The sequence below is a fragment of the Streptomyces sp. JLSY215 genome (genome assembly GCF_059682825.1).
Genome location: NZ_CM185022.1, coordinates 5,326,772 through 5,555,006, shown reverse-complemented (window position 1 = coordinate 5,555,006; position 228,235 = coordinate 5,326,772). Strand labels below are relative to the sequence as shown.

Sequence of the window (228,235 nt, the reverse complement as noted above, 5' to 3'; positions counted from 1 at the left end):
CGGCAGGCGCTCGGCGCGCTGCGGGCCACGCCCGGGGTGACCGCCGTACGCGGCGCCATCGACGCAGGGGCCGGCCGGCTGCCCCGGCGCGGTCACGGCGCCGGGACCTACACCCACCTGGCGGTCGGCGGCTGCGCCGAGCTGCGGCGGCTGGCCCACCTGCCCTCCTGCCGCGACGGCGATGTCTTCGTGACCCACCCCAAAGACAGGCTGTCCGGCAAACCGCCCCTTGCGCCCGGAGCGGCCCTCGACCTCAACCCGCCGATGGTCGACGGCACTCCGGCGCCGCCGCCGCGCCCCTGGAAGATCCCCGCGACCGCCCGCACCGCCCGCACCGTCTCCCCCGGGGACGGCCCCGGCCCCTTCCCCGCGCCGTACGACGTACTGGCCACGCCCGCCGCGCTCGACCCCGCCCGGCTCCAGGACCCGCTCCTGGAGATCAGGGTCGACTTCGACCGCGGCAGCCCGGACGCCGTCGAGCGCATCCGCAACACCGCGGCCCGTATCGACCCGACCCTGCGCGAGCACTCCTTCCTCGACAACCCCCATGACCGGCAGCTCTCCAGCGTCCGCAGCGCCATCTTCATCGGCTCCGTCATCACCCTGCTGCTGATCGGCACGGGCCTGGTCATCTCCACCGTCGAGCAGCTGTACGAGCGCCGCCGGCTGCTGTCCACCCTCGACGCCCACGGCATCCGCCGCACCACACTGGGCTGGTCGATCCTGTGGGGGACCGCCATCCCGGTCGTCCTGGGGCTGGGCCTCGCGGTCGGCTGCGGGCTCGCGCTGGGGGCGCTGCTGCTGACCCTGATCGACAGCGGGGTGACGGTGGACTGGCCGGTGGTCGCCGGGATGGCCGGCATCGGCGCCGGAGTGATCCTCTTCGTCACCCTGCTGAGCCTGCCGCCGCTGTGGCGGATGATGCGGCCCGAGGGGCTGCGGACGGAGTGAGCGTGCCGACACCGAACCCGACACCGATACCGGCTGCGATACCGACGGCGACACCGGCCCGGGGCCGGGCGCCGGGGGCCGTCCGCTGGTGCCGCGATCTGGCGATGGGCGCCCGGTTCGCCGTCACCGGCGGCCGCAAGGGCTTCATCCGTACGGCGCTGACGGCGCTCGGCGTCGGACTGGGCGTGGCCGTCCTGCTGCTCGCGGCCGCCATCCCCGACGCCGTGGACGCGGCCATCAGCCGCAACAGCGCCCGCTCCACCCGGCCCGCGGCCGCCGGTTCCGGCCCCACGGACCACACCCTCCTGATCACCAACCTGAGCGGCGCCTACCGCGGTACGCCGGTCCGCGGCCGGATCGTACGGGCGGAGGGCCCGCACGCACCCGTCCCGCCGGGCCTGTCCCGGGTGCCCGGCCCCGGCGAGATGGCCGTCTCCCCCGCCCTCGCCGACCTGTTGGCCGCCCCCGACGGCGCGCTCCTCAAGGACCGCTTCGCGCATCTGCGGATCACCGGCCGGATCACCCGGGCGGGCCTGACCCACCCCGGCGAACTCCTCTTCTACGAGGGCAGCGACGCGCTGCGCGGCGCCACCCAGGACGTCGAGCGGATCACCGGATTCGGCGAGCGGAACAACGGGTTCCGCGCCAGCCCGCTGGTGGTCCTGGCCATCGTCGTGGGCTGCGTCGCCCTGCTCACACCGGTCGCCGTCTTCATCGCGACCGCGGTGCGGTTCGGCGGGGAGCGCCGCGACCGGCGGCTGGCCGCCCTCCGCCTCGTCGGCGCCGACCGGGCCACCACCCGCCGGATCGCCGCGGGCGAGGCGCTGGCCGGCGCCCTGCTCGGCCTGCTCACCGGCACCGCGCTCTTCCTCGCCGCGCGCGTCCCGATCTCCTCCCTCACCCTCGCCGGCAGTGGCGTCTTCCCCTCCGACGTCACACCGAACGCCGCGCTGACGGCCTTTGTCGTCCTGGCCGTGCCGTGCTGCGCGGTCGGCGTCACGCTGTTCACCATGCGGCGGGTCACCGTCGAACCGCTGGGCGTGACCCGTACGGCTCCGCCGCTGCGCCGCCGGCTGTGGTGGCGGCCGCTGCTGCCGGCCGCCGGGGTCGCGTGCCTCCTGCCGCAGGCGATCGGCGGGCTCTCCGCCGGCGACACCGCCACCATCCAGACGATCCTCGGCACCTCGCTCCTCCTGCTGGGCGTCGCGGCGCTGCTGCCCTGGCTGCTGGATGCCGCGGTGATGCGGCTGGGCCGCTCCGGACGCGGCAGCCAGTCCTGGCAACTCGCCATCCGGAGGCTGGAGTTGACCAGCGCCTCCGCCGCCCGCTCGGTCAGCGGGATCACCGTGGCGGTGGCCGGCGCCCTCGCCGTCCAGCTGCTGATGACCGGCACCGGCATCCAGGACGCGGCGGAACTCGTCCCCACCCGCTGGACCACCGCCGAGGCCCGCCAAGGCGCCGTGCCCGCCGCAAGCGCCGCCACGATGCAGGCCCGGCTCGCCGCGGCCGACGGCGTCCGCACCGCCCACACCCTGATCACGTCGTCCGCGGGCCCGGCCGCCCCGGCGCGCCCCGCCGCGCAGGACCCCGACCCCGAGCCCTACGCCCTGACCGTCGCCGACTGCGCCACCCTCCGCGAAGTGGCCCGCATCGGCTCCTGCTCCGACGGCGACACCTTCCTCGTCAAGGACGACGACTACGGCTCCTCCCCCCGCCCGGGGCAACGGCTGGCCCTCGGCCCGGCCGGCCGCCACGCGGACCACCGCCGCCCCGCCACCTGGACGGTCCCGGCCACCACCCGCCGTGTCGCCTCCCGGCACGCCGCCCCGCCCTGGATCGCCGGAGCCGGCCTGCTCGCCACGCCCGGCGCACTGGACGCCACCCGGCTGCGCCATCCCGCGGTCACCACGCTGCTGCTCCTCGACCCGGGCCGCCCCGACGCCATCGAGCACGTACGCAACGCCGCCGCCCTGATCGACCCCCGCATCGACGTGCTGGCGGCCGGCTACGGCGACACCGGCGACGACGTCCTGGACCTCACCCGCCGCGGCCTGACCGCCGGCGCCGTCGCCGTCCTCCTCCTGATCGGCTGCGGCCTGCTGCTGACCACCCTGGAACAACTCCACGACCGCGCCCGCCTCCTGTCCCATCTCGACGCCCTCGGCACGCCCCGCGCCCTCCTCGGCCGCTCCGTCCTGTGGCAGACCGCCCTCCCCGTCGCCCTCGGCCTCGCCCTCGCCCTCACCTGCGGCCTCACCCTGGGGGCGCTCCTCCTCCACATGGCGGGCCGCACTCTGCACCCCCAGTGGCCCGCCCTCCTCACCGTCACCGGCACGGCCGCCACCGTCATCCTGGGCGTCACCGCCCTTTCCCTGCCGCTCCTTTGGCGACTGATGCGGCCGGAGGGCCTCCGTACGGAGTGATCACGCGGCACGTCATAAGATCACCCCGCTCGCGCACCGGCACCCACGCCGGGCGGCACACCCAGGGGGATCTCCATGCGCAAACTCGTCTACTGCATCGCCTCCACCCTCGACGGCTTCATCGCCGGCCCGGACGGGGCGGACCCCACCGGCCCCGACGGCTTCTGGCCGATCCCCGGGGACTACATCGAGCACCTCACCACCGAACTCCCGGAAATCCTCCCCGTCCAGGCCCGCGCGGCCCTCGGCATCACCGCCGAGGGCACCCGCTTCGACACGGTCCTGGAAGGCCGCAAGACCTATGAGATCGGCCTCAAGGCGGGCCTGACCGACTGCTACCCGCACCTGCGCCACCTGGTCTTCTCCCGCACCCTGACCCAGAGCCCGGACCCGGCCGTGGAACTGGTCGCCACCGACCCGGTCGCCAAGGTGCGGGAGCTCAAGCAGCAGCCCGGCAAGGACATCTGGCTCCTCGGCGGCAGCGAGCTGGCCGGCGCCCTCTACCCGGAGATCGACCAACTCCTCATCAAGCTGGGCCCGTTGACCATCGGCTCCGGCATCCCCCTCTTCTCCCCCGGCACCGCGTTCGACCCGCGTACCTGGGACCTGACCGCCCACAGTGTCCTCAAGAGCGGCGCGGCGTTCTTGACCTATGACCGCCCGGCCGCCCCGTAACGAACAGGACCCGTATGCGCCCCCGCACCCCGACCCTGCTGGACCAAGTCGACTGGCTGATGGAAAGGGTGCCGGGGGCCCGGTTCGAGGTGCTGGGGGGCGAGATCTGTGTGACGCCGTTGCCGGATGCGGCGCATGCGTGCGTACTGACCGATCTCTCGCTTCTGTTCCTGGACGCAGGCCTGCGTGATGACAGGACACACGTCCTCCAGCGGGTCGGCGTCTGGCTACCTGGCGGCCCGTACGACTTCGCCATTCCCGACCTCTCCATCACCGACGACTTCGAGGGCCACGAGGTCGAATACAACTGCTGCGACCCGGCGATCTTCCGCCTGGTTCTGGAGGTGACCTCGAACAACTACGGCAATGAGCTGCGGTCGAAGGTCGCGGCGTACGCCGACGGCCGGATCCCTGTGTACGTGATCATCAACCGACGGGACGAGCGCATCCACGTCCTCACCGACCCGTCCGACGGCACATACCGCAGCCATCGCGTCCATGCCCCGGGCGAGCGCGTCACGCTTCCGGCCTCCATCGGCGTCGAGGTCGAACTCGATGTGGCGGCGATCCTCGAAACCGCCCGCCCCTGACACCTCGAACGGGCGAACGTGGTCATACGAGACGCATGCGGGTGGCCAGGCCTACGATGATGGCCTCGACACCAGCCAACAGAAGGCATCTGATGTCTGCAGCACCCGTCGAGCCGCCGCACCCGGACGGACCGCTGACGCAGCTCGCCGTGGCGAAAAGGCTCATGGAGCAGAACCCGGGCCACCGCGTCGAGATCATCGGAGGCGTCATCGTTGGGACCCCACCACCGAACGTTCCTCACGAGCGGGCGCTGAAGCGGGTCGCCGCCCCATTGGTCGCGGCAGGCCTGGACGACGGCGAGAAGTCGGAACTGTTCCACGGAATCGGCGTGTGGCTGCCTGACGGGCCTGAGAACTACGCCATCCCGGACCTGTGCCTGGTCGACGCCGATATCGAAGAACACAAGGTCACGGGCGACTGCTACAGCCCTGTGGTTTTCCGCCTCGTCCTCGAGGTCACGTCGAGCAACTACAACAACGACCTGCGGGCGAAAGTGGTCGCCTACGCCAACGCCAAGATCCCCGTCTACGTGATCATCGACCGCAAGCACGACCGCGTCCACGTTCTCACCGACCCGGCGGAGAACGGCTACGACAGCCACCGCGTGCACGCCGCAGGCGAGCAGATCACGCTTCCCGAATCGATCGGCGCGGAGGTCAAGCTCGACGTTGCGGAGCTCCTGGCAGCCGGCAGAAGCCAGGTCTGACCCGCCCCTACTCCACCACCCGCACCGGCAACAACCGCATAGCCTCCCGCAACGCCCCCGCGAACTCCTCGAATTCCGCCTGGCGGGCCGTGCCCGTCCGCATGGCGACGGCGATGCGACGCGACGGCTGGGGATCGGCGAAATAGCCGGTCGTCAGCAGATCATTACGAGCCGTCTCCACCCGCAGCGCCGTACGCGGCAGCAGCGTCACCCCGAGTCCGCCGGCCACGAGCTGGACCAGTGTCGACAGTCCGGCCGCGCTCGTCGTCACCGGGGCGCCCTCCTCCCGGCCCGCCTCGCGGCAGATGTCCAGGGCCTGATCGCGCAGACAGTGGCCCTCGTCCAGCAGCAGGAGATCGAGCTCCTTCAGCGCCTGCCGGGGGATGTCGGCGCGGCCGCCCAGCCAGTGTTCCTTGGGTGCGACCAGGACGAAGTCCTCGTCGAAGAGGGGGAGTTCGGTGACGTTGGGGACGCCGAGGGGGACGGCCAGGAGCAGCAGGTCGAGGCGGCCCTGGGCGAGGCCTTCGAGCAGCGAGGCGGTCTGTTCCTCATGGACCTGGAGGTCGAGGTCCGGGTACGAGCCGTGGGTGAGCCGCAGGACGGTCGGCAGGAGGTACGGGGCGACGGTCGGGATGACGCCCAGGCGCAGCACGCCGGTGAAGGGGGCGCGGGCCGCCTCCGCCTCCTCCATCAGGTCGCCGACGGCCTCCAGGACCGTACGGGCGCGGGCGGCGACCCGTTCCCCCGCGGGCGAGAGCAGCACCTTGCGCGTCGTACGCTCCAGAAGCTGTACGCCGAGCGCCTCCTCCAGCGCGGAGACCGCCCCGGACAGCGCGGGCTGGCTCATGCCGATCTCGGCGGCCGCCTCGCGGAAATGCAGATACTCGGCCACCGCCGCGAACGCCCGCAGCTGGGCCAGGCTGGGCTGGCGGGGCCGGCCGGCGCCGCTCACCGGTGAAGCCACTGATAACCACCTCCGATCAACATCAACCAGTCTAGCTATTTCCCTGATCAATGAGCACTGTGGCACTGTGTGAACCGTCCAAGCCCCAAGGAAAGCCGCCGAGACCCCCAAAAGGGGCAGTTGGCGTTGGCTTTTCCCCCGCTGCAAGGAGAGCGCGTGCTCACTGTCGGTGACAAGTTCCCCGAGTTCGACCTGACCGCCTGCGTCTCGCTCGAGTCCGGCAAGGAATTCGAGCAGATCAACCACAAGACCTACGAGGGCAAGTGGAAGATCGTCTTCGCGTGGCCCAAGGACTTCACCTTCGTGTGCCCCACCGAGATCGCCGCCTTCGGCAAGCTGAACGAGGAGTTCGCCGACCGCGACGCGCAGATCCTCGGCTTCTCCGGTGACTCCGAGTTCGTGCACCACGCCTGGCGCAAGGACCACCCGGACCTGACCGACCTGCCCTTCCCGATGCTCGCCGACTCCAAGCACGAGCTCATGCGTGACCTGGGCATCGAGGGCGAGGACGGCTTCGCGCAGCGCGCCGTCTTCATCGTCGACCAGAACAACGAGATCCAGTTCACGATGGTGACCGCCGGTTCCGTCGGCCGTAACCCCAAGGAGGTCCTGCGGGTTCTGGACGCCCTGCAGACCGACGAGCTGTGCCCCTGCAACTGGTCGAAGGGCGAGGACACCCTCGACCCGGTCGCGCTCCTCTCCGGCGAGTGAACTGACCTCTGAACGGAACGGAAGGCTGATCCGACATGGCTCTCGACGAGCTCAAGTCCGCGGTACCGGACTACGCCAAGGACCTGAAGCTGAACCTCGGTTCGGTGATCGGCAACAGCGACCTGCCCCAGCAGCAGCTGTGGGGCACGGTGCTGGCCTGCGCGATCGCCTCGCGGTCGCCGAAGGTGCTGCGTGAGCTGGAGCCGGAGGCGAAGGCGAACCTCTCCGCCGAGGCGTACACGGCGGCCAAGTCCGCCGCCGCCATCATGGCGATGAACAACGTCTTCTACCGCACCCGGCACCTGCTGTCGGACCCGGAGTACGGCAACCTCCGTGCCGGTCTGCGGATGAACGTCATCGGCAACCCGGGCGTGGAGAAGGTCGACTTCGAGCTGTGGTCGCTGGCCGTCTCGGCCATCAACGGCTGCGGTATGTGCCTGGACTCGCACGAGCAGGTGCTCCGCAAGGCCGGCGTGGACCGCGAGACGATCCAGGAGGCCGTCAAGATCGCCTCCGTCCTGCAGGCCGTGGCCGCCACGCTGGACGCCGAAGCGGCGCTGGCGGAGTAAGTCCCCGGCACCGGCACCCCCATGCACGGAACCCCGCAGATGCGTCTGCGGGGTTCCGTGCGTTTCTGCGGGGTTCGCGTGTGCTGCGGCGTTCCGTGCGTGCCGCGGCGTTCCCTGCGTGGGGGTGCCGCCCGGCCGCCCGGCCGCCCTATCCGTCGGCCGCCGGGCGTCGTTCCGTGGGCGCCACCCCGATCGCGGTGGCCCCGTGCGGTCGGGGCGTCATCCGCAGCGCCTGTTCCTTGGAGTACGAGCGGAGATAGCCGACGACCGTGTTGGTGACCGCCACCAGGGGGACGGCGACGACCGCCCCGCCGATGCCCGCGATCAGGCTGCCGGAGGCGACCGAGAGGATCACGGCGAGGGGGTGGACCCGTACCGCGCGGCCCAGGATGAACGGCTGCAGGACATGGCCCTCGATCTGATTGACGGCCAGGACGATCGCCAGCACCATCAGCGCCGCGAAGACGCCCTGGGTGACCAGCGCGACCACACAGGCCAGCGCGCCGGAGACCACCGCGCCCACCAGGGGGATGAACGCGAAGAGGAAGATGAAGACGGCGAGGGGGACGGCCAGCGGCACATCAAGGACCCACAGCCCGATGCCGATGAAGATGGCGTCGATCAGGGCGACGATGACCGTGCCGCGGACGTAGGCGGTCAGCGTCCGCCAGGCCCGCGGTCCGGCGCCCGCCACGCCCTCACGTGCTGCGCCCGGTACGAGCTTGAGCACCCAGCCCCAGATGCGGGGGCCGTCGTAGAGCAGGAACAGCGTGGTGAACATCGCCAGCAGGATGCCGGTGAAGACCTCCAGGATGACGGTGACGCCCTCCAGGCCGGCCGTGGTGATCGCCTCGGTGTTGTGGCCGACCGCGTCCTGGAGGTTCTTGGCGATCTGGTTGATCTGACTCTCGGTCACATGGAACGGGCTCTTGAGCAGCCATTCCTTCAGCTCGGTGATGCCCTTCTGGATCTGGCCGGCCACCGAGTCGATGTTGTCCTGAACCTGCCAGACGACGAACCAGCCGACCAGGCCCATCACCACGAAGCCGCCGATGAAGGTCACCGCCGTCGCCGGCCCGCGGGGCAGCCCGCGTTGGCGCAGCCAGGCCACGGTGGGCTGCAGCAGCGCGGTGATCAGCATCGCCGCGGTGAAGGAGAGCACCACCAGCTCGATGGTGGTGATGACCCGGGCCAGCACCCACAGCGTCCCGGCCAGCACCAGAAGCCGCCAGCCGACCTCGGCGGCGACCCGTACGCCCCACGGCACCGCCGCGACGGGATCCGGGCGGGCCGCGACGGCGGGCGCGTAGGAGGGCGGCGCGGGAACGGAGTCGGGCGGCGGGAGGGCGGCGGACGGCTCGTCCGACGCGGCCTCCCGCGGCACGCCGTCGACGGTCTCCGGGACACCCGGTACGGCGGTGCGGGTGGCGGTGAGCGTTCCGGCCGAGCCCTCCGCGGCGACGGCGACGGCCGGTGCGTAGGAGGGCCGCGCGGGGACGCCGTCGGGCGCGTACTCGGCACGCCTCAGCTCTTCCGGGTCGCCGGCCTCCGCCCGGCGGCGCTGCTCCTCGAGCCGCTGGGCGAGCCGCGTCAGACCGGCGCCGAGGCCGCCGACCCACTGAGGCAATCTGGACATGTCGCTTCCTCTTCCCCTCCCCTACGCCACACCTGACGGCACGACGTTACCTGTGCCGGATACGCGAAACCCCCGACGCTGACGCAGTCGGGGGTTTCGCAAGCACTGGGTGCCGCCGGTATGACCCGGTGGCTGCCGGTACGGCCTAGTACCAGCTGTTGGCCTGCCAGAACGACCAGGCGCCGCAGGGGCTGCCGTAGCGGTCGTTCATGTAGTTCAGGCCCCACTTGATCTGGGTGGCCGGGTTGGTCTGCCAGTCGGCACCGGCCGACGACATCTTCGAGCCCGGCAGGGCCTGGACCAGTCCGTACGCACCGGAGGAGGCGTTGGTGGCGCGGTAGTTCCAGCCGGACTCGTGGTCCACTATGTTGCTGAAGCACTGGAACTGGTCGCCGGCCATCATGCCGCGCGCGAGGGCCTGGGTCTCGGCGATGGTGTACGAGCTCTTGCCGAGAAGGTTGCTGACATCGCGCTCCGCGGAGCGGGATGCGGCCAGCTCCTTCTTCTTGCGCGCGTCGGCCTCCTTCTTCGCCTTGGCCTCGTCCGCCGCGTCCTTCTTGGACTGCGCGGTCTCCGCCGCTGCCTTACGGGCGGCTTCCTGTGCCGACTTCAGGGCTGCCGCATCCGCCTGGGTGGACGCGTCGTCCGCCTGCTGCGTCAGGGAAGCCGTCTGCACCTGTGCCTGTGCGCCCGCGGGGATGTCGGCGATCGTCGCATCGGCGGCGGTGGCCTCGGCGTTGACCGAGGCGGGCTGCCCTGCGGCGACGCCGACGACAGCGCCGACGGTGGTGACCGCGGTGGCGGATGCCACGGCGAATCCCCGGACCGAGATCCGGCTCACACGTTTTCCTTCCAGCATCGCCCGCATAGGTGACCTCGCGGACGCAATCGTGCCCCTGGCGCTGGTCTCCCCTTGTTCCGGACCCAGTTGAGCGGGCGGGACCGGCTGGTCACGGGAGGCACTGGCCCGGTACGTCCCCCTCGGGGGTCCGCGTGGTGCTCGGGCGGCATACGGCGACTCGCTATGAAGTTCGGTTGTTCCGCACCTCTGTGGATGCTGGTGGTGCCGTATGCGGGGCCTGACAGGACCCAGACTCTGCCCGAACGGGCCACCGCGAATCAATTCCCGGCCGGGTGTGAAAGCTCACACCTCGTTTACGCCTCAGTATTTTCGGATATCCCCGCGCACACGCGCGCCGCCCGGCTAAGCTCCTTCGCTTCGCCGGGCGGCGCGGTGGTTCACAACGGGTCAGATCCTGCCGTCCTCCAGCATTTCGGTCACCAGTGCGGCGATCGGCGACCGCTCGGAGCGGTTGAGGGTGACATGGGCGAAGAGCGGATGCCCCTTCAGCTTCTCGACGACCGCGACCACTCCGTCGTACCGCCCGACCCGCAGATTGTCCCGTTGTGCGACGTCATGGGTGAGTACGACGCGGGAGTTGGCCCCGATACGGGACAGAACGGTCAAAAGGACGTTCCGTTCCAGCGACTGGGCCTCGTCGACGATGACGAACGCGTCGTGCAGCGACCGCCCGCGGATGTGCGTGAGCGGCAGCACCTCCAACATGCCGCGCCCCACCACCTCTTCGATGACGTCCTTGGTGGTGACCGCCGAGAGGGTGTCGAACACGGCCTGCGCCCAGGGGCTCATCTTCTCGGCCTCGCTGCCCGGAAGGTAGCCCAGCTCCTGCCCGCCGACGGCGTACAGCGGCCGGAAGACCATCACCTTGCGGTGCTGCTGGCGCTCCAGCACGGCCTCCAGGCCCGCGCACAGCGCCAGCGCCGACTTGCCCGTACCGGCCCGGCCGCCCATCGAGACGATGCCGACCTCCGGGTCCAGGAGCAGATCCAGCGCGATCCGCTGCTCGGCGCTGCGGCCGTGGATCCCGAACGCCTCCCGGTCGCCGCGCACCAGCCGGACCCCGCCGTCCGCGGTGACCCGGCCGAGCGCCCTGCCGCGCTCGGACTGCAGGACCAGTCCGGTGTGCACGGGAAATTCCTCGGCGCCCGGTACGTCGGCGAACTCGGCGGCGAACAGGTCGTCCACCTGGTCCGCGGAGATGGCCAGTTCGGCCATGCCCGTCCAGCCGGAGTCGGTGATCGCCAGCTCGGCGCGGTACTCCTCGGCCAGCAGCCCCACCGAGGACGCCTTGATGCGCAGCGGCAGGTCCTTGGAGACGACCGTGACGTCATAGCCCTCGGCCTGCAGATTGCGGGCCACCGCGAGGATCCGGGAGTCGTTGTCACCGAGCCGGAAGCCGGCGGGCAGGATGCCCGGGTCGGAGTGGTTCAGCTCGACCCGGAGGCTGCCGCCGAGCCCGCCGATGGGGATGGGGGCATCCAGCCTTCCGTACTGGACCCGGTACTCGTCCAGCAGCCGGAGCGCCTGCCGTGCGAAGTAGCCGAGCTCGGGATGGTGCCTCTTGGCCTCCAACTCCGTGACGACGACGACCGGAAGGACGACTTCGTGTTCCTCGAAGCGGGACATGGCGCCTGGATCCGCCAAAAGGACACTGGTGTCGAGAACGTAGGTGCGCCGGCCGTTCTCACGGCGCTTGTTGCTGTTCACCACGGGTGGACGAACCCCCTCGGATGAGGTTGGGGTGCGACGGCGTCGCGGGGGACAGGACCGGCTTCAGGCCACGATGCACGGGCCGAACGCCGGCCCTCCGCGTCGTCCGTGCGGTCCGCACGATCGTCCGTGATGTGCAAAGGGCCTCCCGGGCGGACGACCCCATGCCGTCCGCTGAGATACGGCGCCCGTTGTCTTGTTCTGGACGCCGACCTGCAAGGGATATTCCCTCGATGGCCCGACCCCATGCCACGGCATATGACACACGCTTGATGAACCTTTGGTTACGGCCGCCGCCACCGCGCCGGGGTCCGGCGCGCCGCGCGGGGCGGGGCCGGACGGGGGCAGCGGGTGGGGCCGGGGGCCGAGCGGGCGGGGCCGGGCTGCGCCGAGCGGGTGTCAGCGGGCGGGGCGGGGGGCTCAGCGGGACGCGCCGGGCCGCGTGTCACCGAGTTGCGCGGGGCGGGTGACACCGGGCTGTGGCCGGGGGGCTTACCGGGTGCGGGCCGGGCTGGTTTGGCCGGGCGGCGCGGGGCGGCGTGCGGCGGCGCGGGCCGGGCTGGTTTGGCCGGGCGGCACGGGCCCGGGAGCCCTTGAGCCCGGGAGCCCAGGAGCCCTTGAGCCCGGGAATAACCCTCCCGTCCCGCCGCGTTGTGGCCCCGCAGGGGGCCCTCGCGTCCCCTACGGGATGCGTTCGACCGTCCCCTAGAAGCCGTAACGCCGGTGCCGGGCTGCGTAGTCGCGCAGCGCGCGCAGGAAGTCGACCTTGCGGAAGGCCGGCCAGAAGACCTCGCAGAAGTAGTACTCCGAATGGGCGCTCTGCCAGAGCATGAAGCCCGACAGCCGCTGCTCGCCGCTGGTGCGGATCACCAGGTCCGGGTCGGGCTGGCCACGGGTGTAGAGGTGCTCGGAGATCAGGTCGATGTCGACGATCTCGGCGAGCTCCTCGAAGGAGGTGCCGCGCTCGGCGTGGTCCAGCAGCAGCGAGCGCACCGCGTCGGCGATCTCCTGACGGCCGCCGTAGCCGATCGCCACATTCACCAGGATGCCCGTGTTCTCGAGCGTGGCCTGTTCGGACTCCTTCAGCACCCGCTGCGTGGCCTCGGGCAGCAGATCGCGGTTGCCGACGTGATGCACCCGCCAGCGGCCGTCCGCGGCCAGATCGCGCACGGTGTTCTCGATGATGCCCAGCAGCGGCTTCAGCTCGCCCTCGGGCCGGTCGAGGTTGTCCGTCGACAGCAGCCAGAGTGTGACGACCTCCACATCGGTCTCCGCACACCACCCCAGCAGCTCACCGATCTTGGCCGCGCCCGCCTGGTGGCCCTGCTCGGTGGTCCGCCCGTCGGCCCGCGCCCAGCGCCGGTTACCGTCCAGGATGACGCCGATGTGCTTCGGCACCTGGGCGTGGTCCAGGCGGCCCTCCACCCGGCGCGCGTACAGCCGGTAGACCAAATTGCGCAGTGCGGGCGGATAAGGGATGCGCACCCCGGAAGATCGCGTCATATGTGGTCCAGCCCCTCCGTGCCGAAATGGCCATCGCCCCGTCGCCTCAAGGGGGCAACTTTACTTCTCGGGTGTGTCGACGGCCCAATCAGGTGTGTCACAAGTACGTGATAGGGAGATGAGCATGACTGGCACAACTGACTACCGCGCCGTGGATTCGCGCTACGACTCCATGGAGTACCGGCGCACCGGCCGCAGCGGTCTGAAACTCCCCGCCATCTCCCTCGGACTGTGGCACAACTTCGGGGACGACCGCACCCTGACCTCCCAGCGGGCGATCCTGCGCCGGGCCTTCGACCTGGGCATCACCCACTTCGATCTGGCCAACAACTACGGTCCGCCACCCGGGTCAGCCGAGCTGAACTTCGGGAAGATCTTCGCGCAGGACTTCCGGCCCTACCGCGACGAGATGATTCTCTCCACCAAGGCCGGATATCTGATGCACCCCGGGCCGTACGGCGAATGGGGTTCGCGGAAATACCTCCTCTCGTCGTTGGATGCGTCACTGAAGCGGATGGGTGTCGATTACGTCGATATCTTCTACTCGCACCGCTTCGATCCCCACACCCCGCTCGAGGAGACGATGGGCGCGCTGGCGTCCGCGGTCCACCAGGGCAAGGCGCTGTACGCGGGCGTGTCGTCCTACAACGCCGAGCAGACCCGTGAGGCGGCGGGCATTCTGCGCCAGATGGGTGTCCCGGCGCTGATCCACCAGCCCTCGTACTCGATGATCAACCGCTGGACCGAGGACGACGCCCTGCTGGACACCCTCGAGGCCGAGGGCATGGGCTGCATCTCCTTCGCGCCGCTGGCGCAGGGCATGCTCACCGACAAGTACCTGCACGGCATCCCCGAGGGCTCGCGCGCCTCCCTGGGCAAGTCCCTGGACCCGGGTCTGCTGTCCGAGGACGTCGTGGGGCGCCTGCGCGGCCTCAACGACATCGCCACCCGGCGCGGCCAGTCGCTGGCGCAGCTCGCCCTGCGCTGGGTGCTGCGGGACGAGCGGATGACCTCCGCGCTGATCGGGGCCAGCAGCGTGACCCAGCTGGAGGCGAATGTCGCGGCGCTCGACGGCCCCGGGCTCACGGAGGCGGAGCTGGCCGAGATCGATCGGTTCGCGACGTCGACGGAGGGCGTGAACATCTGGGCGAGGCGGGGCTAGCTCCGTACGGCGTGGTGGGCCGGGGCAGGAGCCGCAGGGGGTTGCGGTGGCTGGTGACGGCCCGGTGGCCGAGCGGCCGAGCGGCCCGGCGGCCCGGCGGCACAAAAAAAGCGGGCCGGTCCGTGGGGGGGATACGGACCGGCCCGAGGGGGGGTTTCCACCATAACCCCGGTGGAGGGGTGATGCGTGCACCTCGTTTGTTCGCGGCGCGCCGCGGCCCACCGGCCAAGGACCCCGGCGGGCCGCTCGGGCCGGGGCCGTGGCCCCCTCAGTCCGAGGCCCCGGCTCCCAGGAGCAGCCCGCCGAATGCCCCAATGATCATGAATGGCCCGAATGGCATGACCTTGGGGCCACCCCGTCTGACCAGCATCAGCGCCGCTCCGTAGGCGGCGCCGATCAGTACTCCTGCCGCGCCCCCGGCGACGACGGTGCGCCAGCCGTACCACCCAAGGGCGATGCCCAGGGCGATCGCCAGCTTGACGTCACCCAGGCCGATGCCCCTCGGATTGACGGCGAACAACAGGAGATAGAACACACCCAGCGCCAGCCCGCCCAGCAGCGCCCGCCGCCACGCCCCGCTCTCGCCGGTCAGCCCGCCGACGAGCCCCAGCGCCCCGGCCGCCACGGCCGCGAGCGGCAGCGTCAGCACGTCCGGGAGGCGCCGCACCCGCCAGTCGACGGCGGTCAGGAGCACCGCGACCGGCGCCATCGCCAGCCAGACGGCGAGCTCGGGCCGCGCTCCCGTGGCCGCCGCGAGCGCCGCGCAGACCAGCGCGGTGCCCACCGCCGGCGCGGGCGCCCCCAGCCCGTACACCCCGCACCCGGGCTCCGGACACCGCCCGCGCCCCAGCCACCCCCGCGCCGCCCCCGTGATCACATGCCCGCCGGGACAGACCGCGCGCCACTCCTCCTCGGGCTCGACGGCCATCCGGTGAACGGGCCGCGGTATGAGCAGCCCGGCCGCGGCCCCGTAGGCGGCGGCGAGAACCATCAGCAGGACCGACATGCCCCGACCCTAGACGCGACTGCGCGCGGGGCTCGCCCTTACCGGTCTCTCCCTGTACCGGTCTCCCTCTGTACCCGTCTCACCCTTACCCGTCTCTCCCGGCGGCTGATAGAACGACGGGCATGGCACGTTGGCAGAACGGCACCGGACGGTTCGTCAGCGCGGAGGCCGGCACCGGGCTCGGCGCCGGCCTCCCGTTGGAGATCGCGGCGTCCTACCGTGCCCGCGCCCGTGGCCTGTTGGGACGCGACGGTATCGAGGGGGCACTGCTGCTGACCCCGGCGAGCGGGGTGCACACCTTCCGGATGCGGTTCGCGATCGATGTCGCCTATCTGAGCCGCGACTTGACCGTCCTGGCCGTACGCACCATGCCCCCCGGCCGCCTGGGCCGCCCACGCCTGCGGGCCCGGCACGTCCTGGAGGCGGAGGCGGGGGCGATGGAGAAGTGGGGGCTGCGGGCGGGCCTTCGCCTCACGGTGGAGCCGGACGGCCCGGCCGGCGAACAGTGAAAAAGGACGGCGGTCAGCGGCCGTTCACGAGCCGTGCGTCACGACCCCGTGCGTCACGACCCCGTGCGCGGGAAGCTGACCTCGACCCGGCGGTTCTTCTTGCGGCCCGCCTCGGTGGCGTTGTCGGCGATCGGGTACTGCTCGCCGTAGCCCCGGATCTCGAACGTCACCGATGAGCCGAGCTCGTTGGCCAGCTCGCGCTGGACGGCGTTGGCGCGCTGCTTGGACAGCGTCAGGCCGTGTGTCGCGGAGCCGAGGTTGTCGGTGAAGCCGAAGACCCGTAGGCGGGAGGCGTTCTGCTTCTTGACCTCGGTGGCGATGGCGTCGATGCGCGAGAGCGCGTCGGGCGAGAGTTTGGCGCTGTTCTTGTCGAAGAGGACCTCGGCCTGGAGCGAGAAGGTCACATTGTCGTTGGTGTCCTGGCGGCGCTCGGACCCGTCGTCGGTCTCCACGATGGACTTGATGTTGAGGACCTTGGAGGGCGCGAGCTTGGCGCCCTGGACCATGCGGAGGTCGGGGTCGTTGGGGTCGATGCGGACCGGGGGTTCGGAGTTCTCCGTGATGCCGGGTGGGTCGGCATGGGCCGTCGGCGTGGTCGGTGCCGCGGTCAGCAGCAGCGCGAGGCCCGCCGTGAGGGCCGTACGGACGGCGCAGGCGGTCCGCGAACGGCGGGGCGGTGGGGGCGTCTCGGTCATCGGCCCGCTCAATCCGTGATCTGGACGCTGGCCGGCGGCAGGGTCGGCAACTCGAAGTCGACTTCGGTCACCTTGGCCGGCGGCGCCGGGAACTGCGCGAAAATCGGGCTGCTGGCGCCCGGCCGCAGTCCGCTCAGGCCCGTCGTACACAGGCATTCGTTGTTGGTGTCTCGCAGCACCAAGTACCTCTTCTTGCCGGCCTTGTCGACGAGCGTGGCTCCGGAGACGGAGGAACGGGACTGCATCTCGGCCTCGTTGGAACGCCAGTCGATGGCGTTGAAGACGCGGGTGCCGCCGTTGGTCACCGTGCCGGTGACCGTGACGAAGCCGCCGGAGTCACGGACGACGGAGTGCAGCCGGACGACGATCCCGTCCGGTCCCTTCATCTCCGCGATCACCGCGTCGGATTCGGCCGCCGGAGTGCCGCGGCCGTTGTCCTTCGGAGCGGCGGTGCTCCGGGCCGACGGTTTGTTGCTCCCCGTCGTGCGGGATCCGCCGTTGTCACCACCGCAGCCGGCGACAACGAGCGCCAGGCCGACAGCGCTCGCCATGGCGACCGCTCGTCTGGCGGCCTTCGTGGTGCGCCGAGTGCTCATGGGTCCGATTCCTTTGATCGTCGAGTGAGTCGATGGGCCGGGTCGGGTGGATGCAGGCGATTCAGGGCAGTGGGGGGTTCAGGTGGCTCAGGTGACTCAGGGGACTCAGGGGTGGCTGCCGGGGGTGAGGGAATTCGGGCGGTCAGTGCGCCAGATGTACGGCGAACAGGTCGGAGGCGTCAGGGAAGTCCTCGGGCTTGTCCGGGTCCAGCGTCCAGCTTTTACCCTCGCAGGTGAGTTCGCGGGGCGGCGCATTGCCTCCCGGTCCCTTTCCATCCTTTCCTCCTTCTCCCTTGCCGTTCCTTCCTCCCTTGCTCCCTTTGTCGGGGTTCCCGCTCTTTCCGTCATTCGGTGGGGCGGGGGCCAGCGAACACTTCGGTACGACGACGGCCTTGGCGTTGGCCGTCGCGTGTTTGCTCTCGGTCCCGGGGATGACGGAATCACCCACGGTGTTACGGGTCTTGACCGTCACGGCGAACGACGTGGGCCAGGAGTCCGGGGTGCACACGGAGACCTCGGCGTCGTTCTGCTCCGCGAACCAGCCCGCGTTCCGGCAGGCGGCACCCGAGGGGACGCCGCGTCCGTTCAGCAGGTCTTCCCAGGACGTGGGGTCGTCCTTGGCGCCACCGTTGCCGAGCGCGGCCAGAAAGCCCTTGCTCAGTTGCTCTTTGTACTTCTGGCCCGCGGCGACCGCGGCCGCGTCGGCGGCCGTCTGCGCGCCGTTGCGGGTGGCCGCTGCCTGGCCGACGGCGAAGAGCGCGAACGCGAGGAAGAGCAGGCCCGCGACCGCCACGATGTACAGCGGAGCGGCCTGCCCGGTGTCACGCCGTCGGCGGCGCGCGATGCTACCCGTCACGGCATGGGCGACGGCTAGATGCCGACCACGTCGGAAATCTTGTCCGAGATGGCGTGCGCGATCTGGCTGCCGAAGTCCGTGGTCGACAGTACGAGCACGATCGCCACGACCACCGCGATGATGCCCAGGTACTCGATCGAGGTCTGTCCCCGGTCGTTCCCCAAAACCCGCTTCGCCATCGTCTTCCCCTTCATGGGCGGCCGGCCCGCTCTGGTCCGGCTGGTCTGCCCCCGTGGTGCCGGCACGCCGGTGCGCGCTCAGGACACGTGAAAAGTACGCCGGAACAGGGTTCCCGGAACAGGGATTCCGAACCCCTTCCTTCGTGAGGAAGATGAACGGGCGATGCAACGGCGTGTTTCGGCCAGTCAACCGCACCTCGACCACCCCCGCTCCCCCTCCGGGATCATCCGGCACTCCGACACCTCGTGGACCGGCCGGCTCGCTCGTACCAGGGTGCGAGGGAGGCCGCCAGACACACACTGTGGCACAACTCGTTGCTCCTGCGAAGATGTTGGCGGGAAGCGGGCCGTGCAACGACCGCTTCCGGCCGCACGCGAGGCCGGGTGGGCGGGGTTGGCGGAGACTCGGGTGGCAATGTGCATCCGCAAGGGTGAGCCGCACCAGCGGCAGGTGTGGAGGGTCTCACGACGAAGGCGGCGAAGGCGGTGAAGATGACGGAGGTGACGGAGGGGTGAGGGCGAAGAGCGCCCCGGTGGGAGCGGGCGGTGGCTCTCGCACGGTTCACTTGCCCATCAGGGAGCCGAAGTTGCTGCCCGAGCCCAGGAAGAAGCCGGCGACCAGCAGAATCATCGTGGCGGGAACCATGAAGGTGGTGATCACCATGGTGGCCTTGGGGACCGCGCGGGTGGCGCGGCGGCGGGCGTTCTGGGCGTCGGTGCGGCGCATGTCGTTGGCGATCTGGATGAGCGTGTCGACGATCGGGGAGCCCAGTTCCTCGCCCTGCTGAAGGGCCGTCACGAATTGGGCGACCTGTTCGGAGTCATTGCGTTTGCGCAGTTCGTCGAAGGCCATCCGGCGGCTGACGCCCATGTCCATCTGGCGGAGGGTGATGCGCAGTTCGTCGGCCCAGGGGCCCTCGTACTTCTCCGCGACCCGGTCCAGAGCCTGGCGGAAACCGAGCCCCGCGCTGACGACGACGGCGAGGACGTCCAGGAAGTCCGGAAGGGTGCGTTCGATGGTGTCCTTGCGCTGGCGGATCGCGGCCCAGATGCCGACCTCGGTCCAGAAGAAGGCGAAGAGCAGCATGAGGATGCCGAGGAGGGGCTGATCGCGGAGGAACATCACCGCGGCGGCGAAGAGGCCCAGGGCGCCGTAGACGGCGCGGCGCGCGGCATAGCGGTCGACGGTGAGGCCGCCGGGGTTGCCGGCCTGGTCGATGCGGCGGCGGACCTTCGCGACGCGCTTGTTGCCCATGAGGCGCAGGACGAGGGGCGCGTGGCGCATGCCCATGCGGTCCACGGCCGAGCCGACGACCGTCGTACGGGTCGAGCCGACCTCCAGGGACAGCGCGAGGTCCGGCGGGAGTCTGGCCTCGCGGCGGTAGAGCGCGATGCCGCAGCAGATGCCGACGACCGAGAGGGCGAAGGCGAGGGCCAGCAGGATTCCGATTCCCGTTCCCATAGGTGTACCCGAGACCCGTTCCTAGACGTCGATTTTGGCGAAGCGGCGGATGAAGAAGAAGCCCAGGGCGTAGAGGGCGAAGGCCACGACGACGGCCAGCTGGCCGAGGAAGGTGGAGGTCATGCGGTCGATGGCGCCCGGTGCGATGCGGTTCATCAGGAGGAGGGTGCCGATGCCCAGGAGCGGGACGACATAGGCCGTGACGACGACCTGGGAGAGCTGGGTGCGGACCTCGCGGCGGGTTTCCTTGCGCTCTTCGAGGGTCTTGGTGAGGTTGCGAAGGGAGCCGACGACGGTGCCGCCCGCGCGGTTGGCGAGCACGAGGGTGGTGACCAGGACGACGAGTTCGCGGGAGGGGAGGCGTTCGGCGAGCTCGCCGAGGGCCTCGTCGAGGGAGTGGCCGACGGCGAGCTTGTCGGAGACCTTGGCCAGCTCCTCGCCCGCGGGGGCCTCCAGTTCTTCGGCGGCCATGCCCAGTGCCGTGCGCAGGGCGAGGCCGGCCTGGGTGGCGTTGGCGAGGATCCGGGAGAGTTCGGGGAGCTGGTTGATGAATTTCTCGATGCGCTTCTGGCGTTGCCAGTTGAGGAAGGCGGCGGCGGCCCAGACGGCGACGAGTGCGGCGATCGGGCCGAAGAAGGGGGCGAGGGTGGCCTGCGCGATCAGCCAGAGCGCGATGACCGCGGCGAGGAGGTAGACGAAGAATTCGCCGGGGGTCAGGTCCAGGCCGGTGGCGGCCAGCCGCATCTCCAGGCGGCGGCCGAAGCGGGTGCCGCGCAGGGTGCGGTCGACGGACGGGAAGCGGCGGCGGCGCCGGGGGGCGGGCAGTCCGCTCTCGTCGGCGAGGCGGTCGACGATGGCCTGCCGCTGGGCTCGGCCGGTGGCGTAGACGCGTACGCCGATGACGGCCAGCACCCCGCACAGCAATGTGGCGCCGAGGGCGAGCAGGGGCAGGGCGGTCGAGGCGGCCGTCATCGGCCCCCCGGCGGCAGTGGTCAGGGCCCAGCCGGTCATGACATGGCCTTCCGGGTGGCGAGCTGGTCGTCGGTGGTCGCCACGCCGAAGGCGGGCGGGGTGGGCTCGCCGGCCATGAAGAGGCGTTCGGCGACCCGGCGGGGCAGCGGGAAGTAGCGGAAGGCGCCGTGGACGATGCGGTCGGCGCCCATCGGTTCGGCGTCGAAGCGGCAGATGGTCGCGAGCCGGTAGTCCTCGTGGCCGCGCGAGTCGAGGAGGGCGATCTCGCTGATCCGGCGGGAGCCGTCGGCGTGCCGGGTGAGCTGGACGAGGCAGTCGACGGCGCTGTTGATCTGGTCCCGCAGCGCCTCGAAGGGGATCTTGACGTCCGACATGGAGGCCAGGGTCTGCAGCCGCATCAGGGCGTCCTCGGCGCTGTTGGCGTGGACGGTGGCGAGCGAGCCGTCGTGGCCGGTGGACATCGCCTGGAGCATGTCGAGGGTTTCGCCGCCGCGGACCTCGCCGACGATGATGCGGTCGGGGCGCATGCGCAGGGAGTTGCGTACCAGGTCGCGGATGGTGATGCGGCCCTTGCCCTCGACGTTCGGGGGGCGCGATTCCAGGCGGATGACATGGGACTGCTGGAGCTGGAGTTCGGCGGCGTCCTCGACGGTGATGATGCGTTCGCCGTCGGGGATGAGGCCGGAGAGGGCGTTGAGGAGGGTGGTCTTGCCCGCGCCCGTGGCGCCGGAGACCACGACGTTGAACTTGGCGCGCACCAGTCCCGCCAGCAGCATCAGCATCTGTTCGTCGAGGGTGCCGATGCCGATGAGTTCGGCGAGGGTGTAGGCGCGGGGGAAGCGGCGGATGGTGAGGGTGGCGCCGTTGAGGGCGAGCGGCGGGATGATGACGTTGACGCGTTCGCCGGACGGCAGGCGGGCGTCGACCATCGGGTTGGACTCGTCGACGCGGCGGTTGACGGTGGAGACGATCCGCTCGATGGTCTGCATCAGCTGCTCGTGCGAGGCGAAGCGTACGGGCAGCAGCTCGACCCGGCCGGACCGCTCGACGTACACCTGGTCCGGGCCGTTGACCATGATCTCGGTGATGGAGGCGTCCTCCAGCAGCGGCTCCAGCACGCCCAGTCCGAGCGCCTCGTCGACCACCCGGCGGATGAGCTGGGAGCGTTCGGCGGTGGACAGGACGGGGCCCTCGCGGCTGATGATGTGGCCCAGGACGCGTTCCAGGCGGGAGCGGCGCTCGGCGGCGCTCAGCGAGGACATCTCGGCGAGGTCGATCTCTTCGAGCAGTTTGGCGCGGTAGACGGCGACCAGATGGCTGTCGTGGCGGGCCTCGCCGGGCGGCTCGGGGGCGACGATCCGGGCTTTCAGGCTCATCGCGGCGGTGCTCCTAGTCCTGTGGGTGGTGGTTGCGCCGGCACTACGGGGCTCCTTCGTCCGTGCCGGCCGCGGCGTTCGGGGTGTCGTGGGTGGGGGTGGGCATGGTGGCGCTGCGACGGGCGGTGCCGAAGTCGACGCCAGGGATGACGGAGGGGATGTGCACGGTCGCGGTGGCACGGACCGCGTCCGTGCCGCCGGGGGTCACCGAGACCGTGGCGCCCTTGCCGATCCAGCCGCTCATCGCGGCCCGGCCCGCGGCGGCCGGGTCGCTCTCGCGGTCGGTCTCGTCCAGGGATGCCGTACGGGCCGCGGCGCGGGCGCCCGTGCCGGCCTGCTGGACGGCGTAGGCGCCCAGGCCCAGTTGGACCACGGCCAGCGCGACGGCCAGCAGCACCGGCAGGAAGCCGAGGAATTCGATGGACACCTGGCCGCGGTCGCGACCGGGCCGCCGGGCGGGGGCGGGGCGTGCGGCCGTCATCCTCGGGCCTCCTTCACGGCGCCGGCCGAGCCGGTCACCGTCCAGGGGAGGGTGCCCGCGCCGGGGAACAGCACCGGGACCTTGATGCGGACCGTGGCCTGCCACAGCCCGGCGCCGGGGTGGCAGGCGGTCGTCGCTCCGCTGCGCCAGGAGGCGGGCAGATCGCGTTCGGCGGCGGTCCGGCAGGCGCCCGCGCCGCCGTCCTCCAGGGCGGCGGCGGCCCGCGCGCCCCGGTCGGCGGAGTTGGCGGCCAGCGAGAACGTGTAGCCGATCAGCACGCACTGCCACAGCAGGACGAGGACCAGCCCGATCAGCGGGAGCAGGCCGACGAATTCGACGGAGACCTGGCCGCGGTCGCTGCCGCCCAGCGGACGCCGCACGGCTCAGCCCTCCTCGTACGGGCCGAACTGCCCCGTACCGCCGGCCGCCGCCGAGGGCCCGCGCCGCGCCCCGAACCTGGGCCCCGGTCCCGCCGTCGGCGCCGGGACCTGGCCCGTCCCCGGCCCGGCGGCCGCCCCCGCGGTGAGCGCCTTGCGCTTGCGCCCGGTCAGCGCCGTACGGCCCCGCTGGCCGCCCCGGCCCTGGCGGACGACCGGCGATTCGACCAGGCCCAGTTCGGCGGCGAGCGCCCAGAGCGCCTGCTTGACGGTCGAGCGGGCGTCCAGGTCCTGCATCCGGCCCGCGTCGACGCAGGGCTGGAGCTCCTTGAAGGCGGCGGGCACGGACGTCCTGGCCATCTGGGTGCCGGTGGCCTTGGCGACCAGCGGCGGCTGGATCTCCGTGCTGCGGGTGAGGCGGTTGACCAGCGTCGTGGTGTCCGCCGCCTTGCGGATCTGCAGGCGGTCCCACAGCCGCATCTGCCGTTTGGCGGCTCGTACGGCGACCACGTCCGGGGTGGTCACCAGCAGTGCCACATCGGCGAGTTCGACGGCCGCGGCGTTCGCGGACTGCATCTGTGCGCCGCAGTCGATGACCACGACTTCGTAGCGGGAGCGCAGCGCGGCGACGATCTGCCGGGCGGCCCGGTCGTCGACCTCCTCGCCGCGCTCGCCCTCCTCCGGGGCCAGCAGCAGGCCCAGCCCGGTGTGGTGGTCGTGCACCGCGTCCTGGAGGACCCGTACGGAGATGTCCTCGATCCCGGCGAGGTCGACGAGGGAGCGGCGGAACTGGACGTCCAGGTAGGAGGCGACGTCGCCGGACTGGAGGTCCATGTCCACCAGGGCGACGCTGCGGCCCGCGGCGTGCGCGGCCAGCGCCAGCTGGACGGCGGTGACGGTCGTGCCGACGCCGCCCTTGGCGCCGGTCACCGTCACCAGGGTCCCGGCGGGCCCGGGGGCCGCGTCGGGGCTGCCCCCGAGGTGGACCCGTACGCCCGCCGACCACTGGGCGGCGGCCTGCACCCGGGCCGCCAGCTCGTCGTAGCCGAGCGGCAGTCCGACGATGCCGCGGGCGCCGGCGTCCATCGCCGCGGAGAACAGCGCCGGGCCGGCGTCCGCGGTGATCAGTACGACCCCGACGGCCGGGAAGCGCAGCGCCACCTCGCGGATCAGCTCCAGGGCGGGCAGCGGGCCGATCCGCTCGTGGACGAGGACGACTTCGGGCAGCCCCTCGACGGCGGGCGCCGGGCCGCGGCCGCCGGTGGGGCCGGTGGGCCGGGCGCCGGCCCCGGAGGCCTCGGCCAGGGCGCCGAGCAGCGCCGTGGAGTCGGCGACGACGGGCCCGGGTTCGGCGTCCGGCAGCTGGCTGAGCAGCGAGGAGACGATGCGTGCGGCGTCCGGGTCACCGACTGCGGGGAGGATGCGGATGGTCACCTGTGCCTCCGGGTCACTTGTCGCCGTCGAGGGTGTAGGTGCGCTCGCCGGGCGGGATGGCCGCGTCGCTGCCGGGGGCGAGCAGGGCGAGCCGTACGTGGGAGGCGAAGGATTCGGCGTACGCCACCCGCTGGGCGTCCCGGGTGTTCAGCGCGAAGGTGATCGGGACGGCCTCGCCCGGCTGACGGCTGGTGGTGGTGCCGGTGTCGCCGGGGTCCTTGGCCTCCAGGGGCGTCAGCTTGCCGACGTCGATGACCTGCGCGCCGGCGACGATGACCTTGGAGACCGGCTTGTCCTCGGGGCGCTTGCCCTCGAAGGTGGCGTAGATGTTCACCCGCGAGCCAGGGTTGATCTTCCCGGCCACGCCGGTGGCGGCGTCGATCATGATGGCGATCTCCTGCTGCCCGGCCTTGAGCGCCGGCCGGTCGACGACCATGTCGTTCTGAAGCAGCGATCCCTTCTTCAGCGGGGTCACCGCGATCTTGCCGCTGACCTGGTCGAGGTCGGTCACGGCGGTGGGCGGCAGCCATCGCTGCGGCATCTTCACCTTTTCGAACTGCCCCGGATCCAGCGCTTTATAGGCGGCGACGTCCGCCTTCAGCCGGTACGCCGTCTTCTCCGGGCCGACCTTGGACTCGACGTTCTTGATCACCGACAGCACGCCGACGAATGCGCCGATCGCACAGAGGGCCGATACGAGCAGCAGGATCACTCCGCGGCGCTGGCGTGAGTTCATGGGGGCGGGACCTCGATCGGGGGACGGGGGGGAACGGTCGGTCGGCGGGGCGGGCCGGGGGCCGCGGTCGGGTCAGCGCACGCGGGCCACCGTCCGGGCCGTGCCGGGGAAGTCGGGGTGGCCGGGGAGGTCCCAGCGGCCGGGGGCGGCGGGGGCCGGATCGTGGGGGACGCCCGGCCCGCGTACGTCCAGCCGGCCGGGGGTGGTGCCTCCTGCGCCCGGGACTCCGGACGGGGCGACCGGGGAGAGGCCGCGCTGACGCAGCGGGGACGGGGGCGGCGGGGGTTCCGCCGCGGGCGGGGCGGCGTTCCCGGGGGTGGCCGGGCCGGGGACGGCGTATCCAGGGGCGACATGACCGGGGACGGCATGCCCAGGGGTGGCCTGCCCGGGGGCGGGCATCGGCCCGGGGGCGGGCATCGGCCCGGGGGCGGGCATCGGCGCGGCGGTGGCCGCAGGGGCCGCGGCCGGGCACGGCGCCCCGGCGGAGGCGTCCGCCGTGCCGCGGGCGGCGCCCTGCGGCCCCGTTATCGCGGCGGGTTCACGCCCGGAGCCGCCGGCGGCCCGCTCCCGTGCCACCGGCGTCGCGCAGAACGCGCACCGGTCGCCGATGAGTTCGCGCGCGCACCAGCGGCACTCCTCGCGCCGTACGGACGCCACCAGCTGATAGAGCACCGAGGGGTCCGCGATGGCCGCCGCGAACTCGATCAGCTTCTGGGTGCCCCACCACCGGGGGGACTCGGCCGGCAGCCGCTCCTCGTAGGCGCCCTGCACCTGCCAGGCCGGGGCGAGCGACCGGGTGACCCACTCGCCGGTGAGCTGGCCGCGGGCGACCGCGAGCTGGGTGGCGAACCCGGGCGCGGGCAGTCCGGCCTCGGTGCTGTGCCGGTCCAGATGCTGCAGCCGCGCCTCGGGGTTGGCGAGCACCGCGAAATGCGCGCCCGGCAGCCAGGACTTCATGTGCGAGCGCAGATCCACCTCGACCCGGTCGAGGCCGCTGACACTGCCCAGCAGGGCGCCCGCGTGCACATAGTGCGCCAGCAGCCGCGCCGCGCAGGCCAGCAGCCCCGGGCTGAAGTCGCACAGCGACAACTGCCGCAGCTGGCGGGCGAGCACCGCCAGCCCCAGCGGCGGCAGGGTCAGCGGCAGGATGGCGATCCGGTCGCTCTCGAGGACGGCGCGCAGGGTGTGCAGCCGGCGGATGTGTTCGGGCGGACAGGCGGAGGAGTGGAGCACGACGAGATGACCGTGGTGCTCCAGTACGGCGGCGGTCTCCGTCAGGGCCTCGTCCAGCGGCTGGAGATGCGGGGCCTTGAGGACGACGGCGGCGGGGGTCTGCCGGTCGGCGGGCAGCGCGAGGTCAGGGCTGGTGACTGCAATCGCGGTCGGCACGTCGCTCCCCCACTCCTAGCGGCCGCCGGGGGTCCGGGACCGCGGATCGGCACAGCTCTGCGCCATCGGCGCCATACGCTCAGCACTTTATCCACGAGATACGCCCCAGAGAACACGTTCTGGGCTACTCGTCGTGACGGCGGGCCGGGAGGGAAACGGCACATACCGGCCGGGCATCCGACGGGGGAACTTCCGCTTCCGCCCGAACTCTTGAAAAACCCTTGACAGGTGCATTGGTCTGGACCACGTTGTACGGCAAGCCCAGGGGCCCCTGAGCGCGTTCCGGCACCACCCCCTCAACTTCCCCCCACACGGAGGCAGTCGTGGTACGCGCACCTTCAGGAAGAGCGACGAGAGCACGGGCGAAAAGGCTGCTGGCGGGGCTGGCCGCGGCCGTCATGATGTCGGCGGGGACGGCCCACATCAGCACAGCCGCCCCCGCGGCGGACGCCGCCGCCGTCCCCGAGCACGCCCTCACCGGCTACTGGCAGAACTTCGACAACGGCGCCACGGTCCAGAAACTGAAGGACGTCAACGACGCCTACGACATCATCGCCGTCTCCTTCGCGGAGGCGACCGGCGAGCCCGGCGCCGTCACCTTCCGGCTCGACCCGGCCGTCGGGTACGGCTCCGTCGACGACTTCAAGGCGGACATCAAGGCCAAGCAGGCGGCCGGAAAGTCGGTCGTCCTCTCCGTGGGCGGCGAAAAGGGCTCGGTCTCCGTCAACGACGGGACCTCCGCGCAGAACTTCGCCGACTCGATCAACAAGCTGATGGACGAGTACGGCTTCAACGGCGTCGACATCGACCTCGAAAATGGCCTCAATTCGACGTACATGACGCAGGCGCTCAAGGCCGTGCACGCCGCGCACGGCGACGTCGTGGTGACCATGGCCCCGCAGACCATCGATATGCAGTCACCGCAGAACGAGTACTTCAAGACGGCCCTCGGCATCAAGGACTTCCTGACCGTCGTCAATATGCAGTACTACAACAGCGGTTCGATGAACGGCTGTGACGGCAAGGTCTACGCCCAGGGCTCGGTGGACTTCCTGACGTCGCTCGCCTGCATCCAGCTGGAGGGCGGTCTCGACCCGTCCCAGGTCGGCATCGGCGTACCGGCCTCCTCCCGCGCGGCCGGCAGCGGATACGTCTCCCCGGACGTCGTCAACGCCGCCCTGGACTGCCTCACCCAGGGCAGCAACTGCGGGTCCTTCAAGCCGTCGAAGACCTATCCGGGCCTGCGCGGCGCGATGACCTGGTCGACGAACTGGGACGCCGCGAACGGCAACGCCTTCGCGAGCCAGGTGGGCGGGCACGTCCACGCGCTTCCGTAACCGGTCCGGTCCGGCGACCCCAGGGCGCCACCCCCCACAGCCAGGTCCCGTGCACCGCGCGCACGGGACCTGGCGTTCTACGTGGGTCCGCTCACCGGCGGGTGGCCGCCGGCTTGGGCAGCTCGCAGCCCTGCGCGTTCAGGTCCAGCTTGTTGCCGACCCCGAAGCACTTCGGGATCCCGTACGTCTCCTGGGCGTAGTTGATGCCCTTGTGCACGGTGACGTTGCCGTTCTCGTCGACCTCGCACGGGTTGTTGACGGTGCACTTCTCGCCGTCCTCGTTACCCGTGTTGTTGATCGCCGCGACCTTGCCGCTGGTGGTGTCGATCACCGGCGACCCGGACGTCCCGCCGATGGTCTTGCACTCGGGCGTGTAGCGGACCGAGTCCTTCCAGGTCCAGTCGCCCTCCTTGAGCTGGGGCACGAACCCGTCGACGCTGCAGGAGTAGATCTTCTTCCAGTACCCGGAGACCACGCTGATCCCCGCGCCCTTGGCCGGGTGCTCGGTGGCGAGCTCCAGGGGCTTGATCCCGTACTTCTTCTGGATCTCGGCGTAGGTCGAGCCCGTCTCGTACAGCGACACGTCGGTGTCGGTCATCGTCGCGTACGCGATCTTGGTGGCCTTGATCGTGCCCAGCTCACCGGCCGACTTGTCGAGCAGGGTGAAGCTGCGGCTGGACGGCTTGTCGACGATGACCTCGCCCGCGCCCGGCATTCCGCTCTCCAGGCAGTGCCCGTTGGACATCACCAGGGCCGGGTCGTTCTCCTGCGAGGTCGGCATCTTGACGATCGAGCCGGAGCAGTTGTTCAGCGCGACCGTGCCGGCGAAGTCGACGGCCTTGGTCTTGTGGTGCTGCGGGTGGTTGTGGTGGACCTGAGGTGCGGCACCGGCCGTACCGGCCATGGCCGTCACCAGGGTTGCGGCGCCCAGAACGGCCGTGGCCAGGGTGCCGACGAGAGGTCGATTCATGTGGGGGTCCTCTCAGCTTCGGTACCGAAGACCCGCGACATCACCCGTCCCGGCCCTTCGGTTTGTCGTGCGCATTGTTGGCCGCGGAACGCCTTCAGGCAATCAATTTCCGCAAATCAACGACAAGTTGCCGGATTCAACACCTTCGTACCACCGCCATATCCGACCGCTCTGCACCTTGACCCGGCCATGCCAACCCTCAAAACTGGCGGCGTCGCTTCGCCTCACACCCCACAGGAGACCGCATGCGACCCCGACGCATACGCGGCGGACGGGCCACCGTCCTCGCCGCCACCCTCTCCCTCGCGCTCGCCGCACCGATCGCGGCCACGCAGGCCCAGGCCTCCCCCTCCGGCGCCCCGCCGTCGGCACGGGCCGCACAGACCGCCGAACGCCCCCACCAGTACGAGGTGTCCGGCCCCGCCACCCCCGCCGAGCGCACGGCCCTGACCGCCACCGGCGCCTCCATCGACGAGGTCCACGCCCGCGCCGTGGTCATCACCGCGGACCTCGCCCAGGCCTCCCTGGTACGCGGGCTCGGTTACTCCCTGAAGAAGCTGCCCGATCCGCCGGGCACCCAGGCAGGCTCCGGCCGGATCAAGGACTTCCCGGCCGGCTACACGAACTACCACACCTACGCCGAGGCCACGAAGGAGATCGACGCCCTCGTCGCCAAGTACCCGGCCATCCTCAGCAAGCAGGTCATCGGCAAGTCCCACGAGGGCCGCGACATCCTCGCCCTCAAACTCAGCAAGAACGTCACCAAGGACGAGAACGAGCCAGAGGTCCTCTTCACCGCCCACCAGCACGCCCGGGAACATCTCACCGTCGAGATGGCCCTCTACCTCCTCAACGAATTCACCGGGAAGTACGGCTCGGACGACCGCATCACCAAGATGCTCGACTCCCGCGAGATCTGGATCATCCCCGATCTGAACCCGGACGGCGGCGAGTACGACATCGCCACCGGAAAGTTCCAGAGCTGGCGCAAGAACCGCCAGCCCAACGCCGGCACCAGCGAGGTCGGCACCGACCTGAACCGCAACTGGGACTTCAAATGGGGGTGCTGCAACGGCTCCTCCGACGACCCGGGCGACGAGACCTACCGCGGCCCCTCCGCGGCCTCGGCGCCCGAGGTGCAGGTGGTCTCGAAGTTCGTGCACAGCCGCATCGTCGGCGGCAAGCAGCAGATCAAGGCCGCCATCGACTTCCACACCTACAGCGAACTCGTCCTGTGGCCCTTCGGCTTCACCAACGACGAGACCGGCCCCGGCATGACCCAGGACGACCACGACACCTTCGCCGCCATCGGCAAGAAGATGGCCGCGAGCAACGGCTACACCCCCGAGCAGTCCAGCGAGCTCTACATCACCGACGGGGCGATCGACGACTGGCTGTGGGGCGACCAGAAGGTCTTCGCCTACACGTTTGAAATGTACCCGTCCTCGGCCGGCTCCGGCGGCTTCTACCCGAAGGATTCGGTGATCCCGAAGGAGACCGCGCGCAACAAGGACGCGGTGCTCCAACTGCTGGAGACGGCGGACTGCCCGTACCGGGCGATCGGGAAGCAGGACCAGTACTGCAAGGGCAAGAACGGCTGAGCCCGCGGCCACTGCGGTGAGGGGCGCCCGGCACCGGGCCGGGCGCCCCTCACCGCAAGTACCGCGCTAGACGAGGAAGATGCCGAGCAGCGCGGCGACCGCGAAGCCCGCGACGGACAGGACCGACTCCAGGACCGTCCAGGACTTGAGCGTGTCCCGCTCCGAGATCCCGAAGTACTTGGAGACCATCCAGAACCCGCCGTCGTTGACATGCGACGCGAAGATCGACCCCGCCGAGATCGCCATGATGATCAGCGCCAGGGCGGGCTGGGACATGCCCGTGCCCTCCACCAGCGGCAGCACGATGCCGGCCGTCGTCACGATCGCGACCGTCGCCGAGCCCTGGGCCACCCGCAGCACCAGCGACAGCAGATAGGCCAGCACGATGACCGGCAGGCCGACGTGGTGGAAGGTGTCGGACAGCGCCGTGGCGACGCCGCTGCCCTTGAGGACGGCGCCGAAGATGCCGCCGGCGCCGACCACCAGCAGGATGTTGCCCACCGGCTTCAACGACGCGGTGGAGACGGCCTCCAGGGACTTGCGGGACCAGCCGCGGCGGATGCCCAGGAGGTAGTAGGCGAGCAGCAGCGCGAGCGTCAGGGCGACGAAGGGGTGGCCGAAGAACTCGATGACCGAGCGGGCGGTGGACGGCGCCAGGGCGATGGAGGAGAAGGTCGCCAGGAGGATGAGGACCAGGGGGGTGCCGATGATGGCGAGGACGGTGGCGAGCGGGACCGGCTTCTCCTGGGGCGTGCCGGGCTTCCCCGGCCCCGCGGCCGCTCCCCCGCCTGCCTGCTCGGCGGCGACGGTGGCCCTGGCCTCCTCGGCGGCCTCGACCATGTCCTGCGGTACGGGGACGAAGAGGCGCTTGCCGATCCAGGCGGCGTAGCCCCAGGCGGCCAGTACGGCGGGGATGCCGCAGACGATGCCCATGAGGATGACCCAGCCGAGGTCGACCTTGAGGAGAGCGGCCGCGGCCACCGGGCCGGGGTGCGGGGGCAGGAAGGCGTGGGTCATGGACAGACCCGCGAGCAGCGGCATGCAGTAGAGGAGGATCGACTTGCCGGAGCGCTTCGCCGCCGCGTAGACGATCGGGGCCAGGACGAAGATGCCGACGTCGAAGAAGACCGGGATGCCGAAGACGATGCCGGTCAGGCCCATGGCCAGTGGGGCGCGCCGCTCGCCGAAGAGGCGCAGCAGACGGGCGCTCAGCACCTCGGCGCCGCCGGAGACTTCGAGTATCGCGCCGAGCATGGTGCCCAGGCCGATGATGATGGCGACATGGCCGAGGATGCCGCCCATACCGGTCTCGATCATCGAGACGGCGTCGGACTTCTGGACCGTGCCGAAGAGTTCGGTGACGGAGAGGCCGGCGGCCAGGCCGACCACGATGGACACCGACAGCAGCGCGACGAAGGGCTGCAGCCGGACCTTGATGATCAGGACGAGCAGCAGCGCGATGCCCAGGGCGGCGACCGTCAGCAGGCCCGCGGTGCCCGGTATCAGGGCGAGCAGGCCACCGGTGTGGGGTGGTGGTGGCGGTGTGGCCGGGGCGGCGGTCGTGGCGGCGAGGAACATGCTCGGACTCCGATGTCAGGCAGCAGGATGTTTCCAGGTAGGGCGGACCGCGGCACGGCGACCCGTCGGTACGGGGCGCCGCGCCGTGCGGCTGGTGGTGCGGGTGTTCTAAGGGCACAGGCGGTGGCTCAGCTCAGGACCGCGAGGGCGTCGATCTCGATGAGCAGGCCCTTGGGCAGGCCGACGTAGACGGTCGTCCGCGCGGCCGGGGCCTCCTTGAGGCCCTGCTCCTCGAAGTAGGCGTTGTAGATCGCGTTCATCTCGGCGAAGTGGTCCACGTCCGTGAGGTAGACGCGGATCATCATCGCGTCGTCCCAGGTGGCGCCGCCCTCTTCGAGGATGGCCCGGACGTTGGCGAGGGTCTGGAGGGTCTGCTCGCGCAGGCTGGGACCGGCCGGGGTGGGGGCCTGGCCCTCGACGGCGGGCAGGAAGCCGACCTGGCCGGCGACCTGAAGGATGTTGCCCTTCTTGACGCCGTGGGAGAACTTCGCGGGCGGGGTGGTGTGAGTGGCCGGGGTGAGAGCGGTCTTCTCGGTCATGGGTTCCTTCAGGCTTCCTTTGACGGGCCGGCTGGTGGCTGGGGAATTGCGGTACCGGAGTACTCCCGGCTGATGGCGTCGGCGGTGCGGCGTACCAGCGGGAGCAGGCTGAGGAGTTCCTCGGCGCTGACGACGACGTTCGGCGCGGAGACCGACATGGCGGCGACCAGGCGTCCGTCGGCGCCGCGGATGGGGGCACCGACGCAGTTGATGGACTCCTCGTGGCCACCGAGGTCGGTGGCCCAGCCCTGTTCGCGGACCTTGGCCAGTTCGGCGAGGAAGGCCGTGGCGTGGGGCGTCGAACGGGGCGTGTAGAGGGGGTAGTCGAGCCTTTCCGCGAGGGCGCGGCGCTCGGGTTCGGGCAGGTCGGCCAGGAGCAGCTTGGCGACCGCGGCGACGGTGATCGCGACGGGCTTGCCGATCCGGGAGTACATCCGGACGGGGTAGCGGCTCTCGACCTTGTCGATGTAGAGGACCTCGTTGTCCTCGTAGACCGCGAGGTGGACGGTGTGCCCGCATTTCTCGTTGAGTGCGACGAGGTGCGGGTGGGCGATATCGCGTACGTCGAGGCTCTCGACGGCCTGCTGGGCGAGCGCGAAGAGGCGGGTGCCGAGGCGGTAGCGCTGGTCGGGCTGGCGGTAGACGAGGCCGTGTTCGGTGAGGGTGCGCAGCAGCCGCAGGGCCGTGGACTTGTGGACGCCGAGGCGGTCGGCGACCTGTCCCAGGTCGGCGGGTCCCTCGGCGAGCAGCGGCAGGATGCTCAGCGCGCGGTCGACGGTCTGGCTCATGTGAGTGCCTCGCTTCGCCGGTCCCTGCCTGCGCCAGGGACGCCCCTGTCGATGGTGTGCTCGCTGCGCTCGCTCACGGTGTACCCACCTCCTGGTCCGCGGCCGCCATTGCTGCCGTCCAGCCGGGGCCGAGGTGCAGTGTCCCCCAGGCCTCGTCGTCGAGCCCGGCGAGGCGGTCGGCGAGGGCGCGCCCCACAGGCGCGGCGAGGTCACTGGGGACGGTGAGGGCGGCGGCGGCCCACAGGTGGCCGTGGCGGATGCGGGTGCGGACGGGCAGGCCGCGGAGGGTGGCGGAGAGGAAGCCGGCGGCGAAGGCGTCGCCCGCGCCGACGGCGGCGACGACGTCGACGTGCGGGGCGGGTTCGGCGTACCGGCCCGAGCGGCCGTCGTAGGCGACCGCGCCCGCGGCCCCGCGCTTGACGACCAGCATGGCGGGCTCGGGCAGCGCCGCGCGGACGGCGTCCGGGCCGCCGGTGATGCCCCAGGCGTCCTGTGCCTCGTCCTCGCCGACGAAGACGAGGTCGGCGCCGCGGGCGAGGTCGAGGAGTACGTCCGGGCCGGCGCCGTCGGCGTGGCGCCACAGGCCGGGCCGGTGGTTGACGTCGAAGGAGAGCAGCGGGCGGCTGCCGGGGGGCCGCGCGGTGAGGTGGCGCAGCAGGCCGAGGCAGTCGCCGGAGAGCGCCGCGGTGATGCCCGACAGATGGAGCACCCGGCCCGAGCGGATGGCGTCCAGGTCCATGTTGCCGACGGCCATCGCGGAGGCGGCGGAGCCGGCCCGGTAGTAGGCGACCTCGTGGGCGTCGGTGGCGCGGTCGCCCGCCGTGCGGAAGTAGATGCCGGTGGGGCGGGCGAGGTCGCGTCGTACGGCGGTGGTGTCGACCCCGTACGCGCCGATGGCGGCCACGAGGTGGTCGCCGAATCCGTCGTCGCCGACCCTGCTGACCCATTTCGCGGTGTGTCCGGCGGCGGCCAGCACGCACGCCACGTTGGACTCGGCGCCGCCGATGGCGCGGGCGAAGGCGGGGACATCGGCGAGCCGTCCCGCTGTGGTGGGCAGGAAGGTGACCATGGACTCGCCGAGGCAGACGACATCGGCGTCCGGGACGGACCGGCCGTCCGGGGCGGTGGTGCCGCTGACGTTCGAGGGCGTGGTCACGATCGGCTGTGCTCCTTCGCTGTGGTGTCTGCGCGGCCGGTGTCCGGACCGTTGTCCGGCCGTTCCCCGGCGGTTGCGCACCGGGGTTCGGGCCGGGTTCCGCGCCCGGTTCCGCACCGGGTTTCTCGCCATTGACCGGGTGATGGCCCGGATGTTAGACAGCTGTAAGCGTCATACGCAATGACCGTTGCAAGGAATGCAACACCCGCAGGACACGCCTGATCCACCCGCAGGCAACGCCTGATTTCCACACGATCTTCAGAGGAGGCCCCATGGCCGTCGACCGGCTCGCGCAGGGACTCGAGGGACTCGCGGCGGAACGCGTCGATCACCGCTTCAAGGCGCTCCCCCCGGACGCCGAGGGCCGCACCGTCGGCGAGCTGGCCGCCGAACGCCGCAACCTCTTCACCGACGGCTTCACCACCCCGGTGCTCGCCCTCTCCGCCGAGTCGGTCGAGCACAACCTCGCCCTGATGGAGACCTACGCCACCCGGCACGGCCTGGCCTTCGCCCCGCACGGCAAGACCTCCATGGCCCCGCAGCTCTTCGCCCGCCAGATCGAGCACGGCGCCTGGGGCATCACCGCCGCCGTCCCCCACCAGGCCCGCGTCTACCGCAGCTACGGCATCCAGCAGATCTTCCTCGCCAACGAGGTCGTCGACGCGCCCGCGCTGCACTGGCTCGCCGCCGAGCTGGCCGCCGACCCCGGTTTCCGCTTCATCTGTTACGTCGACTCGCTGCGCGGCATCGAGCTGATGGACATCGCGCTGCGCGAGGCGGGGGCCACCCGCCCGGTGGACGTCGTCATCGAGCTGGGGGCCGGCGAGGGCGCCCGTACCGGCGTCCGCACCGAGGCCGAATGCCTGGAACTGGCCGATGCCATCGCGGGCGTGGACACCCTCCGGCTGGTCGGCGTCGCCGGTTACGAGGGCGAGGTGCCCGACGCCGACACCGCGCGGGTGACCGCCTGGCTGCGCCGGCTGGTCGCGCTGGCCGTGGAGTTCGACAAGGCGGGCCGGTTCGCCGACCTCGACCGGATCGTGGTCAGCGCGGGCGGCAGCGCCTGGTTCGACGCGGTCGCCGAGGTCTTCGCGGAGATCCCGGACCTGTCCGCCCCGGTCCTCAAACTGCTCCGCTCGGGCGCCTATGTCTCGCACGACGACGCCCACTACCGCCGCCTCACCCCCTTCAACCGCATCCCGGAGGAGGGCGCCCTGCAGCCCGCCTTCCGCCTCTGGGCGCAGGTCGTCTCCCGCCCCACCCCGCAGCAGGCATTCCTCAACGCGGGCAAGCGGGACGCGGCGTACGACCTCGATCTGCCGCAGGCCCAGGTCGTACGGTCCGGCCGGGACGGCACCGAGCGCCGTGCGGACGGCATCACCGTCACCGGCCTGTCCGACCAGCACGCCTGGGTGAGCACCGAGCACGCCGGTGACCTGGAGGTGGGCGACTGGGTCGGCCTGGGCCTGTCCCACCCCTGTACGTCCTTCGACAAATGGCAGCTGATCCCGCTGGTCGAGGCAGACGGCACGGTCACGGACTTCATCCGCACCTTTTTCTAGACCGGGACCCGTCCGGCCTCCGGACCGGGCCCCGCCCGGACCCCGACGGCGCGCGCCGGTCCCCCGCGGCGTGCGCCGTCGGCCCCGCGCCGTCAGGCCCTCCGCCACGCGCGCCGTAAGGACCGCGCACGCCGCACGAAAGGCAGCCCAGCATGGACACCGTGTTCCGCGACGTCCGCGTCATCGACGGTTCCGGCGGTCCGTCCTACCGCGCCGATGTCGCCCTGGACGGCGGGCGGATCGCCGAGATCCACCGCGCCGGGACCGGCGGTCCGCGCCCGCACGCCGCCCGCGTCGTGGCGGCCGACGGGCTCGCCCTCTCCCCCGGCTTCATCGACATGCACGCCCACAGCGACCTCGCGCTGCTCCGCGACCCCGCGCACGAGGCCAAGGCCGCCCAGGGCGTCACCCTCGAAGTCCTCGGCCAGGACGGCCTGTCGTACGCGCCGGCCGACGACCGCACCCTCGCCGAGGTCCGCGCCCAGATCACCGGCTGGAACGGCGGCGGGCCCGGGGACACCTCCGTCGACTTCAGCTGGCGCACGGTCGGCGGCTACCTCGACCGCCTCGACCACGGCTTCGACGGCCGGGGCATCGCCGTCAACGCCGCCTACCTCGTCCCCCAGGGCACCGTCCGGATGCTCGCCATGGGCTGGGACGACCGCGCCGCCACCCCCGACGAGCTCGCGCGGATGAAGCAACTGGTCGCCGAGGGCCTGGAACAGGGCGCCGTCGGCCTCTCCTCCGGCCTGACCTACACCCCCGGCATGTACGCCTCGGACGCGGAACTGACCGAACTGTGCCGGGTGGTGGCCCGCTACGACGGCTACTACTGCCCGCACCACCGCTCATACGGGGCGGGCGCCCTCCGGGCGTACGAGGAGATGGTCGCCCTCACCCGCGAGGCCGGCTGCGCCCTCCACCTCGCGCACGCCACCATGAACTTCGGCGTGAACAAGGGCCGCGCCCCCGAGCTGCTGGCCCTCCTGGACGAGGCCCTCGACTCCGGCGCCGACATCTCCCTCGACACCTATCCGTACACCCCCGGCTGCACCACTCTCGTGGCGATGCTGCCCAGCTGGGCGAGCGAAGGCGGCCCGGAGGCGATTCTGGCCCGCCTCCGGGACGACGCGACGGCGGCACGCATCCGGCACGTCCTGGAGGTGGAGGGCGCCGACGGCTGCCACGGCGTGCCGATCGAGTGGGACACCATCGAGATCTCCGGCGTCTCGGATCCGGGCCTGGCGGGGCACGTCGGCAAGACCGTCGCCCGCAGCGCCGCCGAACGCGGCGAGGAGCCCTGGGTCACCGCCCGCCGCCTCCTGCTCGACGACCGCCTCGGCCCGACGATCCTCCAGCACGTCGGTCACGAGGACAACGTCCGCCACATCATGCGCCACCGCGTCCACACCGGCGGCAGCGACGGCATCCTCCAGGGCGACAAGCCGCATCCGCGCGCGTACGGCACCTTCCCGCAGTACCTCGGCCGGTACGTCCGCGAGCTGGGCGTGCTGTCCCTGGAGGAGTGCATCGCCCATCTGACGTCCCGCCCCGCCGCCCGCCTGCGCCTGCCCGACCGCGGTCTGGTCCGCGAGGGCCACCGCGCCGACCTGGTCCTCTTCGACCCGGACACGGTCGCGGCCGGCGCGACGTACGAGGCCCCGCGCACCCTGCCGACGGGCATCCCGCACGTCCTGATCGACGGCCGGTTCGTGATCGAGGACGGCCGGCGGACGGACGTGCTGGCGGGGCGGGCGGTGCGGCGGACGGCCTGACCGCCACGGATTCGGTAGCCCTGGACCGCCGCGCGCCCCACCCGCCGCTCACACCACGTGAGCAACTCCACACCATGCGCTCATCAAGGTGGGGAAAAACACCCGCCGACTGCCGATACACGCCCGTAAAGTGGCGGACATGCAGGTGATCCAGTCAACGAAGCTCTCAGGCGTCTGCTACGAAATCCGTGGCCCGGTGCTCGAGGAGGCCATGCGGCTGGAGGCGGCGGGACACCGCATCCTCAAGCTCAACACGGGCAATCCGGCGGCGTTCGGCTTCGAGTGCCCGCCCGAGATCCTGGAGGACATCCTCCGCTCGGTCGGTACGGCGCACGGCTACGGCGACGCCAAGGGCCTGCTCTCCGCCCGCCGCGCGGTGATGCAGCACTACCAGACCAAGGGCATCGAGCTGTCGGTCGACGACATCTATCTGGGCAACGGCGTCTCCGAGCTGATCCAGATGTCGATGCAGGCGCTGCTGGACGACGGCGACGAGGTGCTCGTCCCCGCCCCGGACTACCCCCTCTGGACGGCGTCGGTCTCGCTCTCCGGCGGCACGGCCGTGCACTACCGCTGCGACGAGCAGGCGGACTGGATGCCGGACCTGGCCGACATCGAGCGCAAGGTCACCGACCGCACCAAAGCCATCGTCGTCATCAACCCCAACAACCCCACGGGTGCCGTATACGACGACGAGCTGCTGCGCGGCATCGCGGACATCGCCCGGCGCCACGGTCTGATCGTCTGCGCCGACGAGATCTACGACAAGATCCTCTACGACGACGCCGTCCACACCCCGTTCGCCTCGCTCGCCCCCGACCTGCTGACGCTGACCTTCAACGGCCTGTCCAAGGCGTACCGCGTCGCGGGCTACCGCAGCGGCTGGCTGGCGGTCTGCGGCCCCAAGCAGCACGCCTCCTCGTACATCGAGGGCCTGACGATCCTGGCCAATATGCGGCTGTGCGCCAATATGCCGGCCCAGCACGCCGTCGCCACGGCCCTCGGCGGCCGCCAGTCGATCAACGATCTGGTGCTGCCCGGCGGCCGGCTGCGCGAGCAGCGCGATACGGCCTATGAGCTGCTCACCCAGATCCCGGGCGTCAGCTGCGTCAAGCCGAAGGGCGCGCTGTACGCCTTCCCGCGGCTGGACCCGAAGGTCTACAAGGTCAAGGACGACCGGCAGATGGTGCTGGATCTGCTGCGCGCCGAGAAGATCATGATCGTCCACGGCACGGGCTTCAACTGGCCGGAGCCGGACCACTTCCGCCTGGTCACCCTGCCCAGCGCCGACGATCTGACGGATGCCGTCACCCGGATCGGCACCTTCCTCGACGGTTACGGACAGTACTGAGCCGGAGCGACTTCTATACGAATCACAACTTTAGACAAGGTCTAAGCTAGGATGGCCTCCTAGACGTTGCGAAGTGTGCCCGGATTCCCGGCTCGTCGTTCCAGCTGTTTGCAGGAGGCCCTCCATGTACGAACCGATCCGCACCAAGTCGGTCCACACCATGGCCGCCGCCGCGGAGCTTCCGCACCGCTCCCGCGAGGAGGAGCTGGACATCCGGCTCGCGGGACAGCTGACCGCGCTGCTCACCGTCACCGACGAGCTGCGCGCCCTGGCGCCGCGCGAGGGCCATCGCACGCCCGGCGCCGGCGCCCAAGACGCCGACGGCGCGGCGCTGGCCGCCGCCGCCGACCGCATCGCCGAGCAGGTCGCGCGGCTGAGCGGCCACTACCCGCTGCGCGCCGAGCCCACCGACGGCGGCGACCCGTCCCGCGTCCCGGCCCTCCAGCAGCGCGCCCACACCCTCGCCGGGAACGCCCTGGCGGTGGCCACCTCCCGGGACGACGCCGCGGCGATAGCCCTGGCGGCCGAGCGGATGGCGGCGCACGGCCCGGCCGCCGGCGTCCGGGACCTGGCCTCCGCCTGATCCTGATCCGCCGCGGCGCCCCGGCGGGCAACGGCATACGGCCGGGGCCCCGCACCTGGTGAAACCAAGCACGGGGCCCCGGCGGGGTATCAGGCGGTCCGGCCGCCGACGGCACTAGCCCAGCCGCTGCACCAGCGCCCGGTACTCGTCCCACAGCGCCTTCGGCGTGTGGTCGCCGAAGGTGTTGAGGTGCTCGGGGATCAGCGACGCCTCCTCGCGCCACACGTCCTTGTCGACGGTGAGCAGGAAGTCGAGGTCGGCGTCGGCGAGCTCCAGGCCGTTGGTGTCCAGGGCGTCCTTGGTGGGCAGCACGCCGATGGGGGTCTCGACGCCCTCGGCCTTGCCCTCCAGCCGCTCGACGATCCACTTGAGCACCCGGCTGTTCTCGCCGAAGCCCGGCCACACGAAGCGGCCCTTGTCGTCCTTGCGGAACCAGTTGACGTAGTAGATCTTCGGCAGCTTGGCCGGGTCCTTGTCGGCACCGACCTTGACCCAGTGGCCCATGTAGTCGCCCATGTTGTAGCCGCAGAACGGCAGCATGGCGAACGGGTCGCGGCGCAGCTCACCGACCTTGCCCTCGGCCGCGGCGGTCTTCTCGGACGCGACGTTCGCGCCGAGGAAGACACCGTGGTTCCAGTCGAGGGACTCCGTCACCAGCGGTACCGCGCTGGCGCGGCGGCCGCCGAAGAGGATCGCCGAGATCGGCACGCCCTTGGGGTCCTCCCACTCGGGCGCGATGGTCGGGCACTGGGCGGCCGGGACGGTGAAGCGGGCGTTGGGGTGGGCGGCCGGGACGCCGGACTCGGGGGTCCAGTCGTTGCCCTTCCAGTCCGTGAGGTGGGCCGGAGTCTCCTCCGTCATGCCCTCCCACCACACATCGCCGTCGTCGGTCAGCGCGACGTTGGTGAAGACGGAGTTGCCCCACAGGGTCTTCATGGCGTTGGCGTTGGTGTGCTCGCCGGTGCCGGGCGCGACGCCGAAGAAACCGGCCTCGGGGTTGATCGCGTAGAGCCGGCCGTCCTCGCCGAAGCGCATCCAGGCGATGTCGTCGCCGATGGTCTCCACGGTCCAGCCCGGGATCGTGGGCTCCAGCATGGCCAGGTTGGTCTTGCCGCAGGCGCTCGGGAAGGCGGCGGCGACGTACTTGGCCTCGCCCTGCGGCGGGGTCAGCTTGAGGACGAGCATGTGCTCGGCCAGCCAGCCCTCGTCACGGGCCATGACGGAGGCGATGCGCAGCGCGTAGCACTTCTTGCCGAGCAGGGCGTTGCCGCCGTAGCCGGAGCCGTACGACCAGATCTCGCGGGCCTCGGGGAAGTGCGAGATGTACTTGGTGGAGTTGCACGGCCAGGGGACGTCGGCCTCGCCCTCGGCCAGGGGGGCGCCGAGGGTGTGGACGGCCTTGACGAAGAAGCCGTCCTCGCCGAGCTCGTCGAGGACCGGCTGCCCCATGCGCGTCATGGTGCGCATCGAGACCGCGACGTAGGCGGAGTCGGTGATCTCGACGCCGATCGCGGAGAGGGGCGAGCCGAGCGGGCCCATGCAGAACGGGACGACGTACATCGTCCGGCCCTTCATCGCGCCGCGGAAGATGCCCTTGTCACCGGCAAAGCCGCTGTCTCCACCGGTAAAGATGGCCCGCATTTCGGCGGGGGCCTTCCAGTGGTTCGTCGGGCCGGCGTCCGCCTCCTTCTCGGAGCAGATGAAGGTGCGGTCCTCCACCCGGGCCACGTCCGAGGGGTCGGAGGCGGCGTAGTACGAGTTGGGGCGCTTGATCGGGTCGAGCTTCTTGAAGGTGCCCTTGTCGACGAGCTCCTCGCACAGACGCTCGTACTCCGCCTCCGAGCCGTCACACCAGACGACCCGGTCGGGCTGGGTGATCGCCGCGATCTCGTCGACCCAGGAGATCAGGTCCTGGTGACGGGTGGGGGCGGGTGAGGGAGCCGCGTTGTCGCGCGCCACGATCGCTCCTAGATGAGGGTGTGGACGAATTTCCGGCCGGTACGCCGGAGAAATCCGCTGTGTTGTTGGTTTTTCGCTTACCTGCCCCTTGGGGGCCGCGACCCGGATGCTTCGTGACCGCTCATCCGGTGCCGACCGCACTCATTTGATCATCCGACCCCGATAGAGTTCTGTCCAGAGGGCGCCTTCGTGACCGTCACCACTTCTCGACAGAGGGGTAACCTACGGTCGCGTAGGTAGCATGACGGCCATGACATCCGCGCCCGACGCAGCCGAGAGCCCCGCCTCCCCCGGGACCGGCACCGTCTCCGCGGTCGCCCCCGCGGCCGCACCACTCAAGCCACGACTCCGGGGCTGGCTGCACGCCGGAATGTTTCCCGCCGTGCTGATGTCCGGCGTGATACTCACAGCCCTCGCCGACAGCCCCCGCGGCCGCCTGGCCTGCGCCATCTACACGCTTTCGGCCTGCCTGCTGTTCGGGATCAGCGCGCTGTACCACCGCGGTAACTGGAGCCCGAGAACCGACGGCATCCTGCGCCGACTGGATCACGCCAACATCTTCCTGATCATCGCGGGCACCTATACGCCGCTGACGATGCTGCTCGTCCCGGGCACCCGCGGCCAGACGCTCCTCTGGGCCGTCTGGGCGGCCGCCCTGGCCGGGATCGCCTTCCGCGTCTTCTGGGTCGGCGCCCCGCGCTGGCTCTACACCCCCTGCTACATCGCCATGGGCTGGGCCGCCGTCTTCTTCCTCCCCGACTTCCTGCGGACGGGCGGGATCGCGGTGCTGGTGCTGGTCATCGTCGGCGGCCTCCTCTACAGCGCGGGCGGCGTGATCTACGGGATCAAGCGCCCCAACCCCTCACCGCGGTGGTTCGGCTTCCACGAGGTCTTCCACTCGCTCACGCTGGCGGCGTTCGTCGTGCACTACGTCGGGATCTCCCTGGTGGCCTATTCGCACGCTTGAGCAACCGCGGGCGCCCGCAAGGCGCCTTCCGGCAGATGGCCGCGACCTTCGGGTCGCGGCCATCTGGCGTGCCGGGGCCGTCGCGCCGCCCACCCCGCACGCCCCGCTCCCGGGCACCGCTCGGGCGCGGACACGGGCATGGTCACCGGGACGCCCGATGGCCGACAATGAGGGCCATGGTCACCGCACGTAGCTCCGTATCCGCCCTCGCCGCCTCCGGAGCTCCCCGGCCCGGACTGCGGGAGCGGAAGAAGATCCAGACCCGGCAGGCGATCCGCCGTGCGGCCTACCGGCTCTTCGCGGAGCAGGGCTACGAAGCGACCCCCGTCGACCGGATCGCCGAGGCCGCGGAGGTCTCGCCCAGCACGGTCTTCCGCTACTTCCCCACGAAGGAGGACATCGTCCTGACCGACGAGTACGACCTCCTGCTCGAGGCGGGGCTGCGGGCCCGTCCGGCGGACGAGCCGATGGTCGAGTCGATGCGCCATGTCACCGTCGCGGCGCTGGCCGAGCTCGCCGAGGCGGACCGTGCGGAACTCGTCCAGCGGATGCGGCTGGTCCGCGAGGTGCCCGCCATCAGGGGCCGCACGGCGGAGAACACCGCCCGGGACGCCGGGATGATCAGCGCCCTGCTCGCGGAGCGTTCCGGACGCGCGGCCGACGACCTGGAGGTACGCGTCATCAGCGCGGCGATCCTGGCGGCCCTTCAGGAGGCGCTGCTGCGCTGGGTCGAGGCCGGTCCGGACGCCGATCCGGGGGCGCTCGTCCACCGGACGATGGACGTCCTGGCGCGCGGCCTCACGGTCTGAGGGGCGGGCCCGCCCCCGGCTCCCCCAGCCGGGCCGCGAGCCGCCCGCGCAGCTGCGACAGCCGCGCGATACGGGCATCCAGGTCGGCGAGCCGACGCCGGGCCACCACCTCCGGGAGGGCGCACCGCCGCGCCCGGGAGTCCTTGGATATCAGCTCCGGTATGCCCTCGGCCGGCAGGGTGGCCAGCAGATGCGCGAAGGTCCGCACGTCGCCGACGGTCAGCCCCGCCGCGCGCAACTCGCGGACCGCCCGGAGCCGGCGGATGTCCTGCGCGTCGTACTCCCGATGGCCCGCGGGCGTCCGACGGGCCGTCACCAGGCCCTGCTGCTCGTAGTACCGCAACGTCCGCGGCGTCAGCCCGGCGGCGGCCGCGGCCTCACCGATGCGCATCGCCGCCGCCCTCCTCGGCACCTGGCCGCCGCTGCCCCGCTGTTGCGGCCGACGCGCTCCCGAGCGCGTCCTCGACCCCTGCGGCGGCCCGCAGCAGCTCCTCGTCCGCGCCGGCCGGGCCGACGAGCTGGAGCCCGAGCGGCAGACCGTTGGCGGCGCGGCCGGCCGGCAGGCCGAGGGACGGCAGACCGGCGTTGCTCCACGGAAGGCACATGACCGACTTCCCGGTGCTGCCGAGGTCCGCGGGCGCGGGGCCGGTGGCCGCCGGGGTCATCCAGAAGTCGATGCCGGCCGCCTCCGCCTCCGCGGCGAGCCGTTCGCGGAACGCGGCCCGCCGGATCCGGGCCGCCTCGTAGGCGTCGTCCCCGATCGCCCGGCCCTCCCGTATGGCCGCCGCCGTCTCCTCCCGATAGCGGTCCCCGAACCGGGCGAACCACTCGGCGTGGGCACGGGCGACCTCGTAGCGGTTCATCGTGAAGAGCTGCTCGACGACCTGGTCGAAGTCGCCCATCACCGGCACTTCGGTGACCGCATACCCCGCCGCCCGCAGCACCTCGCTCTGCTTCTCGAAGGCGCGCAGGGCCTCGTCTCCGGCGCGCTCCAGATAGGGCCCGACCGGTATGCCGAGCACGGGCCGCCCCGTCCCGGACGCCTCGCGCCGCCATCCGTCGCACAGGACCGACGCCGCGAGCGCCACCCCCGCCACATCGGCCGCGTAGCACCCGAGGGTGTCGAAGCCGATGGCGTTGGGGATCACCCCATCCGTCGGGATCCGGCCGTAACTCGGCTTGAAGCCCACCACACCGCAGTACGCGGCGGGGCGGATCATCGAGCCGACGGTTTGCGTGCCGATGGCGAGCGGCACCATCCCGGCGGCCACCGCGGCCGCCGAGCCGCTGCTCGAACCCCCTGGTGTATGCGCCAGGTTATGGGGATTGCGGGTCGGACCGGGGGCCGTGACGGCGAACTCGGCGGTGACGGTCTTGCCCGCTATCAGGGCCCCGGCGGCCACCAGCCGGTCCACGACCGTGGCCTGCGCGCCGCCCAGCACCTCGGGCGGCAGCGCCGACCCCGCCCTCGTGGGCAGCCCGTCGACATGCACGATGTCCTTGATGCCGACGGATATGCCGTACAGCGGTGGCCGCTCGGCGGGCCCCGGCGGACCGGCGGCCGCGAGCCGCCGCGCCGCCTCCAGGAGCCGCGTGCGCCGCTCCGGCTCGGGCACGAAGGCCCGCACCCGTGCGTCGACGGCGTCGATACGGTCACAGATACGCGTGGCCGCGGCGACGGGGTCGTCCGCTCCGGACCGCAGCGCCGCGGTCTCCCGGACCAGTGATCGGTACCTCAGCAAGGTCTCCACGCTCGCAGGCTACCGCCGGCCACTGACAGTCCCGCGGCGCCCGCCCGGCACCGCCCCGCGCACCGCCCCGCGCACCGCCCCGCGCTCACAACTCCACGACCACAGCGCCCAGATGACGCCCCTCGGTGAGCTCGCGCAGCGCCCGCGGCGCCTGCTCGATGCCGTGCAGCCGGGCGTGCGGGAAGGTGAGGGTGCCGTCGCGCAGGCCCTCGGCGAACCGCCGGTGCCACTCCGGGACCAGGTCGCGGTGGTCGTGGAGGGCGACGCCGCGCAGGGTGATGCCGCGGGAGAGCAGCGAGAGGGTGTCGATCGGCGTCGGGGCCGGGCCTTCCGCGGAGAGCTGGCCGGCCAGTGCGCCCACGATCGCCAGCCGGGCGCCCCTGTTGGCGAGCGCGAGCGCCGCCTGCAGCTGCTCGCCGCCCACGTTGTCGAAGAGCGCGTCGATGCCCTCCGGCGCGGCCTTGCGCAGCTGCTCCTCGATGGACCCCGCGCCGCGGATCACCACCGCGTCATAGCCCAGCTCCTTGATCAGCCGGTCGGCCTTCTCCTGCGAGCCCGTACTGCCGATGACCCGGGCGGCGCCGTACTGGCGGGCGAGCGGGCCCGCCAGGGAGCCCACGCCGCCCGCCGCCCCGGTGACGAACACCGTGTCCCCGGGGCGCACTTCGGCGCCGCGGGCGATGCCCATCAGGGCGGTGGGGCCCTGGGAGAGGTAGGCGGCCGGGTCGGGCATGAGGTCCGGGTCGAGGCGGTGTGCCCCGTCCGCGTCGAGCAGGCTGTACTCGCGCCAGCCGAGCCGGTGTTCCACCAGGTCACCGGGGTTGAGGTCGGTCCCCGGGGCGGCCACCACCTCGCCCACCGCGGCCCCGTGCAGCGGCGCCCCGATCTCGTACGAGGGCATCGGCACCGCGCTGGTCTCGTCCATGAGCGTGCGCATCACGGCGGCGACACCCATGTGGGTGTTGCGCACCAGCACCTGGCCGGGCTCCGGTTCGGGCACCGGCACCTCCACGATCGCGAAGAGGTCGTCGGTGACCGGCCCTTGGGGGCGCGCGGCCAGGCGGACTTCACGGTGTGTGCGGTTCGCCGTGTCGCTCGTCGCGTGGTTCGTCATGCGGTTCGTCATGCGCCGAGGCTAGGACTTGACGTACGCGTCAAGGTCAAACCGGGCGTCGCGATGCCGGCGCCGGCGGAGGCGCCCGGCTCAGGGGGCCCGGCTCAGGAGACCCGGCGCGGACGGCACTTGCTTCAAGTGCACTTGAAGGTTCTAGCGTGGTCCGCATGACGGTGAGCGACAGCACCCCCGTGGATTCCCCGCCCGTGGACGTCTGCGTGGCCGCCGGGTCCGCCCCTCCGCGGCCCGACGGCCAGGACAGCTACACGATCAGCGAGGTCGCGGACTGGACCGGGCTCAGCGCTCCCACCCTGCGCTGGTACGAGGAGATCGGTCTGATGCCGAAGGTGGCGCGGTCGCCCACCGGGCAGCGCCGCTTCGACAACAGGGACCTGGACTGGCTCTCGTTCGTGGCCAGGCTGCGGATGACCGGGATGCCGATCGCCGACATGGTCCGCTTCGCGGAGCTGGTCCACCGGGGCGAGGAGACCTTCGGTGAGCGGGAGGCGATCCTGCGGCAGACCCGGCACGAGGTCGTCGCACGCATCGCGGAGCTGCAGGAGACCGTCGTCGTTCTCGACGCCAAAATCGACTTCTACGCGGGCGCCCCAGGGGCGCCGGAAAGGGCCTGAGCGCCATCATGAGCAGCACCATCGAGCAGATACCCAAGGTCGAGCTGGGCAACGGCGGCCCCCTCGTCGGTGTCCAGGGCTTCGGCGCCATGGGCATCAGCGCCGCCTACGGGGACACCGACGACGCGGCGGCCCGCGACACCCTGGAGGCCACCGTCGAGGCGGGCGTCACCCTCATCGACACCGCCGATATGTACGGCGTCGGCGCCAACGAGGAGTTCCTCGCACCGTTCGTCGCCGCGCACCGCGACGAGATCACGCTGGCCACCAAGTTCGGCATCGAGTACCGGACCGACGACCCGGCCTACCGGGCCATCCGCAACGATCCCGGCTACATCAAGAAGGCCGTCGAGGAGAGCCTTCGGCGCCTGAACGTCGAGGTCATCGACCTCTACTACATGCACCGCCGGGACCCCGCCGTCCCGCTCGCCGAGTCCGTCGGCGCGATGGCCGAACTGGTGCGGGAGGGCAAGGTCAAGCACCTCGGCCTGAGCGAGGTCACCGGTGCCGAGCTGCGGGAGGCGCATGCCGTGCACCCGATCGCCGCCCTCCAGACGGAGTGGTCGGTCTTCAGCCGGGACGTCGAGCGCAGCGCGGTGGGTGCGGCCGCCGCGCTCGGGGTCGCCTTCGTGCCGTACTCGCCGCTCGGCCGGGGCTTTCTGACCGGTGCCTTCACCGATGCGGGCAAGGATCTCTCCGGCAGCGATTTCCGGCAGTTGCTGCCGCGCTTCACCGGTGACAACGCCAAGGCGAACGCCGCTCTCCTGGCACCTCTGCACAAGATCGCAGCCGGTCACGGTGCCACCACGGCGCAGGTCGCCCTGGCCTGGGTGCAGCAGCGGGCCCAGGCGCACGGCCTGACCGTCGTGCCGATCCCCGGAACCCGCAGGCGCAGCCGCCTTCTGGAGAACGCCGCGGCCACCCGGATCACGCTGACCGCGGAGGAGCTGGCGCTGCTGGAGCCGATCGCCGGCCAGGTGGCGGGCGACCGCTACTCGGACATGTCCCTCACCTCCGCGGCCCGGGAGGTCCCGGGTCCGTCATCGGAGTGATCCGGGGCGCTGTTTCCCGCTGTCCTCGGCGAGGAACCCTGCCTGTGAGGAACCCGGCCCGTTCCGCACGGCCTTCCCCGTTCCCGGCGATATGACCCACGTCGACGCCGACACCGCCGCCGACACCGCCGCCGACACCGCCGCCGGGACCAGCGGCAAGACCCCCTTCGAGCTCCTCGGCGCCGCCCTCGACGACGTCGTACGGGACGCCAGCGCCCGGCAGGACTCCCGTACGCCCCGACCCGCCCGAACCGCCGCCGGACCCGCCGGACCCGCGCCGGGACTTCAGGCGGGTGCGGCGGCTACCGGGCGGGACGCAGCCAGGCGGGCCCTTATGCCCGCAGCCGCGCCGCCAGCTCCTCCGGGTCGGTCGTCGGCCGCTCACAGGTGAAGTGCCGGCAGACATACGCCGCCGGACGGCCGTCGACCAGGGGGCGGTCCATGAGCAGCGGGAGCTCGTCGGCATCGTCCGAACCGGGCGCGCCCACGGCGACCACCGTGCCGGGGGCCGTACCGAGCAGGGCGGCGCGGTGGAGGGCGGCGGTGGCGGGATCGTCCTGCGGGCCCACGACCGCGACCTCGTGGGGGCCGGCCAGCGCGGCCTCGGCGACCGCGAGGCCCCAGCCGATGAAGCGTGGGGCGCGGCCGCCGAGGGCGGTGACGATGCCCAGGGCGCGTTCGGCGGCGTCCCGGTGGAGGGCGCTGCCGGTCAGGGCCGCGTACGAGAGCAGGGCCCCGGCGGCGGCGGTCCAGCCGGAAGGGGTCGCGTTGTCGGTGGGGTCCTGGGGGCGGCGGATCAGCGTCTCGGCGTCGGCGGCGGTGTCGTAGAGGGCGCCGTCGGGGGTGGTGAACTGGACGAGGACGGTGTCCAGGAAGAAGCCGGCGAACTCCACCCAGACCCCCTCCCCGGTGACGGAGGCCAGCGTCAGGAACCCCTCGGCGACATTGGCGTAATCCTCCAGGACGCCGGAGTTGGCCCCCGGGACGCCGTCCTTGGAGGTGCGGTGCAGCCGGGCCTGCCAGTCCATGTGGACGCGGACCAGGAGGTCGGCGGCGTCGGTGGCGGCCTGGATCAGATCGGGACGGTCGAAATAGGCGCCGGTCTCGGCGAGCGCGGCGATGGCCAGGCCGTTCCACGAGGCGACCACCTTGTCGTCCCGGCCGGGACGCGGCCGCTGCGCGCGCGCCGCGAGCAGCCGCTCCTTGACGGAGGCCACCCGCTCGTCGTCCACCGGGCCCTCGGCCGTATCGGGCAGCTGGAGGACGGAGGCGCCCTCCTCGAAGGTGCCCTCCGATGTGACGCCGAAGTAGGCGGCGGCGAACTCCGCGTCCTTCTCACCCAGTACGGAACGCAGCTGCTCCGGGGTCCAGACGTAGTAGGCGCCCTCGACGTGCTTGCCGGACCCCGAGCCGTCGTCACTGTCCGCGTCCAGTGCGGAGGCGAATCCGCCCTGTCCGGTGCGGAGTTCACGGACCATGAAGTCGGCGGTCTCCACGGCGATCCGGCGGGCCAGGTCGCCGAGTCCGTCAGCGGCTCCGCCGCCGGCGGTGGCGCGCCACAGGTGTGCGTAGGTGCGGCAGAGAAGGGCGTTGTCGTAGAGCATCTTCTCGAAGTGGGGCACCGTCCAGGTGGCGTCCACCGCGTACCGGGCGAACCCGCCGCCCAGCTGGTCGTAGATGCCGCCGCGGGCCATCGCCGCGCAGGTCGCCTGGACCATTTCCAGGGCGGCGGCGGAGCCCGTGCGGGCGTGGTGGCGAAGGAGGAACTCCAGCACCATGGACGGCGGGAACTTGGGCGCGCCGCCGAATCCGCCCCGCACCGCGTCGAATTCGCGGGTCAGGCCCATCAGGGCGGTGTGCAGTTCCTCGGGGCGCGGCGGGCGGCGCTCCGCGGGCAGCGCGTCGGTGAGCGAGCGGCCCGCCAGGTCGGCGACGATCCGGCCGGCGGTCTCGTCGACCTCGTCACGGCGGTCGGCCCAGGCGCTGCGTACGCCCTCCAGGACCTGCCCGAAGGACGGCATGCCGTGGCGGGGCGCGGGCGGGAAGTACGTGCCGAAGTAGAAGGGCTGTGCGTCGGGGGTGAGGAACACCGTCATCGGCCAGCCGCCCTGGCCGGTCGCGGCCTGTACCGCCTCCATGTAGACCGCGTCGACGTCCGGGCGCTCCTCGCGGTCGACCTTGACGGCGACGAAGTGGTCGTTGAGCAGGGCGGCGGTGGCCGGGTCCTCGAAGCTCTCATGGGCCATCACATGACACCAGTGGCAGGAGCTGTACCCGACGCTGAGCAGCACCGGGACGCCGCGCCGTCTCGCTTCCTCGAACGCGTCGGGGGACCACGGCCACCAGTCGACCGGGTTGTCGGCGTGCTGGAGCAGATACGGGGAAGTCTCATGGGCCAGGCGGTTCGGCATGGGTCCATCCTCTCCCACTGCGACGGGGTGCGTCGGGAGCGGAGGGAGTTGGTGTCCGGAGTTGTCCACAGGCCGGTTATCCACAGGCCTGCCGGAATGTGCGCGGACGCGGAACACTGTGCGTACGGAGACGATCACCGCCGGAGCCGAACCGTCCGGGACGGCTGAACGTCCGACACCACTGGAACCACTGGAACGACCGACACCACGGGAACGACCGGAACGGCCGGAACGATCGGAACGACCGGCGCCTCTGGAACAACGGGAACCACCGGAACAACGGGAACCACCGGAACCACCGGAACTACTGCAACTGCTGGAGGGGGATTCGCATGCCTGGCTCACTGGCTGTGCTGCGTGAGGAGCACCGTGCGGAGGCGGCAGAGCTGTTGGCGCGGGCCGTGGAGGAAGAGACACGGCGTTCGGGCGGGCGGCTCGACGGGAGCGCGCTGCTCGGCAGGGCACGCGCGGCGCTGGACGAGATCGCCGGCGCCGCGGCCGAGGAGTACGCCGCCTATGTGCGGGCGCTGGACGAGACGGGGGCCGGGCAGCGCCCGCTCGCCACGCGGCTGACGCGCAAGGAGCTGGGCACTCCGGCGGTGGCGACGGCCGTGGCGGCGGTGGCGGCCTTCGGTACGGATCTGGCGTACGGCACGGGCGCGGGCCCGGCGCTGGGAGTCGGCGCCGCCGTGGTGGTGGCGGGCGCCGCGGCCACGGTGGTGAAGCTGGCCGCGGGCCATCTGCCGGCCGCGCACGAGCAGGCGGGGAAGCGGGGCCAACCCGGCGGCCCGGAACAGTTGCGGCTCCAGTGGCTGACGGCGCTGGAGGTGCGGGGCATCCGGCCGTTCCTGGATCAGCAGCGGATGCTGACGGCGACCCGCGGCAGCGGCGCGCTGTCCAAGACGGCCGGCGGCAAGGCCTCCCGGGGCCCCCAGCTGCGCGGCGGGGACCGTAGCGCGGCCGCCCGGCAGCGGTCCGTACTGGAGCACTCATTCTCCCAACTCCCCAGCCCCGACGGGCCGTTCGCGGGCCGACGGGCGGAGCTGGCGGCGATCGCGCAGTGGGTGCACGCGGCCCGCGCGAGTACGGAGACCAAGCCGACGGTGGTGGTACTGCACGGCGAGCCGGGTTCGGGGCGGACGGCGCTGGCGGTGCGGGCGACCCACCAGCTGCGCGATCAGTTCCGTGGCGCGTGTGTGGTCGATCTGCGCGGCGACACCCCCGGCGAGATGCCGCTGCCGACCCGCAACGCCCTGCTGCATCTGCTCAACCGGCTCGGGGCGCCCCGCGAACAGCTGCTGTTCCGCGAGCGGACGTCCCAGGAACAGCACGTCAAGCGGCTGACCGAGCTCTACCACCAGCATGTGGCGGGCCTTCCGGTGACGGTCCTGCTGGACGACGCCTCGGATCCCGAGCAGGTGCGCACGCTGGTGCCGGACCGCTCCGACAGCCTGGTGCTGGTGACTTCCCGCGAGCCGCTGGAGCTGCCCGACGACCTCCAGGCCTGGGTGCATCAGCTGCCGGTGGGGCCGCTGGACGCGGCGGGCACCGAGGAGCTGCTGCGGGCCGCCGCGGACGGCACGGCGGACGAAGCGGGCCCCTACGACTCCCAGGCGATCGAGCGGATCGTGGAGCAGTGCGCGGGCCTGCCGCTGGCGCTGCGGGTGGCGGGCTCCTCGGTGGGCGCGCGCACCCCGGCCGCGCTGGCCGCGGATCTGGCGTCGTACGACGCGGCGACGCCGGTGGAGCGGGCCCTGTCGCTGCGCTACGCCGACCAGTCGGAGCCGGCCCGGCGGCTGCTGCGCCGGCTGGCACTGGTGGGCAGGGCGTCCTTGGGCGCGGCGGCCGCGGCGGCGCTGCTGGGGGTGGAAAACCCGGAGGCGGAACGGCAGTTGACGACGCTGGCGGAGGCCGGGCTGATAGAGCATGTGCGCGGCAAGCGGTACCGCCTGCACACCCTGGTGCACCGCTTCGCGTACGGCCGGCTGACCTCCGAGGAGTCGCCGGAGGAGCGGGTCGCGGCCCAGGAGCGGCTGATCCGCGGCTATGCGGAGCTGGCCGACTCGGTCATCCGCCTGGTCGACGGCCGTACGTCCACGCGCGCCGACCGCTTCGGGTCGCACGGCTTCACCTCCCTGGACGCGGCCCTGCAGTGGCTGGACGACGAGTCGAGCTTCATCACGTCCGCGCTGGCGCACACCGACCAGGAAGTGGACCAGGCGACGGTCTCGCATCTGCTGGGTGCGCTGGCCGACTACTGCCTGCTGCGCGGCGACCTCTACCGCCTCGGTGAGCTGAACGAACTGACCCGGGCGGTCGGCCAGGGCCTGCTGATGCGTTCGGTGCAGTGGCGTACGGGCGTCGCGGCCCGGCAGCTGGGCGAGCTGGACAAGGCGCGCACGACGCTGTCGTCGGTGGTGGACCTGTATTTCGAGGCGCAGCATCCGGTCGGTGCCGCCCGTGCGCTGCGCGATCTGGGCATCACGCTCCAGCAGCAGGGCAATCTGACCGAGGCCGCGGCCAAGCTGCGGGAGGCGCTGCAGATGCAGTCCGGCCCCGATATGCACGGCGACCGGGCCTGGACGCTGCATGCGCTGGCGGCGGTGGAGCGGGACCGCGCGGGGATCGCCGAGGCGCTCGCCCTGCTGCGTGAGGCGCTGGAGCTGCACGAGGAGAGCGAGAGCGTGCACGGCCAGGCGTGGGCGCACTTCCAGCTCGGCCAGGTGTATCTGCGGATGGGCGAGGTGCCGCGGGCCGAGGAGGCGCTGGGCGCCGCGATGGAGCTCTACGGGCGGACGCAGGACGAGCGTGGTGAGGCCTGGGCGATGACCCAGCTGGCGCGGGCCAGGCTGGTGGACGGTGATCCGGACCCGGCCGCCGACCAGCTGCGGCAGGCCCTGTCACTGCACCAGCGGCACGAGGACGCCCGCGGCGAGGCCTGGACGATGTACTACCTGGGCCAGGCGCTGGAGGAGCAGGGCGAGCAGGACGCGGCGCTGCGGCAGCTGGAACGGTCGCGGACGATGTTCAGCCGGATGCAGGACGGCTACGGCCTGGCGTGTGCCCGGCATCATTCGGGGCGGGTCACCCGGGACCTGCGGGCCGCGCAGACGGGTTCGCTGCGCAACAGCGGCTTCGCCCGGCAGCTGCTGCAGGACGCCCGGAAGGACTTTCAGCGGATCGCGGTGCCGCACGGCGAGGCCTGGTCGTGCCTGGAGCTGGTGATCATCGACGCCGGCAACGGGCGGGCGGCGCAGGCCCTGGAGCTGGCCGACGAGGCGGCGCGGATCTTCGCCGGGTACGGCGATCGGCGCGGCGAGGACTGGGCTCGCTTCCTGCGCTGCACGCTGCTGCCGTTCGCCTCACCGGGCGGCTCCGTCGTGGGCACGGCCGTGGCGCAGGAGGAGCTGGCGCAGCTCGTACGGGAGGGGCACGCGGCCCGCGACGGGAAGCTGACGGAGTGCGCGGAGGCGTTCGCGCTGCTGTTGGAGCGCGGGGTGGAGCCGGAAACGGGGTGGCAGGCGTGGCGGCTCGGCATGCTGCCCAGCCGCCATGCGCGTGAGGTCATGGGTATAGCCGTCGCACCGGCCGCCGCGGACTGACGCCGGCGCGGGGCACGGCGCGGCTCGCTGACCGCTTGGATCAGCGAGCCGCCGGGCCGGTCAGCCGGCCGTAACCCATCGGCCGACCGTCGACCGCACCCGGTCCCGGGTGTGCCCGGAGGTTCCTCAGCTGGTCTTCGGCTTCGGCACCGTCGGGGTGGCGGAGGCGGTCGCCTCGCCCTCCTCCGGCGCCTCTTCGAAGTCGACCTTCTTCATCTGCTTGTTCATGGACTTCATCAGCAGCCACACGGCGCCGCCGATGACCGCGAAGACGATGAAGCCGAGGACGCCGGGGGTCACCTTGTCCTTGTCGAAGCTGTCGGCAAGGGTGACGAAGTGCGTCAGGGCGAGGGTGCTGGTCGCGCTCATCATGGGGTCAATTGTTGCGGATGCCCGCGAAGAGGTCGTCCTCGGGGAGGGAAGTGTCCACGAGCGACTTCGCGAGCTCGTACTCCTCCGTCGGCCAGACCTCGCGCTGGATGTCCATCGGGACCCGGAACCAGCCGCCGTCGGGGTCGATCTGAGTGGCGTGCGCGATCAGCGCCTTGTCGCGGATCTCGAAGAAGTCGGCGCACGGGATGTAGGTGGTCAGGGTGCGCTCGCGCTGCTCGAACTGCTTCCAGCGCTCCAGCCACTCGCCGTACGGCGAGTCCATGCCCCGCTCCAGCAGCGCCTCGTGCAGCGCGATGGTGCGCGGCTTGTTGAAGCCCTGGTTGTAGTAGAGCTTCTGGGGCTGCCAGGGCTCACCGGCCTCCGGGTACTTCTCCGGGTCGCCGGCCGCCTCGAAGGCCACCATCGTGATCTTGTGGGTCATGATGTGGTCCGGGTGCGGGTAGCCGCCGTTCTCGTCGTAGGTCGTGATGACCTGCGGCTTGAACTCACGGATCAGCTTGACCAGCCGCCCGGCCGCCTCGTCGACGTCCTGCAGCGCGAAGCAGCCCTCGGGCAGCGGCGGCAGCGGGTCGCCCTCGGGCAGCCCGGAGTCGACGAAGCCCAGCCACTCCTGCTTGACGCCCAGGATCTCCCGGGCCTCGTCCATTTCCTTCTTCCGTACCTCGTGGATGTGCTCCTCGATGTACGGGTCGCCCTGGAGCTTGGGGTTGAGGATGGAACCTCGCTCGCCTCCTGTGCAGGTGGCGACCAGCACGTCCACCCCCTCGGACACGTACTTGGCCATGGTGGCCGCACCCTTGCTCGACTCGTCGTCGGGGTGGGCGTGGACCGCCATCAATCGCAGCTGCTCAGTCAAGACTCGATCCTCAGTGAAAGGCTGGGTGAAAGGCTGGGTGCAAGGCTTAAGAAGATGCCTCCTATAGTGACCGAAGCGAGGGGGCGCTGTATTCCCTGAACCCATCCCTGGGCCGGAGACCCTTCGGGCTCCACCGCTTCAGGGCCCCGTACAGGTCCCCGTACCAGGAGGAATGATCATGACGGCGGTGCGCGACGGACTCCCGGACGGACGCTACGGCCGCCCCGCGGACCAGCGCACGGACCGCAAGCTCAAGATCATCGGCGCGGTGCTGGGCGTCGCACTGCTCGGCGTGGTCGGCTGGGCCGGCGCCTCGTACATCGCCGGACAGGACCTCAGCGGCCGGATCATCACCTGGGACGCGGTGTCCGACAGCGCCGTCAAGGTGACTCTCGAGGTCATCAAGGACAAGGACGACAAGGGCGTGTGCACGCTCCGCTCCCAAGCAGCGGACGGCTCCGAGGTGGGGCGCAAGGACGTCACCATCGACCAGCGCACGGACCAGGTGAACACCGAGATCACGCTGCGCACCACCAAGCGTGCCACCAACGCCATCCTGGTCGGCTGCCAGGCAGCCGGAGGCAACTGACAGGGGCATGTCGCATCTCCGCCTCGCGGTCCGGCATGCCCGGCGCACGGGGCCGGGCGCCGCGCGGGGGGAACGCCTCTGAGCAGCGACGATGCGTCGCTGTGCGTTCGCTGTGCAATTCCCCCTCCCCGTTTTGTGCCGGAATTGTTAGGCTCGTGGTTTCGCCCACCCGTGAAGGCGCAAACCTTCCTGGTAGGGCGTTTGATTTATCCCCAGTACCGACGAGGAGCACCTGTGACCCAGACCAGCGACAACGTCACCTGGCTTACCCAGGAGGCGTATGACCAGCTCAAGGCCGAGCTGGAGCACCTGTCTGGTCCCGCCCGCGCCGAGATCACCGAAAAGATCGCGGCGGCCCGCGAGGAGGGCGACCTCAAGGAGAACGCCGGGTATCACGCCGCCAAGGAAGAGCAGGGCAAGCAGGAGCTTCGCGTCCGCCAGCTGACCCAGCTGCTGCAGTCGGCGAAGGTCGGCGAGGCCCCCGCCGCCACTGGCGTCGTCGCCCCCGGCACGGTCGTCACCATCGCGTTCGACGGAGACCCGGACGACACGCTCGAGTTCCTGCTGGCCTCGCGGGAGTACGCGAGCTCGGACATCGAGACCTACTCCCCGCAGTCCCCACTGGGGGCGGGTGTGAACGGCAAGAAGATCGGCGAAACCGCCGAGTACGAGCTCCCGAACGGCAAGAAGGCGACCGTGAAGATCCTGGAGGCCAAGCCGTACTCCGGCTGAGGCCCGCAGCATCAAACAGGGCATGAAGCGGCCCGGAGCCTGAGGAGCGCTCCGGGCCGCTTCACTGTGTGTACACACTCCTTTACGAAGCGCGGGAACGAAAACCACCACCGGGCCGTAACCACCACCGGCGCCCCCGCAACCCCCGTGGGCTCAGGCCGTCGCCGACCGGTATTTGCGTACCGCGAGGGTCCGGAAGACCGCGATGATCAGCAGCGACCAGATCACCGAGGCCAGCACCGGGTGTTCCATCGGCCAGGCGCCGGTCACCGACGTGGGGACATTCGGGATGGTGTTGCCGAACAGCTCCCGGGCCGCGGCCACGGTGGCGCTGAACGGGTTCCACTCCGCGACGTGCTGGAGGAAGGCCGGCATGCCGTCGACCGGCACAAAGGCGTTGGAGATGAACGTCAACGGGAAGAGCCAGATCAGCCCGCCGGAGGTGGCCGCCTCGGGGGTGCGGACCGAGAGGCCGATCAGCGCGCCGATCCAGGAGAAGGCGTAGCCGAGCAGGAGCAGCAGGCCGAAGCCGCCCAGCACGGCGAGGATGTTCTCGTGCGTGCGCCAGCCGATCAGCAGCGCGACGACGGCCAGCACCACGAGTGTCAGGGCGGTCTGCACGAGGTCGGCCAGGGTGCGGCCGGTGAGCACCGCGCCCCGGGACATCGGCAGCGACCGGAACCGGTCGATCAGGCCCTTGTGCATATCGTCGGCGATGCCCGCGCCCGCGCCGGCCGTGGCGAAGGTGACGGTCTGCGCGAAGATGCCGGCCATCAGGAATTCGCGGTACGCCTGGGCGTTGCCCTCCGGGGCGCCGGGGATGGCGATGGAGCCGCCGAAGACGTAGGTGAACAGCACCACGAACATGATCGGCTGGATCAGCCCGAAGATCACCACTTCGGGGATGCGCATCATCCGGATGAGATTGCGCTTGGCCACGACCAGGGAGTCGCGTACGGACCGGCTGATGCCGCCGCGTGGCCGGGGGGCGCGGGCCGGGGCCGCTTCGGTCGCCGTCGTCACTTCACGCCCTCCGTGTCCTTGCCGGCGGTTTCGTCCGTGCCGACGGCTTCGCGGGCCGCCTTCCGTACGGCGTCGGGCTCGCCCGTCCGGGCGCCCTTCCGGCCCTTCCCCCCGCGCTCCCGCCCGCTGCCCTTGCCGCCCTTCTTGCGGCGGCCGGCGGCACCGCGGCCCCCGGCGCCGTCCTCGCCGCTCTCCGGGCCCCCGTCCGCCGCCTCGGCGACATGTCCGGTCAGCGAGATGAAGACATCGTCCAGGGTCGGGCGGCGCAGCCCGATGTCATCGATCTCCACGCCGCGGGTGTCCAGCTCGCGGATGATCTCGGCGAGCAACTTGGCGCCGCCGGTCACCGGAACCGTGATCTTGCGGGTGTGCGGTTCGACGGTGCCCTCGCCCTTGCCGAAGCCGCGCAGAACGCCCTCGGCGACGGCGATGTGCTCGGGCGCGTGCACGACGACCTCGACGCGCTCGCCGCCGGTGCGCGCCTTGAGCTGGTCGGAGGTGCCGCGGGCGATGACCTTGCCGTGGTCGACGACGCAGATGTCGTTCGCGAGGCGGTCGGCCTCCTCCAGGTACTGCGTGGTGAGCAGCAGGGTCGTGCCGCCCGCGACGAGTTCCTGGATGACGTCCCACAGCTGCTGGCGGTTGCGCGGGTCCAGGCCGGTGGTCGGCTCGTCCATGAACATCACGGGTGGGCTGACGACCAGCGCGGCGGCCAGGTCGAGACGGCGGCGCATCCCGCCGGAGTAGGTCTTGGCGGTGCGGTCGGCGGCGTCGGAGAGGTTGAAGCGCTCCAGCAGCTCACCGGCCCGGCGCTTCGCGTCCCGACCGCTCATCTGGTAGAGCTGCCCGACCATCATGAGGTTCTCCCGGCCGGTCAAGTACTCGTCGACGGCGGCGAATTGGCCGGACAGCCCGATGGCGCGGCGTACCTGGTCCGGGTGCGCGAGGACGTCGATCCCGGCGACCTCTACCTTGCCGCGGTCGGGCTGGAGCAGGGTGGTCAGGACCCGTACGGCGGTGGTTTTGCCGGCGCCGTTCGGGCCGAGCATTCCCAGGACGGTTCCTTCGGGCACATCGAGATCGACGCCGTCCAGAGCCCGTACGTCGCCGAATGTTTTCACCAGACCTTCGGCGTAAATGGCGCCTGGCATGTGGGTACTCCCATGGCTTGGGTTAGTTCCAGGTCGAATATTACGGTTGCCGGACTTTGTACGCCCTGCGGGCAGTTACCCATACGTGCATCAACTCTGTGGGCATTTGTCCGTAGCGAGTCGCCGCGGCGCACCGTCAGACCGGCGAACGGCCGGACCCGTGAACCGCGTACCGGCGAATCCCAGGGAACCGGCGAAGCAGGACCGGACTCTACTCCGAACGCGATACATCGCGTTACTGGTTTTCGCGGTTTTCGTACATTCGACGTACGGGGGCATTCGACGTACGGGCGGCGCGTTCGCCGAAGCGGCCGGGACGGGTCGGGCCGGGTTGGTCGGGCCAGGACAGGAACGTTTCGCCACGCCTTTGCTAGGCGATGACGAAGTACCCCGCCTCGCGCAGCGCCTCGCCCACCTCGGCGCAGTGCTCCGGACCCTTGGTCTCCAGCTGGATCTCGACCTCGACCTCCGTCAGTCCGAGCCGGGGGTCGAGCCGTACGTGGCCCACGTCCAGGACGTTGGCGTCGACGACCGTCAGCACGCCCAGCAGGGTCGCCAGCGCGCCCGGCCGGTCCGTCAGCCGCAGCCGGAGCGAGAGGTAGCGTCCGGCGGCGGCCATGCCGTGCCGCAGGACGCGCTGCATCAGCAGCGGGTCGACGTTGCCGCCGGACAGCACCGCGACGACCGGCCCCTCGAACGTCTCCGGGTGGGACAACAGCGCCGCCACCGGGCTCGCCCCGGCCGGCTCCACCACCTGCTTCGCCCGCTCCAGGCACAGCAGCAGCGCGCTGGAGAGCTCGTCCTCGGAGACCGTACGGACCTCGTCCACCAGCTCATGGACGATCCGGAACGGCACATCGCCGGGCCGCCCGACCTTGATCCCGTCCGCCATCGTGGCCAGCGCCTCGATCGCCACCGGGTGCCCGGCCTCCAGCGAGGGCGGATAGCAGGCCGCACCCGCCGCCTGCACCCCGATGACCTTCACATCCGGCCGCAGCGCCTTGACCGCCACCGCGACGCCGGCGGCCAGCCCGCCGCCGCCGATCCCGACGACGATGGTGCGCACCTCCGGGCACTGCTCCAGGATCTCCAGGCCGAGTGTGCCCTGGCCGGCGATGATGTCCCGGTGGTCGAAGGGGTGGATGAAGACCGCGCCGGTCTCCTTCGCGTACTCCTGGGCGGCGGCCAGCGTCTCGTCGACCACCTGGCCGTGCAGCCGGACCTCGGCGCCGTATTCGCGGGTCGCGGCGACCTTCGGCAGCGGCGCCCCGGCCGGCATGAACACCGTCGAGCGCACGCCCAGCAGGGACGCCGCCAGCGCCACGCCCTGCGCGTGGTTGCCCGCGCTGGCCGCCACCACACCGGCCGCCCGCTCCTGCGGGGAGAGCCGGGCGATGCGTACGTACGCGCCGCGGATCTTGAAGGATCCGGTGCGCTGGAGGTTCTCGCACTTGAGGTGTATCGGGGAGCCGACCAGCCCCGACAGATAGCGGCTGCCCTCCAGGGGGGTGGCGCGGGAGACGCCGGAGAGCAGCTTGTGCGCCTCGCGTACGTCATCGACCGTGATCGCGGAGAGCGGGTCCTCGTCGGCCGCGTCCTCGTCGGTCGAATCCGCGGCAGTCGGGTCCGAGGCAGTCGGATCCGTACCGATCAGGTCCGCACCGATCGGGTCCGTACCGATCGGGTCCGTACCGATCGGGTCCTCGGCCGTCGGACCCGGGGCCGTCGGATCCTCGTCGAGCGGGGCCCCGGTGATCGCGGCGTCGGCGGAGAGCGATGCCGCGGGGGACTCGTGCGACGTGCGAGGCGTGTGATCGGCCATGCCGTCAGTCTCGCAGTTCGGGCCGTCCTGGGCCTTTTCGACCGGATGGCGAGATCCCCCGTACGGCGCGGAACGGTCTCGGCCGTCTCACGGGGTGTTATCGGAACGACGGGGTCGGTACCGTCCCCGCAGCATCCGCGTACGCTGTCCTCCCATCCATACGCACCTCCATGAAGCGAGCTCCCGGCCATGCCCACCTCTCCGGACATGACGACCCACCCCGACACCGCTCTCCTAGACGCGCTGCAGCACCAAGTGGCCGTCTTCGCCCGCCGCGCCGAACAGAGCCGACTGGGTGGCGTAGGGCAGGCGCGCAACTCCATGGACCGCGCCGCCTATCTGTTGCTCAACCGCCTCGACCAGGAGGGGCCGATGGGTGTCAAGGCCCTGGCCGCCGGGATGGGCATCGACTCCTCGACGGTCACCCGCCAGGTGGCGCCTCTGGTGGACGCCGGGCTGGTCAGCCGAGCCACCCACCCCGAGGACGGCCGGGCCGTGGTGCTCCAGCTGTCGGAGCGCGGCCTGACCCGCCTGGAGGAGGTGCGCGCCTCGCGTCGTGCGCTGATGGCCCTGGTGACGGAGGACTGGTCGCCGGAGGACCGGGACGCGTTCTGCGCGCTCCTCACCCGCTTCAACGTCTCCCTCGCCACGCTCACCGCGTCGCTGGCGCCGGCCGGCCCCGCGTCCTGACGCACGCCGGGACGTCCGCGTCGTACAGTCCGCGCCGGGTCGTCCGCGCCGGGACGTCACCACCCCTCCGGTGGAAGGGTGGTGACGCGCTTCACGAGCGGTGTCAGCCGAGGGCCTGCGTGAGGTCCGCCAGCAGATCGTCGGCGGACTCGATGCCCACCGACAGCCGTACGAGGTCGCTCGGGACCTCCAGCGCGGACCCGGCCGTCGAGGCGTGCGTCATCCGGCCCGGGTGCTCGATCAGGGACTCCACACCGCCCAGGGACTCCCCCAGGGTGAACAGCTTCGCCCGGTTGCAGACCTCCACGGCCTCCTGCTCGCCGCCCGCCACCTGGAACGACACCATCCCGCCGAAGGACCGCATCTGCTTGGCGGCGACCTCGTGACCGGGGTGCTCGGCCAGGCCCGGGTAGTACACGCGGGTGACCTTCTTGTGCGAGACCAGCAGCTCGGCGACGCGGGCCGCGTTGGCGCTGTGCCGGTCCATGCGTACGGCCAGGGTCTTGATGCCGCGCATCACCAGCCAGGCGTCGAACGGCCCGGCGATCGCGCCCATGGCGTTCTGGTGGTAGGCGAGTTCCTCGCCCAGCGCATCGTCGTTGACGACCAGTGCGCCGCCCACGACGTCCGAGTGCCCGCCCATGTACTTGGTCGTCGAGTAGACCACCACATCCGCGCCCAGGGCGAGCGGCTGCTGGAGGTAGGGGCTGGCGAAGGTGTTGTCGACGACGAGCTTGGCGCCCGCCTCCCGGGCGATGCCGGCCAGCGCCGCGATGTCGCTGATGCCGAGCAGCGGGTTGCTGGGCGTCTCGACCCAGATCGCCTTCGTACGGGGCCGCAGCGCGTCGCGTACGGCCTGCGGGTCGGAGGTGTCGGCCACCGACCACTCCACGCCCCACCGCTCGACGACCTTCGCGAACAGGCGGAAGGTGCCGCCGTAGGCGTCGTTGGGGATGACGACGTGGTCGCCGGGGGTGAGCAGGGTCCGCAGCAGGCAGTCCTCGGCGGCGAGCCCGGAGGCGAAGGCGAGGCCGCGGCGGCCGCCGTCCAGGGCGGCGAGATTCTCCTCAAGGGCGGTACGGGTCGGATTGGCGCTGCGGCTGTACTCGTAGCCGCCGCGGAGTCCGCCCACACCGTCCTGCTTGTAAGTAGAGACCTGGTAGATGGGCGGTACCACCGCGCCGGTGGCCTGGTCGGGCTCCTGACCTGCGTGGATGGCAAGGGTTTCGAAGTGCTGGTGGCGCTGTTCGCGCTGATCGCTCATGCCTGCCGAGGGTAGTCGGCCAGGCAAGGGAACTTTCCGGAACTTTCTGCTTCGCTGGAGAGTGAATACATAAGACGGCTCCCCGCTCGCTACGACAACGCTTACTACGACAGCTCCCCCGCGCACCGAGACCCGCCCTCCGCCCCACACCTCCGATCCGCAACCCTCAACCGCAGCCCTGAACCGCAACTCCGAACCGACCTCCACGCCGGCCCCTCACCCTCCAGCCCCTCCCCTCACCCCCGACCCCCACCCCAGACCCTCACTCTCTCGCACCGACCGGGACACACCACATGGACGCTCTGCTCGTGCTCCTCGCCGCGACCGCCCTCGGCGGTTGCGTCTTCCTGCCCTGGATGCGGCGCCGGCGGGCCGTACAGCAGACCCGGCAGGGTCTGGTGGTGGCCGGCGACCCGATGGCGGGCTACGGCTTCGTGCCGCTCGACGAACTCGACGTGCGGCTGCCCGGCCCCGATCAGGAGCTGGACGACGCGCTCGCGGAGATACGGCGTACCCGCGACTGGCGCCCGGCGGCCGCATTGCTGAAGTCCACCGGGGACGACTGGGAGCTGCGGTGGCAGCGGATCCAGACGCTGGCGGGCTCGGCGGCGTTCGAGCCGGCGCAGGAGGCGGCCGGGGATGCCGGGCCCGGTGACGGGCGGCGGGCCGGGGGCATCTGGCTGCGCACCTGGCGGCTGGAGTCCCCCAAGGATCCCGGCGGCGCCCAGACGCACGCCCAGTTCCTGGTCCTCCAGGCGCTGCGCGATCCCGGTTCCCAGGACTTCCGGATGATCCTGGAGGAGGCCCGTACGGTCTGCCGGGAGGCGGGGCTGCTGGCGCCCGGCAGCCCCATCCCGTACATCACGGAGCTGGCCGTCGCACGTGGCCTGGGCGAACGCCGCGCCGACTACGAAGCGCTCTGGTCCAAGGTCGCCCAGCGCGCCCCGCATCACATGGGCGCGCATCTCGCCGCGCTTCCGTACTGGTCGCAGAAGTGGCACGGCTCCCGCGAGGATGCCGAGGGGTTCGCCGAGCGCGCGGCGGCCGGGGCGCCGGCGAAGAGCCTGCTGCCCGCGCTGCCGCTCTTCGCGGTGTACGAGCATCTTCCCGAGGCCAATATGGTCCGGAGCCTCTATCAGAGCGTGGTGGTCGAGCGGGCCATCGAGGGCGCCCACTTCGCCCTGGCCCAGGCGCCCGCGGACCACCCGATGGCCCCGCACGTCCGCCATCTGCTGGTCTGGTTCCTGGTACGCGCCGAACGCTACGCCGAGGCCATGGAGCAGCTCCGTCTCGTCGACGGCCACGTGGGCGCCGTCCCTTGGTCCTACGGCCGCAGTCCGGCCGCCGAGTACGCCGCCTACCGGGCGCTGGCCATCGCCGGCTGGGAACAGCTGGGCGGCACGTCGGCGGGCTTCCCGCGGGAGGGCCACTGACGCCCGTACGGGGAATGCGGGCCCGCGGCCGGACGTTCTCCCATTGACCGGACCCGTTCCTCCTCCTTCCCCGTCTCCCTTCCCTCGCCCCCTGGAGCCTGATCCTGATGCTGTTCTCCCGCTTCAAGACCCATCTCCCCACCGCCGAGGAAGCGCTGAAGGGCCGCCCGGAGCGGGAGTTCTCCGTGCCCGAGCGGCACACCGTCCTCGGCAACCCTCTGCTGGGCCCGTACCCGGAGGGTCTGGAGACCGCCGACTTCGGTCTGGGCTGTTTCTGGGGCGCCGAGCGCAAGTTCTGGCAGACCGACGGCGTCTGGACCACCCTCGTCGGCTACCAGGGCGGCCACACCCCGAACCCCACGTACGAAGAGGTCTGCAGCGGCCACACGGGCCACACCGAGGCCGTCCGCGTCGTCTATGACCCGCAGGTCATCCCGTACACGGCCCTCCTGAAGGTCTTCTGGGAGTCCCACGACCCCACCCAGGGCTTCCGCCAGGGCAACGACGTGGGCACCCAGTACCGCTCCGCCGTCTACACCCACTCCCCCGCCCAGCAGGCCACCGCCGAGGCTTCCCGCGACGCCTACCGCACGGTCCTCCAGAAGTCCGGCTACGGCGACATCACCACCGAAATCCTCCCCGCCGAGGGGCGGCCCTTCTATGCGGCCGAGGGGTATCACCAGCAGTACTTGGACAAGAACCCGGCGGGGTACTGCGGGATCGGGGGGACGGGGGTTTCCTGCCCCGTCGGTGTGGCGCCCGTGGAGCGGTGATCGCACGGCGGCCGGTCCGCCCGGGGGCCGTTGCGGCAGGTGCTTGGCGTGGTCAGCTGCTGCCGCGCGGTGCGCCGTACCAACGCCAGTCCGTGCGGCGGGGGCGATCGGGCGTTTCGAGGCGGCCGGTTGCCCACAGCAGGGTCGACCACGGAGTGCCGGTGAGGGGTACGTCAGGGAAGAGCCGTGCGAGAGCTCGCTCGCTCAAGTCCTGCGGGGGCTCACACAGGCGGTACACGCCCTGAGCGATGTCGTGGGTGTGGACGAGGGTCTCGACGACGCCCATCGCCGCGAATCCCTCCGGGTCGGAGGCGCCGAAGACGTGCGGGGCCAAGGTGGTGGGAGCTGCGGTGTCGACGGCGGCTGCGAGCAGTCCGCCGCAGGCGGTCACGACGGTCAGGAGTCCCTCGGGTCCTGTCTCCTCGTCGCCGAAGATGACATTGGCCGGCCCGTGGGGTCGATCACGGGAGATGCGCAGCGGCACGCGTGGCACGTCCATCGGCTGCGCGAGACCGAATCGCAGTGCGTAGGTGAGCAGATCGTCCGCGAGGTGTTCCAGGGTCTCCCAGCATGTCCACTCCAGGCTGCCGGCCCTGACCTGCCATTGGGCCGCGGGGACGCCGGTGAGGGTATCGACACAGTGGGCGACGGCCTGACGCACATGGCTCCCGCTCACCGGCACGTGCGGTTCGACGGACTGTGACATGCGGGAAGCCTACAAGGCCGGGCCGGCAGCGCCCCGGGATCCCGGGTCCCGGATCCCGGCTGTGACCTGCGCAAGTCGTGTGCGCGGACGGCTCGTTGGCCGGTCCGGCGGGTAACGGATGAGGCATTACGGCCTCCCGGCGGCAGCAAGATCCTTACCGTCTCTGGCATGGACGGAATCGATGTGGTCAACGGAGTGGTGGGCGCCGTGCTCGGCATGGTCTGCGCCGTGCTGTTCCAACAGCCGTTGCAGGACACCTGGTACCGACTGCGCAAGCGCTCCACGACCGCGATTCGCACCATGCGACGACAGGAGGAGTCGGGGCCCGTCTGGCAGACGTTCTCGCTCGGGCCCCTGCGGACTTCCGCGTTGATCGTCGAAGGCGACGGGACGTCTCCGGTGCCCGTGGAAGCCATCAACGTCCAGGTGCTCGACGAAGAGGTGGTTCTGCCGGCGGACATGGCCGGCTGGCGGGACGAAATCGCCGAGGAGGGCGAGCGGTTGCGGGCGGAGGGGCGCACGCCGCTGTGGAACGGTCCTCGCTACGCCGTCGAGTCCTTCGACATCTCCCGTACCCCTCTCGACGAGACGCCCGAAATTCACCTGAGGCTGCGCCCTACGGACTACTACACGTTCCTCGCCGCTCAGCAGCTGGACCGCAGGCTCTCCGACGGCACGACGCCCCGGACCCGCTATCTGAATCCCGATGACCCGCTGGCGGCCCCGTCCTTTCTCCAGTGCAGTTTCGCCGTCAACGTCGCCGTGGTCACCGCCGATGACATGCTCGTCGTGACCCAGCGCAGCAACCGGGTACGCATGGCACCGGGCGTCTGGAACTCCTCCGTCAACGAGGGGCTTTCGCGGCATATCGATTCTTCGGGGCGGAGCGCACCGGATCTGCACGCGGTGGCCCGTCGCGGGATGCGGGAGGAGTTGTCCCTGGAGCCCCACGAGTACTCCCTCGATCTGCTGGCCTTCGTCCTGGACATGGACAAGCGGCACTGGAGCGGTCACTTCCATGCCAGGTTGAAGGACCTTTCGAGCGCGGATCTTCAGGCGCGCATCAGCCGGGGTGTCGCCGATCGCTGGGAGCACCAGACCATCGACTACGTTCCCTTCCGGCCGGCGACGGTGGTCACATACATGCTGCGGAGCAGCCGTATCCACCGCTGGGCACCATTGGCGCCGTCCCTCTTCCATCTCTCCCTCGTGCACGCGTACGGCCGTGCGCTTGTCGAGCGGGCGGAGGCGCAGGTTCTGCGCCGCCTGTGACCGCGAGGCGGGTGCGTGCGTATTCCGCCGGGTCGAGGATCTGCCATGCCGCCTGGCCGATGGCCAGGACCCCGCGGGCCGGCAGGGGTACGTCGCCGATGCGCGGGTTCTCCGTCAGCCGGGCCGGGCGGCCGAGGTCGGCGCCGTCGAGGAGGGCGTGCGAGTCGTCGATGACATACATCCGCTGTGGCATGAGCGTTCCGGTGTGGCCGCTCGGCATCGTGCCGGTCAGCTGGAGGTCGCCCATTCCCAGCGCTCGGGCCAGGCGCTCGCGGGCCCGTACGAGGAGTCGGGGTCGCCAGGTGGCGAGCGGCAGTGCCGCGCTGATGCCGTTGAGGAGGCTGAGGAGTGGGGTAGCGGAGGCGGTGAGGGTCCAGTCGAGGGAGGGGGATTCCATCGTCACCCGCAAGGTGGCCGGGCCCGTCCATGTGAGCCGGATCCGGCCGTACCCGGTGTGGTCGCAGGCAGGGCCGTAGTACCTGGGGCATGCGGTGTGCAGGTGTGGTCCGTCGACGTGAATCGACCAGTGGCCGTTCGGGTCGCGGTGCCACAGCGTGCGGTAGGGGGCGAAGGAGTTCTCCGGGAAGACGCGCAGGGCGAGGACATGACCGGAATCAAAGGGCAGTCCGAAGACGCCCCAGCCCTTCACGTATTCGTGGTCGGGCCATGGTGCCCGGCCCCGTAGGGGCGGGACATCGGACAGCGCGGAGGAAAGGTCGGGCATCTCCATCACCCCGGCGAGGTCGGTCTGTGCCCCAGGTCAAGGGTAAGGGGGTCATGGCCGGATCCGGCCATGACCCGTCGGACAGCCCGTTAGGCGGCAACGGCCTCGACGATGGAGGCGAAGGTCGGGGTGGGCAGGATGCGGGTGCGGCGCAGGCCGGCCCGGGTGAAGAGGGCGTCCAGGTCCTCGGGGCCTCGTTCGCGGCCCGTCACGATCGTCATCATGGCCACGTCCACGGCCTTGCCGAGCGGCGGCTCGTTGCCGGGGGCCGGGACGGAGTCGATGACCAGGACCTTGCCGTCGTGGGCCAGGGCGCGGCGGCACGACTGCAGGATGCGCACGGCGCTGTCGTCGTCCCAGTCGTGCAGGACGTGCTTCAGGACGTAGATGTCGCCGCCCTCCGGTACGGAGGCGAAGAAGTCGCCTGGTTGGGTGCGTCGGCGTCCGGTCAGCTCCGGGTCCGTCAGGAGGTGTTCGCGCAGCGCGGGTTCCTGGTCGAAGAGCACCCCGGACAGGCCCGGGTGGCGCAGGAGCACCTGGCGCAGGAGTCCGCCGCGGCCGCCGCCGACGTCGACGACCGTGCCGTGCCGGGGGAAGGGGTAGACGTCGGCGATCAGGGCGTTCATCGGCGCGGAGAAGGCGGCCATGCCGGTGTCGAAGAGTTCGCGGGTGGCGGTTCGGGCCGTGATGTAGTCGACGAACGGGGCGCCGAAGACCTTGGGGAATGCGGGTTCGCCGGTGCGTAACGTCTCGTCGAATCCCGATGAGGAGCGGACGAACAGCTCGTCCGTGAGCATCATGACCGCGGCGTGCAGCGAACCGGGTACGTCGGTACGCAGGAACTGTGCGGCGGGGGTGAGGTGGAAGGCGCCGTGTGCGTCCTCGCGGAAGACCTTGCGGGTGGCGAGGTAGCGCAGGGCGCGCCCCAGGTGGACGGCGTCGGTGCCGGTCAGGTGGGCGAGTTCGGCGGCGGTGCGGGGGCCCGCCGCCAGGTGGTCGGCCAGGCGGAGGTCGGCGGCGGTGCGCAGCGCCGCGGAGTAGAGGTGGCCGAGGGCCTCCTCGATCAGATGTCCTGCGTCGTGTGCCGCCGCCTCCGTGTCGTGGGGTCCTTCGGGTGCTCCCGGTCCGTGCGTATCCAACGTCGGCCTCCATGAGGTGAGTTGAGCGGGTATGCGCTGTCGTTCACCCTCGTGGTTCCGCCTCGGGCGCGGCACCGCCGTTGTGTGGATCTTGCGCTCCGTCTTCCGGACTAGGGCGCACGTCGGGGGCCGGCCGGGGTTTGATCGCGCCCGGAGCGGGCGGAGGGTGGGACGCGGCGCTGCTGCTCGGCTGAGGGCCTGCCGCCCGGTGGGGGCGGCGCCCGGTCAGCGGTCGTTGCGCAGTCGCGCCCGGTCGGCGGCCGCCCGTCCCGCGTGCCAGCCGTCGGCGTCCCGTACGCCGCGCAGCCGGACCGGGGCGGTGTCGGGGAAGAGGGCGCCGGTGGTCTCCTCCACGGCGAGTTCGCGGGCGGCGAGGACCGGGAGGAGGCCGGGGGCCGCGTCGGGGGACTCGGCGGTGACGGCGGCCGTGGCGGCGGCGGTGGCCTCGGTCAGGCGGCCCCGGATGCGGTCCGCGTAGGCGACGAGGAAGGTCTGGCGGAAGTCGCGGGTGCGGCGGGAGCGGGTGTGGTGCGCGTCGCCCGCGCGGTGCATCGCGGCGGTGGCCTGGAGGAGGAGCGAGGTGTAGAGCAGTTCGGCGGCCTCCAGGTCGGCTTCGAAGCCGACGAGGGTGGAGAAGCCGATGTCGGCGGCCCAGACGGCCTGGCAGCGGTTGGCGGCCGCGACGGCGTCCAGGAGGAGCGCCTTGGCCTGTTCGTACGGTCCCTCGATGCCGATGCGGATCGCCGACGGGCCGCCCGCCGGCCCGCCCTGGGCGCCGGCCGCGCTGTCGAGGAGCGCCTCGTCGATGCTGTGCCGGGCCATCAGCTCCTGTGCCTTGGCGGACAGCGCCTCCGCCTCCTGCGCGAAGTTCGTCGCCTCGGCCTTGGCGAGCAGTCCCCGGATGCGCCCGAGGGCACGGGAGGCGGCGGCGCCCCGGGCCTTTGTGGCGGGCGCGGGGGCCGGGGAGGGCAGCGGGGTGATGCGCGGGACCCTGGCGAGGGCGCGCAGGGCCGCCAGGACGTCGTAGGCGGTCTCGAAACGGGTGGTGCGGCGGCGTCCGGCCAGGGCGTCGAGGTAGCCGCCGTCGGACTCCCACCAGACCTCGGCGCCGAGGGTGCGCAGCTGGCCGGTCCAGCGGGTGCCGCGCGGGGTCCCGGCGGCCGGGTTGCGGGCCGCGTCGGCCGCTATCGCGTCCACGATCAGCGTCGCGAGGTCCGCTCCCCCGGTCGCCTCGCGGCGTACGAAGCGTTCCAGGTCGGCGGGCTGCCAGCCGCCCGCCCAGCACTGCGCGGCGCCCGCCGCGGCGGCCGCGACCACCGCCGCGCTCACCGCTTCCCAGCCGACGGCCGCCGCGGCGAGCATGGAGGCGCCCGCCTCGACGGCGTCCTCGGCCGCCGCCCCGTCCGCCGCGTACCGGACGCTGCCGAGCACGCCGCCGACCAGCTCGGCGGCCTCCGGGGACGGGCCGCTTCGTCCGCCGCGCCCGCTCGTCCCGGTTCCTTCGGTTCTTCCGCCTCTGCCGCGCTCAGTCACCTGGTCAGGGTACGGACGGCGGTCCCGTTGCCGCTCCCCGCGGCGGGGTTCTCACAGCCGGACCTGGTAGAGGCTCAGCGCGCGCTCCGCGCGGTAGCCGAGCGCGGCGTTCACCGCCCGCATCGGCCCGTTCCTCGGCGGCCGGTTCGGGGGCCGGGGTGCTCGGCCGGTCGTGGTCGTGGGCGGCGGCGACCACGGCGTACCACGCCTCGGTGTCGATTTCCATGCCGCGCACCGTACGCACCGCCACCGCCCGGCGCGCCTCATGTGGGGCGGCACCGGGCGGTGGTCGGGTCGTGCTGTTCTTACGTTGTCGTGCCGTGTCCTGCGCGGCCGGGTGTGGCCGGGTGTGCGGTGCGGCAGGTCACCGCGGTCCGGTCGTCAGGACGACAGGGCGCTGCCCGCGACCCACTGCGACCAGTCCATGTTCCAGCCGTTGAGGCCGTTGTCCGGCTGGATGACCTTGTCGCCGGAGTTCGTCATCTCGACGACGTCACCGAGCTGCGAGTTCTTGAAGAACCACGCGGCGTCGGTGCCCGGGTCGTCGGCGCCCCGGACGTCCTGGAGGCCGATGCAGCCGTGGCTGGTGTTGGCGTGGCCGAAGATGCCCTTGCCCCAGTAGTTGCCGTGGATGAAGGTGCCGGACGTCGACAGGCGCATGGCGTGCGGGACGTCGGGGATGTCGTACTCGCCCTTGCCGTCCTTCTTGGCGAAGCCGACGGTTGAGCCGTTCATCCGGGTCTGCTTGAACCTCTCGGAGATGACCATCTTGCCGTTGTAGGTCGGGTGGTCCTTGCTGCCCGCCGAGATCGGGATGGTCTTGATCGTCCGGCCGTCGCGGACCACGGTCATCTTGTGGGTCTTGGCGTCGACGGTGCTGATCTGGGAGTGGCCGACGGTGAAGCTGACGGTCTTGTTCTGGATGCCCTTGACGCCCGGCGAGGCCTCCACGTCATCGAGCCCGAGCTGCATGGTGACCTTGGAGTTCGGCTGCCAGTAGTCCTGGGGGCGGAAGTCCAGCCGCTTGTCGCCGAACCAGTGGCCGATGACCTGCTGGTTGCTGCTGGAGGCGACCTTGATCGCGGACTCCACGCGCGCCTTGTTCTCCACCGGCTTGTCGAAGTTGACCGACACGGGCATGCCGACGCCGACGGTCGAGCCGTCCTCGGGGGTGAAGGTGCCGATGAAGCTGTTGGTGGGCGAGACGGTGGTGAAGGTGGAGTTCTCCACCGCCTTGCGGCCCTGGGAGTCCACGGCGTGGGCGGTGACCTTGTAGGTCGTGGAGCGGGCCAGCGCCGTGTCGGGCTGCCAGGTGGAGCCGTCGGCGGACATCGTGCCCGCGACGGTCGTGTGGGCGGCCACGGAGGTCATCGTGACGTCGGTGAGCTTGCCGCCGCTGACCGTGACCTGGGCGTCGCTGTTGAGGCCGACGTCGGTCGTACCGTCCTGGGGCGCGATCTCGATCTTGGCCTGTGACGCCTCCTGGGCGGCCGCGGCGTCGACCTGCTGGGAGCTCTCGTGCTGAGGCTTGGGGGTGTGCGCGGCAGCATGGCTGCCGTCGTCGCCGTTCGCCGCGCCGCACGCCGTGAGGGTGAGGGCACCCCCGAGCAGTGCGGCCCCGACTATCAGGCCCCTACCACGATTACTGTCCGATATCACGCGCATCTCCATTGCTACCGAGCCCGGAGTTCTCGGAGAAGGTCCCGAGAGAGGTTCCGACGGGAGTCCGGGTGGGACTTCCGGTCCGGTGGGTCGACGGTTGTACGTCCGTGCCTATCGACCGTCTTCCATGGCCACGGAAAAGGAAAGGGAATGTGGGGGATGCCACTCAAATCGGACGTAAAGGCCACACATCGCCACAGAGAGGAGGCCCCCGTACGCATCACGCCATACGAGGGCCGGGGTCGGCGGGGGGGGTCGGTTGCGCCCGGTGGGGAGCCGGTCGCGGTCGGTGGGGGTCGGTTGCGTCGGGCGGTGCCGCGTGCCGGGTCAGGCCTCGGCGGCCCGGTCGTCCGCGAGATCCCATTCCGCCGCGTCCCACTCGGCGTCCGGGTCGTAGTCGGTCATCTCCTCACTGCTCCAGGAGGCGTGCGCGAGCTCGGTGCCCGGCACGGCCGTGACGAGGTCGAACGGGTCGACGAGATGGGCCAGCGCCTCCGCGGGGTCCTCCCGGACCGTGTCCAGGGCCTGCTGGCGCTGGTCGTCCGGGAGCGACGGATCGCCGCCGATGTGGTCGAGGGCCGCGCCGGTCAGCCGGCCGGCGTCGGTGACCTCCATGACCAGCTCCACATGAAGGCGTACAAAACGTGATGTCTCACCATTGCTCATGGGACGGAGGGTAAGCACGTACGCGTCCCGACTTCCCCGCGACCCGCGGCGGTCACTAACATCTGCGGTCAACGGCCGATGCCCGCGCTTCGCGCGACGGCCAATTCGCCGAACCCACAAGGAGGATCGTTCGGTGACCGCACGACGACCACTGCTGACCGCCGCCGCCGCGGGCTCGGTGCTGGTGGCCCTGTGGTTCGTACCGACCGCGCAGGCCGGCGTGGGCGAGGGCGGAGCGGGCGGTTCCGGCCCGCGGGCGGCCTCGGCGGACCACCCCGGCACGACGGCCGACGAGGACCCCGCGGCCGCCGTCGCCAAGGACGCCGCCGCCTCCCGGCACCTCCTCGCCGACACCGGCAGCCCCGACACCACGCCGTACGCCATCGGCGGGGCCGCCTGCCTCGCACTCGGTGCGGGACTGGTCGGCTACTCCGTCCGCCGCACCCGCGTCCACTGAGCGGAACCACCGACGGCTCCTGCCCCGGCCCACCCCGACATACAGTGCCCCGTCCGCCCTTCGCGGCGCGCGGCCGCCCGAGCGGGGACCCGGACGCGGGCCCGCCGCGGGCCGGCGGCGGCGCCACCTGCCCGCGCCGCCGCTGCCGTGCTGCGGTACTGCCCTACTGCCCTACGACGGTCCGTCAGGCCAGCTTCCCGGTAACGGACTCCACGGCCTCGACCAGCTTCCCCGACCGCACGAAGGCGTAGGCGGCCTCCAGGTCCGGCGCCAGGAAGCGGTCCTCGCCCGGCCCCTGGACGCCCGCGGCCCGTACGGCGTCCAGCACCGCGAGGCTGGCGGGGGCCGCCGTCAGCCCGTCGCGCATCTCGATGGCGCGGGTCGCGGCGTACAGCTCGACGGCGACGATCCGGGCGAGGTTGTCGACGGCGGTGCGCAGCTTGCGGGCCGCGGACCAGCCCATCGAGACATGGTCCTCCTGCATGGCGGAGGACGGGATGGAGTCCACCGAGGCCGGTGCGGCCAGCCGCTTCAGCTCGCTGACCAGCGCGGCCTGGGTGTACTGGGCGATCATCAGGCCCGAGTCGACGCCGGGGTCGCCGGCCAGGAAGGCGGGCAGCCCGTGCGAGCGGTTCTTGTCCAGGAGGCGGTCGGTACGGCGCTCGGCGATGGAGCCGAGGTCGGCCGCGGCGATGGCCAGGAAGTCCAGGACGTAGGCGACCGGCGCGCCGTGGAAGTTGCCGTTGGACTCGACCCGGCCGTCGGGGAGGACGACGGGGTTGTCGACGGCGGCGGCCAGCTCGCGCTCGGCGACCAGGCGGGCGTGGTCGAGGGTGTCCCGGCCGGCGCCCGCGACCTGCGGGGCGCAGCGGATGGAGTAGGCGTCCTGGACGCGCGGCGCGTCGTCCTGGTGGTGGCCGGTGAAGCCCGAACCCTCCAGCACCTTCAGCATGTTGGCGGCCGAGGCGGCCTGGCCGGGGTGCGGGCGGATGGTGTGCAGCTCGGGCGCGAGGACCTTGTCCGTGCCGAGCAGGGCCTCCAGGGAGAGGGCGGCGGTGATGTCCGCGGAGGTGAAGAGGCGGGCGAGGTCGGCGCAGGCCATCACGAGCATGCCGAGCATGCCGTCGGTGCCGTTGAGGAGCGCCAGGCCTTCCTTCTCGCGCAGCTCGACGGGGGCGATGCCGTGCGCGTCGAGCAGCTCACCGGCGGGCCGTACGACGCCGTCGGGGCCTTCGGCGTCGCCCTCGCCCAGCAGGGTCAGCGCGCAGTGCGAGAGCGGGGCGAGGTCGCCGGAGCAGCCGAGGGAGCCGTATTCGTGGACGACGGGGGTGATGCCGGCGTTGAGTATCGCGGCCATCGTCTCGACGACCACCGGGCGCACACCGGTCCGGCCGGAGGCCAGGGTCTTCAGGCGCAGGAACATCAGCGCGCGGACGACCTCGCGCTCGACCCGCGGGCCCATGCCGGCCGCGTGCGAGCGGACGATGTTGCGCTGGAGCTGGGCGCGCAGCTCGGGGCTGATGTGGCGGACGGCGAGGGCGCCGAAGCCGGTCGAGACGCCGTAGACGGGCTCGGGCTTGGCGGCGAGGTCGTCGATGAAGGCACGGGAGGCCGCGACGGCGGCGAGGGTCTCCTCGGGCAGCTCGATACGGGCCGCGCCGCGGGCCACGGCGATGACGTCCTGTGCGCTCGTGCCGGAGGTCCCCAGCACCACGGTGTGCATACTCATATTCAGGCACCCTAGAGACTGAATCACTAGATGTCACGAGTGGATTTGCGGAGCACCCCTTACCGAGCGCGCACCACCACCCGTGCCTCATCGCCGGAACCGGCGGCGCTCGGGCCCCTGCCGCGGCTCGGGCGTATCCGCGAGCCGTACGACCGGATCGTCGGAACCGCCGTGCCGACCGGCGACCACCGGCTCCCCGGACCGCTCCGCCTTGGCGCGGTACTGCGCGGCGTCCGCGAGCCGGAAGAGGCGGCGGGCGGTGCGTACCGGCCCGATCGGATCGCCGGTCGAGGCGACCCCGACCGCCACCCCGTCACCCAGCTCCAGTTCCCCCGCCCGCGCGCACAGTTCACCCGCCACCTTGGCCACCTCCTCGGACGACGGGCCGACCGAGAGCAGACAGAACTCATCGCCGCCGAGCCGGGCCGCGAGGGCGCCGGGCAGTATCGCGCCGCAGAGGGAGAGCACCGAGCCGAAGCGTTCCAGCAGCCGGTCACCGACCGCGTGGCCGCGCGAGTCGTTCACCTCCTTCAGCCCGTTGAGGTCACACACCACCAGGCTGACCACCGCACCGTCCCGGTGGTGCTGCTCCAGCGCCTCGTCGAGGCGCAGGTCCACGGCGCGGCGGTTGGCCAGGCCGGTCAGCGCGTCGGTGAAGGCGAGCCTGCGGGCCTCCGCGAGCCGCTCGGTCTGGGCGAGCCCGGCGGCCGCCACGGCGGCGAGTACGGTCGCGAAACCGGCGTCCTGACGGGTGAAGACCGGCTCCCCGGTCCGTCGCGCGACATACAGCTCGCCCCATGCCCGTCCGTGCAGCACGATCGGCGCGACCACACAGCAGCCGCGGCCGCGCCGGCGCAGCGCGGCGACCCGCTGCTGGTTGTAACGGCGCCCGCGGCGGCCCGCGCCGTACGGTCCGGACTCCCCGGCGTCCTCCTCGGCGGTCTCCCCGGTGGTCTCCACCCAGGCATCGCACCCGCCGGCGGCCCGCTCCTCGTGCGCCAGGCCGACGATCTCCGGGAACTCGTGCACCGGGTACGACTCGTCGTCGGGGAACTCCCCTTCCCCTTCGGCGAGTTCGCCGACATTGACCAGCACCCGCAGCTTGCCCAGCTCGCGCTCCCACTTGGAGATCGCCGCGAAGGAGCCGCCCAGGGCCTGCCGCGCGCCCAGGGCGGCGGCGCGCGCCGACTCGCGCGGGGTGGGCGCGGCCGCCATCGCCTGCGCCAGCTCCACCACTGCCCGCAGCCTCGCATCGCCGTTGGCCTCGCCCGTCACCGGATCCTCACATTCCGTTACCGTGAGCACACCCTGTACTACAGCGTAGGAATGTTTCACCCTCTTCGCGCCTTTCCGGCCGTATTGGCCGAGCGGCGACCCCGCGGGGCACCCCGCATCGGGGCGGGCCGGGGCGGGAGCCGTTGGTGGTTGCGGTCGGTGATCGGGGGCGGCTCGGGGCCTTCCACCGGCCGACGGGTCACTCCCCCGGTGCCCCGGTGGCCGGGGCGGCGCGGGTCACTCCCCCGGCCAGTCCGGGTCCCGCTTCTCGTTGAACGCCGCCACGCCCTCCGCACGGTCCCCGGAGAAGGCCACGCTGCGCCACGCCCCGTCCTCCAGCTCCAGCCCCGCCCGCAGATCCAGCCCGTGCCCCAGCCGCAGGGCCTTCTTGGCGGCCCGCAGCCCGACCGGCGAATTACGGGCGATCCGCGCCGCCAGCGCCAGCGCCTCCGCCCGGTCCTGCCCGTCCGCGGCCAGCTGGTCCACCAGCCCCAGCTCCGCGGCCTCGGCGGCCGGCACCCGGCGGGCGGTGAACACCAGCTCCGCCGCCCTGGCGGCCCCCACCCGGCGCGGCAGCAGCTGGGTGCCCCCGCCGCCGGGGATGACCCCCACCGACACCTCCGGCAGGCCGACCACCGCGCTGCCGTCCGCGACGATCAGATCGCAGGCCAGCGCCAGCTCGAAGCCGCCGCCGAGCGCGAAGCCGTGCACGGCCGCGATGGTGGGCACCGGCAGCTCCAGCACACCGGTGTACGCGGCCCGGGTGTGCGGCCGCTGGCGCATCAGGTCCGCGTCCGTGAAGGAGTTGCGCTCCTTGAGGTCGGCGCCCACGCAGAACGCCCGCTCATGGGTGGAGCTGAGCACCACGGCCCGTACGGACCGGTCGGCGGCGAGTTCGGCGCACGCCTGCGCCAGGGCGTCCGCCATCGCCGTGGAGACCGCGTTCATGGCCTTGGGCCGGTCCATGACCAGCTCCGCCACGAAGCCGTGCCGCGCGACGGCGACCCACCCCTCCGCGCCGAACCGCTGCATACCGTCGTCCATCCCGTCCTCCCGGTTAACGCTCGTTGACCTGACCGGTCCGGCGGATCATTTCAGGAACGGGGGCGGAGGAACAGGGAGGGAGAGGGTCAGGGCTCGGGGACCCTCAAGGGGGCTGGGCCTCCGGGGCGCCTCAGGGGGCTGGGCCTCGGGGGCGCCTCAGGGGTGGGGCGAACGGATCCCCAAGGGGCCGCGCGCACCCCGCCCCGGGCCGCACCGCACCGCTCCCAGCGGCTCCGCCCCTGCCCCGGCCCACCCCGACGCACCCCGCTGAAAACAACCCACCAACACGCGAAACGACGACTACAGGCACCACGCAAACAGCAACCGACAACGACCCCTGCCCCGGCCCACCCCGACGCACCCGGCCAACGGCACCCCATCAACACGCCAAACGCCCACCGCAAGCCCCACGTAAACAGCAACCGACAACGGCTCCCGCCCCGGCCCACCCCGACGCACCCAGCCAACGGCACCCCATCAACACGCCAAACGCCCACCGCAAGCCCCACGCAAACAGCAACCGACAACGGCTCCCGCCCCGGCCCACCCCGACGCACCCAGCCAACGGCACCCCATCAACACGCCAAACGCCCACCGCAAGCCCCACGCAAACAGCAACCGACAACGGCTCCCGCCCCGGCCCACCCCGACGCACCCGGCCAACGGCACCCCATCAACACGCCAAACGCCCACCGCAAGCCCCACGCAAACAGCAACCGACAACGGCTCCCGCCCCGGCCCACCCCGACGTACGTGACTAGCCGCGTCGACTGAGCAGCCAAGGCTCGATGACGCCCAGCCCGCGGACCGGCCGCTGCCACATCGGCTGCAGGGCGAAGCGGTACGTCGGGGGCGGCTCGCCCGTGCCCTCCTCGGCGGCCTTCTCCGCGGCGGCGGCCTCCGCCTCGGAGACCGGTGCCTCGCCGGTGCGTCCCAGCTCCTCCGCGAACGCCTCGTCCACCAGGACGGTGTCCTTGGGCGCTATCGACGTCAGGCGGCTGGCCAGGTTGACGGTCGTGCCGAAGACATCGCCCATCCGCGTCGTGACCGTGCCGAAGGCGATGCCGACGCGCAGCTCCGGCATCGTCTCGTCATGGGTCATGGTCTCGATCAGACGGAGGCCGATCTCGGCCGCGATGCCGGCGTCGTCGGCGGAGAAGAGGACCTCGTCGCCGAGCGTCTTGATCAGCCGGCCGCCGTGCGCGGCCACCAGGTCGGCGCAGGTGGTCTCGAAGGCCTCCACCAGCTCGCCCAGTTCCTCCTCCTCCAGGCGGCGGGTCAGCCGGGTGAAGCCGACCAGGTCCGCGAAGCCGACGGCCAGGCGGCGGTCGACCATTTCCGCGTCGTCCTGGGCCTGGACTACCCGCCCGGTGGCCGCGGCCAGCTGGCGTCGCCAGACGTAGACCAGGAACTCCTCCAGCTCGGGCAGGAGCAGCTCGACCAGCGGGTAGGTGATCTCGGTGCGGGTCAGGCCGGTGTCCTGAGGTTCGGTCAGGCCCTCCAGGAAGGAGTCGATCTGCCAGTCGGCGAGGCGGGCGGTGGTCTGGCCGGTGGAGCGGGCGACCTGTACGGCCATCGCCTCGCTCAGCAGGCCCGCCTCGACCAGACCGGCCAGGCGCCGCAGCGCCAGCACATCGGCCTCGGTCAGCGCCTTGACCTGGCCGATGTCGGCGAAGCCCATGGCGCGCCAGAAGCGGGCCGCGAGATCCATCGATACGCCGGCGGCGCGGGCCGCCTGGAACGGCGTATAGCGGCGGTCGGCGCCGAGGATGAGTTGTTCGAGGCGGATGGCGAGGGGCCCGTCCGGCGCGGCGGCCGCCTCGTCGTCCGGGCCGGGGTCCCCGTCGTGGGGGCCGGTTTCCTCGTCGCTCGTCGGGACGGTGCCCGGGTCGTCCGCGGTCACCGCCTGCTCCCTGTCCGGTCCCTGCGCACTGCCCTTCCGATCACTTCTCGCCCAAGGTCCGCTCCGCGGCGGACCGCCCCAACGATACGGCAGGTGTGCTCTGGCTCACTCTCACGTGCGGGTGCGGCGGGGTGGACCGGGGAGGAAGCCGCTGGCGGCCCAGATCCGTACCCGCGGTTACAGGGTGGCTGGTCGGAGCGGGGTCAACCGGCGCAGAAGCCGCGGGTGAGCCCGCTCGGTGCCCGGGGTGCCGGGGCGTTGGCGGGGGTGCGGCGTCCCGCCGACGCGCGTCGTTCCGGCCGGCCGGAAGATCATTCTCCGGTTGCCCGCAGATGCACGATGCCGCCGGCCGGCACCAGCCGCGGCGCCCCGCATCGGGGTGAGCCGGGGCAGGAGCTGCTATCGGCCGACGCCGCCACGCGCCACGGGCGACGCCACCAGCCGCGGCACCCCGCATCGGGACGGGTCAAGGCAGAAGCCGTTATCGGCGGACGCCGCCACGCGCCAGGAGCGACACCACCAGCCGCGGCACCCCGCATCGGGACGGGCCAAGGCAGAAGCCCTTGCCAGCCGACGCCGCCACGCGCCAGGAGCGACACCACCAGCCGCGGCACCCCGCATCGCAGTGGACCCGGGCAGAAGCCCTTGCCGGCCGGCGCCGTCACGTGCCAGGGGCGGCCCGCAGGTGGACGATGTCGCCTGCGGCTACGGGCTGCTGCACGCCGTCCGCGGTCGCCAGGACCAGCCGCCCGTCGCCGTCGATGGCCACCGCCTCGCCGAGGAGCTCGGCGTCGCCGGGGAGTTCGGCCCGTACGGAGCGGCCCAGGGTGGCGCAGCCGGCCGCGTAGGTCTCCTGGAGGCGGCTGGCCCCGGGGTCGCCGATGGCGTCCTGCCATCGGCCGTACCACTCCTCCAGCGAGCGCAGTACGGCGCGCAGCAGCGGGTCGCGGTCGGTGCCGCGGGCGCCCGCCAGCGCGAGCGAGCCCGCGGTGGGTACCGGCAGTTCGTCGGCGCGGAGGGAGACATTGAGGCCGATGCCGATGACGACGCCGTCCCCGGCGCGTTCGGCGAGGATGCCGCCGGTCTTGCGCTCGGTGCCGTCCACGGTGACCAGGAGGTCGTTGGGCCACTTCAGCGCCGTGTCGACGCCGGCCGCGCGGGCGAGGGCGGCGGCGGTGGCGACGCCGGTGAGCAGCGGCAGCCAGCCCCAGCGCGCCATCGGGACGCGGGGGGCGAGGTAGACGGAGAAGAAGAGCCCGGAGCGCGGCGGCGCCGACCAGCGGCGGTCCAGCCGCCCGCGGCCGGCCGACTGCTCCTCGGCGATGAGGACGGCGCCCTCGGTGACCTCGCCCTTGGCGGCGCGGGCGGCGAGGTCGGTGTTGGTGGAGCCGGTCGAGGCGACGACGTCCAGGGAGGTCCACAGCGCCCCGGGGCGCAGCAGAGCCCGGCGCAGGGCGTGCTCGCTCAGCGGCGGGCGCTCCAGATCGGACCAGCGGCCTGCGTCTTTGTCCCGGTTTCCCGGTGGTTGAGGCGTCATGGGGCCAGCCTAGGTGTGGTCAACGACGCAGTGCTGGAGAGCAGTCCCGCCGATACGCTACGAGTCGGTAGCCATACCCGTACCACCCTCAGTACGAGCACCAGTCCAGGACGAGCAGGAGCCGCATCCCGATGTCCGAGCCGGAAGCAACCGCCTTGAACAATTCAGGCATCCACACCACCGCGGGCAAGCTGGCGGATCTGCAGCGGCGGGTCGAAGAGGCCACGCATGCCGGTTCGGCCCGCGCGGTGGAGAAGCAGCATGCGAAGGGGAAGCTGACGGCGCGTGAGCGCATCGATCTGCTTCTGGACGAGGGCTCGTTCGTCGAGCTCGACGAGTTCGCACGGCACCGGTCGACGAATTTCGGTATCGAGAAGAACCGCCCGTACGGGGACGGCGTCGTCACCGGTTACGGCACGGTCGACGGCCGCCCGGTGTGCGTCTACTCCCAGGACTTCACGATCTTCGGCGGGTCGCTGGGTGAGGTCTACGGCGAGAAGATCGTCAAGGTGATGGACTTCGCGCTGAAGAACGGCTGCCCGGTCGTGGGCATCAACGACGGTGGCGGGGCCCGGATCCAGGAGGGTGTCGTCGCGCTCGGCCTGTTCGCCGAGATCTTCCGCCGCAATGTGCATGCGTCGGGCGTCGTGCCGCAGATCTCGCTGATCGTCGGGCCGTGTGCGGGCGGGGCGGTCTACTCCCCGGCCATCACGGACTTCACCGTCATGGTCGACCAGACGTCGCACATGTTCATCACCGGCCCCGACGTGATCAAGACCGTCACGGGCGAGGACGTCGGCTTCGAGGAGCTGGGCGGCGCCCGTACGCACAACACCACCTCCGGTGTGGCGCACCACATGGCGGGCGACGAGAAGGACGCCATCGAGTACGTCAAGGGTCTGCTGTCGTACCTGCCGTCGAACAACCTCTCCGAGCCGCCCGCCTTCCCGGAGGAGGCGGACCTGGAGGTTTCGGAGGCCGACCGCGAGCTGGACGTACTGATCCCGGACTCGGCCAACCAGCCGTATGACATGCACACCGCGATCGAGCACGTCCTGGACGACAACGAATTCCTGGAGACCCAGGCCCTGTTCGCGCCGAACATCCTCACCGGCTTCGGCCGGGTCGAGGGGCACTCGGTCGGCATCGTCGCCAACCAGCCGATGCAGTTCGCCGGCTGCCTGGACATCAACGCGAGCGAGAAGGCCGCGCGCTTCGTGCGCACCTGCGACGCGTACAACATCCCGGTGATCACCTTCGTGGACGTCCCGGGCTTCCTGCCGGGCACCGACCAGGAGTACGACGGCATCATCCGGCGCGGCGCCAAGCTGATCTACGCCTACGCCGAGGCCACCGTCCCGCTGATCACCGTCATCACCCGCAAGGCGTTCGGCGGCGCGTACGACGTCATGGGCTCCAAGCACCTGGGCGCGGACCTCAACCTCGCCTGGCCGACCGCGCAGATCGCCGTGATGGGCGCGCAGGGCGCGGTCAACATCCTGCACCGCCGCACGCTCGCCGCGATCGAGGACCCGGCCGCGCAGGACGCCAGGCGCCAGGAGCTGATCCAGGAGTACGAGGACACGCTGCTCAACCCGTACGTCGCGGCCGAGCGCGGCTACGTCGACGCGGTGATCATGCCGTCCGAGACCCGTCGCCACATCGTCCGCGGACTGCGCACACTGCGCAACAAGCGCGAGGCGCTGCCGCCGAAGAAGCACGGCAACATCCCGCTCTAGGAGGTCGGTCCACGATGATCAAGGTCGTACGGGGCAACCCCACCCCTGAGGAGCTGGCCGCCGCACTGGCGGTGGTTCAGGCGCGGGCGGTGGCCGCCGCTGCTGCCGCCCCCGAGGGGCCGCCCCGCGGGGACGAGTGGTCCGACCCCGCCACCACGGTCCCGGCCCGCTCCCGGGTACCGCACCCGGGGCCGCGCGCCTGGCGCACCAGCTACTGGCCGCGATGATCCCGTACGGCGGGGTGCGCCGGGGCAGGAGCCGTTGCCGGTTGCCGTTCACGTCGCACGTGCGGTGATCGTTCGGCGAGTTGGCAAGTTGGCAAGCTGCCGTTGGCCGGGTGACGGTTCGTCAGGCGTGACGGGCCGTCGGGCGTGACGGACCGTCGAGTGTGATGAACCGTCGGGTGTGACGCATGTCGCACCCCCCGCTACCCCCGATAGATCGGTGCAGTATGCACTGACTAGTCCTTCGCGCCGCGGCGCCTGAGTACGCGTACTCAGGCGCCGCCGTCATGACGGGCGCAGGATCGGTCGCATGCTGTGGTCCGACCCGCCCGATGAACCGCCCGAGGAGCTGCGCGATGCGCAGGCCAAACTCCGCCGGCTGGGCGTCGTGCTCGCCATAGCCTCGATGCTGCTGATGTTTCTCCTCGGCTGGAGGTAACAGCTGGAGGTAACGGCTGGAGGTAAAGCAACCTTTGCCGCTCCCGTCGCATCTTTACCTCCCGAAGAGCGCAATTCGGGCGGGCGGCTGATAGTCGCACCTTGGCGCCCCTGGGAGTGGGGAAGCGATGAACAGACCGTTGCGGCACATAGCCGTCTTCTGCGGGGTGCTGATCCTCGCCCTGCTGGGCCGGGTGACGTGGGTCCAGTTCGTCCAGGGCGACGAGCTCGCGAACGACGCGAACAACCGCCGGGTCAAGATCGAGGCGTTCTCCTATCCGCGCGGCAACATCATCGTCGGCGGCAAACCGATCACCGGCTCCGTCGCCACCGATGGCGACTTCAAGTACAAGCGGACCTACTCGGACGGTGCGATGTACGCGCCGATCACCGGATACGCCTCGCAGGCGCAGGGCGAGAGCATGCTCGAAGGCGTCTACAAGAAGATCCTCAGCGGCAAGGACGACCGGCTCTTCTTCAACCGCGCCAAGGCCGTGCTGACCGGTGAGAAGCCGCGCGGCGGCGATGTCATCACCACCATCGACGAGAAGGCGCAGAAGGCCGCCTACAAGGGCCTGACCCAGCTGCACGCCCGCGGCGCGGTGGTCGCCCTCGACCCGCGCTCCGGCAAGATCCTCGCGCTGGCCAGCACCCCGTCGTACGACCCGTCCTCGTTCGCCGGGCTGACCCTCGCGGAGGGCAAGAAGTACCTGGCGCTGGATGCCGACAAGAGCAAGCCGATGAACAACCGGGCGCTGCGCGAGATCTACCCGCCCGGCTCGACCTTCAAGATCCTCACGGCGGCCGCGGCCCTGGAGCACGGCACGGTCACCGACATCGACGCCTCCTCCGGCGCCCCCGCCCCGTACACCCTCCCCCAGACCCACACCCAGGTCGGCAACGACGTGGCCGGCGCGCCCTGCGACAAGGCCTCGATGAAGACCGGCATGCAGTGGTCGTGCAACAACGTCTTCCTGGACGCGGCCCACAAGCTGGGGACGGACAAGATGCGCGAGACGGCCGAGAAGTTCGGCTTCAACAAGGAGCAGTTCATCCCCATCCGCTCGGCCGTCAGCGGCTACCCCGCCAAGCTCGACCAGCCGCAGACGGCGCTGACCGGCATGGGCCAGGGCAGCCTGACCAGCACCCCGCTCCAGATGGCCATGGTCGTCGCCGGGATCGCCAACAACGGCAAGGTGATGAAGCCGTACCTGGTCGACGAGGTGCAGGGCCCCGGCATGTCGCCCATCGAGAAGAACGAGCCGACGCCGCTGCACCCGGACGATCCGCAGGCCGTCTCCGAGGACACCGCCAAGAAGGTGCAGGAGATGATGGAGTACACCGTCTCGGACGGCACCGCCGAGAAGGCGGCGATCGACGGCGTCACGGTCGGCGGCAAGACCGGCACCGCCCAGCACGGCGCGAACGTCAACGACGAGCGGCCCTACGCCTGGTTCGTCTCCTACGCCAAACAGAGCGACGGCACCTCTCCGGTCGCGGTGGCCGTCTTCGTCGACCCCAAGGACATGGACATTCCCCGCTCGGAGATCGCCGGCGGCAAGCTGGGCGGCCCGATCGCCAAGGCGGTGATGCAGGCGGTGCTCAAGCGGTAGCACCGCGCACCCGGGCCCCCGGCCTCCGTACGATGGCGGGCATGACCTCATCGCACCATCCCCACCACCACCCGGAGCCCGATCCCCGCGCCCGGCGGCTCGTCCTCGCCTCCCAGTCACCCGCCCGCCTGGGCCTGCTCCAGCAGGCGGGACTGGCGCCCGAGGTCATCGTCAGCGGCGTCGACGAGGACGCGCTCACCGCCGCCACACCGGGCGAGCTGGCCCTCGTCCTGGCCGAGGCGAAGGCCGCCACGGTCGCCGCCCGTCCGGAGGCGGCGGGCGCGCTGGTCATCGGCTGCGACTCGGTCCTGGAACTGGACGGCCGCGCCCTGGGCAAGCCCGCCGACGCCGAGGACGCCACCGCCCGCTGGAAGTCCATGCGCGGCCGCTCCGGCATCCTCCAGACCGGCCACTGCGTCGTCGACACCGCGACCGGCCGCCGGGCCTCCGCCACCGCATCCACCACCGTCCGCTTCGGCGAGCCCTCGGACGACGAGATCGCCGCCTACGTCGCCAGCGGCGAGCCGCTCTTCGTCGCGGGCGCCTTCACCCTCGACGGCCGCTCGGCCCCCTTCATCGACGGCATCGACGGCGACCCCGGCAACGTCATCGGCCTCTCCCTGCCGCTGCTGCGCCGGCTCCTCGCCGACCTGGACGTGGCCATCACCGATCTGTGGACTTGATCCGCCCCACACCTTGGCCCTTTCCCCGGCGCCGGGCGGACGCGTAGCGCAAGCTGACCGCATGACGACATACGCGACAGTCGGAGAACTCCTCACCTATCCCGTCAAGGGCTGCGCCCCGGTCCCGTTGACCGAGGCCGAGCTCACGCCCGCCGGGCTGCCGTACGACCGCAGTTTCATGGTGGTCGGCGAGGACGGTGTGTACCGCAGTCAGCGCAGGGACCCCAAGCTGGCGCTGATACGGCCCGAGGTCGGCGACGGGGGAAGCGCACTCACCTTACGGACGGCCGGAGCCGATCCGCTCCGGATCGCGGTGGACATGGTCTCCGCGCGGACCCCGGTCGACCTGTTCGGGGTGGCGTACCAGGGCATCGACCAGGGTGCGGAGGCCGCCCGGTGGCTGACCGGGGTGCTCGGTGCGCCCAGCCGGCTCGTCCGCGTACCGCCGGAGCACGACCGGGTGGAGCAGGGGGTTTACCCCGGCACCTCCGGGTACGCCGACAGCTGCGCCCTGCACGTCCTCTCCCGCGCCACCTTCGACGACCTCAACGCCCGTTACACCGCGGCGGGCGAACCGGCGCTGCCGATGAGCCGTTTCCGGCCGAACCTCGTCGTCGACGGATGGGACGCGCCCCACCAGGAGGACCACGCCCGGCGCCTCGTGGTGGGCGATGCCGAGCTGGGGTTCGCCAAGGTGGCCATCCGCTGCGCCGTCACCCTCGTCGACCAGGAGACGGGCACCAAGGCCGGGCCCGAACCGCTGCGGATGCTCGCCGCCTACCGGCGGGTGCCCGAGGGCGGTGTGGCGTTCGGGTCGCTGTACTCCGTGCTGCGGACGGGGAAGCTGGCGGTGGGGGACGCGTTCACCGTGGTGGAAGGAACTTTGCCGGGCGGGTCCACGTCGTCAGGGGTGTGACGGATACGGACGGGGCCATGGACAGCGGCAGTGCGGCCCTCGGCGAACTCGTCGATTCCTGGGAGGAGATCCACGACGAGTACCGGCATGTCGGGGACGGTGAGTACGACCAGGCGGTCCTGGAGATCGCGGACCGGCTCCAGGCCGAGCCCGGCGGCCCCCTGGCGTATCTGTGGACGACCGGGATGATGCTGACCGCGCCCTATGTCACCGAGCAACTGGACGACGGGGTACGCACACCCGCGCTCCGGGCGCTGCGGGCCGCGGACGCCGCGCTGTCGGCGGCGGCCTGTGACCACGCCTGCCATCCGTACGAGACGCATACCGAGATCTACGACGAAGACCTCCCCGGCGTGCTGCACTGCCTCGTTGACGAGACCGAGGAATGGCACGAGGACCGGCCCCGCGGCGAGTGGCGGTGCCCGCGCAACGCAGCCGGGTTCGCGCGGATCGCCCTGGACATCCTCGAGCCCGGCTCCGTCACGGACGTGCCGCCGCGCCTTCCGCTGACGGCCCGCAACGACATCGAGTCGCTGACGGCCCTCCTCGAGGGCTATCCGATCGCCGGGACCGAGGTCGACCAGGAGATCGCCGAGCAGGGCTGGAACCTGTCGCTCGTCAAGGACCCCGGGGAGCGCCCCGGCCGGATCATGGCCGTCCGGGCGGTGAGCTGGTACGCCCTGCACGACTGCACCCTCGGCAAGTGGGTCTTCGACGACCTCATCGAGGCGCTGGAGAAGGCGCTGCCCCACTACGAGTCCGGGCCCTGCGCCCACGGCACCGACGGCCACCCCGAACTGCCCGGCATCTCGACGAGCGCCGTCGAGCTGGGCATCCAGCTGAGCTACCCGGCCGGCCGCGCCCTGTACGCACACAGCCCGCGGAGCGGCCCGCTGGAGGCCCTGCTGTGCCCGGCGCACCTGTCCGCCACCGTACGGGAGACCCTGGAGCCGCTGCGAAAGTGCCGTGAGCGTTTCTTCGGACCGCGCGACACCGCCCACCTCGACACGGAATACCTGGACGCGGACGGGCGGTTGGCGATCGGGAAGATCGCGAAGGGGCTCGAGGACGCGCGCCGGAACCAGAGGAGCGCCGAGGACCTGGGGCTGTGGGCGGCACGGCGGTACGGACAGGCCGACGGCGAACGCGAGCGGGAGCGGGAGGCCCTGCTGCTCACCATGTATCAGGCGATGCGGATGCCGGACCCGGCCCCGGCCCCGACCGTGGCCAGGGAGGTCCTGCCCGTGCTGCGGTCCCTCGCCGCAGCCCCGCGGCCGGAGCGGTGCACGCACGACGACGAGCACCCGGTCCTGCGCAACGCGGACATTCCCCGCGCCCTGCCGCGGCTCTACCCGGCAGAGGAGGGGCCGGAGGCGGCGGGCGGCGGGGCATGGACCTGTCCGCGGTTCTTCGGAGAGCTCGCCGACGAGCAGGTGCGGCGGCTGGCGGCCCTGGTGGAGGAGTAGGCCGCTCCGGGGGCCGTCCGGGTGGAATCCGCGCGATGGCCGGAATCCGGCCCTCGGTATTCCGTACCGGCGGGCGGCTGCGGGCATCGTGAGGGAACCGGATCACCACCCCGGTCTCACTGCGATCTCACCGCGAGGAGTGCGCACCATGCCCAAGGTTCTGATCATCGCCGGCGACGCCACGGAGGATCTGGAGTTCTTCTACCCCTACCAGCGGATGCTGGAGGAGGGCTATGAGACCCATGTCGCGGCGCCGTCCCGGAAGAAGCTGAATTTCGTCGTGCACGACTTCGTCGACGGCTTCGACACCTACGTCGAGAAGGCGGGCCACTCCTGGCCGTCCGACGTCGCGCTGGCCGAGGTCGATCCGGCCCAGTACGCGGCCCTGGTGCTTCCGGGCGGGCGGGGGCCGGAATATCTGCGCAACGATCCCGACTTCGCGCGGGTGGTGACGCATTTCTTCGACGCCGACAAGCCCGTGGCGCACATCTGCCACGCGGCCGTCGCGCTCGCCCCGCTCGGTGTCCTCAAGGGCCGCCGGACCTCCGCCTACCCCGCGTGCGCGCCGGATGTGGAGATGGCCGGCGGCACCTTCGTCGACGGCGCGGCGGTCGTGGACGGCAAGGTCGTCTCGGCGCGTGCCTGGCCCGACCAGCCGGAGTGGATGCGGGCGTTCGTCCGCGTCCTGCGTGCGGAGGCGCCTGCTCAGGGCACCGGCAGCGCGTAGAGCGCATTGTCGTTGAGGATGAAGACGCGGTTGCCGTCGGCCGCCAGCCAGGAGCGGTCGGCCTTGGGGAGCTGGAACGTCAGGACGGTGACACCGGTGTTCAGGTCCGCGGTGCCCCGCCTCTCGGGCCCGCGCCCTCAGGCCGGGCCGGCCGCCGTACCGATGCCCTCGCCGCCGACGCCGCCGCTCTCTTCCCCGCGCGCCGCCGCGGCCCGCGGCTCCCCGTACGCCACCAGCGGCAGCACGATCAGCGCGAGGACGACCATCAGGCCCACGAACGCCAACCAGCCCACCGGCCCGACGGCGAACGCGCCGAGCAGACCGTGCACCACCGCGCAGGTGATCAGGACGATGCGGGTGAAACCGCCGGGCGCGCGGTCGCGCAGCGCGGTGCGGGCCAGGATCCCGGCACAGAAGAGGAGGTACAGGCCGAAAACGGCGCCCGCGGCCCAGGCGCCGGTGGACATCGCGCCGGGGTTCAGCCCGGCGAGGGACATGTGCTGATGGTCCACGACGATGCTCAGGATCCAGTTCAGCAGGACGATGCCGGCCGCCTCCAGGACCAGCACCACCGCCGCCACCAGAGCCACCGGTCTCCGCGCCGCCACCATCGCGCCCACCCACTTCCGCCGTCACCGCTCCTGGCCGGTATCGCGGTTACCGCGAGTACCGAAGACAGCGCGCACGCTACTAATCGGTAATTGCGGGGGCAAGAGGTCGGCACGGATGGCGTGCGGGTGGACGGGAGCGGGCGCGTCGGCGGCGGGAGGGGAGCGCAAAGTTTCTTTCGCCCATTCGTAGGGACTCCACAAAGAATTGACGACCCGCCGAACGCCCGTGGCCAGAGACCTAGGCCACATCCGGGTTCGGTGCCGAGCCCCGGATTCCGGGCCTACCCTGGGCTGTCAGGGGAGTTCACTCCCTCGCTGGCGCCTCCGGCACGCTCCGTGTGGGCAAGGTCACCACCGGGAACGACTCGGCACGCGGTGTCGCCAGTCCCTAAACTCGCGACGTTGATTTGTTGCGGCGACGCGCCAAGGAAGGACCCATCGTGCGCAAGGTGCTCATCGCGAACCGTGGCGAGATCGCCGTTCGGGTTGCCCGTGCCTGCCGGGACGCCGGAATCGGGAGCGTAGCCGTCTACGCCGACCCGGACCGTGACGCCCTGCATGTCCGTGCGGCAGACGAGGCATACGCCCTGGGCGGTGACACACCAGCCACCAGCTACCTGGACATCGCCAAGGTGCTCGCCGCCGCCGCCGATTCCGGCGCGGACGCCGTCCACCCCGGATACGGCTTCCTCTCCGAGAACGCCGAGTTCGCCCAGGCCGTTCTCGACGCGGGCCTGACCTGGATCGGCCCGCCCCCGCACGCCATCCGCGACCTCGGCGACAAGGTCGCCGCCCGGCACATCGCGCAGCGCGCCGGTGCGCCGCTGGTCGCCGGTACCCCCGACCCGGTCTCCGGCGCCGACGAGGTCGTCGCGTTCGCCGAGGAGCACGGCCTGCCGATCGCCATCAAGGCGGCCTTCGGCGGTGGCGGCCGCGGCCTGAAGGTCGCCCGCACCCTCGAAGAGGTCCCCGAGCTGTACGACTCGGCCGTCCGTGAGGCGGTCGCCGCCTTCGGCCGCGGCGAGTGCTTCGTCGAGCGCTACCTCGACCGCCCCCGGCACGTCGAGACCCAGTGCCTCGCCGACAAGCACGGCAATGTCGTGGTCGTCTCCACCCGTGACTGCTCCCTGCAGCGCCGCCACCAGAAGCTGGTGGAGGAGGCCCCCGCGCCGTTCCTGTCGGACGAGCAGAACGCCGAGCTCTACCGCGCGTCCAAGGCCATCCTCAAGGAGGCCGGCTACGAGGGCGCCGGCACCTGTGAGTTCCTCGTCGGCCAGGACGGCACCATCTCCTTCCTCGAGGTCAACACCCGCCTCCAGGTGGAGCACCCGGTCACCGAAGAGGTCACCGGCCTCGACCTGGTCCGCGAGATGTTCCGGATCGCCGACGGCGAGGAGCTGGGCTACGACGACCCCGCCGTCCGCGGCCACTCCTTCGAGTTCCGCATCAACGGCGAGGACCCGGGCCGCAACTTCCTCCCGGCGCCCGGCACGGTCACCAAGTTCGACGGGCCGTCCGGCCCCGGTGTCCGCCTGGACGCCGGCGTCGAGTCCGGCTCCGTCATCGGCCCGGCCTGGGACTCCCTCCTGGCCAAGCTGGTCATCACCGGCGCCACCCGTGAGCAGGCCCTCCAGCGCGCCGCCCGCGCCCTGGACGAGTTCACCGTCGAGGGCATGGCCACCGCCCTGACCTTCCACCGGGTCGTCGTCAAGGACCCGGCGTTCGCCCCCGAACTCACCGGCTCCGCGGACCCGTTCACGGTCCACACCCGCTGGATCGAGACCGAGTTCGTCAACGAGATCCCGCCGTTCGCCGCGCCCGGCGCCGACGAGGCCGAGGCGGACAGCCGCGAGACGGTCGTCGTCGAGGTCGGCGGCAAGCGCCTGGAGGTCTCGCTGCCGTCCTCGCTGGGCATGCCGCTGGCCCGCGCCGCGGTCGCCGGCGGTGCCAAGCCCAAGCGCAAGGCCACCAAGAAGTCCGGCAGCGCCGCCTCCGGTGACGCCCTGGCCTCTCCCATGCAGGGCACCATCGTCAAGGTGGCCGTCGAGGAGGGCCAGCAGGTCGCCGAGGGCGAACTCGTCGTCGTCCTGGAGGCGATGAAGATGGAGCAGCCCCTCAACGCCCACCGCTCCGGCACCATCAAGGGCCTGACCGCCGAGGTCGGCGCGGCCCTGACGTCCGGCGCCGTGATCTGCGAGATCAAGGACTGATCAAGGACTGACGCGGCACCATCCGTAACGCGAGGGGCTTCCGGCACACATGTGCCGGAAGCCCCTCGCGTTCACTGACACGGCGCAGACAGATCCGCCGCCGGGCCGAACTCTCCCGCACCAACGCGGACTCCTTCGTCGCGCTGCTGTACGGACACACCGCCCTGGCCGTCCTCGCCCTGGCCACGCTCGCCACCCCCGGGGCGGCGGCCCGCCCCGCTGCCCGGCACCGCCGCGCTCGGTGCGCTGCTGCCGCTCTGGTACCGGTGCGCGGTGAACGCCACCCACGAGTGGGCCGCCGCCGTGCGGGCCCTGGTCGATACCGGCCGTAAGCCGCCGGCCGAGGCGCTGGGCGTCGTCCTGCCGCACTGGCTGACCGCACCCCGCGGGAGCCCCTACGAGCTGCCCACCACGTCCTCCGGGAACGTCAGCGACCTGCTCATCCACTGGAGCGCGGCCGGGAGCTCGCGCCGCCAGGTGGCGAAGTTGTGGCTGCCGTGGTCGAGCACGATCGAGTCCGCCGTCATCGGGGCCCGGACCGCGCCGAGGAAGGCCCTGGCCGCCGGATAGTTCTTCTCGCCGGTACGGCTCGTCCCCACCAGGACGTTCACCTGCGGCATCGGCAGATGCTGCAGCCGCCACATCAGATCGTGCTCCTGACGCCGCCGTATCCGGTCCCTGCCGTCCCCGAAGAGGTTTCCGGTGGTCGGGTCGTTGCTGACCTTGTAATCGGGCGAGAGGGCCGCCGCCGCGGTGTAGGTCCGGTCGTGCCGCATGGTCAGCTGGAGGGCGCAGCTGCCGCCGGAGGAGTAGCCGAGCACGCCCCAGCCGCCGGGGTCGTGACCGACGCGGTAGTGGGACTTCAGCGCGTCCGGCACGTCCCGCGCGAAGAACGTCTCGGCTTGCGGGCCACCGGGCACATCCACGCACTGGGTGTCGCGCGGCGGCGCGATGGTGGGCCGCAGCATCACGATGACGGTCGGCTGCATGCTGCCGGTACGGATCAGCCGTCCGGCCGTCTGCGGCAGCCGCAGATGCTGGCCCAGCAGGAACGTCCCGCCCGGATAGCCGCTCAGCGCGACGACGACGGGGAACCGCTGCCGGGCGTACTGCGCCTGGAAGTACTGCGGCGGCAGATACACATACGCCCCGTCCACGACCCGGGTGCGCTTCCCCACGATCCGTACGGACTCGACCTTGCCGACCAGGTCCGGGCGGCCCTTGGGCAGCCCGTGCACCTTGTCCAGCCCGTCCGGCCCGGAAGCCTGTACGAGCCCCTTGGACGGGTCCCCGACGGGCCCGGCCGCGCCGCCGTTGCCCCATTTGCCGATGGCGGCCGGGGCGTCGTCGTACAGGCCGAGGAGCTCGTGCCAGGAGGCGTAGAACTCGAAGTTGGCGTTCACCGCAAGGCCGAGCGTGGCCACGACGGTCAGCTGCGTCGCCACGATGGACCCGAGCCGCCCCAGCAGCGCCCGCGGCCCCCGCCCGGCGAACCGCGGCCACAGCCAGAGGGTGAGCCCCACACAGGCCACGGCGGCCACGGCCATGGCGTACAACAGCGATCGGCTGGTCAGCCCCATGACGTACTTCCCCAGATTCCGCCTGCCGTGTCGCCGGTACGTGGTACATGTGCCCACGCCGGATATCCCACGACGTCGTCCCTCGGCCCCCGGATGCCCCCGGAAGACCTCATTGCGCCAGGTTTGATGGCCGTTGGGGCGGTGGCGTTGCCAGCCGGGCGAGGAGTTCGGCCGGCCGACGGCGGCCGGACGCCGGACGTTCATGCGCCGTCCGCCGGGTGGCCACGGAGGGCCACGCACGGCGGGCAATCCGGACACCGGCGCTCGGTGCGCGTCCGCGTCCCGCGCTCGGCGAAAAGCCCTCGCCGTCCCGCACGGGGGCCGCCGCCGTCACCCGACCGGAGCAGTCCTCCGTGCCCGTCTTCCGCAATGGCATCCTGGACGCACCGGGCCGGGACCGGCCGGGGTGAGGGAGGACGGCGATGGGGACCGAGACGGCGGGCACGCGGCCCGCGACGAAGGGCTCGACGGCACGGGTGCCCGCGGCGACGCAGGCGGTGCGGCCGATGCGGGCGGACGCGCGGCGCAACTACGAGCGGCTGCTGACCGAGGCCCGTTCGGCCTTCCTCGAACACGGCACGGACACCTCACTCGAGGACATCGCCCGCCGCGCCGGTGTCGGCATCGGCACCCTCTACCGCCACTTCCCCCACCGCACGGCCCTGATGGGCGCCGTCTTCCAGGGCGAGGTGGAGGCGCTCCTGACGTACGCCAGGGAGCTGGCCGACGCGCCGCGGCCGTGCCACGCGCTGGTCGACTGGCTGCGCGCGATCATCACCCATGCCAGCACCTACCGCGGGCTGTCCCGCGCGCTGATGGCGGCGTCGACGGACGACAGCTCGGGGATGGCGCGGTGCAGCGTCCCGATGCGCGAGGCCGGCGCGGCGCTGCTGGACCGGGCCCAGAAGGCCGGCGCCGTACGCCCCGATGTGAACATCGGCGATCTGCTGCAGCTGACCAACGGCATCGCACTGGCCGTCGAGGAGTCCCCCGACGACCCGCAGCTGGCCGACCGGCTGCTGACACTCACCCTCAGCGGACTCAAGGCGGACTGCTGACCCCACGGGCCACAGCCCCGCCGGCCCTCAGCACCGCCCCACCACCCCACCGGACAACGACCGCCACCACAACATCAACAGCAACACCACCGACTACGGCTCCGGCCAGGGCCACCACGCCGCACGTGACCAGAGCCACCCCAGTAGCCCGCCGGACGACCACCGCCATCACCACATCAACAGCGACCGACAACGGCTCCGGCCCCGGGCCACCACGCCGCACGTGACCAACGGCGCCCCACCAACCCGCCGAACAACCACAGCCACCACAACGTCAACAGCAACCACCAACGGCTCCGGCCCCGGGCCACCACGCCGCACGTGACCAACGGCGCCCCACCAACCCGCCGAACAACCACAGCCACCACAACGTCAACAGCAACCACCAACGGCTCCCGCCCCGGGCCACCACGCCGCACGTGACCAACGGCGCCCCACCAACCCGCCGAACAACCACAGCCACCACAACGTCAACAGCAACCACCAACGGCTCCCGCCCCGGGCCACCACGCCGCACGTGACCAACGGCGCCCCACCAACCCGCCGAACAACCACAGCCACCACAACGTCAACAGCAACCACCAACGGCTCCCGCCCCGGGCCACCACGCCGCACGTGACCAACGGCGCCCCACCAACCCGCCGAACAACCACAGCCACCACAACGTCAACAGCAACCACCAACGGCTCCCGCCCCGGGCCACCACGCCGCACGCGATCAGCGACGCCTTGGGGCCAGATCCGCCACCCGCCCGCCCGGTCCCTCCGCCAGCGACGCGGCCGGGCGCAGCGGGGAGCCCGTGCCGCCCGGTGGGAGGTTACGGCGCTGGCCGGGCAGCGGCACGTCCCGGCGGGACGCCCTGCGGTCCCCGACCGGCCCTTCCGGGGCCGGCTGGCCGGGGCCCTGCCCGGCTCCCTGCCCGCTCGCGACGGCGATCTGCACGCCCTGATCGGCCAGCGCCTGCAGTTCGGTGCCGGCGCGGTCGTCGTGGGCGGGCGGTTCGTCAGTGACCAGCCGGGTGATCACATCCGTGGGCACGGTCTGGAACATCGTGTCGGAGCCGAGCTTGGTGTGGTCGGCGAGCACCACCACCTCCCCCGCCGCCTGCACCAGCGCCCGGTCGACGCTCGCGGAGAGCATGTTGGAGGTGGACAGGCCGCGCTCGGCGGTCAGACCGCTGCCCGACAGGAAGGCGCGGGACACCCGCAGGCCCTGGAGGGACTGCTCGGCACCGCTGCCGACCAGCGCGTAGTTGGAACCACGCAGGGTGCCTCCGGTCATCACGACCTCGACGCGGTTGGCATGGGCCAACGCCTGGGCGACCAACAGGGAGTTGGTGACCACGGTCAGACCGGGCACCCGGGCGAGCCGGCGGGCCAGCTCCTGGGTGGTGGTCCCGGCGCCGACGACGATGGCCTCGCCCTCTTCGACGAAGCCCGCGGCGAGGTCGGCGATGGCCGTCTTCTCGGCGGTCGCTAGATGGGATTTCTGCGGGAAGCCGGACTCGCGGGTAAAGCCTCCCGGCAAGACCGCACCGCCGTGACGGCGGTCGAGCAGCCCTTCCGCCTCCAGCGCCCGCACGTCCCGCCGTACGGTCACTTCGGAGGTCTGGACGACACGGGCGAGCTCCCGGAGCGACACCGCTCCGTTTGCGCGCACCATTTCAAGGATCAGTTGGCGACGTTCTGCAGCGAACACGAAACTGACAGTAACGCCAACGACCGTCTGTTTTCAGCAGGTTGCACCAAATACCGGAAGTTGCGCATGGCGCGGTGGGTGCCGTGATATAGGGCGCGGGCCTTGCGAACTCATGTGTGTGGAATGCGGCTTGACCGTTCGTCAGGTAATGCGTCCGGTCGACCGGCGCCGCCTTCCCGGTGCCGGTTACTCGTCCCCCGCCTTGCGCGTGTGCAGCTGGCGCGCGACCTCCGCGAGGGAGCCGGAGAGCGACGGGTAGACCGTGAAGGCGCTGGCGATCTGCTCGACGGTGAGGTTGTTGTCGACCGCGAGGGAGATCGGGTGGATCAGCTCGCTGGCGCGCGGGGAGACGACCACACCGCCGACGACGATGCCCGTGCCGGGGCGGCAGAAGAGCTTGACGAAGCCGTCGCGGATGCCCTGCATCTTGGCGCGCGGGTTGCGCAGCAGCGGCAGCTTCACGACCCGGGCGTCGATCTTGCCGCTGTCGACGTCGGCCTGCGAGTAGCCGACGGTGGCGATCTCCGGGTCGGTGAAGACGTTGGCGGAGACGGTCTTGAGGTTGAGCGGCGTGACCGCGTCGCCCAGGAAGTGGTACATCGCGATGCGGCCCTGCATGGCGGCGACCGAGGCGAGGGCGAAGACGCCCGTGCAGTCGCCGGCCGCGTAGACGCCGGGCGCGGTGGTGCGGGAGACCTTGTCGGTCCAGATGTGGCCGGAGTCGCGGAGCTTGACGCCGGCTTCCTCCAGGCCGATGCCGGCGCTGTTGGGGATGGAGCCGACGGCCATCAGGCAGTGCGTACCGGAGATGGTCCGGCCGTCGGCGAGGGTGACCTCGACGCGGTCGCCGACCCGTTTGGCGGACTGGGCGCGCGAGCGGGCCATGACGTTCATACCGCGGCGGCGGAAGACGTCCTCCAGGACGGCGGCGGCGTCCGGGTCCTCGCCCGGCAGGACGCGGTCGCGGGAGGAGACGAGGGTGACGCGGGAGCCGAGGGCCTGGTAGGCGCCGGCGAACTCGGCGCCGGTGACACCGGAGCCGACGACGATGAGCTCTTCGGGGAGCTCGGTCAGGTCGTAGACCTGGGTCCAGTTGAGGATGCGCTCGCCGTCCGGCAGGGCGTCGGGGATCTCGCGGGGGTGGGCGCCGGTGGCGATCAGTACGGCGTCGGCGACCAGGGTCTCCTCGGTGCCGTCGGCGACGGTCACCGTCACCCGGCGCGCGCCCTCGGGCGACTGGCCCGGCTCCAGGCGGCCGCGGCCGCGCATGACGCGGGCGCCGGCGCGGGTGACGGAGGCGGTGATGTCATGCGACTGGGCGAGCGCGAGGCGCTTGACGCGCCGGTTGACCTTGCCGAGGTCGACGCCGACGACGCGCGCGGGGCGGTCGATGTGCGGCGTGTCGTCCTCGACGATGATGCCGAGCTCCTCGTACGAGGAGTCGAAGGTGGTCATCACCTCGGCCGTGGCGATCAGGGTCTTCGACGGGACGCAGTCGGTGAGCACCGACGCCCCGCCCAGACCGTCGCAGTCGACGACGGTCACCTCCGCGCCGAGAGAGGCGCCCACCAGGGCCGCCTCGTATCCGCCGGGTCCGCCACCGATGATCACGATCCGAGTCACATGCTCCATTGTCCCGCACGCCCCCGCGGCGCTCTCGCCGGGGGCCGTTGTCGGCGCGCAGGGACCGGAGGGGCGCTTTCGCTCTCCCCTCTCTGTACGAATCTCCGATGGCAATCCGGTATCAAGAGCCCACCCGGAAACCTCCCGTACCCTCGGAACCATGTCGCTCTACGCCGCGTACGCCGGCAACCTTGACGCGCGGCTGATGTCCCGCCGCGCACCGCACTCGCCGCTGCGCGGCACGGGCTGGCTGAACGGCTGGCGGCTCACCTTCGGCGGCGAGCAGATGGGGTGGGAGGGCGCGCTGGCGACGATCGTCGAGGCGCCCCGCTCGCAGGTCTTCGTCGCGCTCTACGACATCGCGCCGATGGACGAGGAGTCCATGGACCGCTGGGAGGGCGTGGGCCTGGACATTTACCGCCGGCTGCGGGTGCGGGTGCACACGCTGGAGGGCGACGAGCCGGCGTGGGTGTACGTCCTCAACGGCTATGAGGGGGGTCTGCCCTCGGCCCGCTATCTGGGGGAGATCGCGGACGCGGCGGAGTCGGCGGGCGCGCCGCACGACTATGTGATGGAGCTGCGCAAGCGGCCCTGCTGAGCGCCGCGGGCCGTCGGGGATCTCCGGGGGCCTGGTCCGTACGGGTGTTGTGACGGGTGTCGTGACGCGTGTCGCGGTCCCGGTGCGCGCGACGCGCCCGGGGCTCGGGTTTGTGGGAAGACACAACCGGATGTCCTCAGCCGTGTGGGCAGCGACATCTACGCGCGTAGGGGAAGAGCGGCTACCCTCGTCCGCGTGAACGCATCTGTTACTCCCGACATCGCCCGCGACCCGCAGGGCGCCGCCGACGCCGCCGCCGCCCGACTGCGCGAGCTCACCGGCGCCGAGACCCACGACGTCGCCCTGGTCATGGGCTCCGGCTGGGCCCCGGCCGCCGAGGCCCTCGGCGCGCCCGAGCACGAATTCCCGGTCACCGAGCTGCCCGGCTTCCCGCCGCCCGCCGTGGCCGGTCACGGCGGCAAGGTCCGCTCGTACCGCGTCGGCGAGAAGCGCGCGCTGGTCTTCCTGGGCCGTACGCACTACTACGAGGGCCGCGGGGTCGCCGCGGTCGCGCACGGCGTCCGTACCGCCGCCGCGGCCGGCTGCAAGACCATCGTGCTCACCAACGGGTGCGGCGGTCTGCGCGAGGGCATGCGCCCCGGCCAGCCGGTCCTGATCAGCGACCACCTCAACCTCACCGCCACCTCCCCGATCGTCGGCGCCAACTTCGTCGACCTGACGGACCTGTACTCGCCGCGGCTGCGCGCGCTGTGCAAGGAGGTCGACCCGAGCCTGGAGGAGGGCGTCTACGCCCAGTTCCCCGGCCCGCACTACGAGACCCCGGCCGAGATCAAGATGATCCGCACCCTGGGCGCCGACCTGGTCGGCATGTCCACGGTCCTGGAGGCCATCGCCGCCCGTGAGGCGGGCGCCGAGGTGCTCGGCCTGTCCCTGGTGACGAACCTCGCCGCGGGCATGACGGGCGAGCCGCTCAACCACGAAGAGGTGCTCCAGGCCGGCCGCGACTCCGCGACCCGGATGGGCAGCCTGCTCGCCCAGGTGCTCGGCAAGCTCTGAGCCGGCCCCGTTCGGCGGCCGGCCGGGACCGGCGGGTGTACGACAGGTACGACACCCGCCGGGCCGCCGCCCGCCGCCCCGGTGGTGGTCCGCCGCCGCCCCCGCAGCACCGTTGGCCGGTACTGCGGCTCGAAGAACCCGCGCAGCGGGCAGGTGTGACGAACCGGGCGCTCCCCTCCGCGTCACCCGTCCGCCCCTCCGCACCGACCTGACCGTCAGGAGCATCACGTGGCTACCGATCGCACGGAGCTGATCACCCGGGCCGAAGCATGGCTGGCCGAGGACCCCGACCCCGAGACCCGCCAGGAGCTGGCCGGGCTCATCGCGGCCGAGGACGCCGACGAGCTGGCCGCCCGCTTCGCCGGCACCCTGCAGTTCGGCACCGCCGGGCTGCGCGGCGAACTGGGCGCGGGCCCGATGCGGATGAACCGTTCGGTGGTCATCCGGGCCGCGGCCGGTCTCGCCGCGTACCTCAAGGCGCAGGGCGAGGGCTCCGGCCTGGTCGTCATCGGCTACGACGCGCGCCACAAGAGCGCCGACTTCGCGCGCGACACGGCGGCCGTGATGGTCGGCGCCGGGCTGCGGGCCGCGGTGCTGCCGCGGCCGCTGCCCACGCCCGTGCTGGCCTTCGCGATACGCCACCTGGGCGCGGTCGCCGGCGTCGAGGTCACCGCCAGCCACAATCCGCCGCGCGACAACGGCTACAAGGTCTACCTGGGCGACGGCTCGCAGATCGTGCCGCCCGCGGACGGCGAGATCGCCGCCGAGATCGCCGCGATCCGCTCGCTGGCGGACGTACCGCGGCCCGAGGCCGGCTGGGAAACCCTCGACGACGAGGTTCTGCGGGCGTATCTGGCGCGTACGGATGCCGTGCTGACCCCGGGCTCCCCCCGCGACACCCGCGTCGTCTACACGCCGATGCACGGCGTCGGCCGGGACACCCTCGTCGCCGCCTTCGCACGGGCCGGCTTCCCCGCCCCGACCGTCGTCGCCGAACAGGCCGAGCCGGATCCGGACTTCCCCACCGTCGCCTTCCCCAATCCGGAAGAGCCCGGCGCGATGGACCTCGCCTTCGCCACCGCCCGGTCCGTGGATGCAGACGGCGTCGGCGGCGTCGGCGGCGTCGACATCGTGATCGCCAACGACCCGGACGCGGACCGCTGCGCCGTCGCCGTACCGGCCCCCGGCACGCCGGACGGCTGGCGGATGCTGCGCGGCGACGAGGTCGGCGCGCTGCTCGCCGCCCACCTGGTGAGCAAGCAGGCGTCCGGCACCTTCGCGACCACGATCGTCTCCTCCTCCCTCATGTCGCGGATCGCCGCCGCCTCGTCCCTCCCCTACGAGGAGACGCTGACCGGCTTCAAGTGGCTGGCCCGGGTGGACGGGCTGCGCTACGCCTTCGAGGAGGCGCTGGGCTACTGCGTCGACCCCGAGGGCGTACGCGACAAGGACGGCATCACGGCCGCCCTGCTGATCACCGAGCTGGCGGCGGAGCTGAAGCAGTCCGGCCGCACCCTGTCCGACCTGCTGGACGACCTCGCGCTGGAATTCGGCCTGCACGCCACCGACCAGCTCTCGGTACGGGTCGAGGACCTCACCCTGATCGCCGACGCCATGCGCCGGCTGCGCCAGGCGCCGCCCGCGTCCCTCGCGGGCCTGACGGTGACCGCCGCCGACGACCTGAACAAGGGCACCGCGTCGCTGCCGCCGACCGACGGGCTGCGCTACTACCTGTCCGGGGCGGACGGCTCGGGCGGCTCGGGCGGCTCGGGCGTGGAGGCCGCCCGGGTGGTGGTCCGCCCGAGCGGTACCGAGCCGAAGCTGAAGTGCTACCTGGAGGTCGTGGTCCCGGTGGCGGCGGCCGAGGGGCTGCCGGCGGCGCGGGAGACGGCCGCGACGGTGCTGGCCGCGATCAAGGACGACCTGGCGCGGGCGCTGGGGATCTGAGCGGACGGGGTCACCCGTAGGCGCCCGGAGCCGGGCCCCTACGGGTGACCCCCTACTGCACCTACCGGCCTACCTGGGGGCGTACACGACGCTGGTCCACCCGGGGGCGCCGTGAGGGCGGGCGGGCATCGGGCTCGGCGGGCGGGCATGCGCGTCCCCGGGGCGCGGCCCGCCGCGGCGGGCTCAGGCGGCCTTGAGCCGGGCCACCTCGCGCGCCCGCCCGCCCAGCACCCGGGCCGCCGGGAGTGACCTGTACGGCCGCAGGCCCTCCCGGAGGCTGTCCAAGTGGTCGTCCCCCCGCGCGGACGAGATCATCTGGTACTCGTCCAGGAATTCGTCCCAGGTGGCGCAGGCGGCCTCGACGTGCCGCATGGCCATCTGGCGCTGTGCGATCACGCCGAGGCAGTGGACGCGTCCCTGCCGCTCCTGGGGACCTCGCGCGCGGTTCGACCGGCGCAGGGACCGGATGGAGCCGTCGCCGTCCTTCAGGCACCAGCGGACGTGTGCCTCGTGGAAGTGGTAGGCGGCCTCGTCGTAGCCGCCGACCGCGTCCGTGCGGTTGTCGGCCTTCGCGAGCGCGGTCTCGGTCTCGCGGAGCCGGGCGCAGGCCTGCCGGCGGTCGCCGACCATGGCGGAGGCATGGGCCTGCTGGCCGCGCAGGAAGGCCACCAGGCGGGGTCCGGCGGCGGGGGCGGCCTCGGCCGCCGAGTCGGCCAGCTCCAGCGCCTTCGGCCCGTAGCCGAGGTGCGAGGCCTGAAGGCTCATGCCGCGCAGGGTGCGGCAGTACGTCACATGGTCCTCCGCGGCGGCGGCGAGCTTGAGCGCCTTCAGGTAGTAGCGCTGCCCGAGGGGCTGGTCCCGCTCGTACATGGCCATCCAGCCGGTGAGGTAGACGAGGTCCGCGGCGGCGGCGAGCATGTCCCGCTTCACGCGCTCCGGCCCGTACGCCTTCAGGTAGGTGCCCACCGTGTTGGTGAGGAAGGCGGCGGCCATCGGCCGGGCATGGGCGCCCCCGAGTTCGTCGAGTATCTCGGCGATCTTCTCCGTCATGCAGGCCACGGTGGCGACGTCGCCGGCGCCGATGTGGACCGTGCGGCCCGCCCCGGCGTGCCGGACGCGGCCGGCCACGTCCTCGTAGCGGGGGACGGCGAGGGCCGCCGCGTACAGTCCGGTGCCCAGGACGCTGCGCCGGGCCGGATCCATGTCTGCTCGTGTCAGCGCCATCACTCCCGTTACCAGGTCGTGTTCGTCGGCGGCTTCGGTGCCCCAGCGGATGTCCGCCGACGTTACGGGCCTGCCGAGGAGCCGGGAAAGCGCTTCGGTCACCGCCTGCCGCGCGGGCGGCTTGGGGACCGACCCGGCGAGCCAGTGGGACACCGAGGTCTTGTCGTAGTGGAGGGTGACACCGAGCTCCCGGCCGGCGGCGTTGACATGGCGTGCGAGCTGCGCGTTTCCGATGCGTCCCTCCTTCATCAGGCCCGCGAGGGCGGTGTTCGGTGTGCGTTCGCGTCGAGCCATCAGAACCCCCGGGCTGCGTTCAACCAGTTCAACCGCTCACCCACTGTGCTCCCTTACCCGCGCCCCTGAAAGGGGGTTGGGTGAGGACAGGCCGTTCACGGCTCCCGCGGGGGCTGTGACGGCCACCCCTGCGCACCCAGGAGGGGGACGGCCGTCTCCCCCCGATCCGCGAGCAGTTGAGGCCGCGTCATGACGTCATGCATCCAGGAACACCGCAGCACGGGCACCGCCGGGAGCACGGCGGCGGCCGCCGCACCGCCGCGGCCGCTCTCCCCGCCGACCTGCATATTCGCCCCGGCGCACGGCGGCCCGGCCTGATGGACCTCTCAGCAGCACGGGACCTGGGCCGGGCCGGGGGGCGGGCCATGACGGCGGTGACCGTCTTCGGGCCGCGCCGGTACCAGGCGCGCTATCCGGCCCGTGCGGAGTCCGTGCCCCGAGCCCGGCACGCCGTTGCGCGGGCCCTGACCTCGTGGGGCCTGGAGGCGCTGACGGAGGCCGCGGAGAGCGTCGTGAGCGAGCTGGTGGCCAATGCGGTCACGCATACCGACACGGCCGTCGTGGGGGTGTCGGTGACGCGGCTCGGGGCGACCCGCGTGCGCCTGGTCGTGACCGATACCTCCCCTCGCCGGCCGCACGCCGCCGGGGCCCCGTCCGAGGACGACGAACACGGCCGCGGGCTGCTGATCGTCGCCGCGCTCGCCGTCCGCTGGGGCGCCGGCCGGCTGCGTGGCGGCAAACGGATGTGGGCCGAGCTGGAGGCGTCCCGGTGACCGGGCATGAACTGCCGCCGGGCGTAGGGGACTTGGTCGCGGACCGGCAGGGCGGCGCGAAGCTGGTGTGCACCGACATCCTCAGCGCCGGCACCCCGCTGACGACGTGGGTGCTGCGTCCGCTCTACGGCTCCGGCCCGTACCACGAGCAGCGCCGGCTGGTGGGCCGCCGGGCGATCCGCGGCTACCGGGTCCTGCGGCGCCGCGGCGCGTGGGCGCGGCCGTGAGGGGCCGCCGCGGCCATGTGCGCGGGTGGCCCGGGTGACGCGTGACGGGCGGCGTGTAACGGGGCGGCGTGTAACGGGGCGGTGCTTCCTCAGTCGTTGAGCAGCCGCCATGTGGTGAGGGCGAGCCGGGCCCGGATCAGTCCGGTGGGCCCGGTGAGGTCGGTGAGGTCGATGTCCAGGGTTTTGCCGATGTGTTCGAGCCGGCGGGAGACGCTGCTGTGGTGCAGGTGGAGGAGGGCGGCGGCCCGGCGCAGGGAGCCGGTGGTGCAGTAGGCGTCCAGGGTCTCCAGGTCTTCCGGGTTTCCGGCCATGCGGGCGATCGCGGCCACGTCGGCGTTGTCCCGCGCGGCGTCCCGGGGTACCTGGGCGAGCAGCGCCAGCGCCCCCAGGTCGTCGTGGTGGACGACCGGCCGGCGCGGGGTGGTGAAGCGGAGGGCGGTGCGCGCCTCCCGCCAGGCGCGGTCGGGGCTCTCGGCGGCGCCGATGCCCGCACGTACGTCCGCCGGAATCCGGGCCGGGTCCACGGTGGTGGCCAGGATGACGCCCACGTCGGCGAGCGGTGCCGCCTTCACCGGGCGGGCCGGACAGACCAGCCCGCCGATCCGGTCGAGCGGCAGCGGCGACCGTACGGCGATGACGCGGACCGGCAGGTCGGGGGCGAATCCCAGCAGCCGTAGGGCGCGGGCGCGGGCCGCCTCGTCGCTGTCGGAGCCGATGACCAGTTCGACGAGGGCGGGGTCGGCCATGGTGGTGCGGGCCGGGCCGTATCGCTCGGCGACCGCCGCGGCGGCGAGGGCGAGGCGGTCCAGCAGCACTTCGTCGAGTGGGCCCGGCGGGCCGGGGCGCTCCAGCCACACCGTGCCGATCTCCTCGTCATCGAGGGTGACCGGCACGGTGGTGGACGCGGGGTGCGACGGTGGGGGTCCCCCCTGATCGAGCGGCGTCGAGAGCTCGGGGGAGGGCGCTTCCGTGCCGTCGGGCGCCATGCGGATCACCCGGCCCGTGCCGTGCAGCCGGATCCCGGCCACGCACTCGGCCAGGACCGCCGAGGCACGGGCGAGCGCCGGGAGGTCCACCCGTCGCCGCATCAGCGTGTCGTAGAACATCACGACGCGGATCGCGCCTTCGACGTGCGAGTCCAGTTGCGACAGCCGTAAGGCCAGTGCCTCCATGCCAGGAGGATAGGCGCCGATCGGTGCGCGATCCGGGCGAGATGCCCGACGAGCGGCGGATGATCTCGCGGGCGGCCGCCGTGAGGATGACCGGCATGGATCCCGAACTGGAAGCATTCATCGCGCTGTTCCCCCCGGCCGACCTCACCGACCCGGTCACCGACCGCAAGAACCTCGCCGCACTGGCCGCCGCGGTGCCGGCGCCGGACACCACCGGAATGGAGATCGAGGACCGCACGGTGCCGGGCGACCCGGCGGTGCCCGTACGGATCTACCGCCCGCACCAGGCGCAGGGCGCCGTCATCTGGCTGCACGGCGGCGGATTCGTCATGGGTGACGTGGACACCGAGCACCCATGGGCCGCCCGGGTCGCCGGCCACTCCGGCGCGGTGGTGATCTCGGTGGGCTACCGCCTGGCGCCCGAGCACCCGTTCCCGGCCGCCCTGGACGACGCCTACGCCGTGCTGACCTGGACGGCCGAGCACGCCACCGAGCTGGGCATCGACCCGGAGCGGATCGCGGTCGGCGGTCACAGCGCCGGCGGCGGGCTCGCGGCCGCGACGGCGTTGCGGGCGCGTGACGAGCAGGGGCCGCCGATCCGCTTCCAACTGCTCAACCAGCCGGGGCTCGACGACCGGCAGGAGACATGGTCGGCACGGAACTTCACCGAGACGCCCTGGATGAACCGCGACAAGGTCACCGCGTCCTGGCGGCACTACCTGGGTGACACGCTCTCCCCCAAGCTCTCGACGTCGTTCGAGCAGGGGGGACCCCCGTCCCCGTATGCCGCCCCCGCCCGCGCCACCGACCTGTCCGGCCTGCCGCCCGCCTACATCGCCACCGCGGAGCTCTGCCCGAACCGCGACGAAGACCTCGCCTATGCGCTGCGCCTGCTCCAGGCGGGTGTTTCGGTCGAGCTGCATCAGTGGCCCGGCACCTTCCACGGGTCGCAGGCGATCCTGTCCGCCGAGGTCTCACAGCGTCAGCTCGCCGAGCTCGGCGCGGTCCTGCGTCGCGCGCTGGCCTGGTGAGCCGTCGATGACGAAGGGCACAAGCGCGTCCCCCGTTGCAGGCACGGGCATCGACCGGGAGAGGACGGACACGGGCCCGGCGACCGGCCTGGACCCTGCGGGGCTGCAGTCCGCCCTGGACGCCGTCCGCCGTGCGGGGATGCCCGGTGTGTACGCCGAGGTGCGCGACGGTGGTCGGATATGGCGCGGCGCTTCCGGGGTCGCCGACATCGGGACCGGCCGCCCCGTCACGCCCGACATGCAGCACCGGGTCGGCAGCGTCACCAAGAGCTTCACCGCCGCCGCGGTCCTCCAGCAGGCCGAGCAGGGCCGGATCGGGCTCGACGCGCCGATCGGCCGCTATCTGCCGCGGCTGGTACCGGGTGAGCGCGGCCGGAAGATCACGGTGCGGATGCTGCTCAACCACACCAGCGGCCTCAGCGATTACCTCCCCTACGCCTTCCCGTCCTTCCGGGGTTTCCCGTCCCTGACGGACATCTCGCCCGAGAGCCTGGAGGACAACCGGTTCCGGCGGTTCCGCCCGGCCGAGCTGATCGAGATGGGGCTCGCGGCGCCGCCCGCCGGCGCGCCCGGAGACCCCACGGGGACGTACTCCAACACCAACTACCTGCTCCTCGGCCAGCTCCTGGAGCAGATCTCCGGCACCACGGCCGAGGAGTGCATCACCCGGAACGTCATCGAGCGCGCCGGGCTCCGGCACACCGTCCTCCCGGCCGGGCCGCACATCGAGGGACCGCATTCGCGGATGTACGAGGCGCTGTACGGCGTGATCGACCCGCCGCGCGACTACAGCGTCTACGACATGTCCTGGGTGGGGCCGGGGGCCGCTCTGGTGTCGACCATGGAGGACCTCAACCGTTTCTACGGCAGGCTGCTCGCGGGCAAGATCGTCAACAGGTCGTCGCTGGCGCAGATGCAGCGCACGGTCCCGGGCCGCGCCCTGGACGGGACGAAGATCGACTACGGCCTCGGGCTGCACAAGGTCGGCATCCCGGGCCGCGGCACCTTCTGGGGCCACGACGGCACGGTCTGGGGCGCCGAGACGATGTCCCTGACTAGCGCCGACGGCAAGCGGCAGATATCCGTCGCGATGAACCTCGTGCGGTGGAACACGGTGGATTCCTCGGGGAGGCCGCAGCGCCACCCCATCGACGACGCGCTCTCGGCCCTGTACCGGCACGCGTTGCGCGGCAGCGGCGACGCCCAGGCCGCTCCGTGACGAAGGCATCGGCGACGCAGCGCGCCGCGCCCCGCCCACCGAAAGATCACCAGGAAGGACAACTCGCCATGACTGCCACCCCGATCGACCTCTTCGCCTCCTTCATCCACCTCGACCAGGACGGACGGGTCCGCGCCGAGCAGCCGGTGTTCGACGCCGAGAGCGTCAGCTGGCAGGTGATGGCCTTCCGCGTGGAGACGGACGCCGACGTGCACGCCGACCACTGGGAAGTCCACGCCGACGCGGACGAGGTCGTGGCCTGCCTGACCGGCGGGATACGCCTCTGCTTCCGCCCGGAGCGGCCGGGAAACGCGGAGGAGGAGGTCGAGCTGGCGGCCGGAACCGCGGTCATCGTGCCGCGCGGGCGATGGCACCGCATCGCCCTGGACGCCCCCAGCGACATCATGTCCATCGCCGTCGCGCACGGCAGCCGCCTGGAACGGCGGGCCGCCGCGTAGGCCGGGCCCCCGGCGGGGGCCCACCGGGCGGACGGCTAGAGCGCCAGCGTCACGGCCAGCCCGACGGCCCCCGCCACGATCGGCACGATGACCGGGTACGACCAGCGCACCACCGGCGCGCCCTCGGCGCCCTCGCGTTCCTTGGCGCGTTCCTTGATCTCGCGCAGGTCGTCGAGGGCCTGGTCGGCCATCGCGCGCGGCGGGGCGGCGTCGGCGCTGCCGCCGAGGCGGGTCCGGGAGGTGCCGCGGGCGGCCTGCCGGGCGGCCTTCTTGCGCTGCCGCAGCGAGACGGGGATCGCCCACATCTGGTACTTGGCCCCGCTGGTGAACACCTCGGCGGAGAAGGCGGCCCGCAGTTCCTCCACGGCGTCCCAGGGCAGCGTGATCGTGCGGAACGGGTTGCGGACCGTCAGGAGGTCCGCGCCCGCCCGCACCGCCGGCCGCAGGGTGAACGCGAACACCAGCGGCACCACCAGCAGCAGCCCGAACACCGCCATGAGCTTGGTGTGCGCGTCGCCCCGTAGGAGAGCGTCGCCGCCGAGCCAGAGGGCGAGGGCGATGAGCAGCCCGCCGCCCGCCATGGCCGCGGGCGAACGGTAGCTGCGGTCCGCGTACTGCTGCTGCGGCGGGGTGGACCGGTGCGGGCTCGTCATGCTGCCGATTCTGCCTGACCGTCCGGATGCCGGACATTGCGTTACGGCATCATTCGCGCGCCTCCCCCACCGGGTGGCGCGTTTCTCTCGTCCCCGGGGGGATGACATGTTGCTACGCGCGTAGATATGCTCCCCTCGTGACCATGCCCATCACTGTTCCCGCATACGGCAAGGAAGCCGCGGGGCGTCTGGCGTCAATGGCGGATGTCACCGCCGACGACGGTGCGCTGCGCCGCTTCCTCCACGGCCTCCCGGGGGTCGACGCGGTCGGCCTGCAGGCTCGCGCCGCCACCCTCGGCACCCGCTCGATCAAGACCACGGCGAAGGCGTATGCCATCGATCTCGCCATCTCGATGATCGACCTGACGACCCTGGAGGGCGCGGACACCCCGGGCAAGGTCCGGGCGCTGTGCGCCAAGGGCGTCAGCCCCGACCCCACCGACCGCACGGCCCCCCGGGTCGCGGCGATCTGCGTCTACCCCGACATGGTCGCCACGGCCAAGGCGGCATTGCTCAACGGCGGTGCTCCGGACATCCATGTCGCGTCCGTCGCCACCGCCTTCCCGGCGGGCCGCGCCGCCCTGCCCGTCAAGCTCGCCGACACCCGTGACGCGGTCGCGGCCGGCGCCGACGAGATCGACATGGTGATCGACCGGGGCGCCTTCCTCTCCGGCCGGTACATGGCGGTCTTCGAGGAGATCAAGGCCGTCAAGGAGGCCTGCGCCCGTCCCGACGGCAGCGCCGCGCACCTCAAGGTCATCTTCGAGACCGGCGAGCTCGAAACGTACGACAACGTCCGCCGGGTCTCCTGGCTGGCGATGCTCGCGGGCGCCGACTTCATCAAGACCTCGACCGGCAAGGTGGCCGTCAACGCCACCCCGCCCGTCACGCTGCTGATGCTGGAGGCCGTCCGCGACTTCCACGCGGAGACCGGCGTCCAGGTGGGCGTGAAGCCCGCCGGCGGCATCCGTACGACCAAGGACGCGATCAAGTACCTGGTGATGGTCAACGAGACGCTGGGCGAGCCCTGGCTGACCGCCGACTGGTTCCGCTTCGGTGCCTCCAGCCTCCTGAACGATCTGCTGATGCAGCGCCAGAAGCTCAGCACCGGCCGCTACTCCGGCCCCGACTACGTAACGGTGGACTGACCGCTATGAACTCCGCTATGCACTCAGCATTCGAGTACGCACCGGCCCCGGAGTCCCGCGCGGTCGTCGACATCGCGCCGAGCTACGGGCTGTTCATCGACGGCGAGTTCACCGAGGGCTCCGGCGGCGGCCTGGCCAAGACCGTCTCGCCCGCCACGGAGGAGGTGCTGGCCGAGTACACCCAGGCCAACGCCGAGGACGTGGACCGGGCCGTGAAGGCGGCCCGCAAGGCCTTCGAGAAGTGGTCCGAGCTGCCCGGCGCCGAGCGCGCCAAGTACCTCTTCCGGATCGCCCGGATCATCCAGGAGCGCTCGCGCGAGCTGGCCGTCCTGGAGTCGCTGGACAACGGCAAGCCGATCCGGGAGTCGCGGGACGCGGATCTGCCGCTGGTGGCCGCGCACTTCTTCTACTACGCGGGCTGGGCGGACAAGCTCGACCACGCGGGATACGGCCCCAACCCGCGCCCCCTCGGCGTCGCGGGCCAGGTCATCCCGTGGAACTTCCCCCTCCTCATGCTGGCCTGGAAGATCGCCCCGGCGCTGGCGACCGGCAATACGGTCGTCCTCAAGCCCGCCGAGACGACGCCGCTCTCCGCGCTGTTCTTCGCGGACATCTGCCGCCAGGCGGGCCTGCCCAAGGGCGTCGTCAACATCGTGACGGGTGACGGCTCCACGGGCGCCGCGCTGGTCGCGCACCCCGGCATCAACAAGGTCGCCTTCACCGGCTCCACCGACGTCGGCAAGGCCATCGCCCGTACGGTGGCCGGCACGGACAAGAAGGTGACCCTGGAGCTGGGCGGCAAGGCGGCGAACATCGTCTTCGACGACGCCCCCCTCGACCAGGCCGTCGAGGGCATCGTCAACGGCATCTTCTTCAACCAGGGCCATGTCTGCTGTGCGGGCTCCCGCCTCCTGGTGCAGGAGTCCGTCCAGGACGAGCTGCTGGACGCCCTCAAGCGCCGGATGCAGACCCTGCGCGTGGGCGACCCGCTGGACAAGAACACCGACATCGGCGCCATCAACTCCGCCGAACAGCTGGCCCGGATCACGGCGCTGGCCGACGCGGGCGAGGCCGAGGGCGCCGAGCGCTGGGCCCCCGCCTGCGAACTTCCCACCGCCGGCTACTGGTTCGCGCCGACCCTCTTCACGGGCGTCACCCAGGCGCACCGCATCGCCCGCGAGGAGATCTTCGGCCCGGTGCTGTCCGTCCTGACCTTCCGTACCCCGGAGGAGGCCGTGGCGAAGGCCAACAACACCCCCTACGGCCTCTCCGCCGGTATCTGGACGGAGAAGGGCTCACGGATGCTGTGGATGGCGAGCAAGCTGCGCGCGGGCGTCATCTGGTCCAACACGTTCAACAAGTTCGACCCCACCTCGCCGTTCGGCGGCTACAAGGAGTCGGGCTACGGCCGCGAGGGCGGCCGCCACGGCCTGGAGGCGTACCTCAATGTCTGATCGCTTGAGCGTGCTCAAGACCTACAAGCTGTACGTCGGGGGGAAGTTCCCCCGGTCCGAGAGCGGGCGGGTGTACGAGGTGACGGACTCGAAGGGCGGATGGCTGGCCAATGCGCCGCTGGCCTCCCGTAAGGACGCCCGGGACGCGGTGGTCGCCGCCCGTAAGGCGTTCGGCGGCTGGTCGGGCGCCACGGCCTACAACCGCGGCCAGATCCTCTACCGCGTCGCCGAGATGCTGGAGGGCCGCCGCGAGCAGTTCATCACCGAGGTCGCGGACGCCCAGGGGCTGTCCAAGGCCAAGGCCACCGCCCAGGTGGACGCGGCGATCGACCGCTGGGTCTGGTACGCGGGCTGGTCCGACAAGGTCGCGCAGATCGTCGGCGGCGCCAACCCGGTGGCGGGCCCGTACTTCAACCTCTCCGCCCCCGAACCGACCGGTGTCGTCGCCGTCCTGGCGCCCCAGGAGTCGTCCTTCCTCGGGCTGGTCTCGGTCATCGCCCCGGCGATCGTCACCGGCAACACCGTGGTCGTGGTCGCCGCCCAGGATTCCCCGCTGCCCGCGCTCTCCCTGGGCGAGGTGCTCGCCACCTCCGACCTGCCCGGCGGCGTCGTCAACATCCTCTCCGGCCGTACGGCGGAGATCGCGGCCCCGCTCGCCGCCCACCAGGACGTCAACGCCCTCGATCTCGCGGGCGCGGATGCCGAGCTGGCCAAGGAACTGGAGACGGCCGCGGCCGACAACCTGAAGCGGGTGCTGCGCCCCGGTACGGCCGACTGGGCCGCCGACCCGGGCACCGAGCGGCTGCTCTCCTTCCTGGAGACGAAGACGGTGTGGCACCCGATGGGCGTCTGAGCCCCGGCGTCCGCCCCCTGAACACGGGGTCCCTTCCCCGCACGGAAGGGACCCCGTCGCCGTTGTGCGCCGTCGCCGAACGCCGTTGGACGCCACCGGACATCACCGGTCACCGCCGGTCACGGACGATACGATCACGCCCTCTTCAGGGGCACGACAAGAACACGACGACCGGACGGCGATCGCCGGGGAGCGACAACGGATGAAGCAGCACTACCGGGACGGCTTCCGCGGCCTTCTGCAGCCCGGCGAAACGCTGATCGAGGCCTGCGACTTCTTCCCCAACCCGGCGCTGCCGGCGGTCCCCGCCGAGCTGCGGATGCCCGCCGAACCCTCACCGATGGAGCAGCGGGTGAGCGGCGTCCTCGACGCCGTCGCGAGCGTGGTCGCCCGGCCCTTCGTCGCGGTCTCCGGGAGCCGACTGGCCAACAACCGGCTCACCCGCGCCCTCGGACGCGCCGCCGACGCCGTGTCGCAGGCCCGGGAGGACGCCGAGGACGCCCTGGACTCCGCCGCCGAGCGCGCGCTGTGGGGCCAGGTGATCGAGGGCGGCTGGCAGAGCATGGCCGGGCGGTTCCGTGTCCATCTCGGCAACGCGGGCGACCCCATCGGCCTCCAGGCGATCACCGACCGGCGGTTCATCGTGGCGCTGAACAGGAACGAGGACCGGCGCACCAGCGCACCGCAGTGGGTCGTCGCCGTGGACGTGCCGCGCCGGAACATCGCCCGCTTCCAGGCCAACCCGGGTACCGTCGCGGCCCGCGGCCGCTTCGACCTCGTCTTCGCCGACGGCTCCTGGATCGCCCTGGGCAGCGCGCTGCGTCGGCAGATGGAGCTGTTCGTGGCCGCCTGCAACGGTCACTGAACGCGCCGGCGCCCCGTCACTTCGGCAGCACCTTCGTCACCCGGCCCACCACCGGCAGGTCCTTGAGGGCGGCGCCCTGCGACAGGGGGCCGGTCGCCGCCGTGGTGCTCAGCGGCTTGAAGTCGGCGATCCTCGTCTCGAAGGCGTTGGACAGCGGGTCGACCGGGGTGTTGGCCAGCGGGTCGAGCTTCAGGTTCTTGACCGCGCCCGGGGCGCCGGTGACGGAGTTCCGCACGGCGCGGGCCGCGGTGTGCAGGGCGCCGCCGGCGCTTTCTTCGGGGTGGGCCGCGGGCGCGGGCTCGGTTGTCGCGCTCGCCGTGGCCGCGCCGCCCGCGAGCGCGGCGCCGGCCGCGGAGACGGCGAGCGCGGTGCGCAGCAGCGTGCGGGGGATGCGGCTGGGCTGGGGACGTGCGTGTGAGGCCATCTGCTGTGCCACCTGACTGCGGAATCCGCCTGCGGGAGTAATCGATCGACTGCGTACAGTAGTTGACGGCTCGCCGTGGGATCCACCTCACGGTCCGTCCCGCACGCAGGGGTACTCCCAACGGCCCAATGACCGACAATGGGTACCCGTGAGCCTCCAGTCGCCCTCCCCCAAGCTCTCGGCTTCTCCCCCACTCTCGACTCCGGTCGAGCGGGAGGACCCCATCCGCGCCCGCGTCGTCCTGTTGACCGGCCCCTCGGGCTCCGGCAAGACGTCCCTCGCCGCGCTGACCGGCCTGCCCGTCCTCAACCTCGACGACTTCTACAAGGAAGCCACGGACCCGACGCTGCCGCAGCTGCCCGGCGGCGGCGCCGACTGGGACTCGCCGCTGTCCTGGGACGCCGCCGCCGCGATCGCCGCGATCGAGGCGCTGTGCCGTACGGGAGCCACGTCCGTCCCGGTGTACGACATCGCCGCCAGCGCCCGGACCGGGCAGTCGCGGCTCGCCCTCGGCGATGCCCCGCTGTTCATCGCGGAGGGCATCTTCGCGGCCGATGTCATAGCGGGCTGCCGCGCGGCGGGACTGCTCGCCGACGCGCTGTGCCTGCGCGGCCGTCCCACCACGACCTTCCGCCGGCGACTGGCCCGGGATCTGCGGGAGGGCCGGAAGTCGGCGCCGTATCTGGTGCGTCGGGGCCTGCGGCTGTTGCGCAACGAACGCGCGGTGGTCGCCCGGCACTGCGCCCTGGGCGCCCATCCCTGCGCCAAGCCGGAGGCGCTGGCGCGTATTTCCGCGGCGCGGGAGGGGACGCCCGCCGACCCCTGCGAGAGCTTGGACGAGGGCGCGATCGGCGGGGCCGTGCGCCCCTGATCGCGCGCCCGCGGCGGCCCGGCGCGCCGGGGAAGCGCACACAGCAGAAAGCGGGTTCGGGCAGACCCCCCGGCCGCCCGAACCCGCTCCCTTTCCCCGTTGTCCCCCGTATCCCCCGATACGTCCGGCCTCGGTGGATCGCTCCCCCCCTCGGCCGGTTCCCCCGTATCCCCCGTATCCCGTTCCCCTCGGGCACGTCCCCCGGTTTTCCCCCGTTCCCCCTGTTTTCCCCCGGTTTTCCCCCGTCCTCAGGCCACCAGCTCGCCGAAGGACTCCTCCTCGTCACGGCCGAAGCTGAGGACCTCGTCCTCGCGCAGCCGACGCAGGGAGCGCCAGATGCTCGACTTCACCGTGCCGACGCTGATCCCCAGAATGTCCGCGATCTCGGGGTCCGTACGGCCCTCGTAGTAGCGCAGCACCAGCATGGTGCGCTGCGCCTCGGGCAGCCGGACCAGTGCCTGCCACAGGACGGCGCGCAGCTCGGTGCCGCGCATCGCGTCCACGTCGCCGGCCGTCTCGGGCAGTTCCTCGGTCGGGTATTCGTTGAGCTTGCGGCGGCGCCAGGCGCTGATGTGCAGGTTGGTCATGGTGCGCCGCAGATAGCCGCCGAGCGCCGCCTTGTCGCTGATCCGGTCCCACGCCCGGTAGGTCGAGAACAGCGCGCTCTGCAGCAGGTCCTCGGCCTCGTAGCGGTCGCCGGTCAGGTGGTAGGCGGTGGCGTACAGGGAGGCGCGGCGCTCCTGGACGTAGGCGGTGAAGGCCGCTTCGGCCTCGGCCGCCTCCGACGCGGAGCGCCGTTCCCCCGTGCCCTCCCTGTACTGCCTTTCCCCGTTGCTTCCCCCGTTGGCTTCGCCGTGGCCGGTGTTTCCCCCGTTGGCCCCGGTGAGTCCCACCGACGTCGCGTCGATGGCCACCATGTAAGGCGGCCGCTGACGCCCGGTGCCGCGAGCGCACCCCCGCCCGCTCACGGCACCGGACTTCTCCCCGGCCCGTACGACGTCATGGAGCCGCGTGATAACTGCGCTGGAAGTCTTGCCGTGCAGTGTGTTCATCTCGCGCCCCCCGTCGTTGAGCCAGCTCGTTCGGTGTGTCCCGGGTGTTGATCTCTCCCGGTGCCCAAAAGACTGCCAACGCAGTTTCATCGCGGTGTCCGCCGACTGTCACAGCCCTGTCACAGGGGTTGGTGCGGTACGGCGCGGGGCCACCACGCGCCGGGGGCGCATATGAGAGGAGCACCGGTCGATCTCCCGGCGTCCCATGGGCCAGAATGGCGGGGTGCCTTTCCTGTTGCTGATCGAGGACGACGACGCCATCCGCACGGCCCTCGAACTCTCGCTGTCGCGCCAAGGTCACCGTGTGGTGACCGCGGCGACGGGCGAGGACGGCCTGAAGCTGCTGCGCGAGCAGCGCCCGGACCTGATCGTGCTGGATGTGATGCTGCCGGGCATCGACGGTTTCGAGGTGTGCCGGCGGATCAGGCGTACGGACCAGCTGCCCATCATCCTGCTCACCGCGCGCAACGACGACATCGACGTCGTGGTGGGGCTGGAGTCCGGTGCGGACGACTATGTCGTCAAGCCGGTGCAGGGGCGGGTGCTGGACGCCCGTATCCGTGCCGTACTGCGCCGCGGGGAGCGGGAGTCCAGCGACTCGGCGACCTTCGGCTCGCTGGTGATCGACCGCTCGGCGATGACGGTCACCAAGAACGGCGAGGATCTGCAACTGACGCCGACCGAGCTGCGGTTGCTGCTGGAGCTGAGCCGCCGGCCCGGACAGGCGCTGTCGCGGCAGCAGCTGCTGCGCCTGGTGTGGGAGCACGACTATCTGGGCGATTCGCGCCTGGTGGACGCGTGTGTGCAGCGGCTGCGCGCGAAGGTGGAGGACGTGCCGTCCTCGCCGACCCTGATCCGTACGGTCCGCGGTGTCGGCTACCGGCTGGACTCCCCGCAGTGACGGGACGCCCCACGGAGCACGACACCGACCACACGAACGAGCACACCACGCCGGCCGGGCCCGGCAACCGCTCCACGCGGCTGCTGCGGCGCGCCTCCGGGCTGCTGCGCTGGACGAGCCTGCGGCTGCGGCTGGTCTTCGTCTTCGCGCTGGTGGCGCTGACCGCCGCGGTCTCCGCGTCCGGCATCGCGTACTGGCTCAACCGCAACACGGTCCTGGACCGCACGCAGAATGCCGTGCTCAAGGACTTCCGCAAGTCGCTGGAGGACAGTACGCGGTCGCTGCCGCCGCGGCCGCGCTGCTCCGAACTCCAGGACGCGGCGCGGCAGATGGCGGGCGGGCCGCAGAACTACACGGTGCTGCTGATCGGTACGGACCGGGAGGGCAAGGCCTGCGCGGCGACCACCGACAAGGATCTGCTGACGCTGAAGAGCGTGCCGACGGCGCTGCGCAAGGCCGTCGCCGAGGTGCGTCCGGTCGACGAGTCCAACCCCTATGCGCACCATCTGTACTGGCAGCGCCGGCAGGTCGGGGACGTCCCCTATCTGGTCGCCGGGGCGGAGGTGATCGGCGGCGGTCCGACCGGCTACATGATGAAGTCGCTGGCCGCCGAGCGGCAGGACCTCAACTCGCTGGCCTGGTCGCTGGGGATCGCCACCGCGCTGGCGCTGGTCGGATCCGCGCTGCTGGCGCAGGCCGCCGCGACGACGGTGCTGCGGCCCGTACAGCGGCTGGGGTACGCGGCGCGGCAGCTCGGCGAGGGGCGGCTGGACACCCGGCTGCGGGTGACCGGCACCGACGAACTCGCCGACCTGTCCCGGACGTTCAACCGTACGGCGGAGCGGCTGGAGCAGCGGGTCGAGGAGCTGAGCGCGCGGGAGGCGGCCTCGCGGCGCTTCGTCGCCGATATGTCGCACGAACTCCGTACGCCCCTGACGGCGATCACCGCCGTCTCGGAGGTACTGGAGGAGGAGGCCGACTCCCTCGATCCGATGATCGCGCCCGCGGTGCAGCTGGTGGTCAGCGAGACCCGGCGGCTGAACGACCTGGTGGAGAACCTGATGGAGGTCACCCGCTTCGACGCGGGCACGGCCCGGCTGGTGCTGGACGATGTCGATGTCGCGGACCAGGTGACGGCGTGCATCGACGCGCGGGCCTGGCTGGACGCGGTCGATCTGGACGCGGACCGCGGCATCGTGGCGCGGCTGGACCCGCGGCGCCTCGATGTGATTCTGGCGAATCTGATCGGCAACGCCCTCAAGCACGGCGGGTCTCCGGTGCGGGTGTCGGTGCACACGGAGGAGCCGGCCGGCGGAGCGTCGGAGGGCGGGGAGCCGGTCGGCGGGGAGCCGGAAGGCGGGGAAGCGGCGGCCGGGCAGCCGGCCGGCGGCGAGCTGGTCATCCGCGTACAGGACAACGGTCCGGGTATTCCGGAGGAAGTCCTGCCGCATGTCTTCGACCGCTTCTACAAGGCGAGCGCCTCCCGGCCGCGGTCGGAGGGCAGCGGTCTGGGTCTGTCGATCGCGATGGAGAACGCGCATATCCACGGCGGTGAGATCACCGCGGCCAATCGACCCGAGGGCGGTGCGGAGTTCACGCTGCGGCTGCCGCGGGACGCGTCCGGGCTGACGGACGGCGGGCCGGGCGAGGGCCGCAAGGACGGCGGCGCGGCGGACCGGGGCACGAGGGGGGACCGATGACGCGGCCCGGATGGTTGTTGCGTACCGCCTTGGTGGCGACCGTGGCGCTGGCCGCCGCGGGATGCGGCATCCGGGGCACGTCGGTGCCGGTGGACGCGGGCGGCGCGCCCTCGCGGGTGAGCTGCAAGGCACCCGCCAAGGACGCGGATCGGCCCGTCGCCGGTACCGTGCAGGCCTCCGTCTATCTGGTGTGCGGCTCCACGCTGGCGCAGGTGGAACGGACCGTGCCCCTGACCAAGCCCACGACGGCGGCCGCCACCCGGCTGACCGCGGCGCGGGCGCTGCTGCACGAGCTGGGGCAAAAGCCCTCGCCCGCGGAGGAAGAGGCCGGGTTCAGCAGCGCGGTGCCCGAGGACCTGAAGGTGACCAGCCCGCGCGCGGGCGATCCCACGGACGCGCTGCGGCTGAGCGTCCGGCCGGACGATCTGCCGTCCTTCGCGCTGGCGCAGCTGGTGTGCACCTACGGCGCGTCCCCGGCGCTGGGCCGTTCGCATGCGGCGGTGCTGGGCGGGCCCGGCAAGGACGCACCGCACCGCTACGACTGCTCCGCGGATGTGCTCTCCAACCCGGACATCGCGCAGAACGCGGGCTGGGGCGACCCGATGTCCGAAGCCGACTGAGGACGGCGTCCCCGGGGCAGGGGGCTCACCCACCACCCCGGGCATCCGGCCAAGACGGGCGCAACAGGGCGGAACCGCGGCCCCCGCTAGCCGCGTCCTGGCCTGTGTGCAGCGTCATGGTTCCGGCGACACCGCCGCCCTCCGTATGCGCGCCACCGGACTTCTGCTCCTGGTGGCGCATCTGCTGATTGTCGGCTGGCTGACGCTGCGCCCCCGTACGGTGCCCTGGGTGCCCGCGCCCAATCTCGAACCGCTCGCGTCGATCCACGCCGAGCTGGCCCGCGGCACGTGGCACGCGGTGCAGAGCCTGAGCGGCCAGGTGCTGCTGCTGGCGCCGCTGGGGGTGCTGCTTCCGATGGCGGCCGGGCGGCTGTATGTGTCCCCGCTGGTGTCCCTGACGCGTACCGTCTTCGCCGGCGCGATGATCGCGCTGGCCATCGAGCTGCTGCAGGCCGGGGTTCCGGGGCAGGTCGCGGACGTGGACTCGGTGCTGCTGAACACGCTCGGGGTGGTGGTGGCGCACCTGGTGGTCGTCCCTGGGGCCCGGTACCGGCTCCGCCGCCGGGAGGAGCGTCTGAGGGGTACGACCCCGAAGATCTCCAGGGTCGGAGTAGCCCCGCAGGCTGACGTGCTCTTCGGCAGCCGGACCTACCTTTGAGACATCGGGGCAAACGCCCTACCGAGTCGCAAAGGAGCCGCCGTCATGGCCGCCGCACTTGTCCGCCCCCGCAACAACCGAATGATCGCCGGAGTCTGCGCGGGACTGGCCCGTCGCTTCGGCACCACCCCGACGACGATGCGCGTGATCTTCCTGCTGTCGTGCCTGCTGCCGGGCCCGCAGTTCCTCGTCTACCTGGCGCTGTGGATATTCCTCCCCGCGGAGGACCGGGCCACCGGCGCCGCCGCCTGGTAACCCGGCGGCCCACCGCGGCCGCGCGGCGGACACCCGGCCGCGGACATGGCGGTGCCCCGGCGCCTACGCACTGCGGCGTACGCACCGGGGCACGGCCCGGGGACCTGTCGACGGCTCGGTCGCCGTCGGTCAGCGGGGGTTGCTGATCAGCGGCCGTTGTTGGACAGCGGGAGCTTGCCGGCGACACCGGTGACGGTGCTGAGCGGCAGACCGCCCAGCGTGTTGCCCTTGGTGTTCGTGGGGTTCTTGACGTCGCCGCCGGCCGGCTTGACGGCGTGGGCGGCCCCCGACGCGGTCTCGGTGACCTGCTTGACCGGCAGCTTGTTCAGCAGACCGGCGGCGTCGGCCGCGTTCACCGACGGGGCGGCGGAGGCGGTGCCCGCGGCGGCGACGGCGAAGGCGGCACCGAGCGCGGCGGCACCGAGAGTCTTGATGGTTCCCTGCTTCATCGAATTACGTCCTCGTGATGGGGGATTGTGATGGGGGCTTGACCGGCCAATCAACCTAGTGACGCGGTCGCCGCCGCCGCAAACACCAACGGCCGAAGAAAAACGGCCGGTGGACATCCACCGGCCGTTCCGTTACCTCGCGCGCCACACCGCCCGATTCGCCTTACTCAGCGTGAGAACCCCTGCTCGCGCCGGTAGTTGTGTCCGCCTGGCGGAAGAGCCATTCGGCCCGCAGCGCCGCATATCCGGGCTTGATGACGTCGTTGATCATGGCTAGACGTTCATCGAAAGGAATGAATGCTGATTTCATCGCATTGACTGTAAACCACTGCATGTCATCGAGCGTGTATCGGAATGTCTTGACCAGGTGCTCGAATTCGCGGGACATGCTCGTCCCGCTCATCAGCCGGTTGTCGGTGTTGACGGTGAGCCGGAACTGCAGACGCCGCAGCAGCCCGATGGGGTGCTCGGCGTAGGAGGTGGCGGCGCCGGTCTGGAGGTTGGAGCTGGGGCACATCTCCAGCGGGATGCGCTTGTCGCGTACGTACGAGGCGAGGCGGCCGAGCTTGACCGAGCCGTCGTCGTCGACCTCGATGTCGTCGATGATGCGGACGCCGTGGCCGAGGCGGTCCGCGCCGCACCACTGGAGCGCCTGCCAGATGGAGGGCAGACCGAAGGCCTCACCGGCGTGGATGGTGAAGTGGTTGTTCTCCCGCTTGAGGTACTCGAACGCGTCGAGGTGCCGGGTGGGCGGGAAGCCGGCCTCGGCGCCCGCGATGTCGAAGCCGATGACGCCGAAGTCGCGGTAGCGGTTGGCGAGTTCGGCGATCTCCAGGGCGCGGGCCGCGTGCCGCATGGCGGTCAGCAGGGCGCCGACGCGGATGCGGTGGCCGTTCTCCCGGGCCCGCCGCTCGCCCTCGCGGAAGCCCTCGTTGACGGCTTCGACGACCTCTTCGAGGCTCAGCCCCTTCTCCAGGTGCTGCTCGGGTGCGTAGCGGACCTCGGCGTAGACCACGCCGTCCGCGGCCAGGTCCTCGGCGCACTCGGCGGCCACCCGGAACAGCGCGTCGCGGGTCTGCATGACGGCGCAGGTGTGCGCGAAGGTCTCCAGGTAGCGCTCCAGCGAGCCGGAGTCGGCCGCCTCGCGGAACCAGATCCCCAGCTTCTCGGGGTCCGCTTCGGGCAGACCGTCATAGCCGGTCTCGCGGGCGAGGTCGACGATGGTGCCGGGACGCAGCCCGCCGTCGAGGTGATCGTGGAGCAGCACCTTGGGGGCGCGGCGGATCTGTTCACTGTTCGGGAGGTTGGTGGTCTCGCTCGTCATTTTCGCACTCTAGCCCCTACGCGCGTAGATCTCACCGAACGATACGTAACAGTGACCCGTCCACGGGGTGGCCCGGGCGTCACCTTCTGCCATCGTTCTGGTCATGGCTCAGCAAGCGCTGCCGGTGCGTGAGGCCCGGCTGGGAAAACCGCGCGGAACGGCCGGCGCGGAACGCACCGTGAACGGGGTCGCTCTGTTACTGCCCGCAGGCGGACCGACCGGCGTGGGGCGCCCGTCGCCGATCTCGGCCCTGGCGGTGCGCCCGCTCGCGGTCCGGCTGGCGAAGGCGGGCCGCCCCGAAGGCCTGACCGCCCACGTCCTGCGCTACCGCTGCCGCGGCTGGAACGGCTCGGCCGCCCACCCCGCGCGGGACGCCACCTGGGCGCTCGACGAGATCGTCCGCCGGTACGGCGACGTCCCCGTCTGCCTGGTCGGTACGGGCATGGGCGCCCGCGCCGCCCTGCACGCCGCGGGCCATCCGGCCGTCCACTCCGTACTCGCCATCGCCCCCTGGTTCCCCGACCCCACCCCGCAAGCCACCACCCCCGATCCGGTGAAACAGCTCATCGGCCGCCAGGTCCTGCTCGTCCACGGCACCAACGACGAACGCACCGACCCCGACCTCTCCTACCGCTACGCCGAGCGCGCCAAGAAGGTCAACCGCGACACCTGCCGCTTCGAGGTCCACTCCGACGGCCACTCCCTCCACCAGCACCGCACCGAAGTCCTGGCCCTCGCCACCGACTTCATGCTCGGCTCCCTCTTCTCCCGCGACTACGCCCGCCCCGTGAAGGACGCCCTGGCAGCACCTCCGCCGCTGGGCCTGCGGATGCCACTGGCGTCGGGGTTCGGGGCGTCGCTGCGGCATTGAGCGCAGGGTCGACGCGGCCGGGCCGGAGGTCGCTCACCGAGGCAGCAGCACCCCCCGCCGGCTCAGCAGGAACTTCTTGAACGCGGCCACCGGCGGGGTGTCCGGGTGTCCGTCCAGCCAGGCCACGCCGATCTCGCGGACCGCGCGCGGGGCGGTCACCGTCAGTTCGGCGACGCCGGGCCGGGGTACCGCGGGCGGTGGCAGCAGGGCCACGCCCAGCCCCGCCGCGACCAGGCCGCGCAGCGTTTCCGCCTCCTCGCCCTCGAAGGCGACGCGCGGTGTGAAGCCCGCCTCGGCGCACAGCGCGTCGGTGATCCGGCGGAGCCCGTAGCCCGGTTCGAGGGTGACGAACAGCTCGCCCGCCGCCTCCGCCAGCCGGATCCGCTTGCGCCCGGCGAGCGGATGGTCGTCCGGGACGACGAGGCGGAGCTTTTGCTCGTCGAGGCGGCGGGCGACCAGGTCGGGATAGTCCGGCACCGGTGAGGTCAGGCAGAGATCGAGGTCGCCGGCCCGCAGTCGTTCGATCATCGCCTCGCCGTAGTTCTGGACGAGCTGGAAGCGGACCCGCGGATGGTCGGCACGGAAGGTGCGGATGAGTCCGGGGACCGTCTCGGAACCGAGGGTGTGCAGAAAGCCGAAGGCGACCTTGCCGGCGGTGGGGTCGGCATCGGCGCGAACCGAGTCGGTGGCGCGCTCCAGCTCCGTCAACGCCCGCTCTGCGGAGGCGAGAAAGGCCCGTCCGGCCGGGGTGAGGGAGAGGGTACGGCCGTGCCGGGCGAAGAGGGCGACGCCCAGCTCCTCCTCCAGCCGGACGAGGGCGCGGCTGAGGGTCGACTGGGGCATGCCCAGCTCCTGCGCGGCGCGGGTGACATGCTCGTGCCGGGCCACCGCGGTGAACTGGGCGAGGCGCGGCGCGAGCGCGTACGCCCAGGAATTCGCTCCAAGATCAGTGGCCTGCGCCACTTCCGGCATGTCTTTTCTGTTGCGAGGTTGCGACAGAGCAGGTCGTGAACTGGGATCATGCGTCACAGCATTGATTATGCCGTTTCTATGCATTGGACGCATGAAGCGGAGAGTCCTACCTTCGAAGCATGCCTCCCGCTGATACCGGGGCGTCCGTCACCACCCGTACGGCCGCCTCTCCCCAGTCGTCCACCGACACTTCTTCCCCCGCAGCCGCCGCCGTCGACCCCGAGTCCGGCAAGCTGCGTCCGGGCGGCCCCGGCTACCGCCGGATGAGCTTCGCCCTCTTCGCCGCCGGAGTCGCCACCTTCGCGCTCCTGTACTCCACGCAGGCGCTGCTGCCGGCGATCTCCAGCGACCTCAATGTCTCGCCGGACCAGGCGAGTTGGACCGTATCGGCGGCCACGTTCGGTCTGGCGCTCGGCGTGATCCCGCTCAGCGCCGTCTCGGAACGCTTCGGCCGCCGGGCGCTGATGACCGCCTCCCTCTCCATCGCGGCGCTGATCGCGATGCTGATCCCCTTCGCGCCCTCCCTCGGGGTGCTGATCGCGCTGCGCGGCGTGCAGGGTGTCGCGCTGGCGGGGCTGCCCGCCTCGGCGATGGCCTTCCTGGCGGAAGAGGTACGCGCCAAGGCGCTGGTGGCGGCCATCGGACTGTTCGTGGCGGGCAACAGCATCGGCGGGATGTCCGGCCGGATCGTGACCGGCTGGGTCGCCCAGGCCTGGGGCTGGCGGGCCGGGCTCGCCGCGGTCGGTGTGATGGCGGTGGTGTGCGCGGTGGCGTTCCGGCTGCTGGTGCCCAAGGCCCGGCATTTCGTGCCCCGTTCGGTGGGCCCGCGGGCGCTGGCCCGCACCCTCGGCGGCCACCTGGCCAACCCGCTGCTGCGCCGCCTCTACGCCATCGGCGCCCTCTTCATGACGGTCTTCGGCGCGGTCTACACCGTCATCGGCTACCGCCTGACCTCCGAGCCGTTCAACCTCCCGCAGGGCATCGTCGGCTCGATCTTCATCGTCTACCTGGTCGGTACGGTCTCCTCGGCCGCGGCGGGCGGACTGGTCGCCCGGCTGGGCCGGCGCGGCGCGCTGTACCTGGCGGTGGGCGCGACCTCCACGGGCCTGCTGCTGTCGCTCGCCGACTCCGTCGCCGCGGTCCTGGCGGGCCTGATCTTGATCACCGCGGGCTTCTTCGCGGGCCATGCGGTCGCCTCGTCGGCCGTCAGCCGCACGGCCAAGACGGCGCGCGCCCAGGCCTCGGCCCTCTACCAGTGCTCCTACTACGTCGGCAGCAGCCTGGGCGGCGCGCTCGGCGCCGCGGCCTTCCACGCGGCGGGCTGGGAGGGCACCGTCGTCCTGGGCCTGGTGGCGATGGTCGGCGCGGCGTCGATCACCCTGTACGCGACGCGCAAGGCGGTCGTCGAGCGGCGGCTGATCCACCGCGCACACCTGGGGAAGGCGGCCTAGCCGCCCGCACGAACCCGAAGGGCCCGCCCCGCCACCTGTCCTGGTGGGGCGCGCCCTTCGTCGTGTCTACCGGCGACCGTCGGGCCGGTCCCGTCCCCAGCATGCGGTGTCGATGGTCATGCCGAACGGCTCGGGGAGGTGGAGCGGCTCGCCGGGCCGTACGGCGCTCACGGTGTGGTAGCGAGCGTTCTCGGGCTCGCTGTGGAGGGTGATGGCCGGGCCGCCTGGTGCCCAGGGGTCGATGAGCAGGTAACGGGGCACGCCTGCGGAGGCGTAACCGGCGGGCTTGTGGACGCGGTCGTGGACCGCGGAGGTCTTCGCGGTGATCTCGACGACGAGTTCGGCCGCCGCGGCGGGGATGACGTACCCGGCCCCGCGGACCACGGCGTCCGGGGCCACCACGAGGTTGGGGAGATAGAGCCCATGGCGTTCAGGGACCGCAAGAGCGAGTTTCTGGTAGGCCCCCCGGTCCTCCGGGATCACCGCGTACAGCGCACGGCCGAGGTCGCCGGCGATCAGGTTCTGCCGGTTGTCGCGCGGCGGAGCGACGGTGACGATGCCGTCCACGATCTCCACCATGCAGCCGGGAGGGGCCTCGACGTCCTCCCAGAGCCTGACGAGCGCATCCCACTCGCGGCCCGCCACCAGGTAGTGGTCCACGGTCAGTTCTTTCACCGGGCCCTCCTCTTGTCGGTACGCGGCCGACTCCACCACGCCGGACGGGGCACGCGGCAGGCCGCGGGCATCCTTCACCCACACGAGAAACACGGCCGGCGCCGAAGCGCCCGGCGGCGAAGCCGACGCCTGTGGCCCGGAGCACGCGCGGGGCCAGGCCGAGCGCGCCGAGGACGAGCACGGCGGTGGCGCCCTGCCCTGGAGGGCTCGGGCGCCGTCGGCCGCCTCAGCCGATACGTTCCAGCACCACCGGCGAGGCGGTGAAGTCCGCGTCGGCCGGGCCGACCAGCACCGCGCCGTTCAGTGCCTCCAGGGCGTACGGAAGCTTCTCGGGGGTGTCGGTGTGCAGGGTGAACAGCGGCTGGCCGGCCGTGACCGCGTCGCCCGGCTTGGCGTGCAGTTCCACGCCCGCGCCCGCCTGGACCGGGTCCTCCTTGCGGGCGCGGCCGGCGCCCAGGCGCCAGGCGGCGAGGCCCACGGCGTAGGCGTCGAGGGTGGTGAGGGTGCCGGTGGCGGAGGCGGTGACGGTGTGCTGTTCGCGGGCGACGGGGAGGGGGGCGTCGGGGTCGCCGCCCTGGGCGGTGATCATGCGGCGCCAGTGGTCCATGGCGGAGCCGTCGGCCAGGGCCTTGGCGGGGTCGGCGTCCTTGAGGCCCGCCGCGTCGAGCATTTCGCGGGCGAGGGCCAGGGTCAGCTCCACCACGTCGGCGGGGCCGCCGCCGGCCAGGACCTCGACGGATTCGCGGACTTCGAGGGCGTTGCCGGCGGTGCGGCCGAGCGGGGTGGCCATGTCGGTGAGCAGGGCCGTGGTCCGTACGCCGTGATCGTTGCCCAGCTCGACCATGGTGGCGGCGAGTTCGCGGGCGTCGTCGAGGTGCTTCATGAAGGCGCCGGAGCCGACCTTGACGTCCAGGACGAGGGAGCCGGTGCCCTCGGCGATCTTCTTGGACATGATGGAGGAGGCGATGAGGGGGATGGATTCGACGGTGCCGGTGACGTCGCGGAGCGCGTAGAGCTTCTTGTCGGCGGGGGCGAGGCCGTCGCCCGCGGCGCAGATGACGGCGCCGGCGGAGTGCAGGACGTCCAGCATCTCGGTGTTGGAGAGGTGGGCGCGCCAGCCGGGGATGGCTTCGAGCTTGTCGAGGGTGCCGCCGGTGTGGCCCAGGCCCCGGCCGGAGAGCTGGGGGACGGCCGCGCCGCAGGCGGCGACGAGCGGGGCCAGCGGCAGGGTGATCTTGTCGCCGACGCCGCCGGTGGAGTGCTTGTCGGCGGTGGGGCGGGCCAGGGACGAGAAGTCCATGCGCTCGCCGGAGGCGATCATGGCGGCGGTCCAGTGGGCGATCTCGGTGCGGTTCATGCCGTTGAGGAAGATGGCCATGGCCAGGGACGACATCTGTTCGTGGGCGACCTCGCCGCGGGTGTAGGCGTCGATGACCCAGTTGATCTGATCGGGGGTCAGCTCGCCGCGGTCGCGCTTGGTGCGGATGACGGAGATGACGTCCATGGGGCGTGGCACTTCCTTTCGGGCTTGCGGAATGCGTACCTCGAACCTCGTACGAGGAACGTGACGCCTCCCGTTCTACACGCATAGAACGGGAGGCGGCCAGCATCCGTCATCGCGTCAGGTGGCCCGGCCCGAATGCGTCCGGAAGAAGATCGGACAGCGGCCGGATTCCGGCGGCCGTGTCGACCAGGAGGTCCGGGCCGCCGTGCTCGTACAGCAGCTGGCGGCAGCGGCCGCACGGGACGAGCAGCTCGCCGGCGCCGTCCACGCAGGTGAAGGCGGTCAGCCGGCCGCCGCCACCGGCGAACAGGGCGGAGACCAGACCGCATTCGGCGCACAGCGCGAGGCCGTAGGAGGCGTTCTCGACGTTGCAGCCGGTGACCGTGCGGCCGTCGTCCACCAGGGCGGCGGCGCCCACGGGATAGCCGGAATAAGGGGCGTAGGCCCGGGACATCGCGTCCCGGGCCTGCGTCCGCAGCGACTCCCAGTCGGGAGCTGTGCTCATGCCGATACCTCGACTCGCGGGGCCTCGCACTCGCTCGGCGCGCACCTCTCCACGGTCAGCTCGCTGCGCTCACTCACTTGCCTTGACCTCTTCGGTAGATCTTGCCGATGGCCTTCGGTGGCCGCAGTCGCTGCGCGGCCAGCGAGAGCACCAGCAGCGTAGCGATGTACGGGGCGACGCCGACGATCTCCAGCGGGACCGTGTCGGTGGTGGCGTACCAGAGGGCGAGCAGCGCGGCGGCGACCAGGCTGATCACGGCCTGGGTGCGCTGTCCGCCGCGCAGCTTCCACACCGCGAGGCCGACCAGCAGCACGGCGAGCAGGAGCAGCAGCGCGTGGACGGTGGGGCCGCCGCCGCGCAGCTGGAGCGCGTCCATGAAGCCGAACAGGCCGGCGCCCATGGCGACGCCGCCCGGCCGCCAGTTGCCGAAGATCATGGTGGCGAGGCCGATGTAGCCGCGGCCGCCGGTCTGGCCGTCCTGGTAGATGTGCACGTAGATCGCGAGGAACGCGCCGCCGAGGCCGGCCAGCGCGCCGGAGACGACCACCGCCGCGTACTTGTAGCGGTAGACGTTGACGCCCAGCGACTCGGCCGCGATCGGGCCCTCGCCGCAGGAGCGCAGCCGCAGACCGAAGGCGGAGCGCCACAGGACGAAGAAGGTGAGCACGAAGATGACGGCGGTCACCACGGTCAGCCAGGAGACGTTGGTGACCAGGGAGCCGGCGATGCCGGCCAGGTCGGAGACCAGGAACCAGTGGTGCTGCTCGACGGAGTAGAGCCAGTCGGACAGGCCGGGGACGGTGAACGTCGGCATGTCGGGCATCGGTGGCGACTGTTTGTCGTTGCCGCCGGCCGCCGCGGCCGCGCTGCCGTCCGCGCCGAACCACAGCTTGGCGAGGAACTGGGTGAGGCCGAGCGCCATGATGTTGATGGCGACGCCGGAGATGATGTGGTCGACGCCGAAGGTGACGGTGGCGAGCGCGTGCAGCAGTCCGCCGAGCGCGCCGCCGACGACACCGGCCAGCGCCGCGGCCCAGGGGCCGTGCTGCCAGCCGACCGCGCCCGCGGAGAACGCGCCGAGCATCATCATGCCTTCGAGGCCGATGTTGATCACGCCGGAGCGCTCGGCCCACAGACCGCCGAGGCCGGCCAGGCCGATCGGCACGGCGGCGTTGAGCGCGGCGGTGTACTGGCCGGATTCGGTCAGGTTGTTGGCGCCGGTGACGACCCGCAGCAGGGACAGCAGGATCAGGCCGCCCGAGATGATCAGCAGGACCTTGGGATAGCTGAGCTTGGTCCGGCGGGCCTTGGGCTTGTGATGGTGGCTGGGGCTCTGGTCGACCGGAGCCGTGAGATTCGTACTCACGAGGACACCTCCGCCTTCTCGGTCTTACGGGCCTGGGCGGCGAGCTGCTCGCCGACCTGCCGCTGCTGGAGTCTGAGGCCGTAGCGCCGCACGAGTTCGTAGGCGATGACGACGCACAGCACGATGACGCCCTGCATCACGCCGACGATCTCCTGCTGGTAGTCCTCGAATTCCAGCTGGGTGCCGGTGCGCTCGAGGAATCCCCACAGCAGGGCGCCGGCGGCCATCCCGACCGGGTGGTTGCGGCCCAGCAGCGCGATGGCGATGCCGGTGAAGCCGATGCCGATGGGGAAGTCGGTGCCGTAGTTGTACGAGGACCCGAGCAGCGTCGGCATGCCGATCAGGCCCGCCGCGGCGCCGGACAGCAGCATGGAGGTGATGATCATCCGCTTGACGCTGACGCCACCCGCCTCGGCCGCGGACTCGGACTGGCCGACCGTACGGAGGTCGAAGCCGAAGCGGGTGCGGTTGAGCACGAACCAGTACGCGAAGCCGACGACGACGGCGATGACGAGGAAGCCGTCGATGGGAGCGGGCGTGGTGGGGATGGTGAAGAAGTGGCTGGAGGCCGGGAGGTTCGGCGTGTGGAAGAGGTTGCCGTCCTTGACCGCGAGCCGGCCGTCCTGGAGGAAGTAGCCGATGACCGCGGCCGCGATGGCGTTCAGCATGATCGTGGTGATCACCTCGCTGACGCCGCGGGTGGTCTTCAGCAGGCCCGCGATACCCGCCCAGACCGAGCCGACCAGCATCGCGACGATGATGATGATCGGGATCTGGACGAAGCCGGGGAGCGTCAGCGCACCGCCGACCACCGCGGCGAAGAACGCCGCGATGCGGTACTGGCCGTCGACGCCGATGTTGAAGAGGTTCATCCGGAAGCCGATGGCGACGGCCAGCGCGGACAGGTAGTACGGGATCGCCTTGTTGATGATCCAGACCTGGCTGTCGCTCTTGGAGCCGAAGTCGGCCATCACCGTGTAGGCGTGGATCGGGTCCTTGCCGGTGGCCAGGATGATCACCGAGGTGATGGCCAGCGCCGCGACGATCGCCAGAACGGGCGCGGCGATGCCCAGGATCAGCTTGTTCTTGTCGAGCTTCTTCACTCGGACTCCCCCTCCTGGGACGAGCGCGGCTGCGAGTCCGCGGCGGAGTCGCTGTCGGAATGGGTGAGGTGGCCGCTGGCGGCTCCGGTCATGGCCGAGCCCAGCTCCTCCGGGGTGATGGTGGCGGGGTCCGCGTCCGCGACGAGCCGGCCGCGGTACATCACCCGCAGGCCGTCGGACAGGCCGATCAGCTCGTCCAGGTCGGCCGAGATCAGCAGTACGGCGAGGCCTTCGTGGCGGGCGGTGCGGATCTGGTCCCAGATCTGCGCCTGGGCGCCGACGTCCACGCCCCGGGTGGGGTGCGCGGCGATCAGCAGCTTGGGGTGGTGGCTCATCTCCCGGCCGAAGATCAGCTTCTGCTGATTGCCGCCGGAGAGCGAGGCCGCGGTGACCTCGATGCCGGGGGTGCGGACGTCGTACTCGGCGACGATGCGCTCGGTGTCGGCGCGGGCGCCCTTCAGGTCGAGCAGCCGCCTCTTGGCATTGGGCTTCTGGGTGACATGGCCCAGGATGCGGTTCTCCCACAGGGGGGCCTCCAGCAGCAGGCCGTGCCGGTGGCGGTCCTCGGGGATGTAGCCGATGCCGTCCTCGCGCCGGGTGCGGGTGGGCAGATGGCTGATGTCGATGCCGTCCAGCGTGATGGTGCCGCCGTCGGGGTCGCGCATGCCCATGATGGCCTCGACGAGCTCGGCCTGGCCGTTGCCCTCCACACCCGCGATGCCCAGGACCTCGCCCTTGTGGATGGTCAGCGACACATCGTCCAGGACGGTGCGCTCCACCCCCTCCGCGTCGGCGGTGGTCAGCCGCAGCCCTTCGACCTTCAGCATCTCCACGTCCGTGACGGTGGACTCACGGGTCTGCGGCGAGGGCAGCTCGCTGCCGACCATCAGCTCGGCGAGCTGCTTGGGCGTGGTCTCGCTGGGGACGACGGAGGCGACGGTGGTGCCGCGCCGGATGACGGTGATGTCGTCGGCGACCGAGAGCACCTCGCCCAGCTTGTGGGAGATGAAGATGACGGTCAGGCCCTCGGCCTTGAGTTCGCGCAGGTTGTCGAAGAGCGCGTCGACCTCCTGGGGGACCAGGACGGCGGTCGGCTCGTCGAGGATGAGGGTGCGGGCGCCGCGGTAGAGGACCTTGAGGATCTCCACGCGCTGACGGTCGGCGACGCCGAGGTCCTCGACGAGGACGTCGGGGCGGACGCCGAGGCCGTAGCGGTCGGAGATCTTGAGGATCTCGGCGCGGGCCTTGGCGCCGATGCCGTGCAGTTTCTCGCCGCCGAGAACGATGTTCTCCAGGACGGTGAGGTTGTCGGCGAGCATGAAGTGCTGGTGGACCATGCCGATGCCGCGGGCGATGGCGTCGGCCGGGCTGTGGAAGCTGACCTGGTCGCCGTCGATGCCGATGGTGCCCTCGTCCGGCTTCTGCATGCCGTAGAGGATCTTCATCAGCGTGGACTTGCCCGCGCCGTTCTCGCCGACCAGCGCGTGCACGGTGCCGCGGTGGATGGTGATGTCGATGTCGTGGTTGGCGACGACTCCCGGGAACCGCTTGGTGATCCCGCGGAGTTCCACCGCCGGTGCCGCGGCGGGGGCGCTGTGTGCCTGGGGACTGCTGGACGCTTTGATGGCGCACTCTCCTCGGGGGGACAGGGAGTGGTACGGAGGAGCGGGGAGGTGACGATATCGCGTCAACTCCGCGCTACGCGCGTAGTGTTGACGCCGAAAAAAGCCGAAAAGCTGCCGGGTTTCTCCGGCGAGCGGGCCCGGCGCGGCGGCGTGGTGGCCGCTGCGCCGGGCCGGCAGGACCCTACTACTTGGCGGGGGTGTCGCTGACCTTCACCTGGCCCGACGCGATCTTCTTCTTCGCCGCGTCGATCTTGGCCTGGATGTCGTTGATGAAGCCGCCCGAGGTGGACAGCCGCACGCCGTCGTCCTTGAGCGTGTAGCTCTTGTTGCCGGTCAGCGGCTTCTTGTCGTGCACGCTCTTGACCAGGTCGTACACCGCCACGTCGACGTTCTTCATCACCGACGTGAGGATCGAGCCCTTGTACTGGGCCAGGCCCGGCTGCAGGTACTGGTCGGAGTCGACGCCGATCGCCCAGGTGCCCTTCTTGCCGGCGACCGTCTCGATCGAGCCGTTGCCGGACTGGCCGGCCGCGGTGTAGATGACGTCGATACCGGCGTCGAGCATGCCCTTGGCCTTGCCCTTCGCGGCGGCCGGGTCGTTGAAGCCCTTGTCGTCGTTGGCGTAGAGGTACTCGGAGGTGACCTTGGTCTTGGCGTCGGTGTCCTTGACGCCCTGCTCGAAGCCGGCCTGGAACTTCTGGATCAGCGCGTTGTTCACACCGCCGATGAAGCCGACCTTGTGGGTCTTGCTCTTCAGGGCGGCGGCGACACCGGCGAGGTAGGAGGCCTCGTTCTCGGCGAAGACCATGCCGTAGACGTTCTTGGCCTGGGAGGCGGAGTCGACGACGCCGAAGGTGGTCTTCGGGAACTGCTTGGCGACCTTGTTGACGGACTTGCCGTAGTTGAAGCCGACGCCGATGACGGGGTTGTAGCCGGCCTCGGCCAGCGAGGACAGCCGCTGCTCGCGGTCCGCCTCGGTCTCGCCGTTCTTGGCGGTCATCATCTTGGACTTCACGCCGAGGTCCTTCTCGGCCTTGTCCACGCCACGAGCCGCCGCCTCGTTGAACGAGTGGTCGTCCCGGCCGCCGACGTCGAAGGCGAGCCCGACGCCCTTGTCCTTGCCACCGGACTCGGTGGACGACTCGCCGCAGGCGCTCAGCGAAAGCGTGAGGGCCGCGGTGGCAATGCCCGCGGCAACGATCTTGGATACCCGGTGCACGAGGGCCCCTTCGACTCGTGGCGCCTCCATCGGCGCCGACTGTCGGGAGATTAACGCGCGTAGACCCGGCGCAAAACCCTCCACTGCGTGGACGTTATCGATTCGTCGCGAAGGGGCCCGCCGTAACGGGTCGGCGACCGCCGGTCACGGGGCATATGGCGAGGCCGGAGGCAGGGCCGCGGCCGGGCCCACACTCAAGATCACGTCGCGGAGCCCCGGGAAGCGGCGCTCTCGATCCGCCCGGCGGAGCCGCGGGCCGGCATTCCCTGAGGCCGGTCCGCGCCATCCGGTCTCCCCCGCTCCGCCCGCGCCGGCGCCCGCCGCCCGGACCCCGCTCCCGGCCTCCGGTGATCGTCCGCCTGCAGAACGTCCACCGGCGCCGCGCCCCGCGTCCCGAGCGCGCTTGGCGCGGTCGCCGGGGCGCGGCGAGCGGGTGCGGAGCCAGCGCACCGGTGAGCCCGGTACGGCCTCGCACGGCTGGGGGGGGCGGCGGCGCCTTGGCCTTGGGCGAGGTGAAGTCGCCGACCGGCGGGAACGAGACGGGCCGACCGGCACGCCGGAAACTCCCAACTCCCCGACTACAGCGGCCACTTCCCCCGCCACCGCGACGGCCAAGGGGGCGGGGCGGCTCGGATACGGGGTCAGGCCGAGAGTTCCGGGTCGAGGAGCGCCGCCGCGGTGAACAGCTCGACGCCCACCCGGATCGCCTCCTCGTCCACGTCGAAGTCGCCGCGGTGCAGGTCGTACTGATGCCGGGTGCCGGGGCGGCGGACGCCGAGGCGGGCCATGGCGCCGGGTACGTGCTCGAGGTACCAGGAGAAGTCCTCGCCGCCGAGGGACTGTTCGGTGTCCTCGACGCTGTGGAGGCCACGGCGGGCGGTCATGGCGTCCTGGAGGAGCTGGGTGCTGGCCGGTTCGTTGACCACGGGCGGGACGCCGCGGACGTAGTTGATCTGGGACTTGGCGCCGTGCAGGGTGGCGGTCTCGTCGATGGCGGCGTGGACCAGGTCGGGGGCCTGGTGCCAGGCGTCGAGGTCGAGGCAGCGGACGGTGCCGGAGAGCTCGGCGTGCTGGGGGATGACGTTGCAGGCGTGGCCCGAGTCGAGGCGGCCCCAGGTGACGGCGAGGCCGGCGCGGGCGTCCACGCGGCGGGAGATCAGGGCCGGTACGTCGAGGGCGACGCGGGCGGCGGCGGTGACCATGTCGGTGGTCAGGTGGGGGCGGGCGGTGTGGCCGCCGGGGCCGTCCAGTTCGACCTCCAGGCGGTCGCAGGCCGAGGTGATCGCTCCCGTACGGAGTCCGATCCGTCCGGCGTCGACGCGCGGGTCGCAGTGGACGGCGAGGATGCGGCCGACGCCCTCCAGGGCGCCGGATTCGATGGCGTCGGTGGCGCCGCCCGGGAGGACCTCTTCCGCGGGCTGGAAGAGGAGGCGTACGGGGCGGGGCAGCCGCTGCTTGCGGGCGAGCTCGGCCAGGACGAGGCCGGCGCCGAGGACGACGGCGGTGTGCACGTCGTGGCCGCAGGCGTGGGCGCGGCCGGGGACCGTGGAGGCGTAGCCGACGGTCTTGGTGTCGGGGATGGGAAGCGCGTCGATGTCGGCGCGGAGGGCGAGCAGATCCTGCTCCGTCCCCTCCCCCGCGGCCGGTGCCGTACCGATGTCGCAGATCAGGCCCGTGCCGGTGGTCAGGACGCGGGGGTGCAGTCCGGCCTGTTCGAGGCGCTCCTTGATCACCGCGGTGGTGCGGAGCTCCTGGTTGCCGAGCTCGGGGTGCCGGTGCAGATCCCGGCGGAAGGCGATGAGGTCGGTGAACAGGGTGTCGGGGAGCGTACCGGGGAGCTGGGCGAGGGCGGCGGCATCGGGGGACATCAGTTGGTTCACCCGTGGAAGGTTACGGGCCCCGGCGGGGCAACTGTCCCTGGATCAACAAAAGTTCAGCCCGTCAGGGGACGAAAATCAGCCCGGTTGGTGCATGGATGGTCGGCGGGAGGGGTATGAAGGTTGGTTTCGTCCGGTGGCCGGGCCTTCGGTGGCGGTGGCCGTTCTCATCCGTTCGCGTCGGTTCTCGCCCGGTCTCGTCCGGTCCCGTCGGTCCTCGTCCGGTCTCATCCGGTGGCCACGGTGCGGGTGAACTGCAGGCGCTGGACATCGCGGGCGGTGCCGGTCACGCCGTCCAGGAATCCCTGGGCGCGGGGTGAGGCGCCGGCCGTGAGCCAGGCGGGGTCGATGTCACAGACCGCGACCTTCACCTCGGTGCCCTGGAGAGCGAGCGGCAGGGTGTGGACGACGGTCGAGGGGAAGCTGAGGATGAGGCGGCCGATGGGGCCGCGGCGGGCGATCAGTTCGAGGGGGAGGTCGGGGCGTACGACCTCCAGGCCGGTCTCGGTGGCGAGGCGGCGGAGTTTGTCGGTGCTCTCGCGGCGGTGCGCGAAGTAGCGGGTGGCGCCGTGGGTGCGGGCCAGGGCCCGTACGGCCTCCAGATAGCGGTCGGCGTCGACCACGCCGGTCTCGACGAGCGAGGTGCCGACGATGTCGGTGCCGCGGGTGAGGCGGGGCGGGCCGAAGCGGGCGCGGGTCCAGGCGAAGTCGTTCGCGGTGACCTGGACGCCGGGGGGCACCTCCACGGGCATGGAGCTGAAGAGGCCGATGGCGCGGCGTCGCCGGCCGCCCTCGGGTGCCGGGGTGAGGCGGCGGCGGGCGGTGGCCGAGAAGGGGGCGAAGATCAGGTCGCGGGCGCCGCGTCCGGTGCCGTGGCGGTGCCAGCGCACCAGCCTCTCACCGCGGGCGAGTTGGCCGATGAACTCCATGGTGGCGGTGCCGTCGTCGACCACGACGAGGTCGCGTGCCTTGGTGAGGGTGAGGAGGAGTTGCACGTAGCGGGAGAAGGGGTCGCCGAGGACGATGCGGCGGGCGCGGCGCAGGAGCGGGGTGAGACCGCCGATGGTGCGCATCGGGGCGGTCGGGCCGCCGCGGGCCTCTTCCCAGCGGACGGTGTGGCCCTCGTCGCGGGCGAGTTCGGCCATCCGGCGCAGCTGACCGCGGGTCATCGGGTCGTGCGGGGAGAGCACGACGACGGTGAGGGCGGTGGCGGTGGCGGCGTGCGCCCATTCCAGGACGTTCAGCAGCTGTACCGGGCTCTCCACGAAGGCGAGGGTGCCGGTGTCCACAAGTGCCCCTCTTTCTTCGTTTTCGTCGTCGCCATGGGGTGCGGTCCGGTTGCGCTGCCGGGGCACCCCGAGGAGACGGCGGGCGGGAGTACCCGACGTCTCCTCGGGCGGGACCCCGGCGCCGGGCGTGGCGGGCGCGGCGTGGGTCCCTTCAGGTGAGCTCACGATTGGAACTCCTGTCTGCCAGGCGGTCAGACGGAGGCCGGCTCGCGGTCGGCGGACTCGGCCTCGGCCTCGGCCACCACACCGGCGACGCGGCGCAGCTTCTTCATCGGGCCGAGCTCGGACTCGTAGACCTTCTTGACGCCGTCACCGAGGGACTCCTCGATGGTGCGGATGTCGCGGACCAGGCGGGACAGGCCGCCGGGCTCGACGGAGGCGGCCTGGTCGGAGCCCCACATGGCGCGGTCGAGGGTGATGTGGCGCTCGATGAAGGTGGCGCCGAGGGCGACCGCGGCGAGGGTGGTCTGCAGGCCGGTCTCGTGGCCGCTGTAGCCGATCGGGACGTTGGGGTACTCCTCCTGCAGGGTGTTGATCATGCGCAGGTTGAGCTCCTCGGCCTTGGCCGGGTAGGTGCTGGTGGCGTGGCAGAGCAGGATGTTGTCGCTGCCCAGGACCTCGACCGCGTGGCGGATCTGCTTGGGGGTCGACATGCCGGTGGAGAGGATGACGGTGCGGCCGGTGGCGCGCAGGGCGCGCAGCAGGTCGTCGTCGGTCAGCGAGGCGGAGGCGACCTTGTAGCAGGGCACGTCGAACTTCTCCAGGAAGGCGACGGACTCGACGTCCCAGGGGGAGGCGAACCAGGCGATGCCGCGCTTCTTGCAGTACTCGTCGATGGCGCGGTAGCCGTCCTCGTCGAACTCCACGCGGTGGCGGTAGTCGATGTAGGTCATCCGGCCCCAGGGAGTGTCGCGCTCGATCTCCCACTGGTCGCGCGGGGTGCAGATCTCCGGGGTCCGCTTCTGGAACTTGACGGCGTCACAGCCGGCGTCGGCGGCGGCGTCGATCAGCGCGAACGCGTTCTCCAGGTCGCCGTTGTGGTTGATGCCGATCTCGCCGGTGACGTAGACGGGGCGGCCGGGGCCGGCCTCGCGGTCGCCGAGGGTGCGGAGGCGGGAGTTGCTGCTCATGGGGAGGATTCCTTCGTGTTGATAAGGGGTGTGAAGGTGGCTTTAAGGGGTGTGCTGGGTCGGGGGCGGTTTACAGGGAGGGGCCCAGGAGCCAGCCGGCGATCTCTCGGATCGCGCCGCTGCCTCCGGGGGTCGCGGTGACCGCGCGGGCGGCGCCGCGCACCACGTCGTGTGCCCCGGCGACCGCGACCGGCCAGCCGACGAGGTCGAAGCACGGCAGGTCGTTGACGTCGTTGCCGACGTAGAGGACCCGCTGGGGGTCGGTGCCCGTCTCCTCGCACCACTGCTTGAGGGCGAGGTCCTTGCGGTCGATGCCGTGCAGGACGGGCACCTGGAGCTTGCGGGCCCGTGCGGCGACGACCGGGTTCTGCTCGCTGGAGAGGATCAGCAGCTTCAGTTCGGCCCGGCGCAGCGCGGCGATGCCGAGGCCGTCGCCGCGGTGTACGGCGACGATCTCCCGGCCGTCCGCGTCGATCAGCACCCGGTCGTCGGTCTGGGTGCCGTCGAAGTCGAGGACGACGGCGTCGATGTCGTCGATGGCCGGGAGGTGGGTGGAGGAGGCACCGGAAAGGGCGTCGGGGCTCGGGGCGTCGAGCAGCGGCGCGAGCGCGCGGGCGCGGGCGAGGTCGTGGGGATCGTCGATCTCCAGCACCCGGGCGGGGTCGGTGCGGACGAGTTCGGTCCGGCCGAAGAAGCGGTGGCCGCTGGCGCGGAAGCCGGCCGCGTCCATGGCGTAGGCGGCGCCGGTCTCCAGCAGGTCCTGGGGGCGGTCCTGGCGGCGCGGCCGGAAGGTCTTGTCGTGGTTGACGCCGTAGCCGCCGGCGGCGGTGACGGTGGCCGGGGCGGCGGCGGTGCCCGGCTGGGCGTCGCGGGCGGACCGGGCGGTGGCGGGCTGGGTGGGCAGCGTGCCGCCCATGCCCGCGTCGTCGGCCGTGTACTCGTCGGCGCGCCATACGAAGCCGTGGAAGGGCGCCACGGTCAGCGCGCTGTCCGCGCCGTCCTCGACGACCGCCGCGGCCACCCCGTCGATGTCCTCGCGGACGAGGAAGGGGCTGGTGCACTGGACCAGGAGCACCGCGTCGACCGTGGTGCCGCGCTCCGCCTCGTAGGCGTCCATGGCGTGCAGCACGGCGGCCTCGCTGGTGGCGGTGTCGCCCGCGATGTCGCCGGGGCGCCGTACGACGACCGCTCCGGCGCCGCGGGCGGCGGCCGCGATCCCGGCGTCGTCGGTGGAGACCACGACATCGGTCACCAGCCGGGCGGCGCGGCAGGCGCGGACCGCGCGGGCCACCAGGGGCACGCCCCCGACGGCGGCGAGGTTCTTGGCGGGGACGCCCTTGGATCCGCCACGGGCTGGGATGACGGCCACAACAGTGGGTGGCATTGCGGACTCCTTGGTCGGACGGGTGCCGGCGTTCGTGGGCCGGGGGTGTGGCCCGGCGGCGGCTGAGGGAGGGTGGGCGGTCACAGCTGCCCCCAGCGGCGGATGGCGGGGGCGACGCGCTGCACGCCGTGGCGGTAGGCGCCGCGGGCGGCCTCGCGGACGGTCTCCCGGGCGACCCGGCGCAGTCCGCCGGTCTCCTCGGGGGCGTCCGCGTGGCCGGCGATCGGCTCGCCGTGCGGGTCCAGGCCGTGCCGGGCGAGGATGCCGGGGAGATAGCCGGGGGCGGTGCGGGGTGTGTAGTACGGGGTGAGGGGCGGCAGGTGGCCGGCCTCGCGCAGCTCGGTGACCCGGGCGCGGGCCGCATCGAAGGCCTTCTCGTACGGGCCGTCGGCGGCGACGCCCTGCCGGGCCAGCCAGTCCGCGTCGGGCTCCGGGCGGTGGCCCGCGTCCAGCTCGTCCCAGGAGGCCAGGCAGCCGGAGCCGAGGAAGGAGTGGTTGCCGAGCGCCTCGCGGATGCCGAGGTCGGTGAGGACGGCGGTGGGGATGCCGCGGTGCAGCGACTCCAGGGCGGCGGTCGAGCTGACGGTGACCATCAGGTCGGTGCGGTCCAGGACCTCGCCCATGTTCCCGTACACCAGGCGGCAGTTGGCGGGCAGTCCGCCGGGCGCCTTGGCGGCGAGCTTCTGGTACGGGAGTTCCTCGATGTGCGTGGTGTGCTCGCCGGGCTTGCTGCGCAGCTTGATCAGCACCTCGCGGTCGGGGTGCTTGCGGGCGTGCTCAACCGCCCGGCGCAGCAGGTAGGTCCGGTCGTTGCGGCTCTCCGGTACGGAGGGCTGGGCGGCGAACACCACGGTGTAGGGGTCGTGTTGGCCGGTGTACGGCTCGCCGCCGAGGAAGGGGAGGGCGCATTCGACGATGCTGCTGTCGTCGGCGCCGACGCCCCGGTAGACGTCGCGGAAGCGGTCCGCGTCGTGCCGGGAGTTGGCGAGGACGACGTCCGCGCCGTGCCGCAGCAGCAGCCCGTCGGCGAGCTTCTCGTAGACCACGCCGACGTAGCCGGTGACGACCACGGGGCGGGTGGCGGCCGTCCGCCAGGCGCGGGCGAGACCGTGCAGCATGGCTTGCACCGCGCCGCCTACGCAGGCCAGCACCACGACGTCGTATCCACTACCGTCGTCGGCATCCCGCGCGATGGTGCGGACGAAGTCGATGCCCCTGATTTCGCGCAGCGAGTCCGCACGGGCGCCGACCTCATCGAGCTGGCGGACCGTGGGAGTGGCGCGGCCGCGGAGCAGATACCCGTCGAGCCGGATGTCCGGTTGGATTCGGTACGCTGTCAAAGCGCCCCATTTCCACCGGGTGTCCGAGTCGGCGAGTACGGCGACGCGCGGCGTAGAAGCGGTACGTGATGGCACGTCGAAGACGCTAGGAAGGCATTCCGTTTGGCGGGCCAACTGGGCCGCAACAAAGGGTTAACAGCGGGTCGACGAATGGCGAACCGGCTCACTTATCGGCCTGGTTAACCATCCCGACATTCTTCGTTCACCCTGAGGTCCGGAGCACTTAAAGACGAATGCCGGCTCCGCACCTAACGTCACCCGGGTGGTTAAGCTCTCCGTCATCGTGCCGTTCTACAACGTGCAGACATACGCGCCCGACACCCTGAAAAGCCTGGCGGCAAATGCCCGCGAGGACTTTGAATTCCTGCTCGTCGACGACTGTTCACGCGACGAGACCCCGGAGATCCTTGCGCGCGCCGAGCGCGAGCTCCCGGGCGCCAGACTGCTGCGGCACGAACGGAACGGCGGCCTGGCCACCGCACGGAACACCGGCCTGGACGAGGCCCGCGGCGAGTACGTCACCTTCCTGGACGGCGACGACTGGCTCGCGCCCGGCTACTTCTCCGAACTCCTCGGCGCGATAGAGGAGTTGGGGTGTGACTTCGTCCGCACCGACCACGTCCAGTGCACCAACCGCGCCCGCACCGTCCACCGTGTCCCGCACGGCCGGCGCGGCGTGGTCATGGACCCGCGCGAGCTGATCCTGCCCGCCGACCGCTCCACCTCCGTCGACTACGCCTTCGCCTGGGCCGGTATCTATCACCGCAGGCTGCTGGACGACGGGGTGCTGCATTTCAAGGACGGGCTGCGCACGGCGGAGGACCGCCCGTGGATCTGGCGGCTGCACCGCGAGGCCAAGTCGATGGCCGTGGTCGGCCTGCTCGGCGTCTTCTACCGGCGCGGGGTGGCGTCCTCCCTGACCCAGATCGGTGATGTGCGGCAATTGGACTTCATTCGCGCCTTCGACCAGGTGATCGAAGAAACCGCACAGGACCGTGCTGCGGATCTTCTTCTGCCGAAGGCGGTGCGCACCTATTGCGCGATCATTTCTCACCACCTCGGTTCGATCGAACGATTCGAACCGCAGGTCGCCCGTAAATTGCGTTCGATGAGTGCCGCGGCCATGAAACGCATGCCGCAGGACGTACTGAAGGAAGCCCTGGATTCGATGGATGTGCAGCGTGCGTCCCGGCTGCGGCGGCTGCGCCGCCGCCCTGTGACGGCGGAGGTCGCCGCCTGATGCCCAACCGGCCCCGCACCCAGATCTTCATGGCGTCCACGCTCTACGGCGCGGCGACCCTCGCCGCCGCCCTGGACGCCGACCGCTTCGAGCCGGCCGACCGCCGTCTGCTGCTGCTCAGCAACAACGCCACGAACCCGGAGACCACCGCGTCCCTGGACACCATGCCCGGCTTCGACCGGCTGCGCGGCCGGTTCGACCGCGTGCTGTCCTGGAACGAGACGATCAGCCCGTTCCACCCCGGCGGCTGGTCCCCGCGGGCGGACGACGCCCCGCTGTGGGAGCGGTATCTGCGGCTGCTGTGGGGCCTGGGCGACTCGGACATCGAGCTGGTCGTCGAGTCCATCCAGGTCAACCCGGCGATGGCGCTGGCGCAGGTGTTCCCGGACGCGCCCCTCGACGTCTACGCCGACGGCCTGATGAGCTACGGCCCCACCCGCAACAAGCTCGACCCGCTGATCGGCACCCGGATCGGCCGGCTGCTCCATCTGGACCTGGTGCCGGGCCTGACCCCGCTCCTGCTCACCGAGTTCGACGTCCCGGCGGAGACCGTACCGACCGACGCCTTCTTGAAGGTGCTGTCCGAACTGGCCGATCACAGCCCGGAGTTGGCCGTTCCGCAGGGGGCGGCCCTGCTGCTGGGCCAGTACCTCTCCGCGCTGGGCATCCTCACGCCCGAAGAGGAGGAGGACCTGCATCTGCGGATGGTGCGCGGCGCCGTCGAGCGCGGCCACCGGGAGATCGTCTTCAAGCCGCATCCGTCCGCGCCGGCCCGCTGGTCGCGGCTGCTGGAGCGGGAGGCCGAGAAGCTCGACATCGAGCTGACCGTGCTGGACAGCCCGGTCCTCGCCGAGGTCCTGTACCAGCGGATGCGGCCCGCGCTCGTCGTCGGCTGCTTCTCCACCGCGCTGCTGACCGCGGCCACCTTCTACGACCTGCCGACCGCGCGGACGGGCACCGCACTGCTGCTGGAGCGGCTCACCCCGTACCAGAACAGCAACCGCGTCCCGGTCACGATCGCGGACGCGCTGGTGCCCGACCTCGGGGAGCCGAACGGGCGGCCGTACGCCACGCCCCGGGAGATCGCCGACCTGGTCTCCGCCGTCGGCTACGCCATGCAGCACCAGATCTACCCGAATCTGCGGCCGGCCGCCGAGCGCTATCTCGCCACCCGTCTCGACCAGCACACCTGGCGCTACTTCAAGCGCCGCCGGCTCACCGCGCTGGCGCTGCCCGGCGCGATCCCGTCCCAGCTGGCGTTCATCCCGCGCAATGCCACCGTACGCAAGGTCGCGCGCCGGGCGCGGGCCGTGCAGCGGCGGCTGAAGAAGCGGGCCGCGTTCGGATGACCGCCACCGACGTGACGCCCGGCGCGCGGCCCGCGGCGCCGGCCCCGCGCACCCCGCCCTCCATACGCACGCGCAGCCGGGAGGGCGGCTCCTCCCGGCTGCGCGCACTGGACGGGCTGCGGCTGCTGGCCGCGCTGATGGTCGCGGCCTATCACTACGGGGGCCGCGGCGGCGAGATATCCGGGGCCTGGGGCGGCTCCCCGGCCCACCAGTTCCCCACCCTGGCGCCCTACTTCGCCTACGGCTGCCTGGGCGTCCAGATCTTCTTCGTCATCAGCGGCTTCGTCATCTGCCTCAGCGGCTGGGGCCGGACCCTGCGGGCCTTCATCGCCTCGCGCATCTCCCGCCTCTATCCGGCGTACTGGGCCGCGATCCTGCTCGTCACGCTCGTCTTCGCCCTCCCCTGGGTCGCCTACAAGGCGCTCACCCCCAGCGAGGTGCTGACGAATCTGACGATGCTTCAGCAACCGCTCGGGGTCAACCGGGTACTCGGCGTCTGCTGGACCCTGTGGGCCGAGATGCGCTTCTACGCCCTCTTCGCGCTCTGCGTGGTCCTGCCCGGCGCCACCCGCGGCCGGGTCGTCCTCTTCTGTGCGGGCTGGACCCTGGCGGCGGCGCTCGCCCAGGCAGCCCACCAGCCGTTCCTGAACGTCGTCCTGATGCCCGAGTACGCGCCGTTCTTCATCGGCGGCGTGGGCCTGTACCTGCTGCACCGCTACGGGGCCCGCGATCCCATCGCCTGGGCGATAGTCCTGGTCAGCTGGCTGATCGGCCAGCACTACGCGGTCGCCGGCCTCTGGCACGCCCCCACCGTCCATGCCTTCTCCTACCGCTCCACGGCCGGCATCATCGCCGTCGTCACGCTCGGCTTCGCCCTGGTCGCGGCCGTCGCGCTGGGGGGTCTGCGCCGGATGAACTGGCGCTGGCTGACGGTGGCGGGCGCGCTGACGTACCCCTTCTACCTCGTCCATGAACACCTGGGCTGGGTCGTGGTGCGCGTCCTGCACCGGGACGCGGGGCTGCCGTCGTACGCCACCCTGCTGCTGACGGTGGGGCTGATGCTGGTGCTGGCGTGGCTGCTGCACCGGTGGGTGGAGCGGCCGCTGACTCCGCTGCTGAAGCGGGCGATCGCCCAGGGGCCGGGCTCCCGCACCGCCGGGGGAGAAAAAACGCCCGGCTGATCCCTGACGGCGACGTACGGACGACCCTCGCCGCGGCGGCGCGGCGGGGGCCCGTCCCTCGGGACGTCAGCGGCCCCGCCCGGCCGCCCCCGGGCCCATCGCCGCCTCGATCCCGGCGACGATGATCCGCAGCCCCGCCTCGAAGCCCCCCTCGATGTCGCCGAACATCTCCGGCCCGGCGGCGGCCGCGAGCGGATGGCTTTCGCCGATGCGGCGTTGCCGCTCGTCGAGGTCGTAGGCCGGGTCGCGGTCCGCCGGGTCGTGCGGGTCCGGATGGACCGACTGCTCCTCTATGACCAGGCCGATGGTGAAGTTGTACGCGGTCCACCAGGCCTGCGCCGCCTCGCGCAGGGTGAAGCCCGCCGCGACCAGCCGGCCCAGCATGCCCTCCAGCGGACCGGCGTAACTCTCGTCCGTCATCCGCGTTCCGCTGAAGACCTTGCCGCCGTCGCGGTAGCGGAGCAGCTCGTGGCGGAGCCCGCGGGCGGCGGCGAACAGCGCGTCCTGCCAGGTCCGGCCGTATCCGGCGCCCCCCGGGCCGACCGCCCCCACCAGCGACGCGGTCATCCGCCGGAACATCTCGGTGGCCATCTCGTCCAGCAGCTCCTGCTTGTTCTTGAAGTGCCAGTAGAGCGCCGGGGCCTGGACGTTCAGCTCTTTGGCGATCCGGCGCAGGGTGAGCCCGTCGAGGCCGAGCTCGTTCAGCAGCCGCAGGGCGGTGTCCACCACCTGTTTCCGGTCGATGCGCGAAACCATGTTGACAACTTAACACCGTTAAGCAGATCCTTGAGCCATGGAACTTAACAACGTTAAGGACGTTCGCGATGCTTCTGCTGTTACGTCCGCCGATGTTCTGATCGCCGGCGCGGGCCCCACCGGCCTCGCCCTCGCCATCGACCTCGCCCGGCGGGGCGTGCACGCCCTGGTCGTCGAGCGCCAGGACCGCCTCTCCCCCGGCGCCCGCGGCACCGGTCTGCAGCCGCGCACCCAGGAGGTCTACGAGGACCTCGGGGTGCTGGAGGCCATACGCGCGGCCGGCGGCAGCTACCCGCCCGTGGCCATCTGGGAGGACGGCCGGATCGCCTCCCGCCACGAGATGCTGGAGCACGTCGACCCGACACCGTCCACGCCGTACTCCAACGCCCTGATGGTCCCTCAGTGGCGCAACGTCGAAATCCTCCACGCGCACCTCCAGAACCTGGGCGGCAGCGTCCTCTTCGGCGCCGAACTGACCGCCTTCGACCAGGACGCCGACTCGGTACGGGCCCACCTCACCCTCCCCGACGGCAGCACCCGGACCGTCGTCTCCCGCTATCTGGTCGCCGCGGACGGCGGGCGCAGCACCGTACGCCGGGGGCTCGGCATCGGGATGAGCGGGCCGGAGCTGGAGGAGGGCGCCGCGGTGCTCGCCGACATCCGGGTGGACGGGCTCGACCGGGACCACTGGCACCGCTGGATGCCGCCCGGCGGCGGCTTCGCGATGATGCTGCCGCTCACCCGCACGGACCTGTTCCAGACCTTCGTCGCGACGTCTCCCGAGGGGACGCCGGACACCTCACCCGACGCCGTCCGCGCCCTGATCGCCGCCCACACCCACCTGACCGCCGAACAGATCCGCGAGGTGCGCTGGTCCTCCGTCTTCCGCCCGCGCGTCGGCATGGTCGACCGCTTCCGCGTCGGCCGGATCTTCCTCGCCGGCGACGCGGCCCATGTCCACACCCCGGCCGGCGGCCAGGGCCTGAACACCAGCGTCCAGGACGCCTACAACCTCGGCTGGAAGCTCGGCCAGGTCCTGCGCCACGGCGCCCCCGACACCCTCCTGGACACCTACGAATCCGAACGCCGCCCCATCGCCGCCCGCATCCTCGACACCAGCACCCGCCTGTTCCGCTCCCGCTCCATGCGCCGCGGCCGCGATCTGCACCAGCTCGACATCGGCTACCCGGACAGCCCGCTGACGACCGAACTGCGCACCGGCCTCCCCGAGACCGCCCTCCGCGCCGGCAACCGCGCCCCCGACGCACCCTGCCGCACCGCCTCCGGCGCACCCACCCGCCTTTTCGAGGCCCTGCGCGGCCCGCAGTTCACCGTCCTCGCACTGGGCGACGTCGAACTCCCGCCCCTGGACGTCGAGTTGGTCCGCACGTTCCGTGTCGGCGGCCCGGCCCCCGACCTGGTCGACACGGACGGCCACATCCGGGACGCGTACGGGGACGGCCCCGCCGTCTTCCTCATCCGGCCCGACGGCTATCTGGCCATGGCCGCACCGGCCGACGGGGCGACGGCGTCGCTGACCAAGGCACTGACGCCCTACACGGGCCCGGCCATGAGCCACCCCACCCACTGAGCCCGCCACCCGCCCACCGGCGGTCAACCCCCGCACCTCGCCCCGGCCGGTCACGATGACCACGGCCGGGGCGCGGCGCTTCCGGCGGGCGGGGCAAGGCCGGCCCTCGGCGTCACCGCCCCGACGGCCCCGCACCCGCACCCGCCAGCAGCTCCCGCGCGTCCTCCCGGGCCTGGCCGATGGCGTCCGGGAAGATGCCCATCCCTTGGGCGACCAGCGCCCCTTCGTGCAGCAGCATCAGCGACCGGGCCAGCCGGCCGGCCGCTTCCCGGTCCGGGGTCAGCTCTTCGGCCAGATCCGTGAACAGCGCCAGCATCCACGCCTTCTGGGCGGTGATGATGCCGTACGCCGGATGGCCCGGATCGCTGATCTCGGCATGCGCATTGACCATGCTGCACCCCTTGGCCTTCCGCTTCGCCGCCCATGCACGGGCGGCCTCGAACACCGCCAGGACACCGGCGGCCGGATCCGGCCGGACGGCCTCCAGATACGGGGCGAGAAAGGCCCGCCAGCGCTCGTCGCGGTCCGCGAGGTACTCCACGACGATCTGCTCCTTGGAGCCGAAGCGGTCGTAGAGGGTCTTCTTCGTCACCCCCGCCTCGGCGGCGATCGTGTCCACCCCCACGGCATGGATGCCCCGCTCGTAGAACAGCCGCCCGGCGGCCTCCAGCGCGCGCCGCGCGGCGGGCGTCATGACGATGCGGTGCGGCTGATCCCGCCGGCCCGACTCCTCGGAAACTGCGACCTCAGTACCCATGGCAAGAAGTATACCGATCTGTATAGTCTGGCAGCGTCGAGTAAACAGATCTGTCTACCTTCGAGGGGACGAGGCATGAACGCCCTCCTGTCCATCGCCTTCGTGGTCACCTGGAGCTCCGGCTTCATCGGGGCCAAGCTCGGGGCGGGCAGCGCGTCCGCCGTCACGATCCTCATGTGGCGGTTCCTGCCGCTGGCCGTCGTACTGACCGCCGTCGCGGCCACCGCCGCCCGCGCGTCATGGCGCGGCCTCACCGCGCGGGACCTGGCCCGGCAGGCCGCGATCGGCGCGCTCTCCCAGACCGGCTATCTGCTGACCGTCTACTACGCGATCCAGCTCGGGGTCTCCAGCGGCACGACCGCACTGATCGACGGCACCCAGCCGCTGGTGGCGGGGGCGCTGGCCGGACCGCTGCTGGGCCAGTACGTCGCGCGCGGCCAGTGGCTGGGGCTCGGCCTCGGGGTGGGCGGCGTCGCCATCGTCACGACGGCCGACGCCACGGCCCGTACGGCGGTGGCCTGGTGGGCCTACCTCATCCCGTTCCTCGGCATGTTCTCGCTGGTGGCGGCCACCTTCCTGGAAGGCCGCAGCCGTCGGCGCGTACCCCCCACGGTGTCCATGACGGTCCACTGCACCACCAGCGCCGTCCTCTTCACCGCCCTCGCACTCCTCGCGGGCGCCGCGACGCCGCCCGCCGAGCCGTCCTTCTGGGCGGCGATCGGCTGGCTCGTGGTCCTGTCGACCCTCGGCGGCTACGGCCTGTACTGGCTCGTGCTGCGCCGCTCCGGCGTCACCAGGGTGAACACCCTGATGTTCCTGATGGCGCCGGTGACCTCGGTGTGGGGAGCGGTGATGTTCGACGAACCGTTCGGCGTCCGGACCGCGTTGGGCCTGGCCGTCTGCCTCGCCGCCGTCCTCGTCGTCCACCGCGCGGGCGGGCCCGCCGGAGCAACGGCCGCCCGGCGCGCACGGTCCGCACCGGCAGCCATGCGCTCGTACGCACGCGTGGCGGGAGCGGGCGCGGGGGCGGGCGCGGGCAGCGACGTCGGCGGACGGAACGAAGCGCGCTGCTGATGTGCCACGAGGCCGCACGGCGGATGTCCGCTCGTACGGCCTCGTGGCGGGGACGGGCGCCTGAGGGGGGTGGGGCGCCCGGGGCGGAAGCCGCCCGGAAAGTTCAGGTGGCCAGGTCGGCAGGCGCTAGACGACCAGCGACAGCAGCAGCACGCACCCGATGCCCACCACCGAGATCAGCGTCTCCATCACCGACCAGGTCTTGAGGGTCTGGCCGACGCTCATCCCGAAGTACTCCTTGACCATCCAGAAGCCGGCGTCGTTGACATGGCTGAAGAACAGCGAGCCGGAGCCGATGGCCAGGACCAGCAGGGCGCCGTGGGTGGTGGACATGTCCGCGGCCAGCGGGGCGACGAGACCGGCGGCGGAGATGGTGGCGACCGTGGCGGAGCCGGTGGCGAGGCGGATGGTGACGGCGATCAGCCAGGCCAGCAGCAGGGCGGAGATGTTCCAGTCCTTGGAGATCTCCAGGATCATCCGGCCGACGCCCGAGTCGATCAGCGTCTGCTTGAAGCCGCCGCCCGCGCCGACGATCAGCAGCACACCGGCGATCGGGCCGAGCGACCGCTCGACGGTCGTGGCGATCCGGCCCTTGGTGAATCCGGCCGCCCGGCCCAGCGTGAACATCGCGACGATGACGGCGGTGAGCAGGGCGATCAGCGGGGAGCCGACGACGTCGAAGACCCGCTGGGTGGCGTTCTCGGGATCGTCGACGGCGATGTCCACCAGCGCCTTGGCCAGCATCATCACGACCGGCAGCAGCACGGTGGCGACGGTGACGGCGAAGCCGGGGCGCTTTTCGAGGTCGTCCGTCGTCCGCTCGGGGACCATCTTCTCCGGCGGCCGGATGTCGACCCAGCGAGCCGCGTAACGGGAGAACACCGGGCCCGCGATGATCGCGGTGGGGACGGCGACGACGACGCCGAGCGCCAGCGTGACACCGAGGTTCGCGCCGACCGCGTCGATGGCGGCCAGCGGGCCGGGGTGCGGCGGGATCAGGCCGTGCATGACGGACAGACCGGCCAGCGCGGGAATGCCGATGCGCATCAGCGAGAAATTGCCGCGCTTGGCCACCAGCAGCACCACCGGAATCAGCAGCACGATCCCGACCTCGAAGAAGATCGGCAGGCCGATGATGCCGGCGATCAGCACCATCGCCCAGGGCATCGCCCGTCCGCTCGCCTTCGCCAGGATCGTGTCGACGATCTGGTCCGCACCGCCGGAGTCGGCCAGCAGCTTGCCCAGGACGGCGCCGAGCGCGATCAGCACACCCGTGCCCGCGACCGTCGTCCCCAGCCCCGTCGAGAAGCTGGCGATGGCCTTGTCGAGCGGCGCACCGGCCACCGCGCCGAGCACCAGCGAGCCGATGATCAGCGACAGAAAGGCATGCAGCTTGAACTTGGTGATGAGCAGGACGATGACGGCTATGCCGGCCAGGACGGCGATGCCCAGCTGGGCGTGACCGGCCGAGGTGATGGGCTCGGTCACGTCCGCTGCGAGCATCTCGACGCTGAGATGTGTCACGGCGATTCCCTTGGTCGGGGGCGGTGGGTTCGGGGGATTCCGGGTGGGGCCCTTGGTCGGGGGACGACGGGGGGATGCGGCCGCGGGGTCAGCGGGGCCGGGCCACCGGTTCGAGGCGGTGCAGGGCGGCCACGGCGCGGTCGGCGATCTGCTGCGGCGTACCGGAGACATCGACCGCGACGCCGGCCTCGTCCGCGCCGAGCGGTTCGAGCGTGGCGAACTGGGAGTCCAGCAGCGCGGTCGGCATGAAGTGGCCCCGGCGCTCGGCCATCCGCGCCTCGATCAGCGCGCGGTCTCCGGTGAGGTGCAGGAAGACGACCCCGGGGGCGGCGGCGCGCAGCCGGTCGCGGTAGGCGCGCTTGAGGGCGGAGCTGCTGACGACGCCGCCGTGGCCTGCGCGGCCGTGCGCCCAGGCGCCGATCGCGTCCAGCCAGGGGGCGCGGTCGCTGTCGTCCAGCGGGATCCCGGCCGACATCTTGGCGATGTTGGCCGGCGGGTGGAAGTCGTCGCCCTCGGCGTACGGGACGCCCAGTGCGGCGGCCACCAGCGGCCCGATCGTCGTCTTGCCGGTGCCGGCCACGCCCATCACGACGATCACGTGGGGGGTGCTCATGCCGCTTACCTCGCTGTCTTGCGCTGTCTTCATCGACCTCGTGCGTCGCCCCACTGAAACTCATTAGGTACGACGTATTCAAGAGCCTGTGACGCAAACGTCATACTTAATTGGCCCGAGGGCGGGAACGTAGGCTTGGCCCATGGAAAACGAGGGGTCGGGGAAGGGGCTGCACGCCCGCGTGCTGGAGTCCCTCGGGCTCGCGATCACCGCGGGCGACCACACCCCGGGCACGATCCTGCGCACCGACGAGCTGGCGGAGCGCTTCGACGTCTCGCGCACGGTCATCCGCGAGGCGATCCGGGTGCTGGAATCCATGCAGCTGGTGGCCTCCCGGCGGCGCGTGGGCGTGACCGTCCGGCCCACCGAGGAGTGGAACGTCTACGACCCCCGGGTCATCGGCTGGCGGCTGGCCGGCCGCGACCGCCCCCGGCAGCTGCGCTCGCTGACCGTACTGCGCTCCGCCGTCGAACCGGTCGCCGCGGGCCTGGCCGCCGCCCACGCCACCCCCGCGCACTGCGCCGAGCTCACCGAACACGCGATGGGCATGGTCGCCACCTCACGCGGCCAGCAGCTCGACGCCTACCTCGTGCACGACATGGCCTTTCACCGGGTGATCCTGACCGCCTCCGGCAACGAGATGTTCGCCCGGCTCGCCGATGTCGTCGCGGCGGTGCTGACCGGCCGCACCCAGCACCACGTCATGTTCACCGACCCCGACCCGGCGGCCGTGACCCTGCACGTCCAGGTGGCGGAGGCGGTACGCGTCGGCGACGCGGCGCGGGCGGAGTCGCTGACGCGGGAGATCACGGCCGGCGCGATGGCCGAACTGGACGTCCTGGCCCCGTAGGCGGGACGTCCGGCGGACTCAGAACAGCGGCTGCTGCCCCGGAATCGGCGGCTCCTCGGGATCGAACAGCTTCTCCGCCGGCGCCATCATGGGTGCCGTCCGCCGCGACCCCGGACACGAGATCAGCTCGATGCCCGTACGGCGCCCCGGCGGGTCATGACGGGCGTAGCGGCCGCCGACAACGGCGATCTCTCGGGTGCACACGGGGCACGCGCGGCGGGGTGACGACATGACACCAGTGTGACGGACCCCGGTCGGCACCCGCAGTCGGCACCCGCCGCCGGCCCGCGCGGCACGGCGCTCAGCGCGCGGTGCCGGCTTCGGGAAGTTCGGTCCGCACCAGCTCCCGGAGCCGCGCGCCCAGCGCCCGCGCCGCCGGATCGCCGTCCCCCGCCGCCCGTTCCGCCGCCGCCACCAGCCGTACGATGTCCGCCGGCCGGTCCCCCGAGGCCCGCTCCGGGGCGCCGATCCGCGCGAACCCGCGGTCCAGCAGCCCGCGGATCTCCTCCTCCGGACGCCCCCGCAGCACGGCCTTGACCGCGCCCAGCGCATTGGCCAGCGCGCTGACCGGCAGCGGCCAGCCACCGCCGGTGGGCACCGGGCCCATGGGTGGTGTCGCCGCCCGTATCTCCAGGTCCAGCCGCCGAAACAGCGGCAGCTCACGGAAGAAATACGTCAGCAGGCGGCGGTCCGGGGCGTCATGGAAGTCCGGGTCGCTGCGTGCCGCCAGGAGCGGGTGGCTCCGGGCGAGGTGCTCCCCCACGCCCGCCACGATCTCCGCGAACCGCCCGCCGGGCACGGTCCACCGCAGATCGATGTCGCTGTAGCGGTCGTGGGCCGCGGTGGCGAGCGAGCCGCGCAGCTCCGGCCGGCCCTCGGGGCAGTACGCGCGCAGGGTGGCGACGATGTCGCGCAGAGCGTGGGCCAGGGGGTGGCATTCCGCCTCGTCGCCGATCATCTCGTAGATGAACTCGACCGGCACGAGGGGGAGTTGGGGCGTGGTGAGCTCCGCGGCATCGAGCCGCCAGGTGCCGACGGGCCAGTCGTCGTCCGGGTCGTACATCCGCGCGCGCCCCACCCTGCCGTCCGGCGCGGCCATCCAGTACGCGCTGGGGCGGTTCAGCGGCGCGGAGTACAGCACCACCCGCCCGGCTCGCCGCGCGAGCCGACGCGCCAGGGTCCGGCTGTCGGGCAGCTCGGCGAGGCCGTGGGCGTACACCTCCAGGATCCAGGAGCAGTCGCCCCGCAGCGGCGCGGCACTGCCCAGTACGCGCGCGCCCCAGTTGCGGTCCTCGGCGTGGGCGCCCTCCTCGTCGTGGGCGAGGTCGATCTCGTCGGGCCGGACCCGGAAGCCGTCGGCGAGCAGCGGCAGCAGTTCGGGCGCCCGCCACGCCCCCGCCAGGAAGAAGTCGTAGCCGCGCCCGCTCACCCGTGCCCCTCCGTCGCCGGCGCCCGCTGCGCCCCCGCCCCCTCAGAACGCGTCGGTGGGGACATACGTGCCCCACACCCCCCGCAGCGCGTCACACACCTCCCCCACCGTGGCCTTGACCCGCAGCGCCTCCCGCATCGGATAGAGGACATTGCCGGTGCCCTCGGCCGCCTTCCGCAGGTCGTCGAGGGCCGTCGACACGGCGCGGGCGTTACGGCGGTCCCGCAGCACCGCGAGCCGTTCCGCCTGCTGCGCCTCGATCGCCGGGTCGAGGCGCAGTGGCTCGTACGGCTCCTCCTCGTCCAGCTGGAAGCGGTTGACGCCGACCACGACCCGGTCGCCCGCCTCGGTCTCCTGGGTGATGCGGTACGCGTTCCGCTCGATCTCGCCCTTCTGGAAGCCCCGCTCGATGGCGGCCACCGCGCCGCCCAGGTCCTCGACCCGCCGCATCAGGGCGACCGTCGCGGCCTCCACCTCGTCGGTCATCGCCTCGATGGCGTAGGACCCGGCGAACGGATCGACGGTGGCGGTGACATCGGTCTCGTGGGCAAGGACCTGCTGCGTACGGAGGGCGAGCCGGGCGGCCTTGTCGGTGGGCAGCGCGATGGCCTCGTCGAAGGAGTTGGTGTGCAGGGACTGCGTGCCGCCGAGCACCGCGGCCAGGCCCTGGAGGGTGACCCGGGCGAGGTTCACCTCCGGCTGCTGGGCGGTGAGCTGCACCCCGGCGGTCTGGGTGTGGAAGCGCAGCATGAGGGACTTGGGGTTCCGGGCGCCGAACTCCTCGCGCATGACGCGGGCCCAGATCCGGCGCGCGGCACGGAATTTGGCGACCTCCTCCAGCAGGGTCGTGCGGGCGACGAAGAAGAAGGACAGGCGCGGCGCGAAGTCGTCGACGTCCATGCCGGCGGCGAGGGCGGTACGGACGTAGGCGATGCCGTTGGCGAGGGTGAAGGCGATCTCCTGCGCGGGTGAGGCGCCGGCCTCGGCCATGTGGTAGCCGGAGATGGAGATGGTGTTCCACTTGGGGATCTCGGCCCGGCAGTAGCGGAAGGTGTCCGCGACCAGCCGGAGGGAGGGCTCCGGGGGGAAGATGTACGTTCCCCGCGCGATGTATTCCTTCAGGATGTCGTTCTGGATGGTGCCGGTGAGCTGATGGGGCGGCACGCCCTCTTCCTCGCCGACCAGTTGGTAGAGGAGCAGGAGCAGCGCGGCGGGGGCGTTGATGGTCATCGACGTCGAGACCTTGCCGAGCGGGATGCCGCCGAACAGCACCCGCATGTCCTCGACGGAGTCGACGGCCACCCCGACCTTGCCGACCTCGCCGGAGGCGATGGGCGTGTCGGAGTCGTGGCCCATCTGGGTGGGCAGGTCGAAGGCGACCGACAGGCCGGTGGTGCCGTGCGCGATCAGCCGGCGGTAGCGGGCGTTGGACTCGCGGGCCGTGCCGAAGCCGGCGTACTGACGCATCGTCCAGGGACGCCCGGTGTACATCGACGGGTAGACGCCGCGGGTGTACGGATACTCGCCGGGCGCGCCCAGTTGGCGTTCCGGATCCCAGCCTGCCAGCGCCTGCGGCCCGTAGACGGGCTCGATGGGCAGGCCACTCTCGTTGTATCGGACACTGCCCGAGTCGCGCGCCATGGCTGTACGCCTCCCACTGGGTGATCGGCATCCGTTTTACGGCTTGTGCACAGCATGCCCCAGGTTCGCCGCACCGCAGCATGGGCAACATGAACCGTGGCCGGTGCGGCCGGTGGCATCCGGGAGTGGGCATGCGGCGGAAGAGCAAGGGCGCGGGACCCGTGGCGGGCGCGGCGCTGCTGGTGGTCCTGGCGGTGACGGCCGGGGTGGGCTGCCGGCCGGTGACGGTGACGGGCGCGGGGGTCGGTGCCTCGCCCGGCGGGCGGTATCTGCCCACGGCGTCCGTCGCCCCGTCGCGTACGCACGGCAGGCCCCCTTCCCCCGGACGTCACGGCCGTCCCGCTCGGCCGGTGGCGGCCGTGGGCTCCAGCGGCGCCCGGGTCCGTGAACTCCAGGCGCGGCTGACCCAGCTGGGGTTCTTCGGGCGGTCCCCGACGGGCTACTACGGCACGGTCACCGCCGCCGCGGTCCGCGCCTTCCAGAAGCGGCAGAGGCTGCCCCGTACGGGAATGGTGGGGTCCGCCACATGGCGCGCGCTGCGCGCCCGTACCCATGCGCCGTCAGGCGATGAGCTGCGCCCGCCGACGAGCCTGCCGATCGGCAGGCCCGACCAGCGCTGTCTGACGGGGCGGGTGATCTGCATCAGCAAGAAGAGCCGGACCCTGGCGTGGATGGTCAACGGCAGGGTGGTCTCGGCGATGGATGTCCGCTTCGGATCGCAGTTCACCCCGACGCGGGAAGGCACCTTTCACGTCACGTTCAAGAGCCGCCATCACGTCTCGACGATCTATCACACGGCGATGCCCTACGCGATGTTCTTCAGCGGGGGCCAGGCGGTGCACTATTCGACGGACTTCGCGGCCCGCGGCTACCGGGGCGCCTCGCACGGCTGCGTGAATGTGCGCGACGGACGGCGGATCGCCGCGTTGTTCGGCCAGGTGGGAAGCGGTACGCGGGTGGTCGTCCACCGCTAGGGCGGGTCCGGAGAATATAGGGCGCGGGCAGGGCCGGGGGAACGTGCCCCGCCCGCGCCATGGCGCGGAGCCGTAGGTACGGGGGGGACCCCGGCTCGCGCGCAGCCGATGACCAGTCGGCTTCATTTCTTACTGCGTCACTGGCTCAAAAAACGTCACACCTGGCCGATGTGCGCCGCATCCGGGGTGCCGGCGGTGGGCGTGGGTGTCGTCGTGGGGGCAGGACTGGAGGGGGCGGGCGCGGGGGTGGAGGGGGTGGGGCTCGGGGTGGCCGAGGGGTGTTCGTCGTCGTCCTCGTCGCCGCCCTGACCGCCGCCGGTGCCGCCGTCGCCGTTCTGGCCGCCCGTCACCACGCCGCCGACGAGGCCGTCGTCGCCCTTGCCGTCGCCCTGGCCGGTCACGTACCGGCGGCAGAAGGCATGCACCTTTTCCGCGCCGCCGGCCGCGCGCTCCAGGCGGCGCCGGGTGACGGGGTCCATCCCCTTGCCGGATTCGTATTCGCGGCACAGCGCCAGGACGAGCCGCTTACGGCTTGCCTTGTCCGGCTTGCCCCTGCCGTCGTCGCCCTTGCCGTTGCCGTTCTCGCCGCCGGGGCCGTTGCCGGGGCGGTCGGTGGCCGGGGGCCGGCTGCCGTGCGGGCCGCCCGGTGCCGGGGTTTCGGCGGGCGGGCTCTTCCGGGAGCCGGGCGTGCCGCTGGGGATCCGGGAGGCCGGGCCGTCGGTCTTCGCGCCGGCGGACGGGGATTCGAGGGTGCCGGGAGTTTCGGCGGCGGAGACGCTGGCGGCGGGCTCAGGGTCGCCGCCGCCACGGAAAGGGGTCGGCAGGACGCCCGTACCGGCCGCGACCGCGACGCCGCCGATCGCGCAGACCGCGAGGGCCACGGCGAAGCCACGACGGAAGGGGCGCGCGAGGCGGGTGCGTTCGGCGACGCCGCCGGGGCGGGTGGCGTGGCCGCCGGGGGCGCGACCGGCTCCGATGCGGCGGCGCGGCCGGGCACCGGAGCCCTGCTGGGCACGGCGGAACGCCGCCATCGCGGCCGCCTCGCCGGGCAGCTCGGCATTCTGGGCCGGGCCCGCGGCGGCCGCCGCGGCGGCGTCCAGAAGCTGCTGGAGTTCGCGTGCGCCGTCGCAGTCGGAGGCACTGACCGGGTCGCCGCGCAGCAATCGCTCCGCGGCATCGTTGTCGAGCCAGTCGTACCGGTCGTCGGCCATCACATGTCCTTCTGCGTTTGCGCGGCCGTTTCCGTCACACCCGGTACGGACGATTCCGCCGCGCCGTCGCGGCGTCCTCTGCCCTGGGCGGGCACCCCGTCCACGGTGCCGCTGCCCTGGTCGGCGCCCTGATCGGCGGTGTCGTCGCGGCCGTCACCAGGCCCGTCACCGGGTTCGTCGCCGAGCAGCTCGGCGAGTTTGCGCAATCCCCGGTGGGCGGCGGTGCGCACCGCGCCGGGCCGCTTGCCGAGCACCTGGGCGGCGCTCTTGGCGTCGAGTCCGACCACCACGCGCAGCACCACGGCCTCGGCCTGATCCTGCGGCAGCCGGGCTATCAGCTTCAGGGTGCGGCCGGTGCCCAGCGCTTCGAGCGCCTCGCCCGCGGTGTCGGAGAGGGCGGGGGTGTCGACCAGGTCGCTCTCATCGCCGCCGATGACGGGTCGGCGGCCGCGCATCCGGATGTGGTCCAGGGCGCGGTTACGGGCGATCCGGGCGGCCCAGCCGCGGAAGCGGTCCGCGTCGCCCTTGAAGCGGGCGAGGTCGCGGGTGATCTGGAGCCAGGCCTCGGAGGCGACGTCCTCGGCGTCCGCTTCGCCCACCAAGGTCCGTACATATCCGATAAGCCGCGGATGCACGGCGCGGTAGACGGTACGGAACGCCGACTCGTCGCCGTCCTGTGCCGCCTGCACGGCAACCGTCAGCCGACTGTCGTCCGGCTGAATGTCGTCCCCTCGCACGGGTCCATCCTGTCGCACGCGGAATGTCCGCCGCCCGGTCCTTGCTGCTTTGTCGGTTCGTTGAGCTGGTTCGCCGACCCCGGGTAACCCGGCTGTTCCTGGAGACCGTAACGCGTGCGATCACACGCTCCGAACCCGGGCCACCGCATGGAGCGACGAAAGCGGAGGCCACCGGACGGGCACCGCGATGCCCGAAGCGGCCGCCGTCCGCCGCCGGGGACGCCGTCCGGTGCGCACACCGACCCCACTGCGGCCCCCGGAAACACGGCTGATTCCTGGCCGCGCCGGCCGGCCCGACACAGTGCACCGCCCGACGCGAACCCGCAGGCTACGGGCCCGCCCCGGCCCGCGTCCAGACCGCTTGCGCTCGCCGCCCGCAACCGTGCGCAACGCTCGTGTGACGCTTTCGCGCCGCCTGGCGCTGTATCGATTAGAGCCCCGGTAAGGGACTCTCGAGAACGACGGCCGGGGCCTCTCCTGTGGGGGGTGGCGGCCCCGGCCGTCCCTCGATTCACACCGGAATCACACCGGTTTCATAACCTGGTTCGCGAGCGCCTTGAAGCTCTGCCAGGACATCGTCGGCGTCCCCGGGTTCCAGGTCTTCTGCGCCAGCGCGGCCAGCGGCAGCCGGATACCGGCCGCCACCTGCTGCGGCGTCTGGGCGTGGGAGAGATCGGCCCAGATCGCGAAGCGGGCGCCGGGAATCCGGTCGGGTCCCGTCTGACTGCCGGGCACTCCCACCGAGGTGGTGCCGCGGATCACCCGCGGGGTCCAGCTGCGGTAGATGCGCTCGCCGGTCGGATAGGTGAAGTTGTTCGGCTCGCCGAGCACGTAATAGAGGTACTCGTCGTTGAAGTTCATGACGGTGCGGCCCTCACGCAGGAAGGCCGCGGGGTCGCGCTTGCCGATCTCCTTGCCGGTCCAGTAGTCGACGGTCCGGTCCTTGTCGGCGGCGACCTTCCCGTCGGCGAAGAAGCCGTCGTTCCAGGCCTCGATGCGGTTCTTGCCCGCGGCCTTCACGGTCTTCTCCCGGTCGTTGAGCCAGCCGGTCGCCAGGTCCTCGATGGTGGCGCCGGGCCCGTACTTCTCCCGCGCGGCCCGCGCCAGCTGCGGGTAGCTCGCCTCCGGGTCACTGGCCATCAGTGCCTGGTACTCGTCGCCGCCCAGGTGCCAGTACGCGTCGGCGCCCTTGGGGTTGGAGAACAGCGCCGCGTACTCGCGCAGCAGGGAGTCGATGAGCGGCGCGGACTTGGGGTTGGAGATGTCGATGGCGCCCTTGACCGCGCGGCCCTGGGCATTGCGCAGTACGAGATCGGGATAGTGGTCGAGGACGGCGCCCAGGTGGCCCGGCGAGTCGATCTCCGGGACGACGGAGATATGACGGCTCTGCGCGACCTTGATCAGGTGCCGCACCTGGTCCTTGGTCAGATGGTCCGGGGAGACGATCTCGGGGTGGGTATCGCTTTGGATACGGAATCCCTGGTCGTCGGAGAAGTGCAGCTGGAACTGGTTCAGCTTGAGGTCGCCGAGCTCCTTGATGCGGGCCTCGATCCAGTCCGCGCTGAACGGTTTGCGGGCGTTGTCCAGCGACATGCCGCGCTGCGGGCGGTCCGGCCGGTCCTTGATGGTGCCCTCGGGCAGGCCCCCGGCGGCGCGTACGGCCTGCTTGACGGTGCGGGTGCCGTAGAAGATTCCGGCGTCCGTCGGGGCCGTCAGAGTGAGCCGGGTGCCGCGGGCGGTGACGGTGTAGGCCTCGTCGGCGGTGCTGCGGGCGGCCGCGTTGTTCGGCCGGTCCGCCTGCTGCTTGCCCGTCAGCTTCAGCTCGATATCACCTGGCCGTACGGTCTGGTTACCCCACACGACCGGCAGCCCGCCCAAATCTTGGGCCATGAGTTGCGCCTCATCGGCGATGGTGCTTCGGCGCCCGGCCGACACCACGATCCGGGCTCCCTTGCTGGGGCGCCAGCCGCGTCCGTCGGCCGGCGAGAAGTCCCGGACGGTCGGGACGACCCGTGGCTTGCCGGTGACCACGGCCCAGGTGGGTGTGGGTGCGGGGGCCGCCTGGGTGCCCGTACTGCCCGGTGGCTGGGAGTCCGCGCCGTCGGAGCAGCCGGTGAGCGCCAGCGCCGAGGCGAGCGCCGGGGCCAGCAGCCCGGCCGACCAGGCCACCGGGGACTTGCGTGACCTCGGGTGGGTCGGGTTCGACATCGTGCAATCCTCACTTTTCTGGGCGAAGGCATTGCCAGGTGTGCGGGACCGCGGTCCACTAAGTGCGCGAAAGCTCTCTCATCCGGGTGAAATTCGCGCATCCGTCGGACAGCGGTCGACAAGCGTCGTTAGCGTGGCGTCTCCATCCGTCACCCCTGTCCCAGGGATCCCGGATCGGGACGTGTGCCGGGGTGTCATGGCGTACACAGCGCCGCCACCACACCCCTCTCCACTTCCGCCGTACGCGTCCGGCGTCCGGCGTCCGCCCGGTTCTCCACCAGCTTCCGCCAGCCGTCCGCCCCGCACCCGTCGACACATCCGTTCGCACCTCCCGAAAGATCCGTACGCGCCTCTCGAAAGATCCTTCCGGACCGTCCGGGCCATCTCAGCCGCCCGGCCGCCCGCAGTCCAGCCCCCACCCCAGCCGTCCGCCATCCGCCACCCGTCCGAGGAGCCCACGCTGTCCGGTGACACATCGGCCACCCGGCCGACGATGCTGCCCCCGTTCACCGCCCCGTGCGGCATACCCCCGTACGACGCTGCCGCGGTGCCGCGGGGCCGGGCGGGCGGCTCCGGGCTCGCCCGTTTCAACGCCGCGCCGCGGGAGGACATCGAGGCCGCGCTGCTGACCTGCTGCGGCTGCGGCCGCTGGGCCCAGCGGATCGCCGCGCACCGCCCGTACCCGGATCTGGGGTCGCTGCTGGCCGCCTCCGACGAGGCCTGCTACGACCTCGCCCCGGCGGAGGTGGAGGAGGCGCTGGCCCGGGAATCGCTCTCCCCGCGCCCGCTCGCCGGAGCCCGCGGCCCCGGGACGCTCGCCGCCCACACCGCCCTGCGGGCCGCGCACGCCGAGTACGAGCGCCGCTTCCGTCATGTCTTTGTGATCTGCCTGGACGACTACCGCGAGGACGAGCAGCTGGACCAGGTGCTGGCCGCCCTCCGCACCCGGCTGGCCAACGACGTGGACGAGGAGCGGGTCGTCACCGCCGACGAACTGCGCCGGCTCATCCGCGGCAGGCTGGCGCGCCTGGCGACCGCCTGCGCGGCCACCGCGGCTCCCTGATTCGGGGCGTGTGTCCCATAACGCCCCGGTTGGTACTTGTGTGATAGCCCGTTGGTGGCTGTTTGATCACACCTAAGGACCCGGGCGCAAGGAACCGACAATGCGTCGCTACGATGTCGAAGGCCGGTGGACCGTACCCGGCCGGGCCCGACCGACAGAGAAGCCGGCGCGGCCCCAATCCCCGCTCCCGGAGGGTTTTTCCGTGCCGGCTGGAACGCTGTACCGCGGCCGGGAAGGCATGTGGTCCTGGGTGGCTCATCGAGTCACTGGCGTCCTCATCTTCTTCTTCCTGTTCGTACACGTGCTCGACACCGCTCTCGTCCGGGTCTCTCCCGAGGCCTACGACGACGTCGTCGCGACCTACAAGACGCCCATCGTCAACGTGATGGAGTACGGCCTGGTGGCCGCCATCCTCTTCCACGCGCTCAATGGCCTGCGGGTCATCGCTGTGGACTTCTGGGCCAAGGGCCCGAAGTACCAGAAGCAGATGCTGTGGACCGTTATGGGCGTCTGGGTCGTGCTGATGGCCGGTGCCTTCTACCCCGTGCTGCAGCACACCCTGCGCACGCTGTTCGGGAGCTGATGAGGCGAGATGTCTGCTGAGACGACTCCTGCGAACGACGCGGTGTCCCTGTACGACGTGGACCACCCGGCCCCGGTGATCGAGCCGCCGCGCAAGCGCACCGGCAAGACCCCGAAGTCGACCCGTACCAACTTCGAGCTGTACGGCTGGCTGTTCATGCGGCTGTCCGGCATCGTCCTGGTCGTCCTGGTCCTGGGCCACCTGCTGATCCAGCTGATGCTGGACGGCGGTGTCTCCAAGATCGGCTTCGCGTTCGTGGCCGGCCGCTGGGCCTCGCCGTTCTGGCAGGCGTGGGACCTGATCATGCTGTGGCTGGCCATGCTGCACGGCGCCAACGGTCTGCGCACCGTCATCAACGACTACGCGCAGCGGGACAACACCCGCTTCTGGCTGAAGATGCTGCTGTACACCGCCACGGTGTTCACCGTCCTTCTGGGCACGCTGGTGATCTTCACCTTCGACCCGAACATCCGCTAGGCACGGGGCTGCGAGAATCATGAAGATCCACAAGTACGACACCGTCATCGTCGGCGCCGGCGGCGCGGGCATGCGCGCGGCCATCGAGTCGACCAAGCGCAGCCGCACCGCGGTCCTGACGAAGCTCTACCCGACCCGCTCCCACACCGGCGCCGCACAGGGCGGCATGGCCGCCGCCCTCGCGAACGTCGAGGAGGACAACTGGGAGTGGCACACCTTCGACACGATCAAGGGCGGCGACTACCTGGTCGACCAGGACGCCGCCGAGATCCTCGCGAAGGAGGCCATCGACTCGGTCCTCGACCTCGAGAAGATGGGCCTGCCGTTCAACCGCACGCCGGACGGCACGATCGACCAGCGCCGCTTCGGCGGTCACTCCCGTAACCACGGTGAGGCCCCGGTCCGCCGGTCCTGCTACGCCTCGGACCGCACCGGCCACATGATCCTCCAGACGCTGTACCAGAACTGCGTCAAGGAGGGCGTGGAGTTCTTCAACGAGTTCTACGTGCTGGACCTGCTGCTCCAGGACGTCGACGGGGTGAAGAAGTCCGCGGGCGTCGTCGCGTACGAGCTGGCCACCGGCGAGATCCACGTCTTCCAGGCGAAGGCGATCATCTTCGCGTCCGGCGGCACCGGCAAGTTCTTCAAGGTGACCTCCAACGCGCACACCCTGACCGGTGACGGCCAGGCGGCCGCCTACCGTCGCGGGCTGCCGCTGGAGGACATGGAGTTCTTCCAGTTCCACCCGACGGGCATCTGGCGCATGGGCATCCTCCTGACCGAGGGTGCGCGCGGCGAGGGCGGCATCCTTCGCAACAAGGACGGCGAGCGCTTCATGGAGAAGTACGCGCCCGTCATGAAGGACCTCGCCTCGCGTGACGTCGTCTCGCGCTCCATCTACACGGAGATCCGCGAGGGCCGCGGCTGCGGTCCCGAGGGCGACCACGTCTACCTCGACCTCACGCACCTGCCGCCGGAGCAGCTGGACGCCAAGCTCCCGGACATCACCGAGTTCGCGCGGACCTACCTCGGTATCGAGCCCTACACGGACCCGATCCCGATCCAGCCGACCGCGCACTACGCCATGGGCGGCATCCCGACCAACGTCGAGGGCGAGGTGCTGGCCGACAACACCACTGTCGTGCCGGGCCTGTACGCCGCCGGCGAGGTCGCCTGTGTCTCCGTGCACGGCGCCAACCGCCTGGGCACCAACTCGCTCCTGGACATCAACGTCTTCGGGCGCCGGGCCGGCATCGCCGCCGCCGAGTACTCCGCGGACGCCGACTTCGTCGAGCTGCCCGAGGACCCGGCGAAGCTCGTCGTCGAGCAGGTGGAGCGGCTGCGCACCTCCACCGGCAACGAGCGGGTGGCGGAGCTGCGCAAGGAGCTCCAGGAGTGCATGGACGCCAACGTGATGGTGTTCCGCACCGAGCAGACGATCAAGACGGCCGTCGAGAAGATCGCCGAGCTGCGCGAGCGGTACCTGAACGTGTCCATCCAGGACAAGGGCAAGCGCTTCAACACCGACCTGCTGGAGGCCATCGAGCTGGGCAACCTGCTCGACCTGGCCGAGGTCATGGCCGTGTCCGCGCTCGCCCGCAAGGAGTCCCGCGGCGGTCACTACCGCGAGGACTACCCCAACCGCGACGACGTCAACTTCATGCGGCACACCATGGCGTACCGCGAGGTGGGCGCAGACGGCACGGAGTCGATCCGCCTCGACTACAAGCCGGTCGTGCAGACCCGCTACCAGCCGATGGAGCGTAAGTACTGATGAGCACCCCGACCATCGACAAGCACTCCGCGGCGCTGGATGCGGCCGAGGACGGCGCGTCCCACCTGATCACGGTCACCTTCCGGATCCGCCGGTTCAACCCGGAGATCTCGGAGGACGCCAGCTGGCAGGACTTCCAGCTGGAGATCGACCCCAAGGAGCGCGTCCTGGACGCCCTCCACAAGATCAAGTGGGACCAGGACGGTTCGCTGACCTTCCGGCGTTCCTGCGCCCACGGCATCTGCGGTTCCGACGCCATGCGCATCAACGGCAAGAACCGCCTCGCCTGCAAGACGCTGATCAAGGACATCAACCCCGAGAAGCCGATCACCATCGAGGCCATCAAGGGCCTGACGGTGCTGAAGGACCTTGTCGTCGACATGGAGCCCTTCTTCCAGGCGTACCGGGACGTGATGCCGTTCCTGATCACGACCGGCAACGAGCCGACCCGTGAGCGCCGGCAGTCCGCCGAGGACCGCGAGCGCTTCGACGACACCACCAAGTGCATCCTGTGCGCCGCGTGCACGTCCTCGTGCCCGGTGTTCTGGAACGACGGCCAGTACTTCGGCCCGGCGGCGATCGTCAACGCGCACCGCTTCATCTTTGACAGCCGTGACGAGGGTGGCGAGCAGCGTCTCGAGATCCTCAACGACAAGGACGGCGTCTGGCGCTGCCGCACGACCTTCAACTGCACGGACGCCTGCCCGCGCGGTATCGAGGTCACCAAGGCCATCCAGGAAGTGAAGCGCGCGCTGATCACGCGGCGGTTCTGACCTTGCGGCTACACCACATCCGCTCTCGCGGAGGTGGCTGCCCGCCGTACGGGTTCCTCGATTGACGGTTGCTGTATGAGCGGGAAAGGGCCTCGCTTCCATGAAAGGAAGCGAGGCCCTTCGGCGTTCCCGGGGGTTGTCGTTCCGTCCCCCGCCGCCGGATAGACCAGCACCGGCTCCAGCGTGTCGTCCGCGAGCGCCACCGGATCGTCCCGGCAGAAGTACGACGGGACGAAGACCAGCCCCCGCCCCTCCAGGTGCAGTTCCCGCTCCACCGGATAGTCGACCTCCAGCACCGGTGGCCGCCAGCGCATCGCCGGCCCGAACGTCCGCAGCATCGCCTCCGCACCCGCCTCGCTCAGCGCATGCCGCCGCAACGCCCGGTCCCGGCCGACCCGTTCGGTGATCGCCGGCCAGCCCGGAGCGATGGCGCGGTGGTGGTACGTGCGCAGGCTGCGGGCCAGATGGCGCAGCGCGGCCGGTTCGCCCGCGGCGATGTCCCGGGTCCAGGCCGGCAGCGCCCGCTGTCCGGCCAGTACGGCCAGCTCGGTGCGCAGCCGCGTCCGCGGGGTGCTCATCACGGCCTCCAGGCCCGGCTCGACGCCGTCCGAGGCGGCGGGCGGGGTGAGGAAGTCCGGGAAGTAGCCGTGCTGCGGGACCAGCGGGAACAGGGTGCGCAGCGGTCCCGGGCCGTGCCGCACCGCGTGCCGGCGCCAGGCGGCGAGCGCGGGCTCGGCCCGGCTCTCGCGCAGCGCATGCAGGCTCAGCATGGTCTCCCACAGTGGATCGGCGCCCTCGGCCACGCTCGTACGGGCCAGATCCTGCGCGGTGAAGTGCACTCGGAGCACGTCATCCCCCGGTGTCGATGACCCCCGGCAGTCACCATTGGCGGCCGGGGACGCCGCCTCCCCCGGCAGCGTGCACACGAGGATCCGTCGGCGGGCCGTCTGCCGCAAGCGGGACACGCGGGCGGCGTGGGGAGGGTGGGACGAGAATTCCGGGGCGGCCGGTCAGACCGACCGGAGCGCCGTCATGGCCGGCGCCTCGTCCTGTGCCCGCCGCTGCCGCATGACCTGCGCATACGCGGTGAGTGCGGTCCAGCGCCGGGCCAACTCGCGTATTCTCGCGTCCAGTTGAGGCATCTGTCGCTCCGGCGCGCCGGCGGAGAACGCGCACGGGATCGGGCCCGGCCCGCCCTGGGCGCAGGGCTGCGGCTCGCCGATCCGCGTGCGGTGCCGTCCCGGTGCCCCGCGTTCCCCCGGCTCCCGCTGTGACTCAGTTCTCCCTGGGCCGACTTGACCTTCACACCGGTGTCAAGCGGCACGCTCTTCGTCATGACCGACATGTCCACGGCCCCGCGGATTCCCGCTCCGGCGACTCCGGCAGCTTCCCTCCCGCCCCTGTCCACCACCGTCACCGGCGCGCCCACCGGCCCCGGCATCCTCCTGGCCCACGGCGCGACCGGCAGCATCGCCTCGAATTACGGGCAGCTGATCCCCGTACTGGCGGAGTCCGGCCACCGTGTCGTGGCCCCCGACTACCCGGGCTCGGGCGACACCCCGCGCGCCACCGGCCCGCTGTCCCTGGACGGCCTGGCCGATGCCCTGGTCGCCGAGGCCACCGCCAACGGGCTGGAGACCTTCACTCTGATCGGCTACTCGCTGGGTACGGCGGTGTCCGTACGGGCCGCCGCCCGGTACCCCGAGCGGGTGCGCGGTCTCGTTCTGACGGCCGGACTCGCCAAGGCCGACGCCCGCGCGTCCCTCTGGGTCGATCTGTGGCTGGGCCTCCTGGAGCGCGGCGACCACGCCGCTTTCGCGCAGGCGGGGACGCTCGCCTGCCTGGCCCCGGAGTACCTCGATGCGCTGTCCCCGGAGGCGCTGCGGGCCGCACTGGACCCGGACCCGGCGCGGCCGCCCCGCGGCTCCGCCGAACAGGCCGCGCTCGTCCGCGTCCTGGACACCACCGCCGATCTCCCCGGCATCGCCGTCCCCACCCTGGTCATCGCCACGACCCACGACCCCCTCATCCACCCCTCCCTGTCCCGTTACCTGGCCGACCACATCCCCGGCGCCGAGTACGCCGAGATCGCCACCGGGCATCTGCCGATGGTCGAGCGCCCCGAGGAGTGGCACGGGCTGATCGCGGAGTTCCTCGCCCGGCACCGCCTGTGACGTCCGGTCCGGCTCCCGATTAGGGTCGTCTGCGTGGACGATGCGACGACGAGCGGTGGGCGGGCGCCGAGGGCGGGGGGCTCCGGGAGGCCGGCGGGCAGCGGCAGCGGCAGCGGCAGCGGCAGCGGCAGCGGCAGCGGCAGCGGCAGCGGCAGCGGCAGCGGCAGCGGCAGCGGCAGCAAGAGCGAACAGACCCGGCGGCTGATCCTGCAGACCGCGCTGCGCCTCTTCCGGGAGCGCGGTTACGACAAGACCACCATGCGGGCCATCGCCCAGGAGGCCGGGGTCTCCGTCGGCAACGCGTACTACTACTTCGCCTCCAAGGAGCATCTGGTCCAGGGCTTCTACGACCAGATGGCCGAGGAGCACGCGGCCGCCGTCCAGGGCGTTCTCGCGCAGGAGACCGGGCTGGCGCGGCGGCTGCGCGGGGTGCTGCTGGCCTGGCTGGACATCGCCGAGCCGTACCACGAGTTCGCCGCCCAGTTCTTCAAGAACGCCGCGGACCCGGCCAGCCCGCTCAGCCCGTTCTCCGACGAGTCCGAGGGCCCCCGCGAGGCCGTCATCGATCTGCACCGTCGCCTCCTGGAGGGCGCCGACATCAAGGCGGATCCCGAACTCGCCGAGCAGCTGCCCCGGTTGCTGTGGCTGCAGCAGATGGGCTTGGTCCTCTACTGGGTGCACGACCGCTCCGAGCACTGCGCCCGCAGCCGGGCCCTGGTCGAGCGCACCTCTCCGCTGGTCGCCCGCGCCATCGCCGCCTCGCGCTTTCGCGTCCTGCGGCCGCTGGTGCGGGAAGTGACGGATGTGCTGAGCGAGTTCCTTCTCCCGGCCGGGAGCCGGGCCGCGCCCGGCCACCCCTCGTCGGCCAACCCTGAGACCGTCACCGACAACTCATGACTTTCGTCGGTACCGGGCGTGATCGCCCGTCCGTACGCTCGCCTCATGAAACGAATTCGCCGTAGTGCAGCCGTTTTGACCGCTCTTGCTCTCGCGCTGCCGCTGCCGGTCGTCGCGGCGGGCACGGTCTTCGCGGCGCCGCCGGCCCCCGCGACCGCGGCCCCCGCTTCGGCCGCCGCCCCTTCGTCCGTACAGCTCGAACTCCCCCGCCCCACCGGCCCCTACGCCATAGGGCGCGACACCCTGCACATGGTCGACACCTCGCGCCGGGATCCGTGGGTGCCGTCCGCCGGGGCACGCGAGCTGATGGTGTCGATGTACTACCCGGCCGTCGCCGGCGGCGGTGGCGCGACCGCGCCCTATATGACCACCGAAGAGGCCCGGCTCCTCCTCGAAAAGCAGAAGCCGGCCAAGAACTTCCCGCCCGAGGTCCTCTCCGGCACCCGCACCAACGCCCGTACCGCCGCCCGCCCTTCGGAGGGCAGACACCCCCTGGTGGTGCTCTCCCCGGGCTTCAGCCTCAACCGCGCCACCCTCACCCTGCTCGCGGAGGATCTGTCCTCCCGCGGCTATGTGGTGGCCGTCGTTGACCATGCCTACGAATCCTTCGGTACGGCCTTCCCCGGCGGTCGCACCCTCACCTGCGTCGCCTGCGACACGGTGGAGAGCGCGCCGACGGACGAGGCGTCGAGGAAGCTGATGGCGAAGGTCGCGGACGGCCGGGCGGCCGATATTTCCTTCGTCATCGACCAGTTGACGGGCCGCCGTGGCGGCCGGGAGGGCGCTCCCGCCCGGAAGTTCTCCCACCTGATCGATGCCCGGCGGATCGGGGCGGCCGGGCACTCCATCGGGGGCAACAGCGCGGCCACCGCCATGGCCGGTGACCAGCGGGTCCGTGCCGGGGTGAACATGGACGGCACCTTCTTCTCCGGTGCCTCCGGCCCCGCCCTGGGCGGTCGCCCGTTCCTGATGCTCGGCACCAAGGCCGGTCATTCGCCCGATTCCCAGGACGCCAGCTGGCCGGAGTACTGGAAGAAGCTGGACGGCTGGAAGCGCTGGCTGACCGTCGCCGATGCCGGCCACTTCACCTTCATCGACCTGCCGGTCCTGGGCGCCCAGGTCGGGATGAGCGACCCCGAGGCCCCGCTCTCCGGCAAGCGGTCCGGCGAGATAACCCGCGATTATGTGGGCGCCTTCTTCGATCAGCAGCTGCGCGGCATCCACCAGCCGCTGCTGGACGGGCCGTCGGCGGCCAACCCCGAGGTCACCTTCCAGAACCCCTGACCCCTGACCGGGAGCCGTTTCCGACCGCGCCGAGGCGGAGTCCGCCGCCCGCCCTGCCTCACCAGGCCGGGCGGCGGCTGCCCACCGCCCACGGCACACCGCAGGCGCTCAAGCACCCCGCCGCATCATCAGGGCGCTCTTGGTCCGCTTCGTGAGTCCGGCCTGCTGCGCCTGTGCGATGCGCCCGGCGTCGGCCTCTTCACGTCGCCGGGCGGTCTTGTCCCAGTCCGCCGGCTTCATGAACAGCATCGACTTGCTTCCGGGCAGCACCAGGACGCCGCCGAAGGGCAGGTCACCCGCAACCCATGCCCCCTCTTCCGTGCCCTCCGGCCACCGGCGGCGTCCGGCCGCGTTGACCGCCAGCATCAACGGCGCCCCGTGCTGCCCGCGCGTCGTCACACGGACCTCGAGGACGTCGCCGTACCGGGTCCATCGCTCCCGCTTCCTGACCACCCGGGGGTGGAATTCCAGCGGATAGCCGCGGAGCACTCGCGCGCACTGAACCACGCGGATCCCGTACGCCAAGCGGTACAGCATGGAGATCAACACGAACAGGCCGGCCGGTATGCACAGCGTGACAAAGAAGGAATTCAGTCCCAGCAGGCGATTCAGCGTTACCGGGATTGCCACAAGAACAGCGGCGATCAGCAGATGCAGGGCAATGAAGATGGCCAGGGAACGATAATTGGCCCTCAAGATCTGCGCCACGTCAGGAGCCTCGGGTGGTGCCGAATCCTGCGGGTCGTACGCCATAACACTCTCCTTCTGGGTCGGCTACGGCTAACCGAACGGGTTCTTAGTCGTGTCGGCCGCTGTGCCCGGGCCCGTACCTTCGGCCCCGTTCGCCTCTTCAGCAGGCGACGGGTCGGTGAACGACACCGCGTGCCCGACACCCAGCAGCACATCACGGTATTCGTCGGCCAGTTCCAGAGCAGGCGTGACCAGCTGTACCACGACGATGTCGGAGGTACCTGGGCCGGTTACCGCGATCGTGCCCTGCCAGACGGGTTCCTCGTGAAGACTTCCGTCCTCTTCCGGGGGCGTGCCCGGCGTGACCGTGCGTCGGGTCTCGACGGCCAGGAAGCCTGTACCACACGGCAGCTCCAGAGGCTGGACGTCCTTGTCCGGGTCCTCGGCGGCCGCCACCGCCATATCGGCCAGTGCCAGGGTCGCATTCACGCCCTGAGCGGCCACGGTGGAAAACGTCAGAACGGAAGAGGCGAAACCGCCCTCGTCATCCGGGTGCAGACCGATGGCACAGCCCTGGACGTTGTGGGAATTCAGCGCCGTCACCACGCCGGCATAGAACCGGAGCACCCGTTCTGCCTGTCCCCTGGCCTCCTCAGGCAACCCGAGTATGTGGTTCACCAATGCCATGAGCTGTTCGACCGGAGGGTCGAGGTCCAACGGCAAATAGCCGTGCGGAAGTCCGTACCAGTAGGCCGGTGCCGGACCACTCATCGGCTCTGTCCAGAGATCAGTCACTGCCGCATCCACCTTTCAGGGACCATGTCAACGCGCCTCACAACCAGCCGAACAAGCCTGCGATGTCGTGGGCTGTGGCAGCGGCCTTGGTGCTCTCCGCGGTGTTGTGGCCCGCCCCTTCCTCCGGAAGAACTCCCAGGCTCTCCATGGACGACATCACGTTTGCGCCGACGTTCAATCCACCGGCGCTGATGGCCCCCATCATCTTGGCGGAGCCACTGGCGGTTTCACGAGCCGCCCGCCAGGCATCGGAGACCTCGCTGACAGCCTGCGTTTTGAAGGCCGGGACTATTTCCTTGAAGAATGCGGCCCCCTTTTCGGCATTCGACACGCCCACACCCAACCGGCCGGCCAAACTCACGCCCTCGCCGACTTCTCGCCCTGCGGCAGCCAACGCAGATCCCCCTGGGATCATGCCAACGGCATCGCCGGCCATGGAGGCATACGCGGAGAAGATCTCCATGCCGCTCCCTTTGAACATCAACGCATCTCTGAACTTGGGATCGGAGAGGTTCTTGGTCATCGAGGCGGCGCTTGCCACCACTGCGATGCCCGCGAAGAGCGGAGTGAGCGGAGTGGGGAAGAGGGCCAGCATCCCCGCGATGGCGCCGATGGTTCCCGCATGCTCGTAGAGGAACCCGGCAACTGCCTTGATCCCGTCCCAGATCGCATCGACGGCCTTGCTCAGCCAGCCGGGCTCCTTCGGCGCCAATTTGTCGGTGGCACCGTCCAACTCCTTGGCCACCGTGCGCGCCTGGTCACCATGCGTGGTTTCCAGGGTGTGCGCCTTGGTGATGACGTCGCTGTACGCCTGATTGGCGTGGTTCAGCTGGGTAGTTGCCTCGTTCAGGCTGCGTTCGGCGGCCCTGAGCCGTTCCGTGGCCGCGTCCGCCTCCGCCTGTGAGGGGAATTCCTGGCCGGCGAGCTTGAGGTCCGGGTGCTGCTCAGCCTGGGCGTGATGAGCCTTGGCCTTCTCCGCCGCCGACTTCTTCTCACCGGCCGCATCGTCGTACTTCTGTGCCAGATCACGATTGGCCGACAGATGGTCGTCCCAGATCTTCAGCTGGGACGACGCCTTCTCCAGCGAGCGGGCGGCATTCTTGATGTACGTCGGCAACTCGCCGTCGATCGCTTCCCGGAACGCATCGGCCGCGTCTCCCTGCCAGTAGCTGCTCTCTCCGATCAGCTTTTCGAGCTGGCTGTGGCAACTGCGCAGAGCCGTTGCCGCCGAGGTGACCTTGCGCTGCAGTGCACCGACCTCACCCGGCACGCCGGGGACGGGGTTCCAGCCGAGGTGCAAATAAGGATTCGTGGCCATTACTTCGAACCCCCGTGACCGCTCGTCGCTTTGCTCGCGATCGCCTTGAGCGTCTTCTCCAAGGCTTCTTCGACCTCTTCGTAGCTCTGCTTGTTGGCCTTCACGCCCTTGCTGATGGCGTCGACCATCTTCTTGGTCTGTTCAGACCCGTATTTCCAGCGTTCCTGGAAACCGTCACACGCTTCGTCGAGCTCGTCCGTGCCTATCTGGTCGGCACGGACATGCGAAAGCGCCGTCCTGGCCTCGTTGAGCTCCTTGACGCAACCCTCAAGCGCTTTGAGGAATTGCCCCAATTGATCCACATCCGCCTTGAAGTGGTCCCCCATACCCGGATTCCCCTCGCGCTGTCAACTGATTGATCAAGGTTACCCTGCGTATCGCGCCCTTCAGCCGAGGCCGCCGCCTCAGCCCCAGTTCTGACCGCCGGTGTTCCTGCGGCGACGGGACACGAGGACGAAGGCGACGACGGCCGCAATGACCAGCAGGACACCGGCGCCAATGCCGCCGTAGAGCAGGGCCTTGTTGAGGATTTCCTTGCCGCCCGCCGGCGGGTTGGGATCGCTCTCCCCGACGTCCAGCTGGGCAGACGCCTTCTTCTTCGGCATCGGCAGCGGGCCCTCCTTCGGGCCCGCTGGGATGTCCTTGCGGAGCGCGGGGCCGGGCTGGATGTAGCCGTAGCCGTAGCGGACGTCCGGCAGCTTGAGATGCTTGGCCTTCTCGTCCTGGGCCAGGCCAGCCGTCTTCACCAGGCGGTTGGCGATCTGGCCCGGGGTGAGGTCGGGGAACTTCTCCTTGAGGAGGGCGACTGCGGCGGAGACGTAGGCGGTGGCCTGCGAGCTGCCTTGCGCGTATCGGTAGCCCGTGTCGCTCGTGCCGGCCGCGGCCGGGATGTGCACCCCGGGCGCGAGCAGATCGGTGTCGGAGTTGTAGTTGTTGAACTCGGCCGACTCGCCGTACTGGTCAACCGCACCGACGCCGATCACGCCGGGGCAGTGCACCGGATAACTCCGGTCGGTCAACGCCTCGTTGCCCACTGCGGCTACGACCACGACGCCCTTCGAGAGGGCGTAGTTGATGGAGTCACACTCATCGCCGCCCTGCCCCGCACCGCCGTAGGACATGTTGATGACGTCGGCGCCGTGATCCACGGCCCAGCGAGTGGCTTGGGCGCCCTTGCCGTACGCCGGGATCGGAAGGATCTTGGCATCGGGGGCCAGCCCCTTGATGCCTTCTGATCCGCCAGGACCGTGCCCGTGTCCCGCGATGAGCGAGGCCATGGAGGTACCATGGTCGCGAATGTCCTTTTCACCCTCATCGAGGTTCTTCGCGCCCTCGGCCTCGGCCGCCTTACCGAATTCCGGTTCCGGCAGGAACTGGCCCTTGAGGTCTTGGTGGGTCTCCCGGAAGCCACTGTCGATCACGGCCACCGTCACACCCTTCCCGGTGGCCTCCTTCCAGAGCTGATCGGCCCCGAACGCCTGCAACGGCCACAGGTGCTTACGCGCTTGATCCGCGGAGGCGGTACCGCTCGCGGCAAGCAGCAACGCGCCGGTCAGTGCGGCACCCACCGTCGCGCGCAGTGTTCGGGTGACCCTCATGCCTTGGCTCCTTCTCGCAGTGCTGTCCGCACGGCAGTGTTCCATTCGAGGAAAAGCCCCGCACCTTCGGTGCGGGGCTGGTTCTCACCTGCCGCCGTACGACGATGTCGTCCGGCTACTCGATGACGCGGGGCGCCACATTACGTTGCGGAGTCCACGTCTCTTCTTCCTCCACCAGGTAGTCGGGACGCTGGCCGCGCTCCTTCTCCTGGTTGTCCTTGCCCTTGGCTCCGGGAGCGCCAGCCATGCCCGCCTGCTTGCCGCCACGGCTGCGATGCAGAGCCGAGCCGCCCTGCTTGGTGCCTCCCCCGGGACCGCCCGGCTTGCCGACCACGCCGCCGCGAGTACGCGCCTGCGCACCGCTGCGTCCGACCGCGCCCGTCTTACCGTCGCCCTTGGCACCGCCCACGCCGCCGCCCATGCCCGGCATGCCGCTGCGCATACCCCCCGCGCCGCGACCGCCACCGGGGCTCATGCGGGAGCCACCCGGGCCCATACGGCCGCCAGGCATTCCGAAGGGCCCCGGCGGCATCGCGCCGTTGGCGCCACCGCCCTGCCCGCCGATAACGCCGGGTCCGCTGTACTGCGCACCGCCGCCGTAGTCGCCGGCCATCGGGGGCGGAGTCATTTGGCCGCCCGCAACGCCGTCGAGGCCGGTGTGCACCGGCAGATGCGGTCGGCCGGTGTGGGAACCGTCGAAACCGACATGGCCCGATCCGCCGCCCACGAGGTTGGACTGGTGCGGTGTGATCGATGAGGGATCCGGGTGATACCGATCGGCCGGATTGGGCATGCGCACCGGGCGCGGATGCGGGTGGTCGGAGGGCTCCGTCGGCCAGTCGCCGTGGAGGCCGCCGTCCTCGGGGATGTCCTGCAACCCCTTCCCGTGCGCCTTGTAGTGAGCCGCCAGCTCATCCATCACGATGACCGCCTCGACCTGGCGCTCCTTGGTCAGGGAGAGCTTGTCCCGGTTGAGCTCCAGCGCCTGGCGAGCGTCCATCTTCGGGTTCGCCATGTCCCGTTTGAACTGCGAGTCGTCGCCGCTCTCGTCCGTGAACCGGTCCCACTTGCCCGGGTCGTGGATCTTCGACATGGCCGTCTTGGCCTGGCGAAGGTTGTACGAGATGCTGGATTGCGGCCCCGACTGGCGCGAACCGATCAACTTCGTCTCGGTCTTCCGGGCATGCCGGTACGTCCTGTCGATCTTGTCGAGCACCTTGAGGGCTTCCTTGCGGAACGCCTCGGCCGCCGTGCCTTCCCAATGCGCCGACGCATGGTCGACGGCATCCAGGAACTTCTTACGGATACCGCCCTGCCCGTCCTCCCCACCGAGCAGGTCGGCGGACTTACGCCAGTGATCACCGGCGGTCTCAAGCGTCTCGGGGTTGGCGTTCTCGATCATCTTCCGGAGCGCGTCGATGCCGTGGTGATGGAAGTCAGAATCGGAGTGCGGGGTCAAGGGCTCACCCTTGAACGAGTTCAGCTTGTTTTCCCGGTCCTTCTGCTCCTGCTTCTGCACCTCCTCCCGATGACGCTTCGCGTATTCCTGAGAGTCGTGGTACTCCTGCGCGCCGCCGGCCACACCGGCCCCCCTTCATCATCATGACTCTCGTTGTCATGACTCTCGTTCTCGTCCCTGCACCGCTGCGGAGGATCAGCCGTTCATCGTGGCCTTGGTCTCGTGATCCTGATCCTCGTAGGCCCCACGGCTCGCCTCTGTCTTGTCCCCGAATTTGCTGGTGAGGTGGGTGAGCGCCTTGACGACGTCCTTCAGGTACCCCTGCATGTGGTCATGAGCGCGGGAGAGCTCCTCCGCCTCCTGGAAATTGACCCCGAAGGCCGACTTCGGGATGTTCGTTCCGTACTCCACATTCTGGTTGGTTTCGTTCATATCGCCCTGAAGGTGCCGAAGCCTCCGTACGACACTGTCCAGCTCGTCGAGGTCGACCTTGAATTGCTCGCCCATGACCACTCTCCCCGTTACCTGCGCGTCGCGCCTGCCCCCGTCACGCCGCCCGGCCGCCGCGTCAAGAGCGGGGCCAAGGTATGGGCAGCGTAAAGTCAATAAAGAATACGGAGTTGGCCGCCGCGATAGCAAGATCGTAAGTCGCGATCTGTCCGATTGGGGGGATATTGCGACCGGGTTTGTCGACAGGCTGTTATCCAATACCCGTCCGGGGTGCTGTCAACCCTTCACACGGCGCGCCGGAAGGCTCGCTCCGGGCCTCTTCTACGCCTGCGTCGCGGCCAGTTGCACGACGGTGACGTCCGGCGGCGCACCCACCCTCACCGGCGGGCCCCAGGCGCCCGCGCCGCGGGTGACGTACAGCTGGGTGTCGCCGTAGCGCGCCAGGCCCGCGACGGTGGGATTGGTGGCCGCGGCGAGGTAGGTGACGGGCCACATCTGGCCGCCGTGGGTGTGGCCGGAGAGCTGCAGATCCACGCCGTGCCGGGCGGTGTCGTGGATGGTGACGGGCTGATGTGCCAGCAGGACGACAGCGCGGGCCGTGTCCCGGCCGCCGAGGGCCCGGCCGTAGTCCGGTCCGGCGTGCTCGCTCTCGCCTGCCAGGTCATTGATCCCGGCGAGACCGAAACCGGGAAGTTCGGTGCGCGCATTCTCCAGCGGATGGACGCCCAATTCCCTTACATGATCGACCCATTGCGCGGCACCCGAGTAATACTCGTGATTTCCCGTGACGAAGTACGACCCGTAACGGGATTCCAGCGCGCGCAGCGGCTCGGCGGCCGGTCCGAGGTCGGGGACGCTGCCGTCCACCAGGTCGCCGACGATGGCCACCAGGTCCGGGCCCGTCCGGTTGATCGTGTCGACGATGCGCCGGGTGTGGGCGCGGCCGAGGACCGGGCCCAGGTGGATATCGCTGACGACGGCGATGCGGAAGCCGTGTGCGCTGCGCGGCAGTTTGGCCAGCGGGACGGTGACGCGCTTCACCCGGGGGCCGCGCAGGGTCGTCGCGGTGCCGTATCCGACGGTGGCGACGGCGGCGAGGGACGCGCCGGCCGCCACCGCCCGCGCGACGAAGAGCCGGCGGGGCGGCGTGGGAAGCGGCGGCAGGGCGGGCGTGCGGGGAGGGAGCAGGGTGGGTGTGGAGGGGGCGGTGCGGGGCGGTGCGGGATCGGGCGCGTCAGGCGTGTCAGGCGTGTCAGGCGTGTCAGGCGTGTCAGGCGTGTCAGGGGCGATCGTGGTCGGCGCGGACCGCGGCGCCCCGGTCAGCCGCGGCCACACCGACAGCCACACGGCCCGTACGGCCTCCCCCACCAGCAGTGCCGGCACCAGATAGAGCACCAGCGCCAGCCACAGATAGCCCGGCCAGGCCAGCACCTGCTGCAGCAGGAACGGTGCGCCGAGCCGCCCGGCGAGCAGCGCGCCGAGGGCGACCAGCGGGAGGGCGAAGGCCGCGGCGGTGCCCGCGCGGCGCGCCCGGCCGCCGGGCGCGGTGGTATCGCGGACCAGCCGGCACCACAGATAGCGGTGCACGCCGAAGAACAGCCCGAGGACCGGGACCACGATCAAGGCGAAGATCACGCCGACTCCCCAGATTGCCGAACGCCTGTCGGACCGGCACGTTATAGCGCCCCACGGTGAGGGAGCCGGCGCGGCCCGCATCCCTCACCCCGCGAGCCGTGGCAATCACCGTTCCCGGACGCCGAGTTGGGCACACCGCCGGTTCCGCCGCTGCCATGATGGCGCGATGACGACATTCGACGGCGCCCGGATCGAGTTCTGCGAGGAACAGTGGGGCGAGGACGGCAAGATGGGGCTCACCCTCGCGGTCCTGGGGCGGACCGCCGAGGGCCGGTGGCTCGCCGAGGCCGACGCGCGGTGCTCGCTGGCCGGTCTCGATGACATCGATCTGCTCGCGGAGAACTGCGGCTGTCTGTTCGTCAGCGAGGACAGTCGGCAGGACGCGACCGACCTGCTGGCCGCGGCATTCCCGGGTGCCGGCGTCCACTGCTACGAAGCGGACGAGGACCCCGGGCCGACGCTCGGGACGGCGGACGCGTCCCCCTTGTGGGAGTACGAGGTCAACTGGGCCCCGTGCGAGAACTGCCCGGAGGCGTGACCCCGGTCACTCGTCCGTCGTCGACGTCGACGCGGTCTGCGCCGCCTCGCGCCGCAGCGCCCGCACTCCCCGGAACCCGATCACCCCGATCGCCGTCCCCAAGAGAAAGGACGTCACCGCGAGCAGCAGGTGCACCCAGAAATAGGCGGTCGGGTCGCCTGCCGCGTTGAAGGCGAGGCCGCTGGCGTCCTGCCACAGATTCTTGACGAAAGTGATCCAGATGAACCAGCTCCAGACCCCGAAGGCGAGCAGGAACCAGGACACGGGGCGAGAGAGCTTCATGGCTTCCAGTATGGGCAGGGGCTCCATCCGGCGGTCGGGTGGGGCACTCTTCCGTGGGGTGATGTCTGGCGCGGGCGACCGGCCGGGTACGTTCTGCGACGTGCCGACGACCATCGCCGCTCTCACGGCCTCCCGTCCTTCGAACCTTTCGGCCCCGTCAGCCCCTTCGAGCCCCTCGGCCCGTTCGAGTGCGCCCGACACGGCCGCGCCGCCGCGGCGCCCCGCGCGTGCCGTGGCCGGGCTGGCCGCCGCCGCGCTGCTGGCGTCCCCGCTGCTGGCCGGTACCGCGTACGCCGTTCCCGCGGACGGCAAGCAGCCGAAGGCCCCGGCGCCGCCCGCCAAGATGTCGGCGGTCGGCGGGGCCCGGCTGGGGCAGCCCGGCGTCCAGGTGGGGAAGGTGGCCGCCGGGGCGCCGAAGCTGCCGGGGCCGGCCGCGCTCACCGCCCGTTCGTGGATCATCTCGGACGCCGCGACCGGCGATGTGCTGGCCGCCAAGAATCCGCACTGGCGGCTCGCGCCGGCCAGCACGCTGAAGATGCTGTTCGCCGACACCGTGCTGCCGAAGTTCCCCAAGGACGAGAAGCGCAAGGTCAGGCCCGCCGACCTGGAGGGGATGGGCGTGGGCAGCAGCCTCGTGGGGATAAAGGAGAACCTCACCTACTCGGTGCACGACCTGTGGCTCGGGGTGTTCCTGCGCTCCGGCAACGACGCGGTGCACGCGCTGTCGGCGATGAACGGCGGCACCGAGGCCACGGTTGCCGAGATGCAGAAGCGCGCCAAGGAGCTGAACGCCACCGACACGCATGTCGTCACGCCGGACGGCTATGACGCGCCGGGGCAGGTCTCCAGCGCGTACGACCTGAGCCTGTTCGCCCGCGCGGGGCTGAAGAACGCCGACTTCCGTGAGTACTGCTCGACGGCGAGCGCGCAGTTCCCGGGTGATCCGGCGAAGAACGGCAAGCGGAAGACGTTCGGGATCCAGAACACCAACCGGCTGCTGAGCGGCGACTACGACATCAAGCCGTACCCGGGCATCGCGGGGGTGAAGAACGGCTCCACCACGAACGCCGGGTCGACGTTCACCGGGGTCGCCGAGCGCGGTGGCCGCAAGCTGCTCGTCACGGTCATGAATCCGCAGAAGAAGGAGCACAACGAGGCCTACCGGGAGGCCGCGCAGCTCCTGGACTGGGGATTCAAGGTGTCCGGGAAGGTCGAGCCGGTCGGGCGGCTGGTCGGGCCCAAGGACGAGGAGGACCGGGCGGCCGGTACGAAGCGGCACGGCGACGCCGGGAACGCGTCCGGGGACCGCGGAACGGCGTCGCAGGGCGCCGACGACGGCGGTGTCTGGACGACGGTGGGGATCGCCGGGGGCGTGCTGGTGCTGGGCGGGCTGGTGGCGCTGGGGGCGTTCCGGCGGCGGTCCCGTGGGGGCGCGGAGTAGCGGTCAGGCACGGGGGCGGGGCGCGGCCGGGTCCGGCTCCGCCCCCTTCGCCGGCTCCGGCTCCGGCTCGGGACCGGCCGCCGGTGTGGCCGTCCACGCCGCGCAGAACACCAGCAGCTTCGCCGTGAAGTTGATCCACAGCAGCAGGGCGATCGGGGTGCCGAAGGCCCCGTACATGCTCCGTGCGGCGACGCCCCGCAGATAGCCGCTGAGCAGCAGCTTCAGCAGTTCGAAGCCGATCGCGCCGATGAGTCCGGCGACCACGACGGCGCGGCGGGGCGGTTGGGCGCCGGGCAGTTTGGTCAGGACGAACGCCAGCAGCAGGAAGTCCGCGAGGACGGCGATGCAGAAGGCGGCGGCGGAGAGCAGTACGGAGCCGATGCCGCCCCGCTGCAGGCCGATGGCCTCGGCGACCTTGCCCACCGCGGCGGTCGCGAAGGTCGAGCAGGCGACGGAGACCAGTGCCACGCCGCCGAGACCGATCAGCAGCACACCGTCGCGGAGCTTGCCGACGAAGAAATTGGTGTCGGCGTTGTCCTTCTCCCACACCGCGCCCAGGCAGTCGCGCAGCGAGTCGACCCAGCCGATGCCGGTGAACAGCAGCAGCGCACCGGCGATCAGGCCGACCGTGCCGGCGTTGTTGACCAGGCCCGCCAGATCGAGTTGTGCGGAGATGCCGGGGACCTGCTCGGCGAGGTTGTCCTGGAGCTGGTGCAGTTGGCTGTCGGTCAGGAAGGCGGCGCCGATCGCGGCGCCGACGGTCAGCAGCGGGAAGAGCGCGATGAAGCTGGTGAAGGTGATCGCGGCGGCGAGCCGGGTCCAGTGCACCCGCTGCATGCGCTCGTAGGCGCGCCACGGGTGGGCGGCCATCAGCCAGGCCACGGCGGGCCGCAGCGCCGGTCCGATCACCGGCAGTCGGGTCAGCCAGTCCATGGGTCCTCCATGGGTCCCCTTCATTCGCCACAGCCGTCCGGAACACTAGCCTCCGCATACCCCGGAACGGCAGCGTCCCATACGTCGGGATGTCCGTAGGGCCGCAAATCAGCAGCGCCCCGGTGTTCCGGCGGCCGCCCTTGTAGGAGGGGCCGCGATCGCGCGGGACCGGCCCGGCTACGAAGCGGGCGCCGACGGCCGCGAAAGATCCGCCTGCCGCGGCACCCCGGCCGTCTGCGGACCGAACGGGTACTCCCGCTCCAGCCGCCACACCGCATCCGCGCCCTGCTGGTAGAGGGCGAAGGCGCCGATCGTCCAGGTGGCGGAGAAGTCGCTCAGGTCGGCGTGGGCCCGGTCCATCGCCTCCTCGGCGATGCCGTGCGCGACCGTGACGTGCGGGTGGTACGGGAAGGCCAGCTCGCGGGCGCACGGGCCGGAGGCGGCGCGGACGCGGGCCTGGAGGGCGGTGCAGCCCGCCTCGCCCTCGGCGACCTTCACGAAGACGACCGGGGAGAGCGGGCGGAAGGTGTCCGTGCCCTCCAGCCGCAGCGGGAAGGGCCGGAAGGAGGCGGCGACCTCGGCGAGGTGGGCGTCGATGGCGGGCAGGGCCTCCGCGCCGACCTCCGTCGGGGGAAGGAGGGTGATGTGGGTGGGGATGCCGTGCGCGGCGGGGTCCCCGAAGCTCTCCCGCTTCCTTTGGAGGAAGGTTCCGTAAGGCTCCGGGACCGCGATCGAAACGCCCAGTGTGACGGGCCCCACGGCGTTCTCCCTCCTGAAGTCCACAGCTCTCTGACGTCCCCGGGCGGCGCGCTCGCACGCACCGGCCGACGGGACCCTTTCACGCGCCGGCTCTCAGTGTGCCGGGTACGCGCCCGTGGCGGGCAGCGTCCTTGGTCCTGTTACCGGCGGGCACCTCGGCCCCCGGGCGGGGGGAGGGAGCCCTCGGCCGCCCGCGGAGCCGGCCGGTGGCCGGCCCCGCGGGTGTGCCGCTCAGTGCTTGGCCGGCAGGAATCCGAGCCGGTCATACGTGGTGGCGAGGGTCTCGGCGGCCACCGAACGGGCCTTCTCCGCACCCTTTGCCAAGATCGCGTCCAGCGTCTCGGCATCGTCCAGATATTCCTGCGTACGGTCCCGGAACGGTGTGACGAATTCGACCATCACCTCGGCGAGGTCGGTCTTGAGAGCGCCGTACATCTTGCCCTCGTACTGCCGCTCCAGCTCCGCGACGGACGTGCCGGTGAGGGTGGAGTAGATGGTGAGGAGGTTGGAGACGCCCGGCTTGTTCTCGGTGTCGTAGCGGATCACCGTGTCGGTGTCCGTCACCGCGCTCTTGATCTTCTTGGCGGTCGCCTTGGGCTCGTCGAGGAGGTTGACCAGGCCCTTGGGGGTGGACGCCGACTTGCTCATCTTGATCGACGGGTCCTGCAGGTCGTAGATCTTCGCCGTCTCCTTGAGGATGTACGGCGCCGGGAGCGTGAAGGTCTCGCCGAAGCGGCCGTTGAAGCGCTCGGCGAGGTCGCGGGTGAGCTCGATGTGCTGGCGCTGGTCCTCGCCGACGGGCACCTGATGGGCCTGGTACAGGAGGATGTCGGCGACCTGGAGGATCGGGTACGTGAAGAGGCCGACGGTGGCGCGGTCGGCGCCCTGCTTGGCCGACTTGTCCTTGAACTGCGTCATCCGGCCGGCCTCGCCGAAGCCGGTGAGGCAGTTCATGACCCAGGCCAGCTGGGCGTGCTCGGGGACATGGCTCTGGATGAAGAGGGTGCAGCGCTCCGGGTCGAGTCCGGCGGCCAGCAGCTGGGCGGCGGCCAGCCGGGTGTTGGCGCGCAGCTCGGCCGGGTCCTGCGGGACGGTGATCGCATGCAGGTCGACGACCATGTAGAAGGCGTCGTGGGACTCCTGCAGCGCCACCCACTGGCGGACTGCGCCGAGGTAGTTGCCGAGGTGGAACGAGCCGGCGGTGGGCTGGATTCCGGAGAGGACACGCGGACGGTCGAGAGCCATGGCACCGATTGTCTCAGGTCGGCGGGTGCTCGCGGGCGTGTGGTCGCGGAGTGGACGACGGTGCGGCGGCCGGGCCTTCGGAGGGACCGGCCGCCGGCTGCCGGAGCACGGCCGGCGGCCCGTCCGTCCGTGGTCAGTCGCCGGTCGGCAGCCCGGGGGCCGGGTACGCGGCCATCAGCTCCGCGACCTCCCCGCGGATCGCGGTCAGGGCGGCCTCGTCACCCGTCCCCGCGGCCTTCACCCCGCGGTCGATCCACTCCGCGACCTGCGGCATCCGGTCCGCGCCCAGGCCCCGCGAGGTGAGCGACGGGGTGCCGATGCGGATGCCGGAGGGGTCGAAGGGCTTGCGGGGGTCGAAGGGGACGGTGTTGTAGTTGACGACGATCCCGGCGCGGTCCAGGGCCTTGGCGGCGACCTTGCCCGGTACGTCCTTGGACGTCAGGTCGATCAGCACCAGGTGGTTGTCCGTACCGCCGGAGACCAAGTCGAAGCCGCGCGCCAGCAGCGCCTCGGCGAGCGCCTTGGCATTGGCGACGACGGCGTGCGCGTACTGCGCGAAGGCGGGCGCGGCGGCCTCGCGCAGGGCGACCGCGATGGCGGCGGTGGTGTGGTTGTGCGGGCCGCCCTGCAGGCCCGGGAAGACGGCCTTGTCGACGGCCTTGGCGTGCGAGGCGCGCGACATCAGCATCGCGCCGCGCGGCCCGCGCAGGGTCTTGTGGGTGGTCGTGGAGATGACGTCCGCGTGCGGTACGGGGGACGGGTGCGCGCCGCCCGCGATCAGGCCGGCGATGTGGGCGATGTCGGCGACGAGTACGGCGTCGACCTCGCGGGCGATCTCGCCGAAGGCGGCGAAGTCGATGATGCGCGGGACGGCCGTACCGCCGCAGAAAATGATCTTCGGGCGTTCCTTGCGGGCCAGGTCCCGCACCTCGTCGAAGTCGATGAGCCCGCTGTCCGCGCGGACGCCGTACTGGACGCCGTTGAACCACTTCCCGGTCGCCGAGACGCCCCAGCCATGGGTGAGGTGGCCGCCCATCGGCAGCGCCATGCCGAGCACCGTGTCGCCGGGCTCGGCGAAGGCGAGGTAGGCGGCGAGGTTGGCGGGCGAGCCGGAGTACGGCTGGACGTTGGCGTGCTCGACGCCGAAGACGGCCTTGGCGCGCTCGACGGCCAGGATCTCGACACGGTCGATGTTCTGCTGGCCCTCGTAGTAGCGGCGGCCGGCGTAGCCCTCGCTGTACTTGTTCTGCAGGACGGTGCCGGTGGCCTCCAGGACGGCGGCCGATACGTAGTTCTCGCTGGGAATCAGGCGGAGGGTGTCGGCCTGGAGCCGTTCCTCGGCGCCGACGAGCTGCGCCAGTTCGGGGTCCGCGGCGCTGAGCGCGGGGTGGGAAAGGGGAAGCGTCATGAGGTGGTGTCCTCCGGGGCGTGCGATCGGTTGTCCGGTCGTGGTCCCGGGTGCCCAGGCGGGGCGACACCTCGTGAAGGGGCCGCCGCGGCGGCCGCCCACCGCTCCCTCGGGGTCGTTTCCCCGTACGCCAGTCGCGGTGTGCACCGCACAGCCTAGCGAGAGTCACACTGGAACGGGAAAGGGGCGCCGCATCCGGAGCAACGTGCGCACCGGGGACGCACCGGCGCCCGTACCGGCACCCGCACCGGCACCCGTCGACCGAACGGAGGCTCCGGTGACGTCCACGGAAACGGCCCGCGCCATCGCCGCCGCCGATGCCCACAGCGCGCACAACTACCACCCGCTGCCGGTCGTGGTGGCCACCGCCGAGGGCGCCTGGATGACGGATGTGGAGGGGCGGCGCTATCTGGACCTGCTCGCCGGATATTCCGCGCTGAATTTCGGCCATGGCAACCGCAGGCTGCTGGATGCGGCCGCCGCCCAGCTGGAACGGGTCACGCTCACCTCCCGCGCCTTCCATCACGACCGGTTCGGCGCCTTCTGCACGCAGCTGGCCGAGCTGTGCTCGATGGAGCTGGTGCTGCCGATGAACACCGGCGCCGAGGCGGTCGAGACGGCGGTGAAGGCGGCCCGTAAGTGGGGCTACCAGGTCAAGGGCGTCCCGGACGGCCGGGCGAAGATCATCGTCGCGGCCAACAATTTCCACGGCCGGACGACGACCATCGTGTCCTTCTCCACCGACGAGGAGGCCCGCGCGGGCTTCGGCCCGTACACCCCCGGCTTCGCGATCGTCCCGTACGGCGATCTCGCGGCCATGGAGGCGGCCGTCGACGATGACACGGTCGCCGTCCTGCTGGAGCCGATCCAGGGCGAGGCGGGCGTGCTGGTCCCGCCGCCGGGCTATCTGGCGGGCGTGCGGGGGCTGACCGGTGACCGGAAGGTGCTGTTCATCGCCGACGAGATCCAGTCGGGGCTGGGCCGTACGGGCCGGACCTTCGCCTGCGAGCACGAGGGCGTGGTCCCGGACGTGTACGTCCTGGGCAAGGCGCTGGGCGGCGGGGTGGTGCCGGTGTCGGCGGTGGTGTCCTCGCAGGAGGTGCTGGGCGTCTTCGCGCCGGGCGAGCACGGCTCGACGTTCGGCGGGAATCCGCTGGCGTGCGCGGTGGCGCTGGAGGTCATCGCGATGCTGCGGACCGGTGAATTCCAGGCCCGCGCAACGGAGTTGGGCGCACATCTGCACGGCGAGCTGGCGCCGCTGGCGGGCGGCGGCGCGGTGGACGCGGTGCGCGGGCGCGGGCTGTGGGCGGGCGTGGACATCCACCCGTCGCGCGGCACCGGGCGGGAGGTGGCGGAGCGGCTGATGACGCACGGGGTGCTGGTCAAGGACACCCACGGCGCCACGATCCGGATAGCGCCGCCGCTGACGATCAGCAAGGAGGACCTGGACTGGGGGCTGGACCGGCTGCGGGGCGTGCTGGGGGTGTAGCCCGGGGGCTGGCTTCCGGGCGGGCGGGCGCGGGTCCGGCCGCTCGCGACACCGTGGTGGGGCGAGCGGCCGACCGGCGGCCTAAAGGATCACATGCGGCAGGAACCGCGCGTACTCGTCCGTGACCGGCCCCGCCGACTCCCGGATACCCAGTCCCGCCGCCTCGTCCTCGACCACCCAGGCGCCGAGCACCACCCGGTTGCCGTCGAAGTCCGGAAGCGGCGCCAGCTCCTGGTAGCAACGGGGCTCTCCGGGACTGCTGGGGGCCGCCTCCCCGCCCGGCTCGTGCAGCGTGACGCCCTCCCCCTCCCGGCCGAGCAGCGGCTTGGCCACGTACCCCGTCGTGTCCGCCAGCTCCCGCGGGCCGTCCAGATAGGCGGGCAGCAGATTCGGATGCCCGGGGAACAGCTCCCAGAGGACGGCCAGCAGCGCCTTGTTGGACAGCAGCATCTTCCAGGCCGGCTCGATCCAGAGGGTGGAGCCGGTGCCGCCGCCGTTGTCGAGGGTGTCCAGGACGTAGGGGCCGAAGTCGTCGGTGGCCAGCCACTCCCAGGGGTAGAGCTTGAAACAGGACCGGATGAACCGCAGCCGCTGGTCGACGAAGCGGTTCGAGAGCCGGTCCCAGCCGATGTCCTCCATGGAGATCGCGACGGTCTCCAGGCCGGCCTGCTGCGCCGTCTCCTCCAGATAGGCGACGGTCATCAGATCCTCGCCGAGCTGGTCGTCCGACGAATGCGCGAAGTGCAGCGGCGCACCGGGCGGCAGCAGGGCCGCCTGCCGCTTCCAGGCGTCGACCAGCCGCTCGTGCAGCGAGTTCCACTGGTCGGCGCCGGGGAAGCGCTCCTCCATCCAGAACCATTGGGGACTGGCCGCCTCCACCAGCGAGGTCGGCGTATCCGCGTTGTACTCCAGCATCTTGGCCGGGCCGCTGCCGTCGTACCGCAGGTCGAACCGCCCGTATACGGACGGCAGTTCCGCCCGGCGTCGCCAGGATTCGGCGACGAGCCCGGCCAGCCGGGGATCGTCGATCCCGAGATCGCCGAAACGGTTCCGCTCCACGATGTGCGCGGCGGCGGCCAGACACATCCCGTGCAGCTCCTCGACGACGTCCTCCAGCGCCTCGACCTCGGACAGCGAGAACTCGTAGTACGCGCTCTCGTCCCAGTACGGGCGCAGCGAATCGTCCGGATAGCGGGTGAGCGGGTAGATCAGGCCCTGGGCCTCGACGGTCTGCTGCCAGCCGGGGCGGGGGGTGATGGTGTGCCGTTTCATGCGGGTGCCCGTTCCTGTGCCGGTCCCTTTGCCCGTCCCTGTGTCCGCGCCCGCTCAGCCGCCGTAGCGGCCGTGCGAATGCGAGCCGGAGCCCGAGCAGCCGAAGCCGCCGCGGTTGACGGCCGTGCTCTTGCTGAACGTTCCCTGGTCGGCGTACCGGCTGCTCGACTCGTCCGCCCCGTAGTACCACTGGCCGTCCACGGACTGCTTGCCCGTCGCGCCGCCGCGGCCGGTCCTGCCGTAGCCGCCGCTGGTGCCGCTGCTTCCGCTGCTTCCGGAGGACGAGCCGCCGCCCGCCGAGCAGTTCTTGGCGTCGACGACGCGATAGCCCGTTCCCGCGGCGTAACTGTTGCGGTCGACGCAGCGCTTGTCCGGTTCCGAACCGCAGGAGGTGAGGGCGGCGGCCAGCGCGCCCATACCCCCCAGGATCACCGTGCTCGACCGCAGTCGTCGGCGTGCTTTCTCGGCCATGTCGTGAACTCCCCCGTGGACGGACGTGTGTGTCGGCTGGACGGGCCGTGTGGACCGACCGGATGTGGACCGACCGGATATGGACCGACCGGTGTGCCGCCGGGCCAGCCTAGAGGGCGCCCGGGCGACGGCCGGGGACGGCCCCGCCCGGTTTCCGATTCCGCCATCTATCAGCGATCTTGGCCAGTGCCCCGCCTTCAGGCGGGGGTCCAGGTCATCTCAGAATTGCTCTGATCTCGGCTTGAGGCATGGATCTGCAGTGTTGGTCCCGGTCAAGGCCACACGGGGCGCTGCTGGTTCTCGATGTACTGGCGCACGACGGTCAGGGGTGCCCCGCCACACGATCCGGCGAAGTAGGAGCGGGACCAGAACCGGCCGTGCATGATGGCCCGTTCACGTGGCCGGTGAACTCCTGCCGCAACCTGCGGGAGCTGACACCCTTGAGCGTGAACCACCTCTCTAGGGCCCAGCCGTCACGTCACTCACAGGGGTGGCCGTCGCCAATGCGGCCGGCGCGTATGCCAGTTCGCGGCGCAAGGTCGTTCCGACAGTCTGTTCCAGTAGGGGCAACGAACCGGGGTGGGGAGGGAAGTTGAAGCGTCAGCGCGGCCACAAGGCCCGGCTTTCCCTCACCCCCGCCCAGGCTCTGGCCGCTGAGGACCAAGGCCATGCCGCCCGCACCCTGTGGAACCTCGTGCACGACTGGTGGACGATGCTCCCCAAGGTGCGCCGAACCCTGGCCGCCGCAGACGCGGCGATCCGCCAAGGGCGCAAGGATCTTCCCTGGCTCGGCGCCCTCCCGGCCCAGGCGGCGCAGGCCGTACTGAAGACGTACTTCCAGGCATGGAAGAACTGCTGGGACGGCCGCACTCAGGCACCGACGTTCAAGGGCCGCTTCCGTTCCCGCATGGCCGTCGACATCCCTCAGGGGCGCGACCTTCAGATCGTGCGTCTGAACCGCCGGTGGGGCCGCATGTGGGTGCCGAAGATCGGGCACGTCCGTTTCCGCTGGACCAAGGATCTCCCGGTCGGCAAACGCGCCGACAAGAGCAGCCGGATCACCGGGGCCCGGCTCGTGAAGGAAGCGGACGGCTGGCACGTTGTCTTCCGCGTCCAGAGCGAAGCGCCCGAACCGGCCCCGCACACCGGGCCGACGGTCGGTATCGACCGGGGCGTCACACGCCCCCTCGCCCTCTCGGACGGTACGTTCCGCGACCACGGCCCCTGGCTCACCAAGGGCGAGACGGAGCGGCTGCGCCGACTGGAGAAGACGAAGGAACGCAGGCGCCGCGCCCGCAAGGCCGGCGAGGCCGCCTCCAGGCGTCTGAAGCGCGCGTATGACCAGATCGCCCAGCTCCGCGCAACAGCCAAGCGCAGAGCAATCGACTGGCAGCACAAGACCACCACCGGCATTGCCGAGGCATTCTCGCGTATCGGGGTGGAAGACCTGGCCATCACCAACATGGTCAAGTCCGCCCGGGGAACCCTGGAAGCCCCGGGCCGGAACGTCCGCCAGAAAGCCGGGCTCAACCGCGCCATAGCCGGGGAGGCGTGGGCCAGGACCGTGACCATGCTGGAGTACAAGAGCGCCGAGCGCGGCGGCAGCGTGGTCAAGATCCCCGCGCAGAACACCTCAAGGCGCTGTTCCGCGTGCGGCTTCGTCACACCCGGCAGCCGGGAGACCCAGGCCCGGTTCGCGTGCAAGAACCCCGACTGCGGGTTCGAGGCCAACGCGGACACCAACGCGGGACGCAACATCGACTACGCCGCCGGGCAGGCGGTGTCAGGACGCGGAGACCTCGGGGTTACCCGGTCGAAGAAACGTCAACCAGCCACTCAGCCGCACACGGCCTGAGAGAGGAATCCGCCCCGTTCACGGGGCGGAGGATGTCAGAGTCGCTTCATGGTCCTTGGGATGATCTGCGCCATTGCCTCCGCGGTGTGCTTCGGCACCGCTTCCGTGCTTCAGGCCATGGCCGCGCGGGGCACCGCCCCCGGCACCGGTTCGGGCGTCGACCCGCGGCTGTTGCTGCGGGTGCTGAAGCAGTGGCGGTATCTGCTCGGGCTGGCGCTGGACGGCCTGGGGTTCGTGCTGGAGCTCATCGCGCTGCGGGCGCTGCCGATCTATACGGTCGGGGCGGCGCTCGCGGCCACCCTCGCGGTGACGGCGGTGGTGGCGGCCCCGGTGCTGGGCACCCGGCTCAGCCGCGCCGAGTGGGGCGCGGTGGGGCTGGTCTGCGGCGGGCTCGCGCTCCTGGGGCTCTCCTCCGGCGCGGAGGGGCATCTGCGGGGCACCACCGGACTCCGTATCGCGGTGCTGGTCTTCGCGCTCGCCGTGCTCGCGTCGGGCGCGCTGGCCGGGCGCCTCCCGGAGCGCGCCCGCGCGGCGGTTCTCGGCCTGGGGGCGGGTTTCGGCTTCGGCGTGGTGGAGGTCGCGGTCCGCCTCATCGACGACTTCGCGCCGTCCGCCCTCCTGACCAACCCGGCCACCTACGCCCTCCTCATCGGCGGCGGCGCGGCCTTCCTCCTCCTGACCACCGCCTTCCAGCGCGGCTCGGTCACCGCCGCCACGGCCGGCATGGTGATCGGCGAAACCATCGGGCCCGCCCTGGTCGGCGTCGCCTGGCTCGGCGACCGCACGCGCACGGGCCTGGCCCCGCTGGCCGTGACCGGCTTCGCCCTGGCGGTGGCGGGGGCGCTGGCCCTGGCCCGCTTCGGGGAGGCGGCGCCACAGGCCCCGGAGACGGACCCGGATCCCGTGACGGCGCCGACCGGACGGGCGGCGCGGGAGCGACGTCCGGGGGCTGGGTGAGGGGGCGGGGCCGGGGGCCGGAGCCGGGTTTCGTTCGTACGAACTGTGAAATGTCCCACTGGAACCGTCCCGCGGAAAAGCCCCGCTGGACGTACAAGGACCGGGAAACCTAAGGATCACGCATGAGGACAGGTACTGAAGGCATCCATGAGCCACAGCTCACAGCACTGCCCGCCGGATTGACCGTGCGTCATCCGGCGGGACCGGACCACCCGCGACTCCAGGTGGCGCTGGCCGACTGGTGGGACGGGCAGGGCGGGGCGGCCGGGGCGCTCCAACGGCAGCTCCTGGTGCCGCGGTTGTTCCTCCAGCACTTCGCCGGGACCAGCTATCTCGTCGAACGCGCCGACGGCACGCTGCACGCCTTCCTCATCGGCTTCCTTTCCCAGACGGAACCGAAGACCGCGTACATCCACTTCGTCGGGATCCATCCGGAAGGGCGGCGCAGCGGGCTCGGCAGTGCCCTCTACCACCGCTTCTTCGGCCTGGCCCGCGACCACGGCCGTACCCAGGTCCGCTGCATCACCAGCCCCAGCAACCACAACTCCATCGCCTACCACACCCGAATGGGCTTCCGTCTGGAGCCGGGCGACCACAGCGAGAACGGCGTCCCGATTCACCGTGATTACGACGGGCCGGGGCTGGACCGGGTTTCGTTCGTGCGGGACGTCTGACTGGAGGGCGGGACGGGATCGGGATCGGGAGGGCACACCCACCGCCCCGGCTACTCCCCCGGCGCCGGCGGCAGCGTCCTGATCAGTGCGTCCACCGCGCCCGTGAAGGAATGGTCGGGTGGCGTCCCGTACGCGACCACCAGGCCGTCGCGCGGCGCGCCGGAGGCCGACGGGTCGCGGAAGAAGTTCAGGCCCTCCAGGCGCAGCCCCTGCCATCGGGCCGCCTGGACGATCGACTGCTCGGTGCCCGGCGGGAGTTCGAGTACGGCGTGCAGGCCGGCGGCGATGCCGGAGACGTGGACGTGCGGGGCACGTTCGGCCAGGGCCGCCACCAGCTGGTCGCGGCGGCGGCGGTAGCGCAGGCGCATACCGCGCAGATGCCGGTCGTAGGCACCGGAGGCGAGGAATTCGGCGAGGGTGAGCTGTTCCAGGCTGCCGGACTGCCATTCGCCGGTGCGTTTCAGAGCCAGCACCGGGTCGACGAGGCGGTCGGGGAGGACCATCCAGGCCAGCCGCAGGGCGGGGGCGAGGCTCTTGCTGGCGGTGCCCATGTAGACGACGTGGTCGGGGTCCAGGCCCTGGAGGGCGCCCACCGGCTGCCGGTCGTAGCGGAACTCGCCGTCGTAGTCGTCCTCCAGGATGTAACCACCGCTGGCACGCGCCCAGTTGACGGCGGCCGCGCGGCGGTCGGGGTGGAGGGGGACGCCGGTGGGGAACTGGTGGGCGGGGGTGAGCAGCGCCGCCCGGATGTCGCCCGCACCGTCGAGGGCGGGCAGCTCCTGCGTACCGGCGCCGTGTTCGTCGACGAGCAGGGGGACGGTGCCCAGGCCCGCGCGGGTGATGACATCGCGGTGGAAGTGGAGCCCGTACGACTCGACGGCGATCCGCCCGGCGCCGCCGCTGCCGGGTGTCCCCAGCGCCCGGCTCAGCAGCCCCAGCCCCTGCATGAAGCCGGCGCAGACGACGATGCGGTCCGGGTCGGCGCGTACGCCGCGGGCGCGGGCGAGGTAGTCGGCGAGGACGGTGCGCAGTTCGGGGCGGCCGTGCGAGAGGCCGTAGCCGAAGGCCTCGCTGGGGGCGGCGGTCAGGGCGCGGCGGGCGGCGGCCAGCCAGGCGGTGCGGGGGAAGGCGGAGACGTCGGGGGTGCCGGGGGTGAGGTCGAAGCGCGGCCGGTCGGCGGGGCGGGCCGGGACGGTGGTGCGCCGGGCGGGGCCGGGGGCGTCGCGGGCCGGCGCCCGCTCCGCGACGCGGGTGCCGGAGCCCTGCCGGGCGCTGAGCCAGCCCTCGGCGACCAGTTCGGCGTAGGCGTCGGCGACCGTGTTGCGGGCGATGCCGAGGTCGGCGGCGAGTGAACGGGAGGACGGCAGCCGGGTGCCGGGGCTCAGTCGTCCGCTGCGTACGGCGTCCCGCAGCGCCCGTAGCAGGGCGGCCCGCACCCCGCCGGGCCCCGTGAGATCCAGATGCAGATCGCGCCCGAAAGTGGCCCAGGAATTCTCCATGGAAGTGGACCATACAGGGGTGCCACTGGGCCCGTAGCGTCGTAGCCATGACGACCGAGACGACGCCCCAGGCGACCCCCGAGACCCACCACGCACACGGCCCCCGCCTCCACTGGGCGAAGCTCGCCCCCGAGGTCTACAAGGCCATGATCGCCCTCGACACGGCGGCCAAGAAGGGGCTCGACCCCGCGCTGGTCGAGCTGGTGAAGATCCGCGCCTCGCAGATCAACCACTGCGCGTTCTGCATCGATATGCACATCAAGGACGCGCGCCAGGCCGGCGAGACCGAGGAGCGCATCTACCTGCTCAACGCCTGGGAGGAGGCCACCTCCTTCTACTCCCCCAAGGAGCAGGCCGCCCTCGCCCTGACGGAGGCCATCACGGTCCTGACGGACGGGTTCGTCCCGGACGCCGTCCACGCCCGCGCCGCCGCGGTCTTCGACGAGACCGAGCTCGCCCAGCTGATCGCCCTGATCACCACCATCAACGCCTGGAACCGCTTCGGTGTGTCGACCCGTATGGCCCCGGGCCGGGCATGACCACAATGGGCGGCGTGAGCACCACGGCACCCAGGCTGCCCCTGGGCAAACTGGCGCCGGGCATCGTCGCTCCGCTGATGGCGCTGAGCGCGGCCGCCAAGCAGGGCCTCGATCCGACTCTGGTCGAACTCGTCCTGCTGCGCGGCTCCCAGCTCAACCACTGCGCGTTCTGCATCGACCTGCACACCCGGGATGCCAAGGCCGCCAGGAACGCGGGGGAGAGCGAGGAACGGATCCGGCTCCTCGGCGCCTGGGAGGAGGCGCCCGGTCTCTACACGGAGCGGGAGCGGGCGGCCCTCGCCCTGACCGAGGCGATGACGCGGCTGCCGGACGGCGGCGTCCCGGACGGCGTGTACGACCGTGCCGCGGCTCACTTCGACGAGGCCGGGCTCGCCCGCCTCATCTCCCTGATCGTCGTGATCAATATCTGGAACCGCATCAATGTCGCGGTCCGCACGCCCGTGGGCGCGCCCCCGTAGGCGCACCCCGGCCCATGGGCGCACGCCCTTGGCCGCTCATCCGTCACACCGGAACCAGCTGGAGGCACCACATGACCGCAGCCGCCCTCCGCGCCCTGCACCACGGCCCCGATCTGCCCCTGGTCCTTCCCGGGCCCTGGGACGCGGGCAGCGCCAAGGTGTTCGCCGACGCCGGGTTCCCGGCGCTCGCCACGCCCAGTGCGGGCATCGCGGCGTCCCTCGGCTTCGAGGACGGGAGCACGCCGACCGAGGAGATGTTCGCGGCCATCGCGCGGATCGTCCGGGCCGTGGACGTGCCGGTGTCGGCGGACGTGGAGGCCGGATACGGGCTGTCCGCCAAGGAGTTGGTGGGCCGCCTGGCCGATGCCGGGGCGGTGGGCTGCAACCTCGAGGACAGCGACCATGCGTCCGGGGTGCTGCGCGAGCCCCAGGCGCAGGCGGACTGGCTGGCCCGGGTGCGGGCCGAGGCGGGCGACGCGCTGGTCATCAATGCCCGGATCGATACGTTCCTGCGGGGCGTCGAGGGCGCGGAGGAGGCGATCCTGCGCGGCCGGCTGTACGCCGAGGCGGGCGCCGACTGCGTCTACCCGATCCTCGCCCCGCCGTCGCTGCTGGCCGAGATCGCCGGCGCCGTCGGCGTACCGGTCAACGCCGTGGCCGTCCCGGACGGCCCCACCCCCCGCGAGCTGGGCGCCCTGGGCGCGTCCCGCATCACCTTCGGCCCCGGGCTCCAGCGGCGGGCGATGGCGGCCGTGGCGGGGATGGCCGAGCAGCTGCGGGAGGAACTTCGGGTGCGGGACTGACCCGGCCGGGGCGGGACTGACCCGGCCGGGGGGGCGGGGCGCGCCGGGGACGCCCCGCCCGGTTCCCGCCGGCGGCTCACCGGCCGTCGGTCCCCGGCACCTTCGCCGTGCTGAGGGCGATGCGGTTCCAGGTGTTGATCGTGAAGATCAGGGCCAGCAGCCGCGCCAGCTCGGCGTCGTCGAAGTGCCGCGCGGCCCGCTCGTACACCGCGTCCGGCACCCCGCCGTCCGCCACCCGCGTCACCGCCTCGGTGAGCTCCAGCGCCGCCTGCTCCTTCTCGGTGAAGAAGTGCGCGGCCTCCCGCCATACGGCGACCATGTGCAGCCGCTCCTCGCTCTCGCCCGCCTTCCGGGCGTCGGTGGTGTGCATGTGGAGGCAGTAGGCGCACTTGTTGATCGACGAGGCGCGGATCTGGACCAGTTCGACGAGGGCGGGGTCCAGGCCCTCCCGGGCGGCGGCGTCGAAGCCGATGAGTGCCTTGAAGGCGCGGGGCGCGGCCTTGGCGAAGTCGAGCCGGCCGGCCTTGGTGCGGTGCGCCGCGGCCGCCGCGGTGGTGGTGGTGGTGTTCTGGTCGCTGTTCGCTTCGTTCACTTCGTCGTTCGCTTCGTTGTTCACTTCGTTGTTCGCCTCATCGTTCGCTTCGCTGTTCGTCACGGCTTGAATCTAGAAGCGCAGGCGACCGCCGGTAGGGTGCATTTCCATGCCGGATTCATGGGTCAACCTCGCGGAGAGCCTGGGCGCCGATCTCCATCTGGAGCTCACCGGTCCCGGCAGCCGCCGCGCCGTCCTCATTCGTGCGCTGCGGGACGCCGTACGCACCGGCCGCCTCGCGCCCGGTACCCGTCTGCCGCCCTACCGTTCGCTCGCCGCCGACCTCGGCATCGCCCGCAATACGGTCGCCGACGCCTACGCCGAACTGGTCGCCGAGGGCTGGCTGAGCGCCCGGCAGGGCTCCGGAACCCGGGTCGCGCACCGTGCCGAGCCGCTCAAGCCCCTGCGCTCCGCCGCCCACCGCGCCCCGTCGGGCAGTCCCGCCCACAACCTGCTCCAGGGCCAGCCGGACGCCACGTCCTTCCCGCGCGCCGCCTGGCTCGCCGCCGCCCGCCGCGCGCTGTCCGCCGCGCCGCACGACGCGTTCGGCCCCGGCGATCCCCGCGGGCGCCCCGAACTGCGCCGCGCCCTCACCGACTACCTGGCCCGCACCCGCGGCGTGCGCACCGACCCCGGCCGGATCGTCATCTGCTCCGGCTTCGCCCACGCCCTGCGCCTCCTCTTCCCCGCCGTGCTGCCCGGCCCGCTCGCCGTGGAGTCGTACGGCCTCGCCTTCCACCACGGCCTCCTCGCGACCGCCGGCATCCGCACCCACGCCCTCTCCCTCGACGAACACGGTGCGGATGTAGGGGAATTGGCGGCCCGCAAAGGCATCGGCGCCGCCCTCCTCACCCCCGCCCACCAGTTCCCCACCGGCGTCCCCCTGCACCCCGACCGCCGGGCCATGCTCATCAACTGGGCTCGTTCCACCGGGAGTTACGTTCTGGAGGACGACTACGACGGCGAATTCCGCTACGACCGCAAGCCGGTGGGCGCCCTTCAGGGCCTGGACCCCGACCACGTCATCCACCTCGGCTCCGTCAGCAAGAGCCTGTCCCCGGCCCTGCGCCTGGGCTGGATGGTCCTCCCGGACCGCCTGGTGGCTCCCGTTCTGGAGGCCAAGGGCGAACGGGAGGCGTGGGCGAGCGCCACCGATCAGCTGACCCTCGCGGACTTCATCGCCTCCGGCTCGTACGACCGCCATATCCGTCGGATGCGCCAGCGCTACCGGCGGCGCCGCGACCAGCTGCTCGAAGCGATCGCCGGGCACGCCCCGCACCTCACCGTCACCGGCATCGCGGCCGGCCTGCACGCCGTCGTCCAACTCCCCTCCGGAGCAACGCACTCCGACGAGAGCGCCGCTCTCCGCGCCGCGCAGTGGCAGGGACTGGCCCTGGACGGCCTCTCCGGCTACCGCCACCCGGCCGCCACGATGCCGCCCCGCCACGGCCTGGTCATCGGCTATGCGACCCCTTCCGACCGCGCCTTCCCGGGCGCGCTGCAGGCCCTGTGCCGGGCGCTGCCGCCGGAGGCGTAGGGCGTCCGGACCGGCGGCCGTCCGACTGAGTGCGCAACCGGCGCGATGGGAAGCTGGGGACTTACGAGATCGGTTTCGTGGACGGTTCCTGGGCCACGATGTTCACACGAAGGCGATATTACGCATCCGGCCGCCCTGCTTGCCTGCGTGCACGCAGTGGCCCGCGGTCCACACCAGGTTGGACTTCCCCGGGTGCGGCGGGTCCGCAACGATCGTGCCGGAGCAGACCCTGGGACCGTCGGGGCTGTCGAAGAAGACCTTTCCGACCGGTGCCCTCAGCTAGCGAGGGGACCGCACGTTTACGCATGGAGGGAATCGCTTCTCAAGACTGCTCTGGCCACAACTGCGTGCACTCGTCGGCGCTGTTGTCAGTGGCCACCGGTAGGTTGAACACATCAGTTGAGGCGGGGAAAGGGGGAGGTCAGTGCACCGCGCGTATAAGTTCCTTCTCCGCCCCACCGTGCGCCAGGCGCAGGCCCTAGGCGAGATGCTGCGGGATCACTGCTCCCTCTACAACGGCGCGTTGCAGGAACGCCGCGACGCCTATCGGCACGTCTCCAGGACGGGCGTCAAGTACGGGCAGCAGTCCGCACAGCTCAAGGAGATCCGGGCCTTCGACCCCGAGCGGCAGGGCCGCTGGTCGTTCTCGTCCCAGCAGGCCACGCTTCGCCGGCTGGACAAAGCGTTTCAGGGGTTCTTCCGGCGAGTGAAGGCCGGGGAGAAGCCGGGCTATCCCCGGTTCCGTGGCGTGAACTGGTTCGACACCGTGGACTTCCCGAAGGACGGCGACGGCTGCCGCTGGGACTCCACCCCGCACGATCCCGTCACCCGCGTCCGCCTACAAGGCGTCGGGCATGTCCGCGTGCACCAGCACCGGCTGGTGAACGGGCGCGTCAAGACCGTCAGCATCAAGCGCGAGGGACGGCAGTGGTACCTCATCCTCTCCTGCGACAACGTTCCGGCCGAACCGCTGCCTGCCACCGGTGCCGTGACCGGCATCGACATGGGCATAGCCCACTTCCTCACCACATCCGAGGGCGAGCACATCGTCAACCCCCGGCACGGCAAGCGCAACGCCGGTGATCTCGCCGAGGCTCAGCGGGTGCTCAAGCAGTTCCCCCGACGAAAGCAGGAGAACCGCACTGTCAAGCACCAGCGGGCGGTGGAGAAGGTCGCCAAGCTACACCGCAGGGTGCGACGCCAGCGCACCGACCACGCACACAAGACCGCTCTTGCCCTGGTCCGCACCTACGACGTGATCGCGCATGAGCGTCTGGCCATCGCGAACATGGTCCGCACCCCCAAGCCCAAGCACGACAACGTGGGCGCCTTCCTGCCGAACGGCGCGGCGGCCAAGGCTGGGCTGAACAAGAGTATCCACGACGCGGGTTGGGGGGTGTTCCTGGGCATCCTCGCGCACAAGGCTGAAAGTGCCGGTCGTGTACTGATCCCGGTGGACCCCCGCAACACCTCCCGCACCTGCCCCGCCTGCGGGCACGTGTCCGGCGAGAACCGCACCACCCAAGAGAAGTTCGAGTGCACCCGGTGCGGGCACACCGCCAACGCCGACCAGGTCGGCGCACTCAACGTCGCCGTCAGGGCCGGGCTGGCCCTTCCGAACGTGGCCTAGCCACCGACAGGAGAAGCCCCCGAATTTATCCGGGGGAGGAGTCACGTAGTTGTGGTACGGCCGTCCGATCTGCTGGGCGGCGACCGGCCGCAGCTCGGGGTCGGTCGCCTCGAACTCACTGCCCGCGCCGGTGGCCGTCACGCTGAGGTCGGGCGCGGCCTGCGCCTTCGTCAGGCGTTCCGTCTTCCAGTGGTCCTTGATGACCGGGTTGGCGAAGTCCTGTGCCTTGCGCGCCCACTTGTCCCAGACCTGCCAGCCGCCGTCCTTCCACTTCTTGAGGTCGTCGATGCTGAGCACGACCGTCCATCCTCGCACGTCCATGCTTCGGACCGTAATCGCAGCCACTGGCGACAACCTCGGAACAGTCATTCCAGAAAGGGAAGTTGGGGGCAGTTGGTCACCTCCGGGGCACCCTCGGATCCCGGTTGGCGGGGACCGCTCCGTGCGACGGCCCGTGGGAGGAGGCGCGGGGCGCGCCGTGGGAGGGGCCGTACGACGCGGCGGGTGACGCGCCGGGTGAGGAGCCGTGACGGAACTCGCCGAGCTGCTTCGCCGTCGGGTACCACTTCTTGTTGCAGGGACGGCACCACCACCGCCAGTTGTCCCAGTCCTTGTCGGTGGTCGTGGTGTCCTTCCACAGCCAGTCGTCACAGCCCGGGGTGGGGCACTTCAGCGGCGGCGGCAGCGGCATGGCGGTTGGCCCTTCTTCGGCGGCAGGCGGCCCCAGACTGCTGCGCCTGCCGCGGCGCCGTGCGGTGGTTCACGGTCCGCCATCCGGACGGGTGACGGCGGCGGTGAGCCGTTCGGCCGTGCGGCGCCCGTGGAAAAGCGGAGCGGGCGGCCACACGCTCGCGCGTACGACTGCCCGCTCACGGAACCCGGAAGGCGCTACCGCTTCGGCAGCCACTTCTTCCAGACGTCCGGGTGCTTGTCCACCCACCGCTTGGCCGCCTCGTCCGCGGACAGGCCGTTCGAGGCGATCATTTCGGATACCTCGTTCTGGTCGTCCTTGGTCCACTGGAAGTGCTTCAGGAATGCCGCGGCGCTGCTGCCGCTCTTGGCGAAATCGCTGTTGAAGAACTTCTGGAGGGGAGTGGTGGGGTAGGCGCAGTCGATGGACTTGGGATCCTTCGTGCCCTTGGCCGCGCAGGCGTCCGTGTACTTGGGGAGTTGGACCTCCTCCATCGGCACCTGGTTGAAGAGCCACTGCGGCTCGTACCAATAGGTGAGGAAGGGCTTCTTCTGCTTGGCGAACTGCTGGATCTGGGTGATCTGCGCCGCCTCGGAGCCCGCGAAGACGACCTCGTAATCGAGGCCGAGATTCTTCACCAGCGCCTTGTCGTTGGTGACGTAGGACGGGGAGCCGTCCATCAGCTGGCCCTTGTTGCCGCTCTCCGAGGTGCGGAGCTGCTTGGCGAACTTGTTGAGGTTCTTCCAGTTCTTGACCTCGGGGTGCTTGTCGGCCCAGTACTTGGGGACGAACCAGCCGATGTGGCCGGTGACGCCGTTGCCGCCGCCCGCCGTGATCGTCTTCTTGTCCTTGACGTAGCGCTGTTCCTGGTCGGGGTGGCCCCAGTCCTCCAGGATGGCGTCGACCCGGCCCTGGCTGAGGGCGTCCCAGGCGGGAATCTCGTCCACCTGGACGGTGTCGACGTGGTAGCCCATCTCGTGTTCGAGCAGGTACTTGGCGACCGCGACATTGGACTGGGCGCCGACCCAGGTCTGTACGGAGAGGGTGACGGACTTGGAGCCCTTGGCCGCCGCGAACGGCGAGGCCTGCTTGGTCATATCGGCCTTGCCGCAGGCGGAGAGCGAGACGAGCAGCGCTCCCGCCAGCACGGACGTGCCGGTGATCTTTGCGAGGGTGCGGGTACGGGACATGGTCAGGCTCCCTTCCCCGTGGTGCGGCGTTCGGTCGGCTGGGTGACCCGGTCGAGCATCAGGCCCAGGCAGACGATGGCGACGCCCGCGACCAGGCCGAGGGCCAGGTCTCCGGTGGCGAGGCCGGTGACGACGTCGTAGCCGAGGGCGCCGCCGCCCACCAGGCCGCCGATGATGACGACGGCGAGGACGAGGACCACTCCCTGGTTGACGGCCAGCAGCAACGCGGGCCGGGCGAGCGGGAGCTGGACCTGGCGGAGGATCTGCCAGCGGGTGGCGCCGAGGGAGCGGGCCGATTCGATGGCGCCGGGCTCCACCTGGCGCAGGCCCTGGGTGGTGATGCGGATGACCGCGGGCAGGGCGTAGACCACGGCAGCGGCGGCGGCCGGGGCGCGGCCGACGGCGAAGAGGGCCACGACCGGAATCAGGTACACGAACTGCGGCATGGTCTGCATGACGTCCAGGACCGGGCGCAGGATCGATTCGAAGCGCTTGCTGCCGGCTGCCAGGATGCCCACGCCGAAGCCCAGCACCAGGGTCACCACGAGGGCGGCGAGGACCTGGGAGAGGGTGTTCATGGAGGGCTTCCAGACGCCCAGCACGCCGATGGCGGCCATCGCGAGGACGGCGGTCAGGGCGGTGCGCCAGGTGCCGATCAGCCAGGCCAGCGCGGCGACGATGAGCAGCGTGCCGTACCAGGGCAGTGCGGTCAGGCCGTCGCGCAGCGGGTTGAGGACCCAGTCGGTGAAGTGCGCGGCCCAGTCGGCGGTGCCGCCGATGACGGGGATGCCGGAGTAGAGGTGGCCGACCATCCACTCCTTGAAGGCGTTGACCGGGTGGGCGATGGCGACGACCCAGCCGGTGGGCCAGACCAGCGACCCGGCCAGGCGGCCGATGACGGCGAGGGCGACGGTGATCGCGGCGATGCCCGCCCAGGCCGGCCAGCCGCGCAGCAGCTTCGGGCCGGTGGGCTCCGTTCCGGCGCCGAGGCGTTCGCCGGCCGCGGCGGTGGTGCGGTCCATGACGATGGCCAGCAGCACGATCGGGATGGCGGCGGCGAGCGCGGCGCCGACGTCGACCGAGGCGAGGGCCTGGTAGACGCGGTCACCGAGTCCGGCGGCGCCGATCATGGAGGCGATCACGACCATGCCCAGCGCCATCATGATCGTCTGGTTGACGCCGAGGAGGAGATCCTTGCGGGCCAGCGGGAGGCGGGCGGTCAGCAGCCGCTGCCGTCCGGTGGCGCCGAGCGAGGAGGCGGCCTCCAGGACGCCCGGGTCGGCGGCGCGCAGGCCGAGCGCGGTCAGGCGGGCCATCGGCGGAGCGGCGTAGATGACGGTGGCCAGGAGGGCGGCCGGTACGCCGATGCCGAAGACCAGCACCACGGGGAGCAGGTAGGCGAAGGCGGGGAGGACCTGCATGGTGTCCAGGACCGGGCGCAGGATCTTGAACAGGCGTTCCGAGAGTCCGGCGGCGAGGCCCAGCAGGGCGCCGACGACGACCGAGACGAGGACCGCCACGACCATCAGGGCGAGCGTCTGCATGGTGGGGACCCACATGCCGAGCAGGCCGCTGACCAGGAAGGAGATCAGGGCGATGGCGGCGATGCGCGGGCCCGCCACGCGCCAGGCGAGGAGGGTGATGCCGGCCGTGACGCCGGTCCAGCCCAGGGCGAGCAGCAGCAGGTAGACGCCGCGTACGGAGATCACCACGGCGTTGCTGAGGTGACCGAGGAAGTAGACGAACAGCCAGTGGCTGTCGCGGTTGTCGATGATCCAGTCGCTGGTCCTGCCGAGCGGGCCGGAGACGTCGACGGTCAGCGAGGACGGCCAGGTGGCGCCGTACTTGGCGGCCAGCAGCGGGACGAGGACGGCCGCGGCGACGGCGAGCAGCAGCAGCTTGGCTATGCCGCGGCGGTTCAGCAGGGCTTCGGCCGGGCGCCACTTGGGGCTGTCGGCGCCGAGGCCGCGCTGCGGTACCGGGGGTGTGGAGATGGTCATGCGCGGCCCCGCTTCACGGTGCCGACGGGGACGTTCATGGCGGCGGCGCGCTGGGCCTCGCGCCAGCGGCGCAGCAGGGCGGCGCGCAGGCGGGAGCGGCGGTTGGCGACGGGGGCTCTGGGGCCGACGGCGCGCAGGGCGGCGCCGCGGTGGGGGGCGGCGGCGTACATCAGGCGGCCACCTCGTCGGGCCCGTGGTCGACGCGGGCGACCACATTGAGCAGGCAGGCGTGGTCGACGATGCCCAGGCAGCGGCCGTCGTCGACGACGCGGGCGGCGCCGCCGGAGCGGGCGACGGCCTCGATGGCGTCGGAGATGAGGGTGTCGGGGGTGAGGGCGGGACCCTCGTCAGCCTCGCCGTCCTCGGCCGGACGCATCGCGCGGCGGACGGTCAGGACCTGCTCGCGCGGGACGTCGCGGACGAAGTCGCGGACGTAGTCGTCGGCCGGGGAGCCGACGATCTCCTCGGGGGTGCCGAGCTGGACGATCTTGCCGTCGCGCATCAGGGCGATCCGGTCGCCGATCCGCAGCGCCTCGGCGAGGTCGTGGGTGATGAAGACCATGGTGCGGCCCTCTTCGCGGTGCAGGCGGATGACCTCTTCCTGCATATCGCGGCGGATGAGGGGGTCCAGGGCGCTGAACGGCTCGTCGAAGAGCAGGACCTCGGGGTCGACGGCGAGGGCGCGGGCCAGGCCGACGCGCTGCTGCTGGCCGCCGGAGAGCTGGCCGGGACGGCGCTTCTCCAGTCCGGCGAGGCCGACCTTCTCGACCATCTCGGTGGCCCGCTCGCGGCGCTCGGTCTTGCCCATGCCCTGGATCTCCAGGCCGTAGGCGACGTTGTCGACGACGGTGCGGTGCGGCAGCAGGCCGAAGTGCTGGAAGACCATCGAGGCGCGGCGCCGGCGCAGTTCGCGCAGGGAGGTGCGGTCCATGGCGCGGACGTCCTCGCCGTCCATCTCCAGGCCGCCGCTGGTCGGCTCGATCAGCCGGGTCAGACACCGTACGAGGGTGGACTTGCCGGAGCCGGACAGGCCCATGACGACGAAGACCTCGCCCTTGTGGACGTCGAAGGAGACGTCGCGGACGGCGGCGGTGCAGCCGGTCTTCTCGCGCAGCTCCTGCGCGGAGAGGCCGGTGACGGAGGCGTCGTCGGGGATGCGCTCGGCCTTGGGGCCGAAGACCTTCCACAGGTTGCGGACGGAGAAGACGACGTCGCGGGCGGCGGACGAGACCTTCTTGGGCGTGGGTACTGCGGATGCGCCGGCGGCGGTGGCAGCCATCACGCATCACCTCCCTGGGTAGGTGCTTCCTTGAGCAGTTCGGCGCACTTCTCCCCCACCATGAGCACGCCCAGCATCGGGTTGACGGCCGGCATCGTCGGGAAGACGGAGGCGTCGGCGATGCGGATGCCGGCCAGGCCGCGGATCTTCAACTGCGGGTCGACCACGGCCAGTTGGTCGTCGGCGGCGCCCATCTTGCAGGTGCCGGCCGGGTGGTAGACGGTGTGCGCGGCCTTGCGGACGAGCTCGCTGATCTGCTCGTCGTCGGTGACGTCGGGGCCGGGGAAGACCTCGCGCTTGAGCCACTTGGCGAACGGTTCGGCCTGGGCGACCTTGCGGGCCAGCTTGATGCCGTCGACGAGGGTCCGGCCGTCGTAGTCGTCCTCATCCTCGAAGTACTTGAAGTCGAGGGCGGGCTTGACCTCGGGGTCCGCGGAGGTGAGGTACAGGCGGCCGCGGGAGCGGGACTTGGGGATGTTGGGGGTCATCGACACGCCGTGCTCGGGGCGCTCGTAGCCCAGGCGCTCGGGGTTGTCGGTGAAGGGGATCTGGTAGAAGTGGAACATCAGGTCGGGGCCCTTGTGCTCCGGGTCCCGCTTGACGAACAGGCCCGCGTCGGAGTCCATCGCGGAGTTGCCCGGGATCGGCCCGTCGGTCTCCCAGACGATGACCGACTCGGGGTGGTCGATCAGGTTCTCGCCGACGCCCGGCAGGTCCAGCACGCACGGCAGGCCCAGCGCCTCGAGGTCCTTCTTCGGGCCGATGCCCGAGTGCATCAGCAGCCGGGGGGTGTCCACCGCACCGGCGCACACCAGCACCTCGCGGGCCGCCTCGACGTAGACCTCCTCGCCGTCCTTCGTCCGGACGTGGACGCCACGCGCCGTCGTCCCGTCCAGCTCCAGCTTGTGCGCCCAGGTCTCCAGCATCAGCGTGAGGTTCGGGCGGTCCCCGGCCTCCATGTGCGGGTGGAGGTAGGCGACGGACGCCGACGACCGCTTGTTGTTCTCCGGGTGGTAGGAGAGGTCGAAGAAGCCGACGCCCTCGTCGAACGGCTTGTCGTTGAAGCCGACGACCTCGGGGACGCCGAGCGCCGTCTTGGTGGCCTCGATCCAGTCCGTGGCGATCTGGTTCTGGTCCTTCTTCGCCACCCGCACGATGTTGTTGCGCAGCTTGCCGAAGTAGGGGTCCATCTCCTTGGCGCCCCAGCCGGCCGCGCCCGCCGCCTCCCACTCGTCCCAGTCGGACGGCAGCGGCTTGAAGGAGATCAGGGTGTTGTGCGAGGAGCAGCCGCCGAGGACCTTGGCGCGGCTGTGCAGGATGTGCGAGTTGCCGCGCGGCTGCTCGGTGGTCGTGTACTCGTAGTCCAGGTCGCCGCCGAGCAGGCCGAGCCACTTGCGCAGCGTCAGCACGTCCTCGCGGTCGATGTCGGAGGGACCGCCCTCGATGACGGCGACGGTGACGTTCGGGTCCTCGGTGAGGCGGGAGGCGATGACGGAACCGGCGGTGCCGCCGCCGACAACGACGTAGTCGTACACGGGCATGAGGGGTGCTCCTTTACTGCAAGTGCGTGCGTGGTCCGGGGAGTTGCGGGTCAGCCCGCGAACCAGCGCACCGGCTCCGGCCGGAGGTTTTCGTAAATGTGCTTGCTCTCGCGGTACTCGTCCAGACCCGTGGGGCCCAGTTCCCGGCCGATGCCGGACTTGCCGAAGCCGCCCCATTCCGCCTGCGGCAGGTAGGGGTGGAAGTCGTTGATCCATACGGTGCCGTGCCGCAGCCGGGCGGCGACCCGGCGGGCGCGGGCGGTGTCGGCGGAGAAGACGGCGCCGGCCAGGCCGTACTCGGTGTCGTTGGCGAGCGCGACGGCCTCGTCCTCGGTCGTGAAGGTCTCCACGGTGAGGATCGGGCCGAAGGTCTCCTCGCGGACGACCTTCATCTCGCGGTGGCAGCCGTCGAGCACGGTCGGCGCGTAGAAGTAGCCGGTGGCGGGCCGTACGTCCGACGGCTTGGGACGGGTGCCGCCGCAGCGCAGCTGGGCGCCCTCGGCGAGCGCGGAGGCGACGTACGCCTCGACCTTGTCGAGCTGCTGCTGGGAGACCAGCGGGCCGCACTCAACGCCGTCCTCGGTGCCGCGGCCCAGCTTGATCTTCTCGGCGCGGCGGGCGAGTTCGGCGACGAAGCGGTCGCGCACCGACTCCTCGATGATCAGGCGGGCGCCGGCGGAGCAGACCTGCCCGCTGTGGATGAAGGCGGCGTTGAGGGCCTGGTCGACGGCGGTGTCGAAGCCGTCGTCCGTGGCGCAGGCATCGGCGAACACGACGTTCGGGTTCTTGCCGCCCAGCTCCAGCGCGATGTTCTTGGCGCCGGCGACCGCCGCCGCGCCCGCCTTCGTACCGCTGGCGAGGCCGCCGGTGAAGGAGAAGAGGTCCACGTCCGGGTGCTCGGCCAGCCGCTGGCCGACGGGCAGGCCCGCGCCGGTGACGATGTTGGCGACGCCGTCCGGCAGCCCGGCCTCGACCAGCAGCTTGATGAGGTGGACGGTCGAGAGCGGGGTGACCTCGCTGGGCTTGATGACGAAGGTGTTGCCGGCCGCGACCGCCGGCGCGATCTTCCAGCTCGCCTGGAGCAGCGGGTAGTTCCAGGGCGTGATCATCGCGCAGACGCCCACCGGCTCGTGCACGACGACGCTGTGGATGTCGGGCGATCCGGCGTCGACGACCCGTCCGCCGCTCTCGTTCATCACCAGGTCGGCGAAGTAGCAGAAGGCGTCGGTCACGCAGTCGACGTCGACCCGGCCCTCTTCCAGCGTCTTGCCGGTGTCGCGGCTCTCGATGAGCGCGATCTCCTCGCGGTCGCGCCGGAGCAGATCGGCGACCCGGCGCAGCAGGGCGGCGCGGTCGGCCACGGCCGTGCGGGGCCAGGCGCCGGCGCCGCCGTCGAAGGCCCGCTTGGCGGCCGCGACCGCGGCGTCCGCGTCCTCGGCGCCGCCTTCGGACACCAGCTGGAGCACGCTCGCGTCGGCGGGGTCGAGGACCTCCCGCGTGGCGCCGGACGCGGCCGCCAGCCACACCCCGTCTACGTGAATGGTCTCGGTTGCCGACACGTGTGTTCTGCCTTCCGCCCGCGGATTTGTTCCCACTGGTGCAACCACTCGCGCACTCAGCAACGGGAACCCCTCCCCGAAAGCCCCCCACCTATGCCCAAACATTCGGGGAAAGTGAGGCGAGTCACTTCCTGCCCATCCGATCGCCCCCTGCTCATCCGCCGCATATCCCCCGCACGCCCCGTGCGCCCCCGGCGCTCGCACGGCACCCGCCCGGCGCCCGGCCGATGTACGCCCATGCGCCACCCAATGTGCGTCCGAAATATCCCGAACGTACCCTGAGTGGCTGTATGCCCTAGCCGCATGCCCCTAGCCGTACGTCCCTCGCACCGGAGGTGCCGCGATGGCCCGCAAACACCGCCCCATAACCGCGATCACGGCTCTGACCTGCGGTGCAGCCCTGATAGCCGGGCCCGCCTGGGCGGGCGTCGCCGCCGCGGCCGCCCCGGCGGACGGCGAGGGGGATCTCGCCGGCAAGACCGCCCAGCAGGTGACCAAGACCGCCCTCCACGCGCTCCTCGGCGCGAAATCCCTGCGCATACGGACCGAGTCCACCGCCGACCCGGGCAAGCTCGACCTCTCCTTCGACCTCTCCGGTAACTGCACCGGCACCGTCAGCAAGGGCTCCTACGGCCGCGTCGACCTCGTCAAACGCGGCAAGGAAGTCTGGATGAAGCCGGACACCGCGTTCTGGAAGACCCAGCTCCCCGGCAAGGTGGGCGACGCCGCCGCCCGGAAATACCAGGGCCAGTACCTGCACGGCACCACCGCCGACCCCTACCTCCAGAGCCTCGCCACCGCCTGCGACCTGCGCGCGTTCCAGAAGGCTGCCGCCGCCGCGCCCAGCAGCCCCCCGTCCGGCCAGCCCACGCCCCAGATGTCCAAGGGCAAGCCGACCGTCCAGGAAGGCACCCGCGTGCTGCCCGTCGTCAAAAAGAGCAACGGCATCACGCAGACCCTCTACGTCGCGGTCGACGACCCGCACTACCTCCGCAAGCTCGTTTCCGAGGCCGACCACCAGACCGGCACGGTCCTGCTGAGCAACTACGACCAGCCGGTCTCCACGAAGACGCCGCCGCCCGGGAAGACGGTGGACATCTCGGTGCTGGAGGACCGGCTGCAGGGGACACAGAGCCTGCAGGACGCGTAGCCGCACGTAGCCACGCGTAGCCGCGTAACCGTTCGCACATACGTATCGTTAAACCGTGCGGCTGCTCGTACGCGCGTGGCAGCGGGGAGGAGCGGCACGGTCACACGCTCCCCGGCCTGAAGGCCGGGGCTTCTCCTCCGTCGGGGGCTGAGCCCTTGTGTGACCAGCACCAGCCAACACCTTCAAGGAGGTGACCAGTTGGCTACGTTCCATGTACGGCAGAAGACCGACAGCGCTGTGCTTCCTCAGCAGCTCTCCCTCGAATTCGAGTCAGCAGACATCCCCGGGAGCAGGGACGAAACGGGGCTCGAAGGCTGCAAGGCACCGGGCGTGGAACATGTGCGAGAGGAGACCGCCGAAGCTTCACCTGGCAACGGCGGCGTCACCCCCGAGCCCTCCGGGGCCGGGGAGAAGGGACGTGAGTCCCACCCCTATGTATTCGTGCTCGACAAACACGGCCGCCCGTTACAGCCGTGCACGCCCGCCAGGGCACGCACGTTCCTCAAGAAGGGACGCGCTGTTGTCCACCGGCACACGCCGTTCGTCATCCGTCTCAGAGACCGCACCGCCGCCACCTCAGAAGTGGACGGGGTCGAGGCGGGTATCGACCCCGGCTCCAAGCACACAGGCATCGCCATCTTCACCGCGCAGGCCGACGAACGGCGCTGCCGCTACGCAATCCAGCTCAACCACCGCGGGGCCACGATCCGCAAAAAGCTGCAGCAACGCGCCGTCTACCGACGTGGCCGCCGCACACGCAACCTGCGCTACCGGGCCCCTCGGTTCCTCAACCGTCCCCGGCCCGACGGCTGGCTCGCGCCGTCGCTGCGCCATCGAGTGGTCACCACCGTCTCGTGGGTGGACCGGCTCATCCGCTGGGCACCCGTACGGGCGGTCCACGTGGAGCGGGTCGCCTTCGACACCCACGCCATCAGCGCGGGCCGGCCACTGGAGGGTGCCGAGTATCAGCACGGCACCCTCCACGGCACGGAGGCCCGCGAATACCTCCTCGCGAAGTGGGGCCGGTCCTGCGCCTACTGCGGCACCCGTGACGTCCCCCTCAACATCGACCACATTCAACCCCGCTCCCAAGGCGGCTCGGATCGCGTTTCCAACCTCACCCTCGCCTGCATTCCGTGCAACGAACGCAAGTCCAACCGGCCCGTGGAGGACTTCCTGACGGGCAAGCCCAAACTGTTAGCCAAGATCAACGCCCAGGCCAAAGCCCCGCTGCGGGACACCGCCGCAGTGCAGTCCACGCGCTGGGCACTAGCACAGGCACTGGGCAGCCGGCTGCCCACCCACACCGCGTCCGGTGGCCGCACCAAGTGGAACCGCACCCGCAACCGCCTGCGCAAGACCCACACGTTGGACGCCCTGGCCGTAGGGAAACTCCACTCGATAACCGAAACCGTCACCGCTGTACTGATCGCCGGATGCGCGGGACGCGGCACCCACACCCGAACACGCACTGACAAATACGGCTTCCCCCGCCTGCGCATGCCCCGCCAAAAGCAGTTCTTCGGCTATCAGACCGGAGATCTCGCCCGCGCCATCGTCCCCACCGGCAACAAAGCAGGTACGCACACCGGCCGCATCGCCGTCCGCGCCACCGGAAGCTTCAACATCACCACCACTCGCGGAACCCTCCAGGGCGTCCGACACGAGTATTTCCGTCTCCTCCAACGAGCCGACGGCTACTCCTACACCACCCGGCCCGAAGGTGAGATCGCACAGTGACCGGGCTGGAATTCGGCGGACCGGCGAATTACGAGCCCGCCCCGGCGCCCGGCGGGATGGCTCAGTTGTCGGAGAAGCCCTGACTGTGCAGGCCCATCGCGCTGTTCACCCGGGAGCGGAAGTTCTCCACCACCCATCCTCAGGACGGCGACTACAAGATCGACACCACGCTGGCCTACGGCGAGCCGATCGACCTCACCGACACGGTCGTCGGCCTCTCCCTCGCCACCGACGATTTCCCCAAAGACTGACCCGCCCTGCCCCCTTGGCAGTTGACTGACGGCACACCACACCCGTCACACCAAGGGGGACCCTCCGATGTACGACGCCATCCGCACCGCGGCCCTGATAGCCGCCACCCTCACCACGGGGCTCAGCGCCGGCCTCTTCTACGCCTTCGCCTGCGCCGTGATGCCCGGCCTGCGGCGGTCGGACGACCGGACGTTCGTGACCGCGATGCGGCGGATCAATGTGGCCATCCTCAACGGGTGGTTCGCGCTGGGGTTCTTCGGGGCGCTGGTGTTCACGGCGGTGGCCGCCGGTATGCATCTGCGGGCGGACGGGCATGCCGTACTGCCCTGGCTGGTCGCGGCGCTCGCGCTGTATCTGGTCCTGATCGTGACGACCTTCGCGGTGAACGTGCCGCTGAACGACCGGCTGGAGGCGGGGGCCGACGGGCAGCCCGGTCCGGCCGCCGCCCGGGAGCTTTTCGAGGCGCGGTGGGTGCGCTGGAACGTACTGCGCGCGGTCTCCGGTACGGCGGCGCTGGGCTGCCTGGTGTGGGCGCTCGTCCTGCACGGGCAGATCGGCGGCGGCGCCTCGTAGGGCCGTGCGGCGGATCAGGAGCCGACGGCGCGCGGCGGGATGGCGCAGTTGTCGGAGAAGCCCTGGCTGTGCAGGCCCATCGCGCTGTTCACCCGGGAGCGGAAGTTCTCCACCGCCACCATCGCGGTCAGCTCGACGAGGGCGGCGTCGCCCAGATGGCGGCGCAGGCCCTCGGTCAGCTCGTCGGTGACCGTCGGCGGGGTCGCCGTCATGGCCTCGGCGTACTCCATGACCAGCCGTTCCACCTCGGTGAAGGACTCCTCGTGGGCCCGCCAGTCCGGCACCTTGCTGATCTTCTCCAGCGGCAGCCCGAGCTTGTCAGCGTGCCAGTAGCCGAAGTCGATGCACCATGAGCAGCCGATCTGCACCGCCGGGATCATCTCCGCCAGGTGCCTGAGGGTCGGGTCCAGCGCCTTCCACCGGCCCACCTTCGCCTCGAAGGCGAGGTAGGACCGAAGGATCCTGGGGTGGTGCCCGAGCACCAAGGTGGGCTCCATGACCTTGCCGTATGCGCGCCGCGAGTACCACGCGGCCAGCCGCAGCGACAGCGAGCGGGGCGGGGTGAGCGAGATCCGTGCCATGACGGGTGCCTCCTGCGTACGAGGTCGGGGCCGGGGAGCCGGGCGGCGCCCCTGGAGGGGCGTGCCCTCACTCCGTACGACGTGTGGGCGGCGGCGGATGTGACACGGGGCCGCGCGGGGCGAGCCGTACGGCGGACAGCCCGTCACCCTCCCCCGGCGAGCCGCTCCCCTCCGCCGCCATCCCCCGGGAAGACAATTCGGACATGGCGCATGACACGGATGACACGACCGGAACGGCGGGCAAGGCGGTGCTGGAGGGCGGCCCCGATGAGTTCCCGGGGCGCATCGTGGCGATCGATCCCCCGGGCACGTCCGAGCTGAAGATCCCTTTCCTGGCCGGGTACGAGCACTTCCGGGCCACGCCGCGGACGAAGGAGACGGCCGAGGGCACGCTGCCGGTCTACGAGTGGTGGGAGCGCACGGAGCTGCCCGGCTGACCGCGGGGCCCGCCTCCCGGCCGGCGTGCGCTCGTGCGGCCGCACGGACGCGCGCCGTCAGGCCGTAGGGGCGAAGGCTCCCAGCGCGATCCGCAGGGTCTGCTCCTGCCGCGGCCAGTCGGCCTCGGTGCCCCGGACGAGGACGGCGAACTGGCGGCCGTCGGCGGCCGTGAAGGCGCAGTCGGCCACCTTGACGCGCTCCCCCACGTCCTTGCTGTCATAGGCGTAGACCAGCTGGACGGCGTCGGGGGCCGGGGCCGGGACGGCCGGCGGGCCGAGGCTGACCTCCTCGTATCCGGGGTTGGCGGCGGACGTGGACAGCTGCTTCGAGGTGTTCTCCAGCGATTGGCGCGGCGTGCTGCCGGGATCGGCGAGCTGGAAGATCTGCACCAGTCCGCGCTTGTCCGGCGCGGTGTAGAAGACGCCGGTGCTGCGGCTGCTGCGTCGCCAGCCGCTGGGCACCGCGAGGGTGAAGCCCGCTTCGTCGTGGACGAGGCGGTAGCCGTCGGGGAGGTCCGTGGCGGAGGGGGCGGTGGCGGAAGGGGCGGTGGCGGCGGGGTCGGTGGCCGGCCCGGCGCCGGTGGCCGCGGACGCCGAGGCCGTGGTGCGGTGCGGGGCGCGGGCCGCGGCCGGGCCGTCGCCGTGGCCGCCCCACAGCAGATAGCCGCCGCCCGCACCCACCGCGATCACGGCCACCGCCGCACCGGCGACGAGCGCCTGGGTGCGGCGGGCCGGGCCGCCCTCGGGAGCGGCCGGCTCCGGGTCGCCGAGCGGATCGGTGGCCGGGGCGGGGTCCGCGGCGGCGTCCGGCGCGGTGCCCGGCGGCGGTGCGTGCGACGGCCGCGGCGGCATCGGCCCCGTATAGCGGGCGGGCGGTGGAGTGCCGTCCTCCCAGCTCTGGGTCTCGCGGTTCCAGCGGGCCCGGCCCCCGCCCCGCGCCGTCACCCGCCCACCAGGGCGGCGACGGCCTGGCCGACCGCCGTCCCGGAGGCCAGCAGGCCGACGACGGCGCCGGCGTCGGTGAGGGCGGTACGGAGCCGGGCCAGCCGGCCGGGCCCGGCCGCACCGGTGCCGGTGATCTCCGTTTCGGTGTCGGCGAGTTCGGCGCTCAGGGCGTCGATCCCCGGGCTCGGCACCGCACGGGCCAGATCCTGGCGCAGCTCCCGTACGGCGCGCAGCAGTTCCTCCTGCGCCGGGTCCACGGCCGGGGCGCCGACGCCGTCGTTGTGGGTCACGGTGTTGTGGTCGCCGATGGCGAAGGCGCCCCGGACGCTGCCGATGTGGATGCCCTTGCCGTGTCCGTCAGTCGTTGCCACGCTGCTTCCTCCCCTTTGACGCGGAACCCCCCGCGGCGGTGTCGCCGCCGTTGTGGGTGATCGTGTTGTGGTCGCCGATGCCCACGGCGCCCTGCGCGGACTCGACGTAGACGCCGCCCTGGGCGACATGGATGACCCGCTGCTCGAATTCGTCGGTGCGGTAACCGGCCTCCCGCAGCGCCGTGGTCACCCCGGCCGCCACCCGCTGCTGCACGGTCTCCAGATAGCGGGCGACGTCCATGTCCTGGAAGAGCGACGACTCGCCGTAGGAGCCCAGTTCGCGTACGGAGGCGGCGGGGCCCTCGGGCAGCGCGGCGCCGTACCCTCCGGTGGCCAGCCGCCAGGCCGACAACAGGCCCCGCGCCAGCGTGAGGAGGGCCTCCCCGGCGGAGCGGGGGGTGCCGGCCAGCGCCCACACGGCCTTGCCGAAGTGGTGGTGGTGACGGTACTGGTGGGCGATCCGGTCGGCGTCCTGGAAGACCTGCCGCAGCGGCCACAGCACATGCGGCGCGACCTCCAGCATCAGCATCCCGCCCTGGGTGTGCACCCGGACGAAGACCGTGACGACGACGCCTTCCTGCCAGCCGCCGACCCGGATGCGCAGGAAGTGCCGCCGGGTCTCGCCGCCCTCTTCGACCGCTTCGGCCCGGTGCTCCTCGAAGTCCTGCGGTGCGTACGGCGCCGCCGCGCGGGACGGCAGCCCCTCGGCCGGCAGGAAGACGCACTCGTCGATCTCCAGCGCGCGCAGCCGGTCGCGCACCGCGGCCGCCGCCCCCGGCGAACCGTGCGGCGAGGGCACCCGCAGCGCCGCCACCAGGGGCACGATGCGCTCCAGGATGGCGCCGTTGTCCAGCGGTTCGGCCACGCGGTCCGTGCGGGGGTTCAGCTCCACCGACAGCGACCAGGTCTTGTACGGGTAGCCGGAGCCGCAGAAGGGGTTGGCGGCCCGGTACATGACCAACGGCCCGTGCTGCTCGGTCCGTACCCGGTCGCGCAGCCGCCGGAAGCGGACGCCCTCGGAGCGCTCGGCGGGGTCGGACACCACGTCGGGGAAGCGCTGCCGGGACAGTTCGCGCTCCAGCGCGCGGGCGAACTGGCCGCGCTGCAGGGCGCCCAGCACGGCCAGCCCCACCGGCAGCAGCAGCGCGATCCAGAAGGGCAGGACGTCGCCGAGGCCGCTGGTGCCCGAAACGCCGGACGGGGTGGCGGTGTCGACGGCCGCGTACGTCGAGTAGTCCGGCTCGGAGGAGGGCAGGCCCGGCAGATCCGGCAGCAGCCACCGTCCGAGCCCGGGGAGGGCGTCGCCGCCGCTGAACGCCTGCACCACCAGCGCCACCACGAACACCAGCAACGTGCTCCGTGCGTACCAGCGCAGCATGAACGAGCCGAGCACGGCCACCCACGGCGGGAGGAACGACAGCCCGCGGACGAAGCGGGCGAGCGCCATCAGCGCGACGGGGAGGAGATAGAGCGCCGCCAGCCCGGAGGACAGCGGGATGGCCACGATCCACAGGAACAGGGTGGCGGCCGCCCAGCCCAGCTGGAGGCGGCGGGCGCGCAGCGCGTGGGCGAGGATCCGGGCGGCGTCGATACCGGAGGAGGGGGCGGCGAACCGTTCCTCGTGGACGTAGAGCTCGTCGATGACCGCATCGCGGTACGAGTCGTCGAGGTAGGTGCCGGCGCACAGCAGCCGGGTGGCCTCACTGGCACCCGGCGGGGTCGGGGGGAGCGGCGCGGGAGGTTCGGGGCCGGAGGGGCCGGAGGGGCCGGAGGGGCCGGAGGGGCCGGAGGGATCGGACGGGGCGGTGGGCGGTTTGCGTAACCGCCCCTCCTCCTCGGGGTCTCCGGGCTGCGCGGGCACATTCGTCCGGGTCATCGGCCTCCCCACCATTCGCCAACGAGCCACCGCGGCGGCCGTGTTGTGCGGGCGTTGCCGGTCCCGGCCGCAGTGTGGGAGCCGCAGCATAGAGGAGAAGCGACCGAGCCCGCACGGCCATGGGAGGACCGTGCGGGCTCGAATTCGGCAGTGGGTGCCGGCTCAGATGAGGCCGAGACCGCGGACCGCCTCGCGCTCCTCCGCCAGCTCCTTGACGGAGGCGTCGATGCGCTCGCGGGAGAAGTCGTTGATCTCCAGGCCCTGGACGATCTCGTACTTGCCGTCCTTGGTGGTGACGGGGAAGGAGGAGATCAGGCCCTCCGGGACGCCGTAGGAGCCGTCCGAGGGGATACCCATGGAGGTCCAGTCGCCGTCGGCGGTGCCGTTGACCCAGGTGTGGACGTGGTCGATGGCGGCGTTGGCGGCCGAGGCGGCCGAGGACGCGCCACGGGCCTCGATGATCGCCGCGCCGCGCTTGGCGACGGTCGGGATGAAGGTGTCGGCCAGCCAGGCCTGGTCGTTCACGACCTCGGCGGCGTTCTTGCCCGCGACCTCGGCGTGGAAGATGTCCGGGTACTGGGTCGCGGAGTGGTTGCCCCAGATCGTCAGCTTGCGGATCTCGGAGACCGGGGTGCCGGTCTTCTGCGCGAGCTGGGAGATGGCGCGGTTGTGGTCCAGGCGGGTCATCGCGGTGAAGCGCTCGGCCGGTACGTCCGGGGCGGCGGCCTGGGCGATCAGCGCGTTGGTGTTGGCGGGGTTGCCGACGACCAGGACCTTGATGTCGTCCGCGGCGTGGTCGTTGATGGCCTTGCCCTGCGGCTTGAAGATGCCGCCGTTGGCCTCCAGCAGGTCGCCGCGCTCCATGCCCTTGGTACGGGGGCGGGCGCCGACCAGCAGCGCGACGTTCGCGCCGGCGAAGGCCACGTTCGGGTCGTCGGAAATCTCGATGCCCCGGAGCAGCGGGAAGGCGCAGTCGTCGAGCTCCATGGCGGTGCCCTCGGCGGCCTTCAGACCCTGCGGGATCTCCAGCAGGCGCAGCTTGACCGGAACATCCGCACCCAGCAGGTGGCCGGAGGCGATGCGGAAGAGGAGGGCGTAACCGATCTGGCCGGCGGCGCCGGTCACGGTGACATTGACGGGAGTGCGGGTCATGGCGATCTCCTGCGCGACGTTTTCTGGGGGCAAGCCCCCGGACCACCATGGGTGGCGGTGGGTGTCCCTGCCCGGTTATCGAGGTCTCATCGAGGTCTCTTGGTATCGAGAGACCCAGCCGTCAGGCTATCGGACCCCCGGCGGCCGCAAGCGACGGGCCGCTGTGGGACACCTCACCGGGTGTCGCGAACCCGGTACAGGGGCGGCGGTCGCCCGCTCAGGGAGGGGGGACGCGGGCGACCGCCAGGTTGTGCCGCACCCGTGGGGGGGTAATCGTTCGCCTGCCCGGGATCTGCGAGGGCATGCCCCCTTCGTTTCGGCCATCCGAGTGGAAGCGGTGCTTCCCGGCCAGGCGGCGGAACCGGGCGAGGGATCCCCGGCCCCTCCTGACGGCTCCGGTGGGCCGCCGCCCGCGCGCGGGCGCCTGTCCGGAAATCACTCCGACCGGGCGGCTCCGCCGGTGCGAGGGAGCGGTGGGACGGTGCCGGAAATCCCGTCATGGCCGGACATTCGCCAATTACGGGAACTCCACCGGCCGAGGAACATCCGGCGGCAGCGGCGGACGCTCCGTCCGAAAGCCTCTCAACCGATCACCACCGGACGGCAGTTGACCGGCGGGCCGGACCAGGCCGGACCCGACCCAACCGGACCGGACCGGACCGCACCGCACCGCACCGCACCGCACCGCACCGCACCGCACCGCACCGCACCGGATGGAAACGGCCTGGATGACCTCAAACCGCCATCTCTGCCCGCAGGTTGGCATCCACCGCGTCCAGGAACTGTTCCGTCGTCAGCCACGGCCGGTCGGGGCCGATCAGCAGCGCCAGGTCCTTGGTCATCTGGCCGCCCTCCACCGTCTCGATGCAGACCCGCTCCAAGGTCTCGGCGAACCGGGTGACGTCGGGGGTGCCGTCCAGCCTGCCCCGGTGGGCGAGGCCGCGGGTCCAGGCGAAGATCGAGGCGACCGGGTTGGTCGAGGTGGCCTTGCCCTGCTGGTGCCGGCGGTAGTGGCGGGTGACGGTGCCATGGGCGGCCTCGGCCTCGATGGTGCGGCCGTCGGGGGACATCAGGACGGACGTCATCAGGCCGAGCGAGCCGAAGCCCTGGGCGACGACGTCGGACTGGACGTCACCGTCGTAGTTCTTGCAGGCCCACACATAGCCGCCGGCCGACTTGAGGGTCATGGCGACCATGTCGTCGATCAGCCGGTGCTCGTACGTCAGCCCCCGGCCCCGGAAGTCCTCGGCGAACTCCGCGTCGAAGATCTCCTGGAAGAGTTCCTTGAAGCGGCCGTCGTACTTCTTCAGGACGGTGTTCTTCGTGGACAGGTAGACGGGGTAGCCGCGGGCCAGGGCGTAGCGGAACGTGCCGCGGGCGAAGTCCCGGATCGACGCGTCGTGGTTGTACATCGCCAGCGCCACACCGGAGCCGGGGAACGTATGGACCTCCGTCTCGACCGGTTCGGAGCCGTCCTCCGGGGTGAAGGTCATGGTGAGGGTGCCGGGGCCGGGGATCCTCAGGTCGGTGGCGCGGTACTGGTCGCCGAAGGCGTGGCGGCCGACGACGATCGGCCGGGTCCAGCCCCTGACCAGCCGCGGCACATTGGCCATGATGATCGGCTCGCGGAAGATCACTCCGCCAAGGACGTTGCGGATGGTGGCGTTCGGCGAGTGGTACATCGCCTTGAGGTTGAACTCCTCGACCCGCGCCTCGTCGGGGGTGATGGTGGCGCATTTCACGCCCACGCCGTACCGCTGGATGGCGTGGGCGGCATCGAGGGTCACCTGGTCATGGGTCGCATCACGGCGCTCGATGCCCAGGTCGAAGTACTTCAGGTCGATATCGAGGTAGGGGAGGATCAGCTTGCCCTTGATGAAGGACCAGATGATGCGGGTCATCTCGTCGCCGTCCAGCTCGACGACGGGGTTGACTACCTGGATCTTGGCCATGAGGCGGACGTCCCTCTCGCGCTGCGGCCGGCTCGGCGGAATCGACGGACCGTGACGACGTCACGACATTGCGTCATCAAGTTACTCGACGCCGCCGCCGAAGCGCGGAACCCGCCAGGGGCCGCCCGCGGACGGCCCCTAACGCACGGTGAAGTGCACGATGTCGTCCAGGAACGGGATGTGGATCCACGGCTTGGGCTGCACCATCATCGACAGCATCACGATCACGAAGCCGAGCACCCCGTAGGTGAGCAGGTCGGTGAAGCGGGAGCGTACGGCCAGCATCCCCACCGACGGGAGCGCCCAGCGCAGCGCCGCCCCCGCCAGCAGGGACAGGCCGATCACGAGCGTCCCGATGCGGAACGCGTCGACGGCCACCAGCAGCAGTCCGGCCGCGACACCGCCCATGACGGTCAGCAGCGGCCACTGCCGCGCGGGCGCGGGATGGCCGCCCGAGGCGGCCCGTCCGCCGCCCTCCGGCCGGGCGGTGTCCCGGGTCAGCTGCGGAAAGCGGCGCGAGGAGCGCTGCGGCTCGGAAGCCCCTTCGGAATGCGCTTCGGCGGCCATGGAGGGCGGTCCCTTCGGTCGGTTACGGGTCAGCCGGCGGCCGCGCGCTCGGCGGCCTCGACGACATTGACCAGCAGCTGGGCACGGGTCATCGGGCCGACGCCGCCCGGGTTGGGGGCGACCCAGCCGGCCACCTCGGCCACGCCCGGGTGCACATCGCCGACGATCTTGCCGGCCTCGTCGCGGCTGACGCCGACGTCCAGGACGGCCGCGCCCGGCTTGACGTCCTCGGGCTTGATGATGTGCGGCACACCGGCGGCGGCGACGATGATGTCGGCCTGCTTGAGGTGGGCGGACAGGTCGCGGGTGCCGGTGTGGCACTGGGTCACCGTGGCGTTCTCGGACTTGCGGGTGAGCACCAGCGGCATCGGGCGGCCGATCGTGATGCCGCGGCCGACGACCACCACGTCCGCGCCCTTGATCTCGACGCCGTGCCGGCGCAGCAACTGGACGATGCCGTACGGGGTGCAGGGCAGCGGGCCCTCGACGCCCAGCACCAGCTTGCCCAGGCTCACCGGGTGCAGACCGTCGGCGTCCTTGGCCGGGTCCATCAGCTCCAGGACGCGGTTGGTGTCGATGCCCTTGGGGAGCGGGAGTTGGACGATGTAGCCGGTGCACGCCGGGTCCTCGTTGAGCTCCCGGACGACCGCCTCGATCTCTTCCTGGGTGGCCGTCTCCGGCAGCTCACGCTGGATGGAGGCGATGCCGACCTGGGCGCAGTCGCGGTGCTTGCCGTTGACGTACCAGCGGCTGCCGGGGTCGTCGCCGACCAGGAGCGTGCCCAGGCCGGGCTGGACACCCTTGGCCTTCAGCGCCTCAACGCGGACGGTGAGCTCGGATTTGATCGCTGCGGCGGTGGCCTTGCCATCGAGAATCTGGGCAGTCATGACCCCCATCCTCCCGGATGAGGGTGGCCGCGTTCCAATCAGGGCACGCGGGACGCCACCGACCGGAATGGATCATTGCACTTGGACAACGCCTGCAGGCCTTGACTGGACAGAGCCGAGCTGCAACTAGAAGGATTGTCGCTCAGTGCCGCAGGCATTGTCGGGGGTGGGCCAGTAAGACCTGTTTTTCCTCCGAGTCACGCCGCGTCGTCCCCCACTGACCCACACGGAGGAAAACACCAGATGAGCTTCGGCGACCCGAACAACCCCTACGGCCAGCAGCCGCCGCAGGCTCCGTACGGCGCTCCGCAGCAGCCGGGCGTCCCGCCGCAGGGCGGCCAGCCGGGCTACGGCTACCCGCAGCAGCCGGCGCCTCCGCAGCAGCCCTACGGCGCTCCCCAGCAGCCCGGCCAGTACGGCTACCCGCAGCAGCAGGCCGCGCCGGGCTACGGCTACCCGGGTCAGCCGGGCATGCCGGGCATGGGCATGCCGATGGCGTACGCCAGCTGGGGCGCACGCCTGGGCGCGCGCCTCCTCGACGGGCTGATCCTCATGGTCGTTCCGGGGATTCTGTACGGCATCGCGTTCGCCGTGGCGGCGTCGAACGTCAAGACGTGCGACTACAACGACTACTCGTGCCAGGCGGACGCCGGCCCGCCGGTCTTCGCGTTCCTGCTCATGGGGCTGGCCGGTCTGCTGGCGCTCGCCGGCGGCATCTTCCTCATCGCCAAGGAAGGCAGCACGGGTCAGACGCCCGGCAAGAAGGCCATGGGTATCCGGACCGTCCGCGACGGTTCGGGCGCCGTGCCCGGCTTCGGTGTCGCCTTCGGGCGCCAGGCGTGCCACTACTTCCTGGACGGCTTCGCCTGTGGTCTGGGCTTCCTGTGGCCGCTCTGGGACGAGAAGAGCCAGACGTGGGCCGACAAGATCTGCGGCACCGTCGTCGTCCGCGCCCAGTAATCACCGCCGTCCGGCCCGCCGTTGGCCGGACATGACGTCCCCACGCCCCCGAAGGCCCCCTCGCACCGCCGCGACCGGGGCCTTTGCGGTTGCTGTACGGGACATCGTCGGGGCATCGCCGTCCGACCGCCCCCATACTCGCTGGTACCGGTGACGCCGGTATTCGCTCAGACGTCTGAAGGACTTTGCTCGTGAGCTATCCGAATCAGAACCCTTACGGCCCGCCGCCGGGTCAGCAGCCCGGATACGGCTACCCGCAGCAGCCGCCGCAGCCGTCGCCGTACGGGCCCTACCCGGGCGGTGGGATGCCCGGCGTGCCCGTGCTGAACGGGATGCCGGGCGGGGTGAAGGCCGCGCGCGTCATGCTGTATGTGCTGGCCGGCCTGAACTTCATCGGTCTCGCCTTCGCCGTGTGGGGCCTGGGCGCGGTGAGCAAGGCGTCGAAGAACGCCACGTACGCCACCGAGGACGACCTGGCCGCGTTCAGCGTCGGCAAGGGCCTGCTGATCTTCCTGATCGTGGTGATCGTGGCCTGCACGGTGTTCGCGATCACGGTGGCCGCGCAGTTCGGCAAGGGCGGCAAGGGCGTTCGCGTCTGCGCCATCATCTTCGGCGTCGGCACCACGCTGGGCAGCTTCTTCCTCTTCCCGTTCGGCCTGATCCACACCGCCCTCGGGATCATGATCATCGTCTTCACCTCCAAGGACGACGGCGCCGCCTGGTTCAATCGGCCGCGTTACTGACGCCCCGGCACACGGAAGGGCCGCACCCCGCGTTGGGGGTGCGGCCCTTTCGCGTGGCACGGCTCAGTGGAAGAAGTGCCGCGTCCCGGTGAAGTACATCGTCACGCCCGCCTTCTTGGCGGCCTCGACGACGAGTTCGTCGCGGATCGAACCGCCGGGCTGGGCCACGGCCTTGACCCCGGCCTCGGCGAGCACCTCGAAGCCGTCGGGGAAGGGGAAGAAGGCGTCCGAGGCGGCGTAGGAGCCGCGCGCCCGCTCCTCGCCCGCGCGCTGGACGGCCAGCTTCGCCGAGTCCACGCGGTTGACCTGCCCCATGCCGACGCCGACCGTGGCGCCGTCCTTGGCGAGGAGGATGGCGTTGGACTTCACCGCGCGGCTCGCGCGCCAGGCGAAGGCCAGCTCGGCCAGCTCCTCGGCGGACAGCGCCTCGCCCGCGGCCAGCGTCCAGGTGGCCGGGTCGTCGCCCTCGGCCTGGAGGCGGTCGGTGACCTGGAGGAGGGCGCCGCCGTCGATCGGCTTGACCTCGACCGGGTTCGACGGGGCGTCAGGGCAGCGCAGCACGCGGATGTTCTTCTTACGGGCCAGCGCCTCGACCGCGCCGTCCTCGTAGCCGGGGGCCACGATGACCTCGGTGAAGATCTCCGCGACCTGCTCGGCCATCGCCGGCGACACCGGGCGGTTGACGGCGATCACACCGCCGAACGCGGACAGCGGGTCGCACTCATGCGCCTTGCGGTGCGCCTCGGCGACGTCCGCGCCGACCGCGATACCGCAGGGGTTGGCGTGCTTGATGATCGCCACACACGGCTCGGACTGGTCATAGGCGGCCCGGCGGGCGGCCTCGGTGTCCGTGAAGTTGTTGTACGACATCTCCTTGCCGTGCAGCTGCTCGGCGCCGGCGAGGCCGCCCGTGCCGTCGGTGTACAGCGCGGCGGCCTGGTGCGGGTTCTCGCCGTAGCGCAGGACGTTCTGGCGCGCGTAGGTGGCGCCGAGGAACTCGGGGAAGCCGGAGTCGTCGGCGGCGGCGTAGTCGTCCGCGAACCACGAGGCCACGGCCACGTCGTACGCCGCGGTGTGCTGGAACGCCTCGGCGGCCAGCCGCTTGCGGGCGGCGAGGTCGAAGCCGCCGCCGGCGACGGCCGCGAGCACGTCCTCGTACCGCTGCGGATTGACGACGACAGCCACCGACGGGTGGTTCTTGGCGGCGGCGCGGACCATCGAGGGGCCGCCGATGTCGATCTGCTCCACACACTCGTCGGGGGTGGCGCCGGAGGCGACCGTCTCCCGGAACGGGTAGAGGTTGACGATCACCAGGTCGAACGGCTCCACGCCGAGGTCGGCGAGCTGCCGTCGGTGGTCCTCCAGGCGCAGGTCGGCGAGGATCCCGGCGTGCACCTTGGGGTGCAGGGTCTTGACGCGGCCGTCGAGGCACTCCGGGAAGCCCGTCAGCTCCTCGACCTTGGTGACCGGCACCCCGGCAGCGGCGATCTTCCCGGCCGTCGAGCCGGTCGAGACGAGCTGGACGCCCGCCGCGTGCAGCCCCTGCGCCAGCTCCTCCAGCCCGGACTTGTCATAGACGCTGACCAGTGCGCGGCGGATGGGCCGCTGCGAACCTTCGGTGGCGGTCACGAGATACGTACCTTTCGTCCCTCAATGCGGTAGCCGTGCCGGGCCAGACGCCCCACGACCTCGACGAGCAGCGATCGCTCGACTTCCTTGATGCGCTCATGCAGCGCGGATTCGTCGTCCTCGTCCCGGACCTCGACCACGCCCTGCGCAATGATCGGTCCGGTGTCGACGCCGTCGTCGACGAAGTGGACGGTGCAGCCGGTGACCTTCGCGCCGTACGCGAGCGCATCGCGTACGCCATGGGCACCGGGAAAACTCGGCAGCAGCGCCGGGTGGGTATTGAGGATCCGGCCGCCGAAGCGGGCGAGGAATTCCTTCCCGAGGATCTTCATGAAGCCGGCCGAGACGATGAAGTCGGGCGCATGGGCGGCGGTCGCCTCGGTGAGGGCCGCGTCCCAGTCGCTCCGGCTGTCGTAGTCCTTGACGCGACAGATGTAGGTCGGCAGGCCGGCCCGCTCGGCGCGCTCCAGCCCGGCGATGGCGCCCCGGTCGGCGCCGACGGCGACGATCTCGGCCCCGTAGGCGTCCGGGCCCTGCTCGGCGATGGCGTCCAGCAGGGCCTGCAGGTTCGTGCCCGAGCCGGAGACGAGGACGACCAGGCGGGCGGGCCGGGTGGACTGAGTGGGCGGAGTGGGGGCTGGGGAGGAAGCCACGGCGGGGCTCTTTCTCGTTTTCGCGTGGTTTGTGTGGTCGTACAAAGCCGTGGGTACCGCACATACGGGGAACCCTACGAAGGCGCCGACCGTCAGCAACGATACCGGCACACCGAGCGGCCCCCGCGGGACGGGGGCGGGCACGGGAGGTAGCGTCAGGCCTAAGACTGCATGCAGTTCGTGGTACTGGGCGCTCCGGCCGGCTGGCCCGCGTACGGACAAGACAAGGGGAAGACGCACTCCAGATGACGGACCGACGCCGCAGCGCGGCCCTCCTGCTCCCCCAGCCCGCCACCATGCCGGGGGCGTTCCTGCTGCGTGAGCGCAAGTCGTCGTCCTCCTCGGCGGGCAGCTCCCTTCCCGAGTCGTCGGACTCCCGGGATTCCGCGGACGCCGCCGGCCCTTCCTCCGGCGGTTCCGAGGAGCCCGGAAGCGCGGGCGGCTCCGGCAAGCGGCGCCGTGCGCACACCCCGGACAGCGACAACCCCTTCGCCGCCCCGCCGGCCGACGCTCCCGACCAGGAATGGCGGCCGCGCCATCCGCAGGGCCAGGGCGACGACGGCGACCAGGAAGGGGCGTCGGGGGACGAGCCGACGCCGGCCTGGGGCAGCCAGTGGAGCAGCCGGCAGCCGGGGCGGGGGAACGGCGGCTTCGGCTCCCGGCCGGGCGGCCGTGGCCAGCAAAACGGCGGCCAGGGTGGACCCAACGGCGGACCGGGCGGGCTGCGCTGGGACCCCACCGACCCGGCCCAGCGCCGGGCGCGCTACGCCCTGCTCTCCGGCATGTGGTCCTTCTTCTTCGTCCTCTTCAGCCTGCCGGAGGTCTCGCTGCTGCTGGCCGCGCTGGCGCTCTACTGGGGCATCAGCTCGCTGCGCGCCAAGCCGGGCACCGGGAAGCAGACGGCGGCGGCGACCACCGCGGCGATGGAGGGCCGCCCGACACCCCCTGCGCCCGCCGCCGGCCAGCCGCTCGCGGGTCCGTCCGGCCCAGCCACGACCCGGCCGCAGACCACCGCGGCCATCGCCGGTCTCGTCACCGCCTCCCTGGCCCTGATGATGGTGGCCGCCACCTTCACCGTCCAGATCGTCTACCGCGACTACTTCACCTGCGTCGACGACGCCCTGACCCAGAAGGCGAGCAAGTCCTGTGAGCGCCTGCTGCCCAAGGAGCTGCGCCCGCTGCTGAGCACCCAGCAGTAGGGCCTGGCCGATGGGTCAGGGTCGGAAAGGCCGCGGCGTCCGGCCCTAAAGGCGCGGGAGGTACCCCCTCGCTTCGCTCCGTCTCGGCTCTTCATCGAATCCCTGGAAGCCGAGCTGCATCGCAAGGCGCCGGAGCGGCCTGACAGCGGAGCCACTAGGGCGTTTCGGCAACGCCGCGAGGCGCCGTGCCAGGCGCCGCGGGCCCGGCCCTGACCCATCGGACAGGCCCTGGCCGGGGCAGCGGCTAGCCCTGCCCCGCGGCCGGGCGCACCGGCTCCGGGCCGCCCGTCCCTCTCAGCCGCCAGGCCCGCACCCCCAGCGCCCCCGGCACCCCGACCAGCAGCATCCAGCCCGCCGCGGCCGGCCCCGAAAGCCACCAGCGGGGCCCGAAGTCGACCAGTACGCCGCTGCCCACGGCGCCCCCCGACACCCCCGCGAACACCGCCATGGCCACGCCGCAGAGCCCGGCGCCCAGGGCGGCCACGGCGGCGGTCGACCGCCAGGTCCAGGGGCCGCCGCGGCCGCCGCCGACGACCGCGCCAGAGGCCGTCGCGGGCCCGGCCGCGTACCGGGCGAGCAGCACCCCGGCGGCCACCGGGGCCAGCACGACCGCCCAGGTCAGCGGGCCGTTCGCGCCCGTCTCCGGCAGTCCGCTGAGCAACGGGAAGGGCGGCAGCGCCGGGCGTCCCGAGCCGCCCAGCGGCCCGACGGCGCCGCCCGCACCGACCACGAAGCCCGGCCCCAGCGCGTATGCCGCGCCCCAGACGGCCGCGTTCGGCAGCAGCATCAGACACAGCAGCAGCACCGTGCAGCGGCCCGCCCAGTCCCGGGCGAGCCCGAGGAGATCCTCCCGGGCGGCGTCCGCGTGCAGGGCGAGGCCGACGAGGGTGAGCAGGATGCCGGCGGCGAGCAGGGCGAGGACGGCGGCGGTGGCGGCCCGGAACGCGGCGGCGGCCCGGGGGCCCGTGACGACGTCCCGTACGCGGTCCGGCAGTCGGGCCGGCGCCCGTCGGACGGCGGCGGGCAGCAGGTCGGCGGCGGCGCGGCCGAGGATGCGCCAGGCGGTGACGGCCAGGACGGCGGCCGCGGCGGCCGGTACGCAGAGCAGGGCACTGAGCGGGGCGGCGCTCAGCGGACCGGCCGAGGCGTAGAGCACCGCCCCGGCCGCGACCGTCAGATAGCCGGCCAGCAGCGCACCGAACAGGCGCCGCGTCGGACCGGTCGCGGTCGTCGGACCGGCTGGGCTCGTCGGCCCGGTCGCGGTCGTCGTCGCCAGGGCGTGCCGGGCGGCCCGGTGCAGCAGCCAGGCGGGGAGGGCGGCGAGCAGCAGCGGGGTCACGGCGAGCGGCGCGGGGGTGCCGGACAGGGTGGCGTCCCGTACGAGATCGCTGCCGTGCGCGAGCAGCCACAGATCGGCGGACAGGTGCAGGGCGCGGGACAGGTCACCGCCCGGGTGGGGGTAGGCGACCCAGAGCAGCAGGACGACGACCGTGAGCGCACCGAGACCGAGCCCGGCGGCCAGCGCACCACCGACGAAGGCGGCACCGGAGGCGGTGCGGGAAGCCGGGACGTCGGAGGCGGAAGCGGCATCGGGAGCGGCATCAGAAGAAGCGCCGGACGTGCCGTCGGAAACGGCCTCGGAAAGGTCGTCGGAGAAGTCGTCGGAGAAGTCGTCCGAGAGGTCGCCCGCTGTGGTGCGGAAAGTTGTGTCCAGGGTGGCGTCGAACGGGGCGGGGAAACGTTGCGCGGTCTGCCGGCTCACGGGGTCATGCTGCCAACAACACCCGTTTCATCTGAGTAGTGACGGAATGGCCGACGTGTCGCACTTTGTGAGCTTATGTGCGTTTCCCACACTGCAGACATGAGCAAGCGCAAGCCCCAGCGGAAGCCGCCCCCCGAGCCGGAGGCTCACAAGTCAGCGACCCCCGAGCCGGAGGCTCCCAAGTCGGCGACGCCCGAACCGCAGACGCCCGAACCGCAGAAGCCCGAGCCCGCGTCCGCCTCCGCCCCCACCCCTGCCGCCACCGCCTTCGACGACCTCTGCTCCCGGCACGCCGACACCCTGATCCGGCAGGCCTATCTGCTCACCGGGCGGCCCCGGCTCGCGCGGCGGGCCGTCGAGCGGGCGTTCCAGCAGGCCTGGCAGAAGTGGCCGGAGGTGGCGGTCGACGCGGACCCGGCGGGCTGGGTGCGGGCGGTGGCGTACGAGTACGCGCTGTCGCCGTGGCACGGGCTCCGGCCCCGGCGCCGGGTCGCGCTGAAGGCCGGGCCGCCCGAGGACCGTGCGCTGCTGGGGGCGTTCTTGGAGCTGCCGGACTCGTACCGCCGGACGCTGCTGCTGCACGACGGGGTCGGGCTCGGCCTGTACGAGACGGCGGCCGAGGTGGAGGCGAGCACGGCCGCGGCGGCCGGGCGGCTGATGCATGCCCGGGAGCGGCTCGCCGAGCGGCTCCCGGAGCTGGGGCTGACCGGCCGGTCGCCGGTGCTGCAGGGCGAGATGCTGCGGGTCCGGCTCGGGAAGCTGGCGGCCGCACAGAAGGTCACGCTGCCCGCCCCGCGGGCCGTGCGGACCGGGAGCGCGCGCACCGTCCGGTGGACCACCGGCGCGGCGCTCGGGCTGACCGGGCTGGTCGCGGCGGCGACCGCCGTGACGGTGTTCACCGCCCCGGCCCGTTACACGCCGCCCGCGCAGCGGCCCACGGCGAAGCCGGCCACGAAGGCGGCCACCCAGCCGGCAGTCAAGGCGAGCAGGCCCGCCGCGGAGGCCGGGCACGAGCACGTACGCAAGCCGCCGGCCGTACGCCGGGGCCCCGGCGGCCACGGCTATGTCCCCGCCGAGGCCCGCCTGAGTCCCGGGCTCCGTTAGACGGTTGGCGGAACCGGGCGGCGGCACAACGGACGCGGGCCCGCCCCCCCCCCAGGGGTGCGGGCCCGCGTCCGTTGCCGTAAGCACTGCGCCGCAGGACGGGTCCGGCGGTGCCAAGAGGCGCAATCAGCCGACGAGGATCTCGCGGGCCAGGCGCGCGGTCTCCGACGGGGTCTTGCCGACCTTGACGCCGGCGGCCTCCAGGGCCTCCTTCTTCGCCTGGGCGGTGCCGGAGGAGCCGGAGACGATGGCGCCGGCGTGGCCCATGGTCTTGCCCTCGGGCGCGGTGAAGCCCGCGACGTAACCGACGACCGGCTTGGTGACGTTGGCCTTGATGAAGTCGGCCGCACGCTCCTCGGCGTCGCCGCCGATCTCGCCGATCATCACGATCAGGTCGGTGTCGGGGTCCGCCTCGAACGCCGCGAGGGCGTCGATGTGCGTCGTGCCGATGACCGGGTCGCCACCGATGCCGACGGCCGAGGAGAAGCCGATGTCACGGAGCTCGTACATCATCTGGTAGGTCAGCGTGCCGGACTTCGACACCAGACCGATGCGGCCGGGCTTGGTGATGTCGCCCGGGATGATGCCGGCGTTGGACTGGCCGGGGGTGATCAGGCCGGGGCAGTTCGGGCCGATGATGCGGGTCTTGTTGCCCTTGGACTTCGCGTACGCCCAGAAGGCGGCGGAGTCGTGGACGGCGATGCCCTCGGTGATGACGACGGCCAGCGGGATCTCGGCGTCGATGGCCTCGACGACGGCGGCCTTGGCGAAGGCCGGCGGCACGAAGAGGACGGAGACGTTGGCGCCCGTCTTCTCCATCGCCTCGGCGACGGAGCCGAAGACCGGGACCTCGGTGCCGTCGAAGTCGACGGACGTGCCGGCCTTGCGGGGGTTCACGCCGCCGACGATGTTGGTGCCGTCACCGAGCATCAGCTTGGTGTGCTTCATACCGGTGGCGCCGGTCATCCCCTGGACGATGACCTTGCTGTCCTTGGTGAGGAAGATAGCCATGGTGTTGGTGTCCCTCGTCCCTTACTTGGCCGCGGCCAGCTCGGCGGCCTTGTCGGCCGCACCGTCCATCGTGTCCACGCGCTGGACCAGCGGGTGGTTCGCGTCCGACAGGATCTTGCGACCCAGCTCGGCGTTGTTGCCGTCGAGGCGCACGACCAGCGGCTTGCTGACGTCCTCGCCCTTGGACTTGAGCAGCTCCAGCGCCTGGACGATGCCCTTGGCGACCTCGTCGCAGGCGGTGATGCCACCGAAGACGTTGACGAACACGGACTTGACGTCCGGGTCGCCGAGGATGATCTCCAGGCCGTTCGCCATGACCTCGGCGGAGGCGCCGCCACCGATGTCGAGGAAGTTGGCGGGCTTGACGCCACCGTGGTTCTCACCGGCGTAGGCGACGACGTCCAGGGTGCTCATGACGAGGCCCGCGCCGTTGCCGATGATGCCGACCTGGCCCTCGAGCTTGACGTAGTTGAGGCCCTTGGCCTTGGCCGCGGCCTCGAGCGGGTTGGCCGCGTCCTTGTCCTCAAGGGCCGCGTGGTCCGCCTGGCGGAACTCGGCGTTCTCGTCGAGGGAGACCTTGCCGTCGAGCGCGATGACGCGGCCGTCGGCGACCTTGGCCAGCGGGTTGACCTCAACGAGGAGGGCGTCCTCCTTGATGAAGGTCTCCCACAGGGTCACCATGATCTCGGCGACCTGCTCGGCGACGTCGGCCGGGAACTGCGCCTGCGCCACGATCTCGCGGGCCTTCTCGATCGAGACGCCCTCGTTGGCGTCGACCGGGACCTTCGCGAGCTTCTCGGGGGTCTTCGCCGCGACTTCCTCGATCTCCACGCCGCCCTCGACCGAGGCCATGGCCAGGAAGGTGCGGTTGGTGCGGTCGAGGAGGTACGAGACGTAGTACTCGTCCGCAATCTCCGGAGCCGTCTCGGCGATCATCACCTTGTGGACCGTGTGGCCCTTGATGTCCATCCCGAGGATGTCGGTCGCACGGGCGACCGCCTCGTCCGGGGTGGCGGCCAGCTTCACGCCGCCGGCCTTGCCCCGGCCACCGACCTTGACCTGGGCCTTGACGACGGACTTGCCGCCAAGGCGCTCGGTCGCCGCACGCGCCCCCTCAGGCGTGTCGATGACTTCACCGGCCAGCACCGGTACACCGTGCTTGGCGAAGAGGTCCCTCGCCTGGTACTCGAACAGGTCCACGCGCGTCCGTCCCTTGTCTTCTCAGAATCGCCGTAGTGATCGCGGTTCGTTGTCTGCGATGGGCGTGCCGCGAAGGGCAACGTGACGGCGCTGTCACAGGGGAGGCGTACACGGAGTCCGAATACGCGGCATGTCCGTCTCGCAGGTTATCGCCGCAGGACGTGCGGCCCTAAATCGCAGATCACACTCTGGCGGTGATTACAGTCACAGATCTTTTGGCCACGTTACGTCTCCACAGGTTTTCCGCGTGTTGTCGGCCGCTTTTCGACGCCGCCCAGGTGAGCGGCCCGCTCCGGTGCCGGCCGCCGTACACCTCCGCTTCATGCGCCGTGCGGAAGCCGCTCCTGGTACGTCCCGACGCGTCCGGTCTCCGGTGATTCCGCTTCCGGCGGCGGCGGAATCCGCTTGGGAAGGACGTGCAACGCACCCACACGGGACCTCCGCATCCGGTGTCCGGAAAGGCCTCTTGACCCTCAACTACCCGCAGCAGAAACTGCGTTGAGCACTTACACACACATACGCATCAGGAGTCACAAGCTTCGGGCTTGGTCCCGTGCAGGCCGGTCGGCAGACCGCGCGGCACAGGGTGCAGACGGGGGAACTTGATGGGTAGCGGGGGGATGCGCGTGCGCGGGCAGGGGGCGGCCGCGGGCTCTTCCGTACCCGCCGCTCCTCCCCCTTCTTGCCATCACCCCTCCCAGCTTTCTCGATTTCTTGGTGTCGTCACACTCGGTGCCTGAAGGGATTGGAGGGGGAATGCCGACACATGCGACCTATCCCGGCGTTTATGTCGAAGAGCTTCCCAGCAGCATCCGCAGCATCACCACCGTCACCACATCGGTGACCGCTTTCGTCGGTCACACCCGGCGCGGCCCGCTCAACCAGCCGGTGCGGATCACCAGCTTCGCCGACTTCGAGCGTCGCTTCGGGGGGCTGACCGCACAGAGTCCGGTCGCGTACGCCGTCCACCAGTTCTTCGGCAACGGCGGCACGGTCGCCGTGATCGTACGGGTCGCCAAGGCCGGCAGCGGCAAGGAAGCCCACGTCACCCTGGAGTCCACCGAGGGCCACAGCCAGTGCCCGGTCCTGGAGGTGCACGCCAAGGAGCCGGGCGTCTGGGGCTCCGGCCTCCGGGTGGCCGTCGACTACGACACGCGATGCCCGGACGAGAGCTTCAACCTCCAGGTCCTGGACGCGCACGGCACCGCCCGCGAGTCCTTCTCCGGCCTGTCCATGGATTCCGGCCACGGCCGCTACGCCGAAACGGTGATCAACGCGGGCTCCGCGCTGATCCGCGTCGAGGTCGTCGGCGAGGGCCGCCCGGACCCCTCCGGCACCGTCTCCAAGGCCTTCCACCACGAACTCCCCGACCTGAACGTCGACTTGACGGTCAAGATCGGCGAGGTGGAGCGCGAGTTCACGCTCTACGACCCGGACTGCGACGGCGAGGCGCCCTGCAACGTCGCCGAGCTGGCCCTCCTCCTGGAGCACAAGCTGCGCGCCCTGCCGGACGCCCCCGGCAAGCACGCCTTCGCGGGCGCGGAGGTCACCTCCTTCGGCCGGCGCATCCAGGTCGTGGCCGGCTCGACGGACCCCGACGACGTGGTCCGCTTCCTGGGCGAGTGCGCCAACGACCTCGGCCTGGAGGCCTCCGTCAACCCTCCCGTCTTCCCGCTGTGCGGCGGCGAGGACGGCGATCTGCCGGGGCCGCGCGACATCATCGGCAGCGAGGCCCGCAAGAGCGGGCTCCAGTCCCTGCGCGACGTCCATGACGTCAACCTCCTCGCGCTGCCCGAGCTGGCCTCGTACGAGTCCGTCGACGACGCGATCACGGTGCTGTCCGCGGCCGAACGCCTCTGCCAGGAACGCCGCATCTTCCTCCTCGTCGACGCGCCCGCCGCCTGGGGCAGCGTGGACGCCGCCCGCGCCGGCATCGCCGCCTTCGATCCGGTCCGCGGCAACCACTCCGGCCTCTACTTCCCGCACCTCCAGCTCACCGACCCGCTCTCCGGCCGGCTGCGCTCCTTCCCGCCGTCCGGCGCGATCGCCGGTGTCATCGCCCGTACGGACAGCGAGCGCGGGGTCTGGAAGGCCCCGGCGGGCACGGAGGCGAGGCTGGCGGGCGTCCACTCACTCACCGTGAAGCTGACGGACCGTGAGAACGGGCTCCTCAACCCGCTGGGCATCAACTGCCTGCG

208 protein-coding genes and 1 pseudogene (2 of these 209 cut by a window edge) are annotated in these 228,235 nt (G+C 71.5%); 92 read left to right on the top strand and 117 right to left on the bottom strand.

Annotated elements, in window-relative coordinates; genetic code table 11:
• The 5 genes from AC5677_RS24970 to AC5677_RS24950 all read left to right on the top strand — a co-directional run.
• A protein-coding gene (locus AC5677_RS24970; protein WP_497190158.1) for an ABC transporter permease crosses the window boundary here: on the top strand, positions 1-951 show its final stretch. It extends 1,446 nt beyond the left edge of the window; only the last 951 of its 2,397 coding nucleotides appear in the window; its start codon lies off the left edge, out of view; it ends in the stop codon at positions 949-951.
• A 2-nt stretch (positions 952-953) separates the two neighbouring features.
• Positions 954-3,374 (top strand): FtsX-like permease family protein, encoded by a 2,421-nt coding sequence (locus AC5677_RS24965; protein ID WP_497190157.1) that lies wholly within the window; start codon positions 954-956, stop codon positions 3,372-3,374.
• Between the two features lie 75 nt (positions 3,375-3,449).
• Positions 3,450-4,049, top strand: a complete 600-nt coding sequence (locus AC5677_RS24960) for a dihydrofolate reductase family protein (protein WP_497190156.1) — start codon at positions 3,450-3,452, stop codon at positions 4,047-4,049.
• Positions 4,050-4,063: 14 nt separating this feature from the next.
• The gene (locus tag AC5677_RS24955) at positions 4,064-4,639 is read left to right on the top strand and encodes a Uma2 family endonuclease (protein WP_497190155.1); all 576 of its coding nucleotides are present in this window, start codon (positions 4,064-4,066) and stop codon (positions 4,637-4,639) included.
• A 92-nt stretch (positions 4,640-4,731) separates the two neighbouring features.
• Entirely contained in the window at positions 4,732-5,346 is a 615-nt protein-coding gene (locus tag AC5677_RS24950) for a Uma2 family endonuclease (RefSeq protein ID WP_497190154.1), read from the top strand.
• A 7-nt stretch (positions 5,347-5,353) separates the two neighbouring features.
• On the opposite strand, the gene AC5677_RS24945 is transcribed toward AC5677_RS24950, so the two are convergent.
• Positions 5,354-6,310 carry a hydrogen peroxide-inducible genes activator gene (locus AC5677_RS24945; RefSeq protein ID WP_497190153.1) on the bottom strand — a complete coding sequence of 319 codons (957 nt, stop codon included), beginning with the start codon at positions 6,308-6,310 and terminating at the stop codon, positions 5,354-5,356.
• A gap of 156 nt (positions 6,311-6,466) precedes the next feature.
• On the opposite strand from AC5677_RS24945, the gene AC5677_RS24940 reads away from it, so the two are divergent.
• Entirely contained in the window at positions 6,467-7,021 is a 555-nt protein-coding gene (locus tag AC5677_RS24940) for a peroxiredoxin (protein ID WP_400063527.1), read from the top strand.
• Between the two features lie 35 nt (positions 7,022-7,056).
• Positions 7,057-7,590, top strand: a complete 534-nt coding sequence (locus AC5677_RS24935; RefSeq protein ID WP_497190152.1) for an alkyl hydroperoxide reductase — start codon at positions 7,057-7,059, stop codon at positions 7,588-7,590.
• Positions 7,591-7,738: 148 nt separating this feature from the next.
• Here AC5677_RS24935 and AC5677_RS24930 read toward each other — a convergent pair whose 3' ends face one another.
• The 4 genes from AC5677_RS24930 to AC5677_RS24915 all read right to left on the bottom strand — a co-directional run bounded on the left by AC5677_RS24930 (position 7,739) and on the right by AC5677_RS24915 (position 13,301).
• On the bottom strand, positions 7,739-9,226 hold the full coding sequence (locus AC5677_RS24930; protein ID WP_497190151.1) for an AI-2E family transporter: 1,488 nt from the start codon (positions 9,224-9,226) through the stop codon (positions 7,739-7,741).
• Between the two features lie 145 nt (positions 9,227-9,371).
• Positions 9,372-10,067, bottom strand: a complete 696-nt coding sequence (locus tag AC5677_RS24925; protein WP_497190150.1) for an aggregation-promoting factor C-terminal-like domain-containing protein — start codon at positions 10,065-10,067, stop codon at positions 9,372-9,374.
• 408 nt (positions 10,068-10,475) lie between these two features.
• Positions 10,476-11,798, bottom strand: coding sequence for an RNA 5'-3' helicase PhoH2 (gene phoH2 / locus AC5677_RS24920; protein ID WP_497190149.1), 1,323 nt, complete (start codon positions 11,796-11,798; stop codon positions 10,476-10,478).
• Positions 11,799-12,503: 705 nt separating this feature from the next.
• Entirely contained in the window at positions 12,504-13,301 is a 798-nt protein-coding gene (locus tag AC5677_RS24915) for an isoprenyl transferase (RefSeq protein WP_497190148.1), read from the bottom strand.
• A gap of 124 nt (positions 13,302-13,425) precedes the next feature.
• Between AC5677_RS24915 and mgrA the strand changes: the two genes are divergently transcribed.
• The gene (gene mgrA / locus AC5677_RS24910; RefSeq protein WP_497190147.1) at positions 13,426-14,463 is read left to right on the top strand and encodes an L-glyceraldehyde 3-phosphate reductase; all 1,038 of its coding nucleotides are present in this window, start codon (positions 13,426-13,428) and stop codon (positions 14,461-14,463) included.
• 268 nt (positions 14,464-14,731) lie between these two features.
• Here mgrA and AC5677_RS24905 read toward each other — a convergent pair whose 3' ends face one another.
• On the bottom strand, positions 14,732-15,469 hold the full coding sequence (locus AC5677_RS24905) for a prepilin peptidase (protein ID WP_497190146.1): 738 nt from the start codon (positions 15,467-15,469) through the stop codon (positions 14,732-14,734).
• A gap of 122 nt (positions 15,470-15,591) precedes the next feature.
• Here AC5677_RS24905 and AC5677_RS24900 point away from each other — a divergent pair, with 122 nt between their 5' ends.
• Complete coding sequence (locus tag AC5677_RS24900; RefSeq protein ID WP_497190145.1) at positions 15,592-15,978, top strand: DUF192 domain-containing protein; 387 nt, start codon at positions 15,592-15,594, stop codon at positions 15,976-15,978.
• Between the two features lie 53 nt (positions 15,979-16,031).
• Here the strand turns inward: AC5677_RS24900 and AC5677_RS24895 are convergent, their stop codons facing one another.
• From AC5677_RS24895 to AC5677_RS24840, 12 genes are all read right to left on the bottom strand, one after another.
• On the bottom strand, positions 16,032-16,673 hold the full coding sequence (locus AC5677_RS24895) for an OmpA family protein (RefSeq protein ID WP_497190144.1): 642 nt from the start codon (positions 16,671-16,673) through the stop codon (positions 16,032-16,034).
• An 8-nt stretch (positions 16,674-16,681) separates the two neighbouring features.
• Complete coding sequence (locus AC5677_RS24890) at positions 16,682-17,269, bottom strand: hypothetical protein (RefSeq protein ID WP_497190143.1); 588 nt, start codon at positions 17,267-17,269, stop codon at positions 16,682-16,684.
• Positions 17,270-17,411: 142 nt separating this feature from the next.
• A complete protein-coding gene (locus AC5677_RS24885; protein WP_497190142.1) occupies positions 17,412-18,125 on the bottom strand; it encodes a pilus assembly protein TadG-related protein in 714 nt (237 codons plus the stop codon).
• A 14-nt stretch (positions 18,126-18,139) separates the two neighbouring features.
• A complete protein-coding gene (locus AC5677_RS24880) occupies positions 18,140-18,304 on the bottom strand; it encodes a hypothetical protein (RefSeq protein ID WP_497190141.1) in 165 nt (54 codons plus the stop codon).
• 562 nt (positions 18,305-18,866) lie between these two features.
• Entirely contained in the window at positions 18,867-19,766 is a 900-nt protein-coding gene (locus tag AC5677_RS24875) for a DUF5936 domain-containing protein (RefSeq protein ID WP_497190140.1), read from the bottom strand.
• Positions 19,767-19,787: 21 nt separating this feature from the next.
• A complete protein-coding gene (locus tag AC5677_RS24870; protein ID WP_497196747.1) occupies positions 19,788-20,738 on the bottom strand; it encodes a type II secretion system F family protein in 951 nt (316 codons plus the stop codon).
• A 35-nt stretch (positions 20,739-20,773) separates the two neighbouring features.
• Positions 20,774-22,114, bottom strand: coding sequence for a TadA family conjugal transfer-associated ATPase (locus AC5677_RS24865; protein ID WP_497190139.1), 1,341 nt, complete (start codon positions 22,112-22,114; stop codon positions 20,774-20,776).
• Between the two features lie 43 nt (positions 22,115-22,157).
• Positions 22,158-22,595, bottom strand: a complete 438-nt coding sequence (locus AC5677_RS24860; protein WP_497190138.1) for a TadE/TadG family type IV pilus assembly protein — start codon at positions 22,593-22,595, stop codon at positions 22,158-22,160.
• Positions 22,592-22,975, bottom strand: coding sequence for a TadE/TadG family type IV pilus assembly protein (locus tag AC5677_RS24855; RefSeq protein ID WP_497190137.1), 384 nt, complete (start codon positions 22,973-22,975; stop codon positions 22,592-22,594). The genes AC5677_RS24860 and AC5677_RS24855 overlap by 4 nt, the downstream gene beginning before the upstream one ends.
• Before the next feature lie 3 nt (positions 22,976-22,978).
• A complete protein-coding gene (locus tag AC5677_RS24850) occupies positions 22,979-24,406 on the bottom strand; it encodes a CpaE/TadZ family protein (RefSeq protein WP_497190136.1) in 1,428 nt (475 codons plus the stop codon).
• A 13-nt stretch (positions 24,407-24,419) separates the two neighbouring features.
• A complete protein-coding gene (cpaB, locus tag AC5677_RS24845; RefSeq protein ID WP_497190135.1) occupies positions 24,420-25,142 on the bottom strand; it encodes a Flp pilus assembly protein CpaB in 723 nt (240 codons plus the stop codon).
• Between the two features lie 72 nt (positions 25,143-25,214).
• Complete coding sequence (locus AC5677_RS24840) at positions 25,215-26,531, bottom strand: hypothetical protein (RefSeq protein ID WP_497190134.1); 1,317 nt, start codon at positions 26,529-26,531, stop codon at positions 25,215-25,217.
• A 398-nt stretch (positions 26,532-26,929) separates the two neighbouring features.
• On the opposite strand from AC5677_RS24840, the gene AC5677_RS24835 reads away from it, so the two are divergent.
• Positions 26,930-27,868 (top strand): chitinase, encoded by a 939-nt coding sequence (locus AC5677_RS24835; protein WP_497196746.1) that lies wholly within the window; start codon positions 26,930-26,932, stop codon positions 27,866-27,868.
• A gap of 91 nt (positions 27,869-27,959) precedes the next feature.
• Here AC5677_RS24835 and AC5677_RS24830 read toward each other — a convergent pair whose 3' ends face one another.
• The gene (locus AC5677_RS24830) at positions 27,960-28,838 is read right to left on the bottom strand and encodes a S1 family peptidase (protein WP_497190133.1); all 879 of its coding nucleotides are present in this window, start codon (positions 28,836-28,838) and stop codon (positions 27,960-27,962) included.
• Between the two features lie 245 nt (positions 28,839-29,083).
• Between AC5677_RS24830 and AC5677_RS24825 the strand changes: the two genes are divergently transcribed.
• Positions 29,084-30,439: a M14 family metallopeptidase gene (locus tag AC5677_RS24825; protein WP_497190132.1), complete on the top strand. Its 1,356-nt coding sequence runs from the start codon at positions 29,084-29,086 to the stop codon at positions 30,437-30,439.
• Between the two features lie 66 nt (positions 30,440-30,505).
• Here AC5677_RS24825 and AC5677_RS24820 read toward each other — a convergent pair whose 3' ends face one another.
• From AC5677_RS24820 to AC5677_RS24805, 4 genes are all read right to left on the bottom strand, one after another.
• Positions 30,506-32,017: a GntP family permease gene (locus AC5677_RS24820; protein ID WP_497190131.1), complete on the bottom strand. Its 1,512-nt coding sequence runs from the start codon at positions 32,015-32,017 to the stop codon at positions 30,506-30,508.
• Positions 32,018-32,145: 128 nt separating this feature from the next.
• Entirely contained in the window at positions 32,146-32,556 is a 411-nt protein-coding gene (locus AC5677_RS24815) for a RidA family protein (protein ID WP_497190130.1), read from the bottom strand.
• 8 nt (positions 32,557-32,564) lie between these two features.
• The gene (locus AC5677_RS24810; RefSeq protein WP_497190129.1) at positions 32,565-33,344 is read right to left on the bottom strand and encodes an IclR family transcriptional regulator; all 780 of its coding nucleotides are present in this window, start codon (positions 33,342-33,344) and stop codon (positions 32,565-32,567) included.
• 73 nt (positions 33,345-33,417) lie between these two features.
• On the bottom strand, positions 33,418-34,413 hold the full coding sequence (locus AC5677_RS24805; protein ID WP_497196745.1) for a sugar kinase: 996 nt from the start codon (positions 34,411-34,413) through the stop codon (positions 33,418-33,420).
• A 359-nt stretch (positions 34,414-34,772) separates the two neighbouring features.
• On the opposite strand from AC5677_RS24805, the gene AC5677_RS24800 reads away from it, so the two are divergent.
• The 4 genes from AC5677_RS24800 to AC5677_RS24785 all read left to right on the top strand — a co-directional run bounded on the left by AC5677_RS24800 (position 34,773) and on the right by AC5677_RS24785 (position 39,771).
• Positions 34,773-36,062 (top strand): amino acid deaminase, encoded by a 1,290-nt coding sequence (locus AC5677_RS24800; protein ID WP_497190128.1) that lies wholly within the window; start codon positions 34,773-34,775, stop codon positions 36,060-36,062.
• Between the two features lie 152 nt (positions 36,063-36,214).
• Positions 36,215-37,837 carry an N-acyl-D-amino-acid deacylase family protein gene (locus tag AC5677_RS24795; protein ID WP_497190127.1) on the top strand — a complete coding sequence of 541 codons (1,623 nt, stop codon included), beginning with the start codon at positions 36,215-36,217 and terminating at the stop codon, positions 37,835-37,837.
• 139 nt (positions 37,838-37,976) lie between these two features.
• On the top strand, positions 37,977-39,188 hold the full coding sequence (locus tag AC5677_RS24790) for a pyridoxal phosphate-dependent aminotransferase (protein WP_497190126.1): 1,212 nt from the start codon (positions 37,977-37,979) through the stop codon (positions 39,186-39,188).
• Positions 39,189-39,312: 124 nt separating this feature from the next.
• Complete coding sequence (locus tag AC5677_RS24785; RefSeq protein ID WP_497190125.1) at positions 39,313-39,771, top strand: SCO4983 family protein; 459 nt, start codon at positions 39,313-39,315, stop codon at positions 39,769-39,771.
• Positions 39,772-39,885: 114 nt separating this feature from the next.
• Here the strand turns inward: AC5677_RS24785 and AC5677_RS24780 are convergent, their stop codons facing one another.
• On the bottom strand, positions 39,886-41,730 hold the full coding sequence (locus AC5677_RS24780; RefSeq protein ID WP_497190124.1) for a phosphoenolpyruvate carboxykinase (GTP): 1,845 nt from the start codon (positions 41,728-41,730) through the stop codon (positions 39,886-39,888).
• 250 nt (positions 41,731-41,980) lie between these two features.
• Between AC5677_RS24780 and trhA the strand changes: the two genes are divergently transcribed.
• Positions 41,981-42,697 (top strand): PAQR family membrane homeostasis protein TrhA, encoded by a 717-nt coding sequence (gene trhA, locus AC5677_RS24775; RefSeq protein ID WP_497190123.1) that lies wholly within the window; start codon positions 41,981-41,983, stop codon positions 42,695-42,697.
• Between the two features lie 176 nt (positions 42,698-42,873).
• Positions 42,874-43,506, top strand: coding sequence for a TetR/AcrR family transcriptional regulator (locus AC5677_RS24770; protein ID WP_497190122.1), 633 nt, complete (start codon positions 42,874-42,876; stop codon positions 43,504-43,506).
• Here the strand turns inward: AC5677_RS24770 and AC5677_RS24765 are convergent.
• The 3 genes from AC5677_RS24765 to AC5677_RS24755 form a co-directional block, all read right to left on the bottom strand.
• Positions 43,496-43,897 (bottom strand): MerR family transcriptional regulator, encoded by a 402-nt coding sequence (locus tag AC5677_RS24765; protein ID WP_497190121.1) that lies wholly within the window; start codon positions 43,895-43,897, stop codon positions 43,496-43,498. The genes AC5677_RS24770 and AC5677_RS24765 overlap by 11 nt on opposite strands.
• Positions 43,884-45,257, bottom strand: coding sequence for an amidase (locus AC5677_RS24760; protein WP_497190120.1), 1,374 nt, complete (start codon positions 45,255-45,257; stop codon positions 43,884-43,886). The genes AC5677_RS24765 and AC5677_RS24760 overlap by 14 nt, the downstream gene beginning before the upstream one ends.
• A gap of 85 nt (positions 45,258-45,342) precedes the next feature.
• On the bottom strand, positions 45,343-46,383 hold the full coding sequence (locus AC5677_RS24755) for a zinc-binding dehydrogenase (RefSeq protein ID WP_497190119.1): 1,041 nt from the start codon (positions 46,381-46,383) through the stop codon (positions 45,343-45,345).
• A gap of 155 nt (positions 46,384-46,538) precedes the next feature.
• Here AC5677_RS24755 and AC5677_RS24750 point away from each other — a divergent pair, with 155 nt between their 5' ends.
• Positions 46,539-47,003, top strand: coding sequence for a MerR family transcriptional regulator (locus tag AC5677_RS24750; RefSeq protein WP_497190118.1), 465 nt, complete (start codon positions 46,539-46,541; stop codon positions 47,001-47,003).
• 8 nt (positions 47,004-47,011) lie between these two features.
• Positions 47,012-48,055 (top strand): aldo/keto reductase, encoded by a 1,044-nt coding sequence (locus tag AC5677_RS24745; protein WP_497190117.1) that lies wholly within the window; start codon positions 47,012-47,014, stop codon positions 48,053-48,055.
• A gap of 332 nt (positions 48,056-48,387) precedes the next feature.
• Here the strand turns inward: AC5677_RS24745 and AC5677_RS24740 are convergent, their stop codons facing one another.
• Positions 48,388-50,466 carry a thioredoxin domain-containing protein gene (locus tag AC5677_RS24740; protein ID WP_497190116.1) on the bottom strand — a complete coding sequence of 693 codons (2,079 nt, stop codon included), beginning with the start codon at positions 50,464-50,466 and terminating at the stop codon, positions 48,388-48,390.
• Positions 50,467-50,798: 332 nt separating this feature from the next.
• Between AC5677_RS24740 and AC5677_RS24735 the strand changes: the two genes are divergently transcribed.
• Positions 50,799-54,068: a tetratricopeptide repeat protein gene (locus AC5677_RS24735; RefSeq protein WP_497190115.1), complete on the top strand. Its 3,270-nt coding sequence runs from the start codon at positions 50,799-50,801 to the stop codon at positions 54,066-54,068.
• A gap of 126 nt (positions 54,069-54,194) precedes the next feature.
• Here AC5677_RS24735 and AC5677_RS24730 read toward each other — a convergent pair whose 3' ends face one another.
• Together AC5677_RS24730 and mca are read right to left on the bottom strand one after the other, a co-directional pair.
• The gene (locus AC5677_RS24730; protein ID WP_497190114.1) at positions 54,195-54,440 is read right to left on the bottom strand and encodes an RAMP4 family protein; all 246 of its coding nucleotides are present in this window, start codon (positions 54,438-54,440) and stop codon (positions 54,195-54,197) included.
• 4 nt (positions 54,441-54,444) lie between these two features.
• Positions 54,445-55,317, bottom strand: a complete 873-nt coding sequence (gene mca / locus AC5677_RS24725; protein WP_497190113.1) for a mycothiol conjugate amidase Mca — start codon at positions 55,315-55,317, stop codon at positions 54,445-54,447.
• A gap of 178 nt (positions 55,318-55,495) precedes the next feature.
• Between mca and AC5677_RS24720 the strand changes: the two genes are divergently transcribed.
• Positions 55,496-55,906 (top strand): DUF4307 domain-containing protein, encoded by a 411-nt coding sequence (locus AC5677_RS24720; protein ID WP_497190112.1) that lies wholly within the window; start codon positions 55,496-55,498, stop codon positions 55,904-55,906.
• Positions 55,907-56,140: 234 nt separating this feature from the next.
• Entirely contained in the window at positions 56,141-56,638 is a 498-nt protein-coding gene (gene greA / locus AC5677_RS24715; protein ID WP_497190111.1) for a transcription elongation factor GreA, read from the top strand.
• A gap of 153 nt (positions 56,639-56,791) precedes the next feature.
• Here greA and AC5677_RS24710 read toward each other — a convergent pair whose 3' ends face one another.
• The 3 genes from AC5677_RS24710 to ilvA all read right to left on the bottom strand — a co-directional run bounded on the left by AC5677_RS24710 (position 56,792) and on the right by ilvA (position 60,634).
• Positions 56,792-57,661, bottom strand: a complete 870-nt coding sequence (locus AC5677_RS24710) for an ABC transporter permease (RefSeq protein ID WP_497190110.1) — start codon at positions 57,659-57,661, stop codon at positions 56,792-56,794.
• On the bottom strand, positions 57,658-58,812 hold the full coding sequence (locus AC5677_RS24705) for an ATP-binding cassette domain-containing protein (RefSeq protein WP_497190109.1): 1,155 nt from the start codon (positions 58,810-58,812) through the stop codon (positions 57,658-57,660). The genes AC5677_RS24710 and AC5677_RS24705 overlap by 4 nt, the downstream gene beginning before the upstream one ends.
• 370 nt (positions 58,813-59,182) lie before the next feature.
• The gene (gene ilvA, locus AC5677_RS24700) at positions 59,183-60,634 is read right to left on the bottom strand and encodes a threonine ammonia-lyase (RefSeq protein ID WP_497190108.1); all 1,452 of its coding nucleotides are present in this window, start codon (positions 60,632-60,634) and stop codon (positions 59,183-59,185) included.
• 189 nt (positions 60,635-60,823) lie between these two features.
• Here ilvA and AC5677_RS24695 point away from each other — a divergent pair, with 189 nt between their 5' ends.
• The gene (locus AC5677_RS24695; protein ID WP_497190107.1) at positions 60,824-61,324 is read left to right on the top strand and encodes a MarR family winged helix-turn-helix transcriptional regulator; all 501 of its coding nucleotides are present in this window, start codon (positions 60,824-60,826) and stop codon (positions 61,322-61,324) included.
• A gap of 103 nt (positions 61,325-61,427) precedes the next feature.
• Here the strand turns inward: AC5677_RS24695 and AC5677_RS24690 are convergent, their stop codons facing one another.
• Entirely contained in the window at positions 61,428-62,588 is a 1,161-nt protein-coding gene (locus AC5677_RS24690) for a cystathionine gamma-synthase (protein WP_497190106.1), read from the bottom strand.
• Between the two features lie 293 nt (positions 62,589-62,881).
• Between AC5677_RS24690 and AC5677_RS24685 the strand changes: the two genes are divergently transcribed.
• On the top strand, positions 62,882-64,021 hold the full coding sequence (locus AC5677_RS24685) for a hypothetical protein (RefSeq protein ID WP_497190105.1): 1,140 nt from the start codon (positions 62,882-62,884) through the stop codon (positions 64,019-64,021).
• A 107-nt stretch (positions 64,022-64,128) separates the two neighbouring features.
• The gene (gene msrA / locus AC5677_RS24680) at positions 64,129-64,794 is read left to right on the top strand and encodes a peptide-methionine (S)-S-oxide reductase MsrA (RefSeq protein WP_497190104.1); all 666 of its coding nucleotides are present in this window, start codon (positions 64,129-64,131) and stop codon (positions 64,792-64,794) included.
• 52 nt (positions 64,795-64,846) lie between these two features.
• Here the strand turns inward: msrA and AC5677_RS24675 are convergent, their stop codons facing one another.
• The gene (locus AC5677_RS24675) at positions 64,847-65,500 is read right to left on the bottom strand and encodes a DinB family protein (RefSeq protein ID WP_497190103.1); all 654 of its coding nucleotides are present in this window, start codon (positions 65,498-65,500) and stop codon (positions 64,847-64,849) included.
• Positions 65,501-65,668: 168 nt separating this feature from the next.
• Between AC5677_RS24675 and AC5677_RS24670 the strand changes: the two genes are divergently transcribed.
• Positions 65,669-66,772 (top strand): hypothetical protein, encoded by a 1,104-nt coding sequence (locus AC5677_RS24670; RefSeq protein ID WP_497190102.1) that lies wholly within the window; start codon positions 65,669-65,671, stop codon positions 66,770-66,772.
• 813 nt (positions 66,773-67,585) lie between these two features.
• Here AC5677_RS24670 and AC5677_RS24665 read toward each other — a convergent pair.
• The 4 genes from AC5677_RS24665 to AC5677_RS24650 all read right to left on the bottom strand — a co-directional run bounded on the left by AC5677_RS24665 (position 67,586) and on the right by AC5677_RS24650 (position 72,496).
• Positions 67,586-68,635 carry a methyltransferase gene (locus AC5677_RS24665; RefSeq protein ID WP_497190101.1) on the bottom strand — a complete coding sequence of 350 codons (1,050 nt, stop codon included), beginning with the start codon at positions 68,633-68,635 and terminating at the stop codon, positions 67,586-67,588.
• A 225-nt stretch (positions 68,636-68,860) separates the two neighbouring features.
• Complete coding sequence (locus tag AC5677_RS24660; RefSeq protein ID WP_497196744.1) at positions 68,861-70,066, bottom strand: DUF2786 domain-containing protein; 1,206 nt, start codon at positions 70,064-70,066, stop codon at positions 68,861-68,863.
• 483 nt (positions 70,067-70,549) lie between these two features.
• Positions 70,550-71,833, bottom strand: a complete 1,284-nt coding sequence (locus tag AC5677_RS24655; protein WP_497190100.1) for a L,D-transpeptidase — start codon at positions 71,831-71,833, stop codon at positions 70,550-70,552.
• A 324-nt stretch (positions 71,834-72,157) separates the two neighbouring features.
• On the bottom strand, positions 72,158-72,496 hold the full coding sequence (locus tag AC5677_RS24650) for a hypothetical protein (RefSeq protein WP_403515390.1): 339 nt from the start codon (positions 72,494-72,496) through the stop codon (positions 72,158-72,160).
• A gap of 133 nt (positions 72,497-72,629) precedes the next feature.
• On the opposite strand from AC5677_RS24650, the gene AC5677_RS24645 reads away from it, so the two are divergent.
• Positions 72,630-72,953: a hypothetical protein gene (locus AC5677_RS24645; protein WP_497190099.1), complete on the top strand. Its 324-nt coding sequence runs from the start codon at positions 72,630-72,632 to the stop codon at positions 72,951-72,953.
• 184 nt (positions 72,954-73,137) lie between these two features.
• On the opposite strand, the gene hutH is transcribed toward AC5677_RS24645, so the two are convergent.
• The 5 genes from hutH to AC5677_RS24620 form a co-directional block, all read right to left on the bottom strand.
• Positions 73,138-74,682 (bottom strand): histidine ammonia-lyase, encoded by a 1,545-nt coding sequence (hutH, locus tag AC5677_RS24640; protein WP_497190098.1) that lies wholly within the window; start codon positions 74,680-74,682, stop codon positions 73,138-73,140.
• A gap of 87 nt (positions 74,683-74,769) precedes the next feature.
• Positions 74,770-75,987 carry a GGDEF domain-containing protein gene (locus AC5677_RS24635; protein WP_497190097.1) on the bottom strand — a complete coding sequence of 406 codons (1,218 nt, stop codon included), beginning with the start codon at positions 75,985-75,987 and terminating at the stop codon, positions 74,770-74,772.
• A 207-nt stretch (positions 75,988-76,194) separates the two neighbouring features.
• Positions 76,195-77,001: an enoyl-CoA hydratase/isomerase family protein gene (locus tag AC5677_RS24630; RefSeq protein WP_497190096.1), complete on the bottom strand. Its 807-nt coding sequence runs from the start codon at positions 76,999-77,001 to the stop codon at positions 76,195-76,197.
• A gap of 757 nt (positions 77,002-77,758) precedes the next feature.
• Positions 77,759-78,904, bottom strand: coding sequence for an adenylate/guanylate cyclase domain-containing protein (locus AC5677_RS24625; protein WP_497190095.1), 1,146 nt, complete (start codon positions 78,902-78,904; stop codon positions 77,759-77,761).
• A gap of 661 nt (positions 78,905-79,565) precedes the next feature.
• Positions 79,566-80,441, bottom strand: a complete 876-nt coding sequence (locus tag AC5677_RS24620) for a biotin--[acetyl-CoA-carboxylase] ligase (RefSeq protein WP_497190094.1) — start codon at positions 80,439-80,441, stop codon at positions 79,566-79,568.
• Between the two features lie 131 nt (positions 80,442-80,572).
• Between AC5677_RS24620 and AC5677_RS24615 the strand changes: the two genes are divergently transcribed.
• The 8 genes from AC5677_RS24615 (at position 80,573) to AC5677_RS24580 (ending at position 88,247) form a co-directional block, all read left to right on the top strand.
• Positions 80,573-82,180: an acyl-CoA carboxylase subunit beta gene (locus AC5677_RS24615; RefSeq protein ID WP_497190093.1), complete on the top strand. Its 1,608-nt coding sequence runs from the start codon at positions 80,573-80,575 to the stop codon at positions 82,178-82,180.
• Between the two features lie 14 nt (positions 82,181-82,194).
• Positions 82,195-82,407, top strand: coding sequence for an acyl-CoA carboxylase epsilon subunit (locus AC5677_RS24610; protein WP_497190092.1), 213 nt, complete (start codon positions 82,195-82,197; stop codon positions 82,405-82,407).
• Between the two features lie 307 nt (positions 82,408-82,714).
• On the top strand, positions 82,715-82,843 hold the full coding sequence (gene mmpB, locus AC5677_RS24605; RefSeq protein WP_497190091.1) for a morphogenic membrane protein MmpB: 129 nt from the start codon (positions 82,715-82,717) through the stop codon (positions 82,841-82,843).
• Between the two features lie 127 nt (positions 82,844-82,970).
• Positions 82,971-84,455 carry a peptidoglycan D,D-transpeptidase FtsI family protein gene (locus AC5677_RS24600; RefSeq protein ID WP_497190090.1) on the top strand — a complete coding sequence of 495 codons (1,485 nt, stop codon included), beginning with the start codon at positions 82,971-82,973 and terminating at the stop codon, positions 84,453-84,455.
• A 41-nt stretch (positions 84,456-84,496) separates the two neighbouring features.
• Positions 84,497-85,138: a nucleoside triphosphate pyrophosphatase gene (locus AC5677_RS24595; protein WP_497190089.1), complete on the top strand. Its 642-nt coding sequence runs from the start codon at positions 84,497-84,499 to the stop codon at positions 85,136-85,138.
• A gap of 61 nt (positions 85,139-85,199) precedes the next feature.
• Entirely contained in the window at positions 85,200-86,054 is an 855-nt protein-coding gene (locus AC5677_RS24590; protein WP_497190088.1) for an MOSC domain-containing protein, read from the top strand.
• 17 nt (positions 86,055-86,071) lie between these two features.
• A complete protein-coding gene (locus AC5677_RS24585; RefSeq protein WP_497190087.1) occupies positions 86,072-87,520 on the top strand; it encodes a hypothetical protein in 1,449 nt (482 codons plus the stop codon).
• Positions 87,521-87,668: 148 nt separating this feature from the next.
• Positions 87,669-88,247, top strand: a complete 579-nt coding sequence (locus AC5677_RS24580; RefSeq protein WP_497190086.1) for a DJ-1/PfpI family protein — start codon at positions 87,669-87,671, stop codon at positions 88,245-88,247.
• Between the two features lie 137 nt (positions 88,248-88,384).
• Here the strand turns inward: AC5677_RS24580 and AC5677_RS24575 are convergent, their stop codons facing one another.
• Positions 88,385-88,837 carry a hypothetical protein gene (locus AC5677_RS24575; RefSeq protein ID WP_497190085.1) on the bottom strand — a complete coding sequence of 151 codons (453 nt, stop codon included), beginning with the start codon at positions 88,835-88,837 and terminating at the stop codon, positions 88,385-88,387.
• Positions 88,838-89,298: 461 nt separating this feature from the next.
• Between AC5677_RS24575 and AC5677_RS24570 the strand changes: the two genes are divergently transcribed.
• Positions 89,299-91,068: an acetyl/propionyl/methylcrotonyl-CoA carboxylase subunit alpha gene (locus tag AC5677_RS24570; protein ID WP_497190084.1), complete on the top strand. Its 1,770-nt coding sequence runs from the start codon at positions 89,299-89,301 to the stop codon at positions 91,066-91,068.
• Between the two features lie 395 nt (positions 91,069-91,463).
• Here the strand turns inward: AC5677_RS24570 and AC5677_RS24565 are convergent, their stop codons facing one another.
• Positions 91,464-92,648 (bottom strand): alpha/beta hydrolase, encoded by a 1,185-nt coding sequence (locus AC5677_RS24565; protein WP_497190083.1) that lies wholly within the window; start codon positions 92,646-92,648, stop codon positions 91,464-91,466.
• 422 nt (positions 92,649-93,070) lie between these two features.
• On the opposite strand from AC5677_RS24565, the gene AC5677_RS24560 reads away from it, so the two are divergent.
• Positions 93,071-93,706 carry a TetR/AcrR family transcriptional regulator gene (locus AC5677_RS24560; protein WP_497190082.1) on the top strand — a complete coding sequence of 212 codons (636 nt, stop codon included), beginning with the start codon at positions 93,071-93,073 and terminating at the stop codon, positions 93,704-93,706.
• A gap of 717 nt (positions 93,707-94,423) precedes the next feature.
• On the opposite strand, the gene AC5677_RS24555 is transcribed toward AC5677_RS24560, so the two are convergent.
• Positions 94,424-95,368 carry a DeoR/GlpR family DNA-binding transcription regulator gene (locus AC5677_RS24555; protein WP_497196743.1) on the bottom strand — a complete coding sequence of 315 codons (945 nt, stop codon included), beginning with the start codon at positions 95,366-95,368 and terminating at the stop codon, positions 94,424-94,426.
• 222 nt (positions 95,369-95,590) lie between these two features.
• Entirely contained in the window at positions 95,591-97,036 is a 1,446-nt protein-coding gene (locus AC5677_RS24550) for an NAD(P)H-quinone dehydrogenase (RefSeq protein ID WP_497190081.1), read from the bottom strand.
• A 151-nt stretch (positions 97,037-97,187) separates the two neighbouring features.
• Between AC5677_RS24550 and AC5677_RS24545 the strand changes: the two genes are divergently transcribed.
• From AC5677_RS24545 to AC5677_RS24535, 3 genes are all read left to right on the top strand, one after another.
• The gene (locus tag AC5677_RS24545) at positions 97,188-97,625 is read left to right on the top strand and encodes a gamma-glutamylcyclotransferase family protein (RefSeq protein ID WP_497190080.1); all 438 of its coding nucleotides are present in this window, start codon (positions 97,188-97,190) and stop codon (positions 97,623-97,625) included.
• A 195-nt stretch (positions 97,626-97,820) separates the two neighbouring features.
• Positions 97,821-98,642, top strand: a complete 822-nt coding sequence (locus tag AC5677_RS24540) for a purine-nucleoside phosphorylase (RefSeq protein ID WP_497190079.1) — start codon at positions 97,821-97,823, stop codon at positions 98,640-98,642.
• A 228-nt stretch (positions 98,643-98,870) separates the two neighbouring features.
• A complete protein-coding gene (locus tag AC5677_RS24535; protein WP_497190078.1) occupies positions 98,871-100,589 on the top strand; it encodes a phospho-sugar mutase in 1,719 nt (572 codons plus the stop codon).
• Between the two features lie 183 nt (positions 100,590-100,772).
• Here AC5677_RS24535 and AC5677_RS24530 read toward each other — a convergent pair whose 3' ends face one another.
• Positions 100,773-102,107 (bottom strand): NsdA family TPR-like regulatory protein, encoded by a 1,335-nt coding sequence (locus AC5677_RS24530; RefSeq protein WP_497190077.1) that lies wholly within the window; start codon positions 102,105-102,107, stop codon positions 100,773-100,775.
• A gap of 197 nt (positions 102,108-102,304) precedes the next feature.
• Here AC5677_RS24530 and AC5677_RS24525 point away from each other — a divergent pair, with 197 nt between their 5' ends.
• Both AC5677_RS24525 and AC5677_RS24520 read left to right on the top strand, forming a co-directional pair.
• Positions 102,305-102,880 carry an ATP-binding protein gene (locus tag AC5677_RS24525; protein ID WP_497190076.1) on the top strand — a complete coding sequence of 192 codons (576 nt, stop codon included), beginning with the start codon at positions 102,305-102,307 and terminating at the stop codon, positions 102,878-102,880.
• Entirely contained in the window at positions 102,877-103,107 is a 231-nt protein-coding gene (locus tag AC5677_RS24520; protein WP_497190075.1) for a hypothetical protein, read from the top strand. The genes AC5677_RS24525 and AC5677_RS24520 overlap by 4 nt, the downstream gene beginning before the upstream one ends.
• A gap of 89 nt (positions 103,108-103,196) precedes the next feature.
• Here the strand turns inward: AC5677_RS24520 and AC5677_RS24515 are convergent, their stop codons facing one another.
• Complete coding sequence (locus tag AC5677_RS24515) at positions 103,197-104,279, bottom strand: PucR family transcriptional regulator (RefSeq protein WP_497190074.1); 1,083 nt, start codon at positions 104,277-104,279, stop codon at positions 103,197-103,199.
• Positions 104,280-104,374: 95 nt separating this feature from the next.
• On the opposite strand from AC5677_RS24515, the gene AC5677_RS24510 reads away from it, so the two are divergent.
• From AC5677_RS24510 to AC5677_RS24500, 3 genes are all read left to right on the top strand, one after another.
• The gene (locus tag AC5677_RS24510) at positions 104,375-105,310 is read left to right on the top strand and encodes an alpha/beta hydrolase (protein WP_497190073.1); all 936 of its coding nucleotides are present in this window, start codon (positions 104,375-104,377) and stop codon (positions 105,308-105,310) included.
• Between the two features lie 139 nt (positions 105,311-105,449).
• Entirely contained in the window at positions 105,450-106,529 is a 1,080-nt protein-coding gene (locus AC5677_RS24505; protein ID WP_497196742.1) for a serine hydrolase domain-containing protein, read from the top strand.
• Positions 106,530-106,597: 68 nt separating this feature from the next.
• Positions 106,598-106,987 (top strand): cupin domain-containing protein, encoded by a 390-nt coding sequence (locus tag AC5677_RS24500; protein ID WP_497190072.1) that lies wholly within the window; start codon positions 106,598-106,600, stop codon positions 106,985-106,987.
• Positions 106,988-107,022: 35 nt separating this feature from the next.
• Here AC5677_RS24500 and AC5677_RS24495 read toward each other — a convergent pair whose 3' ends face one another.
• Entirely contained in the window at positions 107,023-107,640 is a 618-nt protein-coding gene (locus tag AC5677_RS24495) for a PH domain-containing protein (protein WP_497190071.1), read from the bottom strand.
• Between the two features lie 143 nt (positions 107,641-107,783).
• Between AC5677_RS24495 and deoC the strand changes: the two genes are divergently transcribed.
• From deoC to AC5677_RS24475, 4 genes are all read left to right on the top strand, one after another.
• Entirely contained in the window at positions 107,784-108,788 is a 1,005-nt protein-coding gene (gene deoC, locus AC5677_RS24490; protein WP_497196741.1) for a deoxyribose-phosphate aldolase, read from the top strand.
• A 17-nt stretch (positions 108,789-108,805) separates the two neighbouring features.
• On the top strand, positions 108,806-110,242 hold the full coding sequence (locus AC5677_RS24485) for an aldehyde dehydrogenase family protein (protein WP_497190070.1): 1,437 nt from the start codon (positions 108,806-108,808) through the stop codon (positions 110,240-110,242).
• Entirely contained in the window at positions 110,235-111,095 is an 861-nt protein-coding gene (locus AC5677_RS24480; protein ID WP_497190069.1) for an aldehyde dehydrogenase family protein, read from the top strand. The genes AC5677_RS24485 and AC5677_RS24480 overlap by 8 nt, the downstream gene beginning before the upstream one ends.
• Positions 111,096-111,297: 202 nt before the next feature.
• The gene (locus tag AC5677_RS24475; protein WP_497190068.1) at positions 111,298-111,960 is read left to right on the top strand and encodes a hypothetical protein; all 663 of its coding nucleotides are present in this window, start codon (positions 111,298-111,300) and stop codon (positions 111,958-111,960) included.
• A gap of 16 nt (positions 111,961-111,976) precedes the next feature.
• On the opposite strand, the gene AC5677_RS24470 is transcribed toward AC5677_RS24475, so the two are convergent.
• Complete coding sequence (locus AC5677_RS24470; RefSeq protein WP_497190067.1) at positions 111,977-112,384, bottom strand: hypothetical protein; 408 nt, start codon at positions 112,382-112,384, stop codon at positions 111,977-111,979.
• Between the two features lie 223 nt (positions 112,385-112,607).
• Between AC5677_RS24470 and AC5677_RS24465 the strand changes: the two genes are divergently transcribed.
• Complete coding sequence (locus AC5677_RS24465) at positions 112,608-113,255, top strand: uridine kinase family protein (RefSeq protein ID WP_497196740.1); 648 nt, start codon at positions 112,608-112,610, stop codon at positions 113,253-113,255.
• A gap of 248 nt (positions 113,256-113,503) precedes the next feature.
• Here the strand turns inward: AC5677_RS24465 and AC5677_RS24460 are convergent, their stop codons facing one another.
• Complete coding sequence (locus tag AC5677_RS24460; RefSeq protein WP_497190066.1) at positions 113,504-114,307, bottom strand: SigE family RNA polymerase sigma factor; 804 nt, start codon at positions 114,305-114,307, stop codon at positions 113,504-113,506.
• Between the two features lie 223 nt (positions 114,308-114,530).
• Between AC5677_RS24460 and afsQ1 the strand changes: the two genes are divergently transcribed.
• The 5 genes from afsQ1 (at position 114,531) to AC5677_RS24435 (ending at position 118,441) form a co-directional block, all read left to right on the top strand.
• Positions 114,531-115,208: a two-component system response regulator AfsQ1 gene (afsQ1, locus tag AC5677_RS24455; protein ID WP_026169550.1), complete on the top strand. Its 678-nt coding sequence runs from the start codon at positions 114,531-114,533 to the stop codon at positions 115,206-115,208.
• Positions 115,205-116,908 (top strand): sensor histidine kinase, encoded by a 1,704-nt coding sequence (locus AC5677_RS24450; RefSeq protein ID WP_497190065.1) that lies wholly within the window; start codon positions 115,205-115,207, stop codon positions 116,906-116,908. The genes afsQ1 and AC5677_RS24450 overlap by 4 nt, the downstream gene beginning before the upstream one ends.
• Entirely contained in the window at positions 116,905-117,528 is a 624-nt protein-coding gene (locus AC5677_RS24445; protein ID WP_497190064.1) for a hypothetical protein, read from the top strand. Before AC5677_RS24450 ends, AC5677_RS24445 begins: the two co-directional genes overlap by 4 nt.
• A gap of 145 nt (positions 117,529-117,673) precedes the next feature.
• Positions 117,674-118,186 (top strand): VanZ family protein, encoded by a 513-nt coding sequence (locus AC5677_RS24440; protein WP_497196739.1) that lies wholly within the window; start codon positions 117,674-117,676, stop codon positions 118,184-118,186.
• Positions 118,187-118,231: 45 nt separating this feature from the next.
• Positions 118,232-118,441: a PspC domain-containing protein gene (locus AC5677_RS24435; RefSeq protein WP_497190063.1), complete on the top strand. Its 210-nt coding sequence runs from the start codon at positions 118,232-118,234 to the stop codon at positions 118,439-118,441.
• A 146-nt stretch (positions 118,442-118,587) separates the two neighbouring features.
• On the opposite strand, the gene AC5677_RS24430 is transcribed toward AC5677_RS24435, so the two are convergent.
• Together AC5677_RS24430 and AC5677_RS24425 are read right to left on the bottom strand one after the other, a co-directional pair.
• Positions 118,588-118,890 (bottom strand): hypothetical protein, encoded by a 303-nt coding sequence (locus tag AC5677_RS24430; RefSeq protein WP_497190062.1) that lies wholly within the window; start codon positions 118,888-118,890, stop codon positions 118,588-118,590.
• Between the two features lie 163 nt (positions 118,891-119,053).
• Positions 119,054-120,214: an adenosine deaminase gene (locus AC5677_RS24425; protein ID WP_497190061.1), complete on the bottom strand. Its 1,161-nt coding sequence runs from the start codon at positions 120,212-120,214 to the stop codon at positions 119,054-119,056.
• A 103-nt stretch (positions 120,215-120,317) separates the two neighbouring features.
• On the opposite strand from AC5677_RS24425, the gene AC5677_RS24420 reads away from it, so the two are divergent.
• On the top strand, positions 120,318-121,085 hold the full coding sequence (locus AC5677_RS24420) for an alpha/beta hydrolase (protein WP_497190060.1): 768 nt from the start codon (positions 120,318-120,320) through the stop codon (positions 121,083-121,085).
• A 33-nt stretch (positions 121,086-121,118) separates the two neighbouring features.
• Here AC5677_RS24420 and AC5677_RS24415 read toward each other — a convergent pair whose 3' ends face one another.
• Positions 121,119-122,057 (bottom strand): LysR family transcriptional regulator, encoded by a 939-nt coding sequence (locus tag AC5677_RS24415; protein ID WP_497190059.1) that lies wholly within the window; start codon positions 122,055-122,057, stop codon positions 121,119-121,121.
• Positions 122,058-122,176: 119 nt separating this feature from the next.
• Here AC5677_RS24415 and AC5677_RS24410 point away from each other — a divergent pair, with 119 nt between their 5' ends.
• Complete coding sequence (locus tag AC5677_RS24410) at positions 122,177-123,508, top strand: MFS transporter (RefSeq protein WP_497190058.1); 1,332 nt, start codon at positions 122,177-122,179, stop codon at positions 123,506-123,508.
• Positions 123,509-123,574: 66 nt separating this feature from the next.
• On the opposite strand, the gene AC5677_RS24405 is transcribed toward AC5677_RS24410, so the two are convergent.
• From AC5677_RS24405 to AC5677_RS24350, 12 genes are all read right to left on the bottom strand, one after another.
• Positions 123,575-124,183, bottom strand: coding sequence for a Uma2 family endonuclease (locus AC5677_RS24405; RefSeq protein WP_497190057.1), 609 nt, complete (start codon positions 124,181-124,183; stop codon positions 123,575-123,577).
• A 226-nt stretch (positions 124,184-124,409) separates the two neighbouring features.
• A complete protein-coding gene (locus tag AC5677_RS24400) occupies positions 124,410-125,687 on the bottom strand; it encodes a thymidine phosphorylase (RefSeq protein WP_497190056.1) in 1,278 nt (425 codons plus the stop codon).
• 109 nt (positions 125,688-125,796) lie between these two features.
• Positions 125,797-126,192 carry a cytidine deaminase gene (locus AC5677_RS24395; protein ID WP_497190055.1) on the bottom strand — a complete coding sequence of 132 codons (396 nt, stop codon included), beginning with the start codon at positions 126,190-126,192 and terminating at the stop codon, positions 125,797-125,799.
• 73 nt (positions 126,193-126,265) lie between these two features.
• The gene (locus AC5677_RS24390; protein ID WP_497190054.1) at positions 126,266-127,558 is read right to left on the bottom strand and encodes an ABC transporter permease; all 1,293 of its coding nucleotides are present in this window, start codon (positions 127,556-127,558) and stop codon (positions 126,266-126,268) included.
• Entirely contained in the window at positions 127,555-128,661 is a 1,107-nt protein-coding gene (locus AC5677_RS24385) for an ABC transporter permease (protein WP_497190053.1), read from the bottom strand. Before AC5677_RS24385 ends, AC5677_RS24390 begins: the two co-directional genes overlap by 4 nt.
• A complete protein-coding gene (locus tag AC5677_RS24380) occupies positions 128,658-130,286 on the bottom strand; it encodes an ABC transporter ATP-binding protein (RefSeq protein ID WP_497196738.1) in 1,629 nt (542 codons plus the stop codon). The genes AC5677_RS24385 and AC5677_RS24380 overlap by 4 nt, the downstream gene beginning before the upstream one ends.
• A 184-nt stretch (positions 130,287-130,470) precedes the next feature.
• Positions 130,471-131,505, bottom strand: a complete 1,035-nt coding sequence (locus tag AC5677_RS24375; RefSeq protein WP_497190052.1) for a BMP family lipoprotein — start codon at positions 131,503-131,505, stop codon at positions 130,471-130,473.
• Positions 131,506-132,146: 641 nt separating this feature from the next.
• On the bottom strand, positions 132,147-133,373 hold the full coding sequence (locus tag AC5677_RS24370; protein ID WP_497196737.1) for an amidohydrolase: 1,227 nt from the start codon (positions 133,371-133,373) through the stop codon (positions 132,147-132,149).
• 236 nt (positions 133,374-133,609) lie between these two features.
• A complete protein-coding gene (locus AC5677_RS24365; protein WP_497190051.1) occupies positions 133,610-134,836 on the bottom strand; it encodes a hypothetical protein in 1,227 nt (408 codons plus the stop codon).
• A 26-nt stretch (positions 134,837-134,862) separates the two neighbouring features.
• On the bottom strand, positions 134,863-135,801 hold the full coding sequence (locus tag AC5677_RS24360) for an N-acetylneuraminate synthase family protein (protein ID WP_497190050.1): 939 nt from the start codon (positions 135,799-135,801) through the stop codon (positions 134,863-134,865).
• A 70-nt stretch (positions 135,802-135,871) separates the two neighbouring features.
• The gene (locus AC5677_RS24355; RefSeq protein ID WP_497190049.1) at positions 135,872-137,185 is read right to left on the bottom strand and encodes a cytidylyltransferase domain-containing protein; all 1,314 of its coding nucleotides are present in this window, start codon (positions 137,183-137,185) and stop codon (positions 135,872-135,874) included.
• 80 nt (positions 137,186-137,265) lie between these two features.
• Positions 137,266-138,600 (bottom strand): DUF6716 putative glycosyltransferase, encoded by a 1,335-nt coding sequence (locus AC5677_RS24350; RefSeq protein ID WP_497190048.1) that lies wholly within the window; start codon positions 138,598-138,600, stop codon positions 137,266-137,268.
• A 187-nt stretch (positions 138,601-138,787) separates the two neighbouring features.
• On the opposite strand from AC5677_RS24350, the gene AC5677_RS24345 reads away from it, so the two are divergent.
• Genes AC5677_RS24345 through AC5677_RS24335 form a run of 3 tightly spaced genes read left to right on the top strand, consistent with a single transcriptional unit; the run spans position 138,788 to position 142,295 of the window.
• Entirely contained in the window at positions 138,788-139,765 is a 978-nt protein-coding gene (locus AC5677_RS24345; RefSeq protein WP_497190047.1) for a glycosyltransferase family 2 protein, read from the top strand.
• On the top strand, positions 139,765-141,114 hold the full coding sequence (locus tag AC5677_RS24340) for an alpha-2,8-polysialyltransferase family protein (protein WP_497190046.1): 1,350 nt from the start codon (positions 139,765-139,767) through the stop codon (positions 141,112-141,114). Before AC5677_RS24345 ends, AC5677_RS24340 begins: the two co-directional genes overlap by 1 nt.
• Positions 141,111-142,295: an acyltransferase family protein gene (locus tag AC5677_RS24335; protein ID WP_497190045.1), complete on the top strand. Its 1,185-nt coding sequence runs from the start codon at positions 141,111-141,113 to the stop codon at positions 142,293-142,295. Before AC5677_RS24340 ends, AC5677_RS24335 begins: the two co-directional genes overlap by 4 nt.
• 66 nt (positions 142,296-142,361) lie before the next feature.
• Here AC5677_RS24335 and AC5677_RS24330 read toward each other — a convergent pair whose 3' ends face one another.
• Entirely contained in the window at positions 142,362-143,051 is a 690-nt protein-coding gene (locus tag AC5677_RS24330) for a TetR/AcrR family transcriptional regulator C-terminal domain-containing protein (RefSeq protein ID WP_497190044.1), read from the bottom strand.
• Between the two features lie 37 nt (positions 143,052-143,088).
• On the opposite strand from AC5677_RS24330, the gene AC5677_RS24325 reads away from it, so the two are divergent.
• Positions 143,089-144,642 (top strand): FAD-dependent monooxygenase, encoded by a 1,554-nt coding sequence (locus tag AC5677_RS24325; protein ID WP_497190043.1) that lies wholly within the window; start codon positions 143,089-143,091, stop codon positions 144,640-144,642.
• A 112-nt stretch (positions 144,643-144,754) separates the two neighbouring features.
• On the opposite strand, the gene AC5677_RS24320 is transcribed toward AC5677_RS24325, so the two are convergent.
• Positions 144,755-145,336: a TetR/AcrR family transcriptional regulator gene (locus AC5677_RS24320; RefSeq protein ID WP_497196736.1), complete on the bottom strand. Its 582-nt coding sequence runs from the start codon at positions 145,334-145,336 to the stop codon at positions 144,755-144,757.
• A 138-nt stretch (positions 145,337-145,474) separates the two neighbouring features.
• Between AC5677_RS24320 and AC5677_RS24315 the strand changes: the two genes are divergently transcribed.
• On the top strand, positions 145,475-146,473 hold the full coding sequence (locus tag AC5677_RS24315; RefSeq protein ID WP_497190042.1) for a DMT family transporter: 999 nt from the start codon (positions 145,475-145,477) through the stop codon (positions 146,471-146,473).
• A gap of 126 nt (positions 146,474-146,599) precedes the next feature.
• Here the strand turns inward: AC5677_RS24315 and AC5677_RS24310 are convergent, their stop codons facing one another.
• Complete coding sequence (locus tag AC5677_RS24310) at positions 146,600-147,997, bottom strand: GntT/GntP/DsdX family permease (RefSeq protein ID WP_497190041.1); 1,398 nt, start codon at positions 147,995-147,997, stop codon at positions 146,600-146,602.
• An 88-nt stretch (positions 147,998-148,085) separates the two neighbouring features.
• Positions 148,086-148,610, bottom strand: coding sequence for a gluconokinase (locus AC5677_RS24305; protein ID WP_497190040.1), 525 nt, complete (start codon positions 148,608-148,610; stop codon positions 148,086-148,088).
• Between the two features lie 142 nt (positions 148,611-148,752).
• Here AC5677_RS24305 and AC5677_RS24300 point away from each other — a divergent pair, with 142 nt between their 5' ends.
• Positions 148,753-149,460: a FadR/GntR family transcriptional regulator gene (locus AC5677_RS24300; protein WP_497190039.1), complete on the top strand. Its 708-nt coding sequence runs from the start codon at positions 148,753-148,755 to the stop codon at positions 149,458-149,460.
• 18 nt (positions 149,461-149,478) lie between these two features.
• On the opposite strand, the gene AC5677_RS24295 is transcribed toward AC5677_RS24300, so the two are convergent.
• From AC5677_RS24295 to AC5677_RS24285, 3 genes are all read right to left on the bottom strand, one after another.
• Complete coding sequence (locus AC5677_RS24295; RefSeq protein ID WP_400063754.1) at positions 149,479-149,691, bottom strand: hypothetical protein; 213 nt, start codon at positions 149,689-149,691, stop codon at positions 149,479-149,481.
• Positions 149,692-149,761: 70 nt separating this feature from the next.
• Positions 149,762-150,889, bottom strand: a complete 1,128-nt coding sequence (locus AC5677_RS24290; protein ID WP_497190038.1) for a hypothetical protein — start codon at positions 150,887-150,889, stop codon at positions 149,762-149,764.
• A 42-nt stretch (positions 150,890-150,931) separates the two neighbouring features.
• The gene (locus tag AC5677_RS24285; protein ID WP_497190037.1) at positions 150,932-152,530 is read right to left on the bottom strand and encodes an acyl-CoA mutase large subunit family protein; all 1,599 of its coding nucleotides are present in this window, start codon (positions 152,528-152,530) and stop codon (positions 150,932-150,934) included.
• A gap of 131 nt (positions 152,531-152,661) precedes the next feature.
• Between AC5677_RS24285 and AC5677_RS24280 the strand changes: the two genes are divergently transcribed.
• Complete coding sequence (locus AC5677_RS24280) at positions 152,662-153,504, top strand: L,D-transpeptidase family protein (protein WP_497190036.1); 843 nt, start codon at positions 152,662-152,664, stop codon at positions 153,502-153,504.
• Positions 153,505-153,659: 155 nt separating this feature from the next.
• On the opposite strand, the gene AC5677_RS24275 is transcribed toward AC5677_RS24280, so the two are convergent.
• The 3 genes from AC5677_RS24275 to AC5677_RS24265 form a co-directional block, all read right to left on the bottom strand.
• Positions 153,660-154,715 carry a hypothetical protein gene (locus AC5677_RS24275; protein ID WP_497190035.1) on the bottom strand — a complete coding sequence of 352 codons (1,056 nt, stop codon included), beginning with the start codon at positions 154,713-154,715 and terminating at the stop codon, positions 153,660-153,662.
• Positions 154,715-155,452, bottom strand: a complete 738-nt coding sequence (locus AC5677_RS24270; RefSeq protein WP_497190034.1) for an RNA polymerase sigma factor — start codon at positions 155,450-155,452, stop codon at positions 154,715-154,717. The genes AC5677_RS24275 and AC5677_RS24270 overlap by 1 nt, the downstream gene beginning before the upstream one ends.
• Before the next feature lie 522 nt (positions 155,453-155,974).
• Positions 155,975-157,660, bottom strand: a complete 1,686-nt coding sequence (locus AC5677_RS24265; protein WP_497190033.1) for a beta-N-acetylhexosaminidase — start codon at positions 157,658-157,660, stop codon at positions 155,975-155,977.
• 493 nt (positions 157,661-158,153) lie between these two features.
• Here AC5677_RS24265 and AC5677_RS24260 point away from each other — a divergent pair, with 493 nt between their 5' ends.
• The 5 genes from AC5677_RS24260 to AC5677_RS24240 all read left to right on the top strand — a co-directional run bounded on the left by AC5677_RS24260 (position 158,154) and on the right by AC5677_RS24240 (position 162,330).
• Positions 158,154-158,723, top strand: coding sequence for a 2-oxo-4-hydroxy-4-carboxy-5-ureidoimidazoline decarboxylase (locus AC5677_RS24260; RefSeq protein ID WP_497190032.1), 570 nt, complete (start codon positions 158,154-158,156; stop codon positions 158,721-158,723).
• Positions 158,724-158,925: 202 nt separating this feature from the next.
• Positions 158,926-159,306, top strand: coding sequence for a succinate dehydrogenase, cytochrome b556 subunit (gene sdhC / locus AC5677_RS24255; protein WP_078971524.1), 381 nt, complete (start codon positions 158,926-158,928; stop codon positions 159,304-159,306).
• A gap of 9 nt (positions 159,307-159,315) precedes the next feature.
• Positions 159,316-159,783, top strand: coding sequence for a succinate dehydrogenase hydrophobic membrane anchor subunit (locus AC5677_RS24250; protein ID WP_403513482.1), 468 nt, complete (start codon positions 159,316-159,318; stop codon positions 159,781-159,783).
• Between the two features lie 19 nt (positions 159,784-159,802).
• On the top strand, positions 159,803-161,557 hold the full coding sequence (gene sdhA / locus AC5677_RS24245; RefSeq protein ID WP_497190031.1) for a succinate dehydrogenase flavoprotein subunit: 1,755 nt from the start codon (positions 159,803-159,805) through the stop codon (positions 161,555-161,557).
• Complete coding sequence (locus AC5677_RS24240; protein ID WP_497190030.1) at positions 161,557-162,330, top strand: succinate dehydrogenase iron-sulfur subunit; 774 nt, start codon at positions 161,557-161,559, stop codon at positions 162,328-162,330. Before sdhA ends, AC5677_RS24240 begins: the two co-directional genes overlap by 1 nt.
• Before the next feature lie 8 nt (positions 162,331-162,338).
• Here the strand turns inward: AC5677_RS24240 and AC5677_RS24235 are convergent, their stop codons facing one another.
• Positions 162,339-163,169 (bottom strand): hypothetical protein, encoded by an 831-nt coding sequence (locus tag AC5677_RS24235; RefSeq protein WP_497190029.1) that lies wholly within the window; start codon positions 163,167-163,169, stop codon positions 162,339-162,341.
• 504 nt (positions 163,170-163,673) lie between these two features.
• On the opposite strand from AC5677_RS24235, the gene AC5677_RS24230 reads away from it, so the two are divergent.
• Genes AC5677_RS24230 through AC5677_RS24220 form a run of 3 tightly spaced genes read left to right on the top strand, consistent with a single transcriptional unit; the run spans position 163,674 to position 166,685 of the window.
• Positions 163,674-164,504 carry an alpha/beta fold hydrolase gene (locus AC5677_RS24230; protein ID WP_497196735.1) on the top strand — a complete coding sequence of 277 codons (831 nt, stop codon included), beginning with the start codon at positions 163,674-163,676 and terminating at the stop codon, positions 164,502-164,504.
• Positions 164,505-164,537: 33 nt separating this feature from the next.
• A complete protein-coding gene (locus AC5677_RS24225; protein WP_497190028.1) occupies positions 164,538-165,401 on the top strand; it encodes a TetR/AcrR family transcriptional regulator in 864 nt (287 codons plus the stop codon).
• A gap of 45 nt (positions 165,402-165,446) precedes the next feature.
• Positions 165,447-166,685: an alpha/beta hydrolase family protein gene (locus tag AC5677_RS24220; RefSeq protein ID WP_497190027.1), complete on the top strand. Its 1,239-nt coding sequence runs from the start codon at positions 165,447-165,449 to the stop codon at positions 166,683-166,685.
• Positions 166,686-166,793: 108 nt separating this feature from the next.
• Here AC5677_RS24220 and AC5677_RS24215 read toward each other — a convergent pair whose 3' ends face one another.
• From AC5677_RS24215 to AC5677_RS24180, 8 genes are all read right to left on the bottom strand, one after another.
• Positions 166,794-167,438, bottom strand: coding sequence for a hypothetical protein (locus tag AC5677_RS24215; RefSeq protein WP_497190026.1), 645 nt, complete (start codon positions 167,436-167,438; stop codon positions 166,794-166,796).
• 27 nt (positions 167,439-167,465) lie between these two features.
• On the bottom strand, positions 167,466-168,170 hold the full coding sequence (locus tag AC5677_RS24210) for a hypothetical protein (protein WP_497190025.1): 705 nt from the start codon (positions 168,168-168,170) through the stop codon (positions 167,466-167,468).
• A 37-nt stretch (positions 168,171-168,207) separates the two neighbouring features.
• Positions 168,208-169,488, bottom strand: a complete 1,281-nt coding sequence (locus AC5677_RS24205; RefSeq protein WP_497190024.1) for a putative T7SS-secreted protein — start codon at positions 169,486-169,488, stop codon at positions 168,208-168,210.
• Positions 169,488-169,814, bottom strand: coding sequence for a DUF6317 family protein (locus tag AC5677_RS24200; RefSeq protein WP_497190023.1), 327 nt, complete (start codon positions 169,812-169,814; stop codon positions 169,488-169,490). The genes AC5677_RS24205 and AC5677_RS24200 overlap by 1 nt, the downstream gene beginning before the upstream one ends.
• A 78-nt stretch (positions 169,815-169,892) precedes the next feature.
• A complete protein-coding gene (locus AC5677_RS24195) occupies positions 169,893-171,086 on the bottom strand; it encodes a S8 family serine peptidase (protein ID WP_497190022.1) in 1,194 nt (397 codons plus the stop codon).
• 115 nt (positions 171,087-171,201) lie between these two features.
• Positions 171,202-172,668 carry a hypothetical protein gene (locus AC5677_RS24190; protein ID WP_497190021.1) on the bottom strand — a complete coding sequence of 489 codons (1,467 nt, stop codon included), beginning with the start codon at positions 172,666-172,668 and terminating at the stop codon, positions 171,202-171,204.
• Positions 172,669-172,740: 72 nt separating this feature from the next.
• Complete coding sequence (locus tag AC5677_RS24185) at positions 172,741-173,052, bottom strand: hypothetical protein (protein ID WP_497190020.1); 312 nt, start codon at positions 173,050-173,052, stop codon at positions 172,741-172,743.
• A gap of 264 nt (positions 173,053-173,316) precedes the next feature.
• Positions 173,317-174,630, bottom strand: coding sequence for a metallophosphoesterase (locus AC5677_RS24180; RefSeq protein WP_497190019.1), 1,314 nt, complete (start codon positions 174,628-174,630; stop codon positions 173,317-173,319).
• Between the two features lie 166 nt (positions 174,631-174,796).
• Between AC5677_RS24180 and AC5677_RS24175 the strand changes: the two genes are divergently transcribed.
• Positions 174,797-175,168, top strand: a complete 372-nt coding sequence (locus AC5677_RS24175) for a hypothetical protein (RefSeq protein WP_497190018.1) — start codon at positions 174,797-174,799, stop codon at positions 175,166-175,168.
• A 6-nt stretch (positions 175,169-175,174) separates the two neighbouring features.
• Here the strand turns inward: AC5677_RS24175 and AC5677_RS24170 are convergent, their stop codons facing one another.
• Complete coding sequence (locus tag AC5677_RS24170; RefSeq protein ID WP_497190017.1) at positions 175,175-175,450, bottom strand: SCO4848 family membrane protein; 276 nt, start codon at positions 175,448-175,450, stop codon at positions 175,175-175,177.
• A 10-nt stretch (positions 175,451-175,460) separates the two neighbouring features.
• Between AC5677_RS24170 and AC5677_RS24165 the strand changes: the two genes are divergently transcribed.
• The gene (locus AC5677_RS24165; protein WP_497196734.1) at positions 175,461-176,891 is read left to right on the top strand and encodes a D-alanyl-D-alanine carboxypeptidase family protein; all 1,431 of its coding nucleotides are present in this window, start codon (positions 175,461-175,463) and stop codon (positions 176,889-176,891) included.
• 3 nt (positions 176,892-176,894) lie between these two features.
• Here AC5677_RS24165 and AC5677_RS24160 read toward each other — a convergent pair whose 3' ends face one another.
• The 4 genes from AC5677_RS24160 to glyA form a co-directional block, all read right to left on the bottom strand.
• Positions 176,895-177,824, bottom strand: a complete 930-nt coding sequence (locus AC5677_RS24160) for a YihY/virulence factor BrkB family protein (protein ID WP_497190016.1) — start codon at positions 177,822-177,824, stop codon at positions 176,895-176,897.
• A gap of 177 nt (positions 177,825-178,001) precedes the next feature.
• Complete coding sequence (locus AC5677_RS24155) at positions 178,002-178,583, bottom strand: 2'-5' RNA ligase family protein (RefSeq protein ID WP_497190015.1); 582 nt, start codon at positions 178,581-178,583, stop codon at positions 178,002-178,004.
• Positions 178,584-178,814: 231 nt separating this feature from the next.
• Positions 178,815-179,828: a tryptophan--tRNA ligase gene (gene trpS / locus AC5677_RS24150; protein ID WP_497190014.1), complete on the bottom strand. Its 1,014-nt coding sequence runs from the start codon at positions 179,826-179,828 to the stop codon at positions 178,815-178,817.
• Positions 179,829-179,961: 133 nt separating this feature from the next.
• A complete protein-coding gene (gene glyA / locus AC5677_RS24145) occupies positions 179,962-181,236 on the bottom strand; it encodes a serine hydroxymethyltransferase (protein WP_497190013.1) in 1,275 nt (424 codons plus the stop codon).
• 277 nt (positions 181,237-181,513) lie between these two features.
• Here glyA and rocD point away from each other — a divergent pair, with 277 nt between their 5' ends.
• Positions 181,514-182,725 (top strand): ornithine--oxo-acid transaminase, encoded by a 1,212-nt coding sequence (gene rocD / locus AC5677_RS24140; protein WP_497190012.1) that lies wholly within the window; start codon positions 181,514-181,516, stop codon positions 182,723-182,725.
• 81 nt (positions 182,726-182,806) lie between these two features.
• Here the strand turns inward: rocD and AC5677_RS24135 are convergent, their stop codons facing one another.
• The 3 genes and pseudogenes from AC5677_RS24135 to AC5677_RS24125 form a co-directional block, all read right to left on the bottom strand.
• Positions 182,807-183,997 (bottom strand): glutathionylspermidine synthase family protein, encoded by a 1,191-nt coding sequence (locus AC5677_RS24135; protein WP_497190011.1) that lies wholly within the window; start codon positions 183,995-183,997, stop codon positions 182,807-182,809.
• Between the two features lie 54 nt (positions 183,998-184,051).
• The gene (locus AC5677_RS24130; RefSeq protein ID WP_497190010.1) at positions 184,052-184,468 is read right to left on the bottom strand and encodes a hypothetical protein; all 417 of its coding nucleotides are present in this window, start codon (positions 184,466-184,468) and stop codon (positions 184,052-184,054) included.
• A 272-nt stretch (positions 184,469-184,740) separates the two neighbouring features.
• Positions 184,741-184,916, bottom strand: a pseudogene (locus AC5677_RS24125) (IS200/IS605 family transposase); the annotation flags it as partial.
• Positions 184,917-185,060: 144 nt separating this feature from the next.
• Between AC5677_RS24125 and AC5677_RS24120 the strand changes: the two are divergent.
• The 3 genes from AC5677_RS24120 to AC5677_RS24110 all read left to right on the top strand — a co-directional run bounded on the left by AC5677_RS24120 (position 185,061) and on the right by AC5677_RS24110 (position 187,954).
• Complete coding sequence (locus AC5677_RS24120) at positions 185,061-186,323, top strand: RNA-guided endonuclease InsQ/TnpB family protein (protein WP_497190009.1); 1,263 nt, start codon at positions 185,061-185,063, stop codon at positions 186,321-186,323.
• Between the two features lie 48 nt (positions 186,324-186,371).
• Complete coding sequence (locus tag AC5677_RS24115; RefSeq protein WP_497190008.1) at positions 186,372-187,280, top strand: hypothetical protein; 909 nt, start codon at positions 186,372-186,374, stop codon at positions 187,278-187,280.
• A 122-nt stretch (positions 187,281-187,402) separates the two neighbouring features.
• Positions 187,403-187,954 (top strand): GNAT family N-acetyltransferase, encoded by a 552-nt coding sequence (locus tag AC5677_RS24110; RefSeq protein WP_497190007.1) that lies wholly within the window; start codon positions 187,403-187,405, stop codon positions 187,952-187,954.
• A 50-nt stretch (positions 187,955-188,004) separates the two neighbouring features.
• Here AC5677_RS24110 and pdxR (AC5677_RS24105) read toward each other — a convergent pair whose 3' ends face one another.
• A complete protein-coding gene (gene pdxR, locus AC5677_RS24105; protein WP_497190006.1) occupies positions 188,005-189,453 on the bottom strand; it encodes a MocR-like pyridoxine biosynthesis transcription factor PdxR in 1,449 nt (482 codons plus the stop codon).
• Positions 189,454-189,500: 47 nt separating this feature from the next.
• Between pdxR (AC5677_RS24105) and AC5677_RS24100 the strand changes: the two genes are divergently transcribed.
• The 3 genes from AC5677_RS24100 (at position 189,501) to AC5677_RS24090 (ending at position 191,274) form a co-directional block, all read left to right on the top strand.
• Positions 189,501-189,992, top strand: a complete 492-nt coding sequence (locus AC5677_RS24100) for a carboxymuconolactone decarboxylase family protein (protein WP_497190005.1) — start codon at positions 189,501-189,503, stop codon at positions 189,990-189,992.
• Positions 189,993-189,997: 5 nt separating this feature from the next.
• Complete coding sequence (locus tag AC5677_RS24095; protein ID WP_497196733.1) at positions 189,998-190,471, top strand: carboxymuconolactone decarboxylase family protein; 474 nt, start codon at positions 189,998-190,000, stop codon at positions 190,469-190,471.
• Between the two features lie 71 nt (positions 190,472-190,542).
• Positions 190,543-191,274 (top strand): isocitrate lyase/PEP mutase family protein, encoded by a 732-nt coding sequence (locus tag AC5677_RS24090; RefSeq protein ID WP_497190004.1) that lies wholly within the window; start codon positions 190,543-190,545, stop codon positions 191,272-191,274.
• A 76-nt stretch (positions 191,275-191,350) separates the two neighbouring features.
• On the opposite strand, the gene AC5677_RS24085 is transcribed toward AC5677_RS24090, so the two are convergent.
• Positions 191,351-191,866 (bottom strand): carboxymuconolactone decarboxylase family protein, encoded by a 516-nt coding sequence (locus AC5677_RS24085; protein ID WP_497196732.1) that lies wholly within the window; start codon positions 191,864-191,866, stop codon positions 191,351-191,353.
• Between the two features lie 109 nt (positions 191,867-191,975).
• Between AC5677_RS24085 and pdxR (AC5677_RS24080) the strand changes: the two genes are divergently transcribed.
• Positions 191,976-193,403, top strand: a complete 1,428-nt coding sequence (pdxR, locus tag AC5677_RS24080) for a MocR-like pyridoxine biosynthesis transcription factor PdxR (protein ID WP_497190003.1) — start codon at positions 191,976-191,978, stop codon at positions 193,401-193,403.
• Positions 193,404-193,827: 424 nt separating this feature from the next.
• A complete protein-coding gene (locus AC5677_RS24075) occupies positions 193,828-195,033 on the top strand; it encodes an RNA-guided endonuclease InsQ/TnpB family protein (protein WP_497190002.1) in 1,206 nt (401 codons plus the stop codon).
• A gap of 397 nt (positions 195,034-195,430) precedes the next feature.
• Here the strand turns inward: AC5677_RS24075 and AC5677_RS24070 are convergent, their stop codons facing one another.
• The 7 genes from AC5677_RS24070 to AC5677_RS24040 form a co-directional block, all read right to left on the bottom strand.
• Positions 195,431-195,724 carry a hypothetical protein gene (locus AC5677_RS24070; RefSeq protein ID WP_497190001.1) on the bottom strand — a complete coding sequence of 98 codons (294 nt, stop codon included), beginning with the start codon at positions 195,722-195,724 and terminating at the stop codon, positions 195,431-195,433.
• Between the two features lie 197 nt (positions 195,725-195,921).
• A complete protein-coding gene (locus AC5677_RS24065) occupies positions 195,922-196,914 on the bottom strand; it encodes an ABC transporter substrate-binding protein (protein WP_497190000.1) in 993 nt (330 codons plus the stop codon).
• A 2-nt stretch (positions 196,915-196,916) separates the two neighbouring features.
• A complete protein-coding gene (locus AC5677_RS24060) occupies positions 196,917-198,914 on the bottom strand; it encodes an ABC transporter permease (protein WP_497189999.1) in 1,998 nt (665 codons plus the stop codon).
• Complete coding sequence (locus AC5677_RS24055) at positions 198,911-199,084, bottom strand: hypothetical protein (RefSeq protein WP_497189998.1); 174 nt, start codon at positions 199,082-199,084, stop codon at positions 198,911-198,913. The genes AC5677_RS24060 and AC5677_RS24055 overlap by 4 nt, the downstream gene beginning before the upstream one ends.
• Positions 199,084-200,193 carry a quaternary amine ABC transporter ATP-binding protein gene (locus AC5677_RS24050; protein ID WP_497189997.1) on the bottom strand — a complete coding sequence of 370 codons (1,110 nt, stop codon included), beginning with the start codon at positions 200,191-200,193 and terminating at the stop codon, positions 199,084-199,086. The genes AC5677_RS24055 and AC5677_RS24050 overlap by 1 nt, the downstream gene beginning before the upstream one ends.
• On the bottom strand, positions 200,193-201,734 hold the full coding sequence (locus tag AC5677_RS24045) for a GMC family oxidoreductase (RefSeq protein ID WP_497189996.1): 1,542 nt from the start codon (positions 201,732-201,734) through the stop codon (positions 200,193-200,195). Before AC5677_RS24045 ends, AC5677_RS24050 begins: the two co-directional genes overlap by 1 nt.
• 50 nt (positions 201,735-201,784) lie before the next feature.
• Positions 201,785-203,293 carry an aldehyde dehydrogenase family protein gene (locus AC5677_RS24040; RefSeq protein ID WP_497189995.1) on the bottom strand — a complete coding sequence of 503 codons (1,509 nt, stop codon included), beginning with the start codon at positions 203,291-203,293 and terminating at the stop codon, positions 201,785-201,787.
• Positions 203,294-203,636: 343 nt separating this feature from the next.
• On the opposite strand from AC5677_RS24040, the gene AC5677_RS24035 reads away from it, so the two are divergent.
• From AC5677_RS24035 to AC5677_RS24025, 3 genes are all read left to right on the top strand, one after another.
• A complete protein-coding gene (locus tag AC5677_RS24035) occupies positions 203,637-204,443 on the top strand; it encodes a hypothetical protein (RefSeq protein WP_497189994.1) in 807 nt (268 codons plus the stop codon).
• A gap of 198 nt (positions 204,444-204,641) precedes the next feature.
• Positions 204,642-206,183, top strand: a complete 1,542-nt coding sequence (gene iscB / locus AC5677_RS24030) for an RNA-guided endonuclease IscB (protein ID WP_497189993.1) — start codon at positions 204,642-204,644, stop codon at positions 206,181-206,183.
• Between the two features lie 318 nt (positions 206,184-206,501).
• The gene (locus AC5677_RS24025; protein ID WP_497189992.1) at positions 206,502-207,008 is read left to right on the top strand and encodes an anthrone oxygenase family protein; all 507 of its coding nucleotides are present in this window, start codon (positions 206,502-206,504) and stop codon (positions 207,006-207,008) included.
• A gap of 14 nt (positions 207,009-207,022) precedes the next feature.
• On the opposite strand, the gene AC5677_RS24020 is transcribed toward AC5677_RS24025, so the two are convergent.
• A complete protein-coding gene (locus AC5677_RS24020) occupies positions 207,023-207,589 on the bottom strand; it encodes a carboxymuconolactone decarboxylase family protein (protein ID WP_497189991.1) in 567 nt (188 codons plus the stop codon).
• 203 nt (positions 207,590-207,792) lie between these two features.
• Here AC5677_RS24020 and AC5677_RS24015 point away from each other — a divergent pair, with 203 nt between their 5' ends.
• Positions 207,793-208,026, top strand: coding sequence for a DUF5988 family protein (locus tag AC5677_RS24015; RefSeq protein WP_497189990.1), 234 nt, complete (start codon positions 207,793-207,795; stop codon positions 208,024-208,026).
• A 57-nt stretch (positions 208,027-208,083) separates the two neighbouring features.
• Here AC5677_RS24015 and AC5677_RS24010 read toward each other — a convergent pair whose 3' ends face one another.
• The 7 genes from AC5677_RS24010 to AC5677_RS23980 all read right to left on the bottom strand — a co-directional run bounded on the left by AC5677_RS24010 (position 208,084) and on the right by AC5677_RS23980 (position 215,776).
• Complete coding sequence (locus AC5677_RS24010; protein ID WP_497189989.1) at positions 208,084-208,971, bottom strand: serine/threonine kinase C-terminal domain-containing protein; 888 nt, start codon at positions 208,969-208,971, stop codon at positions 208,084-208,086.
• Positions 208,968-209,342, bottom strand: coding sequence for a hypothetical protein (locus AC5677_RS24005; protein ID WP_497189988.1), 375 nt, complete (start codon positions 209,340-209,342; stop codon positions 208,968-208,970). The genes AC5677_RS24010 and AC5677_RS24005 overlap by 4 nt, the downstream gene beginning before the upstream one ends.
• A complete protein-coding gene (locus AC5677_RS24000) occupies positions 209,329-211,218 on the bottom strand; it encodes an AbeC-like domain-containing protein (RefSeq protein ID WP_497189987.1) in 1,890 nt (629 codons plus the stop codon). The genes AC5677_RS24005 and AC5677_RS24000 overlap by 14 nt, the downstream gene beginning before the upstream one ends.
• 162 nt (positions 211,219-211,380) lie before the next feature.
• Entirely contained in the window at positions 211,381-212,370 is a 990-nt protein-coding gene (locus tag AC5677_RS23995) for a malate dehydrogenase (RefSeq protein WP_497189986.1), read from the bottom strand.
• A gap of 734 nt (positions 212,371-213,104) precedes the next feature.
• On the bottom strand, positions 213,105-214,322 hold the full coding sequence (locus tag AC5677_RS23990) for an NADP-dependent isocitrate dehydrogenase (RefSeq protein WP_497189985.1): 1,218 nt from the start codon (positions 214,320-214,322) through the stop codon (positions 213,105-213,107).
• 138 nt (positions 214,323-214,460) lie between these two features.
• Positions 214,461-214,889, bottom strand: coding sequence for a DUF3017 domain-containing protein (locus AC5677_RS23985; protein ID WP_497189984.1), 429 nt, complete (start codon positions 214,887-214,889; stop codon positions 214,461-214,463).
• 29 nt (positions 214,890-214,918) lie between these two features.
• Positions 214,919-215,776, bottom strand: a complete 858-nt coding sequence (locus AC5677_RS23980; protein WP_497189983.1) for a bifunctional methylenetetrahydrofolate dehydrogenase/methenyltetrahydrofolate cyclohydrolase — start codon at positions 215,774-215,776, stop codon at positions 214,919-214,921.
• A gap of 243 nt (positions 215,777-216,019) precedes the next feature.
• Here AC5677_RS23980 and AC5677_RS23975 point away from each other — a divergent pair, with 243 nt between their 5' ends.
• Together AC5677_RS23975 and AC5677_RS23970 are read left to right on the top strand one after the other, a co-directional pair.
• A complete protein-coding gene (locus AC5677_RS23975) occupies positions 216,020-216,736 on the top strand; it encodes an RDD family protein (protein ID WP_497189982.1) in 717 nt (238 codons plus the stop codon).
• A 191-nt stretch (positions 216,737-216,927) separates the two neighbouring features.
• Positions 216,928-217,479, top strand: a complete 552-nt coding sequence (locus AC5677_RS23970; RefSeq protein ID WP_497189981.1) for a hypothetical protein — start codon at positions 216,928-216,930, stop codon at positions 217,477-217,479.
• A 63-nt stretch (positions 217,480-217,542) separates the two neighbouring features.
• Here AC5677_RS23970 and purH read toward each other — a convergent pair whose 3' ends face one another.
• Together purH and purN are read right to left on the bottom strand one after the other, a co-directional pair.
• On the bottom strand, positions 217,543-219,108 hold the full coding sequence (purH, locus tag AC5677_RS23965; RefSeq protein WP_497189980.1) for a bifunctional phosphoribosylaminoimidazolecarboxamide formyltransferase/IMP cyclohydrolase: 1,566 nt from the start codon (positions 219,106-219,108) through the stop codon (positions 217,543-217,545).
• The gene (purN, locus tag AC5677_RS23960) at positions 219,105-219,761 is read right to left on the bottom strand and encodes a phosphoribosylglycinamide formyltransferase (RefSeq protein WP_497189979.1); all 657 of its coding nucleotides are present in this window, start codon (positions 219,759-219,761) and stop codon (positions 219,105-219,107) included. The genes purH and purN overlap by 4 nt, the downstream gene beginning before the upstream one ends.
• Before the next feature lie 245 nt (positions 219,762-220,006).
• On the opposite strand from purN, the gene AC5677_RS23955 reads away from it, so the two are divergent.
• Positions 220,007-220,960: a hypothetical protein gene (locus AC5677_RS23955; protein WP_497189978.1), complete on the top strand. Its 954-nt coding sequence runs from the start codon at positions 220,007-220,009 to the stop codon at positions 220,958-220,960.
• A gap of 244 nt (positions 220,961-221,204) precedes the next feature.
• Here AC5677_RS23955 and AC5677_RS23950 read toward each other — a convergent pair whose 3' ends face one another.
• Positions 221,205-222,722, bottom strand: coding sequence for a cell division protein PerM (locus tag AC5677_RS23950; protein ID WP_497189977.1), 1,518 nt, complete (start codon positions 222,720-222,722; stop codon positions 221,205-221,207).
• Between the two features lie 99 nt (positions 222,723-222,821).
• Between AC5677_RS23950 and AC5677_RS23945 the strand changes: the two genes are divergently transcribed.
• Positions 222,822-223,826: an RNA polymerase sigma factor gene (locus AC5677_RS23945; protein ID WP_497189976.1), complete on the top strand. Its 1,005-nt coding sequence runs from the start codon at positions 222,822-222,824 to the stop codon at positions 223,824-223,826.
• Positions 223,827-223,952: 126 nt separating this feature from the next.
• Here AC5677_RS23945 and sucD read toward each other — a convergent pair whose 3' ends face one another.
• Positions 223,953-224,837: a succinate--CoA ligase subunit alpha gene (gene sucD, locus AC5677_RS23940; protein WP_403512249.1), complete on the bottom strand. Its 885-nt coding sequence runs from the start codon at positions 224,835-224,837 to the stop codon at positions 223,953-223,955.
• A gap of 21 nt (positions 224,838-224,858) precedes the next feature.
• Positions 224,859-226,037, bottom strand: a complete 1,179-nt coding sequence (sucC, locus tag AC5677_RS23935; RefSeq protein WP_497189975.1) for an ADP-forming succinate--CoA ligase subunit beta — start codon at positions 226,035-226,037, stop codon at positions 224,859-224,861.
• Between the two features lie 756 nt (positions 226,038-226,793).
• On the opposite strand from sucC, the gene AC5677_RS23930 reads away from it, so the two are divergent.
• On the top strand, positions 226,794-228,235 hold the 5' portion of the coding sequence (locus tag AC5677_RS23930) for a phage tail sheath family protein (protein ID WP_497189974.1). Its footprint extends 406 nt past the window's final position; only the first 1,442 of its 1,848 coding nucleotides appear in the window; its start codon is at positions 226,794-226,796; its stop codon lies beyond the right edge, outside the window.

Coding starts and splice junctions, on each gene's coding strand:
- AC5677_RS23995 (WP_497189986.1), bottom strand. CDS start 212,370: ATGACCCGCACTCCCGTCAATGTCACCGTGACCGGCGCCGCCGGCCAG.
- AC5677_RS24000 (WP_497189987.1), bottom strand. CDS start 211,218: ATGACCCGGACGAATGTGCCCGCGCAGCCCGGAGACCCCGAGGAGGAG.
- AC5677_RS24315 (WP_497190042.1), top strand. CDS start 145,475: ATGAACGCCCTCCTGTCCATCGCCTTCGTGGTCACCTGGAGCTCCGGC.
- AC5677_RS24340 (WP_497190046.1), top strand. CDS start 139,765: ATGCCCAACCGGCCCCGCACCCAGATCTTCATGGCGTCCACGCTCTAC.
- AC5677_RS23955 (WP_497189978.1), top strand. CDS start 220,007: ATGACGGACCGACGCCGCAGCGCGGCCCTCCTGCTCCCCCAGCCCGCC.
- AC5677_RS24020 (WP_497189991.1), bottom strand. CDS start 207,589: ATGGCACGGATCTCGCTCACCCCGCCCCGCTCGCTGTCGCTGCGGCTG.
- AC5677_RS24550 (WP_497190081.1), bottom strand. CDS start 97,036: ATGGAGCATGTGACTCGGATCGTGATCATCGGTGGCGGACCCGGCGGA.
- AC5677_RS24200 (WP_497190023.1), bottom strand. CDS start 169,814: ATGGGGGACCACTTCAAGGCGGATGTGGATCAATTGGGGCAATTCCTC.
- AC5677_RS24800 (WP_497190128.1), top strand. CDS start 34,773: ATGGCCGTCGACCGGCTCGCGCAGGGACTCGAGGGACTCGCGGCGGAA.
- AC5677_RS24280 (WP_497190036.1), top strand. CDS start 152,662: ATGCGGCGGAAGAGCAAGGGCGCGGGACCCGTGGCGGGCGCGGCGCTG.
- AC5677_RS24560 (WP_497190082.1), top strand. CDS start 93,071: ATGGGGACCGAGACGGCGGGCACGCGGCCCGCGACGAAGGGCTCGACG.
- AC5677_RS24815 (WP_497190130.1), bottom strand. CDS start 32,556: ATGACCGAGAAGACCGCTCTCACCCCGGCCACTCACACCACCCCGCCC.
- AC5677_RS23945 (WP_497189976.1), top strand. CDS start 222,822: ATGAGCAAGCGCAAGCCCCAGCGGAAGCCGCCCCCCGAGCCGGAGGCT.
- AC5677_RS24305 (WP_497190040.1), bottom strand. CDS start 148,610: ATGAGCACCCCCCACGTGATCGTCGTGATGGGCGTGGCCGGCACCGGC.
- glyA (WP_497190013.1), bottom strand. CDS start 181,236: ATGACGCTTCCCCTTTCCCACCCCGCGCTCAGCGCCGCGGACCCCGAA.
- AC5677_RS24795 (WP_497190127.1), top strand. CDS start 36,215: ATGGACACCGTGTTCCGCGACGTCCGCGTCATCGACGGTTCCGGCGGT.
- AC5677_RS24745 (WP_497190117.1), top strand. CDS start 47,012: ATGAGCAGCACCATCGAGCAGATACCCAAGGTCGAGCTGGGCAACGGC.
- AC5677_RS24485 (WP_497190070.1), top strand. CDS start 108,806: ATGCACTCAGCATTCGAGTACGCACCGGCCCCGGAGTCCCGCGCGGTC.
- AC5677_RS24035 (WP_497189994.1), top strand. CDS start 203,637: ATGGCCCGCAAACACCGCCCCATAACCGCGATCACGGCTCTGACCTGC.
- AC5677_RS24070 (WP_497190001.1), bottom strand. CDS start 195,724: ATGCCGCTGCCGCCGCCGCTGAAGTGCCCCACCCCGGGCTGTGACGAC.
- AC5677_RS24265 (WP_497190033.1), bottom strand. CDS start 157,660: ATGTCGAACCCGACCCACCCGAGGTCACGCAAGTCCCCGGTGGCCTGG.
- AC5677_RS24595 (WP_497190089.1), top strand. CDS start 84,497: ATGACCTCATCGCACCATCCCCACCACCACCCGGAGCCCGATCCCCGC.
- AC5677_RS24425 (WP_497190061.1), bottom strand. CDS start 120,214: ATGACGAGCGAGACCACCAACCTCCCGAACAGTGAACAGATCCGCCGC.
- AC5677_RS24510 (WP_497190073.1), top strand. CDS start 104,375: ATGGATCCCGAACTGGAAGCATTCATCGCGCTGTTCCCCCCGGCCGAC.
- AC5677_RS24735 (WP_497190115.1), top strand. CDS start 50,799: ATGCCTGGCTCACTGGCTGTGCTGCGTGAGGAGCACCGTGCGGAGGCG.
- pdxR (WP_497190003.1), top strand. CDS start 191,976: ATGCCGGATTCATGGGTCAACCTCGCGGAGAGCCTGGGCGCCGATCTC.
- AC5677_RS24165 (WP_497196734.1), top strand. CDS start 175,461: ATGGGCAGGGGCTCCATCCGGCGGTCGGGTGGGGCACTCTTCCGTGGG.
- trhA (WP_497190123.1), top strand. CDS start 41,981: ATGACATCCGCGCCCGACGCAGCCGAGAGCCCCGCCTCCCCCGGGACC.
- AC5677_RS24185 (WP_497190020.1), bottom strand. CDS start 173,052: ATGGGCGAGCAATTCAAGGTCGACCTCGACGAGCTGGACAGTGTCGTA.
- AC5677_RS24275 (WP_497190035.1), bottom strand. CDS start 154,715: ATGGCCGACGACCGGTACGACTGGCTCGACAACGATGCCGCGGAGCGA.
- AC5677_RS24900 (WP_497190145.1), top strand. CDS start 15,592: ATGGCACGTTGGCAGAACGGCACCGGACGGTTCGTCAGCGCGGAGGCC.
- AC5677_RS24580 (WP_497190086.1), top strand. CDS start 87,669: ATGCCCAAGGTTCTGATCATCGCCGGCGACGCCACGGAGGATCTGGAG.
- AC5677_RS24860 (WP_497190138.1), bottom strand. CDS start 22,595: ATGACGGCCGCACGCCCCGCCCCCGCCCGGCGGCCCGGTCGCGACCGC.
- AC5677_RS24355 (WP_497190049.1), bottom strand. CDS start 137,185: ATGCCACCCACTGTTGTGGCCGTCATCCCAGCCCGTGGCGGATCCAAG.
- AC5677_RS24685 (WP_497190105.1), top strand. CDS start 62,882: ATGGACGCTCTGCTCGTGCTCCTCGCCGCGACCGCCCTCGGCGGTTGC.
- AC5677_RS24615 (WP_497190093.1), top strand. CDS start 80,573: ATGTCCGAGCCGGAAGCAACCGCCTTGAACAATTCAGGCATCCACACC.
- AC5677_RS24440 (WP_497196739.1), top strand. CDS start 117,674: ATGCGCGCCACCGGACTTCTGCTCCTGGTGGCGCATCTGCTGATTGTC.
- AC5677_RS24445 (WP_497190064.1), top strand. CDS start 116,905: ATGACGCGGCCCGGATGGTTGTTGCGTACCGCCTTGGTGGCGACCGTG.
- AC5677_RS24495 (WP_497190071.1), bottom strand. CDS start 107,640: ATGACGAGCCCGCACCGGTCCACCCCGCCGCAGCAGCAGTACGCGGAC.
- AC5677_RS24895 (WP_497190144.1), bottom strand. CDS start 16,673: ATGACCGAGACGCCCCCACCGCCCCGCCGTTCGCGGACCGCCTGCGCC.
- cpaB (WP_497190135.1), bottom strand. CDS start 25,142: ATGAACTCACGCCAGCGCCGCGGAGTGATCCTGCTGCTCGTATCGGCC.
- AC5677_RS23990 (WP_497189985.1), bottom strand. CDS start 214,322: ATGGCCAAGATCCAGGTAGTCAACCCCGTCGTCGAGCTGGACGGCGAC.
- AC5677_RS24935 (WP_497190152.1), top strand. CDS start 7,057: ATGGCTCTCGACGAGCTCAAGTCCGCGGTACCGGACTACGCCAAGGAC.
- AC5677_RS24620 (WP_497190094.1), bottom strand. CDS start 80,441: ATGACGCCTCAACCACCGGGAAACCGGGACAAAGACGCAGGCCGCTGG.
- ilvA (WP_497190108.1), bottom strand. CDS start 60,634: ATGGCCGATCACACGCCTCGCACGTCGCACGAGTCCCCCGCGGCATCG.
- AC5677_RS24505 (WP_497196742.1), top strand. CDS start 105,450: ATGCCCGGTGTGTACGCCGAGGTGCGCGACGGTGGTCGGATATGGCGC.
- trpS (WP_497190014.1), bottom strand. CDS start 179,828: ATGGCTCTCGACCGTCCGCGTGTCCTCTCCGGAATCCAGCCCACCGCC.
- AC5677_RS24875 (WP_497190140.1), bottom strand. CDS start 19,766: ATGGGAACGGGAATCGGAATCCTGCTGGCCCTCGCCTTCGCCCTCTCG.
- AC5677_RS24015 (WP_497189990.1), top strand. CDS start 207,793: ATGGCGCATGACACGGATGACACGACCGGAACGGCGGGCAAGGCGGTG.
- AC5677_RS24260 (WP_497190032.1), top strand. CDS start 158,154: ATGCTGCCCCCGTTCACCGCCCCGTGCGGCATACCCCCGTACGACGCT.
- AC5677_RS24835 (WP_497196746.1), top strand. CDS start 26,930: ATGATGTCGGCGGGGACGGCCCACATCAGCACAGCCGCCCCCGCGGCG.
- AC5677_RS24655 (WP_497190100.1), bottom strand. CDS start 71,833: ATGCGCGTGATATCGGACAGTAATCGTGGTAGGGGCCTGATAGTCGGG.
- mgrA (WP_497190147.1), top strand. CDS start 13,426: ATGACTGGCACAACTGACTACCGCGCCGTGGATTCGCGCTACGACTCC.
- AC5677_RS24950 (WP_497190154.1), top strand. CDS start 4,732: ATGTCTGCAGCACCCGTCGAGCCGCCGCACCCGGACGGACCGCTGACG.
- AC5677_RS24435 (WP_497190063.1), top strand. CDS start 118,232: ATGGCCGCCGCACTTGTCCGCCCCCGCAACAACCGAATGATCGCCGGA.
- hutH (WP_497190098.1), bottom strand. CDS start 74,682: ATGAGTATGCACACCGTGGTGCTGGGGACCTCCGGCACGAGCGCACAG.
- AC5677_RS24360 (WP_497190050.1), bottom strand. CDS start 135,801: ATGAGCAGCAACTCCCGCCTCCGCACCCTCGGCGACCGCGAGGCCGGC.
- AC5677_RS24470 (WP_497190067.1), bottom strand. CDS start 112,384: ATGGCCTCACACGCACGTCCCCAGCCCAGCCGCATCCCCCGCACGCTG.
- AC5677_RS24110 (WP_497190007.1), top strand. CDS start 187,403: ATGAGGACAGGTACTGAAGGCATCCATGAGCCACAGCTCACAGCACTG.
- AC5677_RS24205 (WP_497190024.1), bottom strand. CDS start 169,488: ATGGCCACGAATCCTTATTTGCACCTCGGCTGGAACCCCGTCCCCGGC.
- AC5677_RS24810 (WP_497190129.1), bottom strand. CDS start 33,344: ATGAGCCAGACCGTCGACCGCGCGCTGAGCATCCTGCCGCTGCTCGCC.
- AC5677_RS24135 (WP_497190011.1), bottom strand. CDS start 183,997: ATGAAACGGCACACCATCACCCCCCGCCCCGGCTGGCAGCAGACCGTC.
- AC5677_RS24500 (WP_497190072.1), top strand. CDS start 106,598: ATGACTGCCACCCCGATCGACCTCTTCGCCTCCTTCATCCACCTCGAC.
- AC5677_RS24250 (WP_403513482.1), top strand. CDS start 159,316: ATGTCTGCTGAGACGACTCCTGCGAACGACGCGGTGTCCCTGTACGAC.
- AC5677_RS24115 (WP_497190008.1), top strand. CDS start 186,372: ATGGTCCTTGGGATGATCTGCGCCATTGCCTCCGCGGTGTGCTTCGGC.
- AC5677_RS24430 (WP_497190062.1), bottom strand. CDS start 118,890: ATGAAGCAGGGAACCATCAAGACTCTCGGTGCCGCCGCGCTCGGTGCC.
- AC5677_RS24045 (WP_497189996.1), bottom strand. CDS start 201,734: ATGCCCGTGTACGACTACGTCGTTGTCGGCGGCGGCACCGCCGGTTCC.
- AC5677_RS24370 (WP_497196737.1), bottom strand. CDS start 133,373: ATGTCCCCCGATGCCGCCGCCCTCGCCCAGCTCCCCGGTACGCTCCCC.
- AC5677_RS24930 (WP_497190151.1), bottom strand. CDS start 9,226: ATGTCCAGATTGCCTCAGTGGGTCGGCGGCCTCGGCGCCGGTCTGACG.
- pdxR (WP_497190006.1), bottom strand. CDS start 189,453: ATGGAGAATTCCTGGGCCACTTTCGGGCGCGATCTGCATCTGGATCTC.
- AC5677_RS24090 (WP_497190004.1), top strand. CDS start 190,543: ATGACCGCAGCCGCCCTCCGCGCCCTGCACCACGGCCCCGATCTGCCC.
- AC5677_RS24220 (WP_497190027.1), top strand. CDS start 165,447: ATGAAACGAATTCGCCGTAGTGCAGCCGTTTTGACCGCTCTTGCTCTC.
- AC5677_RS23980 (WP_497189983.1), bottom strand. CDS start 215,776: ATGACTGCCCAGATTCTCGATGGCAAGGCCACCGCCGCAGCGATCAAA.
- AC5677_RS24055 (WP_497189998.1), bottom strand. CDS start 199,084: ATGTACGCCGCCGCCCCCCACCGCGGCGCCGCCCTGCGCGCCGTCGGC.
- AC5677_RS24240 (WP_497190030.1), top strand. CDS start 161,557: ATGAGCACCCCGACCATCGACAAGCACTCCGCGGCGCTGGATGCGGCC.
- AC5677_RS24515 (WP_497190074.1), bottom strand. CDS start 104,279: ATGGAGGCACTGGCCTTACGGCTGTCGCAACTGGACTCGCACGTCGAA.
- AC5677_RS24890 (WP_497190143.1), bottom strand. CDS start 17,269: ATGAGCACTCGGCGCACCACGAAGGCCGCCAGACGAGCGGTCGCCATG.
- AC5677_RS24730 (WP_497190114.1), bottom strand. CDS start 54,440: ATGATGAGCGCGACCAGCACCCTCGCCCTGACGCACTTCGTCACCCTT.
- AC5677_RS24565 (WP_497190083.1), bottom strand. CDS start 92,648: ATGGGGCTGACCAGCCGATCGCTGTTGTACGCCATGGCCGTGGCCGCC.
- AC5677_RS24955 (WP_497190155.1), top strand. CDS start 4,064: ATGCGCCCCCGCACCCCGACCCTGCTGGACCAAGTCGACTGGCTGATG.
- AC5677_RS24100 (WP_497190005.1), top strand. CDS start 189,501: ATGACGACCGAGACGACGCCCCAGGCGACCCCCGAGACCCACCACGCA.
- AC5677_RS24230 (WP_497196735.1), top strand. CDS start 163,674: ATGTCCACGGCCCCGCGGATTCCCGCTCCGGCGACTCCGGCAGCTTCC.
- AC5677_RS24585 (WP_497190087.1), top strand. CDS start 86,072: ATGGACAGCGGCAGTGCGGCCCTCGGCGAACTCGTCGATTCCTGGGAG.
- AC5677_RS24320 (WP_497196736.1), bottom strand. CDS start 145,336: ATGACGCCCGCCGCGCGGCGCGCGCTGGAGGCCGCCGGGCGGCTGTTC.
- AC5677_RS24905 (WP_497190146.1), bottom strand. CDS start 15,469: ATGTCGGTCCTGCTGATGGTTCTCGCCGCCGCCTACGGGGCCGCGGCC.
- AC5677_RS24650 (WP_403515390.1), bottom strand. CDS start 72,496: ATGAGCAATGGTGAGACATCACGTTTTGTACGCCTTCATGTGGAGCTG.
- AC5677_RS24475 (WP_497190068.1), top strand. CDS start 111,298: ATGAAGCAGCACTACCGGGACGGCTTCCGCGGCCTTCTGCAGCCCGGC.
- AC5677_RS24785 (WP_497190125.1), top strand. CDS start 39,313: ATGTACGAACCGATCCGCACCAAGTCGGTCCACACCATGGCCGCCGCC.
- AC5677_RS24870 (WP_497196747.1), bottom strand. CDS start 20,738: ATGACGGCCGCCTCGACCGCCCTGCCCCTGCTCGCCCTCGGCGCCACA.
- AC5677_RS24160 (WP_497190016.1), bottom strand. CDS start 177,824: ATGGACTGGCTGACCCGACTGCCGGTGATCGGACCGGCGCTGCGGCCC.
- AC5677_RS24335 (WP_497190045.1), top strand. CDS start 141,111: ATGACCGCCACCGACGTGACGCCCGGCGCGCGGCCCGCGGCGCCGGCC.
- AC5677_RS24915 (WP_497190148.1), bottom strand. CDS start 13,301: ATGACGCGATCTTCCGGGGTGCGCATCCCTTATCCGCCCGCACTGCGC.
- AC5677_RS24130 (WP_497190010.1), bottom strand. CDS start 184,468: ATGGCCGAGAAAGCACGCCGACGACTGCGGTCGAGCACGGTGATCCTG.
- AC5677_RS24175 (WP_497190018.1), top strand. CDS start 174,797: ATGACGACATTCGACGGCGCCCGGATCGAGTTCTGCGAGGAACAGTGG.
- AC5677_RS24325 (WP_497190043.1), top strand. CDS start 143,089: ATGGAACTTAACAACGTTAAGGACGTTCGCGATGCTTCTGCTGTTACG.
- AC5677_RS24880 (WP_497190141.1), bottom strand. CDS start 18,304: ATGGCGAAGCGGGTTTTGGGGAACGACCGGGGACAGACCTCGATCGAG.
- AC5677_RS24420 (WP_497190060.1), top strand. CDS start 120,318: ATGGCTCAGCAAGCGCTGCCGGTGCGTGAGGCCCGGCTGGGAAAACCG.
- AC5677_RS24720 (WP_497190112.1), top strand. CDS start 55,496: ATGACGGCGGTGCGCGACGGACTCCCGGACGGACGCTACGGCCGCCCC.
- AC5677_RS24050 (WP_497189997.1), bottom strand. CDS start 200,193: ATGGCTGCCACCGCCGCCGGCGCATCCGCAGTACCCACGCCCAAGAAG.
- msrA (WP_497190104.1), top strand. CDS start 64,129: ATGCTGTTCTCCCGCTTCAAGACCCATCTCCCCACCGCCGAGGAAGCG.
- AC5677_RS24630 (WP_497190096.1), bottom strand. CDS start 77,001: ATGGACGACGGTATGCAGCGGTTCGGCGCGGAGGGGTGGGTCGCCGTC.
- AC5677_RS24480 (WP_497190069.1), top strand. CDS start 110,235: ATGTCTGATCGCTTGAGCGTGCTCAAGACCTACAAGCTGTACGTCGGG.
- AC5677_RS24170 (WP_497190017.1), bottom strand. CDS start 175,450: ATGAAGCTCTCTCGCCCCGTGTCCTGGTTCCTGCTCGCCTTCGGGGTC.
- mmpB (WP_497190091.1), top strand. CDS start 82,715: ATGCTGTGGTCCGACCCGCCCGATGAACCGCCCGAGGAGCTGCGCGAT.
- AC5677_RS24415 (WP_497190059.1), bottom strand. CDS start 122,057: ATGCCGGAAGTGGCGCAGGCCACTGATCTTGGAGCGAATTCCTGGGCG.
- AC5677_RS24530 (WP_497190077.1), bottom strand. CDS start 102,107: ATGGCTCGACGCGAACGCACACCGAACACCGCCCTCGCGGGCCTGATG.
- AC5677_RS24060 (WP_497189999.1), bottom strand. CDS start 198,914: ATGACCATCTCCACACCCCCGGTACCGCAGCGCGGCCTCGGCGCCGAC.
- AC5677_RS24690 (WP_497190106.1), bottom strand. CDS start 62,588: ATGAGCGATCAGCGCGAACAGCGCCACCAGCACTTCGAAACCCTTGCC.
- AC5677_RS24805 (WP_497196745.1), bottom strand. CDS start 34,413: ATGGTCACCTTCCTGCCCACCACAGCGGGACGGCTCGCCGATGTCCCC.
- AC5677_RS24095 (WP_497196733.1), top strand. CDS start 189,998: ATGGGCGGCGTGAGCACCACGGCACCCAGGCTGCCCCTGGGCAAACTG.
- AC5677_RS24865 (WP_497190139.1), bottom strand. CDS start 22,114: ATGAGCCTGAAAGCCCGGATCGTCGCCCCCGAGCCGCCCGGCGAGGCC.
- AC5677_RS24610 (WP_497190092.1), top strand. CDS start 82,195: ATGATCAAGGTCGTACGGGGCAACCCCACCCCTGAGGAGCTGGCCGCC.
- AC5677_RS24555 (WP_497196743.1), bottom strand. CDS start 95,368: ATGGTGCGCGCAAACGGAGCGGTGTCGCTCCGGGAGCTCGCCCGTGTC.
- AC5677_RS24960 (WP_497190156.1), top strand. CDS start 3,450: ATGCGCAAACTCGTCTACTGCATCGCCTCCACCCTCGACGGCTTCATC.
- AC5677_RS24820 (WP_497190131.1), bottom strand. CDS start 32,017: ATGTTCCTCGCCGCCACGACCGCCGCCCCGGCCACACCGCCACCACCA.
- AC5677_RS23985 (WP_497189984.1), bottom strand. CDS start 214,889: ATGGCCGCCGAAGCGCATTCCGAAGGGGCTTCCGAGCCGCAGCGCTCC.
- AC5677_RS24675 (WP_497190103.1), bottom strand. CDS start 65,500: ATGTCACAGTCCGTCGAACCGCACGTGCCGGTGAGCGGGAGCCATGTG.
- AC5677_RS24695 (WP_497190107.1), top strand. CDS start 60,824: ATGCCCACCTCTCCGGACATGACGACCCACCCCGACACCGCTCTCCTA.
- AC5677_RS24670 (WP_497190102.1), top strand. CDS start 65,669: ATGGACGGAATCGATGTGGTCAACGGAGTGGTGGGCGCCGTGCTCGGC.
- AC5677_RS24285 (WP_497190037.1), bottom strand. CDS start 152,530: ATGGCGCGCGACTCGGGCAGTGTCCGATACAACGAGAGTGGCCTGCCC.
- AC5677_RS24395 (WP_497190055.1), bottom strand. CDS start 126,192: ATGAGCACAGCTCCCGACTGGGAGTCGCTGCGGACGCAGGCCCGGGAC.
- AC5677_RS24525 (WP_497190076.1), top strand. CDS start 102,305: ATGCATCCAGGAACACCGCAGCACGGGCACCGCCGGGAGCACGGCGGC.
- AC5677_RS24770 (WP_497190122.1), top strand. CDS start 42,874: ATGGTCACCGCACGTAGCTCCGTATCCGCCCTCGCCGCCTCCGGAGCT.
- AC5677_RS24600 (WP_497190090.1), top strand. CDS start 82,971: ATGAACAGACCGTTGCGGCACATAGCCGTCTTCTGCGGGGTGCTGATC.
- sdhA (WP_497190031.1), top strand. CDS start 159,803: ATGAAGATCCACAAGTACGACACCGTCATCGTCGGCGCCGGCGGCGCG.
- AC5677_RS23975 (WP_497189982.1), top strand. CDS start 216,020: ATGAGCTTCGGCGACCCGAACAACCCCTACGGCCAGCAGCCGCCGCAG.
- AC5677_RS24790 (WP_497190126.1), top strand. CDS start 37,977: ATGCAGGTGATCCAGTCAACGAAGCTCTCAGGCGTCTGCTACGAAATC.
- AC5677_RS24215 (WP_497190026.1), bottom strand. CDS start 167,438: ATGGCGTACGACCCGCAGGATTCGGCACCACCCGAGGCTCCTGACGTG.
- AC5677_RS24590 (WP_497190088.1), top strand. CDS start 85,200: ATGACGACATACGCGACAGTCGGAGAACTCCTCACCTATCCCGTCAAG.
- AC5677_RS24065 (WP_497190000.1), bottom strand. CDS start 196,914: ATGTCCCGTACCCGCACCCTCGCAAAGATCACCGGCACGTCCGTGCTG.
- sucD (WP_403512249.1), bottom strand. CDS start 224,837: ATGGCTATCTTCCTCACCAAGGACAGCAAGGTCATCGTCCAGGGGATG.
- deoC (WP_497196741.1), top strand. CDS start 107,784: ATGCCCATCACTGTTCCCGCATACGGCAAGGAAGCCGCGGGGCGTCTG.
- AC5677_RS24195 (WP_497190022.1), bottom strand. CDS start 171,086: ATGAGGGTCACCCGAACACTGCGCGCGACGGTGGGTGCCGCACTGACC.
- AC5677_RS24330 (WP_497190044.1), bottom strand. CDS start 143,051: ATGGTTTCGCGCATCGACCGGAAACAGGTGGTGGACACCGCCCTGCGG.
- AC5677_RS24460 (WP_497190066.1), bottom strand. CDS start 114,307: ATGAACACACTGCACGGCAAGACTTCCAGCGCAGTTATCACGCGGCTC.
- AC5677_RS24545 (WP_497190080.1), top strand. CDS start 97,188: ATGTCGCTCTACGCCGCGTACGCCGGCAACCTTGACGCGCGGCTGATG.
- AC5677_RS24740 (WP_497190116.1), bottom strand. CDS start 50,466: ATGCCGAACCGCCTGGCCCATGAGACTTCCCCGTATCTGCTCCAGCAC.
- AC5677_RS24025 (WP_497189992.1), top strand. CDS start 206,502: ATGTACGACGCCATCCGCACCGCGGCCCTGATAGCCGCCACCCTCACC.
- AC5677_RS24765 (WP_497190121.1), bottom strand. CDS start 43,897: ATGCGCATCGGTGAGGCCGCGGCCGCCGCCGGGCTGACGCCGCGGACG.
- AC5677_RS24410 (WP_497190058.1), top strand. CDS start 122,177: ATGCCTCCCGCTGATACCGGGGCGTCCGTCACCACCCGTACGGCCGCC.
- AC5677_RS24705 (WP_497190109.1), bottom strand. CDS start 58,812: ATGCCAGGCGCCATTTACGCCGAAGGTCTGGTGAAAACATTCGGCGAC.
- AC5677_RS24295 (WP_400063754.1), bottom strand. CDS start 149,691: ATGTCGTCACCCCGCCGCGCGTGCCCCGTGTGCACCCGAGAGATCGCC.
- AC5677_RS24300 (WP_497190039.1), top strand. CDS start 148,753: ATGGAAAACGAGGGGTCGGGGAAGGGGCTGCACGCCCGCGTGCTGGAG.
- AC5677_RS24830 (WP_497190133.1), bottom strand. CDS start 28,838: ATGAATCGACCTCTCGTCGGCACCCTGGCCACGGCCGTTCTGGGCGCC.
- AC5677_RS24750 (WP_497190118.1), top strand. CDS start 46,539: ATGACGGTGAGCGACAGCACCCCCGTGGATTCCCCGCCCGTGGACGTC.
- AC5677_RS24825 (WP_497190132.1), top strand. CDS start 29,084: ATGCGACCCCGACGCATACGCGGCGGACGGGCCACCGTCCTCGCCGCC.
- AC5677_RS24755 (WP_497190119.1), bottom strand. CDS start 46,383: ATGACGAACCGCATGACGAACCACGCGACGAGCGACACGGCGAACCGC.
- AC5677_RS24400 (WP_497190056.1), bottom strand. CDS start 125,687: ATGGACGTCATCTCCGTCATCCGCACCAAGCGCGACCGCGGCGAGCTG.